The following is a 230,686-nucleotide window of genomic DNA, read 5'->3' as shown; positions in this document are numbered from 1 at the left end:
AAAAGTGAGCCTGTTCCAGGTCAGCATGACGAAATTAATCATAGAAAATCATTTTGTAATTATTTTAACGACATTTTACTTCGTTCATCCATTCTAAAATTTTCAAATCCTGTCGTCAAATTAAGTTTTTTCAAATTCGAATTCTCAATCGACAAGTTACCTACCGATTTAGGATTTTCCGGCAAAAGATAGGTGATAATCTCCGATCCCGAAATCCCCCGAATGTTGGTAAGCCCAACATCCCTAACCTGATACATGAACAGATTACTATTTTCAAGGCTTAAGTTATTTAATTTTATTTTCGATAGGGGTTCTTTTTGCATTCCTGCCAGATAGACGCCACCCTGCTTGTACTTCCCCCTAACCTCTACATTAGAAAATTCCAAAATATTCTCTCCGCTAAGTGATCCTCTAATGCCCTTGTTCAAAATGTTCATTGCGTTTGATCTAATCAACAACCCATCAATGGTCACGTGAGAATTCTCCGCAAAAACATGTAAGGCCGAGTTATCTCCGACCAAATCCAATTTGCTCCGTGATGATATATCGATAGAGCTATTTTTTAATACGACATTCTCGCTGCATTCGAACCAAATGCCAGCAGACGGGTTATTTGACATTGCGGCGCTGGAGCTGCAGCTAACATGTAAGTTTTCGCCCACGAAATTTTCGTTTCTATCCGAAGTAATGCCAATTGATCCGTAGTCGATGACTTGGGCGTCGGTAATTTTGTATTTACCGAAGCTGACGATACAATTGAATGATTCTTGGGGCATATGATGTCCATCTTTGCGCGCATACCTTTTGTTGTCTACGTAATAGAACTCAGGCAAAATCCCTGTATTCCGAGTTTTAATCTTAGCAACCTCGGTGTAGCCTCCTTTCTTGCTATCATCGTAATTAATGTGATAAACATGGAAACCCTTATTACTAAGATTTTCAAAATCTATATTTTTAAAATTTACCTTTCCTAAGCTTCGGATTAGTACTGCCGATTGCGCATGGAGATTGCGAACTTTTATATTATTAAGATCTATGACAGATCCCGTATCCAACGATTCTATAAAAAACAATTCGTTAACGGCCGGCATAATGCTCTTAACCCCATTTTCAGTGGAAAAGATTTTCCATATTTCCTTTCGGGATGTAGATCTGTCACCCGTAACGTCAATACCACTAAAACTAACATTATTGGAAACGATCCGAAGATTCATTTGACTGCCCCCCGCATTTCCCGTTATTACCTTGGTGTTCCTAAACACCAAAGAAGACACTTCGGCAGATAAGTTTCCAGAAATTCGATATGAGCGCCCCTGCCCATCAATTATCAAATCACGTCCTTTAAACTTTTGAAAGATCTGTTGAAAAATCTTGGAATCATCGGTCATTCCGTCGCCATGCGCTCCTAATTTGCTAGGATAAATAACTTCTGCATCGGCCCTACAGCCGTAAAAAATAAATAAAAAAATAGCAAGAACAGTAACGCCCCCGACATTGTACTTATCCATCACCATCTAGATTTTTCTTATTAATGTATAATAAACCTTTATCAAATAGTACCGGAATATACCTATACCATCAACTGATTTCAAAAATTCAATATGCTTTCGGTGTCCATCCAAAGTTTCACCGGCTTGCTTTAACTTCTGCACGAAATAGCCACCGTCTACTTTCCGAGCCCCAACTTCGTTCCGGCCGTGCTGTCGATAATAGATCAATGGTTCCTTTATATGCAAAACCTTACCTCCATTCCACAATGAACTAATTGTCAACCACCAATCGTGCATAGGGACAAGCTCAGGATAGGGAAAACTCACTTGCTTAGCTGCTAAATTAAATGCCATCGTACAGCCTGTAACACAATTGAAGACCTGTATAACTAACTTATTAGCGATTACATTCGGTTTTATTCCAGACGATTGCCAAAACGACGAATGTATGATATTAAGTTCCTTATCAACTACCACAAGGTCTGAATGTACAATAACAGGCATACCCGGATTATCCATGGTAGCCTTATGTAGCTCATAGATGGTTCTATCGACCTTAGACGGCATCCATACGTCGTCATGATCGGCAAAGAAATAATAATCTGAATCAATGGTGGCCAGTAATCTCAAAAAACTTCCTGCCGCACCTAAACCGCTATTCTCATCCTTAACAAGGTGTATTCGCTTATCCTTTTTTACATATTCTTCTATAATGTCTACTGTTTGGTCACGCGAGCCATCATCCCTTATATAGAGATTCCATTCACGATAATTTTGACTAACAATAGAGTCTAGCTGCTGTGATAAATAGTTTGCACTATTATAGCTGGCCATGAGTATCGAAACTGTTGCCATACTAATTTCTTTTTAAATATTGTTTAAAAAATGCGAAAGTCTTATGCTGAATTGATAGAAACAACACCCGAATGAATAGATTGCGATCATGATAATATTTATCCAACCATCCGTAGGACTCATATTGCTTTACATCACGTTGATAAATAATAAACCTTCTCATCACCGACTCAATATTTGAGTCAAAAGCAGAGAAATCTTGCATGCATACTGCATCAATTACATAAAAGTCCGTGCTATATTTTTTATAGCGTTCTATGAATTGAAAATCAGCCCCGTCAAGTCGAATCTTCTCATTGTATCCCCCCACCTGAAGGAAAATATCAACTTTCACGCAAAGGCCGCTATTTACCGGAACATATTGGTTGAGTGATTGAATCCCTGCATTAATAGACTCAATAGCTTTCCCACGATGGTTTTTATATCTACATGGGGACATAACCAATCCATTATTCATCTTTAATATCGGTACAAATAATTTAATTTGCTCATAAGAAGCTATAGCGTCATCATACTTTTTAAGTATACCACGTTCAAAATTTGTATCTTGATCCAAAAGTATTAAGTAGGTTTTGTTATTATTTTTCGCAAAATTCGCTCCAATATTATATGCAACACTCAACCCTGGATTTTTTGGATCATGCACATACTCTACATTCCAATCACTTGGCAGCTGATCCGAATAATTTGACGGTGAAGGGGAATTGTCAAAAAGTAAAATCGAAATATTTTCCAAACCCTCTAACATCGTTTTGAACGTGCTTGATTCAAGAAGATTTATTTTGTAAAGGACGATAACAAATTGAAATTTATCCATTTTCTTGTAAGAATATTAATAATGTCTCGGCTCTGTAGTGTAGGTAAAATAGAACCATTGAAAATATAACGATAAAAACGTAACTTAAGACTCGAGGTCGCACGACCAATGTTATCATAGGAATGACAATAATTTCCACAACTGACAAATATTCATTTAGTCTAAAGGCGAGTGTTGACACTTGTGAAGTTAAGATTAATGCTACCAGAGATAGGATATATACTTTCAATAAAATAATACAATACTTATTTAGCTCCTTTAGTTCATCAATCTTCCCAATCATAAATAATATGATAAAATACCTCAAAAACACCAGTGAATTAAAAATATTTACACCCTTCTCTGCATCCTGCTGTTGTAAAGCAATATAGGTATCCATTTTCGACTGCACGGTGGGAATGGGAATATAGCTAATTAAACTTAAAGGGGTTATATTGACGAACAGAAGAATATAGGATGAAGGAATAACTATAGCCCAAAACCAACGGTTAATTCGCTTTGAATCCAAAAAAACGAATAATACAATAATAAGCGAGGTGTAATGAAAGAGGATGGCAACAATGCTAATGAAAAAGAACTTTTTTTTCTCACCATCAACGAGTAATAGAAGTCCCCACATTAAAAGTGAAGCACCTACAGCAGCTCTTATTTGCGTAAGGTCCTGGATTATATATATATTAGCAAGTAAAAGTAGTAACGAAAGAAAAAAATTGTCCGATCCCTTACGAATAGACAAATATTTAAAAATTAAGCTAATAGAGGAAAATGCAACAAAAAGGTATACGACCTCATCACTGAAAAGCTTTATAAAAGAGCCTATAAAAAAGAATGCAGGTTCAATGAAACTGATGTTTGGAGGCTGTAAGTTAACAAAATTAGCCACATAGTTATGATAATCTCGATCTATTCCCTCACCACGAACGCCGGCTACTAACGCCAATATCACTGAGAAAATAAGGAGCCAAACGTTTTTGATCCGCTTATCTATCGGTAAAATGGCAAAGACACCAAATACTACGAATAAAAGTGATATGATATATATCAAGCGCTACTAGAATTAGTTATTGATGTTCAAAATTAAATTAAAAAAAACACTTCCTCAATCTTTCGAGAATAGTGATTGGGAAGATACTTATAAAAAAAATAAACATTCTTGGATGACGACCATATTTCGCAATCCTTGCACCAAATTTCAAGTACTCATTTTTGGTAAAATAGCCTTTACTACGTAAAGCCAATAAATTTTTCAATGAGAATAATCCAGTCTGTTTCGCATGTTCGCGCAAAACACCATTTCTTAAATCGAGGTGTACAGACTTACTCAGATTTTTCAACGTATTATCAAGATCCTCTATAAAGACAGTAAAAATTGAATTGTTCCAATAGCTTACTTTCTTTGGATTTGATCGTACCAGACGTTGGTTTATCCAACTTAAAGAACTACCATCAATCTGCAACATAATCTCTAGAATCAATGCCAATTGAGGGAAATTCTTAAATCTATCAACTGAGATCTCTACAGCATCAACAACTTCCCTCCGGTAGATGGTGACTCCAGTCATTGTCAAATGCCACCCAATACTTTTTAGTAACTCATTTGTGTTTTCAACACGTCTTGATATTAAAGGCATATCGAATATTCGATCAGAGTAAATAGCTATCAAATCTGGGGCTTCATCTTTTATAGTATTAAGTATTATTTCTAACGTGTCATCATGTATAATTATTGAATCGCCCAAATACCATACATATTCTGTATTCGCCATTTTAATTGTTCGAATACAGTTCATGTCATGACCTAAGGATGGTACATTTTGGTTGTAAAAAATATGAGGATAACGATTACTTTTGAACGACTCCACAGCGATTTTGGTTAAGTCATTGCTACTGTCATCAGAAATATATATCGGTATTTGGAACTTAATCAAATCCGCTAAAACTCGATCCAGCCCCTCTATCAGAATCTCTGGTCGATTGTAGGTCGGTATTGCTATTGAGAGCTTATTGTTCATTTTGAAAATTTCGTCTATAATATGCAATCTGCCTTTTAATACCATCCCGTAAAGGCGTATATGTAAAAAACACTAGAGAATTTAACTTCTCTACACTAAGATCTATTCGGTTGACGTCGAATTTCTTGGATAGCTCGAAATTTACCTGAGGAGTTACACCCGTTTCATCACGAATCACGTCTATCACATCCAAAAGAGAAACACTATCTGGCCCAGCTAAATTAATAGTTTGGTTGACAACTTCTACTTTTAAAAGCTCTTCTACTATGGAAACAAAATCGCCAATGTACAAATAGTTGCGAAAGTTATTACCATCGCCCCATACATTGATGGCTCGACCATTCAAAATTCGGTCTATAGCTACAGCAATGAAGCCTTGTGATTTGTTAAACAATTGTCCTTCGCCGTAAACATTGGACGGCCTCAGAACTAAATAATCCAATCCATCTGCCCTGTTTTTATAAAAAATATACTCTTCTATAAGTTGTTTAGAAAAGCCGTAATAATTTTTGGGCTTAGCTGTTTCCAATTCGTCAAATTTAGACGTCTCAGCATTTTCGCCATATATTGTTCCACCGGAAGAAATGAAAACAAATTTTATCTTCAATTTCGTGGCAACATCTATGATCTTATAAGTAGGCAAAAGGATTTCATTAAAACTTTTGTAGAAGTCATCGCTCGAGCTAGAAGGAATAAGAGAGGAGACAAGATGGATAATAACGTCAAATTTATAAGTCTCAATGTAATGCTCTAATGCATCTATTTCTGAAATCCTTGCATTGAACGATTGAACATCATGCCTCGCAGATAAAGATGCAAAAAGTCTACTCCCAACGAAACCGGTAGCTCCTAAAACTAATACTTTCATATACAATTCATTAATGCCATAGCCTTCTATACTTTCTATAAACTAAATACGTCCAAGGTAAGCTGATAAGTACAATCGTCGCTGTGTACCCCATCACAACGCCGGAAACGCCATAAAATTTGCCTAAAAAAAACGTCGACAACGCTGTTAATCCCCCCACAACCAAAGACATATAAAGTAGAGGTTCCTTTAAATGGCATCGAAGATAAACGGCAAAAGAAGATATCAAAAGGTTGCTGACAGTGGCTAAAGATAATAAAAACACAAATCGCAAATCCAAAAACCGGTTGAGGTAAGTGACATTATATTCCCTCATAGTTAGTAAAATAACAATAAAGGCCAACAATCCCAACGAGCATATTATTGAAGCCTGAATATTTGTCCTCTTGAAAACCTTATCCAAACTTTGAAAGTCGTACATCGCAATCATATTTGTCCAAGATGGTATTTTGGTATTTATCCAACTCATTGCAACAGTCAATATACCGTTGGTCACCGTTAACGTCATTCCAATCTTTCCTGCTGCTTCCGCTCCATCAAAAGCGAAAATTACCGGATTAAATAATTGATACATCAAATAGCCACTTAACCAGCTTACTGAAATTTTCCATTGAAAAGGAAAAATATCATTACGATAACTTACCTTCGACGATCCTAAACGTCCCCAAACGTGCTGCAAAATTTTGAAATTGGATGATTTTCTTAAAAAAAAAGAAATAAGTAGCACCGAGAGTATAACGCTTAGAGGTCTTGCGTATAAACCAAAATGAGCGACCAATCCAGCAAAGAAGAATACTATCTGACTCGAATATTGTATAAACCTCAATTTCGATGTGAACTCTATCTTACCAATACCCTCTAGAAATGAAAGTATGGGAGTGATCAACAATATCAAGGCGGTCGATAATGTTGTCAAAACCCATGGCGCTTCCCAATCAATTTCCAATCCAACGCTATTATTGACCTTGAAAAACACGTAGCCTAGAATACTTAATAGCGCAAATACCGCTACTGCCGCTATTAAAAACCAGTTCACACTAAAGCGAAGTAAAGATGACACATATGATACATCAGCAATGCTTCCTTCCATCACGTACCCATTGAGCCGCAGATTAGCGAAATATTTTGAAGTAAACTGCGTGATGATAGTTGTAAAACCTAACTCAAAAAAAACTTGTAGCGCTAGTATACTATTAAAAGTATAAAAATAGCCCTGCTCGTTTGCATTTAAGAATCTCGCGATAAAAAGCACAGACACAATTCCACCCAAACCTTGAATTATCCTGCCAAGAACAGTGTAGACAATTGCGTTATCCATTCCTAGCAAGCGAGACAACATATTACCGCCAGCCCCTACCTCCCGATCAGCTTTACTCATGATGAATCAAATACCTATTGAAAATAAACAACTAGTTAGCAAGCTGCTTCAAATATTTTCCGTAACCACTTTTAACTAAGGGTTCAGCTATCGTTAACAACTGAACTTTATCAATCCATCCCATACGATAAGCAATTTCTTCTATAGCCCCAATTTTCATGCCCTGACGCTCTTCAATAACTTGAACAAACTGTCCAGCCTGCATCAGCGATTGAATTGTACCGGTATCTAACCAAGCAGTTCCGCGATCAAATACCCCTACTTTCAGCTTACCTTGTTCTAAATATACTTTATTGACATCCGTAATTTCCAACTCACCACGATGCGAGGGCTTTATATTTTTAGCAATCTCGACCACATCGTTATCATAGAAATACAATCCCGGCACGGCGTAATTTGATTTTGGATTAGTAGGCTTCTCTTCGATAGACACTACTTGGTTTTGCTTATCGAATTCGACCACACCATATCGTTCCGGGTCATGAACCTGGTAAGCAAAAACGCAACCACCTTCGGGATCAGCATTGGATTGCAGCAGCTTCGACATGCCAGAACCATAGAAAATGTTATCGCCCAAGATCAAAGCCACCTTATCGTCGCCTATAAATTCTTCGCCCAAAATAAAAGCTTGCGCAAGGCCATCTGGCGAAGGTTGCTCAACATACTCAAATCGACAACCGATCTGCGAACCATCCCCCAACAACTTTTGGAAGTTCGGTAAATCCTGCGGTGTGGATATGATCAAAATCTCGTTAATTCCGGCAAGCATCAAGGTCGATAATGGGTAATATATCATGGGTTTATCATAAACCGGCATTAACTGTTTGGAGACGGCTAGCGTCAAGGGGTGCAAACGGGTACCGGAACCTCCAGCAAGTATTATTCCTTTCATCTGTCTATTATCTAATTAAAATGTTTCATATATATTAAAGCTTATCTAACATCTGTTGCAAACTGTCTTTCCATGCCGGAACGACCACAGTAAATTCAGCTCTAATTTTACTTTTATCAAGCAGGGAATATCTCGGTCGCTTTGCAGGAGTGGGGTATTGCTCCGTAGAGATGGCATTGATTTTACAATCCAATCCTTTTAATTCGCGAATAGCAACAGCAAAGTCATACCATGAGATTTCACCTTCATTACTGTAATTGAAGATACCACTTTTCCACCTGTCGCTATGAACGATGTTCAGAATACCTAGAGCCAAATCACGGGCATAAGTCGGCGAACCAGTCTGATCGGAAATCACCGAAATCTCATTTCGTTCTGTCATCAAGCGAATCATAGTCTTAACAAAGTTAGCACCGTAAGTCGAATATACCCACGCCGTACGAATAATAATTGCATCTGCACCGGATTCTAGAATTGCTCGTTCTCCCTTTTGCTTTGTCGCGCCATAAACATTAATAGGGTTGGTCTTCTCGTCTTCCGTTAGTGGCATGCTACTGTTTCCTTGGAACACATAATCCGTAGATATATGAACCAACTTTGCATCGTTTGCTTTGACCCATTGTGCTATACCTGCCACTGCTTGATGATTAACCACATCAGCTAACTCAGGCTCTGATTCTGCTTTGTCAACAGCCGTATAGGCACCTGCGTTAATGAGGACATCTGGAGAATAATGATCTAAAACTTCTTCAATTTTCTGCAAATCATTCAAAGGCATTTCAACCCGTGTGACAAAAGTAAAATCATCATTTGCATAATTTCTACTTATATCCCGTAATTCGTTACCTAACTGTCCGTTTGCTCCAGTTACTAAAATCTTCATAAATACTTTTTAAAATCAGCCATTTTTCGCCTCATTATTTTTTCACGAAAACTTCTTCGAAAGACGGCAATATGGCATCTTTATCCGATATCAAAAGTTGATCGTGCGGCAAGATCCAATCAATTCCTAATGCCGGATCATCAAAGCGAATACCTTGCTCCGCATCTTTATGGTAGAAATTGTCGCACTTATAGAAAAAGGTAGCGGTATCACTCAGCACAACAAATCCATGCAAAAATCCACGAGGAACAAATAATTGCAAATTATTTTCAGCAGATAATTCTACCGCGACATGTTGCCCAAACGTTTCTGAATCTGGACGAGCGTCTACCGCCACATCCAAAACAGTCCCTTCCAACACACGAACTAATTTAGCTTGTGCAAACTCTTCAGCCTGAGCGTGTAAACCTCTCAACACCCCTTTGGTAGAATAGGATTGATTATCTTGCACAAAACGAGTTTGAGCCTGCGTAACGTCATTAAATGTTTGTTCGTTGAAACTCTCGAAAAAGTAACCACGGCTATCGCCGAACTTTTTCGGCTCTAAAATGAAACAGCCTTTCAGCTTAGTCTCTGTTGCTTTCATATCAACTAATTATACTGTTTCTCGTAATAGTTTTGGTAATCCCCAGTAGTCACATTTTGCAACCACTCTTTATTGTTCAAAAACCAATCTATAGTTAATGACAATCCTTGTTGAAAAGTAACAGATGGCATATAACCCAACTCCTTGTTGATTTTTGCAGCATCGATCGCATAGCGAAGATCATGACCCGGTCTGTCTTTTACGTAGGTGATTAAGCTTTCGGAAGTCCCCTTCGTTCTACCTAACTTTTCGTCCATTTGTTGGCACAATTCCTTAACCAAATCGATATTTTGCCATTCGTTGAAACCGCCGACATTATAGGAGTCGCCATTTTTACCGTTATGATATACCAAATCAATGGCTTTGGCATGATCGATCACAAACAGCCAATCGCGTGTATATTTTCCATCACCATAGATTGGCAAAGGTTTATTATTTAAAATATTGTGGATACATAATGGGATCAGCTTCTCCGGAAAATGGTTTGGCCCATAGTTGTTCGAGCAATTGGTCAAAACAATTGGCAAGCCATACGTATCATGATATGCGCGCACGAAGTGATCGGAAGATGCTTTGGAAGCGGAATATGGAGAGTGCGGATCATAACTCGTTTCTTCTGTAAATAAACCAGTACTACCTAAAGCACCAAAAACCTCATCGGTAGAAACGTGATGGAAACGTTTTCCTTCGAAACTGTCTTTCCAGATTTCGCGAGCGGCGTTCAATAAATTGACCGTACCAATCACATTGGTCATCACAAAGGCAGATGGATCTGCAATAGAACGATCTACATGAGATTCTGCCGCCAAATGGATCACGCCATCGGGTTGGTATTTTTTAAATACTTCCAGAATATGAGCCGCATCGGTAATGTCTGCTTTGACGAAGGTGTAATTTGGTTTGTCCTGAATATCCTTCAGATTTTCCAAATTTCCAGCATAAGTCAGGGCGTCCAGATTTATAATGCGGTAGTCTGCATATTTACTAACAAACTCTCTTACCACATGGGAACCAATGAATCCGGCTCCGCCGGTAATTAATATCGTTTTTGACATAGCTATGTATAGATAACTTTATAAAGGTAGCGCTTTATTTATTGTTCTTCGCTGCTTCTCTTTCCGCAACAATTCTTCTCAGACCTGAACTGGAAAAGCGGTGATCACGGCTATTGAAATACAATTCGATGCCCTTTTGCTCGCAATAGGCACGACCCGTAAAATCTTTCTCTGCGTACTCATCCCCAACGATACGGACATCAAGCTTGAAGGACTTCAAAATATCTTCCAGATCTTGTTCCGTAGAGTAAGGCACGATTTCGTCTACGTATTCACAACCGCGCAACTGAATGTAGCGTTCTACAACAGTTTGTGTAGGTGCATTCTTCTCCGGACGATCTAATGTGGGATCCATTTGCAATCCGCAGATCAGATAATCACATTGTCTTTTTGCTTCTGCCAACATCATAATATGTCCTGCATGAAGCAGGTCGAAGGTAGAAAATGTAATTCCAACGCGTGGCCCTGGATTGTAGTCTTTTCTTTTATTTTTTTCCATAGCGAATGATTGGTCTATGTATTTACTTTTATCTATTATATAACTCTAAATTTCAATGGACTCACACCGGAAGGCAGGTAGTATGCACAGCGCCCAATCCACAAAAAATATGCCAAGCAGCGGAATCTCTTTGCTATTAAAGTCGCGCGTCGACTATAGCTCTGTCTAGCACTCCTTTAATATCAAAAACCACGACACGCTCTTTACAAAAGCTCGTCAAATCCAATCGTAAAAACTCATGATGTGATACCGCCATGATAACCGCATCATATCCACCCGATTGCGACGCTTCGTCCATCGATTTCAAACGTAAGCCATATTCATGTTCTACTTCTTCCCTACTTGCCCAAGGATCTACAACATCCGCCTGCACACCGTAATCTTCCAATGCCGCATGCAAATCTTTTACTTTAGTATTCCGGATATCTGGACAGTTTTCTTTGAACGTAATTCCTAAGATCAAAGCTTTAGCACCTTTTACGGCGATGTCCTTGCGAATCATTAATTTGACCACTTTCGAAGCAATAAATTCCGCGACAGAATCGTTAACCCGTCGACCGGAAAGAATTACATTAGGATGATAGCCGAGCTGAACTGCTTTGTGCGCCAGATAATACGGATCTACCGATATGCAGTGACCACCAACTAGGCCTGGTTTGTAAGGAAGAAAATTAAACTTGGTGCCAGCGGCCGCTAACACATCTTGTGTATCAATACCCACCCGATCAAAGATCAAAGCCAATTCATTAACGAACGAGATGTTCACATCACGTTGCGCGTTTTCGATCGCTTTGGAAGCCTCTGCTACCTTAATGCTCGGTGCTTTGTGCGTACCTGCGTGAATAATAACTTGATAAAGCTGATCGATTTCTTCGGCAATAGCTGGCGTAGAACCAGAAGTCACCTTCTTGATTGTGGTCAACGTATTGACCTTATCTCCCGGATTGATCCGTTCGGGAGAATAGCCAGCAAAAAAGTCTTCATTGAATACCAGTCCCGATTCTTGTTCCAAGATCGGAACACAATCTTCCTCGGTGCATCCTGGATATACGGTGGATTCGTAAATCACGATATCGCCTTTTTTCAAGACCTTGCCCAACATGCGCGTTGCACTGCGCAAAGGCCTGAGATCCGGCGCATTAAACTCATCAATTGGCGTAGGAACGGTAACGATGTAGATCGTACACGAGCGTAGATCTTCCACAGCACATGAAGCGATATAACCTTTCTGACCGTCTGTATCTACCGAAAATTGAAGAGCCGAACGTAAAACTTCCCGATCTGCCTCCTTCGTGCGGTCAACGCCATGGTTTAGTTCGCTGACGCGCGCTTCATCAATATCAAATCCGACTACTTGCGCATGCGAAGCAAACGCTAATGCCAAAGGCAACCCGACGTATCCTTGTCCGATAACGGCTATTTTCTTCATTCTCTACGAATGTACTAAATAGTCTGATATTTCAGAAAATTGAAAACCCGTAATGTAGTATTTAATGTACTACGGCGTCATTTCACGGACTAGTTTCTCGGCTTCCTTCTCGGCAACAATACGGCGCAAACCCGAACTAGAAAATCGGTGATCGCGGCTGTTGAAATAAAGCTCAATGCCCTTTTGTTCGCAATAGGCTCTACCCGTAAAGTTCTTATCCTGATATTCATCACCCACAATACGCACATCGAGTTTGAAAGACCGTAAGATATCTTCCAAATCCTGCTCTGTAGAATAAGGGACAATTTCGTCGACATACTGACAACCGCGAAGCTGAATATAGCGCTCTACCACCGTTTGCGTTGGCGCATTTTTTTCCGGACGATCTAGGGTAGGATCCATCTGTAAACCACAAATGAGGTAATCACATTGTCGTTTGGCTTCGGCCAGCATCATGATATGACCAGCATGCAATAAATCGAAAGTAGAGAAAGTAATGCCAATACGCGGCCCAGGATTGTAGTCAGGGTGATTCTTGTTTTCCATGTTGATACGTTTGTCTATTTGTGTTCACAAGGATAAATTATTTTTTTAGTACACAAGGTGGACATCAGCGAAACGGCCGTGGACAAAAGGTGGACAAAGCACGATCTCGAATTAAAATCGTTCCGCATTTTGTTATCCCACACCGTTTTCCCATATTTGTGATTGCTTATAGAGAAAGGCTGAGGGATTAGACCCGCGGACGCCTTAGCAACCTGACTCATGTCAAGGTGCTACAATCTACCCGTTCACAACGAAGGGAATGATAAGCGAACAGGAGCACTAACCAGCACCTCTTCTCTGCAAGCCTTCCATTCAAGAAACAGATACATATGAAGATCATCGATCATATCACGAATGCACAAGGAAAAACCTTGTTTTCTTTTGAGCTGCTACCTCCTGCAAAAGGTCAGGGAATCCAAAACATCTTCCAAACCATGGATGAGTTGATGGAATTCAAACCACCTTTTATCGACGTCACCTATCATCGCGAAGATTATTTGTATAAACAACATCCAAATGGCTTGTTAGAGCGGGTTTCTTATCGTAAGCGCCCAGGTACAGTAGCTATTTGTGCCGCGATTATGAACAAATATAAGGTCGATGCCGTACCACATTTGATCTGTGGCGGTTTCACCAAAGAAGAAACAGAAAATGCCTTAATTGATCTGGATTTCTTGGGAATAGATAATGTATTGGTACTTCGTGGTGATGCGCGTAAAGGCGATGCCGATTTTATCCCGACCGAAGGCGGACATGCCTATGCCACCGATTTGTTGCAACAAGTGAAGGACATGAACGACGGAAAATACCTGCATGAGGATATCACGACTTCTTCGAAAACTGATTTTTGTATCGGCGTAGCTGGCTATCCTGAGAAGCACTTTGAAGCGCCAAATGCACAGGCCGACTTCAAATGGCTAAAAAAGAAGGTGGATATGGGCGCCGAATTTATCGTTACGCAAATGTTCTTCAATGTAGACCGTTACAAAGAATTTGTCACCAAATGTCGTGAGCATGATATCCATGTGCCGATCATCCCCGGATTAAAGCCATTGACTACTAAAAAACAACTGATCACTTTACCGCGCATTTTTCACCTAGATATACCCGAAGAACTGTCTGAGGCGGTAGAGAGTTGCAAGAATAATGCAGAAGTACGACAAGTCGGAGAAGAGTGGTTAGTAAATCAATGTCGAGAACTCATCGCTTTTGGCGCGCCTGTATTACACTTTTATACCATGAGTAATCCCGGGCCGACCAAAAACATTGTGCAACAGCTAGCTTAGCTAAACAATCATTAGCGATTCCTGTTTAGGTAGTTGTATGGTCAAACATCTACCAAAAAAAATTGCCATCGTAGGATCGGGAGCTAGTGGCGTAGCTTGCTTTATCCAACTGGTACAAAAGCATCTTACGCAGGGAAACCCGTTTCCGATTTCCATCACCCTATTTGAAAAACGGAAGGAATTTGGCGACGGGCTGGCCTTTGGCACCGAGCAACAAGGCCATCTTCTAAATACGAAAGCAGGGCTGATGGGTATCTTCCCAAAAGAGCGCATGCACTTCGTACAATGGATGCATCAGCATAGTGAGTGGATCGAAGAAAGTTATCCGCAGGTAAGCACGCACCCCGACAGCTATCCGCCTCGGATGTTGTACGGCAATTATGTTCAAGCTATGTTGGACACCTATCGCAGATGGGGACAGGAAGCTGGCCTTGATATCAAAACAGATCCGACTGAAATCATCGCCGCAGATATCTCTGCAGAAAACACGGTCATACTACAAACCGACGACGAACGCAACGTGTCGTTTGACTACGTGATCCTAGCAACAGGAAACCCAGAGTCTTCCACATTTGCGAAGCTGAAAAAGACCGATCATTTCTTTTGCTCACCTTGGCCTACCAGCCGATTGCTCCAAGAGATTCAAGATAAGCAATCACGTGTGAGCATCGTGGGCAGTAGCCTGACGGCGATTGACGCCTTGATTACGCTGGTGGATAATGGACATGAGGGACCGATTCAGTTCTTCTCACTCACGGGCCTATTACCGCGCGTGCAAACGCCTTCCGAGATACCGTACGACCGAAAGGTGTTGACTTTGTCCAGCATCCGTAGTATCATCCGCCAACAGCAGAGAACACTTCGCATCATAGATCTTATCCGACTTTTTCGCTCGGAAGTAGAAAGCGCTTTAGAAAAACGCATCGATTGGAGCAGCGAAGATCGCATCAATAAAGATCAGTTAACTTTGTTGGAGAAAGACATTCAAGAAGCGACGGGCGACGGCAATATTTTTCAAACGGTATTATATTCCTTGCGCGAAGACTCGTACAGCATCTGGCGTCTGCTGCCACCTGATCAGAAAATGCTTTTTGGCAAATGGGTAAAACCGCATTTCGACATCAACCGGCACGCTATTCCACTGGAGAATGCAATCAAGATCCGCAACATCTTGCGTTCAGGACAGTTGGAAATCATTGGGCACACCGATGATATTGAGTGGAAAAATGATCGATTCATCCTAAAACAACAAGATGGCACCACGTACGAAGCCGATTATGTGATCAATGCTTCTGGTCCATCCAGCGATATCGAAAAGATGCAAGACCAACCATTGTGGCCAGATTTACTGGAAAAAAAGCACATTGAACCGCATCCAATCGCTGGCGTATTAGCCGATCTGAATACGATGCGCGTATGGACTTCCTCCCGGAATGAATTATCCCCTTTTTACGTGATCGGACATCAGCTTGCTGGCGCGCAGCTGGATATCAATTCATTGTGGTTCAATGTCGAACAGGCAGACCTTCTCACCAACGACTTACTTTTACAACTCGGCCATGGATATCATTAATGAATTAGCGACTCGTGTGCTGCCGCTTTATGGATTTATCCTATTAGGTTGGTTTGCGCATGCCAAATGGAACTTGAAGAGCAAATGGATTTCCAAGGTCTTGTTATTCGCATTGATTCCGATTCTGATTATTGAGAATTTGCTGAAAGCTGATCTTGCTGAAACAGCCGTATCTGGTTCTATGATATTTTTATTGGCCTTAGCCATGAACATTCCGGCGATTATCGCGAACAAAAGTTTTGCTTCGGATTACGATGGTAGCCTTTTAAAGGGATCATTTTCCTATTATAATATTGGTTGGTTTGGTATACCCGTTGTGATGGCACTATTTGGCGAAGAACAAATGCCGTTGATTATCTCGGCGTATGTGGGCAATGCCTTATATGGCGATACCATTGGATTCTATCTGATGTCGCGCACCAAAGATGTGCCAACCAAAGAAGCGGTTAAAAAGGTGTTTCAAATTCCGGCCGTCTATGCATGCATTGTCGCGATCGGGCTCAATTTGCTTTCTGTGGAACTTCCCGAAAGCGTCGAACCGGTGGGCAATGTGGTGAGTTGGATCGTTTCTGCTTTGGGCATGCTCATTATTGGCGTTACGCTCGGTGGGATCGACTTTAAAAAGGTAGCTTACGCCACATTTAGCAAGATATTAGGTTTGCGTTATGTCGCTGGCGCAATATTCTTAGGCCTTTTGGTTTTCGCGGAAGCGCAATGGGTCGGCGTGTTGGATGATGATCAGTCGATGTTAATGTTGCTCATGGCCAGTTTTCCTATCGCCGCTAATCTGGTCGTATTTGCATCATTTTTAGAAACGGAGGAAGAAAACGCCGCATTGCTTGTAGGAATTTCATCTATTGTTTCATTAATCCTAGTTCCGATCGTCAGCGTACTATTGTTCTAGGTAGATTTAGTATTCTTAATAAATAGTCGTTTTGAATGAAATAACTGTTTTTGCAACTCATATCGTAAAATAAATAGTTCACCGACATTTACTTGTTGGCCATCGCATCGCCGACTAATTTCCCTTAGAAACAATGCGTGATCAAGGCGTAGAAGTAGTAGATAATGAAGATAGATAGCTGCTTAACTTTCACCATAATACTATGATAGGCAGAAAGTAGAGTTTGGGTTAACGTTTATCTATTAAATGTTTGATACAAATCAGTCAAAAGACACATAATTTTTCGGATTCGGTCGACATTTAAAAGAAAATCAACGCGCCCTCCCATTTATAGTTTCCCTTGTAAGACTTAAGATTTTATGAGTGAAATTCAGGTTTTTAGCCGAGTTTCGACCTCCAAACTCTCTCAGGTTCAAAGGATCAAACATCATTTCGCGCTATGCAAATAGCAGTTCACTTCTAGCAAATGGCATTATACGCATATCAAACCTATTCCCCGAAAAGGTTAATTATCTTTGAAGATCAACTATATATGAATATTTAGCCTGCTACTATTAGAATATTAGACAATATATTTACTCTATGAAGAAAGACGCCAAAGCCCTCAATATCTTTTTTCAATTCTGGTCAGGGTATGTTCAGACCGACGAATATCAGAGGCAATGGGCTCGAGACAATCTGCACCCAATACATGTAAGTCGTGGCGAACTTTTATACAGCCATTCATCCCCACAAAGAAACCTATATTTCGTCTGCCAAGGAATGATTGCATTCGTATCGACTGATCCTTCTATCAAAAAAAGAAAAATTGAAAGTGTTGCTCTAGCACATAACTCCTTAAAAACAACCAACCATCTTTACACCAACACCCCCAGAGCAGGGAGTATCATAGCACTTCGATCAAGTTTAATTCTACGCATAGCATACGAACGTGTAAAAAAACTTAAAAACCGCGATCCCGCAATTGATATTTTATTTGATGTGCTCACCAATAGAGAAATAAGACAGCATAGAAGTCATATCTCCATTTTGCTATCAAAATCGCCATTTGATCGGTATAGGCTTTTCCGCGAGAAGCTCGCGGGCATACATTCAGTTATGACCCAGCAGGAACAAGCAGATTATTTGGGCATATCCAAACGAACCCTCCAAGAATGCCAATATCTTTTCCTAAAAAGCTTAAATCGCTAAAAATTGCACATTTGATGTGCAACTCATGCATTTTAACTTATATAATTTTGACTATCAACATTTAACAATAGTATTAATACGATTGAATTATAGAATTGCTTAAGATATGTAATATGAAAAAGTTCAAGATGAAATTTGCGCTCTTCTGGCTAAAGGCCTACTCGCTAAACGCTACTGGCAAGTAGGCCACCACAGTAAAAAAGATCAAACGCCTTTTCTGGGCAAAGGTCTGCTTAGGAAATTAAAAAACATTCAAATTTTAAAAATATGAAAAATACATTTGCAGTGAAGACATCACTCTTCACATTAATATTAGCGCTAATTGCAATCGGAACGTTTGCATTTACCGCAGTGATGAATAATAAAGGTAATAAAGTTGAGGCGGTTGGCACCTTGAATCAAACCTGGTATTTTACGGGCACCGATCAAAATGACCCGAATGATCCAACTTTGTATTCTCTTGAGCCCATAGATGGTGTACAATGTGGGGGTAGTTCACCTACAGTCTGTAGCATCGTGGATCAAGCCGATCCTTCAAATTCAAATCAGCCGAATATGACTCATGGCCAAGTCAATCAGGATACTGGAGACCTTTACCAAAAATCATTCAGAGTTGATTAATGCGATAATGAGTTATAGGTCCACTTTGTGGATCTATAGCTTCTTTAAACGTCCCCTGACCATTAGCCCTAATAAAAATAACACACCCCTATGCAGTCAAATTAGATATATGTGAAAGAAGTTTACGAAACGGATCAAACCTATATCCGCCGTGACACATTATAACATGATGTCTGAACCAGTTTTACAGTAAATACGTCGCATCTACAAGCTATGGAAGTACGTTTCTCAAATTCTAATGTCTTTTAAAGCAACTGCGCCGAACTATCCCTTCCCGTAATTCAAAAATATCTGCCGATCAAAATCTTTTAGCAACATCTCCAAAGCTTTAGTGGCCACCTTGGCAATCGCTGTATCGGGAAAGTAGGAACCTATTAATCCCCTATTGCAACAAGCCATCAAGATGTCCACCCTTTCCAAAAACTCTGAATCATGATACTTTTCAAAAATCATCAAAATACGCCGCAATAGCGCAGCATCCTTTTTTTCCAGCTTGCTAACAATAGCATGACTCTGTAAATAATCTTCAATAATTCTACGGTTTATCATTTCTTTTAATATTGTTTGCAAACAATGTTTATATTTTCCTAGCACATAGGTGAAGTAAATCCTCATAGTTAGGAGTTCAGACAAATCCCCTTCTTATCCCAATTTCTATCGGTAATCAGGATTAAAAACTAAGAAGTTTTCTGGATAAGGTATGTTGAAATTTGCCACATCAAACGAGTATTTCTCGGCTCGTAACTCTCTGATCATACGATACTCATCGCCATCTGTATAATGGTAGCGCTGCATGTCTTGCCAGCGAATATCTCGAAAAGCAAACTCCTTGCGCCGCTCAACTTTGATCAAACTATCTATCGGCGCGCCGCTTACATACCCCGGCAGATCAAACTCCGACCGGTATCTATGACGCAGGAATTTTTCCAAAGCCGTTCTACTCTCTTCAATTTGACCCGTCCGCCATAGCGCTTCTACCTGATTAAGAACAACCTCACTGGTGGTAGGACCGGTAAAAATTCCTAGTGTTCCATTATAAAGCCCTTTAAAACGGGGCGTACCATTTGGATTGCGCCTGAAATATAGTTCTCTGCGAAGATCACCTGCTCCATAAAGCGCATGAAGCTCCGGGGAAACACCATCTGTAAGTGCGCGGTTCACTAGGTTAATCCCGCGATACACATGAAATATGACCTCTGCATTCATGGCAGCAAAAGGAAAGTTCGCAGATTTATCCAGTGTAGCGTAGTCCATGATACTGCTTTTCAAACTTAGCGTACTATCTGCATACAAGCGCGTTTTTTCGTAATCTCCTTTTAGCAGGTAAAATCGGCTAGCAAGCGCATACCCTGCCGCTTTATCAGGCGCAGTCACAATGCTTACCGAACTGGGTAGCCTTGCTATGGCATACAGCATATCCTGCTCCACTTGATGATAAACTTCTCCCAAAGTATTGCGCATATTAGGAGCATTAATGTCGGAAACCACCCGAAGGGGAATAGCCAGCATCTGGTCTCGCTGCGCAGTCCACGGACCGCGCCAAGTAGACACCAAGGCCAAATGGTAATACGCTCGAAGGAAATGTGCCCATCCCTTGATCTGCTCCAGACGGTTTACATCTCCTGTATGTGCTAGACTGATTCGCTGGGACTGCTCAATAACCAGATTTGAATAGTAAATAGCCAGATAGCAATTGTTCCATGCATCAGCCAGCAGACCATCCGCAGATGAGTTCGGTGCTCGCCATACATACAGGTTTTGGTCGAATTCGGGTTGAGCATTGATAAAATCGGGCACAAAATAGACATTATCCGAACACACCTCTCCCATTCCAGCCGGAACATCATTAAAAATACCTGAGTTGTTCAACAGCGCTTGAAGATCATCGATGGTTTCCATCTGCTTGAGGCTCTGATCAGACTTCTCTTCGAGGATTTTGCTGCATCCAGCAAACGTGCCTAGCAGCAGGGCAACTAAATAAATGGATTTGACGTTTGTCTTTATATCATTCATAGGAGTATTGCATTAAAATTGTAATTGCAGATTCAAGGAATAGGTGCGCGGCAAGGGTATGCCTGTCGGAAAATCCGGATCAATATCCCCATGCCCAGCGCGCCATAGTAGCCCGAGGTTGGTGATATTCACCCCTACTCGAACAGATTGCACAGCCTTAAGAGGATCTAAATTCAGATTGTAAAGCAGGTTTACTGTTTGTAGACGTACATGACTGCCAGATGCTACGGTAGCCTCAGAAAGTGGATAAAGGTTATCCGATGGTGAGATAGGGTAGTCAAACCTAGGAATGGTGGTGTACAGCTCATCACCCGGCTGCTTCCACCGCCTGGCAAAGTCTCCCGATCCCGGCCCCATGCCCAGCGGCTGCTGGGTGCTGAGCACGCCATACCGTACCGTCGGCCTGCGATACACATAGCCCGCCTTCCAGTTGAATATCGCTCCCAACTGCCAGCGATGGTAGCTCAGATGTAGGTTAACATTACCAAAATGCAGTGGAGTAGCCACCCCAGAGTAGACCAGGTTGTCTATATCGGCATTCAGTATTGCCGAATAATCGGCGGAAGGCTCTCCCATGAGGCGCGATATCATCTGCCCGTTTTCATCGAGCCTTTCAAAAGGATACGACACCACCGGGTAGAGCGATTGTCCTTCCCTGATGCGCAGCAGATTAAGACCATCGTTGATGTTATTTCGGCTGACGCGGTCAAAGTTGCTTCGGTATTCAGTAACCGTATAACGGTTGTAATTGTATAAAAAGCGGGTTTCGAAGTTCAAATGCTGGTTGTTTATCCAGCGCACTAGCAAAGAAGCCTCCACTCCTTCGGCCTGCATGCTGCCGACGTTACGCACCACATACCGATTAGCGCCATTACTTAAATCGTTGAGTGCTGGAGCAAAGAGGTTTTCGTTCCACTTGCGGTATACATCAAGCTGTCCTGATACACGTGCCGACCACATGGAAAAGTCCAGCCCGCCATTGATCGTTCGCGTGGTTTCCCATTGCAGCTGATCATTAGCGTCTTGGGCAACCGCTGCCCGGGGTTGTCGAGATAATGGTTCTTGGCCTGCAAAGCGGATAATCGTCAGTGCACTTTTGCTGGGATCCATATTCCCGGTCATGCCGTAGGTCAGCCGCAGCTTGAACAAATCAAAAAGTCCCTGCGAGATAAACGACTCATTGTGCAGATTCCAGCCCGCACCAAACGACCACATTGGGTTCCAGCGTTCGTTCGCAGCCATCCCGAAATTATTAGAAGCATCCCGCCGTGCGCTAACAGTCAATAGGTACTTACCATCCATGTCATAGCCGGCATTAAAAAAGCCGGAAACAAAGTTGTCCTGTCGCGTGCGAAACACGTGCGGATCTGGAATGAACTGATTAGTGCCCAGCAACAGGTGGCGCGCCGGGTCTATATAATTTACCAGTCCGGAGGTTAGTGTACCCGGATCATAACCATATACCCCACCCTGCACCAATGATTCATTAGTCTTACGCACCTCCCCTCCGGCTAGTGCGTTCAAATGATGACGCCCCCAGGATTTGCCCCATGTCAGTTGACCCCGCAAGTTATGACTCCGCAGATCCATTGTACCGTCTTGCCGGATCCCGCCGATAGGTACTCTGCGCAAAGGACCATTATCGCTAAACTGGGTAAAGGTATTGATCAGGTTCCGGGTAAAGTAGCTACCTAGTTCGCGCATGTGCAGCAATTCCTGTCTTTGGCGGTCATAGCGGTATACCGCTTGGGCGCTCAATCCATCCATGATGGTGTAGGTCAAACCGGTAGAGATAACCGCTGATGGGGTGATGGTCTGCTGGCGATCCAAGTCCTTTTCCTGTAACGGGTAGCGCCGCCAGTCCAGCAGCTGACCAATCTCCAGCATGCTATCAGCATAGCCCCGCTCCAGATTATAGTGAGGTATGTGCTGACGGTTATCATCCACCAAGTTTAGGTATGGCCGGTTGTGGTAACCTGCAGCAGGATATCCGCTATGCCCACTTCGCTGGCTGCTATGAGCTAGTTGCAGGCTATTGTTCCAGTGCAAGCCTTCCAGCAATCGGTAGTTGTAATTCACCCGCATGCTGAATCTTTGCAGGCGGCTGGCAAGATTACTGACATTTCGGTCATAGCCCGCAGAGGCGTAGTAGGTAGATCGGCGTGTAGCTGAACTTAACGAGACATGATGCTGCTGATTGAATGATGGACGGTACATGAGCTCTGCATACTGCTGGCGGTTATCGGTATTCGCAATATCAGCGAGCCGGCCTTGCAGAGTTTGTGCATCCAGCGTGCCATCTCGATGAGCAAATAAACTTTCCACTACCGGAGACAGCCAGGTGCGCTGAACATTGTTTAAAAAGGAGTTGTAGACTCCCCGATCAAACATTTCCCGCTCTAACTCAACCAAGCTACGACTATCAATCACGTTGGGATAATATAGATCGGGGATTTCACCCACAGTGGTGATGGAGCTGGCCGTAATATTGCTGCGCTGGCCGCTAGTACCCTGCTTGGTAGTAATGACAATTACTCCATTACTGGCCCGAGCACCCCAGATCGAAGCCGCCGAAGCATCTTTTAGTAAAGTAATGTTTTGCACATCCAGCGGGTTAATCGACTCTATATCTCCTTGATATGGAAAGTTATCCAGAATAATCAAGGGCTGGGTATTTCCTTCCATCGTATTTATCCCTCGAAGAGTAAGTGCTGGGCGCGATGCCGCCTTATCAAAAAGCAGGCTCGTCTGTCCTTCCAGTTTATCTAAAATGTTATGAGATACGACGTTCTCCAACCTTTCCGCATCAATGGTCTCAAAAGCACCCACCGCCCGCTCTTTGGGAATGCGCTGGTAACCGGTGCTGGCAGCGATATCCACCTGCTGAATTACCCCCGAATCTTCTGTAAGTACAACATCCAGCGTTCTCAAATCTGGAGAGTATACGATGGCGGTGTCGCGAAATCCAATATATTTAAAGGATACTAAATCATCCGAACTAAGTCCGATAAGCTGAAAAACTCCTTGTGTATCACTTTGTTGAGTAATACCGCGAGCCTGAACAGTTACATTCACTCCGGGTAGAAAGCGCCCTGATTGGTTTCTAATTCTACCAGAGATTGTATCTTGCTGCCCGTAGCAAAAAGTGATAACAAGAACAGCAGCGATCGTGGTCAATAGATAGCGGATACTCATCGGTAAATCTGATTTATAATGGTAATGACTTTCGGATCAACAAAACTCGAACGGGTAAAGGCATATACTGTCCCTTTAGGATTAATCCACACTTGATAAGGGATACCAATGTGGGGAAAAAGAGATTTGATATAGCTATCCATGATAATACTGTTAAGTGTTCCTCGCCAGTATTTTCCTTTAGATCTCTGATAGCTGCCAGCTACCTTTTGGAAGTCGTCTCGCGTATCTGCAGTATTTACCAGCAAGATGTTTGCCTGCCCGGTAAAGTCTTTAGATAGGGATTCCAGCTTACCAAGTTCTACTAAACAAGCGCCGCACCAGCTTGCCCAAAAATCCAGAATCAGCAGCTTACCGCGGTAAGATTTTAAGTTAGTACGGATGGTATCACCGTCTTGGTAGATTAAATGCTCCATGCTCCAAAAGGCTTCAGGAAGCTGTGCACCAATTAGCAGGGGACCTGAAAAAGTAACCTCTGCTCCAGCCCCACTATCATCGCGGAACTGGGCAAAGGCACGATTAACAAACACGTATGAACTAATAATGACTGTTATGGCTAGCCATGAAAAGGCTCTATAAATGTATTTGGATTTAGGCCAAAGCGCGGCCAGGGCGTATTGATACGTCATTTCAATAAGGTTAATAATATTGATATTGCAATTAGCTATATCTCATCCACGCCTCAAACTATAGGCATTAGTGACTCAGGCCAAAATCATCTTGGAGTATTGAAAAAGAAAAGCTAATTTTAGAGTGCTTAAGAAAAAGAATCTACAGTTTATATTTGCCTTGTAAAATAGAAGGATTGGCAAATTTTACTAATGTAGATTTGGAGTTCAGGAATAATTAGCAACGGTATCATTTTCAGTTAGTACTATCTCCTTATTCAAGGTGTACCTCATGGGTATCTCAAGATGCTTCCTTTTTAGATACCTTGCCCTATATTCCAGATCCTAACTTATTCAGGGGCACAAGTGATGTTCTTTGTTTGATGTTTGCGGGAAAACCATGATTGCTGATCTTGGATCAGGCAATTGGTTTTTGTGCTGTACTTACGGTTCGTTGTCATAATTCTTTCTGGTTTATGATAACAGTGTCTAACCGAAGCAAATTTATTGGGACGAACTAATGGGTAAACCAATAGGGCGAACCTTGCTGCTTTCATGGCTGAGGGAAACCGGCAAGTAACCCTTGCAGTATAATCTTCACGAGATTCTTCTGCTTTACCTCCAGAAAAGACTTCTACAAAGCTCGCCCTATCGGCTTATATAATATCCAAAGATAATAATAATCCGATAGCAAAGGGCGAACTCGCAGTCTTCTCGCAGGTAAAATTTGCCGGTTTTCTCAAACGAGAGACATCGTTATGTAGGCATATCAGCCTACCTAATAGTCGCTTAAATAATAACTTATACAAATATAAAACAATAATCCAACTATTCGCCATCGCGAACACTTTTTTTACACAAGAACTCCATCTACCCCTTTGAAATGATGAATAAAGAAGATCTAAATAAACTGCTCTGCCAATTCATAAGAGAAAAGTTTTTTAATCCATTCAAAATTAATGGTTTAGCCACGACTCAAAATAAATACGCTAAAGCTTGCAATTTGACATCCTCCACTATTTCAAAAATTAATTCATTAGATGGATATGACATTCCAATTTTTACGATATACAAACTTTGCCAATTCGAAAATATATCGATGGCAGATCTCTTTAAAAAATTTGAAAAATATCAATCGGGAAAAAGCAAATAGAAATTGTGACATTGATACATCAAAAGTATTTCAGACGTGTAATCTGAATTTTATTGGTCATTTATTTCAAAAAGATATTTAAGATATAGCCAATAATTAAATTCTATATTTAGTGATGCCGCTAGGTAGCCTTACCTGTTTTTGAAGCCTTACCCTTTTTCAAACAGTGAATAAATATAAAAACGTTCTTTACGTTTTCAAAGATTCCTTCATATATAACCACGGACTTAGTCCATTTAATGATTTGTGAGGGTGACTACTGTTATAGTCGATCTGCCATTCGTAAGAAATAGCATTGACTTCTGTTAGTGATCCAAACAAGTAAGCGTCCAAGACATCCTCTCTAAACGTTCGATTTAATCTTTCGATATAAGCATTCTGCGAAGGCTTACCGGGTTGTATATATTGTAGTTCGATGTCATTCTCTTTACAGAAATCAACAAAAACCCTAGACAGAAACTCTGGTCCGTTGTCGGTTCGGATACGCTTAGGCTTAGGCCGAGAAAAGATTAATTCTTTCAATTTCTGAACCAGCCTAATACCTGGAATCGAATAGAAAGCTTCATTTATCAGAGATTCTCTGTTATAATCATCCATCACATTTAGTACTCGAAACCTGCGTCCGTTAGAAAGCGAATCACTCATAAAGTCGATTGACCATGTTCTATTGATTCCTTCTGGAACGATTAGTTTCTCTTTAATTCTGGACGGAATCCGACGCTTACGCTTACTACGAAGCTTCAGGTTGATCCTTCTGTAGACTCTTAGAACCCGTTTTCTGTTCCACACCAAACCCTCCATTCTGATTTTGCCATAATAGGTTTCGAAGCCCCTGGTTGGATAACAATTTGCCAGATCCATGAGTTTAGCAACCACTTCCTCATCATCTTTCGTGTGATTATAATAGTACATGCTGCGGCTCATGCAGACAATTTTACAAGCTCTATGAATACTGATCCCTTCCTCAGTCACTACAGACCCCACCAGCTCTTTACGTTCACAAAGCTTTAAAGCTTTTTTTCAATAATATCTTTTAGAATGCGGTGATCGAGGCTTAAATCGGCGAACATGCGCTTCAGCCGTGAATTTTCTTCCTGCAGAGCCTTTAGCTCTTTTAGGTGCTGCGCATCCATACCTCCGTACTTTTGCTTCCATTGATAAAAAGTTGGTGCTGATATACCGTGCTCCCGACAGATATCTTTAGTGGCCTTACCTGATTCATATTCTTTAAGAATATTGACGATCTGATGCTCTGAAAATTTGCTCTTTTTCATAATGTTTAACAAACTAAATTTAATATTTCTATTTGGTTTGAAAAACAGGTAAGGCTACCAAAACAGGTAAGGCTACCCCTATGAAAATCCGATAGCAGAACGACTTAATGGTATTCTTAAATCTGAATTCAAACTTAATCGCGTCTTCCAATCAAGAAGTCAGGCATTATCGGCTGTCGCCAAAAGTATAGAATCCTACAATCATCTACGCCCTCATATGAGCTGTAATTATTTAAATCCTATAGTTGCCCATAGCACTAATGAGCCGCGTACCAAAAGGTGGAAAAACGGTAGAAGAAAGGGTAAGAAAAAACAAGAAAAACAGTTAATTTTATAATTATTCACTCTTCCAAAAACTGTAAACCAAAAAACGTATCAGACCAACTATAAAGACTTTTCCGGACGAGACATATCTATATAGCCAGATATATTCACATCCTGATGTCTAGATATATATATCGAAATTTCTTTTGCCCTTTGCTACTTCATATGATACTGCCTCTTTGTTGGACAACATTTTTACAAAAAAAGATATAATTACGATACATTTTTGATTTGCTGAACATTGGTCGGGAGTTATCCGCCCAATTGATTTGTGTCTTCTTTCGGTGTTGTATAAAATGATGTATTCTCTGATCTGTCTATAGAGATCCACTCTCCCATTTGGTGGATTTAGCACTATTTATTATGCTGCTCACTTTTTACAGCTATGGTAGCTTTGCAAAAACTGCTTATGAAAAGCCGTTGCAACTTTGGGAAGCAGGCAGCAGCACAGAAGCTGCCGCAAAATTAGAACGCATTGCGGCAGCAGAAAAAAAACAATGGCTCCCGTCGTACTATCAAGCGCTGATCTCGATTACAGAATCATTTCGCGCCTCAGACGCCACTCAAAGAGCGCAACTAATACAACGTGGAAATACCATCATCTCACAAAAAATCACACTTGGTGCTTCATCGGAATGGTTGGTATTGAAAGCGCTAGCACTCACTTCGGAGCTGACGGCTGATCCAATGAATTTAGGTCAAAAATTATCTCCGAAGATCATCGAAACCTATCAACAAGCATTGAAAGCCGACACTGAAAACCCCCGAGCTATATCTGGATTAGCAGAATTTCAGATACAGACCAAAAAGTTTACAGGCGGCAACAGCGACAAAGAGTATAAAGACTTGCAGAAAGCCTTATCTTTATACGAGAACGATCAGCACAAAGAGCCTTTCTACCCGACTTGGGGAAGGGATAGAGCCGAAGCGATGATTCAAAAACAACCTTAGATAATACAAAAACCTACTGTGAACGCCAGAAAATTAGTTCCCGACTTATTTATATCATTACTGTTCGGATGGGTGATTATGCTGATCATTTCTATGCAGGAATGCGGATGCAATATCTCCAACATTCCGGTAGAATGGTTAGCATTCACTTTGTTACTGAGCACCTCCTTATATTTAATCAACAAAAATTTTGCGATAGCACTGCAAAAGCACCTTGAAAAGAGATGGCATCGTTTCTTTGTGTATCTATGCGTGAGTCCAGTAGTGACTGTTGCGGTATTATTCCTAATTCGATTCTTGATTTTCGGGCGCGAATCCAACTTTCAACCTGTGGATTTCTTGTTAGGAGAATCGTTGCAGTTTTATCTATTAAGCGCAGCTATTGCATTAGTTACTGGCGGTATTTTTTATGCTTTCAATGCATTAAAAGCATTGAAGGATGCGCAGATTACGACAGAAAAAGCGAAGTCGAGTCTTTCGGAAACAAAATTTATTCATCTTAAAAACCAGATTGATCCACATTTCTTATTCAACAGCTTAAATGTCTTGAGCGGTCTAATTGAGGAAGATGCAGCCAAGGCATTTCGGTATACGAATAGCCTATCGGCGATTTATCGGAGTATGTTGAGTCAAAAAGACAAAGATCTGGTGCCATTGCAAGAAGAACTGGCAACCGGCAAGGAGTTTCTCTATCTTTTGCAGATCCGCTTTGAAGGTGCTTTGACCTATGAAATTGCATCAGGCTTTGAACAAAAGCAGAAGTGTGTGGTACCACTTTGTCTGCAATTATTATTGGAGAATGCTGTGAAGCACAACGAAGCTTCGGAAGCTCGCCCACTGCACATCAAGATCGACAGCGATTCGGATTATTTGATAGTAGAAAACAACTTACAACCGCGCAATTCTTTCGTTGAATCCAACAAGCTAGGCTTGTCGATCATCACCGAACGCTATAGCAGCCTGACGGATAAGTCGGTTCGCATCCAGCAAAATGAACAAACATTCCGAGTAGCACTTCCATTAATGACAAAAATTTAATGCTATGCACTTTCTAATAGTTGAAGACGAAAAACCGGCAGCACGCCTTTTACAACGCAAACTGGAGAAAGCAGGATATCATCACACAAGCATGGTACATTCTGTGGCAGAAGCAGATACTTGGTTTGTCAATAACAAGGCGCCAGATCTTATTTTCATGGATATACAGTTGTCTGACGGTACGGCTTTCGATTTGTTAGAGAAGCGAAATATTCCTTCTGCCATTATCTTCACCACGGCCTTTGATGCGTACACTTTGCGCGCTTTCAAGGAAAACAGCGTGGACTATCTCCTCAAACCCATCGTGGAAGAGGAGCTGACGAATGCCATCGACAAGTACTTGTCGCGCACTGCGATCGGTTATGATTTTGCCGCAATAAAAAGCTTACTAACAGCAAATCATCCGGCATACAAAGATCGCTTCACCGTCAAGATCGGGCAGCTATTGCGCCCGGTCGAAGTGAAAAATATTGTTTGTTTCTACAGTGCACACGGCGGCACTTACATACGCACGGTAGATAAACACGATTACTTGATTGAATATACACTGGATCAATTATCTGCGTTGCTAAATCCGAAAGATTTCTTTCGGATTTAGCAACGCAGCCATATTGTTCAGCTACACGGTATTCGAGATATCGCCATTCATTCGAATTCTCGCTTAAAAGTGAGTTTGCTAAACTTCTCGAATCCGGATCTGATCGTCAGTCGAGAACGAGTCGGCGCGTTTAAGGATTGGTTGGGGTAAAGTCTTTAAATCGTGAAAAAGTATTTTGTTAAACCAGATGTGTTTAATCTAGCATCATTTGCCCAATTTTTAGGGGCTACGACAACTTTATGTGGACAACTATTCAGCCATGCTGCCCACCAACTAAGCGTATTATTAGAGATAATCTGGTGATTACACAAACTCATTAACTGCATATCTATATAGGAATCTTTCTCCTGATTAAGATCAAAAAACTGCCCATCTAGATGAGAGAAATGTTCCTTGCACCAGGCTATGTCATCAGAGAAAAAGAAAAACACTGGGTTTTCAACATGTTTTTCAACATAAGAAATGCAATTACGATAAAATGCTATATCACAAACATCGGCCAAGTTTGGTTTTAAGGACTTGCGATTTACATAAACAGCAACACTTTCAGTTTTCGAAACAATTTCAGCGATACTTTTATGGTGCTCTGCTTCTAGATCTGGAAATGTAAAAACCCTACTGACCTCGTCCTTTACAAACCGCATGTAATCAATATGTTGCCAATATCCCGAAAAATAAGCCGCAGACTGATGATTCAAGTAGTAAGCATGAAAAGAAAATGGCGGTTCATCAGCTCTAACCACTTTCCGAGTACCAAATAGCTTTCGTTTTATTGTCCAAAAAACACCCTCACCGTCTTGTTTGATATAAAGTTGACGTTCGTGATCTGTAATAGATTCCAGTTCGATAGAGAAAACCCTTTCTAACGCACATCCACTTTGCACGGCATTATCTTTGAAATCGCTGAGGTCTGCTTTTACTTTGTTCCATTGCTGCCTAAGCGCTAGCAGAAAAACATATTGAAACATTTGATCGCCAAGGCTACCCATTATCTTTACCACCTTGTCCTTTTTTAGGGCACTTGGCAGCACAAATCGTTTTAATGCTTTGCGTAGTTGCGAAGATGAGTAATAATTCCAGTGAGAATGAGGCAACCTTAGTAGAAGTGACAATGCCTTATGTGGCGACTTGTTCATTATCACAGTATACCAAATTTGGTGAATTGCTTTATCGAAATACGTTGGATGGTATGTTTTACTTTTACGATTCTGTACAATTAGAGTTGATAAAAAAACTGCATATTCCTGAATACCAAAAGCATTGGGCTGATAATAGTTGATAAGCATCTCTGATTCATCCTCCGTGCCAAGCATACTGAGTTCGTTAAGTTGCTCCTGTTTCACTTGATGCATCATTTCCAACACTTTCAACAGACTTGTCTTAGTGATGTTGCTATCATGCCTGCGGTATCGACAGATAAATTCATCCAAATTATCGACTTCATATTTCTTAGCAATTTCGATATACAGAGCAAGATCTTCTACCACAGGATATTTCAACACGGGATAACCACCAACTTCCCGAAAAACCGACATCCGCATCATCACACTAGAGTGCACAAATGGATTTTCAAAAAATAGAGCGGCTTTGTTTCTATAGGATCCTGAAGGGCTATGTGGTATCTCACCCTGAAGGTTACCGAGGTCGTCGATAACATACGCACGTCCTCCTAACAGCGCCAAATTCTTACGTTGTTCAAAGGCGTTTAATTGTTTTTCTAATCGATCTGGGAGCGCCAAATCGTCGCTATCCAACACCGCCAAAAAATCTCCTCGGGACTCTGTTAAAGCTAAATTTCTACTATATACGATGCCTTGATTCGTAGTATTAGTTAAGACTCGAAGCCGCGAGTCATCGATTTTTGATAACACTTCTTGGGTAGTATCCGTAGATCCATCATCAACCACGATTACTTCGAAATCCTGCACGGTTTGACTCAAGATGCTTTGTATAGCTTGGTCAATATACGCCGCACTATTGTACGCAGTGATAAAAACAGTTATTAAAGGCATTTTATCGCTATTTGTGATGACTATTTAATTTTATGATTATTGATTTGCTATTGAAATGACGAAACTTAAAGATCTTTGTATGCCTTAAACAACCCTAAATAATGTCCCAGCTTTGCCCAACCTGATTTTTTAACACGTTTCACGAGGTCTTTTCGTGTGAAATGCGCTAAAAATAAATCTTCTAAGTTAGTGCCTGTTCGTTCAGACATTTTCACCAGAGCTACCCAATGCCAATAAAGTGCGCGATCTGCATTCTTATTTGTTGACATGCCCTTATCATGAACTCTGTACAGATACAAGGATTCGTCAATGTGCTTTACAGGAGCGACTTCACACAACTTCATATAAAGGTCTTTATCTTCTGCGCGTTTTATAAATGGATCAATACCAGATGTTTGTTCATAGAAAGCTTTCTTAAATGTTGCGAAATGAGAGATTTCACCTTGAAAATTGTAAAACGCTTCTCCAGAAGACTGCTCAACTTGTACTGCCTGATGATCTTGAAGTGGCATTAAATGTGCATTGCACCACGTAAAATTGCTATATACTAAACTGACCTGTTCGTTTTCATCATGTATTCCTAACGCTTTCTCTAAAGCAGCCGGACGAAGAGCATCATCAGGATCCAATCTCGCCAATATGGGTGCTTTCGACAATTCAATTGCTTTAATTGTGCATCTTTGATACCCAATATTCTCCTCGTTCCTATAGAATTTAAAACGAGCGTCTGACCCAATACATGCTTCAATTTGGTTGATTGAATCATCCGTAGAACAATCATCGATCACGATCGCTTCCCAGTCCTGCTCCGTTTGGGATAATAAGCTCTCGCAGCAATCTTTAAAATATTGACCGTTGTTAAAATTCGATATCAGTAAACTTATTTTGGGCATTCTATCAGCTTAAATTTTAATCCAATTTTCTGGAACTATATCATCTATATTAAAAACTACAACTTGCGTATTGAACCATTGCTTTGGAGCTATATTTATTCCCCCTACTTGTGAAGACAACCAAGCGCCCCACCAGCTAAAAGAGCTATTTGCAATGATATGATGCGCACAGCACGACATCAGTGCCATATCTTTCCAAGCTTGATGATCATTATTACCCTCAACGATCACCGCATTGCTGTAATCACTGAATTGAGCACGCGCAAATGACACATCGTCCGAGAAAATAAATAATCGCAAATTGGGCACTTCCCTTCCTAAAATGAGTAATGCTTCTCTATAATAATCTAATGACAGCAGACCATGATATTTCGCAATATGAGGTTTCACATAATCACCACGCCTAATATGTACCGACACGCTATGGGATCCGGCAGCTATTATCTGATTTTTTATGTGTTGATTCTTTGCATCAAGATCCGGAAATTCATAGATCTGTAGAAGTTTTTGCCTGACATGTTGAAAGTATTTTTCTGATTGAAAAAAACCATCCAAATATACATGCCTAGCATCTGGTACGTGTACAAATTCATTGCCTTCTTGCTTCACAATCGCTGCCTTGCTTACCTTTCTACTAATTTTATGCAACAGACCTCGTGATAAGAAAAACTTTCTATTTGATCGTTTGAGTTCTTTGAATGCAACATTTGAAAAAAGTTTTAGTTCAAAGGATCTTTGAGTAAACGTTTCGGAAGAAGGCTCTTGCGATGCTAAAAAATCGAAATCTATAGATACATCCGGGTTTTGAGCATACGCCGTAGCAAACTGAAATAGTTGATTGCCTAAACCTCCCTGCAATTTAACTGCAATCATTTATTAAAGAATTTATGTTGAACTTTTTGGAGGCTGGAAACAAATCCGCTCCATAAGCCTTTACGCTTAAAAGGAGATGGTAACAGAAATGGATTAGCATATTCCTTGCGAAAATCTTCACCATAGTGTTTCACCTTATCTCTTATCAAGATCTTCACGGGAAACGGAAATTCCAATCCTTCTGGAAAACCATAGCTTGAAGGCAAAACCAGAACATCCTTTTGCAAGAAATAGGCATTAATATGAGACTCATCATGAAAACATGCAATGATATCATTTTGCTCATCTATTTTGATATTATCGCTACAAACTCTGCACAAAGTCATAAAATCCCTGATCCGACCTCCGTTCAGGCCGCCCATGAAATAGTGGTATTTTAATCCCTTTATGTTAGGTATATATGCTGTAGATTTTTGATCTCGCTCATAGGGAAACTTCTCCTTAGATACATTATAATAACCCGGATGTAAGGTTCCCATAAGACCTGAGGGATTATCTAATGGCAACATTTCGCGACCTACATGATCTAAAAAAAGCATGTTCGAATTAAAGAAAAAGACAAAATCCATCGATTTCAAATCTTCTTCTATAGATATAAACATATCAAATCTACCAATCGAGTCTGCAGGAAAACCTTCCGAGGTTTTGTAATATGTGTGGATGAACGTACTAGCTTTTATTACAGGTGAGTCTGTAAAAACAAAATAATGTTTTTCCAAATCAGGATCAACCATAAAATATTTTTGCGAGGACTCATAAAACCCATCCCAAAAACTTGCATACTTACCTGTACATATATATAGAATTCCTATTTTCATTTTTTAATTTCTTCGCTGTTTTATTGTATCCTAAATTGTTACTCCAAAGCTATTTCAAAAGCTGCACCGTTATGTTACGGCTTATCTCATATATACGTGTCTTTCTGCATATTTACTACAAATAAATTGTGTAAACATAAATTCCCCAGTATAGACTTCACTTAATTCCTAAGTAACAAACAACTGATCTTACTACGACAAACCGCATCATAATTAGCAATTATTTCTACCTGAGTCTTTTAAAAAGCACATAAACTAGGCCAGTATAGGTAAAAATTTCAACAATACGGATTCTGAATTTATTCTATTAATTTAGCCGTGTATATCACTCTAATCATCACTGATTTTTCAAATTTTATAAATGGGACTAACACAACCATTAATTAGTATAATCATACCATGTTACAACGTGGCGAATACAATTTCGGACACAATTTCTTCTGTATTAAATCAAACGTACAAAGATTTAGAAATCATCGTTGTTAATGATGGCTCAACCGATAATTTAGTAGAAGTGCTTCAACCTTTTTTGAAACAACACGAAACTCTACATTTTTATGAACAAGAATACAATAAAGGGCTTCCATCGACTAGAAACCTTGGCTTCCAAAATTCTCGAGGAGATTATATCGTTTTTTTAGACGGGGACGACCTAATAGCACCCGAATATGTAGAAGAATGCTACAAAAAGTTTGAGCAAGATATGTCTCTAAGCCTTGTACATACAGAAACTATACTTTTTGAGGGCAAACAAGGAAAATTCAAGTTACCTACGTATTCCTTCCGACAAATGCTAATAACTAACTGTATTACCGCTACGGCAATGATTAGACGTGATTATCTCCAAGCTGTTGGTTTGTACGACGAAAAACTGAAATTTTTTGAAGACTGGGAATTATGGATACGCTACTTAAACAAATACCCAAAAACAGTAAAAGTTAATAAACCTCTATTCTTTTATAGACAAAGACTAACAAATGACTCCATGTCAAATCAAGATAAAACCAAAAATGTTTCAGACTATGCTTTGCTATACATTTACCACAAACACTACGAACTGTACAGAGAGCACGGATATGGTTTAAATAATTTAATGTGGTTGTCCACTTATCGAAAGAAACACTACTTAAAGTGGTATAGACGCTTTTTTTATAAGCTTTTTAAGCCAAAAAAATTCCGGAAATTAATGAAGGAGTTGCACTAAGCTGAAGAAGTGATTAAAAAATTCATCTATAGCGACTATCTCTACTGCAAACTTTTTTAAAGTACTAATCGAGACTAATCATTCAATTTGTCCGCCATTAAAATATACTGATCTAACCTCGCGATCGTCTCCGAGTCAATGTAAGTAAGCTTATGCATACCAACATTTCGAAATAATTCTTGAGTAGAAATATTATAAGATTTATTACAAGCTAATACAAGCAAAATATGTGGCGAAACATCAGATTCAATTGGCGGTTCGATTGCACTGTACTTACCATTGATTAATTCATCATATAGGATCTGAAAAAAGAAATAATTAATCACCTTTTCTTGTGTTTTCCAATAATGCAACATCAATGAAATCATTGCTTGGATTAGCGGGCTCTCCTTTTTCGCGAATATAATGCTGTTCAGCATCTTTACGCGATATCCGGGACTCCAACTCCAATAAGTAGAGTGCGGCCCCAGCCAAAAAGTTTTATTTGGTTCATCGGCATCGCGTTGAAAAACGAAGTGATCAAGCTTCAGATATTCTTCGTTGATTGGTTTGGTCAATAAAACTGTGGCATCTAGCCATATGCCTCCGTACGTATGGAGAAGTGCTAAACGTAGTAAATCAGAAAAAAATACGACAGAAAACTTACTCTCACCCTCGTCATTCCATACGTAATCTGGTAAGTTCAGATATTCAGAAATATTATTGTTATGTAGTCGCACTACTTCAAAACTACCCTTATACTTATCTACAGATTTGAAACACCGTTGCACAACGGCAGGAAGCTGATCAAACGGTAAGTCATCATTCCAGTATTGCCAAATTACAGGCTTAAAAAATTCTTTCTCCTGATGCAACTGTATCGCATTTATCTTACCGTCAAAAAAAGAATCAATTTGAGTTTTCCAAAACTTTGCAACTCTCGCGTGCCTACGTGATACAATGATGTTTCTTATTGGAAACCATAGCCTATTCAACACAGAGCCGATCTTTATATTCATCTTAAGAGCTGGTAAATAAAAAATGTATCACTGTTGTCTCGAATTTACAAAGTTAATTTGTCTACAAAATCATATTATTGTAACAGCAATGGTACGATTTATGCCGTATTAACTACGAATTCACAGCAACATTATTCAAAGATCGTAATATATATAGATGTAGCAAAATACGTGACACATCCGTACTTAGAGAGTGACATTACAAATACTACTATTTCTTTAAATCATATGAATAATAATTTTAAAGGAAAATCAATAATCATAGGGCTTCCTAAAAATTGGCAGCTAGATCAAGTTCTTATCAAAGAACTTGCCCATTTAGGCTTTGACTCGATAACAGATGTATCTTACCAGTATAGCGGATATAAATACACGAGTTTTTTTCAGAGAGTCCAAAGCTTTTATATTAAGAACTTCGCAAACCGTCCTGATTATAAAAGATTATTAGCCTTTAAATCAGTAGAATCAGAGTATATTGAAAAATTAAAAAACGTTCCAGATGCTGATTATGCATTTCTGATTCGCCCAGATATCTACTCTTCTCAATTCATTGATATGATTGGTACAAAAGCAAAAAAAACGGTCGGATATCAGTGGGATGGACTTAACCGTTTCCCTGCAATTCATCCTCTTATTAGAAAGTTTAATCGCTTCTTCGTCTTTGACACGAATGACCTTAATCACTGTGACGTAATGCCATTAACTAACTTTGGTGTTATGTCTTACAAACCCGAAGCACTACACGATGAAAGTAGGAAGTCAGACGTCTATTTTTCAGGCTCCTTTTACCCAGAAAGAGCGGATGCACTCTCAAAAATATTAGCTCAATTATCTTCCTTAGACCTGAAGATCAATTACATATTAAACTCTAACAAACCTCGCAACTCAAATGATTTAAACTTAAATATCACCTCAAATACGGTGACATTTGAAGAAAATCTAAAGAATACTTTCAACGCAAACATTATTTTGGATTTGGTTATCGAGGGGCATCAAGGATTATCTTTCCGAGTATTTGAAGCTTTGACATTTGATAAAAAGCTGATAACTACCAACAAATCCGTAATGCAATATGATTTCTATGATCCAAACAACATTTTTGTTTGGACAAATGCTTCAACAAAGAAGGAATTAGATAGATTTGTCAATTCGTCTATCAAACCTGTAGGTAAGCATCTTAAATACAAGTATAGCTTCGAAAACTGGCTTAAGTACGTTTTGAATGAAGGAGATTTTATACCTATAGATTTACCAAGAGCATAGCTTTATACATTTTTTTTATAATTAAACAGTTACAAAATACATGAGATTATCCCGTTGGATTCGTTATAAACTACCATTCCTTTGGGAGAAAACCCCGCAGCTTGGAAAAGTACATGTAAGAACTTGGGGAACGCCTAATGAAGAGGCCAACCAGATTAATGAAATTCCCAAAACTATCTGGATTTATTGGAACAACTATCCGATAGATTCACCTACCGTAGAGATCTGTCTAGCGGAGATTAAAAGACTTCATCCAAACTATAAGGTAGTGGTTTTACATCAAAAAACTTTACTAGAATATCTACCTAGCTTTCCGCTCGAGATATTAAAAAAATCTCCCGCACTAAGTTCAGATTTGATTCGACTTAAGCTCTTGGCAGAATATGGCGGATTCTATTTAGATGCCAGCACCTTACTGTCTGAAAATCTGGATTGGGCGCGTGAACTACAACAACAAGATGGATCTGAAGCCGTATTATATTACACAGATGAGAACACGACCGACTTACCGTATCCCATGTTGGAAAGTTCATTTATTGGTGCTACAATAGGGTCAACGTTTATTAAAGAATGGTTGAAGGAGTTTGAACTATGCTTATCTGCGCACTCTTCGAAAGAATATATGGATAGGTTTGGTAATTTTGATGTTGCAGAATTTCCGCTGGATCTAGAGTATTACCCTGTCTATCTGACTGCTCAAGTAGTGATGCGCAGAAACCAAAATTTTCGGTTAAGCATCATTCGGGCAGAAGACGACTTTTTCCTTTATTCCCTTGGGATTAGAAAAAACTGGGGAGAAATGGCGATGGCAGAAATATTATTACTAAATGAAACTCCTGATCCAAAACCTAAAACGGTAAAGCTAATACGCTATGCACGAAAAAGGTTAGACTTCTATATTAAAAGAGGCATGTATACAGAAGGCTCGTGGATGGGAGATCTAATATTAAAAAGGCAGTCAAAATAATCTACCGAAAAACTTTTCGCAACAAATACGTCAATCTCCCAGTATCTATTCCAGGGATTTTGAGGTTATGCTTGCGCGCAAACTCTTTCCGAAATGCTTTGGCGTGCGACCAATCCAACCTTCTCTTCTCCCGATGCGCCTTATCTTTCTTGCTCATTATTGAGTTTTCGCGGTGGTAGTAGATATATTCCGCACCAGGAACAACGACCACACTTTTCGCATAAAAAACAGCAGGAAGTGAAAACGTCAAATCCTCAATAAAACGCCCTTCTTCAAAACGTAAGCCTTGCTCTTTAATAAAATCTAAACGGAATAAATAACGCCAAACATAGCCCCATTTACCGACAAATGTTGCTTTTAATTTATCCTTTGCCGTGTGATAGACTGCTTGTTTTTTAAAACGCCACGTTTTGTAACTATGCTTTTCATTAAGCATCCCGCCGCAGGCGATATCGGCTTGAGTTGCCATTACCGCATCAGCCATCTGTTGATAGTACTCTAAGTTGATACCATCGTCTACATCCATAAAATGAATGTAAGTACCTGATGCTGCGTCAATTCCTGTATTCCTTGCTGCCGATAAACCGCGGTTCTCATCCAAGCGAATCAATTTTACCGGATATTGCAACGCAATCTGGCCGGAGCGATCAGACGAGCCATCATCCACCACAATGATCTCCAGATTCTGGTAGCTCTGCGCAAACATATTGTCCAAACACGATTTGACATACTGCTCCCCGTTGAAAACAGGGATAACAACAGAAATCAAAGGCCCTTGCGTCATATAATGATAGGATAAAATAATTATGTTAAACGATCAGCCAGCTCAAATTGCGAGGGCTGTGGTAGAATACTTTCGAATGATTTTTCGACTTCCATCATAGTTTGATCGAAGTTCGGCATGTGCTCATTATCATTGATACACACCAATGAATAAGCTTGTTCTCTAATAGCTTTAATGGCTTTTTTGGAGCGAAACAATAACGGAAACATCTTGGTATCCTGATAGGTATTGTAAGCTTCAAAGTTAGATTGGCAAATTTGCCAAGTTCTGAACAATTCTTGTGTAAAATCATCTGGAGAGCGGAATTTGTGTTTCGACATTTCCATCAACTCCTTTTCCGCATACTCCCAAACTTCGGTGAAGGTGCTCTTAGTATAAGGTTGCGCATTGTGCGGCGTACGCAGCGTGATAAACTTATTATACCACGATAGCAAGTACGTCAATCTAGCTTTGCTTCCATACATCGGATTGTACCACTTATCGTGATCACGTTTCATTACTGTAGGTTTATCAAACCGCTGATTGATTACGCGGATATTGTTTTTCAAACATTTGCTCCACAATGACATCCCCATATTCATACGGAAAGCAGCAATATCCTGCGGAACGCCATCCTTATTAAAGAAACGGCTTGGATTCAAGTCATTGATAACAAAGAAATCATCATTGAAATACACGAAGTTTTCTGCAAGATCAGGAATACGATGCAAGTGCACTTCAAGCACGCTTGAATTGAATAACGGAAGAAATTGTTCTGGAATATAATCTTCGTGATGTACCAAGTTTAGTTTGGGATGATCAGCATCGAGCCAATCTGGTTTTTGCCCGCAAGTCACGAAATGAATCTTGCGTACCCAAGGAGCAAATTGCTCTACGCCACGAAACCAATATTTTAATAGTCCATGATCCCGAAAACGTGCTTCCGACACCTCATTCTTGGCATTGTTGATCTTTCCAGAATGTTTTGCAAAGCTTTCCTGCCAGATCGGGTCATTCATATCCACCCAGGTGATCACAAAATCTATGTCCATAGCGCGCTCCTATCTTTCACTTTTTTTGGAGTGCATAAAGATAGATATTTTCCAGCATATGTATTCTAAGCCCTAGAAATAATGCCTATATTCGTTCTCCACCAACATGTCGTGAAATTACAATGAAGCAAGCGCCTTCTAAACGTATACTTATTACTGGTGCTGCCGGTTTTTTGGGCTCGCACCTCAGTGATCGGTTTATACTTGAAGGATATCAGGTGATAGGCATGGACAACTTGATTACGGGTACTCTACGCAATATTGAACATCTTTTCAAGCTCCCAAATTTTGAATTCTATCAGCACGATGTCTCCAAATTTGTACACATACCGGGGCATTTGGATTATATCTTGCACTTTGCCTCACCAGCTAGTCCGGTGGATTATCTACGCATCCCGATCCAAACGCTAAAAGTAGGTTCGTTAGGAACGCACAATCTTCTAGGTCTAGCAAAATCTAAAAAAGCGCGAATACTAGTTGCTTCCACATCAGAAGTATATGGCGATCCTTTAGTCTCTCCGCAAGCGGAGACTTATTGGGGAAATGTCAACCCCGTTGGTCCGCGAGGTGTTTACGATGAAGCCAAGCGTTTTCAAGAAGCCATGACCATGGCTTACCATAACTTTCACGGTGTCGATACGCGCATTGTTCGTATATTCAACACGTTTGGACCGCGAATGCGTCTTAATGATGGACGTGCATTGCCTGCTTTTATTGCACAGGCACTTCGCGGCCAAGATTTAAGCGTTTTTGGCGACGGTCAGCAAACGCGCTCTTTCTGCTATGTTGACGATTTGGTGGAAGGCATCTTCCGTTTGCTACATGCCGATTACGCTGAACCGGTCAACCTTGGCAATCCCGACGAAATCACGATTACTGATATTGCCAAGGAGATCATTCAGCTCACAGAAAGCGACTCGAAACTAGTATTTTCAGAGTTACCCGTTGATGATCCGAAACAACGACGGCCGGATATTGCGTTAGCAAATCGGCTATTGAACTGGTCACCCAATGTATCTCGCATAGAAGGTTTACGCAAAACAATCGCTTACTATCGGTCGATGGACAAAATAGATTTACAAGAAACCACTCAAATATATTTTAAAAGAGATGAATAAGATTTTAGTAACAGGCGGCACTGGCTTTATTGGCTCACATACCGTAGTCGAATTATACCAAGCGGGCTATACGCCAATTATTGTGGACAATTTATCTAACTCCAGCATTCGTATCTTGGATCAGATAGAAAAAATAATTAGCTACCGTCCGGAGTTTCATCAGTTTGATTTATGCGATGAAGCTGCCGTGAAGAATTTCGTCGCTAATAATCCTGACATCTCGGGTATCATTCATTTTGCTGCTTCCAAAGCGGTGGGCGAATCGGTTCTAAAACCTTTAAAATACTACCACAACAATTTTTTCTCCTTGATCAATTTGTTGAATGCATATCAAGGAACACCTATTAATTTCGTTTTTTCGTCTAGTTGCACGGTTTATGGCCAACCGGATGAATTACCCGTATCAGAGTCTGCGCCCGTAAAAACCGCCGAATCTCCATATGGTAATACAAAACAAATCGCGGAAGAAATTTTGCGCGAGACCGCTCAGGCGCACGACAATTATCAGATCGTATCGTTACGTTACTTTAATCCTGCCGGAGCGCATTCCTCTGCACTAATTGGTGAACTACCAATAGGCGTACCGCAGAATCTATTGCCATTTATCACGCAAACGGCCATTGGAAAAAGAGAAAAATTAACCGTCTTTGGTGGTGATTATGATACGAACGATGGATCTTGCGTACGAGATTATATTCATGTGGTTGACTTAGCTAAAGCACACGTAGCAGCAATCAAGCTGTTGGAAAAAGGAAATCCTGCTGGAAAGTATGATGTGTTTAATATTGGCACTGGAATAGGGTATTCGGTATTAGAAGCGATTAAGGCTTTTGAAAAAACATCAGGTGAGAAATTAAAATTTGAAGTAGGCCCTAGAAGAGATGGAGACATCGTAAAAGTATGGGGAGATGTGACAAAGTCAACAGAAAAACTTGGCTGGAAAGCGGAATTGGGCATTGAAGAAATGATGAAATCTGCCTGGGCATGGGAAAAATATATTCAGCACAATCCGCTAACGGATTAACGTATGTCGGTACACCAACAACCCGAGCTTAAAGCAGCCATTCTTGCACTTCCTGATAAGGAAAAAGACAAATTGTTAATCCGCCTGATCAATAAAGACAAGTTGCTGATTAAAAAACTACATTTTCAATTATTAGAGGACGAAATTGATCTACAGCATCGCATTGAAAACCTGCGCGAGCTTCTACAATCACTTTTTGCTGTTGCCGCTAAATCGATGGCAAACAACACCAGCTTGAGTAGCATCGTAGCATTAAATAAATTGATTCGCCAAGCAAACGGCATAGTGAATGAGCATGAAAAAGTAACTAATGACAAGGTAAGTGAACTAGAATTTCGGTTATTAATTCTAAAGGAAGCTGTAGAACATTTTTCTCCAGCGATTGAAAGAAGTCATCTTCACGCCAGTCATAAACTCCATCAGTATTTGGCGGCTCGTATTAAACTTATTTATGGTAAATGGCTAAAACTTCATGAGGATCTTCGATTCGACTTTTTAGACGACTTGCAATACATTATTACGTTTGGGTACAAAGGATCGCTAGCTTCCTATTTAGTGGAATATAAAATCCCTCAGAATCCAACATAATTTCACTCTAAAATGAAAAAGGAACTCGTCAAAGCACACCAATTGTAGTGCTTTGACTACATAGTTTAAAAAAAAGAGGGTTTTGTCTCGATTGATCAATATATTTGCAGGGGATTAATTACAAAGGATCTGTTGATTGAGATGAGAATCTTAAGGTCATTTGTGATTATAAAAAATAGTGAACCATACCATAACATTCGTTAGCAATGAAATATACATTCATCTTAATCCTGGGAATTGTGACTCACATGTCCGTTTCAGCCCAAACTTATGAGATTCGTCGTGATACCACAACAATTATACACGACGACAAGTACAAAGTAGAAACCAATCGTTTCTTCCAAAACTGGTTTATCAGTGCTGGTGCCGGTGCTCAGATTTATTTCGGAGATCACAACAAGCAAATGGATTTTGCAGATCGCATTACGCCAGCTTTTGAGCTTAATTTGGGCAAGTGGTTTACACCAGGTATCGGTGTACGCTTAGGTGCCAATGGCTCTAAAGCAAACGGCCTAACCCAAAACCGCAGTTATGTTGTAGGACCGTATGACAAGCTCCCATAGGAAGGCTATTGGTTGGAAAAACAGGAAATAAGTTTTTTGCATTTTCGTGGAGATGTATTATTCAACCTATCCAATTTGCTTGGCGGATATCGCGATGACCGTTTTTACGAAATCAGCCCTTATGCAGGGTTGGGCTTAATGCTAAACACGAACGATAAATCAGAACGTGTAGGAAGTGGAAGAGAAATAAGTGCTAGCATTGGTTTATTAAACACATTTCGTTTGAGCCCAGCATTTCATCTTGCTCTGGATCTTCGTGGTTCAGTAGTCGGAGACCGCTTTGACGGCGAAGAAGGAAATAGATGGGAAGATGGATTAGGTTCTGCTACATTAGGTATTAGATACAATTTTGGTAAGAAAAAAGATTGGGACAAGCCTAAAACGACTATCATCAAATACAACGAAGAAGATCTTAGTGCATTGCGTAGTGCTGTTAACAAATTGGCTCAAGACAATAATCACTTGAGAAAACAATTGGCGGAAGCTAAAAATTCTACCATTACCGAAGTACAGATCGAACGCAATATGTTAGTAGCTCCAATTTTGGTTACTTTCCAAATCAACAAAAGTGTCGTAAGCAACGAAGCGCGTGTCAACCTCAGTTTCTTTGCTGATATGATCAAAGAAGGTGATCCTAACATTAAATATAGTATTACAGGTTATGCAGATAAAGGCACAGGAAACGCCAAAATCAATGACCGTCTAAGCCGTGAACGTGCTGAGGCAATTTACAATGTACTTGTTCGCGAATTCAACGTATCACCGTCTCAATTAGTTAAAGAGTACAAAGGTGGTGTAGATAATATGTACTATGATGACCCACGCCTAAGCCGTGCAGTGATTGTTATAGCAGACTAACTGTTTCATCAATACAACTACTTTTAATAGCCGGTGTCGAACTTCGACACCGGCTATTTTTGTTATATTTAGCGCTTTAATTAACCAAATTCATATATGTTAAGAAAGGTTTTACCATTTATGGTTCTCTTGGCTGGGCAAGCTACAGCATCCTACGCACAAGAGGAAACACTGCTATTGCGCAATCCAAGCATTAGCGACAAACACATCTCTTTTGTATACGGCGGTGATATCTGGCTTGCAGATAAAAACGGTGCCAATGCCCGCCGTATTACGGTAAATCCGGGCGTAGAGCAAAATCCTATCTTCTCGCCAGATGGCTCACAAGTTGCCTTCACGGGCAATTATGACGGCAACACCGATGTTTACGTCGTATCTATTCAAGGTGGCGAACCGCGTCGCGTAACGCATCATCCTGCTTCGGATGTACTGCGTGGATGGTTGAACAACAATGAAGTATACTTCACCACGTCTAGAGAGTTCACCTATTCGCTTGGATCTCGTTTGTATAAATCGAATCTAAACGAAGGCACAGACCAACCTTTGACTATGCCCGAAGCTTATCAAGGATCGCCTTCGGCGGATGGAAGATATTGGGCCTATATCAAAAACGGAGATCCTACCGAACGGGATCGCGTGGCATTCAAACGTTATCGCGGTGGTGGTATGCCGTCCATCTGGATTTTTGATTCTAAAACGCATCAGGTGGAAGTCGTACCGGGCGAAAACTGTAACGATGTAAAACCAGTTTGGCTTGGTGATCACGTGTACTTCCTGTCCGACAGGGAAAAGACGGTAAATATCTTTAGTTATAACATCAAGACCAAGAAAGTCGAAAAACTGACGAATTTCAGCGATTATGATGTCCGTTCACTACAAGGAAAAGGCAATGAGTTAGTATTTGAGCAGAATGGAAAGATCAATTTGTTGCAAATTAGCTCCAAATCAGTCACTCCTCTAGCTATTCAAATTCATGCAGATGCACTATACAAACGCCCACACTATGTGCAAATGAAAGATGGCATCCGCGGCTGGAACATCTCCCCGACTGGTCAACGTGCACTTTTCGAATCGCGCGGTGAAATATTCTCCGTTCCTAAAGAGAAAGGCGATGCGCGGAATTTATCGAATTCTCCCGGTACACACGAGCGTTTCCCGGCTTGGTCTCCCGATGGCAAATGGATCTCATTTATTTCGGACAAAAACGGACAATATGAATTAGTGCTTCGCGACCAAAAGGCAGAAAAAGAACCTACCTACATTAAATTAGGTGAAACCGCCTTCTATTTCCAACCAACATGGTCGCCAGATAGCAAAAAGCTATTCTATAATGATGCGCATTTGAACTTGTATTACATCGATGTGGATACCAAAACTACGGTAAAAGTAGATGACGATTATTTGGCTTCGCACACCGGTCGTACGTACAATCACTTCCAGCCGAGCTGGTCTAATGATTCGAAATGGATATCATACATCAAAGCCTTGCCAAATGGCGTCACGGCTGTATTTATGTATAATTTGGGCACCAAAAAAACACAACAAATCACCGATGGGATGAGTGCCGTACGCCAGCCGGTATTCACACGTGATGGCAAGTACCTCATATTCCAAGCCAGTACCAATACAGGATTAACTAATTCTGGACTGCATATGACTGCCTACGATCGCAATCCGGAGTACAATACCTATGCCTTCATCTTATCTAGTGAAACACCATCCATCTTCAAGAACGAAAGCGATGAAGAAACGGTGAAAACTGAAACACCGACCGCAGACAGCAAGAAGAAAGACGATGCGGACAAAAAAGATGGAAAAAGCGACGAGCAAGAAAGTAAAACTGCGAAAAATAAAGATATCAAGGTAGACTTTGAGCACATCAATAGCCGCATTGTTGCGCTGCCTATATCAACCGGTGTTGGTCAGTTGAGCGGATTAGTGGAAAACATGTTGGTTTACTCCAAAGGACGCAGCATATTCTCCTACGATCTTAACAAGCTCGAAGAGAAAAACTTGATCGATAATAGCTACAGTTTTGTTATCAGTGCAGATGGTAAAAAAATGCTGTACCGTACATCGGAAGGATACTACATCGTAGATGCTGGTAAAAAGCCAACTGGCGCACCAGAAAAGCTGAAAGTAGATGATGTGCAGCAGCTGGTAGACCCTAAAGCAGAATGGGATCAGGTGTTCAACGAAGTGTGGGCCATGCAAAAAGAATTTTTCTATGTAGAAAACATGCATGGTGTAGATTGGAACGCGATGAAAACCAAGTATGCGAAGTTCCTTCCGTACGTCAATCACCGCTCAGATCTTGGATATTTACTCAACGAAATGATGGGCGAAATGGTCGTCGGTCACAATTATATCTATCCAGGCGACGAGCCATCCACGCCATCCGTATCCGCAGGTGTATTGGGTGCGGATTACGAGATTAGCAACAATCGCTATCGCATTGCGAAAATTTACACGCGCATGGATTGGAATCCTTCTTTCAAAGCACCATTGGCAGAACCGGGGTTGAATATTAAAGAAGGCGATTACATCTTAGCTGTAAACGGAAAAGAGCTCACGGCAGACGTGGATATCTACAGCCTTTTTGATCATACGGTACATAAGCAAGTAACGCTAAAAGTTAACTCAAAAGCTTCTTTGGATGGATCGCGAGAAGTGATTGTAAAACCAATCTCTTACGCTAACGAAGTAGGTTTGCGCCGCCAAAATTGGGTCGAGAAAAACCGTCAGAAAGTAGATGCGGCCAGTAACGGACGGATCGCTTACGTATACATGCCAAATACAGGTCGTGAAGGATATGATTCTTTCAACCGCTATTACTTCTCACAAATGGACAAAAAAGCCTTGTTGCTAGATGAACGTAACAATGGCGGCGGCTCGGTGGCCGATTATGTTATCGACTTGCTTTCTCGCGAATTGATCTCCGGATGGGGAATCCGCGATGGAAAAAGCTTTACCACGCCAGGAAATGGTATTTACGGACCAAAAGCCATGATTATCAATGAAAATGCGGGTTCTGGTGGCGATATGATGCCATATATGTTCCGTTTCAAAGGTTTGGGCAAATTAGTCGGTCGTACCACGATGGGCATCTTGGTCGGTATCTCTGGCTACCCACCACTATTAGATGGCGGAAGCATTACTTCACCAAACTTTGGGGTATTTGACCTGAAAGGCAATTACATCATCGAAAATGAAGGTGTAGCACCAGATATTTTTGTGGAGCAAATGCCAAAAGACTTATTGGAAGGCAAAGATCCACAACTGGAGCGCACGATTAAGCTTCTTTTGGAAGAGATGAAAAACTATCCGTACCAAGAAATGAAAAAACCAGCAGATCCAATCCGGGTCAATTAAACGCTGATTTTTCGAAATCTTTTAAGGGGTTGCCTATTCATTTAGGCAGCCCCTTTTTTGAAAGATTTTACCTATTTTCGAGCTATGCAACCACTTAAATCGCCTACCAATTCGCCCGGAATTTCTCTTGTCATTCTTTTTGGATTGGTATTGCTTTGTTCTATCGGAGTCCAAATAATTGCTCTTTTTGGTTATACCATCATTTTTGAAGATATCGGCGCCTTACTTCGTGGCGGGTCGGATGCCTTCGCATTGGGACAAGGCAGCGTCGGATTGATGTACACGATGCTTGCCAGTAGCAGCATTTCTACCTTTTTATTGCCCCCGCTTATCCTACAATTTATCGAACGAAATAGCACGATTCAATACTTGCCAATGTCGCGCACTACACCTATGCTGTTTTTCGGATTGGCCGTGTTATTTTTAGTCGCATTTAGTCCGATAATGAACCTCATTGGCGAATGGAACAGAGATATGCTGCTTCCGCAATCTTGGAACAACGTAGAAAGCTGGATGCGCCTGAAGGAAGACGAGATGGCGATGCTTACCGAAAATCTAGTTATGAATGACTCCTTATCTCGACTGGTATTGAATCTTCTCACGATTGCCATGCTACCAGCCATCGCTGAAGAGTTTTTCTTCCGAGGCGCTTTACAAAATATTTTGGGGCGATGGATCGCCAATAAGCATGTCGTTATTTGGGTGACGGCCATTATTTTCTCCGCAATCCACGTGCAATTTTTTGGCTTTTTCCCAAGAATGCTTTTGGGAGCTATATTCGGCTACATGTTGGTACTAACCAACAACATATGGATTCCGATTTTGGCTCATTTTGTTAACAATGCCACCGTGGTGTTTGTAGCCTTTTATTACACCAAAAAGGGCTATTCCTATCAGCAGCTGATGACGGACGATCCGTACCACATCAGCCTTTATTTTGTGAGTTTAATTGCGAGTGTCGCTGTAGGTTGGTATTTTTATAGGCAATCAACAAAACTAAAATCCAAACTATGGAACCAGGCTGGGTAAAAATAAATACGTATAGCATTGTGGTGGAGGCAGAAATTGTGCGGCAGATGCTCATCGAAAATGATATTCCGGCTGTCGTGGTCAACAAACAAGACGTCTACGTCCGATTTGGCAATGTCGAGTTGTATGTACAGCAAGAGAATGAAGCTGCGGCCTTACAACTGATCGATCAACAATCCAATAATCCGGTCGATTAATGCTTCAACGAGCCATCACAGGAGCGGTATTTATTACCGTACTAATTGGATCCGCACTTGCTGGAGCCACCATCTTCACGATCTTCTTTTCTGCAGTTGGTGTATGGTGCTTGTATGAATTTTTTGGTATGGTTCGTCAACAGCAAGATGTACTCCCTGTGACCGCAATCGGAATCTTGACCGCAATATTACTCGGTTCATTACTGGGCTTACATCATTTGGAAATGCTCCCGTTGCGTTATACGGCGATTATTATCCCGTGCATCAGTTTGATTTTTATTGTGCCGCTGTACCGCGGGAATGCCAAGCCCTTTCACGATATCTCGTATACATTGACCGGCTTATTGTACACGACATTTCCATTTTTCTGTTTTGTCGCACTCGGTTTTATTCGTGGCAATTATCACGCACATATACCGCTTGGCTTTTTATTCATGCTCTGGAGCAATGACACTGGCGCTTATCTGGTTGGTCGTAGCATCGGTCGCACCAAGCTATTTGAACGCATCTCTCCTAACAAAACATGGGAAGGATTTTTAGGTGGATTGGCGTTTGCGATGGGCGTTGCCGCTGTGTTGTCGCATTTCTATCCCATATTGCCACTATGGCAATGGCTGGTGATGGGATTCATTATCGGTACATTTGGCACGTTGGGCGATTTGGTCGAATCCATGTTAAAACGCACCTTAGGTTTGAAAGATTCGGGTAATATACTGCCTGGACATGGCGGTTTATTAGACCGATTTGATGGCTTGCTGATTGCCGCTCCTTTGGTTTGGATATTTTTACTTTTAGTGTAATATGACAACGCAGATCTATCCAACAACTTTTGCATTCTTAAGTGAGTTAGCGGAGAATAATAATCGTGAGTGGTTTCAAGAGCATAAAGCGCGTTACGATGCTGCGCAACAGAATATGAAGGAGTTTGTACAAGCGATTATTACGCGTTTGTCAGAGCTAGATCCTCATATTCATCAAGACATCAATCCCGCCAAATGTTTGTTTAGGATCTATCGTGATGTCCGTTTTTCGAAGAATAAAGCACCATACAAAAATTGGTTAGCAGCAGGCATTTCTGTGGACGGAAGAAAGTTGGATGGTCCCGAATATTACATTCACGTCGAGCCAAATAAGATATATCTTGCCGTGGGCTATTGGCGACCAAATAAAGCGCATCTTGATTTAATCCGTCAGGAGATTGATTACAATGCCGAAGAACTGCATACCGCTTTGGAAAAAGGACAGTGGAAATGGACTGACTTAGGAACGGAAGATAAATTGGTTAGGCCGCCCGCAGGATACGAGGCCGATCATCCACATATCGACATAATCAAGTTGAAAAGTTTCACACTAAGTAGCGAAGTGCCGCAAAAAACAATGGAAAGCGAGGGTGCACTAGATGCTGTTATGGCAGTTTACGCATCTTGTATCCCATTCAAAAACCATATTCATCAGGCCATCGATCAATAAGGAAAGCTGATTTTTCCCATACAGATTGCTGGCGAGCCAGCAATATGTGCTACGTGTTCTGGCGCTCCCGCAATAGTTTCATTGGCTAAAACGGCAAACAAAGCAGCTTCCTTGGCATCCGGATCGAATCCAATCACATCGAATGAGTGCACACGACAATCCGGTAATCCTTGCTCAATTCCCTGCAATAAATACGGATTATGCAATCCACCACCACTGATATAAACAGATACAGCGTCTAGCTCATCGACTGCACGGCGTATGCCATCCACCACACTATCAATTGTGAATTGTGCCAGCGTCGCTAAGATATCTGCGTGATCTAACTCGGTCACTTGTGCCTGTTGCATAGCTTGGTCTAACAACGACAAATTGAACAATTCTGGACCAGTTGTTTTAGGGAAATCTTGTGCTAAAAATGAAGTTTCGAGCAGCACCTGCAACAGTTCATCATGCACTACACCCCGACTTGCTAATTTACCATCGCGATCCATCTCTTCACCCAAATGCTTTTGCATATATTGATTCATCAGGGTATTTCCAGGTCCCAAATCTGTCGCATAAGCAGATAATCCAGAAGACTCCCTGGGAAGGAAGGTAAAGTTGGCAATGCCCCCGATATTCAATAAGATGCGATGTTCTTCTTCTGAAGCGTATAATAAAGCATCGCCATACACGACCAATGGTGCTCCATCGCCGCCTGCGGCGACATGCTTTTGTCGAAAATCAGAAACGGTGATAATACCGGTCTTCATCGCGATATGATCCCCATCTCCGATCTGCAATGTGCTGTTCGGTTGATGGGAATGACTACCTTTTGGCGCATGAAATACCGTTTGTCCGTGGCTTGCGATGAGGTCAATATCTTCGCTCCCAATACCCCAAGATTTCATACTCGAAAGTACGAGATCAGCATGTACTTGTGCTACCTTCACATGTAGCGTACTCCACAACAAGTGATCTACCTGTTTCTGTGCAAATATTTGCTTCACCTCATCCCGAAAGTCATCAGAATAAGGTGCTGTGGTAAAGTTCAACAAGCGAAGTTGCGTATTCTTACCGCTGCCTGAAATCTGACATAACGCGATGTCCAATCCGTCGAGCGACGTACCAGACATTAAACCGATGATAAATCGCTCTTTCTTTTGAGCGATCTGATAGAGCTTTTCGATCTGCGCATTCATTCAAATAAAGTTACATTTAACTTTTGGATTGTCAGCCGATAATGATAAATTTGAAAAAACTATAGAGAAATAATGAATTTTCCAGCAGATTTAAAGTATACAAAAGATCACGAATGGGTTCGTGTGGAAGGTGATGAAGCCGTTATCGGCATTACGGATTTTGCACAACGTGAGTTGGGCGACATCGTTTTTGTAGACATCAGCAGTGTTGGTGAAGAGGTAGCAGCAAATGAGGTTTTTGGAACAATCGAAGCAGTGAAAACGGTTTCTGATTTGTTTATGCCTGTTCAGGGAACGGTACTTTCTGTGAATGAAGCGATTGACGCTTCTCCAGAATTGGTAAATAATGATGCTTATGAAGCAGGATGGATTATCCGTGTTAAATTAAGCAATCCAGATGATGTAAATGGCTTACTATCTGCTGAAGAATACAAAGCAGAAGTAGCTTCTTAAGAACCGATATCGGTTTATTATACACAAAAGAGAGCGGCATCTTAATCAGATGCCGCTCTCTTTTGTGTATAAATATCGCTCGCCGTTTATTGCTTTTCCATTACAGTCTTATTTGTAATCGAAGCACCTTGCGCATCGACCTTCGAAGTCACCTCCGACTTTACAACTACAAACGTACTAGGATCATACAAATTATAACCACTTGCGGTGATGCTCATAGCTCCTTCTTCCTCTACAGGCTCAGACTCTAGATTAACGCGAATCAAATCTCCCTCTTTACCAGCATAGGTCAATTTGTAGTTCAACTCTACTCCTAACTGCTCATTGGGCACAGACATTGACCAGCTTTCTCCTTCTGCGATAGGTTGCTCTGGAAAACTTGCCGCGCTAAACATCGACTTAATATCGCCTATTCCAGCGAAAGCTTCTGCATCGGCTACATCAATTACTTCAGCGCGATCATTGATTTTTACGTTAATATCCTTCTTCAATAATGGAGCAAACTGCTCACCCATCTGTTGCGAAACAGGATTGCTATCATCTGGATTCTCCGAGTCATAAGACATCATCATCATTTGCATGTTCATGTCCATTTTGATAGACTCGATCTGCGACACGATATTGAATACTTGATCAGCACCTTTGTCTTTAGCAGTTTGTGTCATGACCATATTGATATCCATGATCATAGACTGCTCTCCTTCTATATCCATATTCATAGCCGTATTATAGACTAATTTTTCTCCGATAGGAGGATTATATCGAAAGGATACCTTTTCCTGCGCCTGCACGCCTAGCGCTACGGCTAGAAACAGACAAACACTTAATTTTAATTTCTTCATGTTGAGTTACTAAGTATTTATAATAGCTAAATATAGCAATTATGACTGGTATTTTCACTAAAAAAGGAAACCTCCATGCTTGGGGCATGGAGGTTTCCGAATGACTTTAGTATTAAAATCTTACTTTTTGATGTAAGATACTTCCTTGATGGCTTTCACTACTTTTGTGATGCTCGGAAGAGATGCTTCTACCAAAGTAGGCGCATAACCCAAAGGTACATCTGCCGAAGTAACCCGTGTAACAGGCGCATCTAAGTAATCAAATGCATCTTTCTGTACACGGAAAGTGATTTCTGAAGAAATCGAAGCCAAAGGCCAAGCTTCTTCCACCACAACTAATCTGTTGGTTTTCTTGACAGAATTAATGATCGCTTCAAAGTCAATCGGTCTTACGGTACGTAAATCGATCAATTCTACGCTAATACCTTCTTTCTCCAATTCCTCAACAGCAGGAATCACTACACGTGGCACCATTTTACCGAAAGAAACTACAGTTACATCAGTACCTTCTTTAACCACTTTGGCTTTTCCGATCTCGATGTAGTATTCTTCTTCAGGCACTTCGCCTTTATCGCCATACATCACCTCAGATTCCATAAAGATTACTGGATCTGGATCGATGATCGAAGATTTTAATAAACCTTTTGCATCATAAGGATTCGAAGGAACTACTACCTTCAATCCTGGTGTATTAGCATACCAGTTTTCAAAGTTTTGGGAGTGTTGTGCCGCCAATTGACCAGCATTACCAGTCGCACCGCGGAATACGATCGGACAAGAAAATTGTCCGCCACTCATCTGGTGAATCTTTGCTGCTGCATTGATTACCTGATCTATAGCTACTAGGGAGAAGTTAAACGTCATGAATTCAACGATTGGCTTCAAGCCGTTCATCGCCGCACCCACGCTGATACCTGCAAAACCAAGCTCTGCAATTGGCGTATCAATTACTCGTTTAGCACCGAATTCGTCGAGCATACCTTGACTTACTTTGTAAGCGCCATTATACTCTGCGACTTCCTCGCCCATTAAAAATATCGTTTCATCTTTGCGCATCTCTTCGTTCATTGCTTCACGAAGCGCTTCTCTGAATTGTATTTCTCTCATCAGTATTAGTGAATAGTCTGTTTTTCCAAGGCAAAGCTACTACAATTTATCGAATTATGGTAGTGGGATTCAAGTATTTTACTTCATCAACGCTGCTGCGAAATTAAGTATCCACGCAACCATTCGTGTAGGTTTTGAATCGCTTGTGGTATATCCCAACGACTCGTATCTCTAGGCTCTACATAATTGGAAATCGCACGAACCTGTACCACGGGTGTGTTTTTCTTATGCGCAGCATGCAGCACAGCTGCGCCTTCCATAGATTCAATGGTGAGATCATTTTTCAACCGCTTACGTATCGCTTCGATCGCTACGACATTACCATGCACCGTATTGACGGTGATACCATGTACTTGCTGCAAACCAGTTGGCGCGATAGTGCCGACGATTGAATTCGAAGAAAACAAGGATTGGCCAAATCCCATTTCTTCTATCGAGAGAAATTCTTCTCGGTTTTGAGCTCCCAGCTCGATCAGTCGATCTTGCACAACTTCTACCACATCACCGATTGTTAAGTCTGAAGAGAATGATCCTGCTATGCCCACGTTCAGTAACAGATCATAATGTTTTGCAGCAAGCTTTTCGCCGAGCGCAAAGGCGGTTTCGACCATACCAACACCAGTAACAAGCACGTCAATCTCTAGCTCATGCAATAATGGTAAAGAAGGCTTTAGCTCGCGTTCTGTAGCCGCGACAATTAATATCTCCATATGAAATTTCGGTAATCTCGAACAGACAAAGTAACTGTTTTTTGATGTATATTTGGCATTATGGTCTACATCACACGTCGCGAACGTTTTAGTGCTGCGCATAGATTATTTCGGGCTGATTGGTCCGACGAACAAAATTTGCGCGTATTCGGAAACTGCTCCAACCCTCATTGGCATGGCCACAACTACGAGCTATTTGTTACCGTAAAAGGTGATATCAATCCTGAGACAGGCTTTGTGATGGATCTAAAACAGATGAAGGCGATCATCCACGAATTGGTGATCCAACAGGTAGACCATAAAAACATCAACATAGAGGTCGCTTTTATGAAAGGCAAAATGGCCTCTACAGAAGTGATCGCGCAATCTATATTTGAAGTCTTGAAACCATCTTTTGACCAAGAAGGTGTGGTGTTACATTCCGTAAGATTGCACGAAACAGAAAATAACTACGCTGAGTATTTCGGCACTAATACCCCCATAAAATAATTGACATGAACAATTTGCACCATTTGGATGACGACGACGACGAGGTGGAAGGATACCGCAAAATCGATCAATACAACACCAAAGATGTGGAACGTATCGCGGCACATTACACTGATATTCTGGATGCTTTGGGTGAAAAACCAGAGCGCGAAGGATTAATAAAAACTCCCGAAAGAGTCGCCAAAGCTTTACAGTACCTCACGCATGGCTACAATGTGGACGCCGCAGGATTATTGCGCAGTGCCATGTTTGAAGAAGAATATAGTCAAATGGTCGTGGTGAAAGATATCGAAGTGTACTCCATGTGCGAACACCACATGCTGCCATTTTTCGGAAAAGCACACATTGCCTACATTCCGAACGGTCATATTGTTGGCCTCAGCAAAATTCCGCGTGTGGTCGATGCTTTCGCAAGAAGACTACAAGTACAAGAGCGCCTCACCAACGAGATTAGAGACTGTATTCAAGAAACTTTGCAGCCGAGAGGCGTAGCCGTGGTGATGGAGTGCAAGCACATGTGCATGGCGATGCGTGGCATCCAGAAGCAAAACTCGGTAACGACTACATCAGCCTTTACTGGGGCTTTTGAAAATGATGTAACTCGATCAGAATTCCTACGTCTGATCACCGCATCTTTAGATTAAACATACCTATATATATCATCAAGCCTGCCTTCCGCAGGCTTGATTTGTTACTTTCAAAATTCTTTCAAACATCTACAGCACAGTTGATTAACACTTTTTAACTTGTCTATGTGACGGGAATAAGTATATTTGTCGCGATGAACATGCCTGATGAGAAGTATAGCGAGTATCTGGAAAGCACCTGTGATCAGGAGCCAGCGCTATTAAAAAAGATCAATCGGGAAACGTATTTGAAGGAGACAAAAGCACATATGCTGTCCGGTCATTTTCAAGGTCGGGTCTTGTCCATGTTAAGCAAATTGGTGGCTCCGAAGCAGATTTTAGAAATCGGAACTTTCACGGGATACGCCACATTAGCTTTAGCAGAGGGATTACGTGCAGATGGCATTATTCATACGATTGACATTGATGAAGAATTGCATGATCGGGTACAGCACTATTTTGACCAAGCCGATCAACGAGAGCAGATTTGCTACCACATTGGGGATGCGATAGACGTTATTCCGACCATTGAAGGGCAATTTGAGCTTGTTTTCATCGATGCGGATAAGAAACGAAACAAAATCTACTATGAGATGGTTATAGACAGGATTCCATCTGGCGGACTGATTCTGGTAGATAATGTGTTGTGGAAAGGTCGCGTGCTAGACGAAGCACCCGACAGTCAGACTAGACAAATTTTAGAATTAAATACTTTTTTAGCGGCAGATCAACGTGTTGAAAAATTGATCTTGCCCATTAGAGACGGGCTTTTTGTGTTACGCAAAAAGTAATGGTTGAACCAAAAAAAGGACTATGTTAAAAAATTGGATGAAGGTACTAAGTGTACTTTTTATCACGGTAACCATCGGCGCATCATTATGTACTGCACAAAGCAAATACACGCCGACAAGTTATCTGGAAAAACACAATAAAGCTGCCAAGCAGCTGATGCGGGAAACAGGAGTACCCGCTTCTGTCATCTTAGCAATCGCTATTCACGAAAGCGCCTATGGTAATAGTCGAATTGCCACATACCTCAACAATCACTTTGGCATCAAAGGTAAAAACAGCAGCAAAAAGATTAAATCTGCTTACAAAGATTACGATTCTACACTCGCTTCTTATCGCGACTTCGTAGAACTACTACAACGTAAAAAGTCCACACAACCTCTTTTCTTGAAGCACGACTCAGAAGATTACCAATCTTGGATAAAAGGAATCGCAAGATCTGGATATTCTACTTCTGGAGATTGGTCTCGCAAGGTCTTGGCGACAATTGATCGCTACGATTTGGATCAATACGACGAAAAGACGACGCTTAATTAAGCATACGTACACTGGTAATTTTTTTATTCCTATAATTGACTAATGGGATACAAGTTCGGGTTTGCCATACTCTTAAGCGCTTTGTTAGTCTTCTCTAGCTGTAGCTCGAGAAGACCGGGTACTTTACGCACCTCGAAGACCTATCCCTCGTCGTCAAATAATAAGCCTAATTCTTCTGTAAAGTCTGGCGGACAAGCAACTAGCACGAGTGGCAATGCTTATATTGACCGATACAAAAGCATTGCGATAGCTGAGATGAATCAATATGGCATTCCAGCCAGTATCAAGTTAGCACAGGCTCTGTTGGAGTCCGGTAATGGCAACAGCTATTTGGCAACACAAGCAAATAATCATTTTGGAATCAAATGCGGTGGCGTATGGAGAGGACGCAGCATTACACGCCCTGACGATGGCCCGAACGATTGTTTTCGCGTGTATAACAACCCCGATGACTCTTTCCGGGATCATTCTCAATTTTTGCTCCGTAAGAGATACGAACCGCTTTTCGCACTCAAAAAAGATGATTATAAAGGTTGGGCGCACGGGCTTAAAAAAGCCGGTTACGCCACCAATCCGCGCTATGCCTATTTGTTGATCGATCTCATTGAGCGATACGATCTGCACCAATATGATAGAGCAGAAACCTATGTGGAGCGAGAAAGACGCGAGGTTCAGGTTGAGGAAATCATCACGGAGAAGGAAGTATTTGAGGAGGTCGTGCCGCCAGAGGAAGTAAAGAAACCGGTGGCCATGATCATTTACCAAGTAAAAGCCAACGATACGCTGTACAGCATCGGTCAGCAATACGGACTGTCGGTAGAGGAGCTAATCCAGATCAACGCCTTGGAAGACGAGAATCTTGATATCGGGCAGCTCATCATTGTTTCCAAATAATATAGCATCTCCAAAAAGATGTTAAATATTATAAATCTTCTCTTTGAACATGTAGTTTTACGGTAGTGAACCTATTCATCTATATCATCGTCTTTATCCTATCCATTCTACCTTTGTTTTTGCAGGGGCAGATTCAACTGGAAGGCATTGTCTATGACGAAGAATCTAAAGATCGACTAGGTAGAGTACAGATTTACAATCCTAGAACGCACCAGCGCATATTTAACAATGCCAAAGGCGAATTCCGCTTAGAGGTAGAACCCACTGACACACTCGTTTTTATCAAAGATGGTTTTCTCGCGGATACGCTTGCCGTACCGAAAAACCAAATTTTAGTATTGTCTATGCTACGAGATTTTCGGTATATTGAGACGGTTAAGGTGAATGCGCGCAGATCGCCGATCGAGATCTACGAAGAATCAAAGCGAGTGTACCGAGATGCCTACAACCTAGCAGATCCGGGATCGCTGATTAGCGTAGGACCGACCGGAGCTGGGCTAAGTATTAATGCGATCTATAATTTATTGAGCAAGGAGGGGCGCAATGCCCGTAGATTTACAGCGTATATGCGGCAAGTCTATGAAGATAATGTCGTTGACTCTATATTTACCCCCGATCTTGTGTATAATTTACTCGGTCTTGAGGGTGATCAACTTCAGAATTTTATGATTCGCTACAGGCCTTCATACGCCTTTGCCACACATGCAAGTCATTATCAATTGACACAATACATAAAAAGTAAATACAATATGTTTAAAATATTGCCAGATTTACGACCTTTGCCAGAACTACCCAAGGTAGACTTTGACGTTAAACAAGAAAATTAAGTATGAAACAGATAATTTGCTTCGTTGCGATAGCAACATGTGTAGGCTTGGGTACTACGAATGCGCAAGACTTAAAAGATCTACGTGCGCTGCCAGATACCAGCATTGTGGGTAGCCGCGCCAACAAACCGCTTAGCATTCGCAACGTAAAAGTACCTATCCCAGAATTGGGTTTATCTGTAGATTACTGGAAGCACTGGACGAAAATTGGCCTCAATTTGAACCAAGCATCCTTTAGCGAAAATTGGCGAGATGGTGGTGTAAACTCCATGGCGTGGACTACCACCGCTTGGCACAAGTCGGAATATAATCGTAATGACTTTAATTTTACGACGGAGGCAGATTTACGTTATGGTGTATTGGCTAATCAAGATCAAAGATCGCGTAAAAACGTAGATCGAATACTTTGGGATAACAAGTTAGGGTATAAATTTTCTAAGCATTGGCTCATCTATACTTCACTCGCGTTTGAGTCCATCTTTGCTCCCGGTTACCAAAGTCCTTCACAAGAAGATAGAGGAAATATCATTACTCGATTTATGTCCCCAGGATATTCTACCGAAACTTTCGGTTTGGAATACGTACCGGACAATACCTTTTCATTACGTTTGGGTGCACTTTCTGCTCGTCAGACCTTCGTATTGGATTCGGAAATCCCCTTTAACGGTGTAGATAATCAAGGCGATTCTACTACCTTTGGTGTGCTGCCGGGCAGACGTTTAAGAAATGAGCTGGGTGTGCAAATATTGGCAAATTTGGATCGTGATTTGACAAAAAATTTGCACATCAAATCTCGTTATATGTTAATGGCCGATTACAGGGAAATAACTAATCCCGATCATCGCCTAGATGTAACATTAACTGCTAAAGTCACCAGATTTATCAGTGTAACAGCTAATGGAACTTTATTGTACGATAGAACATGGGTTTCTGAAAATGAGACAAAGCCAGGCGTACAGTTCAGTCAAGCGCTAGCGATGGGTTTGTTATTTAATTTCCCAAGACAGTAAACGACCACATCGTATCGGATATTAAAATATAACAGCGGTAAACAAGATTGAAGGAGTAGCTTAAGATGATGAAATTTAAATGGCTTACGTGTGGAATGATTTTGTTAGCTGCGGCAACATACAGCTGTTCTAGTTCCAAGCAAAAAACCAAAGCAATCGTGGCTCCCGCCGTCGTTAAAACGGCTCCTTCTTCCGAGTCGATCGTGATCGATATTGAAGAGCAGCGCGTAGCAGAAAACAATACTGCTGTTGAGCAGTCGCAATCCACCGTAACACCAAACACACCGCGCGAAAATATCCAGCAACCAGTCTCCACGCCAGAGCTAGAAGTAGCCGAATTGCATGCTACAGGTATTCAAAGAAATTACGACTTTGCGCCCACCATACATTATGATCTTCGCAAACCGCAGTTTGTGATGATCCATCATACGTCGCAAAACAGTATTGCGCAAACCATCAGAACCTTTCAGTTACCGCATACACAAGTAAGCAGCCACTACGTAATTGGGCGAGACGGACAGGTGGTACAAATGCTCAATGATTATCAGCGTGCTTGGCATGCCGGTGCAGGAAAATGGGGCAATATCACCGATATGAACTCCGTGTCAATCGGAATAGAATTGGATAATAATGGCAGCGAGCCCTTTCCAGATCTACAGATCAATGCTTTATTGATTTTGTTGAACAATCTCAAAAGTAAATACCGTATTCCGCAGACTAACTTTATTGGCCATTCCGACTATGCACCTGGTCGTAAAGATGATCCAAGCACTTACTTTCCTTGGGAAATATTAGCCGAACGAGGATTTGGGATTTGGTACAATGCGAACTATCTTGCGCCACCGCCACCCACATTCAATACCAGCGATGCCTTGCGTATTATTGGTTATGATACCTCCAACTTGCGTACTGCAGTGCGTTCTTTTAAAAAGAAATACATCCGTACTGATGTATCATCCGAACTAACACCTTATGACATCATGGTACTATATGATCTCTATAGGAAATTCTATTAGAAAATACTGATTTTTTTAAACAGCCTTAGCCGGCTCTCGATCATATAACTCCGGTCGGAAACGAAAAGATGGCGTCATCCAATACAGTAAAACGATACGGGAATACCGGTAATTGAAAGGCGCTAAAATAATCACCGCTGCACAAGCTACGGTCAAATACAACCAAGGTGATTCTGCATTGCCCGTAATCACATAAGTTGCTATGCAAGATGCGATCAATTGTGCCACCACAAACACGTAGCTCACGTACATGGCTACGTAGAAATATCCCGGCTCTTTTTCAAACAATAATTCGCAGTGCGGACATACCGTCTTCATTTGACGGGCAGATCGATTGAAACTGAGGATCGGACCGGAAAACATATTCCCTCGACGGCAGCGCGGACATTTGCAATTCCATGCACTTTGAATAATACTAGGGTATTCTCTATCGTCTGTATCTTTCATAACTGTAATGATTATGGAGGTGCTGAACATCCTCCAAATAGCACTCATAAACCTTTTTACAAAGATACCACTTACAAGTAGCATTATTAATGCGCTCGCATCGACCCCACCGACAATAATCATTTTCTAAAAAAATAACACCATTTGTTGCAATTTTTAAACAAAACCCTATATTTACGTTACGAAACAAACAACATTAACACCAAAATATAACTAACTAACCTTGTTATTAACAAAATGCTAAGCATCAGCGCGGCGTATGAAGGAGTCCTACCAAAAGTAGGACTCCTTTGTAATTTTCGAAGACCAACCTCTTTGGAATAAATGCGCTGCATTTGCTCGCATCGGTAAGGTTTTTGTACATTCGTACTCAAACTGGTATTACGAGTGGATATTCAAGAGATCATCAAAAAATATGGCGCCTCCGAGCAGCTAACTACCTTAGGCAAAGAGATCACCAAAAAAAGCCCAAAAATTCATGCAAAAGGATTAATCGGATCCTCGGATGCTGTCGTAGCAGCCAGTCTATACGAATTACAACAACGTCCTTTTGTCTTTATTTTGCCTACGCACGAAGATGCTTCCTTTTTCTTAGCCGATCTAGAAAGTCTGTTTGACAAGCAAATTTTATTTTTTCCTTCCTCCTTTCGAAAAGCATACGATTTTACCCAGCTTGATGGCACCCACGTTTTGCAACGTGCAGAAACACTCAGCTCTTTGCACCATGTTTCGGAATTGCCGAAGATTGTTGTTTCCTATCCGGAAGCTATTGCCGAGAAAGTCATCAATAGAGATGATCTGGAAAAAAACACCTTAGAAATCCGCGTCAACACCAAATTGAGCATCGATTTCATCAATGAGTTTTTGTACGAATATGATTTTGAACGCGTAGACTTTGTATACGAACCGGGCCAATTTGCGATCCGCGGCGGTATTGTTGACATCTTTTCTTTTTCTAACGACCTACCCTACCGTGTAGAATTTTTTGGTGATGAGATTGAGACGATACGCACATTCGACATCGAGAGCCAAGTATCGGTCAAGAAAATCAATTCGGTCACCATCGTGCCCAATGTACAGGCCAAATTTTTGTCCAACAACCATATATCGCTATTAGAATACATTTCTAACGATGCCGTGATCTGGATTAAGGATGTACAATTTACCTTGGATATCTTGCGCGAAGGCTATCAGAAGGCAGCGCAATTTTGGAAAGCACTATCCGAAGACGATATTAAGAACAATCCGGAATGGGTAGATCCTCGTTTTACTTTTTCGGATGATAAGAATGTGAATGCCATGCTTTTTGAATTCCCAATCATCGAATTTGGAAAGCAATTTTTCTATAACGCAGATGCGACTGTACAATTTGACACGCATCCGCAACCATCCTTCAACAAGGATTTCAACCTGCTGATCCACAATCTCAAAGAGAATGAGCAAAAGAAGGTCACCAATGTGATCTTTTCGGACTCGAATAAACAGGTTGAACGCATATATGCCATTCTAGATGATTTGGACAAATCCGTACAGTTTACGCCCGTGTACAAAGCGCTACGCGAAGGGTTTCGTGACGACACCATTCGGGTGGCCTGCTACACCGACCATCAAATCTTTGATCGTTATTATAAATACAAACGCAAAAAAGGATACGAGCGCTCTCAAGCCATTACACTGAAAGATCTGCGCGATCTTAAACCGGGAGATTTCATCACACACATCGATCATGGCGTCGGTAAATATGCCGGACTGGAAAAGGTAGAGGTGAACGGCAAAACGCAGGAGATGATTCGGCTGATCTACGCCGATAATGATTTACTGTACGTTAACATCAACTCGCTGAATCGTATTTCTAAATACACCGGCAAGGAAGGTGCGATTCCCAAAATGAATAAGCTCGGCACCGACACTTGGGAGAAACTCAAGAAAACCACCAAGAAAAAAGTAAAAGATATTGCTCGCGATTTGATTAAGCTTTACGCGAAGCGAAAAGCGCAAACCGGAAATGCATTCAGCCCTGACACCTATCTGCAAAAAGAATTGGAAGCGTCCTTCATTTATGAAGACACGCCCGATCAGGAGAAATCTACGGCCGATGTAAAGCGCGATATGGAATCGCCGCATCCGATGGATCGTTTGGTCTGTGGAGATGTGGGTTTTGGAAAAACCGAAGTGGCGATTCGCGCTGCCTTCAAAGCGGTGGCCGATAGCAAACAGGTTGCCGTATTGGTTCCAACCACCATTTTGGCACTGCAACATTATCGCACGTTCTCCGAGCGTTTAAAAGATCTTCCGGCTAATATTGATTACATCAACCGATTCAAGACCAGTAAGCAGGTCAAAGAAACGCTCCAACGACTGGCCGATGGTAAAGTAGACATCATTATCGGTACGCATCGTCTGGTGAGCAAAGATGTGAAGTTTAAGGATTTAGGGTTAATGATTATTGATGAGGAACAAAAGTTTGGCGTATCGGTCAAAGAAAAACTGAAGCACATGCGTGCTAACGTAGATTCGCTAACGCTTACTGCCACGCCAATTCCACGCACGTTGCACTTCTCCTTGATGGGCGCGCGCGACTTGAGCATTATCTCTACGCCCCCACCTAATCGCCAGCCGGTACAAACGGAACTCCATGTATTCAACGATGCGTTGATTCAAGAAGCCGTATCTTTCGAGCTGGATCGTGGAGGTCAAGTTTTCTTTATTCACAATCGTGTGGCTGACTTAAAGCAGCTCGGTTTATTGATCCAGAAACTCGTGCCGAATGCACGCGTTGGCGTGGCACATGGCCAATTAGAGGGCGATGACCTAGAAGATGTGATGTTGAAATTCATTAATCACGATTACGATGTCTTGATCGCCACCACCATTATTGAAGCGGGGTTAGATATTCCAAATGCCAATACCATTATCATCAACCAAGCACATATGTTTGGCTTGAGTGATTTGCACCAGATGCGCGGTCGTGTCGGTCGATCCAATAAGAAAGCATTTTGCTATTTATTAAGTCCGCCATTATCGACCTTAACTAACGAAGCGTACAAACGGCTTTCAGCGATTGAAGAATTCTCGGAATTAGGCTCCGGATTCAACGTAGCGATGCGCGATTTGGATATTCGTGGCTCTGGAAACTTATTGGGTGCCGAGCAATCGGGTTTTATCGCGGAGATCGGCTTTGAGATGTATAATAAAATCTTGGACGAAGCCGTACAAGAACTGAAAGACGATGAATTCGGCGAGCTATTCGCCGACGAGCAGAATCGTACGTATGTTACCTTCACGCAGATCGATACCGATTTAGAGGTTTTGATTCCGGACGAATATGTGACTAATATTTCGGAGCGCTATAACCTATACACTGAACTTTCGAAGTTACAGAGCGAATCGGAGCTCGATGGTTTTACCAAAGCCTTAGAAGATCGTTTTGGCCCAATCCCTGCACCAGTATTCCAATTGTTTGACACGCTGCGCCTGCAATGGCTAGGCAAGGAAATTGGCTTAGAAAAGATTACTTACAAGAAAGATACCTTGAAAGGCTTCTTTGTATCGAATGCCAAATCCAGTTATTTTGAGTCGCCACAATTCGGCCAAGTGCTCACGTTTGTGCAGCAGCACGCAACTATCAGTAATCTGAAAGAAGTAAAAGGACAACTACGCATCGCAATCAGCGGCGTCAGCTCGATTGAATATGCGCTCCATCTCCTTCGGGAAATGCGCGCCGTAACGGCGTAACATTATTGCGAATGACTTATATAAAAATAGGGATCTGCGATTAGCAGATCCCTATTTTGTTTATTTCTTTGTGCTAGATTGATCAGCGAAGAAACGGTAATTACCAGCGACCACTTGCGCCGCCACCGCCAAAGCCTCCTCCACCAAATCCTCCGAAGCCGCCACCGCCGCCGCCTCCGCCTCCGAAACCGCCGCCAAAGCCTCCACCTGAGCTTCCGCGACCACCGCCGCCCATTTGGCTCAGCAAAGTCCACCAGAAAAGGTCAGAAGCACCTTTGCCATTCATCATTTTGCCACCACCACCTTTTCCACCACCTTTGGAGAAGATAGAAAACAGGATAATGATGATAAAGAAGATCACAACAACAGGCACACCACCGCTGCCAGAGTTACCTTTCGGTTTTGGATCGGCTTTGTATTCACCTTTGGTATACGAAATCAGCGCATCAACGCCGTTGTCAATTCCTTGCCCATAACGACCACTTCGAAAAGCCGGTTTGATTTCATTCTCAATAATACGATACGCTATGACATCGGGCACCGAACCTTCGATACCGTAACCGGTACGAATCGTCACGGCGCGATCTTCCAAAGCGACCAAAAGTAGTATACCATTATCGTATTTCTTATTTCCTATACCCCAATGCTTCGCCAGACGATCGCCATAATCCGCAATATCATACTCGCCGGTAGATTTCATCACAACGACGGCCAATTGAATAGAAGTAGAATCTTCAAAATTTAACAGCTTCTGCTCCAGCTGACTTACTTCGGATTGACTTAGCGCACCGACATAGTCGCTGACCAGACTTTTTGGCTGCGCCGGAAAATCTTGCGCGATCGCAATACCTGAAACCCAAAGGCTCAAAAAAGCCCAGCAGAAAATAGTTTTGTATAGCGATGTGGAAAGCACTTTTGTTTTAATTTTCACCAAAGTGTATATCATCTGGAAGTTCATTAACATCATCTTGTCCCTTCGGGAAATAAATCCCCAATTGTTCGCCCGCTTCTGTAATACCCGCAATCAGGCCATGTGCCACATTACCTTCTTTGAAATGCTCCAGCATGTGCGACGATACCGTCTCCCAAAAGTCGGCCGGAACTTTTTTATGAATTCCCGAATCGCCGATAATCGCATACGCATGATCATCATGCGCCAAATAGATCAGCACACCATTGTGTAGTGCTGTGGCGCCCATTTTGAGCTTATTAAAATAATGGGTAGCTCGATCTATCGCTTCGCCTTCTTTTAGCTTACGCTCTACGACCAATCTGATCTCGCCAGAAGTATGACTTTCGGCCAAGCTGATCGCCTGCACGATCGTATCCTGCTCTTGTTGCGTAAAAATATCCATCTCTCTTTCTCCGTAAAAATTCAACAAATCGTTTCCTAAGCAGCCTTAGGAAACGCTAAAAATTTAGAAAGAGACCGTTGGTGCTTTATCCGATCCTTCTGCCGCAGTGAATGTTCCTTTCGCTTTGAAGCCAAACATCCCAGCCATGATATTGTTCGGGAAGCTACGCACGGTAGTATTAAAGTCTTGCACCGCCTCATTGTACGCACGGCGCTCTACCGAGATTCGGTTTTCCGTACCTTCCAACTGCGCTTGCAATTCGCGAAAGTTTTGGTTTGCTTTCAAATCCGGATACGCCTCAACACTGACCAATAAACGGCCAATTGACTGCGAGAATGCATCTTGTGTTTGCTGAAAGTTTGCGATTTCTTCTTCCGACAAATTCGAAGGATCTACCGTTACTTGCGTTGCTTTAGCACGCGCTTCTACTACCGCAGTTAAGGTACTCTCTTCATGGTTTGCCGCTCCTTTTACCGTCGATACCAAATTAGGAACCAAATCTGCTCTACGTTGGTAGGCATTCTCCACTTGGGCCCATTTACCTTTGACGTTTTCGTCTTTGGAAACCATCGTATTGTAGCCACATGAGCTTAAAGATACTGCCGTAAACAAACTCACAACAGTTAGCATTAAAAATCTTTTCATCTGTAAAGTTTTTCTTTTCTATATGGCTAAATATACAAAATTTACGATGTATTTTTTCAAAGTATTTTGACCGTATCGTCGTAAAGCAGATTCTGTATCTTTGTACCAAAATTTGGGATAGCAACCCAACAACCATATTTATGCAAAAAGAAATTGAGTTAGCCGTAAGCCCCGACCTGATCCTCGATGAGGCCGCAATCCAACGAATGGGCGCGAAGAAATTAGGCGTAGCAGCCAGCAGAATTGGTGGAATCCATATCCGCAAACGATCTATTGATGGGCGAAGCCGGCAAGTCGTATATCGACTTCGGGTGATTTTTTATATTGATGAATCACCCACGCCATTCACCTACACCTCCAATCTAAAACAGGTAAAAGACGCCAAACCAGTCATCATTATAGGTGCAGGACCAGCAGGATTGTTTGCTGCTTATCGCTGCTTAGAACGCGGATTGAAGCCCATTGTGCTCGAGCGAGGCAAAGCGGTGCAGGATCGTCGTCGCGATCTGGCGCGCATCAATCGCGAAGGCGTGGTCAATCCAGAATCCAATTATTGTTTTGGCGAAGGCGGCGCCGGCACCTATTCAGATGGGAAACTGTATACCCGATCAGACAAGCGCGGTGACGTTCAAAAAGTCTTATCCATCTTTGTGGAACATGGCGCAGATGAAGATATTTTGGTCAATGCGCGGCCACATATCGGCACCAATAAATTGCCGCATATCATTCAGCTGATGCGCGAGCGAATTGTGGAACAAGGTGGCGAAGTGCACTTTGATGCAAAAGTGATCGACATCTTAACATCATCTGGCCAAGCTACCGGCGTGAAGCTCGCTGATGGCTCAACAATCAACGCCAGTAACATCATTGTCGCTACTGGACATTCGGCTCGCGATATCTTTTATCTATTTCGCGACAAAGGTTGGTTATTAGAAGCCAAACCTTTTGCATTAGGCGTGCGTATTGAACATCCGCAATACATTGTGGATAGCGCTCAGTATCATTGTGTCGAACGGCATGAAAACTTACCGCCGGCCTATTATAGCTTGGTGGAGCAGGTCGACGGTCGTGGAGTATTTTCTTTCTGTATGTGTCCTGGCGGAATCATTGCCCCTTGCGCCACCGATCAGGAAGAAATCGTGGTGAATGGTTGGTCGCCGTCCAAACGAAATAATCCACATGCCAATTCGGGCACGGTCACACAGATAAATCTGGAGGATATTCCAGCAGCGATAAACAATCCATTTGCGCTGCTCGAATTTCAACAAGCAGTAGAACTAAAGGCTTTTCAAGCTGGCGGTGGCGCATTAGTTGCGCCCGCGCAGCGCATGGTCGATTTTGTGGAAGGTCGCCTTTCTAATGATCTGCCTAACCATTCTTACAAACCGGGCACCAAATCTGTGGAACTGAAAGAAGTGCTTCCTGATTTTGTACATAAAGCGCTTCAAGGTGCATTGCCACGCTTTGGCAAGAAGATGAAAGGTTATTATACGAATGAAGCGATATTAGTTGGCGTAGAATCTCGTACTTCTTCGCCCCTAAGGATTCCGCGGGATAAAGATAGCCTGCAACATCCACAAGTCGCTGGTTTATACCCTTGTGCCGAAGGCGCAGGCTATGCGGGCGGTATTGTTTCGGCAGCTATTGATGGGATGAATTGTATCGATGCGATCAATTAATGCACTTTTTTTCACAAAAGTGTTGACATATAACGGTGGAAATATTACCTTTGTTCCACCAATGCGAAAGTAGCTCAGTTGGTAGAGCACGACCTTGCCAAGGTCGGGGTCGCGAGTTCGAATCTCGTCTTTCGCTCCAGCAAAAAAGTCCATCAGCAATGATGGACTTTTTTTGTTTATAATAATCGTCGTCATGGCGAACCTGATGTACGAGGGTGTGGCTATCTCAGCGTGATATTTTTGTGTTATGTAATAATCTAGATTGCTTCGTCATGCTTCCTCGCGAAGACGAAAGAATGTTGGTTAAAAGCTTAGTTTGCCGCGTCATTGCGAACCCGAGGTACGAGGTTGAAGCAATCTCATCTCGCGAAGACGAAATCATAACACCCAAAACCAAAGAAGCCTTCCATATCTGGAAGGCTTCTTCGTGTATAATAACCAAACAGCAAATCTTACTTCACCAATTGTTTATGTTTTCGTTTGCTGATTTTATCGGCATTGACTGGTTGAGGCACTTTTACATAATAGCCCGTGCCGTCGTATTCGCGCTTGCGCGGATGCGTCATACATACTGGCGAGCAACAGCCTTCTAGCTTTTCGCCGCAGGCATCACATTGCGTAAAATGCTCATTGCAATCCGGATTAGCACAATTGATCATTTTTGCAGTCGTTGTCCCACAATTCCGACAGGTAGATACCACCGACGGATTCACCGAGTTGACATCTACCGTCACCCGATTATCAAATACATAACATTGTCCGTCGAAATCCTTTCCACCAGCTTCTTTGCCGTATTTGATAATACCGCCGTGTAGTTGGTAAACATCTTCGAAACCTTCTTTAAGTAATAACGCCGAAGCTTTTTCACATTTGATCCCGCCGGTGCAATAGGTCAAAATCTTTTTGCCTTTATATTGCTGCAGTTCTTTGATTTTCTCTGGAAACTCACGAAAGTTTTCCATATCTAAGGTAACTGCATTTTTGAAGCGACCGACCGAATGCTCGTAGTTAGAGCGCACATCCAGCACCACCACATCGTCCTGATCTTTCATCTGCATGAAATCTTGCGGCTCCAGATGCACACCTGTTTGGCGATTCGGATCGATATCTTTAGGATTTCTCAACCCCGAGTGCACAATCTCTGGCTTATAACGGCAATGCATTTTGATGAAAGATAACTCCTCCACCTCATCAATCTTAAACTCCGTTTTAGCAAAGCGTGCATCGGCATGTACCGCTTCCATATACGCTTTACACGATTCTGGCGAACCCGAAACCGTACCATTCAGACCTTCGTCGGCCACAATAATGCGACCAACTAAATCCAATGATTTACAAAAATTTAAATGATCTACAGCAAACTGTGCTGCATCTTCGATAGGGCTGTAACAGTAGTACAGCAAAGTATTGTATTTTCCCATGAGCATTGATACCGCTGCAAACGGCGTTTAATGAATTGCGGCACAAAGATACAAATATTCTATTCTACCTCTTGTTCCAGTTGGAGTAATTCTTCGTAATTCTTATTCAATCGTTTCAATAGTAACCCGTAAACGATTCGGTAGTAGAAACGCACCACACGAATAAACAGATAGGAAATAATTGCCATCAGTATTGCAAACAATACGATATAAACTATCAAAGTTCCTATACTTTTGTTGGAATCGGCCGCCACTTTTTCGTACAGCGTAAAACCACCTGCTGTTAAAAATCCGAAGTAAAAATAATAGATATTAAATTTGATATAACGCTCTACGTGAGCGCGCGTATCGATGATCGAGGTCAGTAAAGATTTGGTATCTTTCGTATTGCGAATCGTACGAAAACTCGCGAAAAACTGATAAATAAAGTAAATAATAACAACGTAAAAAACGACCTCTAGCGTCGTAACAAAAATCTCTTCAAAAGTAGACCGATACTCGACCGAAGGCAAGAAAAATGAAATGGCCCAGCCTAGAAAAAACTCTAGAATACTAATCACAAAAATCCATTTCACCACCGAAGAAGAGCTTCTGTGCGCCATAGCCCGAATTTCCTTTGCTTTTATCTGCGGAAAACGTTGCTCTTTCTGCCAATGATTTTTTAAGAAATCTAATTCATCCATTATAATGCCCCTCTTTGGCTGAGTATGACTTTCAATTTTGTTTTAATACGGTTCATCCGTACGCGTGCATTTACTTCACTTACCCCTAGTGTCTCGGCGATCTCTGCATAATCTTTATCCTCCAGATACATAAACACCAAGGCCTTCTCGATATCATTCAATTCCTGCACCGCAGCATAGAGATAGCTCAACTTATCTTCCTCTTCCGAACTGTATTCTTCGTACTGTATATTATGTACGGCATAATCCCAGGTTACGGTTTCCACACGCCGCTTTTTTACGCGATAAAGCGATATTGCGGTATTCAATGATACGCGATAAGCCCAAGTGGTAAACTTCGATTGACCTTTGAATGTGGGATACGCTTTCCACAACTGAATCACCATTTCCTGAAACAAATCCTTGTGCGCATCACGATCTGCCGCATACAGCTTACAGATCTTATGGAGGATATTTTGGTTTTCCTCCAAGAGAAGCACAAATTGTTGTTCAAGCTCTGGGTTCATTTTCTAGGTATTTGACGACAATACTACTGCTTTGTTACGGTTTGTCCTTACTTTTTTTCTAAATTCGTGCAATGGCGAAAACTAAATCTGCTTATTTCTGTCAAAGTTGTGGCTACGAATCTCCCAAATGGCTAGGGCAATGTCCATCCTGTAAGCAATGGAATACCTTTGTAGAAGAAGTGGTAGACAAAGGTTCGTCGCGCGTGCCCGAATGGCGTAGCTCCACCGCTGCTGGCACTCCGAAACGCACGAACAAAGCGGCTGTGATTCATGAAATCGTGTACAGTGAAGAGAAACGCATCCTAACGCCAGATCATGAATTTAATCGCGTGCTAGGTGGCGGAATTGTTCCGGGTTCGCTCGTATTAATTGGTGGCGAGCCGGGCATTGGCAAATCGACGCTCATGCTTCAATTGGCTTTATCCATACCGCAGGTAAAAACCCTGTACATTTCTGGTGAAGAGAGCGAACAGCAGATTAAAATGCGTGCCGAACGCCTGAACCAAAGCAGTAAGGCGAATTGTTTTATCCTGACGGAAACTTCCACCCAAAACATCTTTAAGCAGATCGAATCGGTACAACCCGATGTCATCGTGATTGATTCAATCCAGACTTTGCATTCTTCGCAGATCGAGTCGGCTCCTGGCTCGGTATCTCAAGTAAAAGAATGTACTGCTGAACTTTTGCGCTTTGCGAAGGAAAGTGACACGCCCGTACTTATCGTAGGGCATATCACTAAAGATGGCGCTATTGCTGGGCCAAAAGTATTGGAGCATATGGTCGATACGGTGTTGCAATTCGAGGGCGACCGACATCACGTGTATCGTATCTTGCGCGCGGTGAAAAACCGATTTGGTTCATCTTCCGAATTGGGGATTTATGAGATGCAGGGCAATGGTTTACGCGAAGTATCCAATCCTTCCGAGATCATGCTTTCGCAACGCGAAGAATCGATGAGCGGCGTGGCTATCGCTTCTATGCTAGAAGGCATTCGTCCGCTCATGATCGAGGTACAAGCCTTGGTAAGTCCTTCGGCTTACGGCACCCCACAGCGTAGTTCCACCGGTTTCGACACCAAGCGACTGCACATGCTGTTGGCCGTGCTAGAAAAGCGATTTGGCTTTCGATTGGGTACGCAAGATGTGTTTCTAAACATTACTGGTGGCTTGCGCGTCGAAGATCCGGCGATTGATTTAGCGGTTATTGCCGCTTTGATCTCTTCTCAACAAGATATCCCACTTCCGGGGACTTCCGCATTCGCGGGCGAAGTCGGTTTATCAGGCGAAATTCGCGCGGTGAACCGCGTCGAACAACGCATTGCGGAAGCAGAGAAATTAGGTTTTGACGGTATTTTTATCTCCAAATATAATCTCAAAGGTATCGATCCGAAAAAATACAACATTGCCATTCGGCCGGTGGCTAATCTGGAAGATGTCTTCCGTTCCTTATTTGGGTAAACCGCGCCGAATTCTTCGGTTGCTTTTCTGGAATATACTCACTATCTTAGGTTTAGTATAATCCTAAACACCCTATAAAAGACTTTTTTATTATGACAACATCTCCCGGCTTCATCTGGAAAGCCTGCATTGCGCCTATCGCGCTAGCCATTACCCTAAGCTCTTGTAATCAAAACGCCAACACCGCAAAAGAGACAACAACAGACAGCATTAATGTCGGCGTTGCTGCCACTGACTTTGCCGGATTGATTGGCCAAGATTCTGTAAAACTATACACGATTAGCAACGGTACAATTACCGCAGCGATTACCAATTATGGCGCGCGCGTGGTGAGCCTGCTTGTACCAGATAACCAAGGTAATCCAGTCGATGTCGTATTAGGCTACAAAGATTTAGAAAACTATCAGAGAAAAGGTGAAGGCTTCTATGGCGCTATCGTCGGTCGCTTTGGAAATCGTATTGCTAAAGGACAATTTAAGCTGGATGACAAACCTTATCAATTGGAGTTGAATGATGGCGTGAATACCTTACACGGCGGTGAAACAGGTTATTACACGAAAGTGTGGACGGTGAGTAAAGTAACCGACAACAGCGTAGAATTGCACTTGTTATCACCAGATGGCGATGCCGGATATCCGGGCGCTTTGGATATTTATGTCACGTATAGCATTACATCAGATAATGGATTGGACATTGCGTACCGCGCAACGACAGACAAAAAGACCATCGTCAATTTAACCAACCATGCTTACTTCAATCTGAGTGGTGAAGGAGCGGAAACCATCACCGATCACGAACTGATGGTAAAAGCGGATAAATATACGCCAGTAGACAAGAACTTGATTCCTACCGGAGAATTGGCTTCTGTAGAAAATACCCCATTTGATTTCCGTACGGCCAAAGCGATTGGCAAAGACATTGATGCGGACGATGAACAACTTAAAATTGGTGGCGGTTATGACCACAATTTTGTGTTAAACAAGAAAGATGGTTTGCAGCATATTGCCACAGTAAGCAGCCCGAAAACAGGCATCCAGATGGAAATCCTGACGGAAGAACCAGGCTTGCAGTTTTACAGCGGTAATTTCATGAAAGACATTAAAAATGCTAAAGGTGATAAAACCTACGGCTTGCGTTCGGCATTTTGTTTAGAAACACAACATTTCCCAGACGCACCCAATCAAGCGAATTTCCCATCCACTGTGCTATCACCAGGGGAGACGTACAAAACACAAAGCACCTACCGCTTCACGACGGTAAAGTAATATCATACACGTAAAAACGGTCTCCTTCTTTATCAGAAGGAGACCGTTTTGTTTCTAGCTAAATGAGATTAGAACAGCCTTAGGGCTGTGGGATAAAATGTAAGAATGAACTAAACTTATCCTTATACGTTTCTTGATCCAATTTGTAATAGAAGGCTCCTTTGCGGGAGCCTTCTTTATCTTTGTCGGCTTGCTTCACCAGCAAGCCTGTAGAACGCAGTTTGCGCATGAAATTACGCTTATCCAGCTCCACATTATACACCTGTTCGTACAGTGCCATGATCTGCGGAATGGTAAACTTTTCGGGCAAGAGCTCGAACAAGACCGGATGTAAGGCCGCTTTGTAGCGCAAGTGTACTTTTGCGGCAGCGACCATCTCATCGTGATCGAAGATCAACGCCGGCACATCCTTCAATGGAATCCACTCTGCACGGTATGCATCACTCAGCTGCGTTTCGTACTCTTTGATATTAATCAATGCGGAGTACGCCACACTGATGGTGCGCTCCACCGGATCACGGTTTGGCCTGCCAAATACCGAAAGCTGCTCCATGTACACATCTTTCAATCCGGTCAATTTGTATAGCACGCGTGATGCCGCATCGTTCGGATCTTCCCCTTCTTCTACGAAACCACCCATCAAGCTCCAATTGCCGATCTGTGGCTCTAATGCGCGCTGCACCACCAGCAGTTTCAACTCCGCGCCATCGAAACCGAAGATAATACAATCGACGGCAATAAGAACGCGGTGTTGTGCTGAGTATTGAGCCATGCTATCTGATTATCTCGGAGAAATAGTTGGTAGTAAAAAAAATCACTACCAGAATTTAACATACAATGCTCCTACCACTAATAGCGTAAACACAATTAGTATCAAGGTAGAAGGATCTACTTTAAACATTTTTCTATCGATCTCAAATGCTTTAGGATTGACCTTCGGACCTGCTAAACTTAAGATCACCATGAGTAATACCGCAAAGACAAACGCCCAACCCATACAAATCAAGAACGGAATCTCATATTTGCCATTGGCATTCTGGAATGCTGTGTACAACCATGTTTCTGGTCCAAATACAGCTGGCGCAAACTCATTGAAGAATACCGAAAGTAAGAATCCAGATAATAGACCCACAATGGCTGCTGTACCGGTAGTACGTTTCCAAAACATACCCAATAAGAACATAGCCAATACGCCCGGACTAACATAACCAGTATATTTTTGAATGAAGGTAAATCCACCCGCTCCACCAATACCCAACACATCGTCCCAAGTCAGTAACAGGGCTAATAACATCGACACGACAATGGCAACCTTTCCTACCCAAACCATTTTGGTTTCAGAAGCGTCTTTGTCTAGGTATTTTTTATAAATATCTAGGGTAAAAATCGTCGCAATACTATTTGCTTTCCCTGCTAATGATGCTACAATCGCAGCCGTCAATGCCGCTAAGGAAAGCCCTTTCATACCATCTGGCAGGAAACTTAGAATCGCAGAGTATGCATTATCGGCGTGAAATTCACCTCCTGGTGCCATCTCTTGTTGTAACGCACCATTTTTGTATAGCACATAAGCAGCGATACCCGGCAACATTACGACAATCGGCATTAATAATTTTAAGAAACCGGCAAATAAAATACCTGTTCTAGCTGTTTTTAAATCTGCTCCTAGCGCACGCTGTGTGATGTATTGGTTACAACCCCAATAATTCAAATTCACAATCCATTGCCCTGCGAAATACATCGCAATACCCGGTAACATCAAGTATTTGTTAATTTCTTCTTGCGATGCATCAGGTCCTGGTTTCTCGGCGATCATCTGGAAATGCGTCGGAGAATCTTTCATCATCGCCTTAAAACCAGCAATGATATCGGATCCTAAACCAAAATGCTCACTGACCAAAGTAAGCGCTACATAAGTCGTCGCCAATCCACCAATAATCAATACCAATACTTGAATCACATCGGTGAATCCAATGACCTTCATACCGCCCAGCGTGATGATAATGGCAAACACACAAAGTATCGTCATGATGACCTCAAAATTCTCGCCACCAGCGAAGTTATTGATCGCCATGGATCCTAAAAATAAGATCGAAGTAAGGTTAACTAGAATATAGAGAAATAACCAAAAGATCGCCATGATTAGCGCCGTCGTCTCATTGTATCGAATCTTGAGAAACTGCGGCATGGTAAATATGCCATTCTTGTGGTACATTGGTATAAACCACACGGCCACAATAATCAAGGCAATAGCAGCAAACCATTCGTATGCAGCCACGGCCATACCCACCGTAAATCCATTTCCGCTCATACCAATAAATTGCTCCGCAGAAATATTGGATGCAATGAGTGAAGCACCAATGGCCCACCAGGTAAGAGAACCTTCTGCTAAGAAGAAATCTTTGGTTGCAGAATCACTCTTGGTTTTACGACGGTAAATCCAGTAACCGTACCCCGCTACGATCACGAAATATATCAGGAATATAACGTAATCAATTGTTGAAAATCTAGTCATTTGTTTGAATAAAATTGGTTAGAAAAAGAGCGCAAAATCGCGCTTCCTCTTATTGCACTATAGTTTTTTAACGATTAAGTTTATAAAAAATGCTACGCTGACGCAGCACGGTATTACACAGGTATTCAGATTTAATGTTCCAAATATTACAAAAAAAAATGTCAAAATGACATTTATGTTTAAAAACTTTTTGGGGAAGGGATAAAGTGGTGCATAACGCGCGTGAAACTAGCGTTTGACTAAGGGCTGTAACAAGTACTCCAGACCATTGAGTTTGATCTCGTACAAGGTAGCGAGTTGGACCCCAAGCTTTCCAGGAGGAAAACCTTTATTATGAAACCAATTGAGATACGCCTCAGGAAGATGTCGTAGGTACGTATCTTTGTATTTTCCGAAAGGCATCTTCGCATTGGCTACTTCGACCAACAGTTGCGGATTAAGCAGATTATTCTCTAGATTTTCCATGTTGCAATCGATAAAACACTAATCTAATCCCAATGATCAGATGGTTGAAGATATTGGTGAGCGTTCCGTAATGTTTTTTGAAGATTTCGTAGCGCTCTTTCAAACTTTGCTGATGTCGCTTCTGCGACATGCCGCCTACGAGGTATTTCGCGACAACAGCATGCACATTTTTTGTGGTTTTAGCTTTTTTCGCTGCGCGAATCACCCAATCGATATCCGCACTTAATTGATAGTTGGTATCATAAGGAGAAGCGATACTTCTACGCACATATATCGCCTGATGGCAAACACTCATTCCGTAGCGGAAAGAGCGCCAATCGAACTGTTCTGGAGCTTTATGCCGACGATCGCCAATGATGCGACGATCTTCATCCACCAATTTGGTTTCTCCATAAATGATATCGGCATCATTGCCCCGCTCGACCACGGTGTGCAAGGTATCCGCGTCGCACAATGTATCACCAGAATTGAGAAACAACACATAATCGCCTGTGGCACGAGTCAATCCTTTGTTCATCGCATCGTAAATGCCATTATCTTTCTCTGACACTAGGATATCAATATGCGCAGCATATTGATGAATCACATCTAATGTACCATCCGTAGATGCGCCATCAATCACAATGTATTCGACCTCCTTGTAACTTTGCTCCGCCACAGATGCTAAAGTATATGCGATATCCCGCACATTATTATACACGATGGTGATAATAGAAATGGTAGGAAGTGAACGAGATTGATCGGACATGGTTGTGGTCAAAAGCTAATAAATAGACGTTTAGCGGAGCTTATTAATCGCAAAGCGGTATGCCCGTTGAAATAAATTTCCTTTTCGATGTTTAAAGAAATGCCGCAGTGCGGCATAACCAGCTTGATTTTCTACCAAATCAGTTGGAAACCGCGTTATCGGCGTGGATCGTATGGAAGTTTCAAACATGGTGTTGATTCCTGAATGCACACCCGAGCCATCGTGACCGATGTTTTCGATGAGCGATTGGCTAGGTTCGATCGCCAAACCACCTTTTAAGAAAACGCTGGCATACCACCGCACCGCCCAAGAATCGACTTCTGCTTTTTGCTGCTGCAAGATCGTCCGCCAGAAATTCATGGTGTGATCAAAAGTAAACGCTGCGATTTTGGCGTCATCAAATTGCGCGATGATATGATCGATATTGGGTTCAAAATGTTGCCAAGCGCGCGACCATGTCGCCCAAGCCTGGCTGGCTACATAACGAGTTACGAATGCTTCATCTAACCCAGAGCGATCCAGCTCGTACATGAATCCACCAATGTGCATGATCTTTTCTTCGTTTTCATACCGAATCAAGGCTTCGTTGAAGTATTGCAGCGTGTGCGGTGCAAATAGCACATCATCTTCCAATACGATCGCACGGCCATGTTCTTTCATCACCTGCCCTACGCCATCCATCACATTATTAGCTAACCCCCAATTGCGATCGCGCTCGATGATATGCACTGCTTTGAAGGCCCAAGCTCTTTTGAGTACATCTCTTACTTGCTGCACGCTTTTCGTAGCGCCATCATGCTTTGCGCCGTCCGCAAATACATACAAAATGCTGTCTGCAGCGCCCACGTTCTGCTCCAACGCTTCCAATGCGCGTTGTGTATGTTCGGGTCGATTGTAGGCAAAAAGAATAATGGGACTTAGCTGCTCCATGGGCGTGTTAAATGAATAGACGAAACTCGCCAAAAAAGTCTGCATATGCAAATACGCAGCCTAGGACGGACCGCATTATATTTAGGTGTTTCTTTTCCTAGTCTGGATAACGGCCGCTGTCTTCGCCAAAACCTGAAAAGCAACAGTAAGATACGAAGTGAAGCCATTATAAGGTGAAGCGGAAGGTCGTTGAAAAGCCTTTTTGATCGGTGCTAATACGCCGTAGCCAAACGCCTTCGGAAAGGAATGATTTACATTGGCATATTCCGTCAGGAAATAGATGAATTCTCTTTTAAAAAATTGTGCTTTGGAAAGGTTCTTTCTGTTTTGTCGATCATGATAGGCAATGGCTTTGGTATTGACCATGATTTTCAAGCCATGGTGCTGTATGCGGTTGGCATAATCGCTGTCTTCGCCATAATGATAGAAGATCGGTGAAAATTGTCCCACTTCTTTTAGGACAGCAATGGGAATCAGCCAAAATGCGGCATTCACAAAGGATACAGCAAAATGATCAAGATCCATTTGCTCTTGATTCACATACCCAGCAAAACCTTCATCTAACTGCAAACCCGTGCCATCGTAATGCATTGGCGATATAATTCCTACGCTCGATCCATAATCTTCTTGCATCAAGTGCGCTAAACATGCTGGATGCAGCCAAGCATCTTGATTAACTAGAAAAACAGCATCATACCCATTCGCGATCGCATAATCGAAACCGATATTATTTGCACGGCCGAAGCCTAAATTTGTATCGCTCTGATGCAAAATCACTTGCGGATAATCTTGCCTAATTCGGGCTACCGTACGGTCGCTCGATGCATTATCAACTACGAAGATATCCGTGGGATAAGTCGAATGTAGCAGGCTATCCAAGCATTTGGTGAGCCAAGGCTCAAAATTGTATGAAACGATAATGCTGAGTAACTTCTTCATAGCTTGTTGCGAAAGAAGTTTTGAATTTCCACAAATGTATCTCTAGAAAACAAGTAACAAATACCCAAATAAACTGCTCCCATCGATAATACAGACACCCCTAATCTTAATACCGCGTGTGGCAAGGAGTCAATCCAAAAATAAGTCGCAAGAAATCCAACCATGGCGCTAAGTGCATACGCGTATACATCGCGCCACATGAAGCGATAACTATATTGCAGGCTTTTCCGCGTGATGAAAAACCAGGTATTCAACCAAAGCAGATTCATCGTCGCATAACCCAGCACGATGTACAATACGCCCAAGTGTTTGAGCGCAAAGAATAAGCCGACCTGTAAGATGCCAAATACGATCATATTCCACATGTAGGTAGTAGATCGACCCTTGCTCAAGGTATAGTTTGAAAAGGCATTGCTCACCACGGCGAATGCGCCTCCAAATGCCAAAACGCGCAGGTAATCGGCGCTTTCTAACCATTTGGCACCGCCAGCAAGCAAAAGAAAATCAGGCGCAATGAGCGCTAAACCAAACATTAGTGGAAAGGTGATGAAAGAGATAAAGGAAAGCAGCTTGCGGAATACACGAATTTTGCGCTCTTCTTCGCTGTGCGATACCTCCGTCATCAGCGGTTGGATGATGGTATTGGAAATACTCAAAATCAGATTTTGTCCCATGAGATTCCACTTATTGCCCGAAGTATATTGTCCGACTTGCGCTACGGCCACATATTTACCCAGAATGGCGGTCAGGAAATTATTATTGACGTGGAAAAACACATTGGTAATGATCAGCTTGCTGCTGTACGACAACAAAGGCTTGACCGGACGAAGATTGATCCGCCATGAAGGACGAAAATGAGAATAGTACCAAAACAGCGATGCGGAGATCACACAGTAGGTCAGATTTTGGACAACCAAAGACCAGTACTTCAGCCCCTGCAGCGCCGCAACTACGCCGATGACATTACTGATCAAAACGGCAAAAAGCAGCGCGGTCGACCGCTCTTTCACCATTAAATTACGCGTCAGGTACGCGCTATGCGCGACGCCAAAGCTGCTAATTAAGAAGTTCAAAAAGGAAATTTTAGCTAATGGCTCTAATTGGGGCAACGCATAGAAATCGGCTAAAAAGGGGCTCACGGAATACAAAACCAGATAGATTCCGGCACCTAAAAGCACGCAAAACCAGAATACGGCATTATAATCTGCCTTCGTCACGTCCTTCTTAATGCTTATTGCACTCACAAAACCAGATTCTGTCAATGCGGATGCTATAGCGGAGAATATGGTGAGGATTCCAACCATACCGTAATCTTTAGGATCCAGCACGCGCAGCAGCACAAGACCGAAGATCAAGCCAATTACTTGTTGCACACCGTTGGATAGGCCGCCCCACAAAAATCCTGTGGCGGCTTTCTTCTTTAAACTTTCTTCTGGCGCGGGGTTTACTGGATCCATTGCTTTCGTTCGCTACTGATCGTCTTTGGGCTTGCTAGGCTTCGTTACGCCAGCTTTAAAGCGTGGCTTGAAGCCAGCAGGTTTATTAATCGGCGTAGCCAATTCTTCTGCTGCCGATTTTTCTTCCGCAGCAGGAGTTTCTTTATTTTCTGCCGAAATGGTTTCTTCTGACTTTGCCGATTCTGTAGAAACGGTTTTAGTAGCACCGGCTTTGAAGCGTGGCTTGAAGCCAGCGGGTTTACTAACCGGCGTAGCCGATTCTTCTGCTGCCGATTTTTCTTCCGCAGCAAGAGCTTCTTTATTTTCTGCCAAAATGGTTTCTTCTGGCTTGGTTTGTTCTGTAGAAACGGTTTTTGTCGCACCAGCCTTGAAGCGCGGCTTAAAGCCGGCAGGTTTATTAATCGGCGTAGCCGATTCTTCTGTTGCCGGTTTTTCTTCCGCAGCAGGAGTAGATTCCGCGCTGTTTTCTGCCGAAATGGTTTTTTCTGGCTTTGTTTGGTCGGAAGAAATGGTTTTTGTAGCACCGGCCTTGAAGCGTGGCTTAAAGCCGGCGGGTTTATTAATCGGCGTAGCCGATTCTTCTTCCGCAGCAGGAGTTTCTTTATTTTCTACCGAAATGGTTTCTTCTGGCTTTGTTTGCTCGGTAGAAACGGTTTTCGTTGCACCGGCCTTGAAGCGAGGCTTAAAGCCGGCAGGTTTATTAATCGGCGTAGCCGATTCTTCTGTTACTGGTTTTTCTTCCGCAGAAGGAGTTTCTTTATTTTCTACCGAAATGGTTTCTTCTGGTGTTGCGGATTCCGTAGAAGCAGCTTTTGCAGCGCCGGCCTTGAAACGTGGTTTAAAGCCGGCTGGTTTTACGGCAGCTGTTGCTGGCTCAGAAGGCACAACATCCGAAACCGGTTCCAAAGGCGCGTCTGAAATCGCTAATGGTTTTTCTGGAACAGGTGCTGGTTCGCCTGCGGCGAGCAAATACGTTTTCCGGAGCTTATTGAACCAAAATTTCTTAGTATGATCAAAGCTCTTCTCTCCCATTGCCGCGTAATGCTTCGAAAATTCTGCATACAACGCCGGCTCACCTGCCTGCAAAGCAGTCAGGTCAATCTTTTTCTTATGGAAGAACTCTTCAAAACTGAGCATGATCAAAAGTAAAAAAAAATCCCTGCGAAAGTGGTTTCGCAGGGATTTTTATGCATATCAATATCGCTTAGTCCATATTATGATAAACGGCCTGCACATCATCGTCTTCCTCGATTTTATCGATCAACTTCAATACATCTGCCGCTTGCTCTTCGGTTAATGAAGAATGAGATAGAGAAATACGCTCCAACTTAGCCGAAGAAACTTCGATGCCTTTCTCTTCTAGTAACTTTTGCATGTTACCAAAATCTTCAAACGAAGTTTGCACGACGACTACGTCATTGCCTTCTTCGTCAGCCTCCACATATAATTCGTCCAAACCGCCGTCAATCAACTCCAATTCCAATTCTTCTACATCCAGATCCTCAGGTGCAGGGAAACGAAAGATCGATTTGCGCTGAAAAATGAAATCCAACGAGCCGGTTTTTCCCAATGAGCCGCCTGCTTTGGTAAAATAGCTTCTTACATTGGCTACGGTACGATTGGTATTATCTGTTGCCGTTTCGATGAGCACAGGCACACCGTGTGGGCCATATCCTTCGTACACATATTCTTCATAGCCTTTCGCATCTTTTTCCGAAGCGCGTTTTATAGCAGCTTCTACACGATCTTTTGGCATGTTAACCGCCTTGGCATTTTGCATGGCAGTACGCAAGCGTGAATTACTATCTGCATTCGGGCCACCCTCTTTTACGGCCATGGCAATCTCCTTGCCTAGTCGCGTAAACTGGACGGCCATCTTCGCCCAACGCTTAAATTTTCTCTCTTTCCTAAATTCAAAGGCTCTACCCATTGTTATATCGTTGATTTTAGATTTTCAATCATATCCTTCGTCATGGTTTCCAGATCGAAGGAAGGTTTCCAGCCCCAGTCTTTTCGCGCATAATCATCGTTAATACGCTTTGGCCACGAATCTGCAATAGCTTGTCTCGGATCATTTTCCGTGTAGGATATCTCAAAACTAGGAAGAATTTTTTGGATTTCTTCGGAGATATCTTTCGGTGTGAAACTCATTCCTGCTAGGTTGTAACTCGAGCGAATGCTTAGTTTATCCGCCGGCGCATCCATCAATTCTAGTGTTGCACGCACGGCATCTTGCATATACAGCATCGGCAATTCCGTTTCTTCAGAAAGGAAACTGGTGTATGCGCCATTTCGCAAGGCTTCGAAATAGATATGCACAGCATAATCCGTCGTACCACCGCCTGGCTCTGTTTTCCAAGAAATAACACCCGGATAACGAATGCTACGGACATCCAAGTTATATTTTTTATGGTAATACTCGCACAATCTTTCTCCGGCCAATTTGCTAATACCATAAATACTGTTGGGATCCATTACGCAATATTGAGGCGTATCCACCTTCGGTGAATGTGGTCCAAATACGGCAATAGAACTTGGCCAAAAGACCTTTTTTATTCCCAACTCAACAGCGAGATCCAACACGTTCAATAAGCCGTTCATATTTAAATCCCAAGCTTTTTGAGGATATTGTTCGCCCGTAGCGGAAAGCATCGCAGCCAATAAGTACACTTGAGTAGGTTGGTATTGTTCCAAAAGATGTTTTATTCTCTCTTTGTCCAATACGTTCACCAATTCGAAGATTTCTTGCTCAGCGCGTTCGCGCGGCTCGCGGATATCCGACGTAATGACATTGTCTGCACCAAATTTCAGACGTAGTGCGGCAGCCAGTTCTGATCCAATTTGTCCGTTTGCGCCTAGTATTAATATGCGTTCTCCCATGTTTAGATTTATTCACTTCCGTTTTCGCGTTCAAAAAAGCAGATTTAATGCCAGTCTGCGCTCCAAAACGGTTAATTCTCGTGCAAATATACTGTTTTTTGATTCCTACTTTAAAATGGGCAATGGCTGTTTTTCAGGCGTAGCCTAATTTCTCAATAAAAAGGATTCTTTGAAGGTCTGACGCTGGCCATTATCGTGATACGTTTCCATCCACATTAAGTATACACCAGAAGGCGCTTGTTCACCATTTTCCCTTTTGCCGTCCCAAGTAAATCTGCCCGTATAACCCACCCCTTGATTGCGAACAAGTCGATTTATACTCCTCCCTTTATCATCATAGATCGTGAGATTTACCATGGTATTCTCTTGAACAAACTCATAATGAATAGATAGCAATCGATCTTCGCTTGCACTATTTGGATACATCGTACGCGCAGCTAGGAATACGTTATTCTCGGTAATCGTGCCCGCACGAAAGCGTGAATTCTCATAGCCGGGCGTTGCGCCTTCGCTGTAGGTGGATGCCGAAATGAAATTTCCGCCAACATTCGTGGGAACATCTGGTGAAATTCGTTCTAGTGAAACCCCACGTGCATTGCGGATAAAAGGCTGATGCATCGCGGCAGTATAGCGCAAACTATCCATTAAAGCTGCTGGTGAGAAAAGTGTAACGATTCCTTGCAGGTTAGCATAAGCCGGAAGGCTTGGAAGCACAATGACTTCACGTAATACTGCACTGGGATAATCTCGCTGCAACGGATCCGGATTCGTGGTGATCACACGGTAGGTATTTGGTGGGAAAAGTAATTGGCGATTTGAAATTAACCGGTTTCCTAGAAACCAGTTTTGGAGGTTGACGATCTTGTTCGATCGATTGTAAATTTCGACAAAGGTGGGACTGCCCGTATTGGGGTTGAATAGCACTTCATTGATGACCACATCATTATACTGTAGGGATGTTTCCGTAAACACTGTTTGCGACAGTGTGATGGTTCTACCACAATATTGTCCCGCAATCGTCACTTCGTATGGAAAACCTTCGGGCAGCTGCTGACCGAAGGAAATCTGTATGGTATCTCTGGAAGTCCGCCAACTCGATATTGGCGGTAAACCGATCGGCATTTGCACTTGCTGAATGGTTAAACTATTTCCAATGTCCATATTGAGCACAAAACTCAGATCCTGATCTTGCACAATAGTTTGCCGAATTTGCACATCTGGGATAGCGTTTGCACGATATACACTGTTTTGCGCGCCCGGCGTACCTCCTTCTCTAGCTTCAGATTCTTGCCAAGCCGATGCAGGATTGCAACCAAACTCTGGATTGATCCTTTCCAAGCTCCAACCACCACTTCTTTTTGATGTACTAGCATACCAATTACTGGCATAGGATACTTGATCGACTGTTCCGACTTCTTGATGAGTAAGCGAGATGGTAGCACCAGCATTACTCATAGTCGGCCATCCGGCAATGCCACACACATTACCAAATCCGACAAATGCTTGTTCATTCTGCGCAGCAGTAACGATCACATATTGCTTAGCAGGGAGATAGATATCTGGAAATTGGAAAGATGTATTATTATACGTTAACGTATAGTTTTTCAATAAAATAGCCACGTTAGAAGGATTGTACAATTCTAACCATTCTCGCAGCGGAAGGTCTGTGCCGCTCGGATTCATCATCAACTCATTGATGACGGGGTGCGGCGCCACGTAGCGCAGCTCATCTTCCAATACAGGAGCACAGCCATAACAGCAAAACACAGAGATCCAACATAATACAACAAACGACTTCAAAGTCATGTTAAGCCTGATTAAAATCTACTTTCGCAGTAGATTTAAGAATAAGAATCCAAATAATTTAGTATGTTTGGGGTTGATTACGTGTTAAATATACTTAATCTGGTTTATTTATTTAAAGTTAAACGATAATTTATTTATGAAAGTTGCAGTAGTTGGCGCAACAGGTCTTGTTGGGTCAGAAATGTTGACAGTATTGGCGGAAAGAAACTTCCCAGTAACAGAATTAATTCCAGTTGCTTCTGAAAGAAGCAAGGGTAAAGAAATCGAGTTTAAGGGTAAGAAGTATAAGGTGGTGACTGCTCAAGATGCTATTGCACTCAAACCAGATGTAGCACTTTTCTCTGCCGGAGGCAGTACCTCTACAGAATTTGCTCCTTTGTTTGCTGAAGCAGGCATTACTGTTATTGATAACTCTTCAGCTTGGCGCATGGATCCGTCAAAAAAACTGATCGTGCCAGAAGTAAACGGAGATGTATTGACAGCGGATGATAAGATTATCGCCAACCCGAATTGTTCTACCATTCAGATGGTGGTCGTGATGAAACCATTGCACGAGAAATACAAAATTAAACGCGTCGTAGTTTCTACTTATCAGTCGGTGACTGGTACGGGAGTAGCGGCTGTAAAGCAATTAAATGACGAGCGAGCGGGTATCGATGGCGAAAAAGCATACCCACACCAAATTGATCTTAACGTGATTCCACAGATTGATGTTTTCCAAGATAATGGATACACCAAGGAGGAGATGAAGATGATCAAGGAAACGAACAAAATCATGCGTGACGATTCTATTCGCGTAACCGCAACAACGGTACGTATCCCGGTGATCGGTGGTCACTCGGAGTCTGTAAATATCGAATTCGAAAATGATTTTGACCTTCAGGAAGTTCGCGATCTATTAGCAGCTCAAGAAGGTATCATTGTCGTGGATAATCCAGCAAAATTAGAATATCCAATGCCAAAAGATGCACACGGCAAAGATGAGGTTTTCGTGGGTCGTATTCGCAGAGATGAGTCTCAGGACAAAACGCTTAATCTTTGGGTAGTAGCAGACAACCTCAGAAAAGGAGCAGCAACCAACGCGGTCCAGATTGCAGAGTTACTACATAAAAAGCAATTGATCGGTTAATCAGTTCAATTTGCTTCTTCCCTGAAAAATTGGATAAACAAAAAAGAGCCGGATGATTATAACAATCATCCGGCTCTTCTTATTGTAAAAGATACTCCGCTATAGAGTATCCGTTTTAGTCTTACTTATCTTACAGGTGTAAATACCAGTGTTTCGCTGTAGAACTGCTCGCGACCTGTACCAGCAGAACCCGTTGTGATATAGCCATTGTTACCAATCGCGAAGCCAACTGCTTTCTCACGTGCTCCACTACCTTGTATCGCTTGATGTTGATTGGTCCAAGTATCACTTCCTGGATCATATTTCCATACGTTAGATACCAAGCCAGCAGGCGCTCTACCACTTACGATGTAACCTTGACCACCAATAACGAATGAAGAAGTGTTATGACGTCTTACATCATACGTTTGATTCGCATCATTGCGGTTTAAGTCATTTAACTTAGTCCAAGTTGTGCCATCAAAAGCGAAGAAATCTTCTGGTAATTGATTGTTGAAACGACCGCCACCAACGTACGCTCTGTTACCAATCACAAAAGCGAAAGCACCCGAACGAGTCCATCCGAATTGCGTAGGTACTAATGTCCACGTATCGTTCGAAGGATTGTAGCGATAGATATCACTAAATGTTTTGCCTGACGGAGTCTCTCCCAAACCTACATATCCGTTACCTCCAAGCGAGAAAGCTACTGCGCCAAAACGCGCTTCTCCAGGGAAATCAGCGATTTTAGTCCATGTATTTGCAGCTGCATCAAAACGATAAAAATCATTCAACGCATTGGTACCATCGTATCCTGTACCCACAAAGCCGGCTTCACCAATAGAAAAACCTACCGCGCGGTGACGCGCTGGGCCAGAAAATTGTGCTTTAGGCTCCCACTGAGATCCATTGAACGCCCATGCATCTTGTAAAATAACACGAGTAGCTGTGTAGCCACCCACAAGGAATGCTTGATTATTAATCACAAAAGATGCCGCACCCTCTCTAGGATCTTCTGGTGCTACCGTGGATCTAGTCCATTCTACAGGCCCAGTGTCTCCTGTAGCCGTTTCTTCGTCATCTTTCGAACAGGATTGGAAAGATGTCGTCGCGATCGCACCAACTAAAAGTAATGCTAGCCAGTTTTTCTTCTTCATATGACTAATTAAATTTTGTGTATAAGATGTTTAATTTGATTTTAGGTTTATTGTCTTCCGTAGCGATTAGCAACGAACTTGCCGTACCTACTAAGGAAGCTGGTGGTAAAGATAGCACTAATCCGCTAGGCGCATTAGTCTCACTATTGATCGTACGTACGTACTCAATTAAGTTGAATGTATATCTCGCGTTTTGTCCGGTATTATTTGCCGGGATAAACTGTCCACGTTGAATCTCCGTTGTAAAAGGCGCTCGTATAAAATTCAGTGCCACTCCGCTACTATTTGCTAAAAATAATGACGGCGCATCCTGCCCTGTAGGCAATGGGAACATTGCGCTTTCATTCGATGCAACTTCTACCTCTAACTCCAATTTATTGACGGCGATACCCGGCGTCTGTAAGAAATTACGAAGAGATGGAAAATCGATGCGAACTGCCGCACCTGTGCCTGCTTGTACCAAACCTATGCCGTTAGTTTGCGCACCAGATACCGGCGTAGTGGCCGACAAGTTTTGAAAAGAAGTACCGGATCTATCTGCCGTATATTTATTATATTTTAGGTTATAATCACGTATCACAAGATCTTTCTGTGCAGTTTCACGCAATCCCCCAGCTCCAATGTATGAGTAATAAATCTCCGCCTGAATCGTATCATTATAAGCGATCACACTAGTGTTCTCTTCATCTGGAATAACCGCAAAGCCATTCATGTATTCTGTAAAGTTGGCCGCCGACATGACTCGAGCATCATCTGCCTGCATTTTGTCAAATAAATCTTGTCCAAAAGCATCGGCTAAACGAATCGATAGTCGTTGTCTTCTTCCCGGCGCTGGTAAATAACTCAACTCTCCAAGCGGCGTTTGACTTACCTGAAAGGATTGTTGACCAAAAATAGCTGGCGTTTGTACATAGAAAGGAATCTCTACATTGTTGATACCTCCAGCCTGCAATGTAGTTGTTTCCAGACGTTGCGTAACTCGGTGCACTCGGATTGTATGTGATTTAGTGGTATCACCTTGCACGTGCAATTGATTATGGCGGCGCAGTACTAGTCTGACCGAATCAAAACGCGCATCCTCAGGGATATCACTATAAGTATACGTTTCCGGCTCTACTTGGAAATAGGGAGCTATAGAAACACTGCCTACGCCTTCACGCAGATACCGGCCTAACAAAATTGCTCCCGCTCCAGAAGTTGGAATGTACTGTAAAGATAGGTTTGTAATTTGCACGGATAATGAATCCACCGAAGCTAAGTTCAATGCATCTACGTTATCGTTGTTCAATGCGATAGCCATATCTTTCTCACAACTGGACAATAAGACACTCGCGCCGAAAAAAACGACTCCGAAAGCAATAAATATGAAATGTTTTAGCATAAAAACCAATGAATTGCAAATGTAACCGAACGTTACTGTTAATCAGTGTTATATTTTGTTAAAAATCAACAATTACCTATGCGGTGCAAATCTACTAAATTAAATTTGTTTTAATCATGTTAAAAAACCACAAAGTCCTAGCACTACTTATTGTCTTAATCACTGCTGGAATACTAGCAGTCCTCAGTTTTTGGCTATACAATTCGTATAGCGACCACCGGGAATTGACTTTTGCAAAAGCCGATCAAGCATTGCTTAGCACGTTGAGTGATTATTACGCACGTAACGAAATAACCGGCAATAACACACGTAATAGCTACCAAAAAAATCTTGCAGAAGATATCAGCCTTGCGTATCCAAACATTGCAATTGATAGTATATACGCGTGGATGGAGAAGAACGCTACAAGACGGCAGGATAGTATTCGCAGGCAATATCGTGAAACGCATCGAAACGATCCGCAAGAACGCAGTGACCGCCGCAAACCAAGAGAAATCAATCATTGGATGCTACAAGGAAGAGATGCACAGCTATCTGTCGCCGCTTTAGATACTTTATTATTGGAGTACAAACAGGAGCTCGCTTACCAAGGTATACAACATGCCAACGTTCAACTAAAGCTCCATGAAATAGCACGTAGAGTGTACAAAGAACCGCGCGAGATGCGAACTAATGAAATCCTAACCACGCGGCCGATATTGATTAATGCAGAAAATAACCTATATCTGTATGCCGAGTTGACGCACATTTGGAAACATATTATCTCCAATATGCTCTGGCAGATCATTTTCTCCTTTTTCTTACTCTTCGCATTGATTGGCACTTTTCTCGCTTTGTTTAAAACCATTCGCAAGCAAAATAAGTTGGCGGTCTTACAACAATCATTCGTCACCAATATGACGCATGAACTAAAAACGCCGTTATCTACTGTCACAGCAGCGGTAGAATCGCTGCAACGCTCAGGCGCGAAGAACGATCCGGAGCGGTGGAATAGGTATTTAACCATATCTAAACGCGAGTTGGAACACCTCAGTCAGATGGTAGAAAATGTGCTGCAATTTAATAGTAATGTGCGCAGCGGTATTGACTTTACGTATACAGAATTTGATCTTAGCGTTCTCCTACAAGAGATTGTAGACTCTTTCCAATTGGTTAACACCGCAAAAATAGATTTAATACTGCCGGCACAAAATACCGTTGTATTATTACTCGGCGACCTAGCCCACCTTCGCAATACGTTTTCTAACGTGATAGATAATGCGATCAAATACAATCAGTCGCCTTCACCGCGGGTGACGATTACCTTAACGGCGACGGACAAAGCCATTCAGATCCGCATCAGCGATAATGGCATCGGCATTCCGAAAGTGTATCACAAAAATATTTATGATCTGTTTTTCCGCGTGCCCAATGGCGAATTGTATAGCGTGAAAGGCTTTGGCCTAGGATTAGCGTATGTTCAGCAAGTGGTGCATCAGCACGGCGGCAACATTGTTGTAGATAGCGCAGAGGGCGCAGGAACAACTTTCATTATATCATTACCTCACAATAACACATCACTAAAATAAAGACTTACATGCTCAAAATTTTATATGTAGAAGACGAACTCAGCTTGGCGATGATCGTAGGAGAAAGCCTCGAGGAACATGGTTTTGAAGTGAAACATGCTGTCAATGGACAAGATGCGTTACAAATATTAAAAAAATTCAGTCCGCATGTGATGGTATTGGATGTGATGATGCCACTCATGGATGGATTTACGTTGGCCACCGAAATTCGTAAGATCGACACCAAAACACCGATTATCTTTCTAACAGCCATGACGCAGACAGCCGACTTGGTCAAAGGTTTTCACCTTGGGGGCAATGATTACATCCGCAAACCATTCAAAATCGAAGAGCTCATTGTACGCATTGAGTCGGCGCATCGTGCCACACGACAGCACCACGATCAGCAACATTATGAGATTGGCACGTACCGGTTGGACACGCAGAAATTTTTGTTGAGCCACGAGGATCATACCGAGAAATTATCATTCCGCGAAGCGGAATTGTTGCGTCGCTTATTTGAGCGTAAAGAGCAGGTAGTACCACGTGAAGAGATCATCCGCACCTATTGGGGCGATGATACGTATTTCACCGGACGGAGCTTAGATGTATTTATCAGCCGCATCCGAAAATACCTTTCCAAAGACGATCGGATTAAGATTACAAACATCCGTGGCGTAGGCTATCGGTTAACGATCGATTAGTTATATTTGGGTATGAAAGCACTTATCATTGTCGATGTACAGGTCGATTTTTTACCCGAAGGCGCATTGGCTGTGCCAGCTGGCGATACGATTATCCCTGCCGTTAATGTTTTGCAAAAAGACTATGATCTAGTGATCGCTACACAAGATTGGCATCCCGCAGATCACGGTAGTTTCGCCAGTCAGCATCCCGGCGCACAAGTTTATGATAAGATCGAATTGCATGGTCTAGAGCAAACGCTCTGGCCAGACCACTGTGTCCAAGGTACGGCGGGGGCCGAATTGGCCGCTGCGCTGAATATAGCTGCCATAGAAGCTATATTTAGAAAAGGAACAGACAAGCAGATCGATAGCTACAGTGGTTTTTTTGATAATGGTAAACGAAAGACGACCGGACTGCAGGGTTACTTGCAAGCTAGAGGTGCGACCGAAGTACACGTTTGCGGACTGGCGGCAGATTATTGCGTGTACTTCACGGCAATAGACAGCTTGGAAGCAGGTTTCAAGACTGCCATTATTTCTAGAGCGACTAAGCCGATTGATAAAACGACTTTCATGGACAAAAAGGAAATATTCCTGCAAAAAGGCGGTCGCATCCTTTAATTAAGACAAGGAATATCATTTTTCGATATCTTTGTCACAGACAGTTAACTATGAAAGAAACAGCCCTTAGTAGGAAAGATAGAATAATACAAACCGCCACCTCACTATTCGCTGACAAAGGTTTTGCTGATACCTCTACCAAAGAAATTTCTCTGCAAGCAGGCGTATCAGAAGCATTGATTTTCAAGCATTTTGGCAATAAAGACCGGCTTCTTTCCTTTATCATTAAAACCGGGTATAGCCGCGTGGTGATGCACCACAAAGGCATGCTTACGTACAAAGGCGCTAAAGAGTTTTTGCGCAACATGATTCTGCTACCTAATAAACTGGTCGCGGAAGAGCCTTTATTTTGGAAAATGCAGGAAAGGCTATCCCACGATGAGCTTTCGCGAACTCAGCATGAGCACTTTATCAAACCGGTACAATCTATTATCTTGAAAGCCTTTCAGGAATTGGGTTATGCCAAGCCTGAATTAGAAACACAGTATCTATTATTGGTTATTGATATGCTGTGGAAGAAAGAAGCTTGCGGCGAAGTACAGAATGCACAAGAGCTTACCCAGTTGATCCAAGACAAATACCAGTTGATCTAACACCTCTCTACCACCTCTTTTTAATACATCTATGAAACACATTTTCCTCGTCATCGCCTACATTAGTCTGCTTACATCTTCGAGCTATGGTCAAGCGAAGCGCGATTTCGTCCCATTCATTAATCAATCTCATCCTTGGGTAGAGCGCACTTTTCAACAACTTACGCCTCGCGAACGGATTGCGCAACTGTTACTCATTCGCGCACATACGGATCGTGGCGCGCGTTATGTGGATTCCGTCGGCCGTATTGTACGACAGGAGAAATTGGGTGGATTGGTTGTTTTCCAAGGTGGACCAGTGCGACATGCCGACATGTTCAACCGCTATCAAAAAGATAGCAAAGTGCCGTTATTGATCACCTTTGATGGTGAATGGGGATTGGGCATGCGCTTAGCTGATTCGACTACGTCGTTTCCCTATCAAATGACGCTAGGCGCTATTCAGCGCGACGAATTGATCTACGAAATGGGCAAGCAAGTGGCAAAAGATTTCCTACGATTGGGCATGCATTTTAACTTCGCACCTGTAGTAGATATTAATAATAACCCCCAAAATCCCGTCATCAACTACCGTTCGTTTGGAGATAATAAAGAAAATGTAACGCGTAAAGCGAAAGCGTATATGGATGGTATGGTAGCTGGCGGTATTGTGGCTTCCCTCAAGCACTTCCCCGGACATGGCGATACCGATGTAGACTCGCATCACGACCTTCCGCAACTGGATTTTTCGAAGAAAAGATTGGATGAATTGGAGATATTTCCCTTCCGAGAATTGATTCGCGCAGGCGCGCCAGCCATAATGGTGGCGCATATGCATATTCCTTCACTAGACAACACACCTAACATTCCATCTTCCATCTCCAAAAAAGTAGTGACTGATCTGTTGCGCAATGAATTGGGATTTCAGGGCCTTTCGGTAACTGATGCCATGGATATGAAAGGCGTGACAAAGTTTTTCCCGAACGGGCGTGCCGATGTGATGGCCATAGAGGCGGGTAATGATTTGTTGGAAATATCAGAAAACAGTGGCCGCGCGATCCAAATGATCGAGCAAGCCATTAAAAATGGTAGCATCAAGCAAGCAGATATCGATCGTCGTGTTAAAAAAGTATTGGCGACCAAGTATTGGCTCGGTCTGGACAAATACCAGCCTGTATCTACCAAAAATCTATACAACGATCTGAATAGCGCGGCATCCAAACAATTGGTACAGCGCTTAGCAGAAGCATCGATCACGGTTTTGCGCTCGCAGCGTGCGATTAATTCGTTCAATCGTGGCCGCCCTACGTTGTTAATTAGTGTTGGCATCAACAAGCCGCAGGCTTTAGAGCAAGTAATCGCGAGTCGCGTGCGTGGAATTATGCAAATGTACGTGGCCAATAACGAATCGCCCGAGCGCCTACAAGAAATCACGATGGAAGCGCGTAAATATGGCCAAGTAATTCTCGCCATTCACGACGCACGCAACAGACCCCAAAGCACATTGCCATTCTCAGAAGATGTTGTAGGATTTATCGACAAAGTGACGAACAAAAACACCATTACAATCGTACACGCCAACCCATACACACTCAATAGCCTTGACGTAAGCCAAAGCGGCAGTATTATTCTAGCCTATCAGAACGAAGCATTCATGCAACGGGCTGCGGCCAAAGTGCTGTTTAAAGATATACGCTCGGAAGGAAAGTTGCCGGTAACTATATCGCGCAAGTATAAGTTTGGCACTGGCATGTAGATAAACACTTAATTAGCAGTACCATTAAGCACTTGTTAATATTTCATAATTAATAAAAATACGCGCCTTTTATACCGTAATTTTGAGAAATTATTAATCTCCTTATGGCTAGCGAACAGATTTCTATTTTTGACATGTTTAAGATCGGCATTGGCCCATCCAGCTCTCATACCTTGGGGCCTTGGCGCGCTGCGCAACGATTTGTACAAACGGTAGATGCCCGTGCCGGAATAGAAAATGTACAGCAAGTCAACGTATTACTATACGGATCATTAGCAAAAACCGGCGTTGGCCACGGTACAGACATCGCCATCTTACTAGGATTGAGTGGAGATGATCCGGTCACGTTTGATGTGTACGATGTCGTCCCGAAAGTGGATCGCATCAAATCTTCTAACAAGATACAGCTTGGTGCTACGCATCAGATCGATTTCGTTTACAACGAACACATGCTGTTCTTATACAATGAAAGTTTGCCTTTCCATCCGAATGCGGTCACCTTTCAAGCTTTTCTGAGCGACGGCTCTGCACTGAGTGAAACCTACTATTCCATTGGTGGAGGTTTCGTGGTACAAGAAGAAGAGCAGGGCGCTACAGCTACCGAAGTGGATCTTCCATTCCAAATGGATACGGCAGAAGATGTATTATTCTGGTCTCGACGAACGGGATTAAAAATCTCGGAGTTGGTGTTGGAAAATGAATTGGCGTGGCGCACAGAAGAAGCAACGAAAAAGGGTATTTTAAATATATTCTCCACCATGAAAGAATGCATCTACAAAGGTTGCCATACCACTGGCATCTTGCCTGGTGGATTGCAAGTAGAACGCCGCGCTACGAAACTGAATAAGCGCATCGTCAAAGATCGTCCGTATGATGACTTTGATTCTTGGTTGGAAGCGATTCGCGCAGGCGGAAAAGATTTCGGGTATATTTTGGATTGCGTGAGTTGTTTTGCCCTAGCGGTGAATGAAGAAAACGCCTCATTTGGTCGCGTAGTCACTGCGCCAACTAATGGAGCTGCCGGCGTAATTCCTGCGGTTTTGCAATACTACATTACCTTCTACGACGCGTTCAACGAGCAGAAAATCATTCAATTCATGGCGACCGCATCCGAAATAGGATCAATCTTCAAAAAAGGCGCTACGATCTCCGCCGCGATGGGCGGCTGCCAAGCAGAAATTGGTGTTTCGTCGGCCATGGCGGCTGGTGCGCTCACCGAATGTCTTGGCGGTTCGCAGCGACAAGTATTGATGGCAGCAGAAATCGCGATGGAACATCATCTGGGATTGACCTGTGATCCCATTGGCGGATTGGTGCAGATTCCATGTATCGAGCGCAATACGATGGGCGCCATCAAAGCGATCACTGCGGCACAATTGGCGCTGCAATCGAATCCAGAAAAAGCGAAAGTGAGTTTGGATGCTGTAGTCGGCACAATGTGGGCTACCGCGCAGGATATGAATGTAAAATACAAGGAGACTGCCGACGGTGGACTCGCCGTAAAAGTGCCGCTCAGTCTCCCTGAATGTTAGATCGAAGCTAAAAATAAATCTTGCGTGCGCGGCGGTATTAATTCCAGTCGCTCCGCTTCGCTAAAAAGATAATTGACGGAAGCACGTCCTTTTTCACCTAGCTTTTCAGAATACTTATTGACATACAAATCGATATGCTGATACATCACCGATTCTTCCATTTCTTGCGCATGACTGCGGATATAATCTAAGCCAGACTTCGGGTTGGCAAAGGCAAATCGTACGCTATCCGCGATGAGTTTGTTAACCTGCTGTTTGACCGATTGCGGCAGAGATCTTTTGATCACAATACCGCCCAACGGAATAGGATATCCGGTATCTCGTTCCCAAAATTCGCCCAAATCCTGCGCCTTGGATAGTCCGCGTTCACTGTAAGTGAAACGATTTTCGTGAATAATCAACCCCACATCTACCCGACCATCCAATACGGCATTTTCAATATCAGAAAAAACCAGTTCTTCCTTATTGGTCAGTTGTGGATACGCCAATCCCAACAAGAAATTGGCTGTTGTATATTTACCTGGAATACCGACGCGTAATCCGACTAGATCTTCTGGCAAATCTTGCCCAGCGTAATTCGACAGACGCTCGGCAAGATCTTTATCCTTAGTAATCAACAATGGCCCGACGCCAAAGCCCAACGCACTGCCAGCATCCAACAATTCGTAATCTTTGGCCGCGTAGGCGAATGCGTGATAGCTTAGCTTGGTAATATCCAATTGCTGCGCAAAGGCCATTTGGTTCAAGGTCTCCACGTCGTGATAGCTCGGCTCGAACGAAAGATCGCCCGTATCAATCTTACCATGAATCAGTGCATCGAAGATAAACGTATCATTCGGGCACGGAGAAAAACCCAGACTTAATTTCATATTACTTGTTTCACCTATGATTAAATTCCCAACAGGTTGCGATTAAAGGCTTCATCGGATCCGGTCGAAGCAAAATCATCAAATGCTCGCTCGGTCACTTTGATGATGTGGTCGTTAATAAACTGCGCGCCTTCGGCAGCACCATCTACGCTATTTTTGATCGCACACTCCCACTCTAGCACCGCCCAACCTTCGTAATCATAAGCCGCTAATTTGCTAAAGATGGATTTGAAATCTACCTGTCCGTCGCCAAGCGAACGGAAGCGACCTGCTCTATCCAACCAGTTGCTATAGCCGCCATAGACGCCTTGCTTTCCTGTTGGATTAAACTCAGCATCTTTCACATGAAACATTTTGATACGCTCATGATAGTGATCAATATAGCTTAAGTAATCCATTCCTTGCAACAACAAATGCGATGGATCGTATAATAAACATGCTCTTGGATGGTTGTTGGCAGCTTCTAAAAAGCGCTCGTAGGAAACGCCATCGTGCAGATCTTCGCCAGGATGCACTTCATAACACAAATCAACGCCATGACGATCAAACTCGTCCAAAATCGGCAACCAGCGGTTTGCCAATTCTTTAAAACCTGTTTCTACCAAACCTGCTGGACGCTGTGGCCAAGGATACACCATGTGCCATAATAGCGAACCGCTAAAGGTAGCATGGGCATTCAAACCTAAGTTGGCCGATGCTTTAGCGGCTAATTTAAGTTGATCGATTGCCCACTCGGTACGTGCTTTTGGATTATTGTGTACAGCAGCTGGCGCAAATCCGTCGAACAATTTATCGTAGGTTGGATGTACAGCCACCAATTGTCCTTGTAAATGCGTTGAAAGCTCGGTGATCTCCACCCCGATCTCCGCTAGTCGGCCTTTGATTTCATCTGCATAAGTTTTGCTTTCTGCTACCTTTTGCATATCAAAAAACTGCGGATCATTGGTGGGCACTTGCACTCCGACATATCCTAATGATTTCACCCATTTGGAAATATTTTCTAACGTATTGTACGGTGCGGTATTATCAATAAATTGTGCCAAAAAGATCGCTGGCCCTTTTAGTGTTTTCATGGTCGTTTCTTCTTTTATACGTTTTAAAGGTACTAAAAATATCCGCGTTAAGCCAAGTTATCCACGGTGTAAAAACCACACGCAGATTGATTGAACAGAACAGACTTTGTACCTACGGACTTTACATTCAGACAACGTAAAATTGCGTAACTTTGCCCCGTGCAAGCAAACACTCAACGCTACTTTTTGGAAATCGCATACAAAGGCACTGCTTATCATGGATGGCAGATTCAGCAGAATGCCGTCTCTGTGCAAGAGAAGTTGCAGCAGGCGCTACAAACCGTTTTGCGGCAGGAAGTCGAGACGGCGGGCGCCGGCCGCACCGATACTGGCGTGCATGCTACGCAATTGTATGTGCATGTGGATATTCCTTCGGAAAAAATTAGCTCTACGCAACGATTTGTACACGCTCTGAACGCCATACTGCCTTCGGATATTAGTGTGCAGCGATTGTTTCCTGTACACTCGGAAGCACATGCTCGCTTTGACGCGACTTCCAGATCCTACGAATACCACGTGCATTTTAGTAAAGATCCTTTTCTGCAAGATGCTTCTTGGTTGCTTCGTGACGTGCCAGATGTCGATAAAATGAATGCAGCAGCACAATTGCTATTAGGTAAAAAGGATTTTGGCTGCTTTAGCAAAGCGCATACGCAAGTATTTACCAACATCTGTACCATCACCGAAGCGCGTTGGGTACGAGATGGTCAGCGATTGACATTTCACATCACCGCCGATCGTTTTTTGCGTAATATGGTGCGAGCCATCGTGGGCACACTATTGGAAGTGGGCCTTAAAGGGAAACCTGTGGAGCACGTTTCTGAAGTGATTGCAAGCCAAGATCGAAGTCAGGCCGGTGCATCGGTGCCTGCCTGCGGTCTGTACCTTACCCAAATTATCTACCCTTATATCGATCAACCATCGTGAAGAAAGAACAAATCGCTGGAAAAGCCTACGATTCAAAATTGCTGAGTCGATTGGCACAATATATTCGCCCGTACCGCACTGTATTTTGGATCTCTGTGGTGCTCACTATTTTGTTGGCAGCGGTAGCGCCAGCATTACCGATGTTGGTAGAGCATACCGTAGATCGCTATATTCTGGCAGGCAATCCGGGCGGATTAACCAAGATGCTAATCGCCATGATTGCGCTGTTGCTTTTGCAAACTGTGATTCGCTACTTTCACACCTTGATGACCAATACATTGGGACAATCGGTGATTCGCGATATCCGTATTCAGGTCTTCGAACACATTACCAACCTACGACTTAAGTATTTTGACAACACGCCCATCGGTCGCTTAATCACGAGAACGATTTCTGATTTAGAAACGATTGCCAATATATTCTCCGAAGGATTGATTCAAATTATTGGCGATTTATTGCAGCTGGTGGTGATTCTATTGGTGATGTTTTATACGGATTGGCGCTTGACTTTGGTCATTCTGATTCCCATGCCGTTGATGATTGCAGCGACGTATATTTTTAAAGAAGCGATGAAGTCGGCCTTCCAGAGTGTGCGTACGTGGGTTTCGAATCTGAATACGTTTCTACAAGAGCATATTTCGGGCATGGCTATCATTCAGTACTTCGCGCGCGAGGAACAGGAAATGCGGAAGTTCAAAGAGATCAATGCCGAACATAGAAATGCGCATATCCGTGCCAACTGGTATTTTTCGATCTTTTTCCCTGTATTGGAGGTGATCGTAGCCATTGCTACCGGTTTATTAGTGTGGTATGGCGCAAAGCAGATATTGGCGGATGCCATTTCTCCAGGTGTGGTGGTTGCTTTCTTGATGTATATCACGATGATCTTCCGGCCAATCCGAGAATTGATCGACAAGTTCAACACCTTACAAATGGGTATGATCTCTGCCGAACGCATTTTTGAGGTGCTCGACACACAGGAATTTACGCCGGACGAAGGCAATTATAAGCCAGATATCGTACGCGGTAAGATTGAATTCAAGAACGTTTGGTTCGCTTACAATGACGAAAAATGGGTATTGAAAGATATCAGCTTTACAGTGCAGCCCGGAGAAACACTCGCACTAGTGGGCGCTACTGGTGCCGGAAAATCTTCCACGATCAATATTCTAAGTCGTTTTTATGAAATTCAACGCGGACAGATTTTGCTTGACGGAGTCGATATCCGCGAGTACAATCTAGAGTATCTTCGCCAGACGATCTCGACGGTATTACAAGATGTATTCTTGTTCTCGGATACGATCTTACATAATATCAATCTATATGATACCACGATCTCTATGGATGCGATCGTAGATGCATCGAAGAAAGTGGGCGCAGATGAATTTATAGAAAGGCTACCTGGCGGATATGATTATCAGGTACAAGAACGTGGATCTACCTTGTCGGCAGGTCAAGGTCAGCTTATCTCCTTTATCAGAGCGTTGGTGCATGATCCTAAAATCTTGATCTTGGATGAAGCGACTTCTTCGGTAGATACGGAAACCGAACATTTGATCCAATCGGCCATCGAGAATTTGATGGATGGAAGAACCGCAATCGTGATTGCACATCGTTTATCTACCATCCAACGAGCCGATAAGATCATCGTCTTGGAAAAAGGGGAAATGCTAGAAGCAGGATCTCATCAAGAGTTGCTTGCACTAGATGGCGCGTACAAAAAGTTGTACGACCTACAATTCAATTCGTCTGGACTATAATACGACTGAGTACTATTGTGGGAATTGCCACTGCACGTAGCTGATGTTCTTGTCGTCTGCCAAGTATTTCTTTTCGTAATACGTTTTGATAGACAGCACATCATTGACTAAATCGGATACATACAAATCTGTAGTTTCTTTGGTCACTGGCATTTTGCCCGCCTCAATTTGTTCTAAAGTGTATGCGTAAAAATCGTCATTGTCGGTTTTGAGGTGCATGATACCATCATTCTGTAAGATGATTTTGTATTTCTGCATGAAACGAGGGCTGGTTAATCGCTTTTTCTCGCGACTATCTTGGGGCTGCGGATCAGGAAAGGTAATCCAGATTTCAGAAATTTCATTCTCTTCAAAATGCTCCAGAATGCTCTCGATCTGAATACGCAAAAAGCCGACATTATCGATCCCCTCTTCCAAGGCTGTTTTTGCACCACGCCAGATACGGTTTCCTTTAAAGTCGACACCAATAAAGTTAATATGTGGAAAAAGCTTAGCCAAATTCACGGTATATTCCCCTTTTCCGCAAGCCAATTCTAATATTATCGGTTGCTCATTCCTAAAAAATTCTTTGGCCCATTGGCCTTTATAATCTTTACCTGCATCCAACTGCACTACATTTTTGAATGTAGCCACCTCTGCAAATCTGCGTAGTTTATCTTTACCCATTGTTAATCTTGTACTTTTTTGCGGTTATGAAGTGGATCGTTTACATAGCCAAAAATGGCTCAGCACTAAACTACCCCACGGGATAACTGGCGCAAAAATAACCTTATATTTGTGGTATGAAGAATAGAGAGAAAGTATATTCTAAAAAAACGAAGAAAACTTGCTCGTGGTAAACTTGTAAAAAACAGATTAGGGTGGATAAAAAAGCTAAAATATATGTCGCCGGACATCGCGGTATGGTAGGCTCTGCGATATACCGGAAATTGCAACAATTAGGCTATGAAAATATCTTGACGCGAACTTCTAGTGAGCTGGATCTTCGTGATCAAACTGCCGTTGCACAGTTTTTTGCGGAAGAAAAACCAGACTTTGTCTTCTTGGCTGCCGCCAAAGTGGGCGGCATCGTGGCCAATAATACCTATCGTGCAGATTTTATCTATGAGAATTTAGCGATACAAAACAACGTAATCCATCATGCACATGTGCATGAAGTAAAGAAGTTGATGTTTCTGGGTTCTTCCTGTATTTACCCAAAAATGGCACCGCAGCCATTGAAAGAAAACGCCTTATTAACTGGTTTGTTGGAGCCCACGAATGAACCTTATGCGATCGCCAAGATCGCAGGAATAAAAATGTGCGAAGCGTATCGCACGCAGTACGGTGATAACTTTATTTCGGTGATGCCGACGAATTTGTATGGTTTAAATGATAATTACCATCCTGAAAATTCCCATGTGCTGCCAGCCTTAATTCGTCGATTCCATGAAGCTAAAGAGAAACAATTGGACGAAGTGGTCATTTGGGGCTCGGGTACGCCTATGCGTGAATTTCTATATGCCGATGATCTGGCAGAAGCTTGTGTTTTCTTGATGGATACCTACAGCGAAAGCGGCTTTATCAATGTCGGAGTCGGTGAAGATATTAGTATCAAGGATTTAGCACAGCTAATCAAAAAAATTGTGAGGTATGAAGGTGCTTTGCGATACGACAGCAGCAAACCGGATGGCACGCCTCGTAAGCTGATGGATGTTCAGCGATTGCATGCGCTGGGCTGGAAGCACAAAACCTCGCTAGAAGATGGTATCCTTTTAGCTTATCAAGATTTTCAACACAAACAACAGCGGGGTTAATGATCCCGCTGTTGTTTGTTTCGACTTACTGAGAGTCATCTACGTGGAGAAATATTCAAGCTCAAAACCATCAATCCACCGCCCAAAAGCAACAAATCCTTCAAGATAAAAAAATCCGTGATGGGCATACCCTCAACGATTTTAAAAACTCCTGGTGTAGTAAACAGGAAGCTCAATGTGGTGAGTAGTGTAACCGTTAGAGCGACGATGGATATCGTTCTGAAAGCGGCTACTTTAAGACCGATAAGGATACAAATAGCGGTCAGTATCTCTACTACCCCTACTAGGTTGGAGATCATTTGTTCACTTATGAACTGATATGCCCATCCGCTGAATGGATGATTTTCCAGAAGTGGGCGTATAGCAGCTGCTTCCGTGGCCGTGAACTTAAAGGCGCCAAGCCATAATAAGATGAGCAGCAAACCGCCCAAAGAGGTGTAATATCCAGCAAAGAATAATCCTCGATTGTACACGCGAACCTGTTGATGTGATACCATACTAATAATTGTTAGTTTAATAATTTCTTAGCCCATCATCTCTGAAAAAGCTAAGATTCAATGTTAGTTCCTTAATTTTAGGTAGTTAAAGTTACGTAATATTGGCGAATATAGTCCTTCACCCGATTTTTTGCACAAATGAAAAAGCGTTGCCTAAATGGCTAACGCTTTTCAATGTGTTTTATAAAATGTAACGGAATTAGTAGGCTTCACTATCCCTCGGGATACCATATTTGTTTCCTTCTACTGCCTCCTCGGCCGTAATCTCTCCCGGCACCAATTTAGCTTTTTTGACTCTCTTTTTCGGACGAATGAAGTTCGCGATTCCTGCTACAGCACCAGATATATTACTTTGGTTCACCTGTGACACCGCTGTTTCAGATGCAACTGTAAATATGGCTTTTTTGAACCAACCCGCATTTCTCAATAAGGTGCGGTTGAGTACCAGCGGTGTTGCTAAGCGCAATACTTTGGTAATCCAATCCGATTTTCCAGTGCTTTGCCCGCTGTTGGCAGAGATAGACGATACGACATCGCGCACACGGTTTACTCCAGGTACGTGAGCCGTGATCATATTAACGAATCTAACTGGAGCTTCGATCTTATGCTTCAGAAGCTTGTACTGTGTACCGAAATATAGCTCCTGTTCATCACGAAGAACACTAATACGCTCGATCTCGTTCAACAGATCATCAACATTAGCTATCTTACTTCTCAACTGTTTGTTCGTGCTCATCTTCTATGATTTCTATTTCTTCCTTAATCTTAGCTGCTGCTTCCTCTGCCTTGGCGGCCTTTTTCCGCAACCTACTAAGACGGTCTTCTTCCAAATGATCGTCTTCCTCGTGCCATTTGCCCAATACTTTCCGAATGGTCAAATCCATCAGCAGTAACTCTAACTTGCCCTTTGCTACGTTGATAATCACAATGATGATAGCAAAAGCGACACCAGCTGCCAAAAATCCTAAAGCATAGTTATTGAATAGCTGCCCTAGGTAAAAAGCTAAAGCCATTGCAAGAAAAAACACCACCAATAACATGAGTAAAATCTTACTAACGTCTAATACTAACGATGCTAAAATTCTTGAGCCACGAGCTATTGATCGCAGTTTGACTAATTCAATCTGCGTATCGACATACTCTTTCAGTTTAGTAAACGACCCAGAAAATGAAAATTTTTGATCCATCATGCAAATATGGGTTTGGAGGAATCTGTCTTACCAATATTGGCTATGACTCCCCTAACTTGTGTTAATTAAAAATCCTATGCACTGGGCATAGGTAAGCAGATTACGCGTGCTCTTCGATCTCTTCGTCGATAGCCGCTTCTGCTTTTGCTGCTTTAGATTTCAAAGAAGCAACTAGCTTTTCGCGCAAATCACTTAATTGATCCAATTGCTCTTCGGCACGCTCTTTAATGGCATCACCCAAATCTGCTAGCGATTCATTAAGCTTGTCACGAGTTTCTGATCCTTTTTCTGGTGCAAATAATACACCTAGTACTGTTCCTGCTGCCAAACCTGTTAACAATGCTGTTAAAACTTTTCCGCTATAATTCATGTGTATAAATATTAAAATGTGACAATTGTGATGATTGACTTACTAAAATAACAGCAAAGAATACAAAGTGTTTTTACGAGTATGATGAAAATCTCCAAGTATCGTTTAAAGAATATTGTTTTATTTAAAAGAACAATACTATCTTTATCCACTCTGGGCACTGCTGTCCTATAAATATACCGAATTATGCTCGTAAAAACGCATGCAAGCTCTTGTTATGGCATTGATGCTATCACCATAGGAGTCGAAGTGAATATCACAACAGGAACTAAATACTATATTGTCGGACTTCCAGATAATGCAGTTAAAGAAAGTTTGCAACGTATCGAAAGTGCCATCTCTGCTGTGGGCTGCCGCATGCCACGACAGAAGATTGTGGTGAATCTGTTTCCTGCAGATATTCGAAAGGAAGGTTCTGCTTATGATCTTTCTATTGGCGTAGCTGTTTTAGCCGCTTCTAATCAGGTGCAGCACACCGACCTTCCCGACTATCTTATTATGGGCGAATTATCTTTGGATGGCTCATTACAATCTATTCGAGGCGCTTTATCCATCGCTTTACAAGCCAAGAAAGATGGTTTCCGTGGCCTTATCCTTCCTGAAGCAAATGCACCAGAAGCTGCCGTGGTCGACGGCCTAGAAGTATATGGCGCGAAACACCTTCGCCAAGTTATTAATCATTTGGAGGGCAAGGAGAAAATAGCACCATTGCAAATTGATATACAAGCGCAGTTTTCGCAGCAATTGGATGCGCATGAGGTAGATTTTGCAGACGTGCAAGGTCAGGAGAACATCAAGCGGGCGCTGGAAATTGCGGCAGCCGGTGGTCATAATCTCATCCTCATCGGTCCGCCCGGCGCAGGTAAGACGATGTTAGCAAAGCGATTGTCTACCATATTGCCACCACTCACGCTGGAAGAATCGTTGGAAACTACCAAGATTCATTCTGTAGCGGGACAATTGAATACGAAAGATGCCATACTGACCATTCGCCCATTCCGAGCACCACATCATACCATCTCCAACATAGCACTCGTTGGCGGAGGCACCAATCCACAGCCTGGCGAGATATCGCTAGCACATAATGGTGTGCTATTTCTAGATGAATTGCCTGAATTCAAGCGCAACGTATTGGAGGTGATGCGCCAACCTTTGGAGGCGCGCAATATCACGATTTCTCGCGCGAAGTTCAGTATCGATTACCCCGCCAGCTTTATGCTAATCGCTTCGATGAATCCCTGTCCTTGCGGTTATTACAATCATCCAGAGAAAAGTTGCACTTGTAGTAGTCAGACTGTGCAAAGGTATTTGAGTAAAGTATCTGGCCCACTAATGGATCGTATTGATCTCCATGTGGAAGTGACGCCCGTCGCTTTCAAAGAGCTCAGTGCACAGACAGGAAATGAGAAAAGTACGACGGTACGACAACGTGTGGTGCTAGCTCGTGAACGGCAAGCGAATCGATTTACCGAACATCGCAACACGTATAATAATGCGCAGATGAGCCCAGCACTGGTGCGTAAAATGTGTCATTTGGATGAGCGAAGTCAGCAATTGCTGAAATCTGCGATGGAACGATTAGGATTATCAGCTCGAGCTTATGATCGTATTTTAAAGGTTGCGCGCACCATAGCAGACATGGATGCCAGTGATGATATCCAAGTGCAGCACATTGCTGAAGCGATCCAATACCGCAGTCTTGATAAAGCGAATTGGGCGAATTAAAAACCGAATTGTTCAGCAAAATGTTGAAGAATCTACCGGTATATTAATGGCCGTAAAATCACCATTTATTACTTCGTTATTCTTGATGTTTCGTTCTCGGAAATACGTTGAAACACCTGCTTTTTCCAGTTTTGCATCATCTCATACAGCTTCTCTTCATTATCATCTTGATCACTTTCTTCTGCTATTTTATCTTTATGCAGCATCGCTTCGGCTAGTGCATGTTTTCCTTCGTCGGTATCAAGTAACTTTTTAATGGCTAGCAATTCCTCCTCTGTACATCTTTCTTCAAGAAATTTCTCCAATAAATTCAACAATTCTATCTCCATATATCCTTTATGTAGTTATTTAAACAGGAAAAAATGAGTAGACCACCTATTGAAAATAAAATATTTTTTTGTTCTATTACATAGGCATTCTGCCAAGATTCTTTGCTGCTTTCAACCTGTCTTCCTCGCTAAAAAGCAGAGTTATTTAACACGTAACCAATCATTTGCAGAAACTGTAAATGAGCATTTAACCAAATGCATCGCTGTAGAATAAGGCGACGACCAGAGTGGCAATCGGCTACGAGTTGCTAATTACCTAATAATCTGAAAACAATTTTAACCGCAAATGCTTACCAGTGCAACTGTTTTTCTTTTAAATAGTTAATCAAATACGCTGGTCGATCGGTTTGTATCATACGCGCTCCCAAGGCATTAATTAAATAGCCATAGGCGCCATCGGGATCATCCAGCGCCATATCATCATCGTGTCCACCACAGAGTGTATCCCATAGTGAATTGTACCATATCAGCGCATTTCCCTGGAGCAAACCACCGGCTATTTCTTTTGGTAAAGGGTTCGCATCGTCTTTGTACAACAGCTCGAAGGCAACCGGATGGAGCTCTTTATTGAAAACCTTGATATGCTCCAGCGCATTGCTGTCATCCAAGTCAATAATCGGCATGTAAATCACTTCGTGAAGGTATTTTCCAAATTTTTCCTGTACCTCTTTCGGACTTCTGCTTCCTTTCATGATGATTTGTTCGGTAGTTCCGGTCTTTTTTGCTAACTCATATATGTCGTCAAAATAGGGATCAGCTTTATCCAAATTGAGCATGATCTTTCCTTTAGCGAGCGATAATGCTTCCTCAAGCGTTGGTATATGCTCTTTGGTTTTGATTGCCAAACCATTCTTTAGCTTTAATGTCCGTATTGAATCCAGATTCCAGTCTGACACTAGCCCCTGACCGGTTGTGGTACGATCTAACGTTTTATCATGCATCACGATGATATGACCATCTTTGGTACGCTGGAGATCAATCTCAACAATATCCACACCCATAGCAATGGCATTGCTGATGGCTGGTAGGGAGTTCTCTGGGGCATTGCGCCAATCTCCACGATGAGCTATAACCATTACAGCGCTAGCATCTCGATTTAATAACCGGTTTCGAATCTCGGTTGCTCGATTCTGTGCGAAAATCATCTGCCCAATAAATTGGGATAAGAGGAGTAGGAATAATCCGTTTTTCATGATTATAGTATGTCTAATTTTTCAATGTTCTGACGAGCTCTGCCACCATAGGTTGTTAGAATAGATGTACAAGAATAAACAAAGTGTATAGCGGTGGCTACATCGTAACCGAAAGAAAGTACTGTGCTCATAACATTATTCAAACATGACCGCCATTATGCTTACCTAACTTTGATGGTTATCTCTAAGCGTCGCTAACGCGGAGGCCATATAATTCTTTACCGTATTCAAGGATAGGTTCAGCCGTTTTGCTATCTGTGCATAGGTCAATCCCTCTTCCCTGCTCATCTTAAAAACCTTAAGCCTTTGCGGGCTCAATAATCGGAGCGAACTTTCATACAGTTGATCCATTTCCTTACATCGAAGCGTATAATCGGCACCCCGGGAATCTGCTTTTGGGCTTTGGTTCACGCCTTTTTGTGAATCCAGCTTTTGCAGGTTTTTGTGAAAATAATTCACAATTCTATTACGCATTGCGCGAGCCAAATATGCCTTTAAATTACTTCCTGCATCTGGATTCAACTCATTTCTTTTGATCCACAAATTTAAAAGAAGATCCATTACAAGTTCTTCGGCATCAAAATCAATCTTTATCCATCGTATTGCCTGCTTGTAAAGCAATGGTGCATAACGTTGGAACAACTCATTATAAGCACGGATATCTCCATTTTGGTGATCTCGCCATAGTTCCTTATCAGAAAAGTCTCTATAGTGCATAGTTTAGTAAGGTTATTCGCCAAAACTAATCGGTTCATTATTATCTCAGTATTAACTATAGGTTTTTTTTATTATCAAAACATTTATTTGACACGTAAAAATAGAAATATAATTTCCTAAAACAAACCCTAAAGCATATTTAAACTTGCGAAATAATCCATTTTACATCTTGATTTCCAATGAAGTACGAAAATTTGATTTATCACTATGGTTAAACAATGGATTATCGTTTACCTCTTTTCTTTTTTTTAGCGTTCTCAAAAAAAATCGCTGTTTCATTTGAGGACAACTTCACTTTTTTTAACTAGCGTGAATAAAAAACTTCAGCTCGGTAGGTGGTAGAGTGACAATTATCTTGTTTATATACGTAAAGACGCATTTGGTAGATTACAAGAAACGAGATAGCTAAAAAAATTTAAACCCAAAAAAGACCGACGTTATGAAAAGAAGAATAATACAACTAAAACTCTTGCTACTCTTTCTGATAGCCACTGGCGGGGAAGTATATGCCCAAAATGACGTTGATAAAATTATTCACATTATTAAAAACCGAAAGGAGTATCCTAATTATTATCTAGTCGCTGCTCATCGTGGCTATTGGGCCAATTATCCTGAAAACTCCAATGCCGCTTATGATGCAGCTATTGAAATAGGCGCTGACATCGTCGAAATAGATGTCAGACTAACCTCGGATTCCGAGATGGTTGTTTTTCATGATGGTTGTTTAGAACGTGTTACAAACGGATCCGGAAGATTATCCATGTTGCCTTTATCCTATGTAGAAACGTTACGACTTAAAATGACGGATGGTACACAAACAAATTACAAAGTATTAAAAGTCAGTGAAGCTTTAGATCAGTTGAAAGGAAAAGCCGTCGTATCGATAGATATCAAAGAATCTGGTAGTGCCTTCGCAGAGACTATGATTAGGGTTTTGAAGATGGTGAATGAGAAAGGCATGCTAAATCAGGTAGTTGTTAAGGGAAGATTAACATTAAATGATTTGAGAAATAATGTGCTTAATCCCGCAAAGATGGGGTTAGATGATTTTATCTATACTCCGATAGCATTCTCCAACACCACAAATATAGATGATTATATTACTAATTTTATCAATACAGGGAATATATACGCCATTGAGCTTGTGTATAAACAATCCTATGAAAACATACTAACCTATGTTAAAAAACTACAAGACAAAGGCATTTGGGTCGGACAGTTTTCCTTTTGGCCAGAGACCAGCTATGGCATTTTTGCGGAAAAAAATCCACTAACGGATTGTGACGTCGTTTTACGAAATTATAATTTTTTGGATGACCCCAATAGCCCTCCTAATAAATGGGATGATGGTCGAGGAGATTGGGATTGGCTTTTCGTTAATGGTGCCGATTATGTCACTACAGATAGAGCGGAATTAATGATCGAATATTTAGAAAAATTAGGTAAACGCCAGAAATAGATTATTTATGAAAAGATACCTACTTCTTATACTGTTCATAGTGTCGAGTATAAGCCCGGTGGTTTTAGCACAAAATTCGGATAATAACCCCATTCATATTCCTAATCCGATTCGTAACTATCCTTTTCGTAACGGAGAAGTCGAAGACGTTGCTAACTTTAAAAACGGAACCAAAATTGGGAGTGTCGAGCCTACCTCCGACAGGTTTGGCATCGCTAACAACGCGATAAGGTTGGCGGAAAATAGTTATGTATCTACACCTAGTTTTTTTGATGGAAGCAATATTGCGAATGGTTACACCATATCATTCTGGACAAAAATTGATGAAAAAATCACAAAAAATACAGGAAATTCTCCTTGGTTGCCAAGTGATAAGATTTATCATGGTTTTTTCGGATATTCTGGTGCCTCTAACGCTGATATTGACCTTTTAGGCTTTTCACGCAGACGAGATCGGGCTTTGATCGATCGGTATGCCGAAGCAGGAAATAATAAAAAAAATTGGAGTGTGTGGTATTGGGATCCGATTAATTTTACCGAACGAGAAGGCTGGTATCATATTATTATAGTATATGCTAAAGCACAGGTATATCTTTACGTATACGATCCCACTACAACTCTTCAAAGTGGCGTGTATTACTTTAGACTACAAGATCTCACTAGTGTTACAAGTTGGGGCATTGGAGGGCGTCTAAATTCTTTAAAATATATAGACGATTTTAAGGTGTTTGACAAACCTTTATCACGTGAACAGGTAGTCGAACTCCACGGTCAAGAAGCTGTCCCTGCGGGCGGTATGTATAGAATATCTCCAGTTTATGATGACGATAAATCAATAGGAACTATCGGCCAATCTAGGGTCGGAAATACTAAAGTAGAATTATACAATAAATTTACTCCAAACACCTCTACGTATCAATGGGTTTTTGAGCCTGTAGCTGGAAAGGAAAACGTGTACATGATCAAGATGGCATATGAAGATGATATGTATCTCCACCTCACCAATAGTGAAATAAAAAATGGCGTAAGAATAGAAATTAGTCCGAAAGCTAATTTTAACCCCACTATGTTTGAATGGTTGGTGGAACCTGAAAGAAGGAGTACTGGTGGCTATGGAAGCAGCTTCACTATACAGAATGCACTATTTCCTTCCTACGGTATTCGCCCGGTCAATAGTACAACTGTTTTAGGTGCTCCTCTAGAATTGTACGAAGGCCCATTATTCCACTGGAAATTATCTTTGATAAAGACATCGGAGCAAATTAATAACGTTCTTCCGTTTTTAAATTCACAATATGGAACGAACATTAGATCAACGGAAAATACGTTTTTCAATTTGATGAATCTGGACCCGCTTTATTTGTCGACAACCGTCTCTAGAATAGGTCTTAGTCGAGTACCATTTCAATTGTGGGGAAGTATATGGCATATAACGAAAACATTAGACGGCAGCTATTATCTTAGAGGTTCGGAATCTTTATTTCTACACCCTGAGGGCAATAGAGAAGAAGTAGGCACTCCCTTAGAGATATATCAACAGCCTAATAATAACCGCCAACGTGTTACAACTCGCTGGGACATAACACAAGCTTCTCCTTTCAGTAATAATTATGTAATTCGTTCCGTTTTTAACAACACGCTTGGTATTGGTGCAGATATCCCTGAAAAAAATGGTCAAGTGATGAAATTGAAGGTAATTCAGCCGGATATCAAAAAAGAAGACAAATGGAGTATATCTCCTTCACGACCTGGATTTAATGAAATCTATTATATCAAACCCGGCGTCTATAAGATTGCACTGGCTGTTGATCCAAACAACGCGTTTATCAAGGCAACCTCTAGTCAATCTGGAACTCCCCTGGTAGTCAATCAATTTGACAATCTTAAGTCTACTTTTTACTATTGGCAAATTGATTACGAATATAATACTTATGGCGACCCAGTAAGAGATGGAACGTATATGATAAAGCTTTTGGGTACTTCTGGGAATTTCATGCATACTGTACAAAGTAGTTTGACGGAATACACCAAGGTAGAGGCTTCTGCGGTTTCACAACCAGAGCAAATCGGCACGTACAAGTGGTTTATTAAACCTTCAGAAGACAATTCAGGATATTATATACAACCCGCGGGAGATAAGTCCATGTATCTTCATATCTATGCAAATAACACTAGTAATACCACCACTTTAGATATAAGCAAATATTACGTCACTTCGGCAAATGCATCAAAATGGTCGTTCACGGAACCTGAAGAAATCAAACCTCCACTTCAGGATGGCAACTATGTTATTTACCAACGAAGTAGGCAATCCTCACTTTTTGTAGTTCCAGAAAACTGGAGTAATAATGATGGAACACCGCTTATAACCTCTTCCGGACTGAGTGAGCGTCCTGATGCAGAGTACCAATGGTATCTAGAAAAACAACCTGATAGCACTTATTTAATTAAACGGACTGTAGATGAAAAGAAGTATATCCATCCGAAAGGTGGCAGTACGGCTGATAAAACTGATCTCGAACTTTATCGATTTGATACGAAGGAAAATCCGAGGGTGTATAAGTGGATCATCGTAAAAAACGAAGATGGGAGTTATCTTTTGAAAAATGTAGAAGACCCTGATAGATGGATGCGTGCTAAAGATGGAACTATTGGAAATAGGAAGAAAGTTGAAATATATAGATTCAGAGATCACGAACAAACATCTAGATCATATGAGTGGATAATCGCACCCAGATAAAGACCTATGGATTCGAATTGAACTTACTAATTTTTTCCTATTCACAGGTGTCGTTAGAGTGATTAACTCTACAGTATGATGCTGTAGTATCCGATAGCAATATTGGAAAACGAGCTAACTGCGAGAATCGGTATGATCTTAAAACTAATATCTAATATCATTTTTTCACTTAAAGAACTCCGCGTCGCTATAGAAATATCTAACTTAAATAAAAGGGCAAAACTAAAAACCGAATTGTTCAGCAAAATGTTGAAGAATCCACGGGTACAACAACAGCGTGACCAGTAAACCCGTTAATGCGCCATAGAGATGCGCATCGTGATTCACTCCATCGCGCGCATTTTTGGCGGCCCAGATACAATAACCTAAGTACAGAAATCCGAATACAAAAGCTGGGATCGGGATGGCCATAAATAGATAGAGCATCGTGCGTGGATAGAAAAGAATAAAGCTAAAGAGCACGGCACTAATGGCACCAGATGCGCCCAAGCTGTGGTAATTATAGTTGTTCTTTTGCTGTACGATCGTTGGGATATCACTTAATACCAGCGCGACTACATACAAACCTGCGAAATAAACATGGCCAATTGAGCCACTTTGTGCGACTAAAATACCTTCTAATGCAAAGCCAAAGAAGTAAAAGGTTAGCATGTTGAAGATCAAGTGCGTCCAGTCTTTATGAATAAGACCGCTGGTAATCACCATTCCCCACTTGCTACGATCCCGAAAAACCGTATAAGGATGCAGCATCATTCGCCCGTATATTTCTGGGTTTGAAAATGCGTAAATACTCAAACCAACCGTAAGTGCAAAGATCACGCTAGCTACCGGAGTGTTGATGATATAGTCTGATAACATAATTTTAAAATCTATCTTCCGTCAAAAATACATAACACTGCTCCGACCCGTGTCCACCATTTACTGGCGTATAGCCAATCGAATTGGTAGCACTAGGCCCAGTTATTGTCGTAAGCATGGACGGGATTTGATGAGGATAATGATCTTGCACCTTTTTGTAGGCGTGTTTAAGATCCATCACTAATTGTGAGGTCGTGGCAAAAACAATATGAATCGGCGCAAATATACTTAATCTTCGGCCCGAAGGACTCGCGTTTGACAACAATACACTACCAGTTCTAGCGATCAGCGATTCGCATGAAGTGATCCCGATCTCGACCTGATCCAGCTCTTGATCGGAGCGCAGGTACGGAAACCCAAACTGATCTAATAAGCGCTGTAACTGCGGCTCCCAGACTGCAATCTTAGTCAACTCCAATCTCTCCACTAACACGACCAGATTTTCGATCAGATCGACCTCTCCATCACAATATATAAAGTGGCCGCCTGCTGCCGTGAACTCATGCGCAAAGGTGACATCCAATGCTTCTTCCTCATCGGCATACAAGGGCGCATCCTCAAAATCAGGATAAGGGTTGTCTCGTTTATGGAGCAACGCTTGTCTGATTTGCTTCAGCATCTTCTCCTTGGCTGTGGTATTGCGAATATTCATAGTAAAAAAGGTGCAGCAAAATTACTCGGCTGCACCTTCCATTTTATATGTAAACGATTCTTATATTATTATTCATTCGTAGAATTGCTCGTTTCAGGCTGATCACCTTCCACGACCTCTTCCTGAACTGGTGGCAATTGTAGATCCGTCTGTGGTACCCCACCATTTACAAACTCTTCATAAGTAGTTCTGTTCGAAAACGGTCTTTTCCCTAATAATTCTTCTAAATCAGATTGGAATAAGATTTCTTTTTCCAACAATTTCTCCGCTACTGCTACTAAGCCTTCTTGCTTATCTAACAATAATTGACGCGTACTTTCGTACACCGTAGAGATAATGGTACGCACTTCGACATCAATCAATTCTGCCGTCTGATCAGAATATGGTTTTTGAAATTGAGCGTCGCCAGATGCATCTCGGAAAGACACATTACCCACTTTATCATTCATACCATATACGGCAACCATAGCATAAGCTAATTGCGTGATACGCTCCAAATCGTTTTGTGCGCCCGTACTTATTCTTCCAAACGTAATATCTTCTGCTACGCGACCTCCTAAAGTCATCGACATGCTATCGACCAATTGCTCTGTCGTGTACAAGAATTGCTCTTTTGGCAAATATTGCGCATAGCCTAAAGCGGCCACACCACGTGGTACAATAGAAACTTTAACCAATGGATCGGCATGTTCCAAAAACCAGCCCGCAATCGCATGGCCTGCTTCGTGATAAGCCACGATTTTTTTCTCTTCTGGAGATATGATTTTATTTTTCTTCTCTAATCCACCGATCACACGATCTATAGCATCTTGAAAATCTTGCATATCGATCGCAGACTTATTTTTACGTGCCGCGATCAAGGCAGCTTCATTACACACATTGGCAATCTCTGCACCCGCAAAACCTGGAGTTTGCGCGGATAACTTCTTCGCATCGACTTCTTCCGCCAATTTCAGTGGTTTCAAATGCACTTTGAAGATATGCTCACGACCAATTAGATCTGGTTTATCAATAGAAATCTGACGGTCAAAACGTCCAGGACGTAATAAAGCTTGATCTAATACATCCAATCTGTTTGTCGCAGCCAAAATGATAACGCCGACATTGGTACCGAAACCATCCATCTCGACCAATAATTGATTCAAGGTGTTTTCGCGCTCATCATTGCCCCCCATCACGGAGTTTTTACCACGTGCTCGACCAATCGCATCGATCTCATCAATGAAAATGATACAAGGCGCTTTCTCTTTTGCTTGCTTGAATAAATCGCGCACACGCGATGCTCCTACTCCAACAAACATTTCGACGAAGTCGGAACCGGACAGAGAGAAGAATGGCACTTGTGCTTCACCAGCCACTGCTTTGGCCAATAACGTTTTCCCTGTTCCCGGAGGGCCTACTAACAAGGCTCCTTTTGGAATTTTACCGCCCAAATCGGTGTATTTTTTCGGGTTTTTCAAGAAATCAACGATTTCCATCACCTCCGTTTTGGCTTCTTCTAAACCAGCCACATCGTTAAATGTGATATTGATCTGTGATTCCTTATCAAAAAGCTGCGCTTTGGACTTGCCTATATTAAACAGCTGTCCGCCACCGCCGCCGCCGCCGCCACTCATCCGGCGCATCAGGAACATCCAGAGGGCAACTAAAATAACCAAAGGCAAAATAAAGGATACTAACCAACCAGCCCAAGGATTCGAGCGGTCTTCATAGTTCACAGATACTTCCGCATGATCGGCAGCAGTCAAGCTATCTTGCGACACCTTTAACTTGGACTCTAATATCTCGGCAGAAGGTTCGGTGAAAAGGTACTGCGGACCTACATTTGGGGACAACGCTAATGCATTGTCTCTTGGCGCCACGTCTTTGTACTTATCGTCTTCTGTCAGCTTGTCTTTTTTGATGTAGACTTCTACTTCCAGCAGATCATTATTTTTATAGGCTACCAAACGATCTACATCACCTGGAATTAGCATTTTCGTTTCAAATTCTCTGTAAGTGATCCGTTTCGAAGGCTCGGAACGGAAGAAATACTGCAAACCTATAAAACCAATAATCATGGCGATCCAAATCCAGATCATACTGAATCTAGGTGGCACTGGGGTAATCTTTTTATTTGGTATTTTCTTCATTTTCTACATTGATAGTTGAGACATCCGTCTCGTTAGGCACTCTGGTAGGCTTGTGAGGCGGCATCACCCCAAAGATCTTCTATTCCGTAATGGTTACGCTTATCTGTTTTGAATACATGCACCACCACATCGACAAAATCCAGCAAAATCCATTCGCCATTTCCTTGGCCTTCTTTACGCCATGGGTCTTGACCTAAAGCTTTGTATACTTCATGTTCTACACTATTAGCTATGGCATTCACCTGCACATTGGAATCAGCATGACATATCACAAAATAATCCGAAACAGACCCATTTATTTCGCGCATATCCAAACGCACAATCTCGTTTCCCTTTTTCTCCTGCATCCCCAACACGACAATCTCTGCCAGATTCTCTGACGACAACAACTTTTTGTCTTTACCCATTAAAAAATATTCTATTTTTGGTGTGAGTCACTCATCTTTATTCCTTTGCAAAATAACACATTTTCGGGAGATTTCGCCGGTCAGAACATAATTATCGTTGATGAAGTATCATCTACGAATGACTACTTGAAAGCTGAAGCTTCAAATTTCAAGCCATGCGACAACTTTACTGCCATTATGGCAAAACACCAATCCAAAGGTCGTGGTCAACGTGACAATTCATTTCACAGCGCCGAAGGCAAAAGTCTGACATTTAGTTTCATTCTGTTTCCTAAACAATTAGTGGTGGATGATGTTTTTGCGATTCAAACTTTGATTAGCCTTAGCTTGCACCAGTGGTTAAGCCAATACACCGATCAATGCCGCATTAAGTGGCCTAATGACCTAATGATCGGTGATAAGAAGGTCTGCGGTGTGCTCATTGAAAACACGATTAAAGGCTTAGAAATTCGATATAGCATTGTGGGAATAGGTGTGAACATCGGCCAGCACGAATTTCCTGCAGATATCGCACATAAAGCCACTTCACTATTGATGGAGCTACCAGATTTGGCAGATCGCCCGATGGAGGATTATTGTGCCGCCATTCTTTCCATCATTCAGCAAAAGTATGAGCAAGATTGGGCTCACCCCAACCGTATGTTGTCAGCCTACAACGAATTGCTCTATCGCAAAGGAGATCTTTCATGGTTTGAGGCAAATGGTGAAGTCTTTGAAGGCAAGATTTTGCATGTGAATAACCGCGGGATTTTACACATTGATCACCACAATGTAATGAAGCCCTATTACTTCAAAGAAGTTACCATGCTACGGTGATTTTATTTCCTATATTTGACTATTCGTTAAACCCAAGTACTAATTCATGGTCTTAATGAAACCGGCTACACAAGCCGCTTAACAGAACAATACGTATGAAAAAAGCATTATTAGCATTCACTCTTGTATTTTTTGCGCTTTCAGGCGCTTTTGCACAAATACATACTCCAGTAAAATGGACAGTAGCTACCAAAAAATTAAACAAAACCGAAGCGGTCGTATTTATTAAAGCTACGATCGATAACGGATGGCATATCTACAGCACGGCAGTACCTAGTGGTGGGCCGATTGCTACGAGTTTTGCTTTCGCAAAATCCAACGACTTTACGTTAACGGGTAAAACCATGGAGCCAAAACCACAATCTAAGTACGAAGAGGTTTTCAAGATGGACGTTCCTTACCACAACAAAGAGGTTGTATTCCAGCAGAAAATTAAATTAAATGGTAACAAAGCAACCAAAGTATCAGGTACGGTAGAATTTATGGCATGTGACAAAACAAAATGCTTGCCGCCGGATGAATACAGCTTTTCTGTTACCGTAAAATAATCATTCGGTAAATATCTGTATATAAAAGGCAGCCTTATCTGCCTTTTTTTTATTTTTACGATGTTTTCAATTTTGCATATGAAGCGTGTAGCAACTTTTCTACCTATAATTACTCTCCTATTTAGCTTGTCTTTTGGTGCATTGGCTACCCAAGCGCAGGATACCTTGATTCCTTTCGAGGATGTCGAATTTACCGAGTCGCCCGCTTCGGAAGGCGAAACTGAATTGTTGGAAGTCCCCACAGACTTGCAATTTGAAGATGGAGCAGATACTACGTTGGATGAAGATCAAGTAGTAGATGAAGCGCAGGCAGCGCAGACCCAAGATGCAAAACAATCTCTTTGGGGGATTTTTATTGCGGGATTATTGGGCGGTTTTGCGGCTTTCATCATGCCGTGTATCTTTCCCATGGTACCTTTGACGGTCAGTTTCTTTACCAAACAATCCAAAACGAGAGCTGCTGCGATTTCGCAAGCGCTTTTGTATGGCGTATTTATTATCGCAATCTATGTGGCGCTGGGGATGTTGATTACAGTAACCTTTGGTTCCGACGCGCTAAACGCCTTATCAACGAACGGCATCTTTAACTTCTTCTTTTTCTTATTGCTCGTCTTCTTTGCCGCATCATTTTTTGGTGCATTTGAGCTGACTTTACCAAGTTCGTTCGTGAACAAGATCGATGCAAAATCAGATCAAGGCGGTTTTATCGGTCTATTTTTTATGGCTGCCAGTTTAGCAGTAGTTTCATTTTCATGTACTGGTCCTATTATCGGCACCCTTTTGGTCGAGGCCGCTTCTAAAGGCGAACGCCTTGGACCGGCCATCGGAATGCTGGGCTTTGCCATTGCATTGGCTATTCCATTCGTACTTTTTGCGATCTTCCCTTCGATGTTGAAATCTATGCCAAAATCTGGCGGATGGCTCAACAGTGTGAAGATTGTATTGGCATTTTTGGAATTGGCGTTGGCGCTTAAATTCTTATCGAATGTGGATTTGGCGTACCACTGGAACTGGTTGGATCGCGAAGTATTCCTATCGTTATGGATTGCTATATTCAGTTTGATGGGCTTATACCTGATTGGCAAGATTCGCTTCTCGCACGATAGCCCCTTAAGCCATCTTTCGGTGCCTCGCACTATGATCGCGGTCATTGTATTTGCTTTCGTTGTTTATATGGTACCTGGACTATGGGGCGCACCGCTGAAATCTATTTCTGCATTTTTGCCACCAAGTGCTACGCAAGATTTTGATCTAAGCACAGGCTTTGGACAATCGGCGGCTTCGGCATCGCCTGATTCTGCCAAGAAAAAATACTACGACATCTTCCACAAGCGCGGCACGCCAAAAGGCTTCGATCCATACTACGACTATGAGGAAGCATTAGCTGCCGCAAAAGAAGTCAACAAACCGGTGTTGATCGACTTTACTGGCTGGAACTGTGTGAATTGCCGCCAAATGGAAGCCAATGTATGGACAGATCCCAAAGTGGCTCAGATTTTACGAGAGGAATTTGTGATGGCAGAACTTTTTGTAGATGACCGTACCGAATTATCAGCAGAAGAGAAATATACCTCTACATATAGTGGTAAAAAAATAAAAACAATAGGTAACAAATGGAGTGATTTCCAAGCAGACACCTTTAATAGTAATTCGCAGCCATTGTATGTCATTGTAGACACGGATGGTAACGTATTGATACCACCAACGGGCGCAGACTACAATATCAGCAGCTACACCGCCTATTTGCAAAGTGGTATCGATGCGTTTAAGGCGAAGAAGTAAGTTGCTTGCTTTTGCCCATTACCTAAAAAACAATTTTTGATGAGTCAAATAAAAAATATAGCAGTATTAACTTCCGGAGGAGATTCTCCGGGTATGAATGCGGGAATCCGCGCCGTGATACGAACTGGTATCTACCATGGCTTGACTATGTACGGGGTGCGTAGAGGATATGATGGCCTAGTAAACAATGAAATCGAAGCAATGGACGCGAAGTCTGTTGCCAACATCATCCAACGCGGTGGTACAGTCTTGAAAACAGCACGCAGTGATGAGTTTCGCACGTATGAAGGCCGTAAGCGCGCTTATGAAAATCTGAAAGAATTTGGAATTGATGCTTTGGTCGTGATTGGTGGCGATGGTACATTTACCGGAGCTTCTAAATTTATTGAAGAGTTTGATATTCCCATTATTGGTATGCCGGGCACGATTGACAACGATTTGGCGGGCACGGACTTTACCATCGGATACGATACGGCAATCAATACCGTCGTAGATGCGGTGGATAAAATTCGGGATACGGCAGAGTCGCACGATCGTGTTTTTGTGGTTGAGGTGATGGGACGAGATTCTGGTCTGATCGCACTTCGTTCTGGTATTAGTACAGGAGCTGAAGCGGTGTTGATACCCGAGTTAACCGTGGATTACGACGCGATTATGAAGCGTCTGGACAAATCTCGTTCTAATAAGTCTTCTCGTATCATCATTGTAGCCGAAGGCGATAAAGATGGTGGCTTAGTGGTAGCCGATAAAATCAAAGAAAACTTCCCTCACTACGATGTGCGGGTATCGATATTAGGCCATATCCAGCGCGGTGGTAAACCGACTTGTATGGATCGTGTGCTGGCCAGCAGATTGGGCGTGGCTGCGGTAGAAGGATTGATAGAAGGTCGCCGCGGAGAGATGGCGGGATTGATCTGTGGACAGATCCAGTACACTCCTTTCGAAAAAGCGATCAAGCATATCAAACAGGTGAATACCAACCTGACACGGATTGTAGAGATCTTATCTTTATAACATGTACAGATGACTGCTTGAAAGCAGTCATTAGATACTAAAAAGGGCTGCTTCCGACATGGAAGCAGCCCTTTTATTTTTAACCGTTTGGCAGAGATTGACAATTAGTCAATATCCCAGAAGATACGTGTAGTACGCGTATCTTTTGCTCTTACGGCTTCGTAGTTCATGCTGTTATTCGTTACCTCGTTAGATGGGTACAACAAACGTAGCGGAGGATTTTGGAAGCCATTCAAGTTCGATACGGGGAACGCTGGCAAAACAGGATATCCCGTTCTGCGGTAATCAGCCCATGCTTGCTCTGCTTGCAACCAACCAAAGTGCAACCATTTTTGCGTTCCGATCAATTGTAGTTTTGCTTGCGCAGCACCTTCGTAAGCGATGTTAGAGTTCTTGATAAAATCTTGAACAGCTGCCGAAGAAGGTCTTGTCGCTTTCAAGCTGTTGGACGAAGCACCGTTTAGGTAATAGTAAAAATCTACAGACTGCTCTACAGCCGTTTCGTACGCTGTACGTGCTGCGGCAGTATTTCCCCAACGCTCTTGCGCTTCTGCTTTGATGAAGTTTACCTCAGAAGTCGTCATCAAGACACCTGGAAGGTTGTTATTGATCCAAGAAGTAGCTGAATCCACAATCGCATAGCGGCGAAGCGCGGCATTACTGTATTCTGTATCTGCTGCTGCCTCTGACGTCGTGATCGGCAATGCTTGGTAATCCGCATTTGGAATCACACGACCGCCTTCTGTTCTACCATATTTACCGAATAAAGCATGGATACGAGGATCATTCGCAGTTTTCAATACCGTATTCAACATATAATCCGGCGCATAGTGGCTGTTCAACTCACGTACGGCATCCAATAAACTGGAGGTATAGGTTGTCAATTTTTGATTCAACACATCATGACGACTACCTGATTCCAAAGATGCTTGCGTACCATCTATTAGTGGATACGTTTCTGGCGCACTTAACATGGCCATAATGTCTGTACGCGCTCTTCCCTCATCAGATTTGGAGATCTGCATCAACGCACGAAGTCTCAATGAGTTAGCATATCTGCGCCATTTCTCACCGTTTCCTCTGTTAATAATGTCTGCACGGATAAAATCATTCGTACCTTGATAGGTGCTGAAAAATTCTGCTGCTTCTGCAAATGCCGTAATAAATTGGTTGTACAATTCTTTTTGGTCATCGAATTTACCCAATACAATCTGATCTGTTGCTGGCAAACTTCCGGCTTCACTGAAAGGAATATCACCAAAGTTATTCACCAATTTCGCTGCTTGACCATATACAATCACGCGTGTAGCATGCATAAATGCATCGTACTCTGCGCGCTCTGCCTCTGGCAATTCATCATACGTACGCTCCATTACACGAAATACGCCTAACATGCCTGGAGAATAGAAATCTCTCCAGTAATCATTCGTATACGAATCTTGCTGTTGGTACATCGTATTGTTATTGGCGAAGTACGTGGTTTGCGTATAACGCGCATGATGCGGCAATACGAAAGTACGGTAGTGCCAATATTCGGAGCGAAGGCGCGAATTGTTTAATATTTGGGTCATAAAAGCCCGAATATTAGGAATGTCCGTTTGTTCTGGATCCTGATAACGCTCGTCTAGCTCGCTTTTGCAAGACTGCACAACCGTCAAAGAAAGAGCGGCGATCAGTAGACATATAATGTTTCTTAACTTTTTCATGTTGTTTCTTTTTTAACTGCTGTACGTCTTAGAAATTAGCATTTAACGAGAAGCCAAAACTTCTAGTGGCTGCGGTAGAGCCGATATCAATACCTTGAGAGTACCAGAAGTTTCCAACAGGCGCTTCCGGATCGATGTTTTTGATGGTTCTGTAGAAATAGAACAAGTTACGACCAACCAATGAAACGCGTAGGTTATTCATCTTCAAACGATCGCTGAATGAGCTTGGTAGTCTGTAGCTAATCACCGCCTCACGCAACTTGATGAAGTTATTGTCCAATACCGCTGCTTTTTCATTCCAAGCATCGTTACCCCAGTAGAAGTTGTTCATGTAATATTCCGCACCAGTAAGATTTACATCATTGGCTTGTCCTGTATTTTCATTCACACCGTCTAATGTAATACCTGTCTCGCGGTATTCCAATGTACTTTCTAGACGACCAGCACCATATGCATATTTATGCGGTGTAGAGATCATCTGTCCACCAAAACGGTAATCTGCGGTGAAGTCAAAGGCGAAGTTCTTGTATGCAAAAGTATTGCTCAAACCACCAATCGCTTTCGGCATAATGTTACCCGCTTTGATGTACGTGCTTTTGTCGATGATGTAATTACCTTCGTCGGAGATCAACAACTGACCATCTGCATTCGTAGCACGTGGATGTACATAGATATTTCCTAAAAGTTCACCTTCTCTAGCTTCAAGGCGGATCGAACTTTGATCTGCATCGTAGAAAATTAAACGTGGAACTCCGTCGATTAATTGATCTAAACGAGAACGGTTGTTTGCAAAGTTCAAACGTGTATTCCAAGTAAAGTGCTCACTGCGAATCGGCGTACCGGTCAAAGACACTTCCCATCCACGGTTAGAGATATTACCTACGTTCACGATTTGTGTAACCGCTCCTGTAGAGTAAGCATTGGATAATGGCATAATTTGATCTTTGATCTTATTGTTATAATAAGATACGTCTAAGCCCAAACGGCTATTGAAGAATTTCAAATCCAAACCAAATTCAACCTCGGTTTTCATCTCTGGCTTAAGATCAAAATTACCGTAGTTCTCATTCACGTTCAATGCCGGTACCGGACCATTTCCTGTGATGATCGCACTTTGCTTGTAAGCAATATTAGACACATACATTGGTGCATCATTACCTACCACACCGTATGATGCACGAAGTTTACCAAAATTCATGAACTCTGGAGTTTCAAATGCTTCCGTAAATACAAAACCAGTATTCACCGATCCATACAGGTATGGGTTATTTTGCGAAGGTAGTGCCGAAGAGTATTCTTGGCGACCAGTAGCTTCTAAGAATAAGTAATTGCGGTAGCTAAAGTTAGCCAATCCGAAGTAAGCATATTTAATCAACTGCTTACGAACGCTCGTTGTGGTTGCTTGCGCAAAGGTATTGTTCAAACTAAACCAGTTTGCCGTAACCAAACCGCCCTCTGTACTAGAAGATTGATCATTATAGTCTTCCATACGAGATTGGAAACCACCACTTAAGCTGAAATCCACATCGTCAGAAATTTTGTCGGCGTACGTTAACAATGCGTCTCCGTACACGATGGAATACAATCCTTTAGAAACAGCATACCTACCGGTACTATTGGTTTCATTGAAACGCGTAGCATACTCATTATGCTCTTTGTTTTCGATATTCAACGAAGTTACATCCGTTCCAAGGCGTCCTCTCAAGTTCAATTTATCGACAATCTTCCAGTTCATCGTTGCACTGGATAAGAAACGATCTTCCTTCTCGGTGTATTCATTACGATTCTGTTGCCAGAAGTAATTTAACAAGTTTACACCACGATAAGCTACCGGAAATTCTTCCGGACGGTTAGATCCAACGGTAGAAAACTTATAGCCATCAGAAGTACGATACAATTGATCGCGCATCTTGGCTACATCTTCCGCACCGCTAAAGAAACCTCCGTAAGAAGCTAATACATCGCCCATCAAACCAGGGCGGTTATTAGTTTTGGTAGAGATATACGAAGCTACTACATCCAAACTAAGGTCTTCATGTAATTTTACATTACTATTCAAGTTGAATGTACTTCTGTTTTGTTTACTTCCCGGAACAATGGCTTTGTAATCCATGTTGGTCGCAGAAAAACGGTAGTTTAACTTCTCTGTCTGGTTAGAGATACTCACGTTGAAGTTGCTGTTGTGACCTGTTTGAAAGATGTCACCGTAGTTTCCTTTATTTGGAGAATAGGCACGCACGGAGCCATCCCACCAACGTACATCGCCACCATCATATTTAGGGCCAAATTGTCCCCAAGCATTGTAATTCAAAAGACGCTCGCCTGGGAAAGAAGGATTATTGGTAATCCAACCTTCTTCGTTAGCTCCCGCTTGCAAATTCGTTGCCGCATCATATCCCGGTCCATACTCATATTGCAAGCGTGGTAAGAAAGCAGCCGTTTCGATAGAACCCGTGTAGTTGAAGTCGATACCTAATCCACGATCTTTAGATCCTTTTTTAGTCGTAATAACAATAACGCCACTCGCTGCATCCGATCCGTACAATGCCGTAGCACTGGCACCTTTCAAGATCGTCATCGATTCGATATCGTTCGGGTTGATATCCAACATACCGTTGCCACGGATTCTGTTATCATTCCAGATCGCCTGTCCACCCGGATTAGTAATACCACCGGTGTTGTTCACACCTGCTGCACCACCTTGTTGATCATTACGAATCATCACACCATCTACCACAAATAAGGGCTGACGATTATAGTTCAACGAGTTGATACCACGAATCTGCATGTTCACCGCACTCGAAGCACCACCTGGCGCCGTCGTGATCTGCACACCTGGTGCTTTACCGTATAATGCCGAACCGATGTTGGTATTTCCAGCTTCCGTTAATTCCTTAGCAGAAATCGTGGTCGCGGCATAACCCAAAGCTTTGGTTTCTCGCTTGATACCCATTGCGGTCACCACGACCTCACCGACTTCCCCTGCTTCTTCTCTTAGCACCACATTGATTGATCTGTTGGTACCGATGGTGAAATCTTGCGATACGAAGCCGATCATCGAAAAGCGTAATACTTCGCCTGCGGCTACATTAATGTTGTACTTTCCGTCGGTATCCGATTGAGTTCCCCGGCTAGTCCCTACCACATTAACTGTCACACCCGCGAGTGGACCATCTGCACCTGTCACGCGACCGCTGACAGCTTGCTGTGCGAACGTAACTGTTGTGCATACGGATAGCAGCAGCAGCAGTAGAGCGCAACATTTGTTGTGAAATTTGCTCATTTGTTGTTTGTATTTATGGTTAATTGTTATTTAGTATTTCATAGGAATTCAGATGTTCCATTTTGCTTTATCCAAAGCCACACATGCCCCACCCAGTAATTGTACCTGACTTAAATCCGAAATCAATAAGCTAGTGTGTTTAGAAAGTCGATCGATGCTATATTTCATCAAAGCACTCTGAATCTGCGGTAATAAAATACGCCCCACCTTCGCCCCGCGTCCAGATATCACGACATATTCAGGATTGATAATGTGGATCAGCGTAGCCACTCCCTTGCCTAGCATAAAAGCTATTTTGTTGAGCGATTCCATCGCCAATTGATCGCCCTTATTTGCCGCATCCATCAATTGATCGCCGCGGATGCTTCCCTGTGCGCTATAAATGCTTTGCAGTGAAGAAATTTCTCCCTGACTCAGCCGCAGGCTAGCAGATTTTACCGCAGCAGTAAGCGATGCCTCTACTTCTAGGCAGCCTCTTTTGCCACAGGAACACAAGGTATTTTCGTCCGACAGCGGAATATGGCTGAATTCGCCTGCATAACCGCTATGCCCTTTAAACAGACGATCATGGATAATCATGCCCAGTCCCACACCCCAGTTAAGATTGACGACCAAGACATCTTGCGATCGCTGCGCCTCGCCAAAATTCTTCTCAGCAATAGCAATGGCGGTCGAATCATTCTCCATCCAAGTTTGAATGCCAAAATGATCCTGAATCGTTCTGCATAGATTAAATAAAGGATGATCTGCTGTGTAAGAATGATTTTGTCCGGTCGCCGAATCCACAAAGCCAGGGATGGTAAGCCCAATGGCCATAATTGGCTGACCGACATGCGCTTCTAGCCACTCGGCAATCATCGTTTTGATCGCAGCGACGCATACGTCGCCATCTGCAACTGGATTACGAATAGTCGTGACCGTTCCTAAAATTTCGAAGGATAAATCGTAGATCGCAACACTCGTATAATACTGATCAATGGAGACAGAAAGTATATTAGGTAGATTTTGATGATTGAGTCGGTATTGTAATGGCCTCCTACCGCCGCTAGATACTGCATAACCGCATTCGAGCACAATACCCATCGCAGTTAACTGGTTGATAACCTTGGTCACATTAGGTATACTTTTGCCTGTGCGAACGGCCATATCTGCAACCGCTTGCATTTTAGCAAAGCATAAATTCTTCATTACCAATGTCTGCGCCGCATTCATAAAAAGGTCTTTATAGGACGCTCCAAAGATATTGAATTTAATAATTAATTAACAAGAGCTTTTTAATTTTTTTACAAACTTTTATAAAGTTAAATAAGGATGGTCCAAAAGACTGTGCAGAGAGGTAGAAATAAATTTTAGGATTTTGGTTGTTTCGCGCTGAGAAAATATGCGCTCTGGGTAAAAGTAAAAAGCATCAATTTCTTGATGCTTTTTTTGGAGTGGAGGATACTGGGTTCGAACCAGTGACCCCCTGCTTGTAAGGCAGGTGCTCTGAACCAGCTGAGCTAATCCTCCTTTTTTTACTATGGTGGAGAATACTGGGTTCGAACCAGTGACCCCCTGCTTGTAAGGCAGGTGCTCTGAACCAGCTGAGCTAATTCTCCTTCTTGTTTGCGTGTGCAAATATATGCCTAAAATCTGATTTTCAAAACTATTTACCCAAATTAACGCAATAAAACACCAATCATACGGATTATCAAGGAGATAGATTTCTACAACTCGCCAGACAGCTTCTGTAAATCTGCATGCAGCGCATCTAAGTAAGATGTACGCGGTAGCAATGCCGCAGCATCCTGTTCGTTGCCCACTTCTGCAGCCGCTACCGATAACCCAATCATTAATGAGTTGACGCGATATGCTAGCGAATGAAACGTATACAAACGCCGCCAATTCCGGCGTTTGGCACCAGGTTCACGACGCAATTGATCCATCGCCGAAGAGAAGGCTGCCAAAGCGCCATGCGCCATCTTCCTAGCCAAACGAAGATCATTGGCATCCACATCTAGTCGGCTAATTTTTTGTAGCACTACCTTACGGTACTCTTCTCCTCTATCCACCACATCGGCCGCCAATTTTGTCAATCCTTTGCTCTGCCGTACCGGAATGAAAAACCACCCCGCCAAGGCCAACAGACTACCAATCAACGTAAAGATAATTCGGCTACCCAGTATATCAACCATATTGCCTTCATATACATGCAGCGCCATGATAATTCCTGGCGTAAGGCATAGCACGCTGAGCATATAGTTGATCCGATTGAAAAAGAAAAATCCAAATAAGCCACAAACCGCTAATGACAATAAAACAGCTGGAGACGATATCAGTAATAACAGCATGGAGCCCAATAAGACGCCCGCTAACGTTCCGATAATTCGCTGGGTATTTCGCGTATTTGTATTGGCAAATCCAGGTCTGGCCACCACGACCAACGTAATCAGAATCCAATAGGTATAATGATATTCTGGCAAAAGCAATCCGATACTGCCTCCAATACCAAATAACAATGCCAAACGTAGCGCAAAGGGAAACACGGCCGTACGAAAGGAAAACTGATACCGCAACGCACTCACACCACGCGGAGCACGTGCTATGTAGCGTGAATAACTATATTGCCCATATACGGGCTGTTGCGTATCTTTCCCATCCAGCACCCATCGGATTCGGTGAATGCATGCTATAATAGAACGGGAATTGCGAATGGTGGCTCCCAACACCTGCGCCTCTTCACCAGAGAGCGTATCGAGTTTTGCGGATAACGTACGCATAATCTGCTCTATTTCCGCATCCTTCGTATGGCGCTTGGTCACTTGCAGGCCGCGCGCACTTTTCCACGATAGGAAATCTACCTCGTCAGACAATAATAGTATTAGCGTTCGAATAGATTCTAATACCTGCCATGGCGCCAATAGCTTTCGAATCGCATCGTAATCGTGATCCAGCGCAGCCAACAATTCATATAGGTCGGTGACGCCCAAAGTTTGCTTGATCCAATATTCACTAGCATCAGATGATGAATCTGTCAACCGTTTTTCCCGTAGCAGTAGATTGCGTACGTTTTCCTGCTGCTCACTCACTTGCAGATGCCGTTTACCCAATTGTTTATAAGCACTTTCAAGTGGTACTCGTTCATCATAAAATTGCGCCTTATTTTTTAGCATCACCGCCATACGATAAAAGCTATCTGCAATCGCATAGCGCAATGATCGATAGGGGAATAATAGCACTTGTAATACGCTGATGAGGAAATACCAAAATACACCCAATGTAATATACAGACCATAGGTGAGTGGGTCTGCTGGCCAAAGGCCAACGGTAAACGTAACTAAAATCAAGGCCATCAATCCCATCGCAGCGAAGCGTCCGCCATAAATGGAAATCATGGTGAAACCAAATGCGGCAATCATCAACCACAAGATCAAAACAACAGGAAAGGTAATCGCACTTGCCGTGATCCAAGCCGTAATACCAAACAAAGGAATAGTCCACAGTGCCGATTGCAACTTATTCTTACGATTGCCCGGCAGATCCGTAAGCGATGCAAATAAAGTCCCCAAGCCAATCATAATGGCTTGATCTAGGTATCCGAGGTGAAAGAGAAGAAGACCGGGAATAATAGTGGCCAATGTATTTCGCACGGCATCTCCTCCATGTTCGCCTAGAATAAACAAGTGAATATGATTAAATACCAATTTTTCTTTTGATTTTTTTGAAATACTTGAAACTATGTTCTGAATTTTACCCATTTCACTACAAAAGTACGCATATTAATTTATAACCTGATGTCGTGGTGTACACCATGGTTAAACCATCTTATAGCATAAATTGATTGAGGTTTAATAAATTAATCGTAGAATTTCCACGATAATCCAAAGCGGATGTTGGCATCTTGCATCGGATATCTTCTAACGGTGTAGAATCCATTCGGTGCAATATGTTGGTTTACGAAATTATAACTTAAGAATAAATTTACGCGTTTGATATTGGCCGTAGCCCAAATATCGAAAATCGGATAAGTTGAGAATTCGATATCCGCGTTGTCGTTGTAAAACTGACCCGCATTTAATGCATACGAAGGATTTCGAAATGGCGTGTTGAAGCGAGCATCCAATCCTAATCTAAAATCTAACACCTCACTAAGTACGTCGGCATAGTAAAAGCTATGCCACGTGTATAATTCTGGGATAGCCAGTACGTCCATGGCATCCGATTTTTGATAAACCGCTCTATTGTCCAAATGAAATTTTCTAAAGCTAAAATTTTGTGTCACTGTTAGCTTCAACAAATTTAGTGCTCCATGCTGCGCCGGCTCAATAACACGACTAAAAGCAGGATCGTCTTGCGGATTAGCCACTTCTCTGAAATAGAGAAATCCATCCATTAGAAAATACTCGGCCTTACCAGAGAAGCGTAACTTCGGGTTCACATAGGAAAACGAGAGATTCTGCGTTCTTGTGTTACTAAAATTAGTTTCTTCAGGGCGCCATTGATGGTACGACAAGTTGGCTCGCTGAAAAATCATTTCTGGAGATTTACTTTGCGTATAGGCGCCTAATTGGATATGACCCAAATTATCCCCTCCGGAAATATTAGCTTGTGCTTCGTAGAGAAAATCTCCAAAATTCTCCCCCAATACAATTTGGTTTACACCCAAGCTTACATCTACGCGATCCGAGAACTGATAACCTAAACGGCCCTTGATCATACTATTTTGAAACGTTGTTCGATAGATGGTATCTTGCAATAGCGCGATATTATTAGAGTCGCGTTGCCTATCTTCCCCATACCAAATCAAATCATTCTGAAAGCCCAAATCCAACTTAATTTCGTTGGCTAATGATGGACTACGCAGAAAGAAACTATACGTAAATTCATTCGTCAATGTGGTTACTCTAGTAGTATCTCCTACCTGCACCAAGTTGTTGAGTGGAAATATCCCATTGGCATCAGCTTCGTTCTTGTAAAACATATAACGCCGATTTTGCAAATAGAGATTATGCGCCATGACATTGGTAGGCCGGATTTCCATCTCTGGAAGATTTTTATTGATCGTATCAATACGGCCAACATAAAGCGATTGCCGCATAAAAAAACCGACATCCTTCCACTTCGTCCGCGGACGATCCGCATTCGCACCCCGAAGATTAGGAATTTCACTTAAGGACCCTCTACTTTCTGGATTATTGGAGAATACCTCATCATTCACAATAGAACCATTTTCTGAGGCATCCAACGTATTAAACGTAAAATTCGTCAAGAGGTTGTATCGCAAACTAGGTGATTCATACCAAGAGAATACGCTTCCTTTTCGGTCACTATATTGTTGATTCTGATAAAAACCATCCGTGTTGGCCGCATTATATTCGGCCCCGATGTTGAGACGAGAGTGAATATTTTGTGCTAGCTTTGCCCGAAAGATCTGATCATTAAAGAAAAAACCAACGGCATACAATTCCGAATACCGAGCTCGCGCACGGTAATATTGCACAGAGTCTGCTTTCACCAAATAACGGTCTAGCGCATTATATCCCGTTTGAAAACCGATACTTTTATTGGGATTGAATAATAAATCACGGGTCGCTAAACCATATGCCCCCAAATTGATACTAGGATTCCACGGCTGCAGTTGCTTATTATAATACTGAAAGTTGTGATGCGTGGTGTCGATCTGAAAAGTCTGTGTGCGTTGCTTAAGCGCTGCTAAGGTAGTATAACGCACAAAGCGCGCCGAGAAAACCACCGAATCTTGCTTGTTATCCTCTGCTGCTCGCGCAGAATCTAGGGCCGAACTGAACTCTTGCTCTTGTGCAATAGCCACAAAAGACAAACAACATAACACGACACACAATAGAAACGCCCTCAACAAGATCATCTTTAGTAAATTCCCGGCAAATTGAGACAAAAATACATCTTATGCGCCAATTTATTGCAACACAATTAGTTCTTTTAACAGTCGCGTTAATTTGGGCTCCGCATCAGATGCGACTTCCACAATCTCTTGCAAAGAAACTGGATGCAGATTCGCATGAAACCCTTCGTCGGTCACGACGGAAATCGCACAAACGGGCAAACTCATATGATGCGCTACGATCACTTCAGGCACGGTGCTCATCCCGACAATGTCGCCGCCAATAATACGCATGTACCGATATTCGGCACGCGTTTCTAAGTTTGGTCCTGGCGCAGCAACATATACCGCTTTATGTGCCTTGTAACCCAAATTATGTGCGATCGATAAGCTTTGCTCGATCATCGCCGCGTCATATGGCTGGCTCATATCGGGAAAACGCGGCCCAAAGTCGTCATTGTTTGCTCCGCGCAGCGGATTATCGGGCAGCAGATTGATATGATCGTCGATAATCGCAAGATCTCCTCTTTTGATATCTGGATTTAAAGACCCGGAAGCATTGGATAGAAACAATTTCTGAATCCCCAACAGCTTCATAATACGCACCGGGAAAGTGATCTCTTGCATATCATAGCCTTCGTAATAATGCAATCTACCCTGCATGGCTACGACATTGCGGCCATTTAATTGTCCAAAAATCAATTTCCCTGTATGAAACTCTACGGTCGAGATGGGGAAATTGGGAATATTGGAATACATCAACTGGTGAGTGATATCAATTTCATTGGCCAACTTTCCTAGGCCTGTGCCTAGGACAATACCAAATTCAGGCACAAAATCGCCTATCTTCCGACGGATGTAGGCAATGGTTTCATTGTAGCTATCGTGCATACTCAAAATATAGATCTATGATCAAACATAAACGATTTTTACTAGCTGCGCAAAAAAGCAATCATTAGTTAAGTTCTTTTAACAGTATGCCTAACGCCTGGGCACTTTCTGCACCAACTCATTTTCAGCAGGCATCTTACCCGGAGAAGTCAGTAATAGCAATAGAAAGGTGAGCAAACCATTATAAATAATGAGTTCAAAACCGACCTGATAACTCCCCAGCGCAAACAGAGAATCTGTATTAATGACTAAATAAATAATGGTTGGAGCAATCACGCTGATGATCGGAACCAACTGGTCATGTACACGCAAACGCGTTAATATGCCAAAAGCAAATAAGCCCAACAAAGGCCCATACGTATAACCAGCCGCCGTGAAAATTGCATTTACCACCGAATCATCATTCACGATCCGGAAGATCATAATCACCAATAGCATAATGACTGAAAATCCAGCATGTACGTAATTCCGTTGGCGAATCAAATGTGGGGCATTCGGATCTGCTTTCTTATTAAATTGTAGAAAATCTACACAGAATGAAGTGGTCAAGGCCGTCAATGCAGAATCTGTGGTGGCAAATGTAGCCGCCGTAAGTCCCAACATAAATATAATACCGGGCAGTACGGTCAGATAATTTAGCGCAATCTCTGGATAAAGATAATCTGGCGTACGCATTGCCGAAAGATCCACCTGATTTTTCGCGGCGTAGATGTAAAGCAATGCTCCGACGCAGAGGAAAAATAGGTTGATGATGATAAATATACCCGTGAAGGTCAGCATATTTTTCTGCGCTTCACCAATCGTGCGCATACTCAAATTCTTCTGCATAAGATCCTGATCCAATCCGGTCATCGCAATCGTCACAAATGCACCGCCAATCACATGCTTCCAAAAATGGTTGCGCGAACCTAAAAAGTCTTCCCAGACGAAGATCTGCGAATACGTACTTTCCTTGACCGCATCGAAAGCCTCCAACACCGACAAACCCAAGCCATCGGCCATAAAATAAATAGACAGCACAACCGCCAACAACAAAAAGAATGTTTGCAATAAATCAGTAATGATAATAGTTTTCAGTCCGCCTTTATTAGTGTACAGCCATATCAATAGGAGACAGATCGCGATCGTTACTACGAAAGGTACATTCCATGCATCGAAGATAAATTTTTGGAGAATAATCGCGACCAGATACAATCGAAAAGCCGAACCAATGGTGCGTGAAATCAAAAAGATCATCGCCCCCGTTTTGTAGCTACGATGTCCCAGCCGCTCTTCCAGATAGGTATAGATCGACGTAAGATTAAGTCGGTAATACAATGGCAACAACACGTAAGCAATCAGCACAAAGCCGAGTGCATTCCCTAGCACAAACTGAAAGTAACTGAAATCATTGGCGCCTACAGCTCCGGGAACAGAGATAAAGGTAACACCAGAAAGCGCGGTGCCAATCATTCCGAAAGCCACCATATACCATTTCGCATTGCGGTTAGCCACAAAGAAAGTAGCGTTGTCAGAAGATTTTCTGGAGGTAAAATGCGCAATGGACAATAGCACGCCAAAGTACACAATCAGAAAACATAATAAGATAATCGGCGACATAAATTAGGGCGTTAAGAGTTTTTCAGATCTGCTTCATAATGCGTAGCCGCAGCACGCACACTGCCATACTTTTCTAGGTAAGCTTTTGCACTGGCTTCGTTGGCACCCGTTTCATCCATCACCATCTGTACCGCACGCGCGACTAACTTATGATTGGATAGCTGCATATCCACCATTTTATTTCCTTTTACGCGGCCGAGCTTAATCATCACAGCTGTGCTCAACATATTCAAGACCAATTTTTGTGCAGTGCCAGCTTTCATTCGTGTCGAGCCAGTCACAAATTCAGGGCCTACCACCACTTCTACCGGATATTGCGCTGCTGTCGCAATAGGCGATCCCGCATTACACACAATACAGCCTGTTGCCAAACCAGCTGCGTTTGCGCGCGCTAATCCGCCAATGACATAAGGCGTCGTTCCTGACGCGGCTATGCCGACTATGACATCTTTCGAATTAATGTCATACGCTTCCAGATCTTTCCAAGCTTGCTCCGCGTCATCTTCTGCATTTTCGACCGCTTTGCGAATCGCGGTATCGCCACCTGCAATCAATCCCATCACCCAATCGGCTGGCACACCAAACGTGGGCGGACATTCAGAAGCGTCGACCACACCTAAGCGACCGCTCGTGCCAGCTCCAATGTAAAAAAGGCGTCCACCAGCTTTCATCCGATCAGCGGTAATATCTACTAACTTCTCAATAGCTGGAATGGCCAATGCTACCGCATCGGGCACGGAATGATCTTCTTGGTTGATATTAGTCAACAATTCGGTGGTCGACATTTTATCCAACCCTTGGTGATTCGATTCTTTTTCGGTCGTTCTGATGATCATAATAGGATAAATAGAGTGCTGGTAAATGTCTGTTTTTACTTTATTCAAAATCTGGATATAGCAAGTACTTCTTGCGCATTGTTTTATAAGTCGTCAATTCTTCCTTCCACGAATTCCTGATTTCCGATTCCGTCATACCAGCGATGATTTGCTGCCGCAATTGATCGGTACCCGCCAGCTTGTCGAAGAAATCCGAACGGGTGAAAAATCTTTTCTTATCCGGCATTTTCTGGTAAAAATCTAATAGGTAATGCAACGTAAACTGCTGTTGATCGGGATCTATACCGCGCAGATCCAATCCGTAATTTAGCTGCCCTTTGCCTTCCACGTGCTTGGCCATACCCGATTTTTCGCCAGGTGTAAATTTAAAATCTCCAAACACAGGGTCTGGATATCCGACAACCTGAAAAGGCCAATCAGTGCCTCGGCCGATAGAAAAATCGGTAGCCTCAAATAAACACAAAGAAGAATATAGCCGCACAGAGACATCGTTTGGTAAACTTGGAGATGGCACCACGGGCAACACATAGCGTGTAGCGTGCGTATAATGTTGAACAGGAATAATATGTAGCTCACAAGTGCGGCCTTCTTCGAGCCAGCGTTCTCCATTAATCATTTGCGCCAGCTCTCCAATAGTAAGGCCATGCACCATCGCAATTTTATGAAAGGAAATATTGGCTTTAAAACGATCATCCGATCGGACTGGTCCATCTACTTGATCGCCACATGGGTTCGGGCGATCTAGAACGATGAGTGGCTTATTGTGTTTGGCACAAAGCTCCATCACGCGATGCAACGAAGTAATGTAGGTATAGAATCGTGCACCCACATCTTGCAGATCAAAGATCATCACGTCGATAGATTGCACAATCTCATCCTGCTTGTCGTTGCCACCGTACAAAGTCGGCAACGGAATGCCCGTTTTGGCGTCTACCTCATTGTCAACTTTTTCGCCACGCTCTACTTGCCCACGAAAGCCATGCTCGGGTGCAAATACAAACTTCACGTCGACATCTTCGGCTAATAAATAATCGACCAGATGTGTACTCGTATCTCCGACGATCGAAGTCTGATTGGCCATCACGCCCACTTTCTTCCCTTTTACTAAACGCAGATATTTCGCTGCCTGATCGGCACCCGTCAGAATTTGTGGCACTTCCTGCGTCACCGAATCTGTCGGTGTCACCGAAGATTCTGCGCGTTTGCTAGCGCCAGAAGAACAGCTTACTTGATAGAGACCACTTAATAGGAAGATGATAATAAGTCGAGCGTAGATCATATCAACTTTTGTTTTTTATAAATCTATTCAAAAAAATCAACTTCTTAAAGTGCAGCACAAACCGCTATTGCAAAGCCGCTATTTCACGTCGTACGCGAGATAATCACTCGCATTGCCTAATCGATCTATAGCTTGTACCCCTACGCCGCGCAACTTAGCTCCCTGCTTATTGGGCGAAAATTCGGTCGATGTAATATCCCGATCGTAGATCGTATATTCCCAATTCTCACCGTACTTGACATATACTACCCAGTGATTGACGTCTTCTGGCGAGCGATGCAGCCATTTGGCAAACACAGCGCCTGTTTTTTCTTTCGTGAGTAACAAGGTTGGCGTGATCAACGGCGTGGTTTGCAACCAAGGTGAGGCAGGCACCAAAGCTTTCTCCTTGTACGGCCCATTGACTAATGCTTGCACCATTGCCGGACTTTTGGTCAAGCCGGCAATACTCCAGTGAATAACGCCTTGGCTATTCGGCACTATTTGACGCGTCAATTCTACTTGGCGAACGATTTCTGTCGGGCGATCTGCCGTACGCACTTCCACGGTGTTTAAGCCCGGCCAAAGGTGGCGATTGTGCTTGTTCTCCGATTGCCACCAACGCAATAAAGCGGGAAAGCTTTGACGCGGAGGATCGATCGCCCAATACAATTGTGGCGCAAAATAATCTACCCAACCTTCGTTTAACCACAATTTGGCATCGGCGTACAATTCATCGTATTGAGATGATCCGGTAATTCCTGATGGATATCCCGGTTTCCAGATTCCAAACGGACTCAATCCAAATTTAACATGCTTCTTTTCGGCTTTGATCTCTCCGTAAACGCGCTTGATGAAGCGGTTTACTTGATCGCGACGCCAGTCGGGACGCGAGAGATTGCCGCCGCGTTGGCGGTAGGCATTCCACGAGGTATTATCTGGAAAGTCAGCGCCTCCATTATAGGATGCATACGGGTAAAAATAATCATCGAAATGCACGCCATCAATATCATAGCGTTTTACAATATCACGTACCACCATCGAAGCATGATCTTGTGTGGTTTGATCCGCTGGATCAAACCAGTACATGCCGTTTTTTAAACGAACCACATTTTGTGGAAATTTCTTCACAAGCGACGCGCTTCCCACACCACCACCGGAACTATGATGTGCCCGATATGGATTGAGCCAAACATGTAATTCCAAACCGCGCTTATGCGCTTCTTCTACCCAAAACTCCAAAGGATCGTAATACGGATACGGTTTGCGACCCGTTTCGCCCGTTAGGAAATAAGACCAAGGCTCCAATGATGAATTATATAATGCATCTGCAGATGGTCTTACTTGGAAGATCACCGCATTAAAATTATTCTCTTGTAACAGATTCAAAAGCGTGATTGCTTCTTGTTTCTGCTGCTCTGTCGATAGGTTGTTTTTCGATGGCCAGTTGATATTGGCTACCGTAGCGATCCACGCTGCGCGAAATTCGCGACGAACTTCTGGCAGCTGCGCACGTATCGGTTGCGGAACTTCTTTCTCGGCTACTTTCGTCGCTTTTACGACTTCTGCGGCACGAGATGTCTGTGCTACCTCAGCCTCCTTTGGCCCTTCTAGCTCCGGTTTGCCCTGCGCTACGCCTGTTACTTCGGTATTTGGTTTTACCAATACTTTGCTTCGCCGATTCTTGCTACCGCAAGAAAACAAAACAAACATCATCACTAATCCTACACATAAAAAACCAATTCGTTGCCTCATATTCAAAAAGTTCATAACAAGCAAAACTACAATTTTATCTCTCAAAAAAAAGAATTGTCCATCAAGGTCATCGGCAATTAAATTTTAGATTTTTGCTGCTGTGTCGTACATTAGCTGTACGCATACGAACAGCACAACATATTTACATCATTACACGTTATATCCCATGTCTGAAAAGAAGATATTTAATACAGAAGCAGCACCAAAAGCCATTGGCCCTTACAATCAAGCGGTGCAAGCCGGAGACACCTTGTACGTTTCTGGCCAGATTGCATTCTTACCAGAAACCATGCAATTGGTAGCGACCGGAATTGCCGATGAAACGCATCAAGTGCTCAAAAATGTATCTGCTATTCTTACGCATGCTGGATACAGCTTCAACGATGTGGTCAAAACGTCTATCTTCATTAGCAATATGGACGACTTTGCGACAATCAACGAGGTATATGCACAGTACTTTGCGGAAAACCAGCCTGCGCGCGAAACCGTAGCTGTGAAGACTTTGCCCAAAAACGTAAACGTCGAGATCTCCGTCATCGCCTGGAAAAAAGGCTCTTAAAAATCTGATTTCCCGATATGGCTGTATTGACAGCGATAACTCCCATAGAATATCTTAAAGGCGTCGGCCCACAAAAAGCCGACGTCTTGAAAAAAGAGTTGCAGATTTTCACGATCGGCGACATGCTACAGCTATATCCATTCCGCTACGTCGATCGTACACAATTTTTCAAAATCCGGCAACTGGATTCTTCGTTATTAGGCGCACAGGTGTTGGGCCGACTGATTCGCCTGCAAGAGGTTGGCGAAAAGCGCGCGAAGCGCTTGGTCGGATTGCTCAAAGACGAAACCGGAACGGTCGAATTGGTTTGGTTTCAGCAGCTCGCTTGGCTTAAGAAAACGCTACAGCTCAACGCCGTGTATATCATGTACGGCAAGCCGACCTCATTTAATGGTGCACTTTCATTCACGCATCCAGAAATGGAATTGTACCAATCTTCTGAGAAAAAAATCGGCAACCAAACCTTGCAACCGGTCTACACTTCTACCGAAAAACTGAAGAAATTCAATCTGGATACAAAAGGTTTGCAGAAGTTGGTGGCTCAAGCCTTAGAAACGGTATTACCGAATTGGGAAGATGATCTGCCCGCAGATTTGCGGCAGAAACATCGTCTAATTGCGGCTCGCGAAGCCATATTGAGCATTCATTTCCCGACCGATCAAACAGCGTATGAAACCGCGTCGCGTCGGCTCAAATTCGACGAATTATTCTGGTTGCAGTTGCGCTTGCTGCGCAATAAACAGCTCAACACCAAAAAATACCGTGGTCACCGGTTTACGCAAGTAGGCGATCATTTCAACACCTTTTTCAACACGAGGTTGCCCTTTCCGCTCACCAACGCGCAGAAACGCGTGATGAAAGAAATCCGTATTGACACCAATACCGGCGCACAAATGAATCGCTTGGTACAAGGCGATGTTGGCTCTGGCAAGACGGTGGTCGCGCTTATGGCGATGTTGTTGGCGATCGACAATGGATTTCAGGCCTGCATGATGGCGCCCACAGAAATTTTGGCGACACAACATTATCACGGCGTGAAGGAATTACTCGGTGAAGATTTGTGTCAGGTGGCCTTGCTAACGGGATCTACGTCGACCAAAGAACGTCGTCGCATTCATGAACAATTAGAAGACGGCAGTCTGGATATTCTGATCGGTACACATGCCTTGATCGAAGACAAAGTACGTTTCAAAAACATTGGCTTCGTCGTGATCGATGAGCAACACCGCTTTGGCGTGGAACAGCGCGCCAAACTCTGGCGGAAAAACACCATTCCGCCGCATATGCTGGTGATGACGGCTACGCCGATTCCGCGCACCTTGGCCATGACGATGTATGGCGATCTGGACATTTCGGCGATTGATGAATTGCCGGCAGGGCGAAAACCGATCAAAACCGTGCATTTTTTCGAAAACCAGCGCTTGCGCGCTTTTGGTTTTATGCGCGAAGAAATCCAGAAAGGTCGGCAAATCTATATCGTTTATCCACTCATTAAGGAAAGCGAAAAGCTGGATTTACTAAATCTGGAGGCCGGATTGGAATCGCTGATGCGCGAGTTTCCATTGCCCAACTACCGCATTAGCGTCGTACACGGCAAAATGCCGGTGAAGGACAAGAATTTTGAGATGCAACGCTTTGTAAAGGGCGAAACACAGATCATGGTGGCCACCACCGTAATTGAAGTCGGCGTTAATGTGCCCAACGCATCCGTGATGATCATTGAAAATGCCGAACGCTTCGGCCTTTCGCAACTACATCAGTTGCGCGGCCGTGTCGGTCGCGGTGCAGAGCAATCTTTCTGTATTCTGATGTCGAGCAACAAGCTGAGCAAAGACGGCAGAAAGCGCTTGGAAACGATGGTGGAAACCAATGATGGATTCAAAATTGCCGAAGTCGACCTCCAATTGCGCGGACCCGGCGATATTTCTGGCACTCAACAATCCGGTATTTTGGAAATGAAAATTGCTAACCTCAGCACCGATCAAGCACTGCTGACCGAAGTACGGGAAACGGTGATCGACATTTTCTTGCAAGATCCCGAACTACAACGTCCAGAACATCAGCTATTCCTTCAGAAACTCACCCACAAAAGCCCAGCTATCGCGTGGGACAAAATCTCTTAAAAACACGTATATTTGTACTTTACAATAAATAAGAGAGAGATTTTTAATGGGAAAAGAACCAAAAATATACGATACCGCAGCGAAGCAAGAAACGGCTATTTTAGTCAGTGTGATTCCGCAGGGCGTTTCGGACGAAACCGCCAAGGAATACTTGGGTGAGTTGGATTTTCTGGTACAGACGGCGGGTGGTATTGTAAAAGGCGTTTTCACGCAAAAATTAACCAAGCCAGATCGGGCAACATTTGTTGGATCGGGAAAGTTGGACGAAATCAAAGCATTCATCAAGGCAGAAGAAATTGACATGGTCGTGTTCGACGATGAGCTTTCGCCATCGCAACTGCGAAATATAGAGAAGGAATTTGAGATCAAGGTATTGGACAGATCCAACCTGATCTTGGATATTTTTGCCAACCATGCGAAGACCGCTCAGGCGAAAACGCAAGTAGAATTGGCGCAATTACAATACTTATTGCCACGACTAACCCGCATGTGGACTCACTTGGAGCGCCAACGTGGTGGTATTGGTATGCGTGGTCCCGGTGAGAGCCAAATCGAGAGTGACCGTCGGATGATTTTGAATAAGATTTCCTTATTCAAAGAGCGCTTACAGCACATTGATAAGCAGAACGAAACGCAGCGCAAGAACCGCGGCGAACTGATTCGCTTAGCCTTAGTGGGTTACACGAACGTGGGTAAATCGACGATCATGAACTTGTTATCTAAGTCGGATGTGTTGATCGAAAATAAACTATTTGCGACGTTGGATACCACCGTACGCAAGGTCGTGATCGAAAACCTGCCTTTCTTGCTGTCGGATACGGTTGGATTTATCCGAAAACTACCCCACCATTTGGTAGAATGTTTCAAATCGACTTTGGATGAGGTACGCGAGGCGGATATTTTGATCCACGTAGTAGATATATCACATCATAGCTTCGAAGATCACATCCGTGCTGTGAACGATACGCTGAAAGATTTGGACGCATTAGACAAACCAATTTTGACGGTTTTCAACAAGATAGATGCCTATAAGCCCGCGGTAGAACAAGATGAGGATGGCGAAGAGATCAAGGTAACCTTGGATGACTTTAAGAACTCTTGGATGGGTCGCCACGCTGCGCCAGCTATTTTTGTGTCGGCTACGGACAAAGTGAATGTCGAAGAGTTTCGCGAGAAACTCTATGAAATGGTTTCTGAACTTCATCTGGCACGCTACCCTCACAACAATTTGTTGTACTAAATAGTTGATACGGTCGAAAAACTAAAGGTCATGCAAAACAAACAGACGCAATTTATCGATTGGGGTTTGGTGGATTACCAAGAAGCTTGGGATCGGCAAGAATCGGTGTTCAACCATGTGCTAGATGCCAAACTACAGAATCGTACACAAAATACAGAAAACCCAACGCCCAATTACCTGATCTTCACCGAACATCCGCACGTCTACACGCTGGGGAAAAGCGGCCATTTGGAATATCTGTTGTTGGACGAGGAAGGACTGCAAAAGCATCAGGCGACTTTTTATAAGATCAACCGTGGTGGCGATATCACGTACCACGGACCGGGACAGATCGTCGGATATCCGATTCTGGATCTAGATAATTTTTTTACCGATATTCATCGGTATTTGCGCGTACTGGAAGAAGCGGTGATTCTGACGTTGGCCGATTATGGCATTGCAGCCGGCAGATATCCCGGTTTTACCGGCGTGTGGATCGATGCCGACAACGAGCGTGCGCGCAAGATCTGCGCGATGGGCGTACGTGCTTCACGCTGGGTGACGATGCACGGTTTCGCGTTCAATGTGAATGCAGATCTGAATTATTTCAACCACATTGTGCCTTGCGGCATCGACGATAAAGATGTGACTTCTATGCAGCGCGAGCTCGGCTATGCACTAGATATGGAAGAAGTGAAAGCAAAGCTAAAAGGCCATATCGCTTCGCTTTTTGAGATGGAATTGACGGCTGTTACAGCGCCAATTCCACCACAGTCGGACAATGATCTGAGTGCACTGCCTCGGGTATAATGCTGGAGCTTACAATCTGATTTTCCAACGCTTTGGATACCATATTGTAATCGATGCGCCAGCCTAAGTTTTTGCCGCGCGCACCAGCGCGGTAGCTCCACCAGGTATAATTGTGTGGCTCGGGGTTGAGATGGCGAAACGAATCGATGAAACCAGATTCTAAATACTGCTCCATCCATTCCCGTTCTTCTGGCAAGAAACCCGAAGAATTGGCGTTTGACTTGGGGTTGTGAATGTCGATCGCGCGATGACAGATATTGAAATCTCCACAAACTACGAGCTTGGGTTGTTCTTCGATCAGTTTGTTGCTGTACGCCTGAAAATCATCCAGAAAGCGGTATTTAAACGTTTGACGAATATCGCCTGTCGTTCCCGAAGGGAAATATACGCTCATCACCGAAAGCTCTTCAAAATCTAGGCGGATCATGCGGCCTTCAAAATCATAATCCTCGTGCCCACAACCATAGACGACCTGCTTTGGTGTTCGGCGTGTGAAGATCGCCGTGCCGCTATAGCCTTTCTTCTGTGCCGGATACCAATAATGTTCGTATCCCATTTGTTCCAGATAAACCAATTCGGGTACCTGATCGGGTGTCGCTTTGATTTCCTGAATACAGATTACATCCGGCGCAGCTGTTTTCAACCAATCTAACCAGCCCTTTTTGAGCGCTGCACGTATCCCGTTGACGTTATAGGTGATGATTTTCATGAATTATTTTTTGCTCGGTGTTAGCACGTATTCTTGTGCAGGTGCTTTAGAGAATATACTAGCGAAAAAGCCGCGCTTTGGCACTGCTCCTAATTCGATTTTCAAGGCTTCATCACGCGTTAGCGTACGCATAGACATCCGTTCATTCGCAACAGGGCGATCGCGCCCGTCGGTTTCTACCTTGGCAATTCCATCAACTACATCCAATCCATCAATGATTTCACCGTACACCGTGTACTCGCCATCCAAATGTGGCACGCCGCCCATAGTGGTATACGTTTCGCGTTGTTGTGGTGTGAGCTTTTTCTTCAACCGCATGGTTTCTAAGGAATCTAATCCGGCATCGGAATACTTCTTGCCTTGCACCAGATAGAATTGTGACCCCGAAGATTTCTTTTCTGGATTATTATCGCGCGCAGCGCCAATCGTACCTTTTTTGTGAATCAGCTGCTCTTGGATTTCTGCTGGCACATCAAAACCTGGTCCGCCTTCTCCCAAACTTTGTTTATCTACCGCAAACTTAGACCCCGGATCACCTCCTTGTATCATAAACTGATTGATCACGCGATGAAACAACAACGAATCATAAAAATTCGCACGAACTAATCGCACCATATTATCGCGATGCAAAGGCGTTTCGTTGTATAATTTTAAGATAGCATCGCCCTTGCCTGTTTTGATCTCTACATAGTAGTGAGTAGGTGATTGCGCATATGTGACGCTGTTGCTTAGCAATAGCGCGCAAACTAGTAGTACTGCGAACTTATATAACCTGTGCATCTTCAAAATAATCTATGATTAATGATTTGATAATTAATTCTTGCTCCATGAGCGTGTAATTGGGGATCGGCTTCACCAGTTCCCAGTGCGGCCAACCTTCTTCGTCCAAGCCCTGCAACTCATAAAAGCCCATGGAACTAAACAAACGGCAGTTAGCGATATGCATCAACTCTTCTTTCTGTCTCTTCGAGAATTCCTGCGGACCTTTCCCAAGTTCTTGGACGCCGATAAGGAACAACATTACCTTGAGGTCGGGAATATCCATATCAAACTGCTCGGCAAGTACCTGTTGCAGATTTGCCCATTTCTTATTTACTTCTCCGGCGTTCATACTTTGTCCTCCTCTCTTTCGGATTGCCAAGTTTTCAATAAAACTTTTGCCTGCACATCAATCATATCATACACAGGCTCAAACATCGTATCATCAAAATACGGATCTGGCACTTCGCCTTCTGGTAAGAATAACGTCACTTTTTCGCGTTGTTCATCGGTTTTAGCTTGGCCAATCACGTCGCGGTAATTCTGCCGATCCATCACGAGAATCTTATCGAATTTGTCAAACATATCTGCTTGAAACCATTGCGCCTGCTGCTTAGATATATCAATTCCATAGCTTTTTGCTGTCGCGATGGAGCGTCTGTCTGGTGCTTGGCCCACGTGCCAATCGCCCGTACCGGCTGAATCTACCTGCCAGTCTAATCCTTCTTTATGTATCAATGCTTGCATAATGCCATGCGCCAGCGGCGAACGGCAAATATTACCCAAGCATACCATTAATATCTTCATGTATTGCTAGTCCATTTTGTGGGTGATCGAAATTACTACATTATGCGGAGATATTATAATTCCGCTGCCGCAATAGCCCGATTTATCTAAAAACAAGAAAGCCTCCCCAATTGGGGAGGCTCTTCCATTGGGATGGAAACTATCTACTTTTTATCGTTGCAAGGGCACATTCATTTCACGAATGCTTCCTCTACGTGGCACCGCCACGATGTTAATCATATTTCTACGCGTGTTGGACAAAGCACTTTCTACATCGTCTACATTGTTTACTGGTTTACCATTGATCTCGGTAATCACCAAACCAGACTCATAACCAAAGTACTCAAACAATCCACCACGGTGTACCTGCGCGATGGTTACGCCAGAATTGACACCCAATTCTTTTTTCTTCGCGTCGGTAGCAGGCACAAAGCTAGCGCCCAGTTTGTTAAAGATCTCTGCACCACTCACTGAACCGCCTTTCTCTTCTGCCGCTGTTTTAGTTTCTTCGCCTTTTAAAGTAACTGAAACCTCTTTTTCTTTGTTGTCGCGTTTGTACGTCAGTTTCACTTTATCGCCTGGACGAAGTCTCGCCACGCGCTCCTGTAAATCGGGCGTTGACTCGATCGTACGTCCTTCAATTTTCGTCAACACGTCACCAGCTTTGATGCCTGCACCTTCCGCAGCGCCGCCTTTCACCACATCTCTCACATATAATCCAGAAACATCGTCAATACCGAATTCTGCCCGCGTAGCCGCATTAATTTCTGTAAAAGTAACGCCTACATAACCGCGTTTTACACTACCAAATTCTTTGAAATCATCCAATACTTTTTTGGCCAAGTTGATGGGAATAGCAAAACCATAACCAGCATACACACCCGTAGGAGATGCAATCGCCGAGTTGATCGCGACCAGCTCACCACGTGCATTCACCAAGGCACCACCGCTATTACCGCGATTGATAACCGCATCCGTTTGGATAAAGGATTCGATTGCGGTATTAACCATCTGCTCTTGCTGTTCCTGCGGATTACCAAATCCGCGTTGACGCTGCTGTTGTTGTTGCTGTTGCTGAGATTCTCCTAAAATCCCGATCTGACGGCCTTTTGCACTCACAATACCTGCCGTAACGGTAGATTCTAAACCAAGCGGATAACCAACTGCCAACACCCACTCGCCTACTTGTACATTATCCGAGTCGCCTAGTTTCACAATAGGCAAATTGGTGCCACTTACTTTGATCAACGCTAAATCCGTATTCGCATCACGACCAATTACTTTAGCTTCAAAAGTCCGTTTATCAGTCAATTTTACTTCGATCTTGTCTGCATCCTGCACCACGTGATTATTCGTCACGATATAACCGTCTGGCGAGATAATCACCCCTGATCCCGATCCGGTAGATTGGCGTGGCTGTTGTTGTCGGCGTTGTTGCGGCATGCCGAAAAATTCCTCGAAAAGATCAAACGGTTCACCACCGCCACGTTGTGAACCACGCGCTGTAGACGTCACCGTAATATGTACAACACCCGGTGTCACGGCCGCAGCTGCTTGTGTAAAATCTGGGTTTCCGGTAGAGGACATGATTTCTGCACCAGGATTATTCGCATAAAAAACTTTCTGTTGTTCTTCGAAGGTCATCCGATCCAGCTGCCGATTCTCGAAGAGCTTATAGCCCCCCAATGCGATAGCTCCTCCTATCGCCGCTACCAATAATGTTGCTCCTATTTTTTTCATAATGATTTTAATTGTTGAAACATAAATAAACACCGCTACTAACCGGTGCTGCTTTGATTAAGTCAAATGTAATACCATGCGGCCTGCTGGTACAAGTTTTGTCAGTTAAATAATGTTAATCAAAAACGCTTAAAGCAGGTTTTTAACAAGATTTAACCATATTGGTCTCTTTTGTAACAAGATTATTAAATTTGTAGCATATTTTAAAGGACATGAGCAGAAAAATTGCATTCTCTAAATATCAAGGCGCGGGCAACGATTTTATCTTGATCGATAACCGAAATAATGATTTCGACCATTATAACCACGATTTGGTGGCCAAAATGTGTGATCGTCGTTTTGGTATTGGTGCCGATGGCCTAATGTTGTTGGAGCATACAAAAAATTCTGGAATTTCGTCTGATTTCGATATGGTCTATTACAACGCCGACGGCCAGAAAGGTTCTATGTGTGGTAATGGTGGGCGATGCATTGTCGCTTTCGCACGTGATCTTGGCGTAATAGAGCAAGATACTGTCTTTATGGCAGTTGACGGTGTTCATCATGCCAATATCCAAGCCGAGCAAGTACAACTTGGCATGATCGACGTGAACACCTTCTCGCGTGATGGCGAAGCTTATATCTTGCAAACGGGATCACCACACTACGTAGAATTTGTAGCCGGATTGCCGGAGCTAAATGTGTTCGCCGTAGGTGGTGCGATCCGAAATAATGCCACTTACAAAGCGGATGGCATTAATGTGAACTTTATCGAAAAAGAAAGAGAAGATGCTTATTTCTGCCGCACCTTTGAGCGCGGTGTGGAAGATGAAACATTTGCTTGTGGTACTGGCGCTACAGCCGCAGCCATGGCCATTGCCTTGCAAGAAGAACGTGAAGGACATCAAGAGATCGCCATTCGTGTGTTGGGAGGCCAATTACACATCGCCTTCGACAAACATGGAGATTCCTTTACCAATGTGTTTTTACACGGCCCTGCCAAATGGGTATTTCAGGGTGAATTTTAAACTTTAGCGAGAGAATGGTATATTAGTGGTCTTTTTTGCGAGACAGCACTACAATCATTTCATGCAGCAAGTTGATTCCACTCTTCCTTTTCGTTTAATTTACTCCTTGGGGGAGCACCCTTACTTGGGCTACCTTATCGAGCCGCATGTGGTGCAGCTTAATAGCAATGGATCGCTGTCACTCACTTACAAAAGGATTTTTACGAATACGGCAGCTGAGTACGCGGCAGGATTGTCTGAAGCAGATATGGAGATGATTCGCTTGCTCGATGAAGTCGAGCAAACGCATATCATCAAGCGGTATCACAAAAAACCGATCCGTCCGGCAGATTATTTCACCAAAATATTTGACCAAAAAATATATCAGTTTGTTCGCCCAAAGATCGAACAACGTTTGCTCAAGGTAATTGATCAACTGCAAGGCCGTCCGCTCTTTCTGATGAGCAAAAAAGATGGTTATCCGGCCGAAACCAGATTGGAGATCGCGCAAGAGCCCGCTTCTATCCTATTTCATTTTAGAAGAAATGAAGAGGAAACACGCTATTTCCCGACGATCAAATACCAAGGGCACCGCATGGAGTTCATGTATAAGGACGCGAATGTCATTATACAAGAGCAGGCTTGGCTATTACTCGAAGGTACATTGTATCATTTCGATCAGCCGCTGGACGGCAAAAAGCTCAGTCCATTCTTGCAAAAGCGTTTTATATCGGTGCCGCGCAACACCGAGAAGAAATATTTTGAAACTTTCGTCTCGAACTTGATCGAGCGCCACAATGTCTACGCCGAAGGTTTCGAGATCAAAACCATGAAAGAAAATGCGGTGCCGATCTTGACTATTCGCTACGCCGAAGGGCAAGCACCGCAAATAGAGTTGAGCTTTCGCTACGGCGACTATACGTTTCCACCAAGCATTGAGCGCCCGATCACGGTACGATTGCAGCACGATGAAGCGCAGGATGCGTATACTTTCACCCGGATCAAACGATCCGTGAAATGGGAACAAAAGCAAGAAGCTACACTGATCGAATTGGGCTTGCAATCCAAAGATCGCCTCTTCGGCTCATTCGGCGTAGCCGCCTCTTCGAGCGAACACAGCTTTTCGATTTTCGAGTGGCTGAATAAGCATGTTGAACAGTTAGAAGAATTGGGGTTTGTGGTAGCGCAACAGACCGGCGCCAAACGCTTCTTTTTGGGTTTAGCTAGCATAGACATGACGGTGGAAGAAAACAATGACTGGTTTGATCTTCAAGCTTTTGTTTCGTTTGGCCCATACAAAATACCTTTTGTGCAATTGCGCGACCATATCCTAAATAGGATTCATGAATTTGTATTGCCAAACGGGGAGATTGCTGTCATTCCCGAAGCATGGTTTGCGCAGTACGAGCACCTATTTCATTTCTCCAACTCCACCGATGGATTGAAACTGAATAGAATGCATGTCGGTATTCTCCAAGACATCAGCGAGCATACGATGGTCTCCTTCCAGCGCAAGCTGGAGAAACTAAACTCGTTTGAAGAGATTGAGCAGATGCCGCCGCCTTTGCATTTCAAAGGACAATTGCGTGCCTATCAGCAAGCAGGTTACAACTGGTTTCACTTCTTGCAGCAATACCGCTTTGGCGGTATTCTGGCGGATGATATGGGACTTGGAAAGACGGTGCAAACCATTGCTCTGCTGCAACGGCAGAAAGAAAACCGCGCCGAAGGCGAGCATGCGGTTACCTCGTTGCTGATTTTGCCCACTTCCCTATTGTACAACTGGCAGAAGGAAGCCGCTCGTTTTGCTCCCAAACTCCGTGTGCTGCTGCACACAGGGTATGCACGCACCAAAGATTCGTTTGCATTTACACACTATGATCTGGTGATTACGACCTACGGTGTGGTTAGAAGTGATGAAGCCTTGTTCAGTGCCTTTTTCTTCGATTACATTATCCTCGACGAAAGTCAGCACATCAAAAATCCGCGATCCAAATCTTTTAAAGCCATCAAAACGTTGCGCAGCAAACATCGCTTGGCACTCACGGGTACGCCGATTGAAAATTCGGTGGCCGACCTATGGACACAGATGCATTTTTCGAATCCCGGATTATTGGGCAATTACCATTATTTCCAACAGGAATTTGTGATCCCGATCGAAAAGAAGAAAGATGAGGATCGTGCGCAGCGCCTGCAAGCCATGATTAAGCCTTTCATCCTGCGTCGTACGAAGAATCAGGTGGCTACGGAACTGCCTTCTAAAACGGAACAAATCGTTTATTGCGCGATGAACGACAAGCAGGCGGAGCTGTATGATAGCACGAAATCTGCTTATCGCAATGTCTTATTGGATGGACCTGTCGCAGGCGAAAACAGTCAGATGACCTTATTGCAGGGATTGATGAAATTGCGGCAGCTGGCCAATCATCCGCACATGGTAGATCAGGAATACGCCGATGGCTCCGGAAAATTCGATGCGGTACTGGAGATGTTGGAGTCGGTACCTACGCAAGATAGCAAGATCTTGATCTTCTCGCAGTTTGTGAAGCATTTGGATATTTTCCGCCACCATTTCGACCGCAAGAAAACGAAATACGCTTACCTTGATGGAAGCACGAAAGACAGAGAAGCTGCTGTGAATCAATTTAAGAACGACTCGGAAACACGCATCTTTCTGATTTCTATAAAAGCGGGTGGTGTGGGGCTTAATCTGACAGAAGCGGATTATGTGTTTATTCTGGATCCGTGGTGGAATCCGGCGGTAGAGCAGCAAGCCATTGACCGCAGCCATCGCATTGGCCAAGAGCGCAATGTGTTTATCTACCGTTTCATCAGCAAAGATAGCGTAGAAGAGAAGATAGTTTCCCTACAAAACCGAAAAAAGAAACTCTCTTCCGCGCTAATCACGACAGAAGAGAGTTTCGTAAAATCTTTATCCCGCGAAGACTTAAGCATCCTCTTGGAATAATCAGTCTATTTATATAGAATTCTGAATTTGATCGTATTATCGATCTGTTTCAGTTGTTTTAGCATGTCTTTATCGTACTGTGCATCCACATCGGTAATGGCGTAGCCAATTTCATCTTTGGTCATCAAGAACTGCGAGAAAATATTGACTTCATTCTCCGCATATACATTATTAATTTGCGCCATAATGCCCGGTACATTCTTGTGAATGTGTATCAAGCGGTGCGCATGCTTCAACTTTGGTAAAGTCATTGGCGGAAAGTTGCGGCTCATATATGTATCGCCATGGTTGATGAAATCTGCCATACGGCGTGGAATGAACTCGGAATTACGTTTTTTGTGGCGCTTATCATCAAAAATGACGATGCCCTTTTCACAACAAACGGTGCGCGACACATTGCCTTTTACATCGCCTAGATAGCCTAATACTTTGAGCTTATTCGCACGACGAAGCTGATCAGGATCAATCGCTACGTCATTCCCCAGCAATAACATGCCGACGTCCTTTACGTATTTCTCTTCGAAGCTGTCTTTGATACGTACCGAAAAGCCATCATTCTTCAATATCTCGGCCGCCACATTTGGTACATCACCGATAATCAGACATAGAATCCGATTTTTAGGATACGAGATCGCGCGTGGCAAATCATTGACGTACAGAAACTCGTCAAAACTTGGCGTTACATGATCCGCTTTCTCGGTAACAGACTGGCGCGCAATATTTTCCGTAAAAGCATAGAACCGTTCGATCAGCCCGGATTCCTTCAACTGAAAATCGGAATAACCATCGCCAATACCAAATAAGCGGCCTTGTACATTAAGCTCTTTCAGCAATTTTACCTTGCCACCTTCGTCGGATAGCGGATTGGTATCGTCATAACCTATTATGTTACCTTCGGCATCAAACAAGAAGGTGTTGGCATAGATGTTTTCGGTCTTGATGCCGTATGGCGCCACGACGGGCGTGATAAACTCCTTGAATCCACCAGATACAATCCAAGCCGCATCGGCGTTGGCTCTAAAAAAAGCACGATTACGATCAAAGGACTTCGAAACCTTCTTCTTGAGGTGTTTGATCAATTGATCCAGATGGGATCTATTTGCTTTTAGTAAACTAATTCGGCCGGTGAGGCTTTCGCGAAAGGAGATCTTTCCTTCCATCGCCAAATTGGTATAGCGTTCTATTTCGCGATATACGGTTTCTTGTTCCGGACTTCCTTCTAAGGATATTCTGGCGAGTTCGTCCAGCGCTTCTACTTGTGTAAATGTGCTGTCGAAGTCAATGATATAATAATTCTTCACGCTCCGTATGGATTATTTGGCATAATATGCCTGGTATACATTTTTAAGGGTTTCGGCTACTGGCACGAAATCATGCGAAGTAAGACGGATGATCTTGGAATTGTCGTAGCTCATTTTTTCTGAGGCTGCCCTGGCGGCATATTTGGTGAGCGCCGCTGGCTGCCCGAAAAGCGTCGCCTTAACCTTCGCCAATCGCCAAGCAACGGACATCAAGGTTTTGCCCGCTTGTATGCTGGGCGCCGGTCGTCCCATCAAGGCACTGATATCGGTCAGCAAATCACGCGATGAGACATTTTCACTATTCAAAATAAATCGCTCGCCAGAAATTTCGGAATTCATTAGCCAAATCATAATGCTGGCGACATCCGCGACGTCGACGATGCCGACAGAACCGAGGGGATAGATTTTAAGTCCTTTTTTTACTTGGTCGAATAAGGCATTGGCGGCAACTTTGCCTTTGCCCAAGCCTACGCCCATCATGATCGATGGATTGACAATGACCGCATCCAGACCTTCTTCCATCCCGCGCCACACTTCCATCTCCGCATCATGCTTCGCACGAGAATACAAGGCAGTTTTTCGCGTCATTTCCCATTTGGCTTCTTCATTGACCGGCTGACCGTTTTTGTTTGGCCCCAGCGCAGCAATTGAGCTAACATGCACTAAACGTGCCTGATGCGCTACGCACAGATTCACGATATGCTTAGTGCCTTCTCTATTGATTTGGGTGATCTGTATAGCATCTCTGGACTGATTGGAAATCATTGCCGCACAGTGATACACGTACTTAATGTCTGAAAACACTTCCTGCAAGGCGAAATAATCCGTGATATCGGCATCTTCCCATTGTACCAAGGAAGATGCTTTTAGTGCATCTGGTATAATAGATTGTGGCCGCTTCAATGCGATTACGCTATGACCTGCATCAATCAATTTTTTGATCAATACAGATCCCAAAAAACCGGTTCCTCCAGTTACTAAAATCATCTTTTAACTAGGTGTTTGAGATTGCTTTCTTCAAAAGTATAGTAATTATACATACCATGCAAATGCTTATTTGAGGGAGTAAAAGCGAAGGAATAAGTGCATCTTTGTACTAAACAAAAGCTATTTATTCACGGAAAGCCCCTTTAGTCCTATCATACTCATGACTCTAGCAGATTTTTTTCAACCGATTACCTTAACTGAAATTACGTCTACCACGGATTTTCTTAATTCACAACTCGGCAAAACCATCGTACGTTACGAAGACAGCTTCCCTGATTTGGAGGATGCAGATACTAGACCGCATCTCGCTATCGTGGGCGTAGAAGAAGATCGCGCCGCGGTGAACAACCGTGGAACGGCAAAAGCACCAAACGAAGTGCGCAAGCATTTGTACGAATTGTATGAAGGCGATTATACGCTACGAATTGCCGATTTAGGAAATATCAAAGCGGGCTCACGTATACAAGATACGTATGCGGCACTACGCAACGTAGTAGAAGAATTGGTAAAAATGCAGATCGTGCCCGTGATTATTGGTGGCGGACAGGATCTGACGTATGCGCAATATACGGGGTACGAAAATCTAGAGCAAAAAGTAGAGGTGGCGGTTATTGATTCCCGATTTGATCTTGATCAGGAAAGTGATGAGAACACGTCACTCAACTCGACGACTTATCTCAATCACATCATCTTGCACCAGCCAGATTATCTGTTTAGCCTGAGCAATATCGCGTATCAAACTTATTTGGTGAGCAAGGAGTCGATCAACATGTACAACAAGTTGTTTTTCAACACTATGCGCCTTGGCGCAATTACCGGAAAACTAGATCAGTCCGAACCCTTGATCCGCGCAGCGGATATGGTGAGCTTTGATATGGGCGCGATTCGTGCTTCGGAAGCAGGTGGCAATGCGAATGCAACACCGAATGGATTGTATGGAGATGAAGCCTGTCAGTTAGCGCGCTACGCGGGCATGTCCGACAAATGTTCGTCGGTAGGATTTTATGAATTTAATCCAACTTTCGACCCGATGGGACACAGCGCAATGTTGGTAGCACAGATGATTTGGTGTTTTGTAGATGGTTTTTATTCGCGTAAGGGCGATGCGCCGATGTATCCAAAATCCAATTACATCATTTATCGCACCTCCTTGGAAAGCGATGACTACGAACTGGTTTTTGTGAAGAGTAAAAAGTCAGATCGTTGGTGGATGCAGGTACCTTATTTCGGCACCAAATCGGTGAACGAACGGTTTTTCTTGGTTCCATGTCGCTACGAAGATTATCAACTGGCGGTAGACGGCGAAATGCCAGATTTGTGGTGGCGCACTCATCAGAAGTTACAGTAGGTGTTTTTATTCAAACTTTTTCTTGATAAAAAGTCTGGCAAAAATCAAGACTGCGTTCCTTACTGCTATCCTGCCTCAGAAATCCTAAACAAAAATAAACTCGCTTTGCTCAAACAGATTTTTTTTCTTTAAGGATTTACTTTCGGCCGGCTTGACCCAGTCGGAACGCTAGGTCGGTTGAAGCAACCGCTGTTCTTATCCGTTTTTAAATCGAATTATATAAGCCATATTGCGTATTGGAAACCAGAAAGTCTTCTCAATACGCAATACTAAATACTCAAATCTAAAATCAATATCCCCTCGCTACATCATCGCCGCGCGGATCTGCGCCGGTTTGCAGTTTACCATTCGGCAGCACAATAATATTCTCTACACGTCCGATATTTCCGCGTGCGTGGAATTTGTAACCAGCTTGCTCCAAACTTTTGCGCGTATCGGGTTTGATGGCAGTATCTTCTACATCGATCTGATCGGGCAGCCATTGGTGGTGAAACCGCGAAGCGGAAACCGATTCTTGCGCATCCATACCATAATCAATGACATTGGTAATCGTTTGAAATACCGAAGTAATGATTGTAGAACCTCCCGGCGTGCCGACGACCATAAATAGCTTACCCTCTTTCTCGACGATCGTTGGCGTCATCGAACTCAGCATGCGTTTGTTTGGCGCAATAGCATTGGCTTTGCCGCCGACTAAACCATATAAATTAGGCACGCCCGGCTTAACCGAAAAGTCGTCCATTTCATTGTTCAACAAGAAACCAGCGCCGTTCACCCATACGCCAGCACCGTAAGCGCCGTTCAACGTAGTGGTCAACGAAACGGCATTTCCATCTTTATCGACGATACAATAATGGGTGGTTTCTTCCGACTCGTAACCTGCGAATTTGGAAGCCAACACTTCACTACTTGGTGTGGCTTTGGCGAACTTAATTTCTTTCATCCGCGCTTTATTACGGTCGTTGTCCATCAGCTTATTCAACGGCACGCGGTGAAAATCCGGGTCGCCCATGTGCGTTGCACGGTCGGCATAAATCCGACGTTCGGCTTCTACAATCACGCGTACCGCAGAATCACTTTGAAAACCCCAATCTGTCAATGGATACAACTCCACCGATTGCAATAAAGCGATCAGTGCCGCACCGCCACTCGATGGTGGTGGCATAGAGATCACGCGGTGGCCGCGATACACTCCTTCTACCGGTTTGCGCCATACGGCTTCATAATTCTCCAGATCCGCTTTGCTCATAATACCATTGCCGCGCTGCATTTCTTTTACAATATGATCGGCCGTTTCGCCTTTGTAAAAACCATCACGACCCTCATTCGCTACACGCTCCAATGTACTGGCCAACTCCGGTTGCTGAAATACATCGCCTTCTTTCCACACTTCGCTACGAATAATCGCTGCGCCATCGGTGTTGAGTTTTGAAAAAAGCTCCTGATGCTTATTGAATTCCTCGGCTTGCATGCCGGTAATTTTGAAGCCTTCTTTGGCGAGTTTGATGGCTGGTGCAACAAGCGCTTTCCAATCCATCGAGCCATATTTCTCATGTGCGGCGACCATGCCGGCAACGGTGCCCGGTACACCTGCTGCCAGCTGGCCATAAAGACTTAAGTCTGTAATCGCATTACCGTCGGCATCCAAATACATGTCTTTATCGGATTTTTCTGGCGCTTTCTCCCGAAAATCCAAGGCATCTACGCCACCGTCGTGACTTCTATATAGCATAAAACCGCCACCGCCAATGTTTCCCGCATTTGGATATACGACAGCTAAAGCAAATTGTACCGCGATAGCAGCATCGATGGCATTACCGCCATCTTTTAAGATTTGTACGCCCACATCGGACGCCAGCGGGTGCGCTGCTACTACGGCTCCATGTTCGAACTCGTTGCTTTGCGCGGTGTTCTGATTGTTGCTGGAGTTCTGACACGAACTGAACAGCAAGAACGCAATTAATAAATGAGATAGTATTTTCATATATGTTGTTTGCTTGTTAGTATTTGATGATTTATCTGAGCTTCTCATTATTAGCATGCCGATCGGCATCACGGACGGTTTTCTTTTCCAAGTTCTTTTGAAGCGCTTCGGTGAGGTTAATGCCCGTTTGATTGGCCAAACAGATTAATACAAAAAGCACATCAGCCATCTCATCGGCCAGATTCACGTCTTTGTCGGAAGCTTTGAAGGATTGCTCTCCGTATTGGCGCGCCATAATCCGCGCTACTTCGCCCACCTCTTCCATCAACATGGCCGTATTCGTCAATTCATTAAAATAACGAATTCCCGTGGTATTGATCCACTCGTCTACCTTTGTCTGTGCTTGTTCAATCGTCATATTTTTAGTGTTGTGTGTTTCGTCTTCTTAAAAATTCTCTCTGTCTTTGGTATTCATCATGATCGTCACGGGTCCATCATTCTCCAGACTGATCTTCATATCTGCCCCGAAGATTCCGGTTTGTACTGGCTGTCCCAATAGCTCGCTGCACCGTTGAATCATGTCTTCGTACATGGGTTTTGCCCTATCCGGCTTCGCCGCCCGAATAAACGATGGCCGATTGCCTTTCTTGGTTTGCGCATACAAGGTGAACTGCGAAATGAGCAATAAACCGCCGCCCACATCTTCTAAAGAGCGATTCATCAATCCTTGATCATCAGAAAATATGCGCATGCTGCAAATCTTTGCGGACAGCCAAGCGGCATCTTCTTCCTTGTCAGCCTCCTCTACGCCCAGCAAAACTAATAAGCCATGCCTAATGGCTCCAGTCTGCACACCATCGACATGGCAAGCTGCGTGATTGACCCGCTGTATTACTGCTCTCATGGTTTAAAATTAGGCAAATTTGCCGAAATGCCAGAAGCGCATATCCTGACAGCTTGGCACGCAAGTTTTGCAGAAATCTGCCAGTCCGGAGAGCGGTCTATGCAAAAATGTCTCCTAAATATGTAAAAGCTACTTTGGCATAATTGGTGATGCGTGCAATGTATAAACGTAAATAAAACATAAAATAAATAGAATAATTATGGCTTTAAGTATCAAACCTATCGGCGACAGAGTCGTAGTCGAAGCGGCACCTGCAGAAGAAAAAACAGCGTCAGGAATCTATATTCCAGATACAGCGAAAGAAAAACCTTCTCAAGGAACAGTGGTAGCAGTAGGAACTGGTAAACCAGACGAACCATTGACTGTACAAGTAGGCGATAAAGTATTGTATGGTAAATATGCTGGTACGGAGATCACGTACGAAGGCAAGGAGTATTTAATCATGCGTGAGTCTGATATTTACGCGGTACTGTAGGTTTAGTTTTAATAGATTATTAAAGTTCAATAAGAACAAGAAATGGCAAAACAGGTAAAATATAATGTAGAAGCGCGTGAAGCTCTTAAAAAAGGAGTAGATACGTTAGCGAATGCGGTAAAAGTAACTTTAGGACCAAAAGGTCGTAACGTGATTATCGAGAAAAAATTCGGTGCTCCAGCGATCACTAAAGATGGTGTAACGGTAGCAAAAGAGATCGAATTGAAAGACGCTGTGGAAAACATGGGCGCACAAATGGTCAAAGAAGTAGCGTCTAAAACTGCTGATCAAGCGGGTGACGGTACTACTACGGCGACGGTATTGGCGCAAGCGATCGTAGCGCCAGGTATCAAATCGGTAGCTGCTGGTGCAAATCCAATGGATTTGAAACGCGGTATCGACAAAGCGGTATCTGCCGTAGTGACTAACTTGCAATCGCAGTCTCAAGCTGTTGGCCAAGACAACAACAAAATCAAACAAGTGGCGTCTATCTCTGCTAACAACGATGATGTGATCGGTTCTTTGATCGCTCAAGCGATGGAAAAAGTGGGTAACGATGGCGTGATCACGGTAGAAGAAGCAAAAGGTACTGAAACTGAAGTAAAAACAGTAGAGGGTATGCAGTTTGACCGTGGATATTTGTCTCCATATTTCGTGACAAACTCCGAAAAAATGGAAGCAGATTTAGAGAACCCTTACATCTTGATCTACGACAAGAAAATCAGCAACATGAAAGAATTGTTGCCCATCTTGGAAAAGCAAGTACAAACGGGCAAACCATTGTTGATCATCGCAGAAGATTTAGATGGTGAAGCATTGGCTACTTTGGTCGTAAACAAAATCCGTGGTTCACTGAAAGTGGCTGCTGTAAAAGCACCAGGTTTCGGTGACCGTCGTAAAGCGATGTTGGAAGATATCGCGATCTTGACTGGCGGTACGGTTATTTCTGAAGAGAGAGGTTACAAATTGGAGAATGCTGAACTAGATATGCTAGGTCAAGCAGAGAAAGTGGTAATCGACAAAGATAATACGACTGTAATCAACGGATCTGGAAACGGTGAAGAAATCAAAGCGCGTGTTGGTCAAATTCGTTCTCAAATCGAAACGACTACTTCTGACTACGATCGTGAGAAATTGCAAGAGCGTTTAGCGAAGCTTTCTGGTGGTGTAGCGGTTCTTTACGTTGGTGCTACTACCGAAGTGGAGATGAAAGAGAAGAAAGACCGTGTAGACGATGCATTACACGCTACTCGTGCAGCCGTTGAGGAAGGTATCATCGCCGGTGGTGGTGTTGCTTTTATCCGTGCAACAGAGGCCTTGAAAGACTTGAAAGGTGATAACGAAGATGAAAACATCGGTATCGACATCATTCGTCGTGCGATCGAGGAGCCTCTTCGTCAGATCTGTTTCAACGCAGGTATCGAAGGTGCGGTAATCGTACAAAAAGTAAAAGAAGGTTCTGGTGACTTCGGTTACAATGCACGCACAGATGTGTTCGAGAACTTAATCGCAGCTGGAGTTATAGACCCAACTAAAGTATCTCGCGTAGCCTTAGAAAATGCAGCGTCTGTAGCTTCTATGTTGTTGACTACGGAGTGTGTGTTGGCAGATGAGCCAGAAGAAGCCGGCGCAGCTGGCGGCGGTGCACCAGGCGGTATGCCAGGTGGCATGGGCGGCATGATGTAAGACAACAATTAGTTTAATTATAATAGTGCAAAAGCCGGATATCCTGAGGGATATCCGGCTTTTTTGTTGGTGTTAAACGATGCCGTGTAGTGAAACTATTCGGTTCGCTTAAACATTTTCGGATCGTACGCTATCACAAGAAGCAGTTTTACGTGTTATACAATAATTCGATGTAGAATCACTTAAACGTTGTATGATCATAAAATTATTTGACGCCCATTTTCACATTATCAATCCGCAGTTTCCACTGGTAGAGAACAATCGTTATCTTCCTCCAGAATTTACGGCAAGAGCTTATCTTCAAGCAACTGATGCCTATCAACTAACCGGCGGAGCGGTGGTATCTGGTTCTTTTCAAGCTTTCGATCAGGATTATCTAATTGATGCTCTTAAAATCTTAGGAGATGGTTTTGTAGGCGTGGCTAATATCCCGCATACGATATCTGAGCAAGAACTGGCTTTATTAAATAAAGCAAATGTAGTAGCCGTGCGTTTCAATGTAAAACGAGGTGGCTCAGAAAAACTAGAGCATATTGAGCAACTATCCAATAAACTGTACGAGCAGTATGGCTGGCACACGGAACTGTACATTGACAGCAAGGATTTGAAAGAGCTAAAGCCGGTATTGCAAAATATACCAAAATTCTCCATTGACCACCTCGGACTTTCCAAAGATGGGCTAGACAATTTATATTATTGGGTTGAGCAAGGCGTAAAAATAAAGGCAACAGGCTTTGGTCGTATCAACTTCGACCCGATACACGCGATGAAAAAGATTCACCAAATCAATCCAACTGCATTGTTATTTGGTACCGACTTGCCTTCCACACGCGCTAAAGTACCATTCAATGATAAGGATGTGCAATTGATTGCTGACAATTTCTCAACCGATGATCTCGAACAGATCATGTACAAAAATGCAGAAGCTTGGTACAGGAAACTGTAAATGAACCATACGGATTAAAGTGGGTATTGAAGTAAACGTCAATACTAGAAAAGAATAATCAGATAAATATAGAATGATCTATCTATTTCTGTCAAAAATTTAGAGCACCTGTTTCACAAACTTCTTAACTGATTTCAAGTCATTGGTATTTCCGTAGATTCCTGACGAAACTACAGCGCCTTCTACCATTAGAAAGATCGTATTTGCCAATTTGGTTTTGCTGATCACAAGATTTTTAGTTTCTCCGATTTCAGCGAGAATACGTTCCATATACTCCCGTTGCTGTTGTTTATATTTACGGACTAACTGATCCACACGATTGTCCTTACGCCCCAATTCAGCGTTAATCTTAATAAAATGACATCCCAAACAATCGGATTCTTCCAGGAGCTTGATACGATAATCTATCAATTTACGTAGTTTGAGGAGCGGAGTTTTCTCGTCTAGCAGGTACTTGTTCAGGTTCGTGAAATAATCATCCCCCTGTTGTTCTAAGTAAAAATAGAGCAGGTCGTTCTTTGATTTGAAATGTTTGTATAGTGACCCAATAGCAATGTCGGCCTCAGCAATTATTTGGTTGATACCCGTCACATGAAAACCTTGGCGATAAAATAATCTAGATGCGGTATCTACTATCCTTTGTCTTACACTATTGTCTCTATTCATACCTTACATTCATTTACAATAATAACTAAAAAATAGATAGGTCTATATATTTTATGTTTATATTAAATTTCAATACTCCCTGCGGTATACATCTCCCATTTGCTGTTAAACACCAAAGTATCAAAAAGTAGTTTATATATATATCTATCATTTGCACATTGGTTGTAGATAGTAGGTTCTAGCACTGGCGGTTCGGGAACGTACAGCGGATTACCCTTATTACAGGATGCGACTAGGAACAGATAGAAACCATCTGTGATGAACAGTGATTTTAAAAGGAATTGATATTTTTTCATGATCGTAATAATCAGCGTTGACAACGCTTGTCAGATATTTACGGTATTAAAAATATTTAAAACCCGATGTGAAAAGATGCGAATCTTCTCCGAAGGGCAGTGAGGTTATAGCTTATATCCCATGGAAATACCATAAACTATATTTCTGATACTCCCTTTGGGACTGTCGCCACCAATTCTGGGGGCGAGGTTGGCCACTCCAAATTGACCATTGAGCTGCACAGTAATCCTACGCATTATCTCATAACCCACGATGACATTTATACCATAATCCCAAGGCTTTCCATAAAGGTAATTGCCAAATTCTCCATCGGCAACATCGTTTCTGAAGATGACATCACCACGCGGCTCGATCATAATATCACCGATCAGCACTTGAGCTTGATCAGCTTTCCATTTACCCTCGATTGCATATCCAACGTAAGGTCCAGCGCCGAAGATCAGGTTACCTGACCCCAATTGCGGCGAATAAAGTAGGTTTACCGGAATCTCGAGATAGGAAGCTGTGGCTCTAAATTCTCGGTCCAATTCGGCCAGCCATCCACCATCCTGCTTAAAACCCTTGCCAGAGTAAAGTGCTGCCGGTTGGATGGAAATATCTTCCGCAATAGGAATCTCTACTGTCATCCCAATCTGAAATCGCGGTATCATTCCAGTCTCCTGCTTTTTCGCAACTTCATCGACTAAGCGAAGGCCGGCGAGGTTCATCCCGGCTCGGACACCAAACTGAGTTTGACTAGTGGCGTTTTCTACACCAATCAGCATAAAGGCCAATAGCATAGCAACAGAAGTTATCTTTGGACGCATATTCAGAATTTAGGACTGTTAGATTATTGAATAATACGTTTTTATATCAGGAAGTGCTACAGTTGGACACTATTTCTGTTTATAGACAGTTCGTATTAAATGGGAGAAAACTATTAGAGAAACGCAATAAAATCACCTTTATAATAAGCTATCAAGAGATAAAAGAGCGCTCTATTTTTGATAATGGTTAAAATCAACATACTCGCAACACCATAATTAAGCGCATGCAAATCAAGAAAATATAGCAACAATTAAACTTCTCTAACGACTAAGTTGTTTGTAGCCCCGAGCAGAATCGAACTGCTATCTAATGTTTAGGAAACACCTATTCTATCCGTTGAACTACGGGGCCAGTAGGTCTTTACAAAGATTTGAAAAATTAAGTCCATTATCAAATTCAAGCATCATTTAATTCACCCTAAAAACTTCATAGCCATGATCAATAAGCCACAGCCAAATCTATAGATTAAGTTGATATGATATTGATAAATTCGATAGGGTAAACGCGGCATTTATATGTACTTTTGTCCATCGAAATTAATACGAAAAACAAAATATCTTAACTATGAGCTTTACAGGCAAAAACTTCCCCAACATCACCGTAGACGCAATTGATTACATGGGAGATTATATCTCACTAAATATTTTTGAAAAAGCACAACAAGAAAATAAAAAGATTCTTTTGTTCTGGTATCCGAAAGATTTCACTTTTGTATGTCCTACTGAATTGCACGCTTTTCAAGCAGAAGTTGCTGAATTGGAGAAACGTAATACCATCGTGATTGGTGCATCTTGTGACTCTAATGAAGTACACTTTGCTTGGTTGAATACAGCAAAAGAAAATGGTGGTATCGAAGGTGTTGAATATCCTATCATTGCAGATACGAACCGCAACTTGTCTAGTGTATTAGATATTTTGGAAATGAAAGAAGTAGAGCATCCAGAATACGGCACTATGGTAGAAGGTTCGGCAGTGACATACCGCGCCACTTACTTGATCGACGAAACTGGAAAAGTATTCCACGAGTCGGTAAATGATATGCCATTAGGCCGTAACGTAAAAGAATATATTCGTCTGATAGACGCATACACACACGTGCAAAAACATGGTGAAGTATGTCCAGCAAACTGGGAAGAAGGAAAAGAAGCCATGAATGCAACGCGTGATGGCGTAGCTTCTTACTTAGCGAGCAACTAAAAACAAAGCCGACATTCGGCAATTGCGTAAATTTTTGGGGCTGACTAGAAAGCGTTTCTGCTACAGTGACATTTTTAGTCAGCCCTTTTTGTACACCATTAATCGATAATAGCATGTTACAAGAATTGGATAATGATAATCTTCAAGAGATCGTAAATAGTAACGACACCGTATTGGTGCAGTTCTCTGCCTCATGGTGTGGCAACTGCCGCATCATGAAACCGAAGTTCAAAAAGCTTTCCGGTGAAAATGACAACGTAGCTTTTGTGATTGTAGATGCGGAAAAATTTCCAGAATCCAGAAAACTAGCTAACGTAGACAACCTGCCAACTTTCGCTGCATTTAGCAATGGTAAGTTGGTCAATCAGGTACAAACAAACAAAATTGATGGCCTAATAGATTTATTAAATGAAGTTACCAGTAATTAAGCACCTCACCACTTTCATCGCCGAGAATGATGTGGATTTTGTATTAGAGACCATCGAAACCCTAGAATCCTTGACCGAGGTTTCTACGCTCAAAGATGAAGAACTAGACGTGATTGGTGAATTGATTTCCAATATGTATGCCGCTGTTGAGGTTAACAAATTGGTAAAAGAAGGTCAAGCTCCAAAAGATGCCATCAATACCTTTATGCAACGTGTAATGGGTTCCATAGACAGATAGCTACGTTTTCCACAAAAAGCTGTGGAAAACGTAGTTTTTGTGGAAAAGTTTTTTATGACCTTTTGCACCTATATAACATATAATGTCCTACTTTTATAGAAATGAAATTAATGCCTGATAACCATTTCACTTCCGAGCGGAAGAACTATCAGGTTTAGTATCAAGGGTTTTTAAAAAGGATTTTTAATTGTTGGTAAAAGGAATCAAATAGCTATTTGATTCCTTTTATTGTTAATGTACACTCATACATGTTGCGCACACTTACTTTCCTCGTACTATTAATAACGTATACTTCTTCTTTCGGCCAAACGATAATTCCCCAAAATTCTGCTCAGATCAAAGCTGGCCTAGAGAAGCTCCATGTTTTAGGGTCGGTTCTATATTTTGCCGCTCACCCCGATGATGAAAACACCAAACTGATCGCTTGGCTTGCGAATGAAAAAAAATATGAAACGGCTTATTTATCATTAACCAGAGGTGATGGTGGTCAAAATCTGATCGGCACGGAGATGGGCATTGAACTCGGGCTGATCCGCACACAAGAATTATTGGCAGCACGCCGTATCGACGGCGGCAACCAATATTTCAGCTCTGCATATGATTTTGGATTTTCCAAAACCTTTGAAGAAACCTTTGCTTTTTGGAATAAAGAAGAAACTTTGCGCGAAAGCGTATGGCTGATTCGCAAGCTGCGCCCGGATGTGATCATCACGCGATTTCCGCCTGATCCACGCGGTGGCCACGGCCATCATCAGGCGTCCGCCATTCTAGCGCATGAAGCGTTTATGGCAGCAGCAGATCCAAAACGTTTCCCAGAACAGCTTGACGAATTGGACGTGTGGCAAGCCAAACGCTTGCTGTGGAATACGGCCAACTTTGGTGGACAAAATAATACTTCGGACGATCAATTAAAGATTGAAACGGGTGCTTTCAATACATTACTTGGCGCTTCGTACGGCGAAGTATCTGCCATCAGCCGTTCGCAGCACAAAAGCCAAGGCTTTGGCTCGGCATCGTCGCGCGGACAAAGCATCGAGTATTTTGAACATGTGGCTGGCGAGCAAGCAAAGCAAACATTATTTGATGGCGTGATCACAGATTGGTCGCGCGTAGGGAATGCTGGATCGATCGCGCAGCAAATCGCCGATCTGAACAAGAGCTTTGACGTGAACGCTCCACAAAAATCCATATCTGCGTTAATTGCACTGCATAAGAGCGTAAAAAATATAACAGACAAGCATTGGCGCACTGTAAAAACGCAAGAGATCGAGGAACTGATCTTGGCCTGTGCTGGCTTCTATGTCGACAATTACACCTTGAAACCAGTCTGCATTGTGGGCGAGTCAATAGACGTGTTTCAGGAGCTCATTGTACGGAACCCGAATGTCCGAGCCAGCGTCGAGCGTATTGGGGCGCAATCTATCGGCCAAACGTTAAAAAACAACAGCACGTTCCGTCATCAATATCAAATCGCACCGCTGGCGATTACGCAACCATTTTGGCTACGCAAGCCATATACATTGGGCAAATTTGACGTAGAAGAAGTTGATTTCGGCGCAGCCGAAAGTGGCGATCGCCCACAAACGGAGATCATCGTTACTATTGATGGTCTTCCCATCACGATTCATCAGCCGATCACACATCGTTATGTAGATCCGGTACGTGGAGAAATCCACAATCCGCTGCACATCTTGCCGCTAATCACGGCCTCGGCAGTGCAAAGTGCGCTTCTATTGACCGATGCGGAGCAACCGCACAAATTACAGGTCACCTTTACACGGCATGATGATAGCGCTCAAGCAGAGATTACCGTAAACGCACCAGTGGGCATAGCAATATCGCCATCCACAGCCGTTTTAAATTTTGGCACAGCCAAATCCATCACACAGTCTTTTGACGTGAAAGCTGCTGCCGGCAGATCCGCAAAAGCATCCGACGCATCGACCAAAGAAATTAGCTTTAACCTCGGAAAGGATACGATTCGTCAGTACCGATTGATCGAATACAATCACATTCCATCGCAGGCTTGGTTTCCTAAGTTGGCGATCAAAGCAGAAAAGATTGATTTGGATGTATCTGTGAAACGCGTAGCGTATGTAACTGGAGCAGGCGATCGCGTGCCCGAATCACTGCGCGCTGTAGGCATCGTGGTCGATGTAATTCGGCCACAAGAAATCTCGACGGTGAGCGCTGTGCAATACGACGCACTGATCGTTGGCATACGTGCTTATAATGTGCATGCTAATCTCGCTGAATATACGCCGGCATTATTGCGCTATGCAGAGGCGGGCGGCACGGTGCTGGTGCAATATCAAGTTAATTCCGGCGTAGCCGGAAAAGATCTTGGGCCTTATCCTTTTCAGGTGACGCGTGCACGCGTCACGGAGGAAGATGCTGACGTAAAATTTCTTTTACCAAACGATCCTTCTTTGCAAAAACCAAACAGAATTACTGAGGCAGATTTTGCAGACTGGATTCAGGAGCGCGGATTGTATTTTGTGGAAAATACGGATGCCACGTACCGCAAACCGCTTTCCATGCATGATAAAGACGAAGCTGCTCACGACGGTGCTCTGATCATCGCCCGACACGGAAAAGGAAAATTTGTGTACACATCCTTGGCCTTTTTTAGGCAATTACCAGCTGGAGTTCCGGGAGCTTACAGATTATTTGTAAATTTACTGGCGAAAGAAGAAGAATAACAAAATACAACGCATAACAATAACATGGAAAATACTAAAAACGAAAAAACAACTTTGCACAATTCTCTATACCTAATTGGTGCTGTAATGGGTGCCATCATCGCATTTGCTTCATCAGGCGCACCTTTGAGCTTGGTTACAGGTGCAATCGGCGGATTGATTTTCGCTAGCATCTTTGTAAAATTTGTTATCCCGCACAAGCCTAGTGACAGATAAGGGCTTGCCTTCCTTTATTGGTAGCTGGCGACGATTTTATTGGCTAGTTTCCTTGTGGCTCGTAGTCAATATTGCGTTGATGTATTGGTTTACAAAATGTTTTGAATGAGCGCTCTCGATTGGATAGTGCTCATTCTCACGTTGCTGGGTATCGTAACGTATGGAATCTACAAAAGTCGTAATGTACAGAACATTGATGGCTATATGCTGGGCGATCGAGAATTGCCTTGGTACAATGTAGGTTTTTCGGTGATGGCCACACAAGCCAGCGCCATCACCTTCCTTTCGGCTCCGGGCTTAGCTTACAGCTCAGGCATGAGCTTCGTGCAATTTTATTTTGGTCTGCCTCTGGCCATGATTGTGTTATGCGTCACCTTTGTGCCTATCTTCCACCGGCTAAAAGTATATACCGCTTATGAATTCTTAGAAAAACGTTTTGACGTGAATACGCGTGTGCTTACCGCGATCCTATTCCTGATTCAGCGGGGTATCTCCACGGGCATCACGATCTTTGCTCCAGCTCTTATCTTATCGACCATTTTTGAGATTGATCTTACACTCACTACGTTAGGCATCGGTATTATGGTGATTTCGTACACGGTCTATGGTGGTACAAAAGCGGTTTCTTACACACAGCTCTTGCAAATGTCCATTATCTTTGGCGGTTTGCTATTGGCGGGCGTTTTAGTCGTACATTTCTTACCCGAAGAAATTGGTTTTTCGGAAGCGCTACATATTGCCGGGAAATCCGGCAAAACCAATGCAATCGATTTCAGCTTTGATTTGAATAACCAATATACGGTCTGGACCGGATTGATCGGTGGATTTTTCTTGCAACTATCCTACTTCGGCACCGATCAAAGCCAAGTTGGCCGTTATCTCACCGGATCTTCCGTGCGCGAAAGCCGCATGGGCTTGCTGATGAATGGTGTATTGAAAATCCCAATGCAATTCTGCATTCTCTTAATTGGCGTGCTAGTATTTGCCTATTATCAATACAATACTCCACCGCTATTCTTTAACCAATCGGAGGCCAAAAAACTGGAGAACAGTACGTATTCTGCGGAATACAAATCCTTACTCGCGCAACACGAGGAGACCAAAACAGCCAAGGCTGCAGATGTGGAAGGATTGATCCAGGCGATGAAAGCGGGAAATGCGCAAGCAGAAGAGCGATACACAACAGCCTTGGCCGCGCATAATCAATCGACCGATTCACTACGCGCCCAAATGGTCGATTTGATACAACAAAACGATGCTACAGCTGACACCAATGACAACAATTATGTGTTCTTGTCTTTTGTCAAAGCGGTCTTTCCGAAAGGTCTGGTTGGATTACTCATTGCGATTATTTTCTTAGCCTCTATGGGAGCGACAGCAAGCGCCATCAACTCCCTATCGTCTACCACGGTGATCGATATTATTAAGCGCTTCGTTCGTAAAACGGGCGATGATAAAACCTATTTACGTATTTCTCGATTCACCACCTTGTTTTGGGGCATTTTTACGGTAATTATTGCGCTCTACGCTAATCGTGTGGGCAATCTACTAGAAGCGGTAAATATTCTCGGATCCCTTTTTTATGGAACGATTCTCGGTATTTTTCTAGTCGCTTTTTACCTCAAAAAAATAGGTGGAAAAGCCGTTTTCATTGCTGCATTGCTCACCGAAGCCTTGATCATCTACATATGGCAACAAGATGTAATTGCCTTCTTATGGCTCAATTTGATTGGCTGTATCGGCGTGATTCTGATCGCGTATCTGATCCAGATCTTCTTACCAGCACACAAAAGCATAGCACAGTAGCAGGGCTCTAGTTTCCCTTAAATATCTTCCTTATCCAACCATTTCGGCACATTTGGAGCTTCATATTTGTCCATCTTATCTAATAGATCGGCGATATTATCAGATACTAGTAACATATCTCTATTCTCTGATTTAAGCAAGCCGACGTCTACCATCTGATTAATAAATACAATCAGGTGATCGTAAAACCCATTGACGTTCAAGATGCCGACGGGCTTACTGTGTAAACCAAGCTGCGCCCAAGTGATCATCTCGAAAAGTTCTTCTAACGTACCAAATCCACCCGGCAACGCGATGACACCCCCACAGAGCGTGCTCATTTTCATCTTGCGCTCATGCATCGTTTCGACCACGATAAGTTCTGTCACGCCATGATGGCCTACTTCTTTGGCATCAAGAAATTCTGGAATCACTCCGATTACTTTTCCATTGCCCGCCAACGCTGCATCAGCTACAGCGCCCATGAGCCCGACCTTGCCACCGCCATATACCAATGTGATTTCGGCTTGCGCCAAATGCGTACCAACTTGACGCGCGCTCTCCATCCACACGCTATCAAAACCGGGACTTGAAGCACAAAAAATTACGACACTTTCTATATTCATAACTCAAATATATATCTTTTTCGAAAGCCGTAAAAAAGAAATCCTCCCTTTTGCAAAGGAGGATTTCTGGTTTTAGCTAGGATTTTTGAGTGCCTATTGTGCACGATCTCTTTCGTCGTTTCCGCTATCTGACTTGCGAACATTCTGTTTCAAGTTACCGAAACGGAAGGTGTACGTCAGCCGTACAGTTTGGTTATCATTGTACTGGCGGATATCGGTAAGGAATGCGCCAAAGTTGGTACTGACATTGTTTCGACTGGTGCGAAAGATATCTGTCGCCGCTAATTTCAAGGTGCTACGCGGATCTTTGAAGGTATAATTCACGCCTACATCCAAATTCCAACGGCTGTGGATTTTGTAGATATTGTATATAAATGGAGATGTATACGCCAATGATGTTTCGGCAGAGAGTGACTTATTGATCTTAAAGTTGTTCATATTGTTCAACTGAAACATGAAGCCACCTTGATCTACAAATGAGCCCGCAATTGGGCCTTTAAAGTACATATGCACCAAAGTCATGTTATTATTAATGCTCCAGAAGTTGCCCACCTTATACGGCGTATTGATATTCAAGTAACTGTTCACCTGACGGCCGAGATTCTCGCGAATCACCCATGACTGCTTCGTTTCTTCATCTTGTCCCATACTTTCGGTGATCGCATCGTTGGTGATATCGCTACCCAATGTGAAGTTGAACATCTGCTTCCACGTATAATTCAAAGAGAAGCCATGTGTATATTGCGGTTGCAAAAATGGGTTACCGCGCATAAACGTAAAGCGATCAATGAAGTACTCAAACGGATTAAGGTAACGGTAATTAGGTCGTGAAATTTTCTTCGCGTAGCTCAAAGAGATAATGTTGTTCTCATTAAGTGTACGCGTAATGCTTGCCGACGGGAAAAGATCGAAATAACGACGCTTTACATTGCTCTCCATTGTACGCGATTCTCCATTAGACATCGTCAATTCCCCTCTTAGTCCGGCTTTTATCGACCATTTATTGATCTCTCTGCTATAATCTGCATAGGCAGCAGCCACTTGCTCGGTATAAATAAAGTGATTCGGGCGACCGGCAAACTCCTGCCATACGCCATTGACAATGTGATCAAATTGCATGTTATTGTCCGAACGGACATTACTATATTTCAACCCTGTTTCAAACTTATCTTGATTTTTAAACGGCTTGCTGTAGTCCAATCGCCCCACATAGATGTCAATATTTACTGGCATAGCACTGCGCTCAAACTCTGGATCATACAATAACGATCCTTGTGCAACACGCATTAGGTATTCATAGTTGATGGTATTGGTATTTCTAAAACGAGTTAAATCGGCATCCACGACAAGCTTCCCGCCAGAAGTATCTGTCAAAAAGGTATTGTTTAAGTTCAAGGAATAGCGATTGAATCCCGCACGCCCCATGGTGTTGGAGTTCAACATAGAATCAATTGGCCCACTTGGGCGACTCATCTCGGTGAAACTGACATTGTCTTCTGTCTCAAAAGAATTATTAGCCGAGAATTGGGCCAAGAAAGTATTGCGTTCTGACGTTTTTTGTTCTATGCCAAATCGGTAGGTGTGTGTCTTATCGATCTGAAACAAATCTGAAGTTTGATCGAAAGCCGTGGGCTCTTGCTCACCTACAACCCGATAAATATCTAAATCAAATTTTCGCTTATTGTGCATATACGAATACGTTCCGAACAAGGTGGTATTGTTTTTCTTGTAGTTCAAACTTGCTGAGGTATTTCCACGGGCATAATTACCCTGCGCCAAGCTTCCAATCAACGTACCATTAAAGCCTTCGATTTTATTCTTTTTCAAGACAATGTTGATACTTCCAGAGGAGCCTTCTGCATCATCTTTGGCACTGCGCGTGGTGGCGACTTCAATATTTTTGATCTGTCCGCCATCCATCGATTTTAAAAAGGATGCCAGTTGTTCGCCGGTCATGAATGTTTGACGGCCATCAATGGTGACATTGATGCCTTCGCGGCCCATCAACAGAATATTTTCGTCTTTATCGATAGTAACTCCTGGGGCACGCTGCAAAACTTCTAAAGCATTGTTCCCAGCAGCCAGAGTAGAATTTTCGACATCCATTACCAGTTTGCCATTGCTGCTTCTGATCAATGGTTGCTGTCCGGTTACCGCTACCGCCTCAATGGATGTACTTTGCGTGCTCAGCACAAAAGCAGGCATTTCCAACGCTTTTCCAGCAAACTCAAAAGGAGCTGATTGTACAGAAGTGTATCCGATAGATCCAACTTCCAAGAAATAATTCCCGTTGGGCACGTAGCTAATGGCATAATGTCCTTTAGCGTCCGTAAGTGCAGATTTCAACAAAACCTTCGAGCTGCTAGTCATTAAATAAACCGTTGCTCCTTCTACTGGTTGTTGCTGATCGTTGTTTACTAGACCTTGTATGTGTACAGTTGCCTGTTGGGCAAATGCTTGATTTAGTAGGGCAATAGCTGCCCCTGCAACTATAAATAGTATTCTAATCATTGGTTGTTAGGATGTAAATTTGTTGATTCTATCTGTTAGACGCTCGTTAGGATTCAGATGTTACACTCTCCTCGATGTTTTTTTCTTCGCCCTCTTCTTCCGGGTTGGCGGTGGCACATTTCAACCCATTTTTTGTCATCACCCACTCGGTAGATTTGTGATTGATATCTGGATAGCAATCGTGCGTATTTACGCTATTCCGTACTTTATACTCCATGTTATTCATGATAGTCACCTTCGTACCTACCGGCAGAAATACGGTTACGTCGACATATTGATCACGATATAGTTTTTTTGCGGAACTAAAGGAGAAATGGCTATCAAATTGCAAACTTTGCTTTTCCTGTACTACTTTATACACGATATCCGAAGCGTTGTCTGAAGCTTGTTTGAAGCTGCGTCCTTTGGCCGTATAATTATATTGTATGTATGGCTTTTCTAACGAGTCCAATGATTCTATGCGAATACTCAAATCATCACGAAGGCTAAATCCATCTTCAAATGCTTTTAATCGCCCATTGTCAAAATCCTCACTGGACGCATCGATCACACGAACATCATTCTCTGAAAAGACATAGTTAGATGCCGATTGCAATGGCTTTTCCACTTTTACAGTACTGGTTTCGCGGAAATTTTGTGCCGTAGCCACACAGAAATAAATGATTGCAATGATTGATAAACCCCAAACGGTAAGCAATGTCAAGGAGGCATAATTATTCATCTTCGGCGCCTTAAATAATATCCGTAATAGCAAGTAAAACAACGCCATAAACGGAATAAAATTGGCCAAGAAACCAGCTAGCAATGCAAGATAAGCATCAGCAGGATCAAGCAATTCTAGTGGCGGGAAGTGCATATCTGTCTTGAAACCTATGAGATATAATCCACAGAATATGAAGAAAATAAATAGTCCTAACAAAGTGAGACCAACCGAAACCAGAAGGATAGTTCCGAAAACACGACCAATCATGCGGAAAAATGAACCGACAAACGACTCAACGGATCGTGCGCCACGACCGATGTATTCGCGAGTACCAGACAACTGCCCTGGTTGCTCATCCATCTCGTAGGATTTCTTGAAGTTCTGTAGGTTGGGTGCTTCACCGCGCATCGCCATTTTATCCGCTCGACTTACCGCTTTGGGCATGAAAATCCATAAGACTACATACAGCATGGCGCCAGATCCTGCAAAAAGAAAGAAGGCTAAGAACATGACTCGAATCCATTTTGGCTCAATGCCAAAATAATGACCTAATCCGCTACAGACACCACCTAAGATCTTGTCATCGGGATCTTTCATCAGTCTTTTTGCAAAATAAGAAGGCTCCACTTTCGGCGCTTGTTCCTCCGTTTCTACATGCGGCGCACTCGCATCAGCTGTAGCTTCAGCGCCAGACACTTCGTCTTCATCACTGATTATACCCGCCTCAAAATCGCTTACACGCCCCATCTGTGCAATGACTTGATTGACATCGTCAATACCAATGACTTCTTTCTTGCCAGACTGAATGCGTTCGGAAAACATTTCCGCAATGCGGTTCTCAATGTCTTCCAATATTTCTTTGCTATCCTCCGAGCGGCCAAAGTGCCGCTTGATATCAATCATGTAAGAACGCAATATCTCGTAAGCATCCTCCTCAATGTGGAAAACGATGCTGTTTATGTTAATGATTATAGTCTTATTCATGGTTTTAGGGTTTTTAATATCTTGTTGTCACTTAAATTGTTCTGTGTTCTAATGAGGTTTCTACCGCAAACAGTAGTTCTTTCCACGTCACATCCAGCTTTTTGAGCACGGCCATGCCTTCTTCGGTTATCTCATAGTATTTGCGCGGAGGCCCAGAAGTAGATTCCTTCCAATTATAGCTCAAAAGTCCATTGTTTTTGAGCCGCGTCAATAAAGGATAAAGCGTGCCTTCTACGATGAGTAACTCCGCTTTCTTCAACTCCGCAATTATATCCGATGCATAGATCTCATTACGAGAGATAATAGAAAGAATACAGTACTCTAGTATCCCTTTCCGCATCTGTACTTGTGTGTTTTCAGCTACCATAACAATACAAAGATATGTCTTTAAGACAGTACTTTGCAATACATAGTACTGTATAAAATCAAAAATTGTTCCCAAACAACTGATAATCAGTGTGATAATTTTTAACGGAATGATCTTCAAGCAGATATAGTGTGGCGGTAAACCTATAAAATTCGTTAAAAGCTTTTTTCTTTAGTGGATAAAGCCGACTTTTACGACTATGCGATTTATTCTAAGCTATTCCTGGGCTTTCCTATGGAGCATCTGTATGCTGTACCTCATGTTAAAATCGCCAGGAACCACTTCAATACCACTTTACGAGGGGTTTGACAAGATTGCTCACTGCGGTTGCTTCTTTTTACTTACAGCACTATTTCTATATGGAGCAGTGGCCTACACCAAGGGGATGGCACGAAAATACCTCACGGCATTCTGGGTCCTTTTAGGAACGGGTTCTTTTGCTTTCTTTACCGAGTTTGTTCAATATTACTTCACCAGTACGCGGCAAGCAGATTGGTGGGATATCTTTGCGGACGCGGTTGGTATTGGCATGGCCTTATTTGCTTATCTATTATTCTACCGGAAGCGCTTTTAGCCGGTCGCAAGCGTCCATTTCTTAAATTTCTCGATATCTCACCGCGATTTATGCGCGCGCTATGGTAAGTATGGATATGGTACAACCTAAACCATCTATTAGCTGCTGGGCGGCTACAGAAATGGTCGCACCTGTTGTAATCACATCATCCACTAATAGCACATGTTTCAGAAGCTGTTTTGCCCCTTTTTGTGGCACAAAAGCAAAGGCATTTTCTACATTGTCATAACGGGCAGTCCGGGATTTGCGTGTTTGGGAAACCGAATTCACGTTGCGCTTTAGTAGCGTAATATCATATGGTATGGCCAACGTTTTACTCAAGCCGCGTGCAAAAAACTCTGATTGGTTGTAGCCACGTTTTCTCCTTTTGATGGGGTGAATAGGAATTGGCACAATCAGATCTACATCGCTTACGATCGGATGGTGCTTTAGTGTTTCACCATACATCTTGCCCAGATAAATGCCAATGTCGGGTTGCTGGCCATATTTTAGATGATGAATGAGCCGCTGTACGCGGGATGATTTGGTAAGTGTGAGCATGGAAGCCGCGTGCTGAAATCTGACTTTGCCCCACAGCTGCTTCGCCGTTTCATTTTCGAGATCTTCGTGGTGGTTGGTTTTGGGCAAATGATACAAACAGCTGGTGCATAAAATCAGCTCCTGATGGAGCAAGACGGTATCACAGCCCGCACAGCGCTGCGGGAAGAGAATGTGTACTAATCCATGCCAATATCTATCCAGTCTATGCATGTAGAATAAACGAATACTGCCACAGATAGCGCTTTATGACACTTCTTCGGCAGTTTTATCTTTAATCGCTAATTGACCGCAGGCTGCGTCAATATCTTTACCACGACTACGTCGTACATTGGTAATTACGCCCTGACTACGCAAATAATCGGCAAATACATCGATCTTATCTGCTTCTGCATTCACAAAATCGGCTAAAGCAATCGGGTTGTACTCAATGATATTGACTTTACATGGAATGTGCTTACAGAATTTTGCGAGATCTTTGGCATCTTCCAACTCATCGTTGAAGTGATGAAACACAATGTATTCAAATGTGACCGCGTTCTTAGTTTTGGCGTAATAATATTTGAGCGCTTCGGCCAACGCCTTCAGCGTATTTTGCTCATTGATCGGCATAATTTCGTTCCGTTTCTCATCATTAGCCGCATGCAAGGAAAGCGCCAGATTAAAACGGACCTCGTCGTCACCCAATTTTTTGATCATCTTGGCAATGCCCGCCGTACTTACCGTAATGCGTTTGGCCGCCATATTCAGACCAGTTGGCGAAGTAATACGCTCGATGGATTTCATCATATTGGCATAGTTAAGCAAAGGCTCGCCCATACCCATGTATACGATATTCGATAACGGTTGTTGATAATGATCTTCCGCTTGTTTGGCAATTAGGACCACTTGATCGTAGATCTCGTCGGCAGTGAGATTACGCTTGCGATCCATATAGCCTGTTGCGCAGAACTTACAGGTCAGACTACAACCTACTTGCGAGCTGACACAAGCCGTCATCCGTGAATCAGCAGGAATCAGCACGCCCTCAATCACATTGCCATCATATAGCGTAAACGTGCTTTTGATCGTTTTATCATTACTGATCTGCGACTGGCGTACCTGTGCTGCGTTGATCGTAAAATTGGTTTTAAGGTTTTCGCGTAGCGCCTTGCTCAGGTTGCTCATCTCATCAAAAGAGGTACATGATTTTTGCCATAGCCATTCATATATCTGCTTTGCACGAAACGCCTGCTCCCCCATCTCCGTAAGCTTGACCTTCAACTGATCAACACTCAAACTTCTGATATCCACCAATTTTACATTATCTTTCACAGCAGCAAAGATACAGAAAGCCTGCTAAACCTTTGACATTCTTAGCTAATTTTGATAAATTAGGACATTCACAAAACACACTACCATGAAGAAAACACTAGCATTACTCGCCCTTTCTGCGCTGACTTATTCTGCTCAGGCTCAGCACAAACTCGAAAAATTGTGGGAATCTACCGAACAATTACCTGTTCCAGAATCGGTATTGCCACATGCTGCTCAATCCACGCTATTGGTATCTTTGATTGATGGTGGCGGCAGTGAAAAAGACGGCAAAGGCGGCGTCGCGGTATTGCAAACTGACGGAAAGATGAAAGATGCCACTTGGGTAACTGGTCTGCACGCGCCAAAAGGAATGGCCATGCACGGCAATCGCCTGTATATCGCCGACATTACTGATGTGGTCGTAGTGGATTTAAAGAATGGAAAAGTGCTTAAAAAGATCCCAGTAGCTGGTGCTACTTTTCTAAATGATGTAACCGCAGATGCAAAAGGTCGTGTTTTCGTCTCCGACACGCGCGAGCATAAAGTGTATCTAATCGAGAACGATAAAGCGTCTGTGTATTTGGAAGACGCTAATAATGCGAATGGCGTGCGCGTAATCGGCGATGCATTGTATGTGTTAGCGGGTAAGGAATTGTGGAAAGTGGATCAAACCAAAAACAAAACTGTCATTACCAAAGATTTGGAAGAAGGCGGCGATGGCTTGGAACCTGTTGGCAATGGCGACTTCTTAGTGACATGCTGGCCTGGGCTGATCTACTATGTGAAAGCAGACGGCACATTGGAGCAGCTGCTGGATGTGCGTGGCAAGATGAACACGGCGGACTTGGGTTATGATGCCATATCTAAAACGCTATACATACCTACATTCAACAACAATAGTGTAGTCGCGTATAAGTTGGTTAAAAAATAAATCCGATGCCGGTCTCCACTATGTTGGAGACCGGCATCGGATCCAATGGAGACTTGTTTCGTCGGTACTGGTAGTTGGCTTTCAGCACAATGTTTTCTTTCGTGTTGAAGTTAACCCCCAGCGTAATAATGCTCAGGTTGCTTTCTGCTCGAGGAAACTCTTGCAGCACAGGATTTACCTGCTGATGCGTATTCAGTCGTTCGTACCTTCCAAATAAACTTAGCTTCATTTCGTGCGAGTCAAACAAGAACGAAGAACGGTGCGGACGCTCCTTTGGCGCTCGGCCGCGCAGGTAAGGTAAGATATCGCTACCCAATTCGAAAAGATAACCGTACGTATTACTTCCTAATACTTGACCGCCATTTTCCGAGTGTTCAGCGGTCCGTTGATATATTTTCTCGGTATCACTGAGCGTGCCGTATGTACCGAGTGCTACGAAACGAAAGGTGCTCCAGTGGTATGTTCCATAAGCGGTAGTGAGGTTAATTCTTCCTTTGATATCTTCATCCCGATCGTTGATTCGAACGGAATTCCCTTGGCCTGAATTGCCATAATATCCCGACACAGAAAGCGTAGCACCGGGTAGCCCGTGGTAATTGATTTGCGGATTTATCGCGAGAGAACGTGGCACGCCTAAGCGAATTTCACGCCCCTGCCTAATCCAGCTCCCGCCGACAAAATCCTCACTATTGAGCCCCTGCGAAAAACCCAACGCATAACTCCAGTCTTTCGAAATATTGCCATAAAACATCGCCCCAAACTCAATCCATGTAGAGGGCGTAATCAATCGCTCCACCTCAGAGCGATTAACGGAATAGAACATCACCGGTTCATCATTATTATTTACATAACCGATCGTCAGTGGATAAAAACCCAGACGCGCTTTCAAATAATCGGCATAAAGGTAATCGACAAAGGCTTCTACCAGAAATTCTTGGCTCGTATTACCATCACGATCATGCAGAAACTCGATTTGCAACTCAGAATTCCAGATTAATTTGTCTGTGAGGCGATAGCCAAAAAATGTAGCGTACCGATATAGACCAGAGTAGTAGAGCTCCAAATCACCCAGATCGGTGCTCACATTTTGTTGAAGCGGCACATAATTAAATTCGCCAAAGCCCCCTACAGACCACCGTTTCTCCGAAAAAAAAATTTTAGATGCGGCTAATGCTAGCCCAGGTTGTTGCTGAAAACGAGGCTTTTCCTGCTGGATGCTATCTTGGATTGTTTCCAGCGTATCTATGGTACTCTGCGCCCAGGCACCCGTGAAGCACAGGAATAACGTTGCTAAAATGATGATCTTTTTGTGCATATAGAAGCCCTCCTGATTTTAGGTAATCGAATTCGCGTGCAAAGTTAGCTTTTAATTACAAAAAACACCATAAACAGCACAAAACCTTTAAAATGAAAACGTAAACTTTCTCAAAAATAAAAATGTCATTCTCCCGATGAAGAATTTCACCGGTAGAATGACATCAAGCAGATCATGAATAAAGTACCTTTTTTTACGCTCCCAAGCGTTACTCGGTTCTATCCTCGTCGGCTACCGCCTCTTGCCAAGTGCTCCATTTGGCTACACCTGCATCATAGCCATCATAGCCGAAGTTTTGACTTAGCACGCCTTTGGTGTTGGCCGTGATAGCAGCATACGGTATCGGCCAGTACATATTTTTCTTGTCCATCGTGTAATTTGGACTACTATTTCCGGTCGCATTGATCTGAATTGGCCCTTTGTTGTACATGCTGTAATGATTGATGCGCTGATACCAATAGCTTCCGCCAGCATCATCCGTACCAGATTGCTTGTCGAAGTTGACCAAGCTATAGGTATTTCCCCATTCGTCGGGTCTTCCACTACGCGCTAAACAAAGTGACACGCGTTTCAATTCCACATTACGCCATTCCTCCCAATACAATTCACGGGCACGTTCGTTCATAATATCGCCGATCGTGACTGCGCCTTGGTACAACTGCGCGCACTGCGCTCGTTGTCGGATAATGTTCAAGTCATCTTTGATTGTTCCATCATTGGGATTCAGATAATATTTCGCTTCGGCACGCAGCAAATATGCTTCTGCCAAGCGGTACAGATACCAATCAGCAATTCCGCCGTTAGTTGCTCCACGAAGACCATCAGAACCGACAATGTTTGCCTCATTCACTGGGTCATTTAAAAAGAATTTATAATGTGGCACATCAAACCAACGGCGAATGGTATCGCTACATAATAATGCACCTGTCGTCGGGTGAAATAGCGTCAGGTTTTGGCCAAATTGCGCCGAGGCTTTGTTATTGACCTTGTAATCTTCCATGCGCATCCAATTCCCAGTACTCGAGCTGTGTCGAAGATCGGTCGCATCCACTTCTCCATTCACATTCCATACGGCATGCGTCTGAAAATACGTTGGCCGAAACGTTGATATTCCACGACCAAAAGCACGCATATAGTCGTACAAAGGATTGTAGTCGCCACTGTTACGACGAATATTGAGCATGGCTTGCCGGCCATCCGGCGCTAGCACCCTGTTGTCGAATACAAATGGATATAAGATGCGCATGGTTAGCATTTGAGAAAATGATTCCGCATCAGACCCACGATTGGGCATTCCCATGATGACTTCCTTATTGGCTGCGATGAGCTTGTTTTCTGCACGGTGCATATCCCAAATTACATTTCTGGTGATCGGCCAAGTTCGCGCTTCACCGCCTGGGTTGAATGTGCCAAACGTGCCCGTCATCAGTGAATAACCGGATTGGTTGATCAGAATATCGGTTTGATCTTTGGCCTTCTGGTATTCACCCATCGCCAAATAAAGCTTCGTCAACAGCATGCGACAAGCGCCTTTATTCACCAAACCAATCAGATTAGTTTCCTGCTGCGTAGGCACCCATTCAATCGCAAACTCCATGTCTTGTACCAACATCTGCAAAATAGCATCGCGCTCGGTACTGCGGTAATTCTGCTTAGGCACTTCCAATAGTTTGCTCACTAAAGGAATATCACCAAACTGAAAAACCAACGCCATATACCGAAAGGCACGATGAAAATAGGCTCTGCCTTTGTACGCATTTTTAATATTTTCGTCCAATCCCTCTACCCGATCTACAAACTGAATAATGGTGTTGGCGTAGGAAATGCCTTTATACGTTTCTTGCCACAGATACCAGATACTATTGGTTCGATCAATACTTTGTAAGCTGGTTTCGCTGGTTGGCGTGAGCATATTGGCAATGTCGCACAGCATGGTTCGCTTATCTGTTGCGCCAGCTACCATCAGCTCCGAGAAGATATATTCTGTACCGAGCGTGAGCACCTCGTTGTGTTCGGTGGCCCAATACAGTTTAAGATGGCGGTCGCAGATCGCCATGGCAGACATCAATCCCGATTCGGTAGAAAAAGTGGCTGTTGGCTCATAAATAGAAAGTGGATTCGGTTTCAAAAAATCTTTAGAGCAGCTGCTGATCAGCAGGATACCACCTACTATCGCTGCAATGCAATAGGAAATACGGCTAGATCGTTGATGAATATTTTTCATGATAAAGTATTTTAAAATTTAGAAAACTAGATTTAAGCCAAACGTGTACAAGCGCGGCGCCCAACTACCCGTTTCCGGATCTCCGTACGGCCATCCCGGCGACCAAGTCGCTACGTTGCGCACCGCACCAAATAGTTTGATGCTATTCAAATCTAGGTTGGACGTCCAGTATCTTGGTAAAGTATAACCTACCGTAATATTCTCCAATCGTACGAAAGAGCGGTTGTACAGTTTGTTAACACCAGCAGCGCCAACTGGACCACCTGCTTCAATACGGCCAAACTCATTAGTTGGGTTCTCTGGTGTCCAATATTCTTTGCGCTCACGGTTTGACAAGCCATAGGCCATATGCCCACCATTATCATCGTTATTCAGGTAATTGCCGTTTAAACTTTTGTGACCGGTGTATGCATACAAATTGAAAGAGAAAGTCAGATCTTTCCACAAGGTAAAATCACTTCGCAAAGACCATTGAAAAGGTGCTACGCGACGTCCCAAAAACTCTTTATCCTGATCATTGTATACTGGTTTGCTGGTGCCATCGGTATTCACCCCATCATCTTCCGTATGGTTATTCGCTACTTTAGGATCGCCCGGTAGCTGCCCGTACCGCGCAGCTTCTTCTACTTCATTAGTCTGCCAGATTCCGGTAACGCGATAGTTCCAAATGGCATCGATCGGCTGATCAATAAACCAACCATTCGGAATGTCATTTACTTCCCGACGACTCAAAACGCTACCATCTGGTGCGATCACATCTTCGTATTGATAGTACAAGTGCTTGATGCGGTTCTTGTTGTAAGACATGCCAAAATTGGTGCTCCATTGGAAGTTTTCGCGCTGAATGTTGAGCGTATTTAAGGTCAGCTCAAAACCCCTGTTGTCCACCTGACCCAAGTTGGTCGCGATCCGCTCAAAACCCGTGAAGGATGGTAAGCGCTGTTGCATAATCATATCTTTGGTACTCATGGAGTAATATTCCATCGTGGTTGAGATTCGATTATTGAACAGGGAAAATTCCAGACCTACGTTCCACGAAGCCGTCTTTTCCCATTGCAAGAATGGATTTGCCAATCGATCAGCCATCAAATACCGATACAAAGCTAATTCGCCAGCATTATTGAGGTATCCCTGCATCTTACCAGCTCCTTCATATAGATTGGCCAATGCCAAATTGGGATCTGCCAACGATCTATTTCCATTCTCGCCGTAGGATACACGAAGTTTACCATTACTGACAAGGCTTTGCGGATTAAAAAAGCTTTCGTTAGTAAAATTCCATGCTACCGCAGCAGATGGGAAAATAGCATGTGGATTGGATGTACCAAAACCCGAATAGCCATCACGTCGAAGAGAGGTAGTCAGTTGATAGCGGTCATCGTACGAGTAAAACAAACGTCCTAACATACCATCAGCTGTTTGCCGTGTATCAAAACTAGAGTACGAGCTATCTTCTTTCATACCATTTCTCGTATTGTGAAAACCTAATGCATCTGATGGTAAAATGTTTCGAGCATTGATCATATCTTCCCAAAACTGGCGCTCTTCAGCCTCATACACGAAGGTGGCATTGATGCGGTGCTTGTCATTAAACTCTTTCTCCCAGCTCACCACATTGTTGATCGACCAGTCAAAGCGTTGCGCTTGCGAGCGGTTCACACCACGTGATTTAGGGTCTGAGCCTGGCAAAGCAGCCGACATAAAGTAGCGATCATGAAAAAACTGAAAGCGCGGCGATGCATTGAAGGAGTAATTGATGTTGAATGGCAACTTTACTCGCGCTTGCAAAATGGAATTCAACGTGGTGAAACCTTTTTCTAGCTCTAGAAACTGTTTGACAAAGTCATAATTATAGCCACGCTGGCTGAATTCTGGGCCCAATGGAAACTGAACTGGATTGCCATCGGCATCCGCATAATCGCCGAAAGGGCTATTGCGTAGCGCCTGTGCCTGATCGATATCTACGTTGCCATCGGATCTATTTTGGAAATTGACATTCGCGCCTAGCTCAAACCAGTTGGTGACCTTGGCGTCAATCTTCATATTAGCACGCACCGCGCGATAATTGTCGGAGACAACAACGCCTTGATTCTTCATATAACCCATAGACAGGTAATAATTGACCCGATCTCCGGCTCCGCTCACACTGGCATTGTAATCTTGATCCAATCCAGTACGAAATACATGCTTAGACCAATCAATAAAATTGCCATCTACGAAGTTTTGCAACGCATTGCCGGTGAAGCCCAATCGCCGTCCCCAGATCGCTATATCCGATTCTCCATCTGTGTTGGAGGTGTATCCGCGCCAAGTATCTGCAGAAACACCTGCAGGCAATCGATCTGGTCGCACAAAGAAGCCCGGTTGCTGCGCAAAAAGGCCAGTTTGATAGGCTTCATATGCTCCCGTTGTTGGATTTACACCATACGTATTCTTGGTAAACCAATCTTCTCTATGTTTGAGATATCCCGCTTCATCAAATGGCTCACGGAATGTGCTCAACGTAGAAGCGCCTACATTGGTGCGCAAGTTGACAATAGGTTTGCCGGGCTTGCCCTTCTTCGTGGTAATGATGATAACACCACTGGCTGCCTGTGCGCCATAAACTGCCGCCGCAGACGCATCTTTCAAAATATCAATCTGCTCAATATCATCGGGGTTAATTTCGGATAGTTCACCATAATAAATCATTCCATCCAAGATCAATAACGGACTATTGTGGCCGCCTTCGTCGTAAACAGAACGTTGACCACGGATTTGTAGACTACCTCCACCTTTGGCCGATGGATCAAAACCCACGCGTACACCCGGCGTACCACGCAAGATGTCCTGCACCGTTCGAGGATTTTCGTTCGCAATATTATCGGGTCGAATCTGTGTAACGGCACCGGTCAAATCTTTCTTGCGCATACTTCCGTAACCCACAACAACGACTTCGTCCATACCGTGCACATCCGTGCTCAGCGTAACGTTGATCGTACCGCGGTTTTGAATAGGAATTTCCTGTACCGCATATCCGGTACTGGTGAAGATGAGCGTGCTGCCACCCGTGGTAGGAAGTTCCAATGTATAGCGCCCTTCCACATTCGTCGAAGTAGCGCGATCAGAGCCTTTCACACGTACGGTTACACCTTCTACAGGAATGCCTACTTCGGAGGTGACGACGCCGGAAATCTGCGTATTTGGTGATTGCGCGAGCGCAATGGATGCCCGATAGGGACTTAGGCTTGCCAACAGAATGACAAGAATAAAGTAGCATTTATTCATCATGATTAAAAAACTGCTTTGCGAGCGCGCTATATGATCGCCTTTTCGTTATAAGTTGGCTTGGATTCCAGATAGCATTTTTTAAATAGCAACTGTGCGGTAATGAAATTGTCTTAGCTTTGCATCTTCAAAGAACACAGCGATGAAAAAAATTGCAGACTATAGAAATTTATTGGGAGTAGACAAAAACGCTACGCTAAAAGAGCTTAAGACCATCTACAGAAATGCGATGAAAGATACTCATCCTGACAAGTTTGTCGATAATGAGGCCGCTAAAATCGAAGCGGAAGAGAAGAGCAAAACTGTTATTGAGGCATATCATTTTCTGGTAAGCATACATGCTGAAACACAGGAAAAGCATAAGGAAGAGTACACTGAAACGACTACAAAATCTAATATTCATGATTTTTATTTAGAGAAGTCAATTCTTAAAGTGCAACATCTAAACGGGCACAAGTTCGAATACATCGGCGTTCCAAAAAACATCTATATTAAGATGGTAAACTCAGATTCGCCGAGCCGTTTCGCAAGAAGACATATCTACGGAAACTTTATATACAGGAAGTCTGGTGAAGCGATGACTGATTAATTTTCTACAACTATGAACCCCGAGATTAAAGTACAGCAACTTACCGCCATTTTAGATGTTTTGCAATTGGCTGAGCGATTAAAATTTGAACTTCGCCATAGCTGGCTATCCAATGGAAGACAAGAAAGTGTGGCCGAGCATACGTGGCGCATGTCTTTGATGGCTATTTTGATTGAACCCTTGTTGGATCAAAAAGTAGATTTGGCGCGTTTGCTAAAGATGATTATCATTCATGATTTGGTGGAAGCCGAGGCCGGAGATGTATCGGTGCTGGATCAGATTCGTAATCCTGAAATCAGAAAAGTGAAGCAACAAAGAGAAGAACTGGCGATCCAACGCCTTCGTGATATGTTGAGCAAAGCCAATGGTCAAGAGATTTACGACCTATTCTACGAATTCGAAGAGAAACAGACCTTTGAAGCCAAGGTGGCGAATGCCATTGATAAATTGGAGGTACAGCTACAGCACAATCATGCGGATATCTCCACGTGGGAAGAAATTGAGTATGATCTATCTTTCGTGATCGGTAAGCATGTCGCTTTTGATGAAACCTTCACCTTATTAAAAGATCTGATCGAGCAGCAAGCATCCCAGAAACTGGAAACCGCGGGGCTAAACGTCGATGAAATCCGAATTCGAGCTTTATCTACCTTTAGTTAACCACTTTTCCTTACCCAACAGCACCTGAAAAGGCTTCGCCTGCTTGCCGACTTTCCAACAAGCTATCACACAGGCTATGCCAAGAAGCAAAAAGAGCATATCGATTAGGAAGACGCCGTTGGCTCCCATTTGCCTTGTTTTCCAAAACCACAACCCCGTGGTAAATCCATTGGCTACCGGCACCAGTAGACAGGCAATGGCCGACAAAATCAATGTATGCAGATTCACTCTTGATGGATTTCGTAAGGCGATCAGGTAGATACTTAGTACAAGCCAACTGTAAAAATAGACACGATAGATCACTTCTTGATTTATCGTCGGTAAAAACTTCAGCATGATGAAGGTGAACGCCGTAACTGGCAACATCGCTAAACAGGCAGACAGAAATACATTGCTTGCCCAGAAGTTGAACCTCCTTTTATACAACGGAATGTCATTCTTATTGCGCGCTACCAACCAGATCATAATACCAGAGATGATGACCGCACAGCCCATTAACCCTAAAACAAAGAAAACCAGACGCAACGGTGTGCCACCGAAATCCCCAAAATGCAGGTGATAGATCAAGCTGCGTACACCATCTACATAGTTTGCGACGTCGATCGGCGATTTCGATTCTAAAACCTCGCCCGTAGCAATATTTTGCTTTACAAAACCAGAGCCAGCAAAGCGTTGTTCTGCGTTTGGTTTTGCCTCCAATACAACCTGCATGTTTTGATCTTGGAAATTACGAATGTGAATGCGCGAAATACGGCTTCCACCCCAAGTCTGTTGCCATTCGGCAACGTAGGCATTCATATCAAAATCTTTATCTAAAGCTTGGTAAGCATAGGGCACTTCGATCGTACGATTGTACTGCAGAGCCTCAAAAAGTTGTTCTTGTTTGCCCTCATACAAGAAGTGGGAGAATGGCGTAGTTAGGACGAAGTTCGTAATCAAAACCACCCCCGTTACCGCAAACAATAATTGAAACGGAAACCCAATAACACCCAAGACCGTATGCATATCTGTCCAGACGGTTTTCCATTTGCTCCAGGGGCGGAACAAGAAGAAGTTGGTTTTGATTTTATCCCAATGCAATAATAAACCCGTTATCAGTGCAAATAGAAATAGAAAAGATACGATACCGGCAAGCAAATAGCCAAATGGTGCCCCCAAGCGAATGGGAATCTGATTGAGCGGAGCCAGAAAATGCAAACGATACAAAAATTCGCCCATATCGTAGCCTTCAGCATAGCTTGTTGGTTTCTTGTTAGCAAAGAAATACAGGAAATAAGCAGAATCACTGGATGGCTGCCGACGACCTCTCTTTGCCTCGACCGGTGCAGGTTTACTAATCGTGGTATCTTTAGACGCCGACATATTGATGTAAGCACCCTGCCCGCTATTAAGCAGGTAAAAATCAAAATCGCGCCCTTGTAGATTATAAGTTTTCGAGAGCGAATCGATCAAATAATTATAATCAGCGGATACGTTTTCTCCGTGTGTTTCCGCTTTTTGCCAGGCGCTAATGCTGTCTTTAAAGAAAGCGAAAGAACCTGCGAAAAAGATCACATAGAGCAAAGCGGCAATGATAATGCCGCTAATCGTGTGCGTATGGAAGTAGATATTGTATTTCCTTTGATCCATCTGATTTTTATGCTTTAAGAAGAAGGTACAGTCCGTAAAAAATGCCGGTGGCCAGTAAGTAGATCAGCCATACGCGCCAGACATTCTTGTCCACAAATGCCCAAAGCAAAAGGAACGCCCACAAAATATAGCCAGTAAAAAAAGCAGTGGCCACCACATTTTCTTTCGGAAAGAATACGGTCATGAGCAAATGAAAACTAAACATCGTACTATAGCCTCCCAATGTACCTGCAAGAATTTTGCTGAGACGCAACCAGCCCGATTTGGTGAGGTATTTTTTATTCGCTGGCATAATTACAACAGTTCAAATAAAAGACAGAACAAATACAAACCAACTACGTACGGCACGCGAAGCCAAGAGAATGGAAAAAACAAAACACAAACTCCGCCCATCATCATGAGGATCACCACCGCCGCAAACAAACCACTTCCGACTCCCAAGGCCAGCGTACAGCCAATCGTGCCCAGGACAAATAGCCCGACAGCTACTTTCTTGCTGATCTCACGACTTTGCCAATGGGCTAACCATTGCGGTTTATCCGGCCAAGATATTCGTTTGGATGTACTCATCCACAGTAAAAAGCCGGTAAAAAATAAAAAGCAGCTGGTGGTGATCATCTTATTCGTTAAAACGTATAACCTAAGGTCAATCTAAATCCGCGCGGCGGCAACGCTCTCCAACCATAGTGCGAATAACCCCATGCTCCAGGATAAAAACCCGTGTAATTATAGCGATCCATCACATTGTTCACGACCAAAGCTATATTATAATTGTCTCTTTTGAAAGATGCACCTAAGTCGACAGAAAACAAATTGTCTGGAAGATATTTCTCAACAGTGGATGGCCAAGCGGCACGGTTTGCCTGTAACTCATAACCGGCCGAAAAGCCTAACCCTTCTAAAGCACCATTCATCAAAGTATAATGCAACCAAGCATTCGTAATGTGTTCCGCATTTCCGTACAACATCGTTCCTACTCGTGCCGGATTATTGTCTTTCGTAATTTTTGCATCGGTATACGCGTAGTTGAACATCACATTGAACGAAGGTGAAATACGACCGTTTATATCCACTTCAATTCCTTTGGACGTCGCTTCTCCCGATTGCTCAACCAAACCGGGACGATCAGGTCCTGCAGTAGTTGTAATATTTGTACGTACCAAATGGTAAGCCGTAATTCCTGCTAACAAATTGCCATTAAACCACGTTTTTTTCAGACCCAACTCTTTGCTCGTACCACGCGAAGGATCTACTGGATTACCGTTTACCTGCGTACCTGTTTGCTCCTGAAATGTCTGATCGTACAAGGCGAATGCGGTAAATGTTGGCGTAATCAAACCGGTAACACTAAACCTTGGTGTCAAGGCACTGTTCTGCACACGGGCACCATTCGAAGCCGCGCTAGTCCGCGTAGTCGACGTATAACGTAATCCCGCACCAATGCGTAACTTATCATCTAGAAAATGAGCCTCATCTTGCACATGCAAAGAATAGTAGCTGTATTCTGTCAGATATTGTGCGCCTCGCTCCCGCAATGAACGGCTGCGGTCGTAAGTCGGCAAATCAGATTTTCTTAATTGGCCATACACCGGATTGTAGATATTGAATGTCCCCGGCAGCGTATCCAAATTCGTCCAATCTGCTACGTACGATTTGGTACCCATGTCCAAACCAAAGAGTACATTGTTCTGCACTTCGCCGACATTGAACTTACCTTTCATAAATACTTGTCCTACGGTCGAAGTATTCATCGCATCGCCAATGGCTAAGTTTCGTTTTGTATTTCCCAGGCTATCCAATGTGTTGAAAGTCGCGTACAACGATTCACCTTGCATTTGCGAATTGATGTAACCGAATTGTCCGGTCATCATCCAGTTATCTGAAAAATAATGGTTTACCGTACCAAATACATTGTGCTCACGCACCACGGTTGGATCAATAATCGGATCAGAAAAGCTAAATTCTCTTGGCAGTTCTTTAAATCCATTGATACCATATGCGTATTTAGAGAATCCACCCGTGAATGCATTTTGGGATAGAATGTATTCCGCCGTAAAGTCTGTTTTTTCGGAATGCACATATTTTATGGATGGATTAATCACAAATTGCTCATTGGAAGCATGCATCACATGTGAACCTTTCTTGGTGCCCATCACGCTAAATCGGCCTAACAGCTTACCATCTTGCGAAAGCTTACCATCTACATCAACCTCGGCACGATAAAGACCAAAGCTACCCAGACTCAAGCGAGCACTATTGACCGCATCGTCTCCTTTTGGTTTTTTGGTCACAATGTTATAGAAACCACCCGGCTGCGTATTGCCCATCATAAAACCGGCCGGACCTTTCACAAACTCAATACGATCTACGAAAGCCATATCTTCGCGAAGCGGACCGAAACTGCCACTCACATCCATTCCATTTCTTAAATTGGAAGCAGAATAGCCACGAACAGCGATACCAGCGCTCGCTTCTTCTTGATGATAGATCGTACGCGCGCCACTGACATTACGCGTAAAGCCTTCTGCAGTAGAAAATATCATCTGATCGTTCAATAAATTCTTGTCGATCACCACAATATTCTGCGGTGTTACTAAGAGATTTTCCGACAAACGTAACGTCGATGACGGTACATTTCTACGATTAGCAGATACGACGACAGATTCGATTTCATCATGATTTACTTCCAACTCAAAATCCAGTGTAATCTTGGATCCAGCTTCGATCACCACACTTTTCTGAGATTTGGTTTTGCGATAGGTCGCTATGATTTCTAGTTTGCCCGATGGTACATTTCCCAATGTATAGCGCCCATTCTCATCAGTTACTGTTTTTTGTGCGTTATTGGCAATGGTAATAGCTACTCCAGATAGTGTTGTACCATTACCTGAAACTACGCGACCGACGATCTCACTTCCTTTCTGCGCTACGACTTCGGCAGGAAAAACGATTAAGCTAAGGCATAAAGCCACAATGGCAAGCTGCATCGAATGGCAAGCTGTTTTATAGTTGTTCATTGTCTTATTTAGAATTAGTTTAATTAACTTTGGCAAAAGTAGACAATGCCTGTTATCGTTTTTGTTGCGATCGGTATAAATGTTTTAGAATTCGGGAGAGATATTTTATGGTAGAAAGCGAGCAAAATGCAGTACAAGACTTCTTTTATCTGGATGAGATTTGGCAGGGTTCTGGCCACAAAAGCCGTTGCGAAGAGAAGTCACTGCACAATGAATTGGGTGATTTCAAAACTATATATATTCATGAATCTGACACGCTGGCCATTCGCGAATATCACTCCTTATATCATGAAGATTGTACACTGAAAAGCACGGTGACGGACAGTCTTTATGTAGAGATGAGTTTTTTTCTACATGCACACACCATAAAAGACCTTATTGACGGGCAACCAAATGAGTACCTTCCCTATCACAGCTACGTATATTTTGTGCCAAAAGGCGCGGCCTTTGAAGTGACATTAGACAAAAATAAAAACTACCGACACGTGGATATCTATCTGGAAATCGGCCATCTCGAAGAGTGGATCGCAACACACTCCTTTGTGAAAAAGTTTGTGGAGGATGTGCGCGCCGACCGTGCCGCACATTTGTTCCCTGCCGGCATCCCAATTTGTCCAGATATAGCGAATCTACTGCTAGACATTAAAGCGAACGAACTCGACGAAATCAGTCAAGAATATTTTATCAAGGGAAAGATCTATCTGCTATTGAGCCTGTTATTTCAGAAAGCGCAAAATAAAACAGCCCCTAACTCAAAGCCGTTGGCCTTGCGTGAAAGTGAACAGGAAAAACTCGAGCAAATCGCACAGTTGCTTGCTCAAAATCTCGACAAGTTTTATTCTACCGAATATCTTTCTAAAGCATATGGGATTAATGAGTTTAAGCTCAAAAAAGGTTTTAAACAACGTTATGAGATGGGATTGTTCGAATTTGCAATCAAAATCAAGATGGATAGAGCAAAAGAGCTGATTGGCAACCGCAATCACACATTTAAAGAGATTGCTTACTTGCTGGGCTACTCGGCACCGTCGTCTTTTTCAGTCGCGTTTAAGCGGGCTACAGGTTTATCGCCGCTTCAGTACAGCAAAGGGATGGATCGACCTTCTTTAGCCAGGTAGCTCTGTTACATATTTAAGATGGCTATTATAGGTTTCGATTACCTGCTTATATTATTACGCTACACTCTTCTAGTGCACACTCAAAAAGCATTAAATCGCGACACGTAAAATTAAATCTACTAAATTAGTAGATTTTTTTGCTTTTGTCATTTTAGGAGATTATATTTGTTGTATCATAATTTTAGGTTTATAATTGGTTATCGAAAGGTTTTCTCTCTCCCCGTTTGAAAACCTTTTTTTATGTTTAATAGTAGCCATTAATCCGTAGTCACCAAGATATATCCCGCCCCATACACGCTATCGATCTTAATCGTTGTTTCGTCTTTGAGTAACTTTCGCAATCGTGAAATGAACACTTCCAGACTTTTCCCATTAAAGTAGTCGGTATCGCCCCAAAACTTCAGTAAGATTTCTTTTTTGAGCACTAAGGTGTCTTTTCGTTCGGCCAAGAAGCCTAATATTTCCGCTTCTCGAACGGTCATACTTGTTTGTACACCGGCAGCTGTCAACAATGCCAAGCGGTTCTTATGAAAAGACATTTTGCCTAAAGTGATCACCTCATTATTAGAATTGGAATCTGCTACTGATTGGTTTGCAGTAAAGTGGAGAATATTTTGAATTTTGAGCATCAGCTCATCCATCTCAAAGGGCTTCTCTATGTAATCGAATGCTCCAAGTGCTAGGCCGCGCTTCCTATTTTCCTTGCCAGCTAATGCTGTCAAAAACAAAAACGGCTGTGTCGGCGATAGCTCTCTCACTTTCGCAGCAAAATGAAACCCGTCTTCGACCGGCAGTTGCACATCAATAATCATAAGACGAAAGAACGTGGAAAGGGCTTTATCAAAAGCATCTTCTGCCGAAGTACTCCATGCGACTTTGAAACCTTGATTTTGCAAATAACGCGACAGAACCGCCCCCAACGCTGGTTCATCTTCCACCAATAAAATGTCCATTTGCTCTTTCATCTTAGCTGCTTTTACGTGGGATTGATATTTCAATGAGCGCACCTTTGCACGAAGCTGCCGCAACGGCAATTTCCCAACTCATTTTAAAAGCACAGAGGTAGCTATAATACAATCCAAGACCAAGGCCGGATCTAGATTGTGCCTTTTTTGACCGATAGAATTTCTGGAAAATATAATTCACATCATCTGCACCGATACCCTCGCCATTATCTTGAATACACAACTGCAACACGTCTGCATTCGTAATTTGCCAGAATAAATGAACGTGCTTATTCTTTTCTTTGTTGAATTTACAGGCATTCTCAATCAAATTGTCGAGTATGCACAAGTACAGCAAGGAATCTACCCAAACATAGAGAGGTTCATCCGCCTTTTGGTAGGTAATGTTGATCTTCCCTTCAAAACGTAAAGCACTATCGCGCAGTAATACCGCCGTCAGCTCGTTGATATCCGATAATATTAGTTCTGGTTCCTGCTCTTCTAGCGTGATCGACATCAAAATCTGTTTTACATACGAGCGAAGCCGCATGCCTTGGCGCTCGATGATGGCGCTTGTTTCCTTCACTTCTTTTTCATTCGCAGCTGCGAAAGGCATATCATGCAAACTGCGCGCGGCTACCACAATCGTGGTGATCGGCGTATTGAACTCATGTCGAATATGCTGCATAAAATCATTTTTTAGCGCTGTTTCTTTCCGTTGATTTACCCAATTCTGGAACGTTCGGTAATTGATGAGTATGGTGAGAAGAATACAGGCCGCTGAGAAAAATAACACCAAAGACATATCTTGGATCACTTGCGCCACACGATTGGGACGATCTACAAAAAGACTGTAGGTAAAGCGATATTCGGCGCCTTGATTGTTATTGATGGATAATTGAAGTGCTCTATTGTTGCTCGAAACTTTTCTCAACGTGCCTGCTATGGAAGCTTCCGGATCATCTGCTGCCAATTTGTAAATACTCATCCAGCCTTGGTCAGAGTTTTTGATGATTTCCAATTCATCAAACGTCAGCTTATAGATAAAATCTCGATCCAAATGCTGATCATACAAGATACGGTTGAACAGGGCGTCAAAATTGTGGTACTGCCGGAGATGGTTGATAAGATCGCCCACTATGCTGTCTTTTGTGGCTTCAAACAGCGCTTGATCATCGATAGAAAGTAAGCGTGGAAGCCGTTTTTCAAAATGATCTGCAAAGAGTTTATTCCCTCCCGGAAATACTTTTTCATTCTTTACATATTGGCCGTAGGCCGATACCATACTTTCTTTCTGAAAAGCATGAAAGCGTTCGTCTTTCAGTTTGAAGGTATTGTACACCAAGAAAGTAACCATAAAAGCCAAAGCCATGGAGCTAAGCACCAATATCCATTTGTAGACCTTTGGATTGTCTTTCACTTTCATACCCTAAAACTAGAATAAATTCTGTGGTTCGAGTCGGCCGTTAAGCTTTTGTTAGGCATTATTTAGGCTTTCATTAAGTTACAATCTACTGGCAACAGTCTATTTTTGTAGATAAACAAATCAATTATGAACAAAACTTATTGTGTATCTCTATTATTCCTATTCCTTAATCTATTCACGTTCGGTCAGCTAAAAGCCCAGACATCGCCACAAGAAGCACAATTGCGCAAAAATCAATTGGATTTTGTCAATTTGGGGTTTGGTATGTTTATCCACTATGGTATGCCCACGTTTATGGATCAAGATTGGTCTGATCCCAACGCACCTTTATCCTTGTTTGATTCGCCAAAACTAGATGCAGACCTTTGGGCTAAAGCCGCCAAATCCGCGAATATGACCTATGGTTGCTTGACGACAAAACATCATAGCGGATTTCCTATTTGGGATACGAAAACGACAGATTACAATGTGATGAATACGCCGCTAGGCAAGGACGTAGTCAAAGAGTTTGCCAATGCTTTTCGGCAGAATAATCTGAACGTGATGTTGTATTATTCTATTTTGGATACGCATCAGGGCATTCGACCAAATCAAATAACGGCACAACATATTGATTTAATAAAAGCGCAAATCACGGAGCTGCTGACGCAATACGGTAAGATTGATGCTTTGGTGATTGATGGTTGGGATGCGCCTTGGTCGCGTATCTCTTACGATGATGTTCCGTTTGATGATATCTATTTCTTAGTAAAATCATTGCAGCCGGATTGTCTGGTGATGGATCTGAACTCGGCCAAGTATCCCGGCGATTTATTGTTTTATACCGACATCAAATCGTACGAACAGGGAGCTGGTCAATTTATCTCCAAAGAACACAATACGCTGCCTGCGATGGCCTGTTTACCACTACAGCAAAATTGGTTTTGGAAACAGAACTTCCCGATCACGCCGGTTAAAGACGCTAAGAAATTGGTCGAAGAGTTTATCATTCCTTACAACCAAGCGTATTGCAACTTCATGCTCAACGTAGCGCCCAATGCAGATGGCACTATTGACCAGAATGCCTTGGATGCTTTGGCAGAAATTGGCAAACAGTATACGAATAATACCAACTACAAAGCACTGCCGACTTACGAATATCCGATCACGGCAAGCAATATCGCCAAAAATGTAGTCAGCAACAGTAGTTGGAGCGACGATATGAATATCATGGATTTTGCCAATGATGACAGCTTCAACAGCTCGTGGGTTTCTAACGCAGCAGATCCTGGCCAGCCTTGGTACGAATTGACCTTTGATCGCTCTCAATCGTTTAACACGATTGTCATCACCGAAGGCAAAGATCACCCAGCAAATTATACAGTCGAATATTTAAAAGATGGCAAGTGGCAACCGATCCAAGCCAAACCTTCGGTTCAAGGCCGGATCAAGGTGTTCAGATTCGATGGCATCATTGGCGACAAGATTCGATTGAACATCGCAAAAACGAAAGCACAAGCGGTATTATCAGAAGTCGGCGTATATCAGGAAAGAAGATAATGCAGCCAATAATGTAATTCATCATACATAGGGCAGTCCTGTAGCGATTGCCCTATGCATGATGAGTTATCACTTTCTTCAAAACTTGACGGAGAAACTCTTCGAGTGATTTTTTTATAATTACTAGCTATTCAGCAATAAAACTAGGTATGGGCTTCTGCTCTTAATTCACTTAAATTAAGTCGTTTTGTATACATTTCTAAAGATCCGTCAGCTTTCTTTGGCCAAAGTTCTTGGGGCTTGTCCCAGTACAACTCCACGCCATTGCCATCTGGATCATCTAAGTAAATCGCTTCAGAAACACCGTGATCGCTGGCGCCAGTCAGCGGATAATTGGCATCCTGCAACCGGTTCAAAATCATCGCCAAATCTTTTCTAGTTGGATACACGATCGCGGTATGATACAGCCCAACACCATCAGGAGATGCTGCTGGAAAACCTTTACTGTGCCAGGTATTTAAGCCAATATGATGATGATAGCCGCCTGCAGAAATAAATGCGGCCTGATCACCGTACATCGTCGTGATTTCAAAGCCTAACAAATCGTGGTAAAAATCTAGTGCGCGCTTAAGGTCAGATACTTTTAAATGTACGTGCCCGATGCGGGTCTGCGCAGGTATTTTGTATTCTTCCATATTGTCTTCTTTAGTATTTAGCTCTCAAAAATAGAGACGCAGCTTTTTCGCTAAATAAAAATACTAGATTAGGTTGTGGTGAACAATAGCTGCTTGCCATTTTATATCTGAATAATATCATTCAAAGATTGCCATAGCCTCGTACCTCGCCTTCGCAAGGACGAAATCAAAAAAAAACACACTTCAAGCAAGCCTGAAATGTGTTACAAGGAGGTACCGTTACCTATTAAAACTTTTCTACTAACGTACAGATTAGCTCCGCAATCTGATACACGTATCTCATAATCAAGAAGATCATACGGCGTTAATTGATGAGATTGAGCCGGACATTCTGGCCAATAAAGTCTTTACGAAAGTAATTCTTATCGCCAGAGACATTCAGTAAACCTATTTGATTGTTTTCATCTTGCCGTGTAGACGACACGCTGCTTTTACCTGCTAACTTAACATCCATGGTGTCTACCTTTAGATTGGGCGAATAACGGATCAAACCATCCTGAAGATCCGCCTGCAGTTGTCCCACATGATAATTATCTACATATGCTCTGGATTTTCCAGAAATAGAAAAGCGAAGATTCGGAATCACACGTTGAATGGTGTCTTCTTCTCCTCGATAAGGCGGACCTAAAGTAAAATCACTACCTCCAAGGATATTTAACTGCATATCATCAACCAAGTCCTCGGCAAATGATGTTGATAGTTTAGATTGGTTAACTGTCAATTCGCGAATGGAGTTCGGAACATCTAAAACGAGGTAGAAGCCATCTTTATTAAGCGGTTCCAGGTATAGTGTATCATTCTTCACTTCCATTTTTACATCTTTTCGCAATACATTCCATGCTTTTGCTGTATCCACTTGGCTCTTGTTCACAACCAAAGATATCTGCTGTCCTTGACCATCTAATTGGATATAGTAAAAATTGTTTAGCACCAATTCACCTTTATCTCGATTAAAATTCTCAAACCAGAATTGTGACAAAAAATCCGCAGGTTTATTTTCATGATCATATTTGATCAGGCCTACGAGCTGCGGTATGCAAGCCACCACAAGCAGTAACGCTAAGGTGCTGGCAAATAGAATATTTGATGTTTTCATTTTAAGTTTCTTTATCGATTTTGATAATAAGTATTCACTTCCTCCATGCTGATATCCAGCAGATCCATGGTACGGAATACGACCGTTAATTCTTCATTTAGGAAATGGTCTTTGCGCGTTTTCAGAATCAGCGCTTTGGCGCTGTTGCTTGCAAAAAAGCCTATTCCACGTTTATTATAGATTACTTCTTGTTGCTGCAAGTGATCGTAGGCCCGCATGACGGTATTAGGATTCACTTCGAGATTTGCCGCCAAATCACGTACCGACGGGATTTTTTCCTCGGCTCGCCATTCTTCGAGCAGGATCCGATCCATCGCGTACTCCCCTATTTGGAGATAAATCGCTTTTTCGTTATTAAATTGCATATTAATAAATCTCCTTTTCTCTAAGTTTGAAATAGGTGGTAACGACCACACCAATAGCTACGATGCTAAATAATACAACCATCGCGTTAAACGAAATCTCTGAGGTATCAAAACGGTAATTGACATCTCGGTACAACGCTTCAAACACTTTAAACGCCACGTAAAAGAATCCAAGTAACATCAGCGCAAAAAGCGGAATACTGTATTTGCGGAAAAACAGGGTTGACAGTTGATACAAACAGGCAAAACTCAATGACAGAATCGAGACCACGGTGTAAATCTCTCGTTCGGAAGTGGCGAAGTATGTTCTATTTTCAAATGTATAGAATAGGTCTCCTACACTTTCTCTATAGGCGATCACATCATCCAAATACATTGACTTCATGATTGTCGTAAACGTCAAATCGATGATAAAGAAGGAAAGTAGGATTCCGAAAATGATCGCCAGATTTCCTGCCCACAACGTGACCATGCGCTCGCCACGGCTTACCGGCGTCATCGTGCCGTACACCGTTTTGGTTAAGAGCTTGAAATAAGGAATAGTACAAAGTATGATGTACAACGGTATCGTAAAAAGTATGAGCTCTTTGTTCTGCCGACCATTGTAATTTGCCAGCATCTCGGCAAAAGCGTTACTATCTGGATATGTGCGGAAGAATACTTGGTTGAAAAGCGGTGTGCCATACCAAAACATCGCCAAGATATACAATACCACGACCACCACCGGAATGCTGATGAGCTTACTTTTATTAAGTAACCAATATTCGGTTAAGGTCGTCTTTAATCTTTTTATATTTATGTTTTTCATCTTACACGTTGGCTTTAGTTGGTTTTACGCGGTTTACTAAACTAGGATCGGCAGATAACGCATTGAAGAAAAATTCAATATCAAATTGGCTCTCTTCATTACGCAGGTTTTCGATCAAACTCAAGGTACCGTGCATACTTTGTTCGGAATAGATTGCGCCTTCTGCATCACTCGGTTTATTCGATATGTAGAAGCTATCTTGAAGTGCGTTGATGCTCTGATCTAAAATCAGTTTACTATGATTGAGCACGAGCAAATGATCGATAAGATGATGAATGTCGCGGATTTGATGCGTAGAGATAATCAAAATACGTTCGTCGGTGACATACCTGGCGATAATTTTGCGAAATTGTGTTTTCGAAGGAATGTCCAGTCCATTGGTGGGCTCGTCCATCAAAATGATGTTGGCATTAGTCGAGAGAGCGAAAGCGATATTTACTTTTTTTACCTGACCGAACGAAAGACTTTTTATATTTTTCCGTGCATCAATCTGGAAAGTTTCGAGCAACGTATCAAAGTATTTTGCATCAAACTTGGGATACAATGCGCCATAAACCTGTTCGAACTGGCGAATCTTCCAATCCGGTAACTCTGCCTGATCGGTCACGAAGTAAATGTCGGATAGGAAATCGACTTCTCGCTGACTAGGATGAAAACGACCGATCTCAATATCTCCCGCTCTAGGAAATAGCAAGCCACCGATGTTCTTTAGCAAGGTTGTTTTACCAACACCGTTCAACCCCAGCAATCCATAGATATGCCCTGGCTTCAGCTGCGTCGTTATATTTTCCAATATGGGAACACCCTTCCGGTAGTGATAACAAACATTTTTTAGGTTAATCATATTATCAGATTTAGTGTATTAGTATAATAGTACACCGCAAATGTGTGCATCTTTTAAATGATTACCAAATTATCGGTGAATTTATCGGTGAATTTTCGGCGAAAACAAGAAAACAAGCGTTAACAGCATAGATCGCCAAGCGGCAGATGCTTATAAAGGATCACTTATGTGGCATCAAAAACAAGGCAACATGCCGCGCAACTACTCATTTTAAAACTGACTATCAATAAAACATCCATGTTTGAAGTATACCCTTAGCGTTCAAAAAAAGCCAAAAACGACAAAAGCTTGCAAATAAATTTGCAAGCTTTTGTATGATTTTAACCTTTCGGTTGGTAGCCCGTAGGGGAATCGAACCCCTGTTACCAGAATGAAAATCTGGCGTCCTAACCCCTAGACGAACGGGCCATGCCTTTTTGGTGTTGCAAATATAAGGGCTTTCTTGAATTTGCCAAAATAAAAACCACCCCAAAAAAGTAACTCACTAATAGTGAGAATATTTTATTTAAATTATATCAAATCCGATGTCTGTACGGAAGTATTTTCCTTCGTAAAAAATACGTCCGGCATCTGCTGTTGCTTGCTGTAAGGCAGAAAATAGATCATCTTGCAAGGTAGTCACCGCAATTACACGTCCGCCAGCAGTCACGACCTGACCATGTTCGTTCATGCCAGTACCTGCGTGGAATACAATCGACTCTTTAACGTTTTCGATATTGGAGATCACTTTCCCAGATTCATAATCACCTGGGTAACCACCCGAAACCATCATTACGGTAACAGCTGTTTTAGGACTGACCGAAAACGAACGCTCTGCTAGATTGCCTTCGGCAACGCCAGAAAACAGGTCCAACAAATCCGATTCGATACGCGGCAATACAGATTCTGTTTCTGGATCACCCAATCGCACGTTGTATTCAATCACATAAGGATCACCGGCCATGTTCATCAATCCAATAAAAATAAATCCTTTGTACGGAATTCCATCTTTTTTCAACCCGTCGATTGTCGGCTTGATCACACGCTCTTCTACTTTACTTAGGAATGCCTCGTCTGCAAAAGGAACTGGAGAAATCGATCCCATACCGCCGGTATTAAGGCCAGTATCGCCTTCGCCGATTCTTTTATAATCTTTTGCTGATGGCAATACCTTATAAGATTCACCATCCGTCAACACAAATACCGAAAGTTCAATTCCGCTTAAGAATTCTTCGATCACGACCGTACTACTTGCCTCACCAAATTTAGCATCTGCTAGCATGGCGGTCAATTCTGCCTTGGCATCCTCCAATGTTTCACAAATCAATACGCCTTTACCAGCCGCCAAGCCATCTGCCTTCAATACGATAGGTAAAGATTGATATTCTAAATACGTTAATCCATCGGCCAACGTACTCTTGTCAAAAGAGCGAGATGCTGCCGTTGGAATATTGTGGCGCGCCATAAATTGCTTGGAAAAATCTTTCGAACCTTCGAGTTGCGCTCCCTGCTGCTGCGGGCCAATAACTGGAATATGTTTTAAATCTTCTCTCGCGAGAAAGTAATCATGAATACCTTTTACCAAAGGCTCTTCTGGTCCAACAATTACCATTGTGATGTCGTTTTCCAAAGCAAATGCAGCTATGCCATCAAAGTCAGTGACTTTTAACGGTACATTTTGACCATATTGCGTTGTTCCGGCATTTCCTGGAGCAATAAACAACTGACTTAACTTCGTGCTTTGGGAGATCTTATAGGCAAGAGCAGACTCTCTTCCGCCCGATCCAACGATTAGAATATTCATTCTGTAAAGATAGGTAACTGGCAGATAGTATCTAAATGGTTTCAGATTTTTAGTTTTAATAGCGCCTAATTCCCATTTCGTCCTTAATTCATATAGTTTTCGGGCATTGTTTAAAATTGATTTATGGTAAACATCGTCCACTAAAAAGCTTGGGAAATATAATAGTTCCAGCACATAATTTTCATCAGTATCAATCAGAATATACTCATCGATACGTCTTGTACTTCCATGAGCCAAAGCAATCTTGAAAGTCACTTCTTGAAATGTAAACCCAATATTTATGAGGGCTGGAAGTTTTTTTAGATAGTCTCGATTATCTTCGCTTATTAGGTGATATGCATAGTTCTCACCAGTCTCATTCAAAGATTCCGGTTTTGTGATTATGTCATCTACTTTTTCATCATGGTTTCCCTTTAGCGTAGCAATACCCCGTCTGCGTATTTCACCGATAACCTCATTCGGATAGATGTGATATCCTACTAGATCGCCCAGACAATAAGCAGTATCCGGCCTCTGGCCATCCAAATCTTCTAGCATAGCCTTAAAAGCATGTAGGTTTGCATGGATATCAGAAAAGAAAGCGATTTTCAAATGAGTCGTTTTTTATCAATCCTTAGATTCCTCAGATAAGGTCGATGCACCGTAATATCTCTTTCTAAACCAGAATGCCAGATTAACAAGGGCAATCAGTGCAGGAACTTCTACCAAAGGACCTATAACACCTGCAAATGCTTGGCCGGAATTTATTCCGAATACGCCGATAGCTACAGCAATAGCTAGTTCGAAATTATTTCCAGTAGCAGTAAAAGCGATCGAAGTACTCTTAGAGTAATCTGCTCCAAAATAACGCCCAGCAAAAAAGCTGATAACAAACATGATGCAGAAGTATAGGATTAGGGGAATAGCGATACGCAACACATCCATCGGGATCTGAACGATCAGTTCACCTTTTATGCTAAACATAATGATGATCGTAAAGAGCAGTGCTACTAAGGTCAAGGGAGATACAGCCGGTATAAACTTATCTTCAAACCACTTTTTTCCTTTTAATTTAATTAGAGCATATCTACTTAGTATCCCCATAGAGAAAGGAATACCCAGATATATTCCAACACTAGTCGCAATTTCAGCAACGGTAATATCAATCTCTAATCCTTGCACCCCGAAATATGGAGGAAGTAGCGAAATGAAAATATAGGCAAAGACTCCGTACAACAGTACTTGGAATAGGCTATTAAGCGCGATTAATCCGGCAGCATATTCCCTGTTCCCTTCAGCGAGCTCATTCCACACCACCACCATAGCGATACATCTCGCCAGACCGATAAGAATAAGACCTACCATATATTCAGGGTCGTCATGTAAAAAGGTAATAGCAAGAAAGAACATCAGTAGTGGGCCTACTATCCAATTGAGCACAAGAGATACGCTGAGTACACGTACATCTTTAAAGACCTTACCTATATTCTCATACTTAACCTTGGCAAGGGGAGGATACATCATCAGGATTAAACCAATGGCCAGCGGGATGTTAGTTGTACCATTGGAAAACGATCCTATAAATGACGAGGATGAAGGAACAAAGATGCCTATGGACACACCCAGTGCCATAGCAATGAAGATCCATAGAGTGAGGTATCTATCGAAAAATCCTAATTTCTTTCTCGTCGCTACAGGAGCGCAATTCGTTACTGACATATGCTTATCTATAAAGACCTTGTAAACTACTAAGCCAGGTTTTTGCTAAAAAAATCCGAGCAGTAATCTCTGATCGACTGGCGAACTGCTCTGAATTGGTGTATTATTTCTTCCTCTGAACCATGTGCTTTGGCGGGATCAGGAAAGTTATAATGGAATTTTTGTGCACTCGTCGGGAAGTACGGACAGCTCTCCTTGGCATGATCACAGACCGTTATAACATAATCGAAATCAACATTCCTGTACTCATCAATGTGATTGGAGGTATGACCAGAGAGATCTATCCCTTCCTCCTTCATAACTTCGACGGCTTTGGGATTGACACCATGGGTCTCAATTCCTGCACTATAAATAAGCGCTTTACCGGTAGCAAAATACCTGAGGTAACCTTCTGCAATCTGACTGCGGCAACTATTGCCTGTACAAAGAACCAACACTTTTTTCATAATAAAAATCTTAACAACAGTCACCGCCAGGAATACATGCTGAACTACCTGAAGCAAGGTTTACCAATTTAACTTTTTGTTTATCAGAAGGAACATTGCATTTATCCAGCGCCAAACAGGCTGTCTTTTTAGATAGCAAAAGAAAATCTTTGCCATCAAATCCCAAATCATATTTTCCGATCGTTTCTGATTGGTATTCAACCTCTACGTCCAGATCATCCATGCCCAAAACCTTTTCTGATAGTGAGATAATATCCATTAATTTTCCTGGTTTTAAACGATGCTCATAATCGTCCGCATCCCAAAGCTGAAAGTTAGCTATCCTTTCATGACGAACGATTCCGCCACAATCAATAAAATCCTTGGTTATGACCCCTACCTCAGTTACATGAAAGTGTTCAGGGACAAATTGTCCGCTTTCTAATTTAAAATTGACGCCTTCTGCATTGGAAAGGATTGACTTTACTTCCGATATTTTCATATTATATAGTATTATTGCAATTTTACGATTAATGATGGCAAAAAAAGTTAACAACATTCAGTTGCACCCTTATACGAACCCAGAAATTCTCCCAGCCTATTTTCCAGTAGTTTCCATACTTTGGGATTGATGCAGTAACAGACACTCACTCCCTCAATAGTGCCCTGTATCAGGCCAGCTGATTTAAGCTCTTTTAGGTGCTGGGAAATAGTTGCTTGTGCCAATCCAAGTTCACCTACCAAATCTCCACAGATACAGGTATTTGATAGAATGATCCTTTGTAGGATTGCAATTCTTGCCGGATGAGCCATTGCTTTAAGCAAGCTCGCAAGCAAATTCTGCTCGTCAGTAAATATTTCAGATCGTGTAAGCCCCATATCGTAATATTACGATTGTTATTTAGTAGATGCAAATTATATTATCAATATAATTTGCGAAATCACAGAGTCGTCTCACAAAACGAACGTTTTACGACTATCGTAATCACCAAAATTGGACGTCCGAGGATACGCACTTACCCGACAACACCAAAAAACAACTCTTAGTAAATATCAAGTAAATAAACGTAGTTGATTGAAATTCAGCACATAATTACATTCATCTAGCAAGTATATAAAAGCCCAATAGAAATAATTAAAGAAATAACAGAAATTTATTTCATCTACCCTGTTCCGTTTCCCTAGGTGCTACTAAAACTGGCGGAGCTGATCGTCAGAAATAAAGAATGCCAGTCCGTATTAAGAGACTGGCATGCTTGTATTTAAATGCAATAAAAGTTTTAAAGCATAATCACCGCGTTAAAACACAGGTAATTTCACTGGCAATATTTTATTGTTGCACGCAGCGGATCGACACGCCGAAGTTTCTATTGTTGGTTCCTACACCGATAGATGCAGCTCCGTCAGGCTGCGTAATAAGCATTCTAAAGGCATTAGTTCCACTGCTTGGATCCTCAGTAGATGTCCAGTATGCTCCTGCGTTACCTCGTGAAGCTAAATTTCTACTTTCAGGCACATAATTACCTGCTGCAGGAAGGGTAAGCATGACATCTCTATCTCTACGGCTTCTAAAAACTTTTGCACTGGTGTATCTTGTATTTGATGCTGCCCAGTTGGTGCCATTGTTGTCTGCCTGCAACTGTGTGGTATTATCAATTAACTCTTGAAACTCTACTCTGGTCGGGATTCGCCAACCGGCAGGACATGGATCATTTGCAGTTACTTTTGTTGGACTATTCAAAGTACCACTATTCCACGCACCATTTGTTGCCCGTGTGGTCCATACCGTGTTATCTGTAGCTGTAGCTCCTGTTGTTGGTGTTGCTCTAACAGCAGGACGGCCCCATTGATAATAGTTCCCAAAAAGAGATTGAAAGTTGCCTGACGGTGGATTATCAGGATCCACATTAGTTGGTGCTCCCAAGTTTCTTCTCATCCAGTAGCGTCCGCCAATCAGCGCCGCATCTTGGCCGCCAAAGGTTTCAAAGCGATCTGTAGGAAGAATTCGCAATCTTAGAAAATAGCCAAAACCGGGTCTCAATTCTACATTATTAAGCGTCAATGCAGTTGTCCTGCTTAATGGCCCGATGGTTAATGAGTTTACAGTTAAGACCCCATTTCCTTGGTCGGTTGCCATCCAAAACAGATTACTTGTCGATACGTCTTTATTTAACTCCGATTGCGGAAAAGTGATTGTCGTCGACGATGTACCACCACTAAATGTAACCTGCTGAGAAGCCAAGTTTATTTGCGCACCACTTCGTGTTGAAGCCAAGGTGGTATTACCGATACTGGTTATTTGGTAACCATTGGTTCTGGAGGCATCCACAACGACTCTCACTGGTGTAAATTTGTACTTAAAAACGATATTTAGGTTTGTCGTCTGCGTAGGAGATACTGTAATTAATCCAGAACTATACATCATAAATTGAGGATTAGTGGCAGGATTAATAGGCAACGAACTATTTATAGTTGTCGATTGTAAGGATTCATTAGGTGCCGTATTGGTATTGTACGAATACGCTATGAAAGAATATCGATCACTAGGCAGCGTTAAATCTTGGCCATTAGCAGCCGTCACAGCACCGCTGGCAGCAATATTGTAGATCTTGTCAGTCACATAATTTCCCGACGCATCATACACCACCATTCTAAAAACGATCTGTCTCTGTATCGGGTTTCTGACGATTTCAGCCTTTGCACCATTCTTTGCACTTGCAGAAGGAGGAATAAACGAAGCTGGGTCTACTGTGAGTTCGGAAGAAATATAGAAATCCTGATCCAATTCAAATTCTTCCATCACCTTTTTATCGGTATCTACCTGTTGACCCCCATTTTTGGTGGCAGCCCGATTGAATGTGTTTTCGACATTGTCTACCTCGTCTCCCGCTACAGAAACCTTTAGTGTTACGTTATCATCTCCAAACGTCTCGTTTTTATCGGAAGAACAAGCCACAGTAAGCGCTGCGAAAGATACACACGCGAATACGTATGAAAATCTTGATCTAATTTTTTTTGACATCATTTTATGCTTTACTTACCAGTTAACGTCAAATGGTTGCTCTACTGAGTTATATTCATCTTGAACAAAGGCGCCGTTCTCGACAGGAGATACTGTGCCAACAGAACCAGCGGCGAATGACTCTTCTACCAGAATTTCTACAACTTCTATTATTGGTGGTATGTACTTTTTCATAGTGGGTGATCGTATTATATATGTTTATCGTATGCACTGTAAACAGCAGTTGGCAGATTTGAATAACATTTTGCCTTAGTAGATGGGAAAATTACAGCGGCCGCAAATATATAAATAACAGGCAAAAACTCAAATCACATGACGTCATGTGAAAATTGCAAATTGTTTTTTGTCAATTTTTGTCTACAAACTCGAGGTGAGTTCACGCGCTAATCCCACTGAGAATCGCTTATGAACAGTTTCGTCTAAAAATGCTTTTGGTGGTACAAACGGATTAGGCAACGAGAAATGATAAGGAATAAAGCGTCGGCTCGGCATTCCCTGGTGCTGAAGATACTATTACCTGAATTTCGTAACCCGGCAAGTGGTATAGACACGTGCCGCCTCTCAATTAGTTGAAATTTGCTACAAATTCTTAACAATAGATGCGACAAACTTAATATTGGTCAGACAACGAAATTTTCGTAATTTGCTATCTCGACACCCAATTATTATGTTTAAACGATTATGCTTTTACGTTGCTTTTTTTTGTACCGCTGTGCTTCATGCACAAAATATTGAAGATCGCATCAGCTCTTCGCGCGATGATTATGCCAATAATCAACAAGAAAAAATATACATCCATACGGATCGGCATAATTATACCGCTGGAGAAACCATTTGGTATAAAACCTACAATACCCTTGGCATTACCAATATGCTTTCGGCACTAAGCGGCATCAATTATATAGAACTGATCGACCCACAAAATCGTATTGTGGCCGATCAGCGCATTCAATTGGGTCTGGGTTTAGGATCTGGCGGCTTGACCTTAGCGGATACCGTGGTGGAGGGAACTTATCGCTTGCGCGCATACACCAATTGGATGCGCAACTTCTCAACAGATTCTTACTTCGAAAAGTTTCTTTCCATCACCAATGGTAGAACAGATAATACCGTAACGCATACCTCCCTGCGGTCGGATGGCAAAGATTCATTCATCGCAGTAGAACTGAAAACACTGAACGGAAATCCGCTCCCAAAAACCACGGTGCGCTACCAAGTCATGGAAGGCGACAAAATCATACTAAAAGGCAGTGACCGTACCGATGAGCAAGGATTAGTATTAATCAAGGTCACCGAAAAAAACAAAGACAAAAATATTCAGCTCTCCTTTACAAACCTAGATGAGCGCCCTGTTTCCAAAGTAATACATACTGCATCCATAAAACCGCGAAGCAGCGTACAATTACTTCCGGAAGGCGGTCGGATTCTGGCCGGCACGTTAAACAATATCGGCATCAAGGCCATCCGTTCAGATGGCCTTGGCGTGAAAGCGAAAGTAGAAATCGTTGATGCCAAACAAGAGGTTATTGGAGCTGGCGAAACCAATCACTTAGGCATGGGAAGCGTTGCCTTTTTGCCCTCCCACAATGAAAGTTACACCTTTCGTGCACTAATTGAAGGAGAAGACGTTCTGCAGATTGCGACCCCTAGCATCGAATCCAGTGGTATGTCGTTTATGGTGAACAACCAAAATCCGACCAAGCTTTTTGCACAGATGAACATCTCCGATGATCTGCTCTCGGAAGAACCCGTTTATTTAATTTTGCACCATCTGGGCAGCACATTTTACGCTTCACGCCAGAAAATGAATCGCCAAAACCTTGTGTTCAGTATGGATAAAGAAACGCTGCCTTCTGGGGTCATTACCATTTCGGTATTAGATGCTGGTTTCAAACCCTTATTTGAAAGACCAATATTTCTGTGGCAAGCAGCCGATTTTATGCCATTACAGGTCACTGCGCCAAATAATCGCGTTGGCGCCCGTGAAAAAGTTACCATAAATACAGCAGTGGGTCTACCAACAGATACAACACTTTTAGCATCTTTATCAGCCTCCGTCGTCAATCTAGCCAAAGTACAAGACACCACAGATCTGCAAGCCAATATCTACAGCGCCTTGTTACTTGAAGCAGATCTACAAGGTTATGTAGAATCGCCCGGCTATTACTTTTCGTCGGAAAATCCCGCAGAAAAGCTTATTGATCTGGATAAATTACTTTTGACACAAGGTTGGCGAAAATACGACTGGTCAGAAGATCCGCAAGCGGTCGACACGGTCAAGGCTTTTGAAGCCGAGGAGGGTTTATCTATTAAAGGATTCACCAAGAAGCTGGGGAGAAAGGCCGCTGCTCCTTTATCTGAAGTGCAGCTGATATCGACTGACAATTACACCAATTTCATCGATACGCTGAGCTCCGAAGAAGGGTTTTTTCACTTCAAAGATTTACTTTTCCCAGATAGCGCTAAGTTCCTAATTTCTGCGAAGGATCAAAAAGGAAAAAACAATATCGACATCGTTTTAGACTTGCCCGAACCACCGGAAATCCAAGCTGCCACTGGCGGGCAGAACGATTTAAACAGCTTATATCTGGACGAACTATTGGCTTCCAAACAATTCTTTCGCGAACTGGAAGAAAAAGGTTTGATGCCCAACACCATCGATATTGCCCAAGTCGTGGTAACGCGCAAAGTCGAAAAAGCGCCCGAGCACTCGCGTAATCTAAACGGCGCTGGAAATGCCGACCAGATTATAACTTGGGAAGAGTTGCAGAATTTTGCCACGATAGATATGGCGTTAAATGGTCGATTAGTTGGTGTGCGTTTTCAAGGAGGCATCCCATATAGCACGCGCAGCGGAGGACCGATGCAAATTGTCCTTGACGGCATGTACGTAGAGCCGGAGATGATATCGACCATCCCCGTCATGGATATTGCTAGTATAGAGGTTTTACGAAACATTAATTATACGTCTATTTACGGCTCCTTCGGTGGTAATGGCGTAATCGTAATCACCACAAAGATTGGATCAGAAGGCCGGATCAATTATGTGCCTAAAGGAATTTTGTCCTTCACGGTCAAAGGTATTTCGGAAGCAAAAGAATTCTACCGACCGGCCTACGAGGTCGAGTCAGCTCAGACTTTCGCTAACGACCTGCGAACTACGATACATTGGGCGCCATTTGTGGCAACAGATGAGCATGGGAAAGCGAGCTTTGACTTTTACACGAGTGATGAGCCGGGCACGTACCGCATCATACTAGAAGGTATTGATGTGAGCGGTAGAATCGGCCGGAAAGTGTTGGATATTCCGGTAGGCAAAGAAAACTAAATACCTGCAATCAATCGGCCCACTTACTTGTTAATCAAATACAAAAACCATTAGATTATAAACATGAGCGAATTTTTGAAAACCCATATAGACGACCATGTGCTGCACGTGATCCTGCATCGTGGCAAGAGCAATGCGATGCACTTGGAAATGATTCAGGAAATACAAGTTGTATTTGCCGACGCAGAAAAAGATCCAGCGATTGAAGGTGTTGTCATCACCGGGCACGAAGGGTTCTTCACCTCGGGGCTCGATCTGATTACCTTGTACGAATACGATGAGCGGCAAATGGAAACATTCTGGCATGCGTTTATTGATCTTTTGTACACGCTCACGGCATTTCCGAAGCCATTTGTTGCTGCAGTTTCTGGTCATAGTCCAGCCGGAGGCTGTGTTCTCGCGATTGCGGCGGATGCACGTGTGATGGCAGAAGGCGAATACATTATCGGATTGAATGAAGTTCCTGTAGGCATTATTGTGCCGCATGGAATTTTTGATCTGTATAGTTTTTGGATTGGTGAAGCACAAGCGTACCGCTTTCTATTAGAAGGCAAACTCCTTTCTCCACAAGAGGCACTTCAGGTCGGCTTGGTAGATGAGGTCGTGGCGCTCGATAAAATTCAGCGTAGCGCGGTACGACATATCAAAAAATACACACAGCTAGAGAAAAATGCGTGGCAACGCACCAAGCTAAACCTGCGAACACGAGTCTTACAAAGCATGCAGGCCAACAAAGAGCAAACGGTTGTAGAGATGTTGACACAATGGTGGAAACCATCAACTCGCGCCGTGTTAAAAACCATAATCGATAATTTAACCAGTAAAAAAAGATAAAATGAATATACAAGGCGCACTACGTGATGATGCTCTGCAAGGCAAGACCATTGTCGTAACCGGAGGTGGAAGTGGTTTGGGAAAAGCCATGTCAACTTATTTCTCCGAGCTTGGGGCTAACGTCGTTATATCGAGCAGAAAGCTTCCTGTGCTAGAAGAAGCGGCTAAAGAGATCTCAGATAAGACCGGTGGAAAGGTATTGCCAGTTGCCTGTGATATTCGGCAAATCGAAGAGGTAGAAAACTTGTGGAAACGAGCCGAAGAAGAATTTGGACAGGTCGATGTGCTGTTGAATAATGCGGCTGGCAATTTCATTTCTCCAACGGAGCGCCTGTCGGCGAATGCATTTTCGACCATTATCGATATTGTGTTGAAAGGCACAACCAATTGTACACTGACCTTTGGCAAGAAATGGATCGAAAAGAAGCAAGCCGCTAACATCTTAAACATCGTTACCACCTACGCGTTCACGGGATCTGGTTATGTAGTACCTTCGGCAGTAGCCAAAGGTGGAGTATTGGCGCTGACGCGTTCTCTTGCGGTAGAATGGGGAAAATATGGCATTCGAAATAATGCAATTGCGCCGGGCCCATTCCCGACAAAAGGCGCTTGGGAGAGATTACTTCCAGGCGATCTGGCCGATGAGTTTAGCTTCGAAAAAAGAGTCCCACTAAAACGTGTCGGCGATCATCAAGAATTGGCAAACTTGGCCGCGTTTTTGATATCAGATTTTGCGGGCTACATTAATGGTGAAGTCGTGACAATCGACGGAGGCGAGTGGCTACAAGGTGCAGGACAATTCAATGGATTGGAAGCCATTACCTCTGAGATGTGGGACAGCATTGAGCAATCCATCCGGAAAAACAACAAGTAACTATGCAAAACAATTTTTTTCTCCTCCTGCTTACGTCCTTATGGATCTGTGTATCATGCACCAACACAAAAAAGCAAGAAGAATCAGAGTCTGTCAATGATTCTAGTGTGTTGATGAACGAAGACGTCCCGAACGCCAATAACACCGGTGATCGGCGCTTTGTATCGGACATGGTTATCGCATTTATCAAAGCGTACAATGAACGGGATAACGAAAAAATAAATAGTTACATTCACCCTGAAGCAGGAATTATGTTTATCCACCGTCCGGGCGCGATGGATTGGTTCGAAACAGTTTCTAAAATAGATTTTGAACGCCCTGTGCCATCTTACTACCCTTATGCCAGTGCAGAAAATGATTATGAAATCACGTACGAGGTAGCACCGAAGTACGATTGTGGTACAGAAAAATGGAACAAAATGGGCTTGTTTGTTGACCTCACGACTGCCACTAACTTACTAAAACCCATCGCAGCTAATCTGAATGAATTTGAAGATGTGCAGCTGGCCCCAGATTACCTCAAACAAATAGAAATGGCAGAGAAAGATAGTTACCGCGTGGTCGTAACAACGCCTATACCGCTCATTTTTCATGTAAAACAGTTTGGTAATAACTGGTATGCCACCATACTCGATCGCGGTTACGCCGATTGTGGCGCCTAAGTGCGATCACAACTAGCGAATCTGCTATTAAAAGGCTATATTTAGTCCATAAAAATCGATAACAAAATTTATATATGTCAATAATTGATCTTGCTACCCAAACCCGAGTAGATCGCTGGTTAACCGAAGAATACGATGCTGAAACTGTAGCCGCTGTGCAACAATTGATTGATACCAATCAGGAGACAGAATTGGTGGATTCTTTTTACAAAGCACTTGAATTTGGTACAGGCGGTCTTCGCGGCATCATGGGCGTCGGCTCCAACCGGATCAATAAATACACCCTTGGCCAAGCGACGCAAGGATTGGCTAATTACCTCAAAAAACAATTTCCGAATCAGGCACTAAAGGTGGCCGTATCGTACGATAGCCGCAACAATTCACAGAAATTGGGTCATTTGGTGGCCGATGTATTTTCGGCGAATGATATCGAAGTGTATCTTTTTGAAGAATTGCGCCCTACCCCGATGCTATCTTTTGCCGTTCGGCATTTCGGTTGCCAGTCTGGCGTGATGTTGACAGCTTCGCACAATCCAAAAGAATACAACGGCTATAAAGCGTATTGGAACGACGGCGGACAGTTGGTCGCTCCTCACGATAAAAATGTGATCGAGGAGGTCAATGCTATTGAATCCGTTCGCGATATCCAGTTCGATCGCAAGGCAGCGCATATTCATTTGGTGAAAGAAGATTTTGATGAAATCTATATTCAGGCGAACAAAGCATTGAGCATCAACCCAGATATCGTTGCTGCGCAAAAAGATCTAAAAATCGTCTTCTCTCCGATACACGGTACAGGTATTACGCTAGTACCAAAAATATTAAAAGCTTGGGGTTTTGAAAACGTGCATATCGTAGCAGAGCAAGCAGAGCCAAACGGGGATTTTCCGACGGTCGTTTATCCTAATCCAGAGGAAGAAGAAGCCATGTCTATGGCTACGAAGCAAGGCAAAGCGCTCGATGCGGATATTGTAATGGCGACAGATCCAGATGCGGACCGCGTCGGATTAGCAGTAAAGAATCATGCTGGCGATATCCAATTGCTCAATGGGAATCAAATTGGTAGTTTGTTGACCTATTATGTGCTATCTGCCAGAAAAGAAAAAGGTGAACTGCAAGACAATGATTATGTGGTAAAAACCATTGTAACCACTAATTTGATTTCGGATATCGCATCCAGCTTTTCGGTAAAAACGGAAGAAACCTTGACTGGTTTTAAATTTATTGGTGAGGTGATGACCAAGCTAGAAGGTCAAGAAAGATACCTTGTTGGCGGAGAAGAGAGTTATGGCTTCTTGGTTGGCGACTTAGTGCGAGACAAAGATGCTATCAATTCTTGTGCATTTATTGCAGAAATGGCGGCTTATTTCAAAAGCAAAGGCAAATCCTTGTTTGACGTCTTGACGGAACTTTACACGACCTACGGCTGTTATCAAGAAAAACTGATTTCCCTAACGAAAAAAGGCAAAGCCGGAGCAGAAGAGATTCAGCAAATGATGGCTGATCTCCGTGCCAACCTACCAACGAGCTTGGGCGGCATCGCGGTAAAAGAAGTGCGTGATTATCAAGCTTCGGTAGCTACTTCGCCGGTAGATGGTAGTACCTCGGCAATTGATCTTCCTAAATCAGATGTCTTGCAATTTATCACCGTCGATGGCGATGTGATCTCAGCACGCCCTTCTGGTACAGAACCAAAGATCAAATTTTACTGCTCGGTGAAAACACCATTGCAAGATGCAGCGCAATACGATCAGACATCCGTGAAACTGGAAGAAAAAGTAACGCGCATCATGGCAGATATCGTCAAAGATTAATATCAACGATCAATTTAAAAAAAGGCACTCATGACGGAACCGTGGAAGATCCTACAATCCGAATACATTATAAAGCGCCCCTGGGCGACCTTACGGGTCGACCAGGTGCAATTGCCCAATGGCGTCGTTAAAGACGAATATTATATCCTAGAATATCCAAAATGGGTCAATATGGTGGGCTTCACCGAAGACAATCAAATCATCTTTGCGCAGCAGTATCGCCATGGTGCGGAAAAAGTGCTACTAGAACTTCCAGCTGGCGTGGTAGAAGATGGTGAAGAACCAGAAGTAGCTGCGCGGCGCGAAATGATGGAAGAAACGGGTTACGAATTCGACGAGGTAACCGAAATTTGCCAGCTCTACGCCAATCCAGCAACGAGTGGTAACCTGACTTATACGTATGTAATGAAAGGTGGCCGTAAAGTAGCCGAGCAGCAGCTGGACGATTCAGAAGATATTGAAGTCGTAATACTGTCCATCGATGAGGCTAAAAAACTGTTGCTAGAAAATGGCATCGGACAAGCGCTGCACACTTCCGCATTATTCTACGTTTTGCATCACGAGAGGCTCTTTTAGGTCTTAGATTAGATATAGAATTAAATCTATTTAGCGCGGAAGAATTTATAACTTTGCCGCCATGGGTAGAGAAATATACGAAACGAAGCGAAAAGCACTTAAAATAAACCTGACACCCGAGTTTTACGGTACGTTTGCCGAAATCGGTGCTGGACAGGAAGTAGCCCGGAACTTCTTTGAAGCGGGTGCTGCTTCGGGTACGATCGCAAAGACGATGTCTGCCTACGACATGACCTTCTCCGATGCCATTTATGGCGCCGAAGAATCTGGCAGATACGTGAGCCGTACACGTCTTACCAAAATGATTTGTCGTGAGTTTGCTCTGTTGGAAGAGCGTTTACATGGTGACAAGTACGACAAACGTTTATTCTTTGCTTTCGCAAATACGGTAACTACACTTAATTTTAGTAAAACAAATGATCCGCATGGATGGATTGGTATTCGCTTCCAACACGAGGTGGATAGCCCGCCAAATGATGTCATCATACACATCCGTTTGCTAGACAGTGACAACACTTTACAACAAAAAGTATTGGGTATTATTGGTGTCAACTTAGTTTTCGCCGCCTATTACTACCGAGAAGATATACAAACATTGATCGAATCTTTAGTAGACAACCTACCAACAGGATCGGTAGAAATCGACTTGGTAAAGGTTTCTGGGCCTGTGTTTGAAAAGGTCAACGAGCGTTTGATTAATCTTTACCTCATCGCCAAAGGGTTTTCTAAAGCAGCCATCTTCCGCGTAGATGGGAAAGCCGCTCAAGTCAAAGATTTTCTCTACAAAAAAGACATCATTATTCTGCGCACCAAGTACCGCCAGAAATCCCTTCCCAACTTTGATCTATTCAACAGTGCTGTAGAGCAATTCAAGAAAAATACGAATGCCACGGATCAAAGTCTGGTCGTTATTATTGAGGTACTGATGAGTAATGTATTGGATGAAGAAGTGAACTTATCGGATGAGGATTTGGAGTACTTCGCAAAGCGTGCAGAAGAGCTGTGTGCAACGGGAAATACCATCCTATTATCCAACTTCACACGAAGCAACTATTTAGCAGAGTTTTTAAATCAGTTTAAGCCTAAGAATATTGGTATTGCGACCAACATCTCCAACTTAAAGAACATTTTCAACTCCGATAATTATCAGAAAGAAAACTACACCAACGAGTTGCTATCGTATATCTCGGGTTTATTTAGCAAAAATGTGAAGCTATATGCCTATCCTTATTTGCAAGGAAAGGATCACGCCATCATTACGACAGCAAACATGCCGGTATCAGCCGATGCAAAGCCTTTGTTCGATTTTCTGACGATCAATAAGTACATCATTGATGTCGAAGGATTCGACACCAAAGACGTGAAGACATTGAAGTCTTAAGCTCACAAAAACTAAATTTCGACTATTTTCGTGATCACCGCCAACAGCATGCCAAGGAATGTGACCAATACAACGCCTTTTCCAAGCTGCTGGCGGTCGTTGCGATAGCAGTACCACGCCGCTATCATATTACCCGTTAAAGCAAGCACATACATTCCTAATGGCTTCTGAGGCATTAGCTGAGCAATGACGTCTGTATATTTTGTCAATACGTGTGCAATCACTGGCAAAATGAGACCTAATATCAGCCCCAAAAGCATGTTATCTTTGCTTTGCATGATTAGGATTTAGGAATATCAAAGCTCCAAGAATTCAATTCTGGAATCACATGGTGCGCCGTCATATCAAACTGTGTGGGCACGACCGATACATAACCGTTGTTCAAGGCAAAAACGTCGGTATCTTCCCCGCGATCTTCTAATTGAAACTTGCCGGTAAGCCAAAAGTACTCCCGTTGATGTGGATCTACACGCTCTTCAAATTCCTCTACCCAACGACCACCTGCTTGGCGGCAGATTTTGATACCTTTTAGCTTATCTTCATTCGGAAAGTTTACATTCAGTAGTGAATGCTTAGGCAAACCATTTTTTAATACTTGAGCGGCTATACCCCGCACATACGGACGACAATGTTCAAAATTGGCATCGTACGAAAAGTCGTCCAACGAAAATCCAATAGAAGGAATTCCCTCAATCGCGCCTTCTACGGCTGCAGACATGGTCCCAGAATACAACACATTAATCGAATTGTTCAATCCGTGATTGATTCCCGAAACACACAAATCGGGCTTGCGACCTTTAAAGACTTTGTTGACTGCAAGCTTCACACAATCTACTGGTGTTCCTGAGCATTTGTACATTTCGACTTTTGGATAAATATCCACCCCATCCAGTCGCAATGGTTTTCCGATCGTGATGGCGTGCCCCATACCAGATTGTGGACCATCTGGCGCCACGACGACCACTTCACCAAGATGTTGCATTTCTTCGAGTAACACTTTGATGCCAGGCGCGGTGATACCATCATCATTCACTACGAGTATTAGGGGTTTCTTTGTTGCCATGTAGCGAATTTAGCAAGAATAATCGTCGGATTGCCCGATGCTCGGTAAGATTTTTGCGGTAGCTCAACCAATTAAATCCCGATAAGATGAAGAATACTGGTTTGGTGTTACTAGCTGCTGCGCTATTACTCAGCGGTTGCAAAGGCGGAAAATATGCAGCATCCGAAAAAGTCTATGAGCAGAAAGCGGCTGCATTTGCCAAGACCATCACGGTACAGCCGGCAGAAAATCAATGGGAAAAAGTACCTGTGATTGATAAGGAATGGATTGCCTCGGTCAACTTTGGTATTCGCAAGCCTAATTACGTGATGATCCATCATACGGCACAAAAATCGGTAGACGAAACCATCAAAACTTTTCAACTGGAGCGCACGCAAGTAAGTGCGCATTATATAGTGGGCAGAAATGGTAAGATTGTACAGATGGTGAATGACTATTTTCGGACACATCATGCTGGAGCTGGTTTGTGGGGCAATGATACCGATTTGAACTCCTCTTCTATCGGCATCGAACTAGACAATAATGGCACCACCGACCCTTGGCCTGATGCGCAGATTACAGCTTTAATACAGCTATTAACAAAACTCAAGGAAAACTATAAGATTCCACAGGCAAACTTTATCGGTCATATGGATTTTGCGCCGACGCGCAAACCTGATCCCGCCAATTTCCCTTGGGATCGTCTAGCGCAAGCTGGTTTTGGTTTCTGGTATGATGCAAATTTACAACCCGCACCACAAGATTTTGACGTGCGCGTTGCGCTACGAATTATCGGATATGACATCAAAAATCTAGATGCAGCCATCAAAGGATTTAAACGGCATTACATCCCACAAAATGCGAACGACACCACATTCAAGGAGCAGGAACGCGCGATCTTATATAATATCTATATGAAGTACCTGTATTTGTAAAAGAGCTGTATCCGCTGTTAAAATTATTTAAAGCGAGCATTTTAGCTTTGCTGAGCACTTCGTGTTTTTGCTAACTTTTTGCGGAGAAAAAGTAAGAGCCTGTGTGGCTCTAGCACATAAATAAAGCAATTTAACGACTATACAAGCCCTTTTTATCTATAAATTCTATCACCGCATCCGGCGTCATAAATTGAACGCTCTTACTCGCTAGAATCGCTTGGCGAATCGCGGTAGATGACAACTCCATCTGAGGCGTTTCTGTACGCGTAACCGCAGGATGGTTAAGCAACTCTCCTGCATCATACGCCGGTCTGGGATAAACGAGGATTTTGTAATCTCGTAAAATAATCTCCGCATTCTTCCATTTCTGAAAACTAGCTAAATTATCTTCACCCATAATCAACGAAAAATCGCAATCAGGATAGCGCTCCTTCAGGTGAATCAGCGTATCGATCGTATAGGATGGCTGAGGCAAGTTGAACTCGATATCCGAGGCGCGCAGTCGATCGCTATCTTGAATAGCTAAACTCACCATCTCCAGCCGATCGTACATATTGGCCAAACTCTTTTTTTCTTTGAAAGGATTTTGTGGTGATACCACAAACCACACTTCATCCAAGTTAGTATAATGAGCCATATGGTTTGCAATGATCAAATGACCCACGTGAATGGGATTAAATGATCCAAAAAACAAACCAATGTGCTTACTCATCTTCAGTTAAGATTTGATAAACGGAATAACCAAATCTTCCGCTTGCTGGCAAGCTTCTTCTAGCTCGAAGTTATTGAGGATTACATCAAATTTATCCGAAAAGCTAAGCTCATGCTCGGCTTTGGCAAAGCGCTCTTTCAGCTTTTCTTCGCTGTCTGTTCCTCTTCCGGCCAAGCGTTCTTTCAAGACCTCCAAGGATGGTGGATTAACAAAAATAGCCAATGCCTGATCCGGAAATTTGGATTTTAGGCGCAGTCCGCCCACCACATCAATATCAAAGATTACGTGCTTACCCTCTGCCCAAATGCGCTCCACTTCCGAGCGCAACGTGCCATAAAAAGTGCCTGAATAGACTTCCTCAAACTCGATGAAGTTTTGGTGCGCGATCTTGTGTAGAAAATCGTCTTTAGAGATAAAATAATAATCTTTGCCATCTACTTCTTCGCCGCGTGGAGCACGGGTACTTGCTGAGATCGAGAAAGCAAGATCATTGGGATATTTACTTAATAGATGTCTTACTATGGTTGTTTTTCCTGCGCCGGATGGTGCAGAAAAGATAATCAATTTGCCACTCATGCTACTCTTATAGTACGTTTAATAACTGTTCTTTGATTTTTTCCAGCTCTTCTTTCATCCGAACGACGATCTGCTGGATATGCGCATTGTTGGCTTTAGAGCCCAACGTATTTATTTCCCTACCCATTTCTTGGGAGATAAATCCTAATTTCTTTCCACTTGGATTAGGCGCTTTTAGCGCTTCTAGGAAATAGGTACAGTGGCTATTCAAGCGCACTTTTTCTTCGGTGATATCTAATTTATCGATATAATAAATCAATTCCTGTTCGAATCGATTCATATCTACATTCTCTTTGCCAACGGACGTATCCATATATTGCGCAATTCGCTCCCGAATCAATGGTATCCGATCGCCATCTACGGCCTCTACCTCTTTCTGGAATGCCATGATATCCTCCACTCGTTTTTGTAGATCGGCATTGAGCACATTCCCCTCATCCAGACGGAATTGATTGAATTTATCTATGGCTTGGTGAAATGCAGCAAATAAGATTTTGACTTCTTCCTCATCGGTTTCAGCTTCGTTGGATCCAACGACTTCTGGCATTTGCAATGCCAACTGAAGCAAAGGAGATTGCTGATCGCCTACGGCATCAGCCAGATCTTTCAGCTGCGCGTAATATTTTTTAAATAACGTTTCGTTGATGATCGATGACGTAGCGGTTTGGTCCGCATATTCCGCCGTTACCGTGATATTGACCTTTCCTCGCTCGATAAGTTTTCCGCTTTCGGCGCGCAGCGCCAATTCTTTATCAGATACATGCTTGGGCAAACGCAAGCTCAGCTCTAAAAACTTCGAATTGAGGGATTTTATTTCTACAGTGTACTTTACCGTTTGGTTTTCTGCCAAACCTGTACCGTAGCCGGTCATGGATTTTATCATACGCAAAGGTACGAAAACCTATATAAAAATTAATTGATAATCTCTCCATCATGGAGCGCTTACTTTATCAGCATAAAATAGCGCAAGCAGCTCGAGGTTACAAGCCTTCGGCACGCGCTTTGCGCGATGTATTCCACTCTTTGACGAAGCCGTAAATGATCGGCAAGACAGATACCAGAATGATACCTAACACGACTTTTTCAAAGTTATCAGCGACTATCGGAATGTTGCCTAAGAAATAACCAACTAACGTGATCCCGAATACCCAGACGAAACCGCCTATTACATTGTACGTAAAAAAGCGTCCGTAATTCATGTGTCCTATTCCAGCTACAAATGGAGCGAAAGTTCTTACGATCGGGACGAAACGAGCGATAATGATGGTCTGAGGACCATGCTTTTCGTAAAATTGATTTGTTTTCTCAATGTACTCGTCTTTCACTAGCTGCTTGTTAAACAATCTTAATCGCACAAAGCGATCACCGGCGTATTTACCGATGAGGTAGTTGCAGGCATCGCCCAAAACGGCAGCGACAAATAAAAGAACCAAACAAAAGTAAACATTGAGCTGACCTTGCGCAGCAAACATGCCTACGGCAAATAATAACGAATCGCCCGGCAAGAATGGCATCACCACCAATCCTGTCTCTACGAAAATAATGAGAAAGAGGATCGCATAGACCCAATATTCGTAATCCGCAATTAACTGTATCAGATGATCGTCAATATGCAGGATGAAATCAATGATTCCGTATAAAAAATCCGTCATCGTAGATGCGCTGACTAATTATTGTTTAACATAACCGGCATCACCAGCATCAAGACATCTTCGCTCTCTTCTTTGATGGCAGGGAATAATAATCCGGCACGATTCGGTGTACTCATTTCTAAAGTCACCTCTTCGGAACCTAGATTGTTCAACATTTCTACTAAGAAACGCGCATTGAATCCTATTTCCATATCGTCACCTTCATACTGACAGCTCAAGCGCTCGTGCGCTTCGTTGGAGAAATCCAAATCTTCTGCAGAGATGTGTAGTTCGCTGCCAGATATTTTCAATCGTACCTGATGAGTTGTTTTATTCGCGAAGATAACCACGCGGCGCAACGAGTTCAAAAAACTCGCACGCTCTACCGTCAATTTATTAGGGTTCACCTGCGGAATCACCGCTTCGTAATCTGGATAACGCTCATCGATCAATCGACAGATCAAGGATACATGACCAAATTGGAAGAACGCGTTGGTATTATTATATTCGATAGAAACGTTGATATCATCTGAAGGCAACGAAGACTTCAACAGATTCAAGGCTTTTTTAGGTAAAATTAATGATGTCGGCTTCTCGGCGCCGATATCGGTACGACGGTAGCGCACCAATTTGTGTGCATCTGTAGATACAAACGTAATCGATTGCTCAGCCAATTGTACATACACGCCTGACATAGCTGGTCTAAGCTCATCGCTACTTACAGCAAAGATGGTTTTGCTAATCGCTTCTGCTAAGATCGGGGCCGCTATATTCACTGTAGAGATATTATCAACTACAGGGATTTTCGGAAAGTCGTCCGCATTCTCGCCACTCAACTTGTATTTACCATCGCCCGCGCTGATTTCGATAGCCATTGTCGTGGTATCTACCGAGAAAGCAACTGGCTGATCGGGCAATGTTTTCAAGGTCTCAATCAGAATTTTCGATGGCATCGCCACACGTCCTTCTTCTTTAGCTTCTATTTGCAGCGATGTCACCATACTGGTCTGAAGATCAGTGGCAGAAATGGTCAGTTCATTGTCCTTAATTTCAAACAAAAAGTTCTCCAAAATGGGCAAAACTGTGCTACTGCTAGATGCCCCGCTAATGGCTTGCAATTGCTTTAATAAAGTGGATGTGGATACGATAAACCTCATTTGTTTTGGCTATTTTTATACTGCAATAATACAAAAAGATTCCAACTTTCTTCCAAGGTTTTTTCGCTACTTTTGTACGAATCGGCTATGCGTTTTGAAAATATAATAGGTCACGACAGCGTTAAACAACATCTTATCCGCACAGTACAGGATAATAGGGTAAGTCATGCCCAACTATTTCTAGGTCCAGAAGGTTCTGGCTCTTTGCCGCTAGCCATTGCGTACGCACAATTCGTCAATTGCGAGGACAAACAAGCGAACGATAGCTGTGGTGTTTGCGCATCTTGCCGCAAATACGAAAAGCTGATCCATCCGGATTTGCACTTCTCCTATCCCTTCTTTGCCAAATCTGCTGGTGAAGTCGCCATCAACTATATCGAAGCTTGGCGACAAGCCTTGTCAGAAAATCCTTATATGGGGATGAATGCTTGGCGAGAGCAGTTTGATGCACAAAACAAACAGGCCAACATCAACATTGCAGAGGTACACGACATCATCAAGAAACTGAGCTTCAAAGCATTCGAATCAGAGTATAAAGTACTGATAATGTGGCTTCCAGAATATCTGGATGCGCAAGGAAATGCTTTATTGAAGTTGATTGAAGAGCCACCAGAGAAAACCTTGTTTCTATTGGTCGCGGAGAATCAAGATCGGATTCTCAACACCATCATTTCGAGAACTCAGCTCGTGAAAATTCATAAGCTGACGCATTCGGACATCGATCATTATCTCACCGAAAAAAAAGGTGTAGATCCACTCAAAGCCGGACAAATTTCTTTCCTAGCCGATGGCAATCTACAATCGGCTATAGAGTTGCTACAGAGTGATAGCAATGCTTATTTTGATTTGATGATCCAATGGCTGCGTTTGGTGGTGACCGATACGGGGCTCAAACTAATTCAATTGTCTGAAGTAGATTTTCCAAAATTGGGACGAGAAAATCAGAAAAACTTCCTGATGTATACCATCAGCATGATGCGACAGATCGTGTTGAAATCACAAGGTCTGGAAAGTTTGATCTTCCTGCAAGACAAAGAATTAGATTTTATTACTAAATTTAGTGAAATATTTACTCTGGAACAATTAAGCGCAGGGGTAGATCTACTGGAGAAAACGCATTACGCCGTAGAGCGAAATGCCAATGCTAAAATATTATTTTTAGACCTATCTTTGCAGTTAGTTTTATTGTTCAAATACAAGACGTTCCGCCAACAGGCGGACTCAATATATATATAGACATATGGGATGTGGAAGTTGCGCATCCGGCGGAGGTTGCGGAAGCAAATCTCTGGGGACTGTACCGTCAGGTTGTAATAACAACGGCTCGTGCATGACCAGCGGATGCAATAAATTGGATGTTTACGATTGGCTGACCGACATGGATCTGCCTTCTAATTATAAACCGTTTGACATAGTAGAAGTTCGCTTTAAAGGCTCTCGAAAGGAGTTTTTTGTGAATACCGAAAATCTTTACCTAGAAATGGGCGAAATGGTGGCGGTAGAACCTTCTACGGGTGGTTATGATATCGGACACGTATCGCTTACCGGCGAACTGGTGCGGTTACAACTTAAGAAAAATCGAGTAAAGGCTGAAGATGTAGCCAAAAAAGTATACCGAAAAGCCTCCGAAAAAGACATTGAGAAATTTAACGCGGCGAAAGAGCTGGAATGGGAAACCATGCACCGTGCCCGCACGCTGGCGTTAGAACTCGGACTGTCTATGAAGATCTCTGATGTTGATTATCAAGGCGATAAGACCAAGGCGACATTTTACTATACGGCCGAAGGTCGGGTAGATTTTCGCGAACTGATCAAGCGCATGGCCGAATCTTTTCGTATTCGGATCGAAATGCGCCAAATCGGTATGCGCCAAGAAGCTAGTCGCTTGGGCGGAATAGGATCTTGTGGACGCGAATTGTGCTGTTCTACTTGGCTAACAGACTTTAAAACTGTCTCTACCTCAGCGGCTCGCTATCAGAATCTTTCGTTGAATACCTTGAAGCTAGCAGGACAGTGTGGCAAGTTGAAGTGCTGTCTGAATTTCGAACTAGATAGTTATATGGATGCCTTGAAGGATATTCCGACGGATATCGATCGTATTGATACCGAAATCGGAATGGCCTACCTGCAAAAAACAGATATTTTCAAGAAAACCATGTGGTTTTCGTATCCGAAAGCAGAAAACTGGATTCCACTGACCGTGGATAAAGTACGCGAATTCGTGCAGATGAACAAAGGTGGCCAAAAACCAACAGAGCTGCTGTACATAGAGCCGGAAGAAGAAGCGAAAGCGAAGCCGATCAATTACGACTATGAGAATGTCGTTGGTCAAGATAGCTTGACCCGATTGGACGATCGCAACAAGAAGAAAAGACGCAAGAAAAAACCAGCTGGTAAAAATCCAACAGGAGAAAATCCGGAAAAATCGACCGAGAATAGACCTGCACGACCAGCAAGACAACCGCAAACAAAGGCAGATAACGCGAATGCTACGTCAGCAGACAAACCTAAGCCTAAAGCCGAAGGTGCTGCAGAAGGAACAGAAGGTGCTACAAAACCGCGCCCCAAAAGACGCAACAACAATAATAGAAACCGAGACAGAAGAAATAACAACGATAGCAAGACGGAATAGCATGCTAAAAGCACCTAGCCTGACGTATTTGAGTTTATTGTGGCTGTTGTTGTTGGCATCCTGCGATCCGCATATTGCGTACGAAAAAAACAAGCGAATCGACGATTATCGTTGGAATCGCGACTCTGTTGCAGAGTTTTCTGCGCACATTGTCGATGCTTCGCAACCATATGATATCGCGATTAATGTGCGGCATAACAACTTTTATCCATATACCAATCTGGTGTTTTCTGTGCAACAGCAGCATGCATCTAATCAGGATACCACTTATTCGGTGGAGCTATCATTAGCGAAAGAAGATGGGCGATGGGTTGGTGAATCTGCCGGTAATTTGTATCATATCAAACAGCACATTCTAAAAATGCATCTGTTCCCAGATACGGGCGTTTATCACTTTTCGATCCAGCATCACATGGAAGAACACCAATTGAAGGGAATCACAGATATCGGTTTGGTAATTGCCCAAAAACCATGATACGTTTACTACGTTGGCTACTTTTACCCATTTCGCTTTTGTATGGTTGTGTGGTTTGGCTGCGCAATATCTTTTACGACATCGGAATTTGGCGTAGCAAAAGCTATCCGGTACGCAGTATTGTCATCGGCAATCTCGCCGTAGGAGGCAGCGGCAAAACACCGATGACCGAATGCTTGATCCGATGGTTTGATAGCGAGTACAAGATAGCGACATTGAGCCGTGGCTACGGCCGTAAAACAAGAGGCTTTCGTTACGTAGAAGTAGATGATAATGCCATTGCAACCGGCGATGAGCCTTTACAGTTCAAGCGAAAATTTCCGCACCTCACCGTAGCTGTTTGTGAAGACCGGCGCACAGGCATGGAAATGTTATTGCAAGACCATAATCTGATCTTGCTGGATGATGCTTATCAACATCGCCGCGTAGCGGCTAGTTGCAACATTCTACTGTTTGAATACGCATCTCTACTCGGACCAATTATTCCATTGCCTACTGGGAATTTCCGAGATTCATTGCCGCAGGCGAAAAGAGCCCATATTATCGTCATCACGAAGATCCCCAAAGATCTCACCATGCAGCAAAAGAAGGATATTACGCGGAGATTACGGAAACATAGTGATGCGCCCGTCTACTTTGCTTCGATCGCTTACGGCGCTCCTAAAGCCCTTTTTCGACAAGATAAAATAAACAGCAGCTCTAACTTCGATTTTCAGGACAAACAGGTGTTGCTAGTGACTGGAATCGCAAATCCAGCTCCACTATTACATTATATGCAACAGCAGGCCAACTATGTGAAAAGCATTACTTTGCCAGATCATCATTTGTTTACGACAGCAGATTACGAAAATATTCAATCCACCTACGCAGCATTAGCCGCTCAAGGAGATACCGTGCTCGTAACCACAGAGAAGGATGCGCAGCGACTATCGTTGGATTCTTTGGTTGAAATTCCGAGTTTTTATACCCCAATTACGTTTGTTTTTGATCAAGAGGAACAGATTCTCCAAGATGTAATTAACACTCTCGACTAATATAGTGTAAATGAACCTTAACGGAAGTTAAAAACTGTTTGTTTTTATTTTCTTCCAAATACATTCTCCAACTTTGTTAAAAGAAAAAATTCTATTTAAACTAAAAAAAGGAGAAATATTATGAAAAAGGTAATGATTGCATTAGCGTTATTAGTGGGACTAAACGCAGCACAAGCACAAACTCGTAATGAGGCAAACAAAGATGGACAAACTCGTAATCGTGAAAGAACGGAACGCAGTGGTTTCAACAAAGATCCAGAAGCTCGCGCCAAAGCAAAGGTGGAGCAACTAGATAAAAAACTGACTCTGACAGCGTCACAGAAAGAATCTATCCACAAACTAGTACTAGATCAATCTAAAAATGCACAAGCGCTTTATAAAGATTCAGATCATAAGAACGAAGAAACACGCAATAAAGCGAAAGAGTTAAGAGCTCAAACTGACCGTAAAATAGAAGCATTATTGGATGCGAATCAAAAGGAAAAGTATGCTGAAATGCAGAAAAATCGCACCGAGTGGTCTAAACGTAATAATCGCAGACCTGATCGCGATAAACGTGAAGGCGGAAAACGAGATGGTGACAAGAGCGAAGAACATAATCACTCTTAACACACAATTAAATAAAAAGCCCGAAATCAAATGATTTCGGGCTTTTTATTTGGTCTACTAACTGTCTTATTTCAGCTTTCCGTACAACGGCAGTTGTACTGATTGTGCGATTTCTACCTTTTCGTTTAGGCGGATATCATCTGCCGATGCACCGACCATGATATTAAAACTACCCGCTTCCATAACGCGCTGCATCTTCGGATTGATCACCGATAGATCTTCCGGAAGTAAACTGAAAACGACTTGCTTCGATTTACCGGCTGCCAAATGAATTCGATCAAATTTTTTCAATTGTTTGATCGGTTGTACCGTTGAAGCGAATTCATCGCGTACATACAACTGCACCACTTCATCGCCAGCTCTTGATCCGGTGTTTTTTACCTCGAAAGTCACTTCCAAGCCACCATCTGCCTGCTGGTTAATCTTCAAATCGCTGTAACCAAAATCCGTGAAACTCTTTCCATATCCAAATGTATACAAGGGCGAACCTAATGTTTCTACATAATCATGGCCTTTAGGCACTTTCTTGTTGTAATACACCGGTAATTGACCTACTGACCGCGGTACAGAAATCGGCATTCTACCTGCCGGGTTGTAATCTCCAAAGATGACATCGGCTATGGCATTTCCTCCTTCTTGACCAGGATACCAAGCATTCAACAAAGCATCGGCATGTTCATGTGCCCAGTTCATATTGAGCGGTCTGCCTTGAATATACACCACGATCATTGGTTTACCCGTTTTTTTAATCGCTTTTAGCAACTTAATCTGATCGCCTAACAAATCCAACGTAGAGCGGTCAAAACCCTCCCCACTTTCCATATCACTTAACGATTTGGCATCCGCTACTGCGGCGCCAGTCTCAATGTATTTGGTTTCGAAATCGCGTGCACTAGAACCTCCAACTACCACAACCGCTACATCGGATTGCAACGCCGCTTCTACCGCTGACGCAATATCAGACTGCGCCGTATCGCGAATGGCTGTACCTTTCGCATAGATTACATTTGCTGCAGGAACTTTCGCTTGTATACCATCTAATACGGTACGGATTACCGCACGCTCTTGTGGCGCGGTATAATCCCCTAATTGATTATAATGTGTATTCGCATTCGGGCCAATCACGGCAATCTTTTTTATTTTCTTGGCAGACAAAGGCAATACATTGTTCTTATTTTCTAGCAAGACAATAGATTCCTGTGCTGCTTTGCGCGATACCGCAATGTGTTCTTTGCTTCTTACTTCACGTCCGGCAACTTTGCTATCGCGGTACGGATTTTCGAACAATCCCATCTCAAACTTAAGACGTAGCACGCGCGAAACCGCGCTATCGATCTTGGCGATATCAATTTTTCCAGCTTCGATGGCTGAAATAAGTTCTGCAAATGGGCGTGCACCTAAATCCACATCCACACCGGCATCTAGCGCCATCGTACCTGCTTCTTGCATAGAAGAAGCAACGCGATGACTGGAATAAATTCCATCAATACTTCCTAAATCGGAAACCACAAAACCATCAAAACCCCATTCTTTGCGCAACACATCAGTCAATAAATAACCATCTGCCGTACAAGGAATGCCATCAATCGAATTGTAAGCGGTCATTACGGATAATGCACCAGCTTCCACCGTTTTGAAAAATGGCGGCAGAAAGCTTTCGTGCAATTCCCGCTGCCCAATGATCGCACTATTGCCATTATGGCCACCTTCTGGTATGCCGTAAGCGATAAAATGCTTGATCGTAGATATCACCGCGTATGGATTCTTTAGATCGCCTGCGCCAGCTCCTTTAGCTGCCGCAGCGCCCATCGTTCCACTCAATACCGGATCTTCACCGTACGCTTCTTCGACACGTGACCAACGTGGATCACGCGAAAGATCTAAAACCGGACCGTAACCAATGTGTCCGCCTTGCAGGCGAACCTCTTTGGCAGATACCGCAGAAACTTTTTCCTGCATAGAAGGATTCCAGGTAGATGCCATCCCAATTCCCGTCGGGAAGACAGTGGTTCCTATCGCCATATGGCCATGTGGCGCTTCTTCTGCGATGAAAATAGGAATACCCAAACGTGTTTCTTCCACGGCATAGCGCTGCATGGCATTGGCTGCCTCTGCAGCCAATGCTGGCCTAAGACCCTTTTCTAAGGTTTTTTGCGTCCAAGGATCTGCACGAAATACAGCCCAAAACATACCTACATGCTGCTTATCCAGCAAATTCTTGTATTTCTCGGAGTAGGTAACGGTATTGCCATCTTTGGTATACATTTCCCAACCAAGCGGACAAAGCAATTGACCAACCTTCTCTTCCAACGTCATGTGGCTGATAAGGTCGGCGGTGCGCTCACTCGTACTTAGGAGGGCATCTTTATATCGAAATTTTTCTTGTGCTATACTGGAGGATGTGTTTAAACACAATCCCAAGCCCACCATGAGCAGTATGTTACGAGTTTCTTTAAACATATAAAAGGTATGTAGTTTTCAATGCAACCGTTTGCATTGAAATTTGACGCAAAATAAGAATAATCGATCTAAAATAAAAAAGCGCCTAAGTAACAACTTGGCGCCTATATCAGTTTCGTGCGGTTCGACTATTAAGCTTTGAGCTTTTTTTGGATATCTTGCACGTAGGTTTTGAATTTTTTATCTGTTTCGATGAGATCTTCTACCGTTTGGCAGGCGTAAATAACCGTGGAGTGATCACGACCGCCAAAGAAGTTTCCAATCGATTTTAGAGAAGATTTTGTGTGGTTTTTAGCCAAATACATCGAGATCTGACGTGCTTGTACAATCTCTCGCTTTCTTACTTTGGATTTGACCATTTCTACTGGCACTTCAAAGTATTCACAAACCAATTTCTGGATATAATCCATCGAAATTTCTTTACTGGTATTTTTCACGAAGTTCTTCAACATGGACTTCGCTAGGTTCAGATCAATCTCCTTTTTGTTGAGTGTAGATTGCGCTAGTAAAGAAACCATGGCTCCTTCTAACTCACGCACGCTGTTATCAATCTGATGAGCTACAAATTCGACAACATTCTCCGGCAATTCAATGCCATCCGAATACATCTTTTTCTTGAGGATCGCCATTCTAGTTTCCAGATCTGGGATTTGAATATCTGCCGAAAGACCCCATTTGAAACGACTTAATAAGCGCTCTTCTAAACCTGATAAATCCTTTGGTGGTTTATCAGAAGTCAGAATAATCTGCTTACCCGACTGATGTAGGTGATTGAAAATATGGAAGAAGATATCCTGCGTTTTTTCTTTTCCAGCGAAGTTGTGTACATCATCCATGACGATCACGTCCATCGCTTGGTAGAAGTTAACAAAGTCATTAATCGTATTATTCTTCAATGAATCCACGAATTGCTGACAGAACTTTTCACAAGAAACATAGATCACCAACTTATCAGGTAGGTTTTTCTTGATTTCGTTTCCAATGGCCTGCACTAAGTGCGTCTTGCCCAAACCAACATCACCGTATACCATTAAAGGGTTGAAAGATGTTCCGCCCGGTTTATTGGCAACTGCGAAACCAGCTGATCGAGCCAAACGATTACATTCTCCTTCAATGAAATTATCAAAGGTGTAATTTTGATTGAGCTGCGGATCTACCTGCAACTTTTTCAACCCTGGAATTACGAAAGGATTCTTGATGTTTTTGTTTAGCGCAACTGGGACAGGGATAGATTGATTCTTTCCTTCTGCACCATTTCCGTTAGACGGTATGTTGGTGGTGAATGGAATGCTAGTCGAAGATTTCTCTACGACAATGTTGTATTCCAATCGACCTTGTTCTCCTAGGAACTTTTTAACTGTTTTGCGAAGGATACCTACATAATGTTCCTCTAACCATTCGTAGAAAAATAAGCTAGGGACCTGAATAGTCAAAACGTTTTCTTCAAGACGTATGGCTTTGACAGGCTCAAACCATGTTTTGAAACTCTGCGCAGGAATGTTGTCTTTTATGACTTGAAGACAGCTATTCCATACACTTGTGCACGTTTTTTCCAT

At 42.8% G+C, this 230,686-nt stretch carries 210 protein-coding genes, 5 tRNA genes, 3 pseudogenes and 1 riboswitch (1 of these 219 cut by a window edge); of the genes and pseudogenes, 89 read left to right on the top strand and 129 right to left on the bottom strand.

Going from position 1 to position 230,686, the window contains the following annotated elements:
- The 15 genes from AC3IRT_RS01090 to AC3IRT_RS01020 all read right to left on the bottom strand — a co-directional run.
- Window positions 1-42, bottom strand: partial view of a glycosyltransferase family 2 protein gene (locus AC3IRT_RS01090; RefSeq protein WP_489394707.1) — the 5' end (the start) only. Its footprint begins 690 nt before the window's first position; 42 of the gene's 732 nt are visible here — the first part of the coding sequence; the start codon lies at window positions 40-42; the stop codon falls past the left edge of the window.
- 17 nt (window positions 43-59) lie between these two features.
- A complete protein-coding gene (locus AC3IRT_RS01085) occupies window positions 60-1,508 on the bottom strand; it encodes a hypothetical protein (protein WP_489394706.1) in 1,449 nt (482 codons plus the stop codon).
- A gap of 6 nt (window positions 1,509-1,514) precedes the next feature.
- Window positions 1,515-2,345: a glycosyltransferase family 2 protein gene (locus tag AC3IRT_RS01080; protein WP_489394705.1), complete on the bottom strand. Its 831-nt coding sequence runs from the start codon at window positions 2,343-2,345 to the stop codon at window positions 1,515-1,517.
- A 1-nt stretch (window position 2,346) separates the two neighbouring features.
- Window positions 2,347-3,162, bottom strand: a complete 816-nt coding sequence (locus tag AC3IRT_RS01075; protein WP_489394704.1) for a glycosyltransferase — start codon at window positions 3,160-3,162, stop codon at window positions 2,347-2,349.
- Complete coding sequence (locus AC3IRT_RS01070; protein WP_489394703.1) at window positions 3,155-4,207, bottom strand: EpsG family protein; 1,053 nt, start codon at window positions 4,205-4,207, stop codon at window positions 3,155-3,157. The genes AC3IRT_RS01075 and AC3IRT_RS01070 overlap by 8 nt, the downstream gene beginning before the upstream one ends.
- Before the next feature lie 37 nt (window positions 4,208-4,244).
- A complete protein-coding gene (locus tag AC3IRT_RS01065) occupies window positions 4,245-5,174 on the bottom strand; it encodes a glycosyltransferase family 2 protein (RefSeq protein WP_489394702.1) in 930 nt (309 codons plus the stop codon).
- Complete coding sequence (locus tag AC3IRT_RS01060; RefSeq protein WP_489394701.1) at window positions 5,164-6,042, bottom strand: NAD-dependent epimerase/dehydratase family protein; 879 nt, start codon at window positions 6,040-6,042, stop codon at window positions 5,164-5,166. Before AC3IRT_RS01060 ends, AC3IRT_RS01065 begins: the two co-directional genes overlap by 11 nt.
- 10 nt (window positions 6,043-6,052) lie before the next feature.
- On the bottom strand, window positions 6,053-7,420 hold the full coding sequence (locus tag AC3IRT_RS01055; RefSeq protein ID WP_489394700.1) for a lipopolysaccharide biosynthesis protein: 1,368 nt from the start codon (window positions 7,418-7,420) through the stop codon (window positions 6,053-6,055).
- Between the two features lie 31 nt (window positions 7,421-7,451).
- Window positions 7,452-8,312, bottom strand: coding sequence for a glucose-1-phosphate thymidylyltransferase RfbA (rfbA, locus tag AC3IRT_RS01050; RefSeq protein WP_489394699.1), 861 nt, complete (start codon window positions 8,310-8,312; stop codon window positions 7,452-7,454).
- 34 nt (window positions 8,313-8,346) lie between these two features.
- Complete coding sequence (gene rfbD, locus AC3IRT_RS01045) at window positions 8,347-9,195, bottom strand: dTDP-4-dehydrorhamnose reductase (protein ID WP_489394698.1); 849 nt, start codon at window positions 9,193-9,195, stop codon at window positions 8,347-8,349.
- A gap of 34 nt (window positions 9,196-9,229) precedes the next feature.
- The gene (rfbC, locus tag AC3IRT_RS01040) at window positions 9,230-9,781 is read right to left on the bottom strand and encodes a dTDP-4-dehydrorhamnose 3,5-epimerase (RefSeq protein ID WP_489394697.1); all 552 of its coding nucleotides are present in this window, start codon (window positions 9,779-9,781) and stop codon (window positions 9,230-9,232) included.
- Between the two features lie 5 nt (window positions 9,782-9,786).
- Complete coding sequence (rfbB, locus tag AC3IRT_RS01035; RefSeq protein WP_489394696.1) at window positions 9,787-10,836, bottom strand: dTDP-glucose 4,6-dehydratase; 1,050 nt, start codon at window positions 10,834-10,836, stop codon at window positions 9,787-9,789.
- A gap of 34 nt (window positions 10,837-10,870) precedes the next feature.
- Window positions 10,871-11,335 carry an adenylyltransferase/cytidyltransferase family protein gene (locus AC3IRT_RS01030; RefSeq protein ID WP_489394695.1) on the bottom strand — a complete coding sequence of 155 codons (465 nt, stop codon included), beginning with the start codon at window positions 11,333-11,335 and terminating at the stop codon, window positions 10,871-10,873.
- A gap of 136 nt (window positions 11,336-11,471) precedes the next feature.
- On the bottom strand, window positions 11,472-12,764 hold the full coding sequence (locus AC3IRT_RS01025; protein WP_489394694.1) for a nucleotide sugar dehydrogenase: 1,293 nt from the start codon (window positions 12,762-12,764) through the stop codon (window positions 11,472-11,474).
- Between the two features lie 69 nt (window positions 12,765-12,833).
- On the bottom strand, window positions 12,834-13,310 hold the full coding sequence (locus AC3IRT_RS01020) for an adenylyltransferase/cytidyltransferase family protein (protein ID WP_489394693.1): 477 nt from the start codon (window positions 13,308-13,310) through the stop codon (window positions 12,834-12,836).
- Window positions 13,311-13,473: 163 nt separating this feature from the next.
- A riboswitch (SAM riboswitch) is annotated at window positions 13,474-13,579 on the top strand.
- 60 nt (window positions 13,580-13,639) lie between these two features.
- Here AC3IRT_RS01020 and metF point away from each other — a divergent pair.
- The 5 genes from metF to AC3IRT_RS00995 all read left to right on the top strand — a co-directional run bounded on the left by metF (window position 13,640) and on the right by AC3IRT_RS00995 (window position 18,885).
- Complete coding sequence (gene metF, locus AC3IRT_RS01015; RefSeq protein ID WP_489394692.1) at window positions 13,640-14,596, top strand: methylenetetrahydrofolate reductase [NAD(P)H]; 957 nt, start codon at window positions 13,640-13,642, stop codon at window positions 14,594-14,596.
- Between the two features lie 37 nt (window positions 14,597-14,633).
- Complete coding sequence (locus AC3IRT_RS01010) at window positions 14,634-16,169, top strand: FAD/NAD(P)-binding protein (protein WP_489394691.1); 1,536 nt, start codon at window positions 14,634-14,636, stop codon at window positions 16,167-16,169.
- Complete coding sequence (locus AC3IRT_RS01005; protein WP_489394690.1) at window positions 16,156-17,073, top strand: AEC family transporter; 918 nt, start codon at window positions 16,156-16,158, stop codon at window positions 17,071-17,073. Before AC3IRT_RS01010 ends, AC3IRT_RS01005 begins: the two co-directional genes overlap by 14 nt.
- 582 nt (window positions 17,074-17,655) lie before the next feature.
- Entirely contained in the window at window positions 17,656-18,264 is a 609-nt protein-coding gene (locus AC3IRT_RS01000) for a Crp/Fnr family transcriptional regulator (protein ID WP_489394689.1), read from the top strand.
- Window positions 18,265-18,531: 267 nt separating this feature from the next.
- Window positions 18,532-18,885: a hypothetical protein gene (locus AC3IRT_RS00995; RefSeq protein ID WP_489394688.1), complete on the top strand. Its 354-nt coding sequence runs from the start codon at window positions 18,532-18,534 to the stop codon at window positions 18,883-18,885.
- Between the two features lie 264 nt (window positions 18,886-19,149).
- On the opposite strand, the gene AC3IRT_RS00990 is transcribed toward AC3IRT_RS00995, so the two are convergent.
- From AC3IRT_RS00990 to AC3IRT_RS00975, 4 genes are read right to left on the bottom strand one after another with little or no spacing between them, the layout of a single operon-like run.
- The gene (locus AC3IRT_RS00990; RefSeq protein ID WP_166332576.1) at window positions 19,150-19,500 is read right to left on the bottom strand and encodes a hypothetical protein; all 351 of its coding nucleotides are present in this window, start codon (window positions 19,498-19,500) and stop codon (window positions 19,150-19,152) included.
- A 39-nt stretch (window positions 19,501-19,539) separates the two neighbouring features.
- On the bottom strand, window positions 19,540-20,898 hold the full coding sequence (locus AC3IRT_RS00985; protein WP_489394687.1) for a RagB/SusD family nutrient uptake outer membrane protein: 1,359 nt from the start codon (window positions 20,896-20,898) through the stop codon (window positions 19,540-19,542).
- Between the two features lie 12 nt (window positions 20,899-20,910).
- Complete coding sequence (locus AC3IRT_RS00980; protein ID WP_489394686.1) at window positions 20,911-24,093, bottom strand: SusC/RagA family TonB-linked outer membrane protein; 3,183 nt, start codon at window positions 24,091-24,093, stop codon at window positions 20,911-20,913.
- Complete coding sequence (locus AC3IRT_RS00975) at window positions 24,090-24,722, bottom strand: TlpA family protein disulfide reductase (RefSeq protein ID WP_489394685.1); 633 nt, start codon at window positions 24,720-24,722, stop codon at window positions 24,090-24,092. Before AC3IRT_RS00975 ends, AC3IRT_RS00980 begins: the two co-directional genes overlap by 4 nt.
- An 862-nt stretch (window positions 24,723-25,584) precedes the next feature.
- Here AC3IRT_RS00975 and AC3IRT_RS00970 point away from each other — a divergent pair.
- Window positions 25,585-25,854 carry a hypothetical protein gene (locus AC3IRT_RS00970; RefSeq protein ID WP_489394684.1) on the top strand — a complete coding sequence of 90 codons (270 nt, stop codon included), beginning with the start codon at window positions 25,585-25,587 and terminating at the stop codon, window positions 25,852-25,854.
- A 189-nt stretch (window positions 25,855-26,043) separates the two neighbouring features.
- Here AC3IRT_RS00970 and AC3IRT_RS00965 read toward each other — a convergent pair whose 3' ends face one another.
- The gene (locus AC3IRT_RS00965; protein ID WP_489394683.1) at window positions 26,044-26,838 is read right to left on the bottom strand and encodes an IS3 family transposase; all 795 of its coding nucleotides are present in this window, start codon (window positions 26,836-26,838) and stop codon (window positions 26,044-26,046) included.
- 23 nt (window positions 26,839-26,861) lie between these two features.
- On the bottom strand, window positions 26,862-27,128 hold the full coding sequence (locus AC3IRT_RS00960) for a transposase (protein WP_489394682.1): 267 nt from the start codon (window positions 27,126-27,128) through the stop codon (window positions 26,862-26,864).
- 82 nt (window positions 27,129-27,210) lie between these two features.
- On the opposite strand from AC3IRT_RS00960, the pseudogene AC3IRT_RS00955 reads away from it, so the two are divergent.
- The 4 genes and pseudogenes from AC3IRT_RS00955 to AC3IRT_RS00940 all read left to right on the top strand — a co-directional run.
- Window positions 27,211-27,465 (top strand): annotated as a pseudogene (locus tag AC3IRT_RS00955) (integrase core domain-containing protein); the annotation flags it as partial.
- A 350-nt stretch (window positions 27,466-27,815) separates the two neighbouring features.
- Entirely contained in the window at window positions 27,816-28,403 is a 588-nt protein-coding gene (locus tag AC3IRT_RS00950; RefSeq protein ID WP_489394681.1) for a hypothetical protein, read from the top strand.
- A gap of 18 nt (window positions 28,404-28,421) precedes the next feature.
- Window positions 28,422-29,441, top strand: a complete 1,020-nt coding sequence (locus AC3IRT_RS00945; protein ID WP_489394680.1) for a sensor histidine kinase — start codon at window positions 28,422-28,424, stop codon at window positions 29,439-29,441.
- A gap of 4 nt (window positions 29,442-29,445) precedes the next feature.
- A pseudogene (locus AC3IRT_RS00940) lies at window positions 29,446-30,189 on the top strand (LytR/AlgR family response regulator transcription factor).
- Window positions 30,190-30,194: 5 nt separating this feature from the next.
- Here the strand turns inward: AC3IRT_RS00940 and AC3IRT_RS00935 are convergent.
- The 4 genes from AC3IRT_RS00935 to AC3IRT_RS00920 all read right to left on the bottom strand — a co-directional run bounded on the left by AC3IRT_RS00935 (window position 30,195) and on the right by AC3IRT_RS00920 (window position 34,635).
- Window positions 30,195-32,051: a glycosyltransferase gene (locus AC3IRT_RS00935; RefSeq protein WP_489394679.1), complete on the bottom strand. Its 1,857-nt coding sequence runs from the start codon at window positions 32,049-32,051 to the stop codon at window positions 30,195-30,197.
- A 65-nt stretch (window positions 32,052-32,116) separates the two neighbouring features.
- A complete protein-coding gene (locus AC3IRT_RS00930; protein ID WP_489394678.1) occupies window positions 32,117-32,944 on the bottom strand; it encodes a glycosyltransferase family 2 protein in 828 nt (275 codons plus the stop codon).
- A 9-nt stretch (window positions 32,945-32,953) separates the two neighbouring features.
- Window positions 32,954-33,817, bottom strand: a complete 864-nt coding sequence (locus AC3IRT_RS00925) for an alpha-1,2-fucosyltransferase (protein ID WP_489394677.1) — start codon at window positions 33,815-33,817, stop codon at window positions 32,954-32,956.
- On the bottom strand, window positions 33,814-34,635 hold the full coding sequence (locus AC3IRT_RS00920) for a family 6 glucosyltransferase (RefSeq protein ID WP_489394676.1): 822 nt from the start codon (window positions 34,633-34,635) through the stop codon (window positions 33,814-33,816). Before AC3IRT_RS00920 ends, AC3IRT_RS00925 begins: the two co-directional genes overlap by 4 nt.
- A 361-nt stretch (window positions 34,636-34,996) precedes the next feature.
- Between AC3IRT_RS00920 and AC3IRT_RS00915 the strand changes: the two genes are divergently transcribed.
- On the top strand, window positions 34,997-35,839 hold the full coding sequence (locus AC3IRT_RS00915; protein ID WP_489394675.1) for a glycosyltransferase family 2 protein: 843 nt from the start codon (window positions 34,997-34,999) through the stop codon (window positions 35,837-35,839).
- Window positions 35,840-35,913: 74 nt separating this feature from the next.
- On the opposite strand, the gene AC3IRT_RS00910 is transcribed toward AC3IRT_RS00915, so the two are convergent.
- Complete coding sequence (locus tag AC3IRT_RS00910) at window positions 35,914-36,837, bottom strand: capsular polysaccharide synthesis protein (RefSeq protein WP_489394674.1); 924 nt, start codon at window positions 36,835-36,837, stop codon at window positions 35,914-35,916.
- A 228-nt stretch (window positions 36,838-37,065) separates the two neighbouring features.
- Here AC3IRT_RS00910 and AC3IRT_RS00905 point away from each other — a divergent pair, with 228 nt between their 5' ends.
- On the top strand, window positions 37,066-38,100 hold the full coding sequence (locus tag AC3IRT_RS00905) for a WaaS/CpsH family glycosyltransferase (RefSeq protein WP_489394673.1): 1,035 nt from the start codon (window positions 37,066-37,068) through the stop codon (window positions 38,098-38,100).
- A 40-nt stretch (window positions 38,101-38,140) separates the two neighbouring features.
- Window positions 38,141-39,067, top strand: a complete 927-nt coding sequence (locus AC3IRT_RS00900; RefSeq protein ID WP_489394672.1) for a glycosyltransferase family 32 protein — start codon at window positions 38,141-38,143, stop codon at window positions 39,065-39,067.
- Between the two features lies 1 nt (window position 39,068).
- On the opposite strand, the gene AC3IRT_RS00895 is transcribed toward AC3IRT_RS00900, so the two are convergent.
- Window positions 39,069-39,851, bottom strand: coding sequence for a glycosyltransferase family 2 protein (locus AC3IRT_RS00895; protein ID WP_489394671.1), 783 nt, complete (start codon window positions 39,849-39,851; stop codon window positions 39,069-39,071).
- Between the two features lie 20 nt (window positions 39,852-39,871).
- A complete protein-coding gene (locus AC3IRT_RS00890) occupies window positions 39,872-40,882 on the bottom strand; it encodes a Stealth CR1 domain-containing protein (protein WP_489394670.1) in 1,011 nt (336 codons plus the stop codon).
- A 122-nt stretch (window positions 40,883-41,004) separates the two neighbouring features.
- On the opposite strand from AC3IRT_RS00890, the gene AC3IRT_RS00885 reads away from it, so the two are divergent.
- The 10 genes from AC3IRT_RS00885 to AC3IRT_RS00840 all read left to right on the top strand — a co-directional run bounded on the left by AC3IRT_RS00885 (window position 41,005) and on the right by AC3IRT_RS00840 (window position 51,101).
- On the top strand, window positions 41,005-42,000 hold the full coding sequence (locus tag AC3IRT_RS00885; protein WP_489394669.1) for a UDP-glucuronic acid decarboxylase family protein: 996 nt from the start codon (window positions 41,005-41,007) through the stop codon (window positions 41,998-42,000).
- The gene (gene galE / locus AC3IRT_RS00880; RefSeq protein ID WP_489394668.1) at window positions 41,993-43,024 is read left to right on the top strand and encodes a UDP-glucose 4-epimerase GalE; all 1,032 of its coding nucleotides are present in this window, start codon (window positions 41,993-41,995) and stop codon (window positions 43,022-43,024) included. Before AC3IRT_RS00885 ends, galE begins: the two co-directional genes overlap by 8 nt.
- 3 nt (window positions 43,025-43,027) lie before the next feature.
- Entirely contained in the window at window positions 43,028-43,612 is a 585-nt protein-coding gene (locus tag AC3IRT_RS00875) for a hypothetical protein (RefSeq protein ID WP_489394667.1), read from the top strand.
- 206 nt (window positions 43,613-43,818) lie between these two features.
- Complete coding sequence (locus AC3IRT_RS00870) at window positions 43,819-44,175, top strand: hypothetical protein (protein WP_489394666.1); 357 nt, start codon at window positions 43,819-43,821, stop codon at window positions 44,173-44,175.
- Window positions 44,176-44,187: 12 nt separating this feature from the next.
- A complete protein-coding gene (locus tag AC3IRT_RS00865; protein WP_489394665.1) occupies window positions 44,188-45,033 on the top strand; it encodes an OmpA family protein in 846 nt (281 codons plus the stop codon).
- Between the two features lie 96 nt (window positions 45,034-45,129).
- Complete coding sequence (locus tag AC3IRT_RS00860) at window positions 45,130-48,405, top strand: S41 family peptidase (protein ID WP_489394664.1); 3,276 nt, start codon at window positions 45,130-45,132, stop codon at window positions 48,403-48,405.
- Between the two features lie 84 nt (window positions 48,406-48,489).
- Complete coding sequence (locus AC3IRT_RS00855) at window positions 48,490-49,434, top strand: CPBP family intramembrane glutamic endopeptidase (protein WP_489394663.1); 945 nt, start codon at window positions 48,490-48,492, stop codon at window positions 49,432-49,434.
- On the top strand, window positions 49,416-49,631 hold the full coding sequence (locus tag AC3IRT_RS00850) for a putative signal transducing protein (protein ID WP_166332593.1): 216 nt from the start codon (window positions 49,416-49,418) through the stop codon (window positions 49,629-49,631). Before AC3IRT_RS00855 ends, AC3IRT_RS00850 begins: the two co-directional genes overlap by 19 nt.
- The gene (locus AC3IRT_RS00845) at window positions 49,631-50,431 is read left to right on the top strand and encodes a phosphatidate cytidylyltransferase (protein ID WP_489394662.1); all 801 of its coding nucleotides are present in this window, start codon (window positions 49,631-49,633) and stop codon (window positions 50,429-50,431) included. Before AC3IRT_RS00850 ends, AC3IRT_RS00845 begins: the two co-directional genes overlap by 1 nt.
- Before the next feature lies 1 nt (window position 50,432).
- Window positions 50,433-51,101: a DUF2461 domain-containing protein gene (locus AC3IRT_RS00840; RefSeq protein WP_489394661.1), complete on the top strand. Its 669-nt coding sequence runs from the start codon at window positions 50,433-50,435 to the stop codon at window positions 51,099-51,101.
- Here AC3IRT_RS00840 and AC3IRT_RS00835 read toward each other — a convergent pair.
- Window positions 51,095-52,285 (bottom strand): anhydro-N-acetylmuramic acid kinase, encoded by a 1,191-nt coding sequence (locus AC3IRT_RS00835; RefSeq protein WP_489394660.1) that lies wholly within the window; start codon window positions 52,283-52,285, stop codon window positions 51,095-51,097. The two genes, AC3IRT_RS00840 and AC3IRT_RS00835, sit on opposite strands and share 7 nt — an antisense overlap.
- Before the next feature lie 72 nt (window positions 52,286-52,357).
- Here AC3IRT_RS00835 and gcvH point away from each other — a divergent pair, with 72 nt between their 5' ends.
- Window positions 52,358-52,738 (top strand): glycine cleavage system protein GcvH, encoded by a 381-nt coding sequence (gcvH, locus tag AC3IRT_RS00830; RefSeq protein ID WP_489394659.1) that lies wholly within the window; start codon window positions 52,358-52,360, stop codon window positions 52,736-52,738.
- A gap of 86 nt (window positions 52,739-52,824) precedes the next feature.
- Here gcvH and AC3IRT_RS00825 read toward each other — a convergent pair whose 3' ends face one another.
- The 3 genes from AC3IRT_RS00825 to mqnB form a co-directional block, all read right to left on the bottom strand.
- Window positions 52,825-53,580, bottom strand: a complete 756-nt coding sequence (locus AC3IRT_RS00825) for a DUF6263 family protein (RefSeq protein WP_489394658.1) — start codon at window positions 53,578-53,580, stop codon at window positions 52,825-52,827.
- A gap of 120 nt (window positions 53,581-53,700) precedes the next feature.
- Window positions 53,701-54,687: a pyruvate dehydrogenase complex E1 component subunit beta gene (locus AC3IRT_RS00820; RefSeq protein WP_066754363.1), complete on the bottom strand. Its 987-nt coding sequence runs from the start codon at window positions 54,685-54,687 to the stop codon at window positions 53,701-53,703.
- An 86-nt stretch (window positions 54,688-54,773) separates the two neighbouring features.
- Entirely contained in the window at window positions 54,774-55,397 is a 624-nt protein-coding gene (gene mqnB / locus AC3IRT_RS00815) for a futalosine hydrolase (protein ID WP_489394657.1), read from the bottom strand.
- Window positions 55,398-55,457: 60 nt separating this feature from the next.
- On the opposite strand from mqnB, the gene AC3IRT_RS00810 reads away from it, so the two are divergent.
- From AC3IRT_RS00810 to AC3IRT_RS00775, 8 genes are all read left to right on the top strand, one after another.
- A complete protein-coding gene (locus tag AC3IRT_RS00810; RefSeq protein ID WP_489394656.1) occupies window positions 55,458-55,886 on the top strand; it encodes a 6-pyruvoyl trahydropterin synthase family protein in 429 nt (142 codons plus the stop codon).
- Window positions 55,887-55,891: 5 nt separating this feature from the next.
- A complete protein-coding gene (folE, locus tag AC3IRT_RS00805) occupies window positions 55,892-56,530 on the top strand; it encodes a GTP cyclohydrolase I FolE (protein WP_166332600.1) in 639 nt (212 codons plus the stop codon).
- A gap of 137 nt (window positions 56,531-56,667) precedes the next feature.
- A complete protein-coding gene (locus AC3IRT_RS00800; RefSeq protein WP_489396152.1) occupies window positions 56,668-57,303 on the top strand; it encodes an O-methyltransferase in 636 nt (211 codons plus the stop codon).
- A gap of 37 nt (window positions 57,304-57,340) precedes the next feature.
- Window positions 57,341-57,838 (top strand): glucosaminidase domain-containing protein, encoded by a 498-nt coding sequence (locus AC3IRT_RS00795; protein ID WP_489394655.1) that lies wholly within the window; start codon window positions 57,341-57,343, stop codon window positions 57,836-57,838.
- Between the two features lie 42 nt (window positions 57,839-57,880).
- A complete protein-coding gene (locus AC3IRT_RS00790; RefSeq protein WP_489394654.1) occupies window positions 57,881-58,732 on the top strand; it encodes a glucosaminidase domain-containing protein in 852 nt (283 codons plus the stop codon).
- Between the two features lie 65 nt (window positions 58,733-58,797).
- Entirely contained in the window at window positions 58,798-59,559 is a 762-nt protein-coding gene (locus tag AC3IRT_RS00785) for a hypothetical protein (protein ID WP_489394653.1), read from the top strand.
- 2 nt (window positions 59,560-59,561) lie between these two features.
- A complete protein-coding gene (locus AC3IRT_RS00780; protein WP_489394652.1) occupies window positions 59,562-60,569 on the top strand; it encodes a DUF3078 domain-containing protein in 1,008 nt (335 codons plus the stop codon).
- 65 nt (window positions 60,570-60,634) lie between these two features.
- On the top strand, window positions 60,635-61,585 hold the full coding sequence (locus tag AC3IRT_RS00775; RefSeq protein WP_489394651.1) for an N-acetylmuramoyl-L-alanine amidase: 951 nt from the start codon (window positions 60,635-60,637) through the stop codon (window positions 61,583-61,585).
- A gap of 15 nt (window positions 61,586-61,600) precedes the next feature.
- Here the strand turns inward: AC3IRT_RS00775 and AC3IRT_RS00770 are convergent, their stop codons facing one another.
- The gene (locus tag AC3IRT_RS00770) at window positions 61,601-62,032 is read right to left on the bottom strand and encodes a DUF983 domain-containing protein (RefSeq protein ID WP_489394650.1); all 432 of its coding nucleotides are present in this window, start codon (window positions 62,030-62,032) and stop codon (window positions 61,601-61,603) included.
- A 387-nt stretch (window positions 62,033-62,419) separates the two neighbouring features.
- On the opposite strand from AC3IRT_RS00770, the gene mfd reads away from it, so the two are divergent.
- Complete coding sequence (mfd, locus tag AC3IRT_RS00765) at window positions 62,420-65,767, top strand: transcription-repair coupling factor (RefSeq protein ID WP_489394649.1); 3,348 nt, start codon at window positions 62,420-62,422, stop codon at window positions 65,765-65,767.
- Between the two features lie 100 nt (window positions 65,768-65,867).
- Here mfd and AC3IRT_RS00760 read toward each other — a convergent pair whose 3' ends face one another.
- The 3 genes from AC3IRT_RS00760 to AC3IRT_RS00750 all read right to left on the bottom strand — a co-directional run bounded on the left by AC3IRT_RS00760 (window position 65,868) and on the right by AC3IRT_RS00750 (window position 67,767).
- Complete coding sequence (locus AC3IRT_RS00760; RefSeq protein ID WP_489394648.1) at window positions 65,868-66,698, bottom strand: TPM domain-containing protein; 831 nt, start codon at window positions 66,696-66,698, stop codon at window positions 65,868-65,870.
- Entirely contained in the window at window positions 66,688-67,122 is a 435-nt protein-coding gene (locus AC3IRT_RS00755) for a TPM domain-containing protein (protein ID WP_489394647.1), read from the bottom strand. Before AC3IRT_RS00755 ends, AC3IRT_RS00760 begins: the two co-directional genes overlap by 11 nt.
- Before the next feature lie 63 nt (window positions 67,123-67,185).
- Window positions 67,186-67,767: a LemA family protein gene (locus tag AC3IRT_RS00750; protein WP_489394646.1), complete on the bottom strand. Its 582-nt coding sequence runs from the start codon at window positions 67,765-67,767 to the stop codon at window positions 67,186-67,188.
- Between the two features lie 140 nt (window positions 67,768-67,907).
- Here AC3IRT_RS00750 and AC3IRT_RS00745 point away from each other — a divergent pair, with 140 nt between their 5' ends.
- The gene (locus AC3IRT_RS00745; RefSeq protein ID WP_489394645.1) at window positions 67,908-69,446 is read left to right on the top strand and encodes an NAD(P)/FAD-dependent oxidoreductase; all 1,539 of its coding nucleotides are present in this window, start codon (window positions 67,908-67,910) and stop codon (window positions 69,444-69,446) included.
- Between the two features lie 63 nt (window positions 69,447-69,509).
- Window positions 69,510-69,585, top strand: a tRNA-Gly gene (locus AC3IRT_RS00740).
- Between the two features lie 313 nt (window positions 69,586-69,898).
- On the opposite strand, the gene trhO is transcribed toward AC3IRT_RS00740, so the two are convergent.
- Genes trhO through AC3IRT_RS00725 form a run of 3 tightly spaced genes read right to left on the bottom strand, consistent with a single transcriptional unit; the run spans window position 69,899 to window position 72,056 of the window.
- Window positions 69,899-70,867 carry an oxygen-dependent tRNA uridine(34) hydroxylase TrhO gene (gene trhO / locus AC3IRT_RS00735; protein WP_489394644.1) on the bottom strand — a complete coding sequence of 323 codons (969 nt, stop codon included), beginning with the start codon at window positions 70,865-70,867 and terminating at the stop codon, window positions 69,899-69,901.
- Window positions 70,868-70,926: 59 nt separating this feature from the next.
- Window positions 70,927-71,550, bottom strand: coding sequence for a DUF8845 family protein (locus AC3IRT_RS00730; RefSeq protein ID WP_166332612.1), 624 nt, complete (start codon window positions 71,548-71,550; stop codon window positions 70,927-70,929).
- Window positions 71,550-72,056 carry an RNA polymerase sigma factor gene (locus tag AC3IRT_RS00725; RefSeq protein WP_116775243.1) on the bottom strand — a complete coding sequence of 169 codons (507 nt, stop codon included), beginning with the start codon at window positions 72,054-72,056 and terminating at the stop codon, window positions 71,550-71,552. Before AC3IRT_RS00725 ends, AC3IRT_RS00730 begins: the two co-directional genes overlap by 1 nt.
- A 71-nt stretch (window positions 72,057-72,127) precedes the next feature.
- Here AC3IRT_RS00725 and radA point away from each other — a divergent pair, with 71 nt between their 5' ends.
- Complete coding sequence (gene radA, locus AC3IRT_RS00720; protein WP_166332613.1) at window positions 72,128-73,513, top strand: DNA repair protein RadA; 1,386 nt, start codon at window positions 72,128-72,130, stop codon at window positions 73,511-73,513.
- Between the two features lie 92 nt (window positions 73,514-73,605).
- A complete protein-coding gene (locus tag AC3IRT_RS00715) occupies window positions 73,606-74,778 on the top strand; it encodes an aldose epimerase family protein (RefSeq protein ID WP_489394643.1) in 1,173 nt (390 codons plus the stop codon).
- A gap of 79 nt (window positions 74,779-74,857) precedes the next feature.
- Here AC3IRT_RS00715 and AC3IRT_RS00710 read toward each other — a convergent pair whose 3' ends face one another.
- From AC3IRT_RS00710 to AC3IRT_RS00660, 11 genes are all read right to left on the bottom strand, one after another.
- Window positions 74,858-75,550: an NUDIX hydrolase gene (locus AC3IRT_RS00710; protein ID WP_489394642.1), complete on the bottom strand. Its 693-nt coding sequence runs from the start codon at window positions 75,548-75,550 to the stop codon at window positions 74,858-74,860.
- A 45-nt stretch (window positions 75,551-75,595) separates the two neighbouring features.
- Complete coding sequence (locus AC3IRT_RS00705; RefSeq protein ID WP_489394641.1) at window positions 75,596-77,293, bottom strand: sodium:solute symporter family transporter; 1,698 nt, start codon at window positions 77,291-77,293, stop codon at window positions 75,596-75,598.
- A gap of 228 nt (window positions 77,294-77,521) precedes the next feature.
- On the bottom strand, window positions 77,522-77,758 hold the full coding sequence (locus tag AC3IRT_RS00700) for a DUF3820 family protein (protein ID WP_489394640.1): 237 nt from the start codon (window positions 77,756-77,758) through the stop codon (window positions 77,522-77,524).
- Window positions 77,739-78,506: a glycosyltransferase family 2 protein gene (locus AC3IRT_RS00695; protein WP_489394639.1), complete on the bottom strand. Its 768-nt coding sequence runs from the start codon at window positions 78,504-78,506 to the stop codon at window positions 77,739-77,741. The genes AC3IRT_RS00700 and AC3IRT_RS00695 overlap by 20 nt, the downstream gene beginning before the upstream one ends.
- Window positions 78,507-78,536: 30 nt before the next feature.
- Window positions 78,537-79,436, bottom strand: a complete 900-nt coding sequence (locus AC3IRT_RS00690; protein ID WP_489394638.1) for a glycosyltransferase — start codon at window positions 79,434-79,436, stop codon at window positions 78,537-78,539.
- 81 nt (window positions 79,437-79,517) lie between these two features.
- Window positions 79,518-80,375: a glycosyltransferase family 2 protein gene (locus tag AC3IRT_RS00685; RefSeq protein ID WP_489394637.1), complete on the bottom strand. Its 858-nt coding sequence runs from the start codon at window positions 80,373-80,375 to the stop codon at window positions 79,518-79,520.
- On the bottom strand, window positions 80,372-81,832 hold the full coding sequence (locus tag AC3IRT_RS00680) for a lipopolysaccharide biosynthesis protein (RefSeq protein ID WP_489394636.1): 1,461 nt from the start codon (window positions 81,830-81,832) through the stop codon (window positions 80,372-80,374). Before AC3IRT_RS00680 ends, AC3IRT_RS00685 begins: the two co-directional genes overlap by 4 nt.
- 12 nt (window positions 81,833-81,844) lie before the next feature.
- A complete protein-coding gene (locus AC3IRT_RS00675) occupies window positions 81,845-82,969 on the bottom strand; it encodes a hypothetical protein (RefSeq protein ID WP_489394635.1) in 1,125 nt (374 codons plus the stop codon).
- Between the two features lie 67 nt (window positions 82,970-83,036).
- Entirely contained in the window at window positions 83,037-83,762 is a 726-nt protein-coding gene (locus tag AC3IRT_RS00670) for a YebC/PmpR family DNA-binding transcriptional regulator (protein ID WP_166332621.1), read from the bottom strand.
- Window positions 83,763-83,764: 2 nt separating this feature from the next.
- Window positions 83,765-84,712 carry an NAD-dependent epimerase/dehydratase family protein gene (locus tag AC3IRT_RS00665; protein WP_489394634.1) on the bottom strand — a complete coding sequence of 316 codons (948 nt, stop codon included), beginning with the start codon at window positions 84,710-84,712 and terminating at the stop codon, window positions 83,765-83,767.
- A 144-nt stretch (window positions 84,713-84,856) separates the two neighbouring features.
- Window positions 84,857-86,518, bottom strand: a complete 1,662-nt coding sequence (locus AC3IRT_RS00660) for a lamin tail domain-containing protein (protein WP_489394633.1) — start codon at window positions 86,516-86,518, stop codon at window positions 84,857-84,859.
- A 136-nt stretch (window positions 86,519-86,654) separates the two neighbouring features.
- Between AC3IRT_RS00660 and AC3IRT_RS00655 the strand changes: the two genes are divergently transcribed.
- Complete coding sequence (locus tag AC3IRT_RS00655) at window positions 86,655-87,647, top strand: aspartate-semialdehyde dehydrogenase (RefSeq protein ID WP_489394632.1); 993 nt, start codon at window positions 86,655-86,657, stop codon at window positions 87,645-87,647.
- Between the two features lie 125 nt (window positions 87,648-87,772).
- Here the strand turns inward: AC3IRT_RS00655 and AC3IRT_RS00650 are convergent, their stop codons facing one another.
- Entirely contained in the window at window positions 87,773-88,783 is a 1,011-nt protein-coding gene (locus tag AC3IRT_RS00650; RefSeq protein WP_489394631.1) for a Kelch repeat-containing protein, read from the bottom strand.
- Between the two features lie 4 nt (window positions 88,784-88,787).
- Window positions 88,788-90,164, bottom strand: a complete 1,377-nt coding sequence (locus tag AC3IRT_RS00645; RefSeq protein WP_489394630.1) for a DUF4270 family protein — start codon at window positions 90,162-90,164, stop codon at window positions 88,788-88,790.
- Between the two features lie 116 nt (window positions 90,165-90,280).
- Here AC3IRT_RS00645 and AC3IRT_RS00640 point away from each other — a divergent pair, with 116 nt between their 5' ends.
- The 6 genes from AC3IRT_RS00640 to AC3IRT_RS00615 all read left to right on the top strand — a co-directional run bounded on the left by AC3IRT_RS00640 (window position 90,281) and on the right by AC3IRT_RS00615 (window position 96,878).
- On the top strand, window positions 90,281-91,732 hold the full coding sequence (locus AC3IRT_RS00640) for a sensor histidine kinase (protein WP_489394629.1): 1,452 nt from the start codon (window positions 90,281-90,283) through the stop codon (window positions 91,730-91,732).
- 8 nt (window positions 91,733-91,740) lie between these two features.
- A complete protein-coding gene (locus tag AC3IRT_RS00635; RefSeq protein WP_489394628.1) occupies window positions 91,741-92,415 on the top strand; it encodes a response regulator transcription factor in 675 nt (224 codons plus the stop codon).
- Window positions 92,416-92,427: 12 nt separating this feature from the next.
- Window positions 92,428-93,018 (top strand): bifunctional nicotinamidase/pyrazinamidase, encoded by a 591-nt coding sequence (pncA, locus tag AC3IRT_RS00630; protein ID WP_489394627.1) that lies wholly within the window; start codon window positions 92,428-92,430, stop codon window positions 93,016-93,018.
- A gap of 50 nt (window positions 93,019-93,068) precedes the next feature.
- Window positions 93,069-93,611, top strand: coding sequence for a TetR/AcrR family transcriptional regulator (locus AC3IRT_RS00625; protein ID WP_489394626.1), 543 nt, complete (start codon window positions 93,069-93,071; stop codon window positions 93,609-93,611).
- A 31-nt stretch (window positions 93,612-93,642) separates the two neighbouring features.
- Entirely contained in the window at window positions 93,643-95,346 is a 1,704-nt protein-coding gene (locus AC3IRT_RS00620; RefSeq protein ID WP_489394625.1) for a glycoside hydrolase family 3 protein, read from the top strand.
- A gap of 104 nt (window positions 95,347-95,450) precedes the next feature.
- Window positions 95,451-96,878, top strand: coding sequence for an L-serine ammonia-lyase (locus AC3IRT_RS00615; RefSeq protein WP_489394624.1), 1,428 nt, complete (start codon window positions 95,451-95,453; stop codon window positions 96,876-96,878).
- Here AC3IRT_RS00615 and AC3IRT_RS00610 read toward each other — a convergent pair.
- Both AC3IRT_RS00610 and AC3IRT_RS00605 read right to left on the bottom strand, forming a co-directional pair.
- Window positions 96,875-97,747, bottom strand: a complete 873-nt coding sequence (locus AC3IRT_RS00610) for a 1,4-dihydroxy-6-naphtoate synthase (protein ID WP_489394623.1) — start codon at window positions 97,745-97,747, stop codon at window positions 96,875-96,877. The genes AC3IRT_RS00615 and AC3IRT_RS00610 overlap by 4 nt on opposite strands.
- Before the next feature lie 20 nt (window positions 97,748-97,767).
- Complete coding sequence (locus tag AC3IRT_RS00605) at window positions 97,768-98,820, bottom strand: sugar phosphate isomerase/epimerase family protein (protein ID WP_489394622.1); 1,053 nt, start codon at window positions 98,818-98,820, stop codon at window positions 97,768-97,770.
- Window positions 98,821-98,979: 159 nt separating this feature from the next.
- Between AC3IRT_RS00605 and truA the strand changes: the two genes are divergently transcribed.
- Window positions 98,980-99,747, top strand: coding sequence for a tRNA pseudouridine(38-40) synthase TruA (gene truA, locus AC3IRT_RS00600; RefSeq protein WP_489394621.1), 768 nt, complete (start codon window positions 98,980-98,982; stop codon window positions 99,745-99,747).
- Entirely contained in the window at window positions 99,744-101,507 is a 1,764-nt protein-coding gene (locus tag AC3IRT_RS00595; RefSeq protein WP_489394620.1) for an ABC transporter ATP-binding protein, read from the top strand. Before truA ends, AC3IRT_RS00595 begins: the two co-directional genes overlap by 4 nt.
- A 12-nt stretch (window positions 101,508-101,519) precedes the next feature.
- Here the strand turns inward: AC3IRT_RS00595 and trmB are convergent, their stop codons facing one another.
- Complete coding sequence (gene trmB, locus AC3IRT_RS00590; RefSeq protein WP_489394619.1) at window positions 101,520-102,173, bottom strand: tRNA (guanosine(46)-N7)-methyltransferase TrmB; 654 nt, start codon at window positions 102,171-102,173, stop codon at window positions 101,520-101,522.
- Window positions 102,174-102,367: 194 nt separating this feature from the next.
- Here trmB and fcl point away from each other — a divergent pair, with 194 nt between their 5' ends.
- Window positions 102,368-103,303: a GDP-L-fucose synthase gene (gene fcl, locus AC3IRT_RS00585; RefSeq protein WP_489394618.1), complete on the top strand. Its 936-nt coding sequence runs from the start codon at window positions 102,368-102,370 to the stop codon at window positions 103,301-103,303.
- A 35-nt stretch (window positions 103,304-103,338) separates the two neighbouring features.
- Here fcl and AC3IRT_RS00580 read toward each other — a convergent pair whose 3' ends face one another.
- The 4 genes from AC3IRT_RS00580 to AC3IRT_RS00565 form a co-directional block, all read right to left on the bottom strand.
- Window positions 103,339-103,800, bottom strand: coding sequence for a DUF417 family protein (locus tag AC3IRT_RS00580; RefSeq protein ID WP_489394617.1), 462 nt, complete (start codon window positions 103,798-103,800; stop codon window positions 103,339-103,341).
- Window positions 103,801-103,999: 199 nt separating this feature from the next.
- On the bottom strand, window positions 104,000-104,536 hold the full coding sequence (locus AC3IRT_RS00575; RefSeq protein ID WP_489394616.1) for a hypothetical protein: 537 nt from the start codon (window positions 104,534-104,536) through the stop codon (window positions 104,000-104,002).
- A complete protein-coding gene (locus AC3IRT_RS00570) occupies window positions 104,508-104,990 on the bottom strand; it encodes a hypothetical protein (RefSeq protein ID WP_489394615.1) in 483 nt (160 codons plus the stop codon). Before AC3IRT_RS00570 ends, AC3IRT_RS00575 begins: the two co-directional genes overlap by 29 nt.
- A 100-nt stretch (window positions 104,991-105,090) precedes the next feature.
- Complete coding sequence (locus AC3IRT_RS00565; protein WP_489394614.1) at window positions 105,091-105,360, bottom strand: YtxH domain-containing protein; 270 nt, start codon at window positions 105,358-105,360, stop codon at window positions 105,091-105,093.
- A 186-nt stretch (window positions 105,361-105,546) separates the two neighbouring features.
- On the opposite strand from AC3IRT_RS00565, the gene AC3IRT_RS00560 reads away from it, so the two are divergent.
- Window positions 105,547-107,085: a YifB family Mg chelatase-like AAA ATPase gene (locus AC3IRT_RS00560; RefSeq protein ID WP_489394613.1), complete on the top strand. Its 1,539-nt coding sequence runs from the start codon at window positions 105,547-105,549 to the stop codon at window positions 107,083-107,085.
- Window positions 107,086-107,153: 68 nt separating this feature from the next.
- On the opposite strand, the gene AC3IRT_RS00555 is transcribed toward AC3IRT_RS00560, so the two are convergent.
- The 3 genes from AC3IRT_RS00555 to AC3IRT_RS00545 all read right to left on the bottom strand — a co-directional run bounded on the left by AC3IRT_RS00555 (window position 107,154) and on the right by AC3IRT_RS00545 (window position 109,324).
- Entirely contained in the window at window positions 107,154-107,414 is a 261-nt protein-coding gene (locus tag AC3IRT_RS00555) for a hypothetical protein (RefSeq protein WP_489394612.1), read from the bottom strand.
- A gap of 290 nt (window positions 107,415-107,704) precedes the next feature.
- The gene (locus AC3IRT_RS00550; protein WP_489394611.1) at window positions 107,705-108,607 is read right to left on the bottom strand and encodes a glycerophosphodiester phosphodiesterase family protein; all 903 of its coding nucleotides are present in this window, start codon (window positions 108,605-108,607) and stop codon (window positions 107,705-107,707) included.
- Window positions 108,608-108,772: 165 nt separating this feature from the next.
- Window positions 108,773-109,324: a sigma-70 family RNA polymerase sigma factor gene (locus tag AC3IRT_RS00545; RefSeq protein WP_489394610.1), complete on the bottom strand. Its 552-nt coding sequence runs from the start codon at window positions 109,322-109,324 to the stop codon at window positions 108,773-108,775.
- A gap of 439 nt (window positions 109,325-109,763) precedes the next feature.
- On the opposite strand from AC3IRT_RS00545, the gene AC3IRT_RS00540 reads away from it, so the two are divergent.
- Both AC3IRT_RS00540 and AC3IRT_RS00535 read left to right on the top strand, forming a co-directional pair.
- Window positions 109,764-110,783, top strand: a complete 1,020-nt coding sequence (locus AC3IRT_RS00540; protein ID WP_489394609.1) for a glycerophosphodiester phosphodiesterase family protein — start codon at window positions 109,764-109,766, stop codon at window positions 110,781-110,783.
- Window positions 110,784-110,790: 7 nt separating this feature from the next.
- Window positions 110,791-113,523: a hypothetical protein gene (locus AC3IRT_RS00535; protein WP_489394608.1), complete on the top strand. Its 2,733-nt coding sequence runs from the start codon at window positions 110,791-110,793 to the stop codon at window positions 113,521-113,523.
- A gap of 222 nt (window positions 113,524-113,745) precedes the next feature.
- Here AC3IRT_RS00535 and AC3IRT_RS00530 read toward each other — a convergent pair whose 3' ends face one another.
- From AC3IRT_RS00530 to rsfS, 4 genes are all read right to left on the bottom strand, one after another.
- Window positions 113,746-114,381 (bottom strand): rhomboid family intramembrane serine protease, encoded by a 636-nt coding sequence (locus tag AC3IRT_RS00530; protein WP_489394607.1) that lies wholly within the window; start codon window positions 114,379-114,381, stop codon window positions 113,746-113,748.
- Between the two features lie 4 nt (window positions 114,382-114,385).
- A complete protein-coding gene (locus AC3IRT_RS00525; RefSeq protein ID WP_489394606.1) occupies window positions 114,386-115,033 on the bottom strand; it encodes a LutC/YkgG family protein in 648 nt (215 codons plus the stop codon).
- A 68-nt stretch (window positions 115,034-115,101) separates the two neighbouring features.
- A complete protein-coding gene (gene ftsH, locus AC3IRT_RS00520; RefSeq protein ID WP_489394605.1) occupies window positions 115,102-117,165 on the bottom strand; it encodes an ATP-dependent zinc metalloprotease FtsH in 2,064 nt (687 codons plus the stop codon).
- Between the two features lie 32 nt (window positions 117,166-117,197).
- Window positions 117,198-117,572, bottom strand: coding sequence for a ribosome silencing factor (gene rsfS, locus AC3IRT_RS00515; RefSeq protein ID WP_489394604.1), 375 nt, complete (start codon window positions 117,570-117,572; stop codon window positions 117,198-117,200).
- 45 nt (window positions 117,573-117,617) lie between these two features.
- On the opposite strand from rsfS, the gene AC3IRT_RS00510 reads away from it, so the two are divergent.
- The 4 genes from AC3IRT_RS00510 (at window position 117,618) to pfkA (ending at window position 121,732) form a co-directional block, all read left to right on the top strand.
- Complete coding sequence (locus tag AC3IRT_RS00510) at window positions 117,618-118,388, top strand: biotin--[acetyl-CoA-carboxylase] ligase (protein WP_489394603.1); 771 nt, start codon at window positions 117,618-117,620, stop codon at window positions 118,386-118,388.
- Between the two features lie 95 nt (window positions 118,389-118,483).
- Entirely contained in the window at window positions 118,484-118,936 is a 453-nt protein-coding gene (locus AC3IRT_RS00505; protein WP_489394602.1) for a protein-disulfide reductase DsbD domain-containing protein, read from the top strand.
- A gap of 78 nt (window positions 118,937-119,014) precedes the next feature.
- Window positions 119,015-120,718 (top strand): protein-disulfide reductase DsbD family protein, encoded by a 1,704-nt coding sequence (locus AC3IRT_RS00500; protein WP_489394601.1) that lies wholly within the window; start codon window positions 119,015-119,017, stop codon window positions 120,716-120,718.
- Between the two features lie 39 nt (window positions 120,719-120,757).
- On the top strand, window positions 120,758-121,732 hold the full coding sequence (pfkA, locus tag AC3IRT_RS00495; RefSeq protein WP_489394600.1) for a 6-phosphofructokinase: 975 nt from the start codon (window positions 120,758-120,760) through the stop codon (window positions 121,730-121,732).
- Between the two features lie 104 nt (window positions 121,733-121,836).
- On the opposite strand, the gene AC3IRT_RS00490 is transcribed toward pfkA, so the two are convergent.
- From AC3IRT_RS00490 to AC3IRT_RS00435, 12 genes are all read right to left on the bottom strand, one after another.
- A complete protein-coding gene (locus AC3IRT_RS00490; protein ID WP_489394599.1) occupies window positions 121,837-123,438 on the bottom strand; it encodes a SusD/RagB family nutrient-binding outer membrane lipoprotein in 1,602 nt (533 codons plus the stop codon).
- A 28-nt stretch (window positions 123,439-123,466) separates the two neighbouring features.
- Window positions 123,467-126,721: a SusC/RagA family TonB-linked outer membrane protein gene (locus AC3IRT_RS00485; protein WP_489394598.1), complete on the bottom strand. Its 3,255-nt coding sequence runs from the start codon at window positions 126,719-126,721 to the stop codon at window positions 123,467-123,469.
- A gap of 48 nt (window positions 126,722-126,769) precedes the next feature.
- A complete protein-coding gene (locus tag AC3IRT_RS00480; protein ID WP_489394597.1) occupies window positions 126,770-127,933 on the bottom strand; it encodes an ROK family protein in 1,164 nt (387 codons plus the stop codon).
- Between the two features lie 222 nt (window positions 127,934-128,155).
- A tRNA-Val gene (locus tag AC3IRT_RS00475) sits at window positions 128,156-128,230 on the bottom strand.
- A gap of 11 nt (window positions 128,231-128,241) precedes the next feature.
- A tRNA-Val gene (locus AC3IRT_RS00470) sits at window positions 128,242-128,319 on the bottom strand.
- Between the two features lie 108 nt (window positions 128,320-128,427).
- On the bottom strand, window positions 128,428-130,404 hold the full coding sequence (locus AC3IRT_RS00465) for an FUSC family membrane protein (RefSeq protein ID WP_489394596.1): 1,977 nt from the start codon (window positions 130,402-130,404) through the stop codon (window positions 128,428-128,430).
- Window positions 130,405-130,556: 152 nt separating this feature from the next.
- Window positions 130,557-132,584 carry a putative porin gene (locus AC3IRT_RS00460; protein ID WP_489394595.1) on the bottom strand — a complete coding sequence of 676 codons (2,028 nt, stop codon included), beginning with the start codon at window positions 132,582-132,584 and terminating at the stop codon, window positions 130,557-130,559.
- Between the two features lie 51 nt (window positions 132,585-132,635).
- Complete coding sequence (locus AC3IRT_RS00455) at window positions 132,636-133,451, bottom strand: purine-nucleoside phosphorylase (RefSeq protein WP_489394594.1); 816 nt, start codon at window positions 133,449-133,451, stop codon at window positions 132,636-132,638.
- A gap of 90 nt (window positions 133,452-133,541) precedes the next feature.
- On the bottom strand, window positions 133,542-135,050 hold the full coding sequence (locus AC3IRT_RS00450) for a sodium:solute symporter (RefSeq protein ID WP_489394593.1): 1,509 nt from the start codon (window positions 135,048-135,050) through the stop codon (window positions 133,542-133,544).
- An 11-nt stretch (window positions 135,051-135,061) separates the two neighbouring features.
- Window positions 135,062-135,886 (bottom strand): N-acetylmuramic acid 6-phosphate etherase, encoded by an 825-nt coding sequence (murQ, locus tag AC3IRT_RS00445; RefSeq protein ID WP_489396151.1) that lies wholly within the window; start codon window positions 135,884-135,886, stop codon window positions 135,062-135,064.
- Between the two features lie 40 nt (window positions 135,887-135,926).
- Window positions 135,927-137,165 carry an exo-beta-N-acetylmuramidase NamZ family protein gene (locus AC3IRT_RS00440; protein WP_489394592.1) on the bottom strand — a complete coding sequence of 413 codons (1,239 nt, stop codon included), beginning with the start codon at window positions 137,163-137,165 and terminating at the stop codon, window positions 135,927-135,929.
- Window positions 137,166-137,243: 78 nt separating this feature from the next.
- Window positions 137,244-138,899: a glycoside hydrolase family 10-like protein gene (locus AC3IRT_RS00435; RefSeq protein ID WP_489394591.1), complete on the bottom strand. Its 1,656-nt coding sequence runs from the start codon at window positions 138,897-138,899 to the stop codon at window positions 137,244-137,246.
- Window positions 138,900-139,065: 166 nt separating this feature from the next.
- On the opposite strand from AC3IRT_RS00435, the gene AC3IRT_RS00430 reads away from it, so the two are divergent.
- Genes AC3IRT_RS00430 through lipB form a run of 4 tightly spaced genes read left to right on the top strand, consistent with a single transcriptional unit; the run spans window position 139,066 to window position 143,610 of the window.
- Complete coding sequence (locus AC3IRT_RS00430; protein WP_489394590.1) at window positions 139,066-139,458, top strand: RidA family protein; 393 nt, start codon at window positions 139,066-139,068, stop codon at window positions 139,456-139,458.
- A 17-nt stretch (window positions 139,459-139,475) separates the two neighbouring features.
- Window positions 139,476-141,581, top strand: a complete 2,106-nt coding sequence (gene recG / locus AC3IRT_RS00425; protein WP_489394589.1) for an ATP-dependent DNA helicase RecG — start codon at window positions 139,476-139,478, stop codon at window positions 141,579-141,581.
- A gap of 46 nt (window positions 141,582-141,627) precedes the next feature.
- Window positions 141,628-142,821 (top strand): GTPase HflX, encoded by a 1,194-nt coding sequence (hflX, locus tag AC3IRT_RS00420; protein ID WP_489394588.1) that lies wholly within the window; start codon window positions 141,628-141,630, stop codon window positions 142,819-142,821.
- A 30-nt stretch (window positions 142,822-142,851) separates the two neighbouring features.
- The gene (lipB, locus tag AC3IRT_RS00415; protein ID WP_489394587.1) at window positions 142,852-143,610 is read left to right on the top strand and encodes a lipoyl(octanoyl) transferase LipB; all 759 of its coding nucleotides are present in this window, start codon (window positions 142,852-142,854) and stop codon (window positions 143,608-143,610) included.
- On the opposite strand, the gene AC3IRT_RS00410 is transcribed toward lipB, so the two are convergent.
- The 5 genes from AC3IRT_RS00410 to AC3IRT_RS00390 all read right to left on the bottom strand — a co-directional run bounded on the left by AC3IRT_RS00410 (window position 143,552) and on the right by AC3IRT_RS00390 (window position 147,604).
- Window positions 143,552-144,319 carry an exodeoxyribonuclease III gene (locus AC3IRT_RS00410; protein ID WP_489394586.1) on the bottom strand — a complete coding sequence of 256 codons (768 nt, stop codon included), beginning with the start codon at window positions 144,317-144,319 and terminating at the stop codon, window positions 143,552-143,554. The two genes, lipB and AC3IRT_RS00410, sit on opposite strands and share 59 nt — an antisense overlap.
- Window positions 144,320-144,322: 3 nt before the next feature.
- The gene (locus tag AC3IRT_RS00405) at window positions 144,323-145,099 is read right to left on the bottom strand and encodes a peptidylprolyl isomerase (protein WP_489394585.1); all 777 of its coding nucleotides are present in this window, start codon (window positions 145,097-145,099) and stop codon (window positions 144,323-144,325) included.
- The gene (locus AC3IRT_RS00400) at window positions 145,083-145,430 is read right to left on the bottom strand and encodes a hypothetical protein (RefSeq protein ID WP_489394584.1); all 348 of its coding nucleotides are present in this window, start codon (window positions 145,428-145,430) and stop codon (window positions 145,083-145,085) included. The genes AC3IRT_RS00405 and AC3IRT_RS00400 overlap by 17 nt, the downstream gene beginning before the upstream one ends.
- Window positions 145,427-145,885: a low molecular weight protein-tyrosine-phosphatase gene (locus tag AC3IRT_RS00395; protein WP_489394583.1), complete on the bottom strand. Its 459-nt coding sequence runs from the start codon at window positions 145,883-145,885 to the stop codon at window positions 145,427-145,429. The genes AC3IRT_RS00400 and AC3IRT_RS00395 overlap by 4 nt, the downstream gene beginning before the upstream one ends.
- A gap of 150 nt (window positions 145,886-146,035) precedes the next feature.
- On the bottom strand, window positions 146,036-147,604 hold the full coding sequence (locus tag AC3IRT_RS00390; protein WP_489394582.1) for a trypsin-like peptidase domain-containing protein: 1,569 nt from the start codon (window positions 147,602-147,604) through the stop codon (window positions 146,036-146,038).
- A gap of 212 nt (window positions 147,605-147,816) precedes the next feature.
- Here AC3IRT_RS00390 and dapF point away from each other — a divergent pair, with 212 nt between their 5' ends.
- Both dapF and AC3IRT_RS00380 read left to right on the top strand, forming a co-directional pair.
- Window positions 147,817-148,611, top strand: a complete 795-nt coding sequence (gene dapF, locus AC3IRT_RS00385; protein WP_489394581.1) for a diaminopimelate epimerase — start codon at window positions 147,817-147,819, stop codon at window positions 148,609-148,611.
- Window positions 148,612-148,672: 61 nt separating this feature from the next.
- Window positions 148,673-151,558 carry a DEAD/DEAH box helicase gene (locus AC3IRT_RS00380; RefSeq protein WP_489394580.1) on the top strand — a complete coding sequence of 962 codons (2,886 nt, stop codon included), beginning with the start codon at window positions 148,673-148,675 and terminating at the stop codon, window positions 151,556-151,558.
- Window positions 151,559-151,563: 5 nt separating this feature from the next.
- Here the strand turns inward: AC3IRT_RS00380 and AC3IRT_RS00375 are convergent, their stop codons facing one another.
- Window positions 151,564-152,859 (bottom strand): HAD-IB family phosphatase, encoded by a 1,296-nt coding sequence (locus AC3IRT_RS00375; RefSeq protein ID WP_489394579.1) that lies wholly within the window; start codon window positions 152,857-152,859, stop codon window positions 151,564-151,566.
- Between the two features lie 12 nt (window positions 152,860-152,871).
- On the bottom strand, window positions 152,872-153,846 hold the full coding sequence (locus AC3IRT_RS00370; protein WP_489394578.1) for an NAD-dependent epimerase/dehydratase family protein: 975 nt from the start codon (window positions 153,844-153,846) through the stop codon (window positions 152,872-152,874).
- A gap of 160 nt (window positions 153,847-154,006) precedes the next feature.
- Here AC3IRT_RS00370 and AC3IRT_RS00365 point away from each other — a divergent pair, with 160 nt between their 5' ends.
- Window positions 154,007-155,194, top strand: coding sequence for a formimidoylglutamase (locus AC3IRT_RS00365; RefSeq protein WP_489394577.1), 1,188 nt, complete (start codon window positions 154,007-154,009; stop codon window positions 155,192-155,194).
- A gap of 289 nt (window positions 155,195-155,483) precedes the next feature.
- On the opposite strand, the gene ggt is transcribed toward AC3IRT_RS00365, so the two are convergent.
- Genes ggt through dtd form a run of 3 tightly spaced genes read right to left on the bottom strand, consistent with a single transcriptional unit; the run spans window position 155,484 to window position 158,022 of the window.
- Window positions 155,484-157,178 carry a gamma-glutamyltransferase gene (gene ggt / locus AC3IRT_RS00360; protein WP_489394576.1) on the bottom strand — a complete coding sequence of 565 codons (1,695 nt, stop codon included), beginning with the start codon at window positions 157,176-157,178 and terminating at the stop codon, window positions 155,484-155,486.
- A 31-nt stretch (window positions 157,179-157,209) separates the two neighbouring features.
- The gene (locus tag AC3IRT_RS00355; RefSeq protein WP_489394575.1) at window positions 157,210-157,536 is read right to left on the bottom strand and encodes a nucleotide pyrophosphohydrolase; all 327 of its coding nucleotides are present in this window, start codon (window positions 157,534-157,536) and stop codon (window positions 157,210-157,212) included.
- A 27-nt stretch (window positions 157,537-157,563) separates the two neighbouring features.
- Window positions 157,564-158,022, bottom strand: a complete 459-nt coding sequence (gene dtd, locus AC3IRT_RS00350; RefSeq protein ID WP_489394574.1) for a D-aminoacyl-tRNA deacylase — start codon at window positions 158,020-158,022, stop codon at window positions 157,564-157,566.
- 199 nt (window positions 158,023-158,221) lie between these two features.
- On the opposite strand from dtd, the gene AC3IRT_RS00345 reads away from it, so the two are divergent.
- From AC3IRT_RS00345 to AC3IRT_RS00335, 3 genes are all read left to right on the top strand, one after another.
- Window positions 158,222-158,497, top strand: a complete 276-nt coding sequence (locus AC3IRT_RS00345; RefSeq protein ID WP_066756485.1) for a co-chaperone GroES — start codon at window positions 158,222-158,224, stop codon at window positions 158,495-158,497.
- A gap of 42 nt (window positions 158,498-158,539) precedes the next feature.
- Entirely contained in the window at window positions 158,540-160,183 is a 1,644-nt protein-coding gene (groL, locus tag AC3IRT_RS00340) for a chaperonin GroEL (RefSeq protein ID WP_489394573.1), read from the top strand.
- 193 nt (window positions 160,184-160,376) lie between these two features.
- Window positions 160,377-161,129 (top strand): amidohydrolase family protein, encoded by a 753-nt coding sequence (locus AC3IRT_RS00335; RefSeq protein ID WP_489394572.1) that lies wholly within the window; start codon window positions 160,377-160,379, stop codon window positions 161,127-161,129.
- Window positions 161,130-161,228: 99 nt separating this feature from the next.
- Here AC3IRT_RS00335 and AC3IRT_RS00330 read toward each other — a convergent pair whose 3' ends face one another.
- The 3 genes from AC3IRT_RS00330 to AC3IRT_RS00320 form a co-directional block, all read right to left on the bottom strand.
- Window positions 161,229-161,795 carry a TetR/AcrR family transcriptional regulator gene (locus tag AC3IRT_RS00330; RefSeq protein ID WP_489394571.1) on the bottom strand — a complete coding sequence of 189 codons (567 nt, stop codon included), beginning with the start codon at window positions 161,793-161,795 and terminating at the stop codon, window positions 161,229-161,231.
- A gap of 401 nt (window positions 161,796-162,196) precedes the next feature.
- Entirely contained in the window at window positions 162,197-162,898 is a 702-nt protein-coding gene (locus tag AC3IRT_RS00325) for a porin family protein (protein ID WP_489394570.1), read from the bottom strand.
- A 280-nt stretch (window positions 162,899-163,178) separates the two neighbouring features.
- A tRNA-Arg gene (locus tag AC3IRT_RS00320) sits at window positions 163,179-163,250 on the bottom strand.
- A gap of 213 nt (window positions 163,251-163,463) precedes the next feature.
- On the opposite strand from AC3IRT_RS00320, the gene AC3IRT_RS00315 reads away from it, so the two are divergent.
- From AC3IRT_RS00315 to AC3IRT_RS00290, 6 genes are all read left to right on the top strand, one after another.
- Window positions 163,464-164,096, top strand: coding sequence for a peroxiredoxin (locus tag AC3IRT_RS00315; RefSeq protein ID WP_489394569.1), 633 nt, complete (start codon window positions 163,464-163,466; stop codon window positions 164,094-164,096).
- 113 nt (window positions 164,097-164,209) lie between these two features.
- Complete coding sequence (locus AC3IRT_RS00310) at window positions 164,210-164,524, top strand: thioredoxin family protein (protein WP_489394568.1); 315 nt, start codon at window positions 164,210-164,212, stop codon at window positions 164,522-164,524.
- Complete coding sequence (locus AC3IRT_RS00305; RefSeq protein ID WP_489394567.1) at window positions 164,505-164,762, top strand: DUF6952 family protein; 258 nt, start codon at window positions 164,505-164,507, stop codon at window positions 164,760-164,762. Before AC3IRT_RS00310 ends, AC3IRT_RS00305 begins: the two co-directional genes overlap by 20 nt.
- 248 nt (window positions 164,763-165,010) lie before the next feature.
- Entirely contained in the window at window positions 165,011-167,464 is a 2,454-nt protein-coding gene (locus AC3IRT_RS00300; protein WP_489394566.1) for a PIG-L family deacetylase, read from the top strand.
- A gap of 24 nt (window positions 167,465-167,488) precedes the next feature.
- The gene (locus tag AC3IRT_RS00295) at window positions 167,489-167,680 is read left to right on the top strand and encodes a hypothetical protein (RefSeq protein WP_249992726.1); all 192 of its coding nucleotides are present in this window, start codon (window positions 167,489-167,491) and stop codon (window positions 167,678-167,680) included.
- A gap of 105 nt (window positions 167,681-167,785) precedes the next feature.
- The gene (locus tag AC3IRT_RS00290; RefSeq protein WP_489394565.1) at window positions 167,786-169,486 is read left to right on the top strand and encodes a sodium:solute symporter family protein; all 1,701 of its coding nucleotides are present in this window, start codon (window positions 167,786-167,788) and stop codon (window positions 169,484-169,486) included.
- A gap of 17 nt (window positions 169,487-169,503) precedes the next feature.
- On the opposite strand, the gene AC3IRT_RS00285 is transcribed toward AC3IRT_RS00290, so the two are convergent.
- The 4 genes from AC3IRT_RS00285 to AC3IRT_RS00270 all read right to left on the bottom strand — a co-directional run bounded on the left by AC3IRT_RS00285 (window position 169,504) and on the right by AC3IRT_RS00270 (window position 174,656).
- The gene (locus tag AC3IRT_RS00285; RefSeq protein ID WP_489394564.1) at window positions 169,504-170,091 is read right to left on the bottom strand and encodes an LOG family protein; all 588 of its coding nucleotides are present in this window, start codon (window positions 170,089-170,091) and stop codon (window positions 169,504-169,506) included.
- 93 nt (window positions 170,092-170,184) lie between these two features.
- Window positions 170,185-172,602 (bottom strand): outer membrane beta-barrel protein, encoded by a 2,418-nt coding sequence (locus tag AC3IRT_RS00280; RefSeq protein WP_489394563.1) that lies wholly within the window; start codon window positions 172,600-172,602, stop codon window positions 170,185-170,187.
- Between the two features lie 46 nt (window positions 172,603-172,648).
- Complete coding sequence (locus AC3IRT_RS00275) at window positions 172,649-174,289, bottom strand: PspC domain-containing protein (RefSeq protein WP_489394562.1); 1,641 nt, start codon at window positions 174,287-174,289, stop codon at window positions 172,649-172,651.
- Between the two features lie 31 nt (window positions 174,290-174,320).
- Window positions 174,321-174,656 carry a PadR family transcriptional regulator gene (locus AC3IRT_RS00270; protein WP_489394561.1) on the bottom strand — a complete coding sequence of 112 codons (336 nt, stop codon included), beginning with the start codon at window positions 174,654-174,656 and terminating at the stop codon, window positions 174,321-174,323.
- Window positions 174,657-174,915: 259 nt separating this feature from the next.
- Here AC3IRT_RS00270 and AC3IRT_RS00265 point away from each other — a divergent pair, with 259 nt between their 5' ends.
- A complete protein-coding gene (locus AC3IRT_RS00265) occupies window positions 174,916-175,230 on the top strand; it encodes a VanZ family protein (protein WP_489394560.1) in 315 nt (104 codons plus the stop codon).
- Window positions 175,231-175,278: 48 nt separating this feature from the next.
- On the opposite strand, the gene AC3IRT_RS00260 is transcribed toward AC3IRT_RS00265, so the two are convergent.
- Complete coding sequence (locus AC3IRT_RS00260; protein ID WP_489394559.1) at window positions 175,279-175,980, bottom strand: ComF family protein; 702 nt, start codon at window positions 175,978-175,980, stop codon at window positions 175,279-175,281.
- A 33-nt stretch (window positions 175,981-176,013) separates the two neighbouring features.
- Window positions 176,014-177,081, bottom strand: coding sequence for a dual-specificity RNA methyltransferase RlmN (gene rlmN, locus AC3IRT_RS00255; protein ID WP_489394558.1), 1,068 nt, complete (start codon window positions 177,079-177,081; stop codon window positions 176,014-176,016).
- An 85-nt stretch (window positions 177,082-177,166) separates the two neighbouring features.
- On the opposite strand from rlmN, the gene AC3IRT_RS00250 reads away from it, so the two are divergent.
- Window positions 177,167-177,994 carry an SMP-30/gluconolactonase/LRE family protein gene (locus AC3IRT_RS00250; RefSeq protein ID WP_489394557.1) on the top strand — a complete coding sequence of 276 codons (828 nt, stop codon included), beginning with the start codon at window positions 177,167-177,169 and terminating at the stop codon, window positions 177,992-177,994.
- Here the strand turns inward: AC3IRT_RS00250 and AC3IRT_RS00245 are convergent.
- The 3 genes from AC3IRT_RS00245 to AC3IRT_RS00235 all read right to left on the bottom strand — a co-directional run bounded on the left by AC3IRT_RS00245 (window position 177,984) and on the right by AC3IRT_RS00235 (window position 184,803).
- Entirely contained in the window at window positions 177,984-179,309 is a 1,326-nt protein-coding gene (locus tag AC3IRT_RS00245) for a hypothetical protein (RefSeq protein WP_489394556.1), read from the bottom strand. The genes AC3IRT_RS00250 and AC3IRT_RS00245 overlap by 11 nt on opposite strands.
- 208 nt (window positions 179,310-179,517) lie before the next feature.
- Window positions 179,518-181,533, bottom strand: coding sequence for a RagB/SusD family nutrient uptake outer membrane protein (locus AC3IRT_RS00240; RefSeq protein ID WP_489394555.1), 2,016 nt, complete (start codon window positions 181,531-181,533; stop codon window positions 179,518-179,520).
- Window positions 181,534-181,551: 18 nt separating this feature from the next.
- A complete protein-coding gene (locus AC3IRT_RS00235; RefSeq protein ID WP_489394554.1) occupies window positions 181,552-184,803 on the bottom strand; it encodes a SusC/RagA family TonB-linked outer membrane protein in 3,252 nt (1,083 codons plus the stop codon).
- Window positions 184,804-184,942: 139 nt separating this feature from the next.
- Between AC3IRT_RS00235 and AC3IRT_RS00230 the strand changes: the two genes are divergently transcribed.
- Together AC3IRT_RS00230 and AC3IRT_RS00225 are read left to right on the top strand one after the other, a co-directional pair.
- Window positions 184,943-185,389 (top strand): KTSC domain-containing protein, encoded by a 447-nt coding sequence (locus AC3IRT_RS00230; protein ID WP_249992700.1) that lies wholly within the window; start codon window positions 184,943-184,945, stop codon window positions 185,387-185,389.
- A gap of 12 nt (window positions 185,390-185,401) precedes the next feature.
- Complete coding sequence (locus AC3IRT_RS00225) at window positions 185,402-186,049, top strand: HD domain-containing protein (RefSeq protein WP_489394553.1); 648 nt, start codon at window positions 185,402-185,404, stop codon at window positions 186,047-186,049.
- Here the strand turns inward: AC3IRT_RS00225 and AC3IRT_RS00220 are convergent.
- Genes AC3IRT_RS00220 through AC3IRT_RS00205 form a run of 4 tightly spaced genes read right to left on the bottom strand, consistent with a single transcriptional unit; the run spans window position 186,032 to window position 190,695 of the window.
- Complete coding sequence (locus tag AC3IRT_RS00220; protein ID WP_489394552.1) at window positions 186,032-187,678, bottom strand: PepSY-associated TM helix domain-containing protein; 1,647 nt, start codon at window positions 187,676-187,678, stop codon at window positions 186,032-186,034. The two genes, AC3IRT_RS00225 and AC3IRT_RS00220, sit on opposite strands and share 18 nt — an antisense overlap.
- Window positions 187,679-187,685: 7 nt before the next feature.
- A complete protein-coding gene (locus AC3IRT_RS00215) occupies window positions 187,686-187,970 on the bottom strand; it encodes a hypothetical protein (protein WP_489394551.1) in 285 nt (94 codons plus the stop codon).
- A 2-nt stretch (window positions 187,971-187,972) separates the two neighbouring features.
- Window positions 187,973-188,248, bottom strand: coding sequence for a hypothetical protein (locus tag AC3IRT_RS00210; RefSeq protein ID WP_489394550.1), 276 nt, complete (start codon window positions 188,246-188,248; stop codon window positions 187,973-187,975).
- 56 nt (window positions 188,249-188,304) lie between these two features.
- Window positions 188,305-190,695 carry a carboxypeptidase regulatory-like domain-containing protein gene (locus AC3IRT_RS00205; RefSeq protein ID WP_489394549.1) on the bottom strand — a complete coding sequence of 797 codons (2,391 nt, stop codon included), beginning with the start codon at window positions 190,693-190,695 and terminating at the stop codon, window positions 188,305-188,307.
- A gap of 107 nt (window positions 190,696-190,802) precedes the next feature.
- Here AC3IRT_RS00205 and AC3IRT_RS00200 point away from each other — a divergent pair, with 107 nt between their 5' ends.
- The gene (locus tag AC3IRT_RS00200; RefSeq protein ID WP_489394548.1) at window positions 190,803-191,813 is read left to right on the top strand and encodes a helix-turn-helix domain-containing protein; all 1,011 of its coding nucleotides are present in this window, start codon (window positions 190,803-190,805) and stop codon (window positions 191,811-191,813) included.
- A gap of 257 nt (window positions 191,814-192,070) precedes the next feature.
- Here AC3IRT_RS00200 and AC3IRT_RS00195 read toward each other — a convergent pair whose 3' ends face one another.
- A complete protein-coding gene (locus AC3IRT_RS00195) occupies window positions 192,071-192,778 on the bottom strand; it encodes a response regulator transcription factor (protein WP_489394547.1) in 708 nt (235 codons plus the stop codon).
- 1 nt (window position 192,779) lies between these two features.
- The gene (locus AC3IRT_RS00190; RefSeq protein WP_489394546.1) at window positions 192,780-194,183 is read right to left on the bottom strand and encodes a sensor histidine kinase; all 1,404 of its coding nucleotides are present in this window, start codon (window positions 194,181-194,183) and stop codon (window positions 192,780-192,782) included.
- A 126-nt stretch (window positions 194,184-194,309) separates the two neighbouring features.
- Between AC3IRT_RS00190 and AC3IRT_RS00185 the strand changes: the two genes are divergently transcribed.
- A complete protein-coding gene (locus tag AC3IRT_RS00185; RefSeq protein WP_489394545.1) occupies window positions 194,310-195,722 on the top strand; it encodes an alpha-L-fucosidase in 1,413 nt (470 codons plus the stop codon).
- A 143-nt stretch (window positions 195,723-195,865) separates the two neighbouring features.
- Here AC3IRT_RS00185 and AC3IRT_RS00180 read toward each other — a convergent pair whose 3' ends face one another.
- The 14 genes and pseudogenes from AC3IRT_RS00180 to AC3IRT_RS00115 form a co-directional block, all read right to left on the bottom strand.
- The gene (locus AC3IRT_RS00180) at window positions 195,866-196,357 is read right to left on the bottom strand and encodes a VOC family protein (protein WP_489394544.1); all 492 of its coding nucleotides are present in this window, start codon (window positions 196,355-196,357) and stop codon (window positions 195,866-195,868) included.
- 304 nt (window positions 196,358-196,661) lie between these two features.
- Window positions 196,662-197,453, bottom strand: coding sequence for a hypothetical protein (locus AC3IRT_RS00175; RefSeq protein WP_489394543.1), 792 nt, complete (start codon window positions 197,451-197,453; stop codon window positions 196,662-196,664).
- Window positions 197,454-197,464: 11 nt separating this feature from the next.
- Window positions 197,465-197,818 carry a GntR family transcriptional regulator gene (locus tag AC3IRT_RS00170; RefSeq protein WP_489394542.1) on the bottom strand — a complete coding sequence of 118 codons (354 nt, stop codon included), beginning with the start codon at window positions 197,816-197,818 and terminating at the stop codon, window positions 197,465-197,467.
- 1 nt (window position 197,819) lies between these two features.
- Complete coding sequence (locus AC3IRT_RS00165; protein ID WP_489394541.1) at window positions 197,820-198,626, bottom strand: hypothetical protein; 807 nt, start codon at window positions 198,624-198,626, stop codon at window positions 197,820-197,822.
- 1 nt (window position 198,627) lies between these two features.
- A complete protein-coding gene (locus AC3IRT_RS00160; RefSeq protein WP_489394540.1) occupies window positions 198,628-199,470 on the bottom strand; it encodes an ABC transporter ATP-binding protein in 843 nt (280 codons plus the stop codon).
- Between the two features lie 333 nt (window positions 199,471-199,803).
- Window positions 199,804-199,878: transfer RNA gene (locus AC3IRT_RS00155), tRNA-Glu, on the bottom strand.
- A gap of 97 nt (window positions 199,879-199,975) precedes the next feature.
- A complete protein-coding gene (gene purD, locus AC3IRT_RS00150) occupies window positions 199,976-201,253 on the bottom strand; it encodes a phosphoribosylamine--glycine ligase (RefSeq protein ID WP_489396150.1) in 1,278 nt (425 codons plus the stop codon).
- Window positions 201,254-201,481: 228 nt separating this feature from the next.
- Window positions 201,482-201,844, bottom strand: a pseudogene (locus AC3IRT_RS00145) (metallophosphoesterase family protein); the annotation flags it as partial.
- 15 nt (window positions 201,845-201,859) lie between these two features.
- The gene (gene arsB, locus AC3IRT_RS00140; protein WP_489394539.1) at window positions 201,860-202,951 is read right to left on the bottom strand and encodes an ACR3 family arsenite efflux transporter; all 1,092 of its coding nucleotides are present in this window, start codon (window positions 202,949-202,951) and stop codon (window positions 201,860-201,862) included.
- Window positions 202,952-202,980: 29 nt separating this feature from the next.
- Complete coding sequence (locus AC3IRT_RS00135) at window positions 202,981-203,397, bottom strand: arsenate reductase ArsC (RefSeq protein ID WP_489394538.1); 417 nt, start codon at window positions 203,395-203,397, stop codon at window positions 202,981-202,983.
- Window positions 203,398-203,407: 10 nt separating this feature from the next.
- Window positions 203,408-203,878 (bottom strand): DUF6428 family protein, encoded by a 471-nt coding sequence (locus tag AC3IRT_RS00130; RefSeq protein ID WP_489394537.1) that lies wholly within the window; start codon window positions 203,876-203,878, stop codon window positions 203,408-203,410.
- Between the two features lie 47 nt (window positions 203,879-203,925).
- A complete protein-coding gene (locus AC3IRT_RS00125; RefSeq protein WP_489394536.1) occupies window positions 203,926-204,255 on the bottom strand; it encodes an ArsR/SmtB family transcription factor in 330 nt (109 codons plus the stop codon).
- A 451-nt stretch (window positions 204,256-204,706) separates the two neighbouring features.
- Window positions 204,707-206,332, bottom strand: a complete 1,626-nt coding sequence (locus AC3IRT_RS00120; RefSeq protein ID WP_489394535.1) for an FISUMP domain-containing protein — start codon at window positions 206,330-206,332, stop codon at window positions 204,707-204,709.
- Between the two features lie 81 nt (window positions 206,333-206,413).
- Window positions 206,414-206,572: a hypothetical protein gene (locus tag AC3IRT_RS00115; protein ID WP_489394534.1), complete on the bottom strand. Its 159-nt coding sequence runs from the start codon at window positions 206,570-206,572 to the stop codon at window positions 206,414-206,416.
- A gap of 493 nt (window positions 206,573-207,065) precedes the next feature.
- On the opposite strand from AC3IRT_RS00115, the gene AC3IRT_RS00110 reads away from it, so the two are divergent.
- The 7 genes from AC3IRT_RS00110 to AC3IRT_RS00080 all read left to right on the top strand — a co-directional run bounded on the left by AC3IRT_RS00110 (window position 207,066) and on the right by AC3IRT_RS00080 (window position 215,867).
- Window positions 207,066-209,726, top strand: coding sequence for a TonB-dependent receptor plug domain-containing protein (locus AC3IRT_RS00110; protein WP_489394533.1), 2,661 nt, complete (start codon window positions 207,066-207,068; stop codon window positions 209,724-209,726).
- A 63-nt stretch (window positions 209,727-209,789) separates the two neighbouring features.
- Window positions 209,790-210,560 (top strand): enoyl-CoA hydratase/isomerase family protein, encoded by a 771-nt coding sequence (locus AC3IRT_RS00105; RefSeq protein WP_489394532.1) that lies wholly within the window; start codon window positions 209,790-209,792, stop codon window positions 210,558-210,560.
- Between the two features lies 1 nt (window position 210,561).
- The gene (locus tag AC3IRT_RS00100) at window positions 210,562-211,434 is read left to right on the top strand and encodes an SDR family oxidoreductase (RefSeq protein ID WP_489394531.1); all 873 of its coding nucleotides are present in this window, start codon (window positions 210,562-210,564) and stop codon (window positions 211,432-211,434) included.
- A 2-nt stretch (window positions 211,435-211,436) separates the two neighbouring features.
- On the top strand, window positions 211,437-212,096 hold the full coding sequence (locus AC3IRT_RS00095; protein ID WP_489394530.1) for a hypothetical protein: 660 nt from the start codon (window positions 211,437-211,439) through the stop codon (window positions 212,094-212,096).
- A 74-nt stretch (window positions 212,097-212,170) separates the two neighbouring features.
- A complete protein-coding gene (locus AC3IRT_RS00090; protein WP_489394529.1) occupies window positions 212,171-213,910 on the top strand; it encodes a phospho-sugar mutase in 1,740 nt (579 codons plus the stop codon).
- A 30-nt stretch (window positions 213,911-213,940) separates the two neighbouring features.
- Window positions 213,941-214,486: an NUDIX hydrolase gene (locus AC3IRT_RS00085; protein WP_489394528.1), complete on the top strand. Its 546-nt coding sequence runs from the start codon at window positions 213,941-213,943 to the stop codon at window positions 214,484-214,486.
- A 61-nt stretch (window positions 214,487-214,547) separates the two neighbouring features.
- Window positions 214,548-215,867 carry a nicotinamide mononucleotide adenylyltransferase gene (locus tag AC3IRT_RS00080; protein ID WP_489394527.1) on the top strand — a complete coding sequence of 440 codons (1,320 nt, stop codon included), beginning with the start codon at window positions 214,548-214,550 and terminating at the stop codon, window positions 215,865-215,867.
- An 11-nt stretch (window positions 215,868-215,878) separates the two neighbouring features.
- On the opposite strand, the gene AC3IRT_RS00075 is transcribed toward AC3IRT_RS00080, so the two are convergent.
- Window positions 215,879-216,145: a hypothetical protein gene (locus AC3IRT_RS00075; RefSeq protein ID WP_489394526.1), complete on the bottom strand. Its 267-nt coding sequence runs from the start codon at window positions 216,143-216,145 to the stop codon at window positions 215,879-215,881.
- 2 nt (window positions 216,146-216,147) lie between these two features.
- Window positions 216,148-216,930: a 5'/3'-nucleotidase SurE gene (gene surE, locus AC3IRT_RS00070; protein ID WP_489394525.1), complete on the bottom strand. Its 783-nt coding sequence runs from the start codon at window positions 216,928-216,930 to the stop codon at window positions 216,148-216,150.
- A gap of 86 nt (window positions 216,931-217,016) precedes the next feature.
- Between surE and AC3IRT_RS00065 the strand changes: the two genes are divergently transcribed.
- Window positions 217,017-217,844, top strand: coding sequence for an N-acetylmuramoyl-L-alanine amidase (locus AC3IRT_RS00065; protein WP_489394524.1), 828 nt, complete (start codon window positions 217,017-217,019; stop codon window positions 217,842-217,844).
- 130 nt (window positions 217,845-217,974) lie between these two features.
- Here the strand turns inward: AC3IRT_RS00065 and nadD are convergent, their stop codons facing one another.
- The 5 genes from nadD to dnaN all read right to left on the bottom strand — a co-directional run bounded on the left by nadD (window position 217,975) and on the right by dnaN (window position 221,920).
- Entirely contained in the window at window positions 217,975-218,556 is a 582-nt protein-coding gene (gene nadD, locus AC3IRT_RS00060) for a nicotinate (nicotinamide) nucleotide adenylyltransferase (protein ID WP_489394523.1), read from the bottom strand.
- A 6-nt stretch (window positions 218,557-218,562) separates the two neighbouring features.
- Window positions 218,563-219,132 (bottom strand): guanylate kinase, encoded by a 570-nt coding sequence (gmk, locus tag AC3IRT_RS00055; protein ID WP_489394522.1) that lies wholly within the window; start codon window positions 219,130-219,132, stop codon window positions 218,563-218,565.
- Between the two features lie 7 nt (window positions 219,133-219,139).
- Window positions 219,140-220,015 carry a YicC/YloC family endoribonuclease gene (locus tag AC3IRT_RS00050; protein WP_489394521.1) on the bottom strand — a complete coding sequence of 292 codons (876 nt, stop codon included), beginning with the start codon at window positions 220,013-220,015 and terminating at the stop codon, window positions 219,140-219,142.
- 97 nt (window positions 220,016-220,112) lie between these two features.
- On the bottom strand, window positions 220,113-220,784 hold the full coding sequence (locus AC3IRT_RS00045) for a DedA family protein (protein WP_489394520.1): 672 nt from the start codon (window positions 220,782-220,784) through the stop codon (window positions 220,113-220,115).
- 14 nt (window positions 220,785-220,798) lie between these two features.
- Entirely contained in the window at window positions 220,799-221,920 is a 1,122-nt protein-coding gene (gene dnaN, locus AC3IRT_RS00040; RefSeq protein WP_489394519.1) for a DNA polymerase III subunit beta, read from the bottom strand.
- Window positions 221,921-222,007: 87 nt separating this feature from the next.
- Here dnaN and AC3IRT_RS00035 point away from each other — a divergent pair, with 87 nt between their 5' ends.
- From AC3IRT_RS00035 to AC3IRT_RS00015, 5 genes are all read left to right on the top strand, one after another.
- Complete coding sequence (locus tag AC3IRT_RS00035) at window positions 222,008-223,156, top strand: DNA polymerase III subunit (protein WP_489394518.1); 1,149 nt, start codon at window positions 222,008-222,010, stop codon at window positions 223,154-223,156.
- 94 nt (window positions 223,157-223,250) lie between these two features.
- Window positions 223,251-224,552 carry a PSP1 domain-containing protein gene (locus tag AC3IRT_RS00030; protein WP_489394517.1) on the top strand — a complete coding sequence of 434 codons (1,302 nt, stop codon included), beginning with the start codon at window positions 223,251-223,253 and terminating at the stop codon, window positions 224,550-224,552.
- A gap of 1 nt (window position 224,553) precedes the next feature.
- Window positions 224,554-225,027, top strand: coding sequence for a gliding motility lipoprotein GldH (locus AC3IRT_RS00025; protein ID WP_489394516.1), 474 nt, complete (start codon window positions 224,554-224,556; stop codon window positions 225,025-225,027).
- A complete protein-coding gene (lpxK, locus tag AC3IRT_RS00020) occupies window positions 225,024-226,061 on the top strand; it encodes a tetraacyldisaccharide 4'-kinase (RefSeq protein ID WP_489394515.1) in 1,038 nt (345 codons plus the stop codon). The genes AC3IRT_RS00025 and lpxK overlap by 4 nt, the downstream gene beginning before the upstream one ends.
- Before the next feature lie 120 nt (window positions 226,062-226,181).
- A complete protein-coding gene (locus AC3IRT_RS00015; RefSeq protein ID WP_489394514.1) occupies window positions 226,182-226,670 on the top strand; it encodes a hypothetical protein in 489 nt (162 codons plus the stop codon).
- Window positions 226,671-226,736: 66 nt separating this feature from the next.
- On the opposite strand, the gene AC3IRT_RS00010 is transcribed toward AC3IRT_RS00015, so the two are convergent.
- On the bottom strand, window positions 226,737-229,130 hold the full coding sequence (locus AC3IRT_RS00010; protein WP_489394513.1) for a glycoside hydrolase family 3 N-terminal domain-containing protein: 2,394 nt from the start codon (window positions 229,128-229,130) through the stop codon (window positions 226,737-226,739).
- Window positions 229,131-229,261: 131 nt separating this feature from the next.
- On the bottom strand, window positions 229,262-230,686 hold the full coding sequence (dnaA, locus tag AC3IRT_RS00005) for a chromosomal replication initiator protein DnaA (RefSeq protein WP_489394512.1): 1,425 nt from the start codon (window positions 230,684-230,686) through the stop codon (window positions 229,262-229,264).

This window comes from Sphingobacterium sp. KH_072, assembly GCF_057837975.1.
This window is presented reverse-complemented; position numbering and strand designations above follow the sequence as displayed.

Bases quoted from the DNA above. Each gene is read 5' to 3' on its own strand.
- AC3IRT_RS01085 (WP_489394706.1), bottom strand. From the start codon at position 1,508: ATGGATAAGTACAATGTCGGGGGCGTTACTGTTCTTGCTATTTTTTTA.
- AC3IRT_RS01080 (WP_489394705.1), bottom strand. From the start codon at position 2,345: ATGGCAACAGTTTCGATACTCATGGCCAGCTATAATAGTGCAAACTAT.
- AC3IRT_RS01075 (WP_489394704.1), bottom strand. From the start codon at position 3,162: ATGGATAAATTTCAATTTGTTATCGTCCTTTACAAAATAAATCTTCTT.
- AC3IRT_RS01065 (WP_489394702.1), bottom strand. From the start codon at position 5,174: ATGAACAATAAGCTCTCAATAGCAATACCGACCTACAATCGACCAGAG.
- AC3IRT_RS01060 (WP_489394701.1), bottom strand. From the start codon at position 6,042: ATGAAAGTATTAGTTTTAGGAGCTACCGGTTTCGTTGGGAGTAGACTT.
- AC3IRT_RS01055 (WP_489394700.1), bottom strand. From the start codon at position 7,420: ATGAGTAAAGCTGATCGGGAGGTAGGGGCTGGCGGTAATATGTTGTCT.
- rfbA (WP_489394699.1), bottom strand. From the start codon at position 8,312: ATGAAAGGAATAATACTTGCTGGAGGTTCCGGTACCCGTTTGCACCCC.
- rfbD (WP_489394698.1), bottom strand. From the start codon at position 9,195: ATGAAGATTTTAGTAACTGGAGCAAACGGACAGTTAGGTAACGAATTA.
- rfbC (WP_489394697.1), bottom strand. From the start codon at position 9,781: ATGAAAGCAACAGAGACTAAGCTGAAAGGCTGTTTCATTTTAGAGCCG.
- rfbB (WP_489394696.1), bottom strand. From the start codon at position 10,836: ATGTCAAAAACGATATTAATTACCGGCGGAGCCGGATTCATTGGTTCC.
- AC3IRT_RS01030 (WP_489394695.1), bottom strand. From the start codon at position 11,335: ATGGAAAAAAATAAAAGAAAAGACTACAATCCAGGGCCACGCGTTGGA.
- AC3IRT_RS01025 (WP_489394694.1), bottom strand. From the start codon at position 12,764: ATGAAGAAAATAGCCGTTATCGGACAAGGATACGTCGGGTTGCCTTTG.
- AC3IRT_RS01020 (WP_489394693.1), bottom strand. From the start codon at position 13,310: ATGGAAAACAAGAATCACCCTGACTACAATCCTGGGCCGCGTATTGGC.
- metF (WP_489394692.1), top strand. From the start codon at position 13,640: ATGAAGATCATCGATCATATCACGAATGCACAAGGAAAAACCTTGTTT.
- AC3IRT_RS01010 (WP_489394691.1), top strand. From the start codon at position 14,634: ATGGTCAAACATCTACCAAAAAAAATTGCCATCGTAGGATCGGGAGCT.
- AC3IRT_RS01005 (WP_489394690.1), top strand. From the start codon at position 16,156: ATGGATATCATTAATGAATTAGCGACTCGTGTGCTGCCGCTTTATGGA.
- AC3IRT_RS01000 (WP_489394689.1), top strand. From the start codon at position 17,656: ATGAAGAAAGACGCCAAAGCCCTCAATATCTTTTTTCAATTCTGGTCA.
- AC3IRT_RS00995 (WP_489394688.1), top strand. From the start codon at position 18,532: ATGAAAAATACATTTGCAGTGAAGACATCACTCTTCACATTAATATTA.
- AC3IRT_RS00990 (WP_166332576.1), bottom strand. From the start codon at position 19,500: ATGAGGATTTACTTCACCTATGTGCTAGGAAAATATAAACATTGTTTG.
- AC3IRT_RS00985 (WP_489394687.1), bottom strand. From the start codon at position 20,898: ATGAATGATATAAAGACAAACGTCAAATCCATTTATTTAGTTGCCCTG.
- AC3IRT_RS00980 (WP_489394686.1), bottom strand. From the start codon at position 24,093: ATGAGTATCCGCTATCTATTGACCACGATCGCTGCTGTTCTTGTTATC.
- AC3IRT_RS00975 (WP_489394685.1), bottom strand. From the start codon at position 24,722: ATGACGTATCAATACGCCCTGGCCGCGCTTTGGCCTAAATCCAAATAC.
- AC3IRT_RS00970 (WP_489394684.1), top strand. From the start codon at position 25,585: ATGATGAATAAAGAAGATCTAAATAAACTGCTCTGCCAATTCATAAGA.
- AC3IRT_RS00960 (WP_489394682.1), bottom strand. From the start codon at position 27,128: ATGAAAAAGAGCAAATTTTCAGAGCATCAGATCGTCAATATTCTTAAA.
- AC3IRT_RS00950 (WP_489394681.1), top strand. From the start codon at position 27,816: ATGCTGCTCACTTTTTACAGCTATGGTAGCTTTGCAAAAACTGCTTAT.
- AC3IRT_RS00935 (WP_489394679.1), bottom strand. From the start codon at position 32,051: ATGCCTTTAATAACTGTTTTTATCACTGCGTACAATAGTGCGGCGTAT.
- AC3IRT_RS00930 (WP_489394678.1), bottom strand. From the start codon at position 32,944: ATGCCCAAAATAAGTTTACTGATATCGAATTTTAACAACGGTCAATAT.
- AC3IRT_RS00925 (WP_489394677.1), bottom strand. From the start codon at position 33,817: ATGATTGCAGTTAAATTGCAGGGAGGTTTAGGCAATCAACTATTTCAG.
- AC3IRT_RS00920 (WP_489394676.1), bottom strand. From the start codon at position 34,635: ATGAAAATAGGAATTCTATATATATGTACAGGTAAGTATGCAAGTTTT.
- AC3IRT_RS00915 (WP_489394675.1), top strand. From the start codon at position 34,997: ATGGGACTAACACAACCATTAATTAGTATAATCATACCATGTTACAAC.
- AC3IRT_RS00910 (WP_489394674.1), bottom strand. From the start codon at position 36,837: ATGAATATAAAGATCGGCTCTGTGTTGAATAGGCTATGGTTTCCAATA.
- AC3IRT_RS00905 (WP_489394673.1), top strand. From the start codon at position 37,066: ATGAATAATAATTTTAAAGGAAAATCAATAATCATAGGGCTTCCTAAA.
- AC3IRT_RS00900 (WP_489394672.1), top strand. From the start codon at position 38,141: ATGAGATTATCCCGTTGGATTCGTTATAAACTACCATTCCTTTGGGAG.
- AC3IRT_RS00895 (WP_489394671.1), bottom strand. From the start codon at position 39,851: ATGACGCAAGGGCCTTTGATTTCTGTTGTTATCCCTGTTTTCAACGGG.
- AC3IRT_RS00890 (WP_489394670.1), bottom strand. From the start codon at position 40,882: ATGGACATAGATTTTGTGATCACCTGGGTGGATATGAATGACCCGATC.
- AC3IRT_RS00885 (WP_489394669.1), top strand. From the start codon at position 41,005: ATGAAGCAAGCGCCTTCTAAACGTATACTTATTACTGGTGCTGCCGGT.
- galE (WP_489394668.1), top strand. From the start codon at position 41,993: ATGAATAAGATTTTAGTAACAGGCGGCACTGGCTTTATTGGCTCACAT.
- AC3IRT_RS00875 (WP_489394667.1), top strand. From the start codon at position 43,028: ATGTCGGTACACCAACAACCCGAGCTTAAAGCAGCCATTCTTGCACTT.
- AC3IRT_RS00870 (WP_489394666.1), top strand. From the start codon at position 43,819: ATGAAATATACATTCATCTTAATCCTGGGAATTGTGACTCACATGTCC.
- AC3IRT_RS00860 (WP_489394664.1), top strand. From the start codon at position 45,130: ATGTTAAGAAAGGTTTTACCATTTATGGTTCTCTTGGCTGGGCAAGCT.
- AC3IRT_RS00855 (WP_489394663.1), top strand. From the start codon at position 48,490: ATGCAACCACTTAAATCGCCTACCAATTCGCCCGGAATTTCTCTTGTC.
- AC3IRT_RS00850 (WP_166332593.1), top strand. From the start codon at position 49,416: ATGGAACCAGGCTGGGTAAAAATAAATACGTATAGCATTGTGGTGGAG.
- AC3IRT_RS00845 (WP_489394662.1), top strand. From the start codon at position 49,631: ATGCTTCAACGAGCCATCACAGGAGCGGTATTTATTACCGTACTAATT.
- AC3IRT_RS00840 (WP_489394661.1), top strand. From the start codon at position 50,433: ATGACAACGCAGATCTATCCAACAACTTTTGCATTCTTAAGTGAGTTA.
- AC3IRT_RS00835 (WP_489394660.1), bottom strand. From the start codon at position 52,285: ATGAATGCGCAGATCGAAAAGCTCTATCAGATCGCTCAAAAGAAAGAG.
- gcvH (WP_489394659.1), top strand. From the start codon at position 52,358: ATGAATTTTCCAGCAGATTTAAAGTATACAAAAGATCACGAATGGGTT.
- AC3IRT_RS00825 (WP_489394658.1), bottom strand. From the start codon at position 53,580: ATGAAGAAATTAAAATTAAGTGTTTGTCTGTTTCTAGCCGTAGCGCTA.
- AC3IRT_RS00820 (WP_066754363.1), bottom strand. From the start codon at position 54,687: ATGAGAGAAATACAATTCAGAGAAGCGCTTCGTGAAGCAATGAACGAA.
- mqnB (WP_489394657.1), bottom strand. From the start codon at position 55,397: ATGGAGATATTAATTGTCGCGGCTACAGAACGCGAGCTAAAGCCTTCT.
- AC3IRT_RS00810 (WP_489394656.1), top strand. From the start codon at position 55,458: ATGGTCTACATCACACGTCGCGAACGTTTTAGTGCTGCGCATAGATTA.
- folE (WP_166332600.1), top strand. From the start codon at position 55,892: ATGAACAATTTGCACCATTTGGATGACGACGACGACGAGGTGGAAGGA.
- AC3IRT_RS00800 (WP_489396152.1), top strand. From the start codon at position 56,668: ATGAACATGCCTGATGAGAAGTATAGCGAGTATCTGGAAAGCACCTGT.
- AC3IRT_RS00795 (WP_489394655.1), top strand. From the start codon at position 57,341: ATGAAGGTACTAAGTGTACTTTTTATCACGGTAACCATCGGCGCATCA.
- AC3IRT_RS00790 (WP_489394654.1), top strand. From the start codon at position 57,881: ATGGGATACAAGTTCGGGTTTGCCATACTCTTAAGCGCTTTGTTAGTC.
- AC3IRT_RS00780 (WP_489394652.1), top strand. From the start codon at position 59,562: ATGAAACAGATAATTTGCTTCGTTGCGATAGCAACATGTGTAGGCTTG.
- AC3IRT_RS00775 (WP_489394651.1), top strand. From the start codon at position 60,635: ATGATGAAATTTAAATGGCTTACGTGTGGAATGATTTTGTTAGCTGCG.
- AC3IRT_RS00770 (WP_489394650.1), bottom strand. From the start codon at position 62,032: ATGAAAGATACAGACGATAGAGAATACCCTAGTATTATTCAAAGTGCA.
- AC3IRT_RS00755 (WP_489394647.1), bottom strand. From the start codon at position 67,122: ATGGATATTTTTACGCAACAAGAGCAGGATACGATCGTGCAGGCGATC.
- AC3IRT_RS00750 (WP_489394646.1), bottom strand. From the start codon at position 67,767: ATGAAAAGATTTTTAATGCTAACTGTTGTGAGTTTGTTTACGGCAGTA.
- AC3IRT_RS00745 (WP_489394645.1), top strand. From the start codon at position 67,908: ATGCAAAAAGAAATTGAGTTAGCCGTAAGCCCCGACCTGATCCTCGAT.
- trhO (WP_489394644.1), bottom strand. From the start codon at position 70,867: ATGGGAAAATACAATACTTTGCTGTACTACTGTTACAGCCCTATCGAA.
- AC3IRT_RS00730 (WP_166332612.1), bottom strand. From the start codon at position 71,550: ATGGATGAATTAGATTTCTTAAAAAATCATTGGCAGAAAGAGCAACGT.
- AC3IRT_RS00725 (WP_116775243.1), bottom strand. From the start codon at position 72,056: ATGAACCCAGAGCTTGAACAACAATTTGTGCTTCTCTTGGAGGAAAAC.
- radA (WP_166332613.1), top strand. From the start codon at position 72,128: ATGGCGAAAACTAAATCTGCTTATTTCTGTCAAAGTTGTGGCTACGAA.
- AC3IRT_RS00715 (WP_489394643.1), top strand. From the start codon at position 73,606: ATGACAACATCTCCCGGCTTCATCTGGAAAGCCTGCATTGCGCCTATC.
- AC3IRT_RS00710 (WP_489394642.1), bottom strand. From the start codon at position 75,550: ATGGCTCAATACTCAGCACAACACCGCGTTCTTATTGCCGTCGATTGT.
- AC3IRT_RS00705 (WP_489394641.1), bottom strand. From the start codon at position 77,293: ATGACTAGATTTTCAACAATTGATTACGTTATATTCCTGATATATTTC.
- AC3IRT_RS00700 (WP_489394640.1), bottom strand. From the start codon at position 77,758: ATGGAAAATCTAGAGAATAATCTGCTTAATCCGCAACTGTTGGTCGAA.
- AC3IRT_RS00695 (WP_489394639.1), bottom strand. From the start codon at position 78,506: ATGTCCGATCAATCTCGTTCACTTCCTACCATTTCTATTATCACCATC.
- AC3IRT_RS00690 (WP_489394638.1), bottom strand. From the start codon at position 79,436: ATGGAGCAGCTAAGTCCCATTATTCTTTTTGCCTACAATCGACCCGAA.
- AC3IRT_RS00685 (WP_489394637.1), bottom strand. From the start codon at position 80,375: ATGAAGAAGTTACTCAGCATTATCGTTTCATACAATTTTGAGCCTTGG.
- AC3IRT_RS00680 (WP_489394636.1), bottom strand. From the start codon at position 81,832: ATGGATCCAGTAAACCCCGCGCCAGAAGAAAGTTTAAAGAAGAAAGCC.
- AC3IRT_RS00675 (WP_489394635.1), bottom strand. From the start codon at position 82,969: ATGCTCAGTTTTGAAGAGTTCTTCCATAAGAAAAAGATTGACCTGACT.
- AC3IRT_RS00670 (WP_166332621.1), bottom strand. From the start codon at position 83,762: ATGGGTAGAGCCTTTGAATTTAGGAAAGAGAGAAAATTTAAGCGTTGG.
- AC3IRT_RS00665 (WP_489394634.1), bottom strand. From the start codon at position 84,712: ATGGGAGAACGCATATTAATACTAGGCGCAAACGGACAAATTGGATCA.
- AC3IRT_RS00660 (WP_489394633.1), bottom strand. From the start codon at position 86,518: ATGACTTTGAAGTCGTTTGTTGTATTATGTTGGATCTCTGTGTTTTGC.
- AC3IRT_RS00655 (WP_489394632.1), top strand. From the start codon at position 86,655: ATGAAAGTTGCAGTAGTTGGCGCAACAGGTCTTGTTGGGTCAGAAATG.
- AC3IRT_RS00650 (WP_489394631.1), bottom strand. From the start codon at position 88,783: ATGAAGAAGAAAAACTGGCTAGCATTACTTTTAGTTGGTGCGATCGCG.
- AC3IRT_RS00645 (WP_489394630.1), bottom strand. From the start codon at position 90,164: ATGCTAAAACATTTCATATTTATTGCTTTCGGAGTCGTTTTTTTCGGC.
- AC3IRT_RS00640 (WP_489394629.1), top strand. From the start codon at position 90,281: ATGTTAAAAAACCACAAAGTCCTAGCACTACTTATTGTCTTAATCACT.
- AC3IRT_RS00635 (WP_489394628.1), top strand. From the start codon at position 91,741: ATGCTCAAAATTTTATATGTAGAAGACGAACTCAGCTTGGCGATGATC.
- pncA (WP_489394627.1), top strand. From the start codon at position 92,428: ATGAAAGCACTTATCATTGTCGATGTACAGGTCGATTTTTTACCCGAA.
- AC3IRT_RS00625 (WP_489394626.1), top strand. From the start codon at position 93,069: ATGAAAGAAACAGCCCTTAGTAGGAAAGATAGAATAATACAAACCGCC.
- AC3IRT_RS00620 (WP_489394625.1), top strand. From the start codon at position 93,643: ATGAAACACATTTTCCTCGTCATCGCCTACATTAGTCTGCTTACATCT.
- AC3IRT_RS00615 (WP_489394624.1), top strand. From the start codon at position 95,451: ATGGCTAGCGAACAGATTTCTATTTTTGACATGTTTAAGATCGGCATT.
- AC3IRT_RS00610 (WP_489394623.1), bottom strand. From the start codon at position 97,747: ATGAAATTAAGTCTGGGTTTTTCTCCGTGCCCGAATGATACGTTTATC.
- AC3IRT_RS00605 (WP_489394622.1), bottom strand. From the start codon at position 98,820: ATGAAAACACTAAAAGGGCCAGCGATCTTTTTGGCACAATTTATTGAT.
- trmB (WP_489394619.1), bottom strand. From the start codon at position 102,173: ATGGGTAAAGATAAACTACGCAGATTTGCAGAGGTGGCTACATTCAAA.
- AC3IRT_RS00580 (WP_489394617.1), bottom strand. From the start codon at position 103,800: ATGGTATCACATCAACAGGTTCGCGTGTACAATCGAGGATTATTCTTT.
- AC3IRT_RS00575 (WP_489394616.1), bottom strand. From the start codon at position 104,536: ATGAGCACGAACAAACAGTTGAGAAGTAAGATAGCTAATGTTGATGAT.
- AC3IRT_RS00570 (WP_489394615.1), bottom strand. From the start codon at position 104,990: ATGATGGATCAAAAATTTTCATTTTCTGGGTCGTTTACTAAACTGAAA.
- AC3IRT_RS00565 (WP_489394614.1), bottom strand. From the start codon at position 105,360: ATGAATTATAGCGGAAAAGTTTTAACAGCATTGTTAACAGGTTTGGCA.
- AC3IRT_RS00560 (WP_489394613.1), top strand. From the start codon at position 105,547: ATGCTCGTAAAAACGCATGCAAGCTCTTGTTATGGCATTGATGCTATC.
- AC3IRT_RS00555 (WP_489394612.1), bottom strand. From the start codon at position 107,414: ATGGAGATAGAATTGTTGAATTTATTGGAGAAATTTCTTGAAGAAAGA.
- AC3IRT_RS00550 (WP_489394611.1), bottom strand. From the start codon at position 108,607: ATGAAAAACGGATTATTCCTACTCCTCTTATCCCAATTTATTGGGCAG.
- AC3IRT_RS00545 (WP_489394610.1), bottom strand. From the start codon at position 109,324: ATGCACTATAGAGACTTTTCTGATAAGGAACTATGGCGAGATCACCAA.
- AC3IRT_RS00540 (WP_489394609.1), top strand. From the start codon at position 109,764: ATGAAAAGAAGAATAATACAACTAAAACTCTTGCTACTCTTTCTGATA.
- AC3IRT_RS00535 (WP_489394608.1), top strand. From the start codon at position 110,791: ATGAAAAGATACCTACTTCTTATACTGTTCATAGTGTCGAGTATAAGC.
- AC3IRT_RS00530 (WP_489394607.1), bottom strand. From the start codon at position 114,381: ATGTTATCAGACTATATCATCAACACTCCGGTAGCTAGCGTGATCTTT.
- AC3IRT_RS00525 (WP_489394606.1), bottom strand. From the start codon at position 115,033: ATGAATATTCGCAATACCACAGCCAAGGAGAAGATGCTGAAGCAAATC.
- ftsH (WP_489394605.1), bottom strand. From the start codon at position 117,165: ATGAAGAAAATACCAAATAAAAAGATTACCCCAGTGCCACCTAGATTC.
- rsfS (WP_489394604.1), bottom strand. From the start codon at position 117,572: ATGGGTAAAGACAAAAAGTTGTTGTCGTCAGAGAATCTGGCAGAGATT.
- AC3IRT_RS00505 (WP_489394602.1), top strand. From the start codon at position 118,484: ATGAAAAAAGCATTATTAGCATTCACTCTTGTATTTTTTGCGCTTTCA.
- AC3IRT_RS00500 (WP_489394601.1), top strand. From the start codon at position 119,015: ATGAAGCGTGTAGCAACTTTTCTACCTATAATTACTCTCCTATTTAGC.
- pfkA (WP_489394600.1), top strand. From the start codon at position 120,758: ATGAGTCAAATAAAAAATATAGCAGTATTAACTTCCGGAGGAGATTCT.
- AC3IRT_RS00490 (WP_489394599.1), bottom strand. From the start codon at position 123,438: ATGAAAAAGTTAAGAAACATTATATGTCTACTGATCGCCGCTCTTTCT.
- AC3IRT_RS00485 (WP_489394598.1), bottom strand. From the start codon at position 126,721: ATGAGCAAATTTCACAACAAATGTTGCGCTCTACTGCTGCTGCTGCTA.
- AC3IRT_RS00480 (WP_489394597.1), bottom strand. From the start codon at position 127,933: ATGAATGCGGCGCAGACATTGGTAATGAAGAATTTATGCTTTGCTAAA.
- AC3IRT_RS00460 (WP_489394595.1), bottom strand. From the start codon at position 132,584: ATGATCTTGTTGAGGGCGTTTCTATTGTGTGTCGTGTTATGTTGTTTG.
- AC3IRT_RS00455 (WP_489394594.1), bottom strand. From the start codon at position 133,451: ATGCACGATAGCTACAATGAAACCATTGCCTACATCCGTCGGAAGATA.
- AC3IRT_RS00450 (WP_489394593.1), bottom strand. From the start codon at position 135,050: ATGTCGCCGATTATCTTATTATGTTTTCTGATTGTGTACTTTGGCGTG.
- murQ (WP_489396151.1), bottom strand. From the start codon at position 135,886: ATGATCATCAGAACGACCGAAAAAGAATCGAATCACCAAGGGTTGGAT.
- AC3IRT_RS00440 (WP_489394592.1), bottom strand. From the start codon at position 137,165: ATGATCTACGCTCGACTTATTATCATCTTCCTATTAAGTGGTCTCTAT.
- AC3IRT_RS00435 (WP_489394591.1), bottom strand. From the start codon at position 138,899: ATGAGGCAACGAATTGGTTTTTTATGTGTAGGATTAGTGATGATGTTT.
- AC3IRT_RS00430 (WP_489394590.1), top strand. From the start codon at position 139,066: ATGTCTGAAAAGAAGATATTTAATACAGAAGCAGCACCAAAAGCCATT.
- recG (WP_489394589.1), top strand. From the start codon at position 139,476: ATGGCTGTATTGACAGCGATAACTCCCATAGAATATCTTAAAGGCGTC.
- hflX (WP_489394588.1), top strand. From the start codon at position 141,628: ATGGGAAAAGAACCAAAAATATACGATACCGCAGCGAAGCAAGAAACG.
- lipB (WP_489394587.1), top strand. From the start codon at position 142,852: ATGCAAAACAAACAGACGCAATTTATCGATTGGGGTTTGGTGGATTAC.
- AC3IRT_RS00410 (WP_489394586.1), bottom strand. From the start codon at position 144,319: ATGAAAATCATCACCTATAACGTCAACGGGATACGTGCAGCGCTCAAA.
- AC3IRT_RS00405 (WP_489394585.1), bottom strand. From the start codon at position 145,099: ATGCACAGGTTATATAAGTTCGCAGTACTACTAGTTTGCGCGCTATTG.
- AC3IRT_RS00400 (WP_489394584.1), bottom strand. From the start codon at position 145,430: ATGAACGCCGGAGAAGTAAATAAGAAATGGGCAAATCTGCAACAGGTA.
- AC3IRT_RS00395 (WP_489394583.1), bottom strand. From the start codon at position 145,885: ATGAAGATATTAATGGTATGCTTGGGTAATATTTGCCGTTCGCCGCTG.
- AC3IRT_RS00390 (WP_489394582.1), bottom strand. From the start codon at position 147,604: ATGAAAAAAATAGGAGCAACATTATTGGTAGCGGCGATAGGAGGAGCT.
- dapF (WP_489394581.1), top strand. From the start codon at position 147,817: ATGAGCAGAAAAATTGCATTCTCTAAATATCAAGGCGCGGGCAACGAT.
- AC3IRT_RS00380 (WP_489394580.1), top strand. From the start codon at position 148,673: ATGCAGCAAGTTGATTCCACTCTTCCTTTTCGTTTAATTTACTCCTTG.
- AC3IRT_RS00370 (WP_489394578.1), bottom strand. From the start codon at position 153,846: ATGATTTTAGTAACTGGAGGAACCGGTTTTTTGGGATCTGTATTGATC.
- AC3IRT_RS00365 (WP_489394577.1), top strand. From the start codon at position 154,007: ATGACTCTAGCAGATTTTTTTCAACCGATTACCTTAACTGAAATTACG.
- ggt (WP_489394576.1), bottom strand. From the start codon at position 157,178: ATGAAAATACTATCTCATTTATTAATTGCGTTCTTGCTGTTCAGTTCG.
- AC3IRT_RS00355 (WP_489394575.1), bottom strand. From the start codon at position 157,536: ATGACGATTGAACAAGCACAGACAAAGGTAGACGAGTGGATCAATACC.
- dtd (WP_489394574.1), bottom strand. From the start codon at position 158,022: ATGAGAGCAGTAATACAGCGGGTCAATCACGCAGCTTGCCATGTCGAT.
- AC3IRT_RS00345 (WP_066756485.1), top strand. From the start codon at position 158,222: ATGGCTTTAAGTATCAAACCTATCGGCGACAGAGTCGTAGTCGAAGCG.
- groL (WP_489394573.1), top strand. From the start codon at position 158,540: ATGGCAAAACAGGTAAAATATAATGTAGAAGCGCGTGAAGCTCTTAAA.
- AC3IRT_RS00335 (WP_489394572.1), top strand. From the start codon at position 160,377: ATGATCATAAAATTATTTGACGCCCATTTTCACATTATCAATCCGCAG.
- AC3IRT_RS00330 (WP_489394571.1), bottom strand. From the start codon at position 161,795: ATGAATAGAGACAATAGTGTAAGACAAAGGATAGTAGATACCGCATCT.
- AC3IRT_RS00325 (WP_489394570.1), bottom strand. From the start codon at position 162,898: ATGCGTCCAAAGATAACTTCTGTTGCTATGCTATTGGCCTTTATGCTG.
- AC3IRT_RS00315 (WP_489394569.1), top strand. From the start codon at position 163,464: ATGAGCTTTACAGGCAAAAACTTCCCCAACATCACCGTAGACGCAATT.
- AC3IRT_RS00310 (WP_489394568.1), top strand. From the start codon at position 164,210: ATGTTACAAGAATTGGATAATGATAATCTTCAAGAGATCGTAAATAGT.
- AC3IRT_RS00305 (WP_489394567.1), top strand. From the start codon at position 164,505: ATGAAGTTACCAGTAATTAAGCACCTCACCACTTTCATCGCCGAGAAT.
- AC3IRT_RS00300 (WP_489394566.1), top strand. From the start codon at position 165,011: ATGTTGCGCACACTTACTTTCCTCGTACTATTAATAACGTATACTTCT.
- AC3IRT_RS00295 (WP_249992726.1), top strand. From the start codon at position 167,489: ATGGAAAATACTAAAAACGAAAAAACAACTTTGCACAATTCTCTATAC.
- AC3IRT_RS00290 (WP_489394565.1), top strand. From the start codon at position 167,786: ATGAGCGCTCTCGATTGGATAGTGCTCATTCTCACGTTGCTGGGTATC.
- AC3IRT_RS00285 (WP_489394564.1), bottom strand. From the start codon at position 170,091: ATGAATATAGAAAGTGTCGTAATTTTTTGTGCTTCAAGTCCCGGTTTT.
- AC3IRT_RS00280 (WP_489394563.1), bottom strand. From the start codon at position 172,602: ATGATTAGAATACTATTTATAGTTGCAGGGGCAGCTATTGCCCTACTA.
- AC3IRT_RS00275 (WP_489394562.1), bottom strand. From the start codon at position 174,289: ATGAATAAGACTATAATCATTAACATAAACAGCATCGTTTTCCACATT.
- AC3IRT_RS00270 (WP_489394561.1), bottom strand. From the start codon at position 174,656: ATGGTAGCTGAAAACACACAAGTACAGATGCGGAAAGGGATACTAGAG.
- AC3IRT_RS00265 (WP_489394560.1), top strand. From the start codon at position 174,916: ATGTTAAAATCGCCAGGAACCACTTCAATACCACTTTACGAGGGGTTT.
- AC3IRT_RS00260 (WP_489394559.1), bottom strand. From the start codon at position 175,980: ATGCATAGACTGGATAGATATTGGCATGGATTAGTACACATTCTCTTC.
- AC3IRT_RS00250 (WP_489394557.1), top strand. From the start codon at position 177,167: ATGAAGAAAACACTAGCATTACTCGCCCTTTCTGCGCTGACTTATTCT.
- AC3IRT_RS00245 (WP_489394556.1), bottom strand. From the start codon at position 179,309: ATGCACAAAAAGATCATCATTTTAGCAACGTTATTCCTGTGCTTCACG.
- AC3IRT_RS00240 (WP_489394555.1), bottom strand. From the start codon at position 181,533: ATGAAAAATATTCATCAACGATCTAGCCGTATTTCCTATTGCATTGCA.
- AC3IRT_RS00235 (WP_489394554.1), bottom strand. From the start codon at position 184,803: ATGATGAATAAATGCTACTTTATTCTTGTCATTCTGTTGGCAAGCCTA.
- AC3IRT_RS00230 (WP_249992700.1), top strand. From the start codon at position 184,943: ATGAAAAAAATTGCAGACTATAGAAATTTATTGGGAGTAGACAAAAAC.
- AC3IRT_RS00225 (WP_489394553.1), top strand. From the start codon at position 185,402: ATGAACCCCGAGATTAAAGTACAGCAACTTACCGCCATTTTAGATGTT.
- AC3IRT_RS00220 (WP_489394552.1), bottom strand. From the start codon at position 187,678: ATGGATCAAAGGAAATACAATATCTACTTCCATACGCACACGATTAGC.
- AC3IRT_RS00215 (WP_489394551.1), bottom strand. From the start codon at position 187,970: ATGCCAGCGAATAAAAAATACCTCACCAAATCGGGCTGGTTGCGTCTC.
- AC3IRT_RS00210 (WP_489394550.1), bottom strand. From the start codon at position 188,248: ATGAGTACATCCAAACGAATATCTTGGCCGGATAAACCGCAATGGTTA.
- AC3IRT_RS00205 (WP_489394549.1), bottom strand. From the start codon at position 190,695: ATGAACAACTATAAAACAGCTTGCCATTCGATGCAGCTTGCCATTGTG.
- AC3IRT_RS00200 (WP_489394548.1), top strand. From the start codon at position 190,803: ATGGTAGAAAGCGAGCAAAATGCAGTACAAGACTTCTTTTATCTGGAT.
- AC3IRT_RS00195 (WP_489394547.1), bottom strand. From the start codon at position 192,778: ATGAAAGAGCAAATGGACATTTTATTGGTGGAAGATGAACCAGCGTTG.
- AC3IRT_RS00190 (WP_489394546.1), bottom strand. From the start codon at position 194,183: ATGAAAGTGAAAGACAATCCAAAGGTCTACAAATGGATATTGGTGCTT.
- AC3IRT_RS00185 (WP_489394545.1), top strand. From the start codon at position 194,310: ATGAACAAAACTTATTGTGTATCTCTATTATTCCTATTCCTTAATCTA.
- AC3IRT_RS00180 (WP_489394544.1), bottom strand. From the start codon at position 196,357: ATGGAAGAATACAAAATACCTGCGCAGACCCGCATCGGGCACGTACAT.
- AC3IRT_RS00175 (WP_489394543.1), bottom strand. From the start codon at position 197,453: ATGAAAACATCAAATATTCTATTTGCCAGCACCTTAGCGTTACTGCTT.
- AC3IRT_RS00170 (WP_489394542.1), bottom strand. From the start codon at position 197,818: ATGCAATTTAATAACGAAAAAGCGATTTATCTCCAAATAGGGGAGTAC.
- AC3IRT_RS00165 (WP_489394541.1), bottom strand. From the start codon at position 198,626: ATGAAAAACATAAATATAAAAAGATTAAAGACGACCTTAACCGAATAT.
- AC3IRT_RS00160 (WP_489394540.1), bottom strand. From the start codon at position 199,470: ATGATTAACCTAAAAAATGTTTGTTATCACTACCGGAAGGGTGTTCCC.
- purD (WP_489396150.1), bottom strand. From the start codon at position 201,253: ATGAATATTCTAATCGTTGGATCGGGCGGAAGAGAGTCTGCTCTTGCC.
- arsB (WP_489394539.1), bottom strand. From the start codon at position 202,951: ATGTCAGTAACGAATTGCGCTCCTGTAGCGACGAGAAAGAAATTAGGA.
- AC3IRT_RS00135 (WP_489394538.1), bottom strand. From the start codon at position 203,397: ATGAAAAAAGTGTTGGTTCTTTGTACAGGCAATAGTTGCCGCAGTCAG.
- AC3IRT_RS00130 (WP_489394537.1), bottom strand. From the start codon at position 203,878: ATGAAAATATCGGAAGTAAAGTCAATCCTTTCCAATGCAGAAGGCGTC.
- AC3IRT_RS00125 (WP_489394536.1), bottom strand. From the start codon at position 204,255: ATGGGGCTTACACGATCTGAAATATTTACTGACGAGCAGAATTTGCTT.
- AC3IRT_RS00115 (WP_489394534.1), bottom strand. From the start codon at position 206,572: ATGAAAAAGTACATACCACCAATAATAGAAGTTGTAGAAATTCTGGTA.
- AC3IRT_RS00110 (WP_489394533.1), top strand. From the start codon at position 207,066: ATGTTTAAACGATTATGCTTTTACGTTGCTTTTTTTTGTACCGCTGTG.
- AC3IRT_RS00105 (WP_489394532.1), top strand. From the start codon at position 209,790: ATGAGCGAATTTTTGAAAACCCATATAGACGACCATGTGCTGCACGTG.
- AC3IRT_RS00100 (WP_489394531.1), top strand. From the start codon at position 210,562: ATGAATATACAAGGCGCACTACGTGATGATGCTCTGCAAGGCAAGACC.
- AC3IRT_RS00095 (WP_489394530.1), top strand. From the start codon at position 211,437: ATGCAAAACAATTTTTTTCTCCTCCTGCTTACGTCCTTATGGATCTGT.
- AC3IRT_RS00090 (WP_489394529.1), top strand. From the start codon at position 212,171: ATGTCAATAATTGATCTTGCTACCCAAACCCGAGTAGATCGCTGGTTA.
- AC3IRT_RS00085 (WP_489394528.1), top strand. From the start codon at position 213,941: ATGACGGAACCGTGGAAGATCCTACAATCCGAATACATTATAAAGCGC.
- AC3IRT_RS00080 (WP_489394527.1), top strand. From the start codon at position 214,548: ATGGGTAGAGAAATATACGAAACGAAGCGAAAAGCACTTAAAATAAAC.
- AC3IRT_RS00075 (WP_489394526.1), bottom strand. From the start codon at position 216,145: ATGCAAAGCAAAGATAACATGCTTTTGGGGCTGATATTAGGTCTCATT.
- surE (WP_489394525.1), bottom strand. From the start codon at position 216,930: ATGGCAACAAAGAAACCCCTAATACTCGTAGTGAATGATGATGGTATC.
- AC3IRT_RS00065 (WP_489394524.1), top strand. From the start codon at position 217,017: ATGAAGAATACTGGTTTGGTGTTACTAGCTGCTGCGCTATTACTCAGC.
- nadD (WP_489394523.1), bottom strand. From the start codon at position 218,556: ATGAGTAAGCACATTGGTTTGTTTTTTGGATCATTTAATCCCATTCAC.
- gmk (WP_489394522.1), bottom strand. From the start codon at position 219,132: ATGAGTGGCAAATTGATTATCTTTTCTGCACCATCCGGCGCAGGAAAA.
- AC3IRT_RS00050 (WP_489394521.1), bottom strand. From the start codon at position 220,015: ATGATAAAATCCATGACCGGCTACGGTACAGGTTTGGCAGAAAACCAA.
- AC3IRT_RS00045 (WP_489394520.1), bottom strand. From the start codon at position 220,784: ATGACGGATTTTTTATACGGAATCATTGATTTCATCCTGCATATTGAC.
- dnaN (WP_489394519.1), bottom strand. From the start codon at position 221,920: ATGAGGTTTATCGTATCCACATCCACTTTATTAAAGCAATTGCAAGCC.
- AC3IRT_RS00035 (WP_489394518.1), top strand. From the start codon at position 222,008: ATGCGTTTTGAAAATATAATAGGTCACGACAGCGTTAAACAACATCTT.
- AC3IRT_RS00030 (WP_489394517.1), top strand. From the start codon at position 223,251: ATGACCAGCGGATGCAATAAATTGGATGTTTACGATTGGCTGACCGAC.
- AC3IRT_RS00025 (WP_489394516.1), top strand. From the start codon at position 224,554: ATGCTAAAAGCACCTAGCCTGACGTATTTGAGTTTATTGTGGCTGTTG.
- lpxK (WP_489394515.1), top strand. From the start codon at position 225,024: ATGATACGTTTACTACGTTGGCTACTTTTACCCATTTCGCTTTTGTAT.
- AC3IRT_RS00015 (WP_489394514.1), top strand. From the start codon at position 226,182: ATGAAAAAGGTAATGATTGCATTAGCGTTATTAGTGGGACTAAACGCA.
- AC3IRT_RS00010 (WP_489394513.1), bottom strand. From the start codon at position 229,130: ATGTTTAAAGAAACTCGTAACATACTGCTCATGGTGGGCTTGGGATTG.
- dnaA (WP_489394512.1), bottom strand. From the start codon at position 230,686: ATGGAAAAAACGTGCACAAGTGTATGGAATAGCTGTCTTCAAGTCATA.